General features: G+C 65.8%; 200 protein-coding genes, 5 tRNA genes, 1 other RNA gene and 1 pseudogene (2 of these 207 only partly in view). 144 read left to right on the top strand and 63 right to left on the bottom strand.

Going from position 1 to position 230,686, the window contains the following annotated elements; genetic code table 11:
- The 3 genes in view from AC1C2M_RS07595 to AC1C2M_RS07605 are tightly spaced (at most 17 nt apart) and all read left to right on the top strand, a layout consistent with a single transcriptional unit that may run on beyond the window.
- Positions 1 to 231, top strand: partial view of an SRPBCC domain-containing protein gene (locus tag AC1C2M_RS07595; protein ID WP_495432475.1) — the 3' portion only. 183 nt of this gene lie to the left of the window's left edge; 231 of the gene's 414 nt are visible here — the last part of the coding sequence; its start codon lies beyond the left edge, outside the window; it ends in the stop codon at positions 229 to 231.
- Positions 232 to 248: 17 nt separating this feature from the next.
- Entirely contained in the window at positions 249 to 518 is a 270-nt protein-coding gene (locus tag AC1C2M_RS07600; protein ID WP_495435826.1) for a glutaredoxin family protein, read from the top strand.
- Positions 515 to 814 (top strand): Dabb family protein, encoded by a 300-nt coding sequence (locus AC1C2M_RS07605; RefSeq protein WP_483405128.1) that lies wholly within the window; start codon positions 515 to 517, stop codon positions 812 to 814. Before AC1C2M_RS07600 ends, AC1C2M_RS07605 begins: the two co-directional genes overlap by 4 nt.
- A 21-nt stretch (positions 815 to 835) precedes the next feature.
- Here the strand turns inward: AC1C2M_RS07605 and AC1C2M_RS07610 are convergent, their stop codons facing one another.
- Positions 836 to 1,231: an SHOCT domain-containing protein gene (locus AC1C2M_RS07610; RefSeq protein WP_483405129.1), complete on the bottom strand. Its 396-nt coding sequence runs from the start codon at positions 1,229 to 1,231 to the stop codon at positions 836 to 838.
- Between the two features lie 137 nt (positions 1,232 to 1,368).
- Positions 1,369 to 2,694 (bottom strand): aspartate--tRNA(Asn) ligase, encoded by a 1,326-nt coding sequence (aspS, locus tag AC1C2M_RS07615; RefSeq protein WP_495436486.1) that lies wholly within the window; start codon positions 2,692 to 2,694, stop codon positions 1,369 to 1,371.
- A gap of 153 nt (positions 2,695 to 2,847) precedes the next feature.
- Between aspS and AC1C2M_RS07620 the strand changes: the two genes are divergently transcribed.
- The 6 genes from AC1C2M_RS07620 (at position 2,848) to ccsB (ending at position 7,976) form a co-directional block, all read left to right on the top strand.
- On the top strand, positions 2,848 to 3,483 hold the full coding sequence (locus AC1C2M_RS07620; RefSeq protein WP_495432477.1) for a histidine phosphatase family protein: 636 nt from the start codon (positions 2,848 to 2,850) through the stop codon (positions 3,481 to 3,483).
- Positions 3,484 to 3,491: 8 nt separating this feature from the next.
- On the top strand, positions 3,492 to 4,067 hold the full coding sequence (locus AC1C2M_RS07625; protein WP_495432478.1) for a TlpA family protein disulfide reductase: 576 nt from the start codon (positions 3,492 to 3,494) through the stop codon (positions 4,065 to 4,067).
- Between the two features lie 4 nt (positions 4,068 to 4,071).
- Positions 4,072 to 4,818 (top strand): cytochrome c biogenesis CcdA family protein, encoded by a 747-nt coding sequence (locus tag AC1C2M_RS07630; protein ID WP_495432479.1) that lies wholly within the window; start codon positions 4,072 to 4,074, stop codon positions 4,816 to 4,818.
- On the top strand, positions 4,802 to 6,520 hold the full coding sequence (gene resB, locus AC1C2M_RS07635) for a cytochrome c biogenesis protein ResB (protein ID WP_495432480.1): 1,719 nt from the start codon (positions 4,802 to 4,804) through the stop codon (positions 6,518 to 6,520). The genes AC1C2M_RS07630 and resB overlap by 17 nt, the downstream gene beginning before the upstream one ends.
- Positions 6,517 to 6,909, top strand: a complete 393-nt coding sequence (locus tag AC1C2M_RS07640; protein ID WP_495435827.1) for a DUF3054 domain-containing protein — start codon at positions 6,517 to 6,519, stop codon at positions 6,907 to 6,909. The genes resB and AC1C2M_RS07640 overlap by 4 nt, the downstream gene beginning before the upstream one ends.
- Before the next feature lie 65 nt (positions 6,910 to 6,974).
- Positions 6,975 to 7,976 carry a c-type cytochrome biogenesis protein CcsB gene (gene ccsB / locus AC1C2M_RS07645; protein ID WP_495436487.1) on the top strand — a complete coding sequence of 334 codons (1,002 nt, stop codon included), beginning with the start codon at positions 6,975 to 6,977 and terminating at the stop codon, positions 7,974 to 7,976.
- A gap of 479 nt (positions 7,977 to 8,455) precedes the next feature.
- On the opposite strand, the gene AC1C2M_RS07650 is transcribed toward ccsB, so the two are convergent.
- Positions 8,456 to 9,460: an o-succinylbenzoate synthase gene (locus AC1C2M_RS07650; RefSeq protein ID WP_483405134.1), complete on the bottom strand. Its 1,005-nt coding sequence runs from the start codon at positions 9,458 to 9,460 to the stop codon at positions 8,456 to 8,458.
- 44 nt (positions 9,461 to 9,504) lie between these two features.
- Here AC1C2M_RS07650 and AC1C2M_RS07655 point away from each other — a divergent pair, with 44 nt between their 5' ends.
- The 3 genes from AC1C2M_RS07655 (at position 9,505) to AC1C2M_RS07665 (ending at position 12,400) form a co-directional block, all read left to right on the top strand.
- Complete coding sequence (locus AC1C2M_RS07655; RefSeq protein ID WP_483405135.1) at positions 9,505 to 10,410, top strand: 1,4-dihydroxy-2-naphthoyl-CoA synthase; 906 nt, start codon at positions 9,505 to 9,507, stop codon at positions 10,408 to 10,410.
- Positions 10,411 to 10,517: 107 nt separating this feature from the next.
- The gene (locus AC1C2M_RS07660; RefSeq protein ID WP_495435828.1) at positions 10,518 to 11,093 is read left to right on the top strand and encodes a DoxX family protein; all 576 of its coding nucleotides are present in this window, start codon (positions 10,518 to 10,520) and stop codon (positions 11,091 to 11,093) included.
- 140 nt (positions 11,094 to 11,233) lie between these two features.
- Positions 11,234 to 12,400 (top strand): AMP-binding protein, encoded by a 1,167-nt coding sequence (locus tag AC1C2M_RS07665; protein ID WP_495435829.1) that lies wholly within the window; start codon positions 11,234 to 11,236, stop codon positions 12,398 to 12,400.
- Between the two features lie 157 nt (positions 12,401 to 12,557).
- Here AC1C2M_RS07665 and AC1C2M_RS07670 read toward each other — a convergent pair whose 3' ends face one another.
- Positions 12,558 to 12,998: an Hsp20/alpha crystallin family protein gene (locus tag AC1C2M_RS07670; protein WP_495435830.1), complete on the bottom strand. Its 441-nt coding sequence runs from the start codon at positions 12,996 to 12,998 to the stop codon at positions 12,558 to 12,560.
- Positions 12,999 to 13,193: 195 nt separating this feature from the next.
- On the opposite strand from AC1C2M_RS07670, the gene AC1C2M_RS07675 reads away from it, so the two are divergent.
- Entirely contained in the window at positions 13,194 to 14,177 is a 984-nt protein-coding gene (locus AC1C2M_RS07675) for a 1,4-dihydroxy-2-naphthoate polyprenyltransferase (protein WP_495435831.1), read from the top strand.
- A gap of 1 nt (position 14,178) precedes the next feature.
- Here AC1C2M_RS07675 and AC1C2M_RS07680 read toward each other — a convergent pair whose 3' ends face one another.
- Positions 14,179 to 14,535, bottom strand: a complete 357-nt coding sequence (locus tag AC1C2M_RS07680) for a DUF4229 domain-containing protein (protein ID WP_495435832.1) — start codon at positions 14,533 to 14,535, stop codon at positions 14,179 to 14,181.
- A 102-nt stretch (positions 14,536 to 14,637) separates the two neighbouring features.
- Between AC1C2M_RS07680 and AC1C2M_RS07685 the strand changes: the two genes are divergently transcribed.
- The 3 genes from AC1C2M_RS07685 to AC1C2M_RS07695 all read left to right on the top strand — a co-directional run bounded on the left by AC1C2M_RS07685 (position 14,638) and on the right by AC1C2M_RS07695 (position 17,916).
- Positions 14,638 to 15,048, top strand: coding sequence for a PLDc N-terminal domain-containing protein (locus tag AC1C2M_RS07685; RefSeq protein ID WP_483405144.1), 411 nt, complete (start codon positions 14,638 to 14,640; stop codon positions 15,046 to 15,048).
- Positions 15,041 to 16,750 (top strand): 2-succinyl-5-enolpyruvyl-6-hydroxy-3-cyclohexene-1-carboxylic-acid synthase, encoded by a 1,710-nt coding sequence (gene menD / locus AC1C2M_RS07690; RefSeq protein ID WP_495435833.1) that lies wholly within the window; start codon positions 15,041 to 15,043, stop codon positions 16,748 to 16,750. Before AC1C2M_RS07685 ends, menD begins: the two co-directional genes overlap by 8 nt.
- Positions 16,751 to 16,824: 74 nt before the next feature.
- Positions 16,825 to 17,916: a PPK2 family polyphosphate kinase gene (locus tag AC1C2M_RS07695; RefSeq protein ID WP_495435834.1), complete on the top strand. Its 1,092-nt coding sequence runs from the start codon at positions 16,825 to 16,827 to the stop codon at positions 17,914 to 17,916.
- On the opposite strand, the gene AC1C2M_RS07700 is transcribed toward AC1C2M_RS07695, so the two are convergent.
- Positions 17,913 to 19,193: an isochorismate synthase gene (locus AC1C2M_RS07700; RefSeq protein ID WP_495435835.1), complete on the bottom strand. Its 1,281-nt coding sequence runs from the start codon at positions 19,191 to 19,193 to the stop codon at positions 17,913 to 17,915. The genes AC1C2M_RS07695 and AC1C2M_RS07700 overlap by 4 nt on opposite strands.
- Positions 19,194 to 19,321: 128 nt before the next feature.
- On the opposite strand from AC1C2M_RS07700, the gene AC1C2M_RS07705 reads away from it, so the two are divergent.
- Entirely contained in the window at positions 19,322 to 20,029 is a 708-nt protein-coding gene (locus AC1C2M_RS07705) for a demethylmenaquinone methyltransferase (RefSeq protein WP_495435836.1), read from the top strand.
- A gap of 330 nt (positions 20,030 to 20,359) precedes the next feature.
- Here AC1C2M_RS07705 and AC1C2M_RS07710 read toward each other — a convergent pair whose 3' ends face one another.
- The 3 genes from AC1C2M_RS07710 to AC1C2M_RS07720 are packed head-to-tail and all read right to left on the bottom strand — an operon-like array spanning position 20,360 to position 22,156.
- Positions 20,360 to 21,142, bottom strand: coding sequence for a putative protein N(5)-glutamine methyltransferase (locus AC1C2M_RS07710; protein ID WP_495435837.1), 783 nt, complete (start codon positions 21,140 to 21,142; stop codon positions 20,360 to 20,362).
- 10 nt (positions 21,143 to 21,152) lie between these two features.
- The gene (locus tag AC1C2M_RS07715) at positions 21,153 to 21,725 is read right to left on the bottom strand and encodes a YdeI/OmpD-associated family protein (RefSeq protein ID WP_483405150.1); all 573 of its coding nucleotides are present in this window, start codon (positions 21,723 to 21,725) and stop codon (positions 21,153 to 21,155) included.
- Positions 21,725 to 22,156 (bottom strand): VOC family protein, encoded by a 432-nt coding sequence (locus AC1C2M_RS07720; protein ID WP_495435838.1) that lies wholly within the window; start codon positions 22,154 to 22,156, stop codon positions 21,725 to 21,727. Before AC1C2M_RS07720 ends, AC1C2M_RS07715 begins: the two co-directional genes overlap by 1 nt.
- Before the next feature lie 193 nt (positions 22,157 to 22,349).
- Between AC1C2M_RS07720 and AC1C2M_RS07725 the strand changes: the two genes are divergently transcribed.
- From AC1C2M_RS07725 to AC1C2M_RS07750, 6 genes are all read left to right on the top strand, one after another.
- Entirely contained in the window at positions 22,350 to 23,909 is a 1,560-nt protein-coding gene (locus AC1C2M_RS07725) for an APC family permease (protein WP_495435839.1), read from the top strand.
- A 79-nt stretch (positions 23,910 to 23,988) separates the two neighbouring features.
- Positions 23,989 to 25,209: a saccharopine dehydrogenase family protein gene (locus AC1C2M_RS07730; protein WP_495435840.1), complete on the top strand. Its 1,221-nt coding sequence runs from the start codon at positions 23,989 to 23,991 to the stop codon at positions 25,207 to 25,209.
- A gap of 33 nt (positions 25,210 to 25,242) precedes the next feature.
- Complete coding sequence (locus AC1C2M_RS07735) at positions 25,243 to 26,310, top strand: polyprenyl synthetase family protein (RefSeq protein ID WP_483405154.1); 1,068 nt, start codon at positions 25,243 to 25,245, stop codon at positions 26,308 to 26,310.
- A 15-nt stretch (positions 26,311 to 26,325) separates the two neighbouring features.
- A complete protein-coding gene (locus AC1C2M_RS07740) occupies positions 26,326 to 27,696 on the top strand; it encodes an FAD-dependent oxidoreductase (RefSeq protein WP_483405155.1) in 1,371 nt (456 codons plus the stop codon).
- Positions 27,697 to 27,761: 65 nt separating this feature from the next.
- Entirely contained in the window at positions 27,762 to 28,565 is an 804-nt protein-coding gene (locus AC1C2M_RS07745; protein WP_495435841.1) for a hypothetical protein, read from the top strand.
- A 5-nt stretch (positions 28,566 to 28,570) separates the two neighbouring features.
- The gene (locus AC1C2M_RS07750; RefSeq protein WP_495435842.1) at positions 28,571 to 29,596 is read left to right on the top strand and encodes an alpha/beta hydrolase; all 1,026 of its coding nucleotides are present in this window, start codon (positions 28,571 to 28,573) and stop codon (positions 29,594 to 29,596) included.
- A 51-nt stretch (positions 29,597 to 29,647) separates the two neighbouring features.
- Here the strand turns inward: AC1C2M_RS07750 and AC1C2M_RS07755 are convergent, their stop codons facing one another.
- On the bottom strand, positions 29,648 to 31,162 hold the full coding sequence (locus AC1C2M_RS07755; RefSeq protein ID WP_495435843.1) for a PucR family transcriptional regulator: 1,515 nt from the start codon (positions 31,160 to 31,162) through the stop codon (positions 29,648 to 29,650).
- Between the two features lie 114 nt (positions 31,163 to 31,276).
- On the opposite strand from AC1C2M_RS07755, the gene gabT reads away from it, so the two are divergent.
- The 7 genes from gabT to AC1C2M_RS07790 are packed head-to-tail and all read left to right on the top strand — an operon-like array spanning position 31,277 to position 40,720.
- Positions 31,277 to 32,623, top strand: coding sequence for a 4-aminobutyrate--2-oxoglutarate transaminase (gene gabT, locus AC1C2M_RS07760; protein WP_495435844.1), 1,347 nt, complete (start codon positions 31,277 to 31,279; stop codon positions 32,621 to 32,623).
- Positions 32,620 to 34,074, top strand: a complete 1,455-nt coding sequence (locus tag AC1C2M_RS07765; RefSeq protein WP_495435845.1) for an NAD-dependent succinate-semialdehyde dehydrogenase — start codon at positions 32,620 to 32,622, stop codon at positions 34,072 to 34,074. The genes gabT and AC1C2M_RS07765 overlap by 4 nt, the downstream gene beginning before the upstream one ends.
- A gap of 28 nt (positions 34,075 to 34,102) precedes the next feature.
- The gene (locus AC1C2M_RS07770; protein ID WP_495435846.1) at positions 34,103 to 35,530 is read left to right on the top strand and encodes a gamma-aminobutyraldehyde dehydrogenase; all 1,428 of its coding nucleotides are present in this window, start codon (positions 34,103 to 34,105) and stop codon (positions 35,528 to 35,530) included.
- Positions 35,531 to 35,556: 26 nt separating this feature from the next.
- Positions 35,557 to 36,912 carry a flavin monoamine oxidase family protein gene (locus AC1C2M_RS07775; protein ID WP_495435847.1) on the top strand — a complete coding sequence of 452 codons (1,356 nt, stop codon included), beginning with the start codon at positions 35,557 to 35,559 and terminating at the stop codon, positions 36,910 to 36,912.
- A gap of 47 nt (positions 36,913 to 36,959) precedes the next feature.
- Entirely contained in the window at positions 36,960 to 37,838 is an 879-nt protein-coding gene (locus AC1C2M_RS07780) for a universal stress protein (protein ID WP_495435848.1), read from the top strand.
- A gap of 4 nt (positions 37,839 to 37,842) precedes the next feature.
- Entirely contained in the window at positions 37,843 to 39,384 is a 1,542-nt protein-coding gene (locus AC1C2M_RS07785; protein ID WP_495435849.1) for an APC family permease, read from the top strand.
- A 40-nt stretch (positions 39,385 to 39,424) separates the two neighbouring features.
- Positions 39,425 to 40,720, top strand: a complete 1,296-nt coding sequence (locus tag AC1C2M_RS07790; protein ID WP_495435850.1) for an APC family permease — start codon at positions 39,425 to 39,427, stop codon at positions 40,718 to 40,720.
- 137 nt (positions 40,721 to 40,857) lie between these two features.
- Here AC1C2M_RS07790 and AC1C2M_RS07795 read toward each other — a convergent pair whose 3' ends face one another.
- The gene (locus AC1C2M_RS07795) at positions 40,858 to 41,772 is read right to left on the bottom strand and encodes an NAD-dependent epimerase/dehydratase family protein (protein WP_495435851.1); all 915 of its coding nucleotides are present in this window, start codon (positions 41,770 to 41,772) and stop codon (positions 40,858 to 40,860) included.
- Between the two features lie 128 nt (positions 41,773 to 41,900).
- Between AC1C2M_RS07795 and AC1C2M_RS07800 the strand changes: the two genes are divergently transcribed.
- A complete protein-coding gene (locus AC1C2M_RS07800; RefSeq protein ID WP_495435852.1) occupies positions 41,901 to 42,647 on the top strand; it encodes a GntR family transcriptional regulator in 747 nt (248 codons plus the stop codon).
- Here AC1C2M_RS07800 and AC1C2M_RS07805 read toward each other — a convergent pair.
- The 3 genes from AC1C2M_RS07805 to AC1C2M_RS07815 form a co-directional block, all read right to left on the bottom strand.
- On the bottom strand, positions 42,598 to 43,350 hold the full coding sequence (locus AC1C2M_RS07805; protein WP_495435853.1) for a sugar isomerase domain-containing protein: 753 nt from the start codon (positions 43,348 to 43,350) through the stop codon (positions 42,598 to 42,600). The genes AC1C2M_RS07800 and AC1C2M_RS07805 overlap by 50 nt on opposite strands.
- Positions 43,347 to 45,221 carry a PTS ascorbate transporter subunit IIC gene (gene ulaA / locus AC1C2M_RS07810; protein ID WP_495435854.1) on the bottom strand — a complete coding sequence of 625 codons (1,875 nt, stop codon included), beginning with the start codon at positions 45,219 to 45,221 and terminating at the stop codon, positions 43,347 to 43,349. Before ulaA ends, AC1C2M_RS07805 begins: the two co-directional genes overlap by 4 nt.
- A 249-nt stretch (positions 45,222 to 45,470) precedes the next feature.
- Positions 45,471 to 45,959 carry a YajQ family cyclic di-GMP-binding protein gene (locus AC1C2M_RS07815; protein ID WP_108390083.1) on the bottom strand — a complete coding sequence of 163 codons (489 nt, stop codon included), beginning with the start codon at positions 45,957 to 45,959 and terminating at the stop codon, positions 45,471 to 45,473.
- 83 nt (positions 45,960 to 46,042) lie between these two features.
- Here AC1C2M_RS07815 and AC1C2M_RS07820 point away from each other — a divergent pair, with 83 nt between their 5' ends.
- A complete protein-coding gene (locus tag AC1C2M_RS07820) occupies positions 46,043 to 46,792 on the top strand; it encodes a lytic murein transglycosylase (protein WP_495435855.1) in 750 nt (249 codons plus the stop codon).
- 156 nt (positions 46,793 to 46,948) lie between these two features.
- On the opposite strand, the gene AC1C2M_RS07825 is transcribed toward AC1C2M_RS07820, so the two are convergent.
- On the bottom strand, positions 46,949 to 47,965 hold the full coding sequence (locus AC1C2M_RS07825) for a LacI family DNA-binding transcriptional regulator (protein ID WP_495435856.1): 1,017 nt from the start codon (positions 47,963 to 47,965) through the stop codon (positions 46,949 to 46,951).
- A 137-nt stretch (positions 47,966 to 48,102) separates the two neighbouring features.
- Between AC1C2M_RS07825 and AC1C2M_RS07830 the strand changes: the two genes are divergently transcribed.
- Together AC1C2M_RS07830 and AC1C2M_RS07835 are read left to right on the top strand one after the other, a co-directional pair.
- Positions 48,103 to 49,023 (top strand): carbohydrate kinase family protein, encoded by a 921-nt coding sequence (locus tag AC1C2M_RS07830; RefSeq protein ID WP_495435857.1) that lies wholly within the window; start codon positions 48,103 to 48,105, stop codon positions 49,021 to 49,023.
- Between the two features lie 99 nt (positions 49,024 to 49,122).
- A tRNA-Tyr gene (locus AC1C2M_RS07835) sits at positions 49,123 to 49,204 on the top strand.
- A 114-nt stretch (positions 49,205 to 49,318) separates the two neighbouring features.
- Here AC1C2M_RS07835 and AC1C2M_RS07840 read toward each other — a convergent pair.
- Entirely contained in the window at positions 49,319 to 50,338 is a 1,020-nt protein-coding gene (locus tag AC1C2M_RS07840) for a LacI family DNA-binding transcriptional regulator (protein ID WP_495435858.1), read from the bottom strand.
- Positions 50,339 to 50,511: 173 nt separating this feature from the next.
- Between AC1C2M_RS07840 and AC1C2M_RS07845 the strand changes: the two genes are divergently transcribed.
- The 3 genes from AC1C2M_RS07845 (at position 50,512) to AC1C2M_RS07855 (ending at position 53,748) form a co-directional block, all read left to right on the top strand.
- The gene (locus AC1C2M_RS07845; protein ID WP_495435859.1) at positions 50,512 to 51,447 is read left to right on the top strand and encodes a dihydrodipicolinate synthase family protein; all 936 of its coding nucleotides are present in this window, start codon (positions 50,512 to 50,514) and stop codon (positions 51,445 to 51,447) included.
- Positions 51,448 to 51,581: 134 nt separating this feature from the next.
- The gene (locus tag AC1C2M_RS07850) at positions 51,582 to 52,895 is read left to right on the top strand and encodes an Nramp family divalent metal transporter (protein WP_495435860.1); all 1,314 of its coding nucleotides are present in this window, start codon (positions 51,582 to 51,584) and stop codon (positions 52,893 to 52,895) included.
- A gap of 103 nt (positions 52,896 to 52,998) precedes the next feature.
- Positions 52,999 to 53,748, top strand: a complete 750-nt coding sequence (locus tag AC1C2M_RS07855) for a CPBP family intramembrane glutamic endopeptidase (protein WP_495435861.1) — start codon at positions 52,999 to 53,001, stop codon at positions 53,746 to 53,748.
- A 15-nt stretch (positions 53,749 to 53,763) separates the two neighbouring features.
- Here AC1C2M_RS07855 and AC1C2M_RS07860 read toward each other — a convergent pair whose 3' ends face one another.
- The gene (locus tag AC1C2M_RS07860; RefSeq protein WP_495435862.1) at positions 53,764 to 55,182 is read right to left on the bottom strand and encodes a TrkH family potassium uptake protein; all 1,419 of its coding nucleotides are present in this window, start codon (positions 55,180 to 55,182) and stop codon (positions 53,764 to 53,766) included.
- Between the two features lie 176 nt (positions 55,183 to 55,358).
- Here AC1C2M_RS07860 and AC1C2M_RS07865 point away from each other — a divergent pair, with 176 nt between their 5' ends.
- Positions 55,359 to 55,784, top strand: a complete 426-nt coding sequence (locus tag AC1C2M_RS07865; RefSeq protein WP_495435863.1) for a VOC family protein — start codon at positions 55,359 to 55,361, stop codon at positions 55,782 to 55,784.
- A gap of 206 nt (positions 55,785 to 55,990) precedes the next feature.
- A complete protein-coding gene (locus AC1C2M_RS07870) occupies positions 55,991 to 57,376 on the top strand; it encodes an AAA family ATPase (protein ID WP_495435864.1) in 1,386 nt (461 codons plus the stop codon).
- Positions 57,377 to 57,474: 98 nt separating this feature from the next.
- Here the strand turns inward: AC1C2M_RS07870 and AC1C2M_RS07875 are convergent, their stop codons facing one another.
- Positions 57,475 to 58,050, bottom strand: a complete 576-nt coding sequence (locus tag AC1C2M_RS07875) for an NADPH-dependent FMN reductase (protein WP_483405201.1) — start codon at positions 58,048 to 58,050, stop codon at positions 57,475 to 57,477.
- A gap of 97 nt (positions 58,051 to 58,147) precedes the next feature.
- Here AC1C2M_RS07875 and AC1C2M_RS07880 point away from each other — a divergent pair, with 97 nt between their 5' ends.
- The gene (locus tag AC1C2M_RS07880; protein ID WP_495435865.1) at positions 58,148 to 58,762 is read left to right on the top strand and encodes a MarR family winged helix-turn-helix transcriptional regulator; all 615 of its coding nucleotides are present in this window, start codon (positions 58,148 to 58,150) and stop codon (positions 58,760 to 58,762) included.
- A 30-nt stretch (positions 58,763 to 58,792) separates the two neighbouring features.
- Here the strand turns inward: AC1C2M_RS07880 and AC1C2M_RS07885 are convergent, their stop codons facing one another.
- On the bottom strand, positions 58,793 to 59,104 hold the full coding sequence (locus AC1C2M_RS07885; RefSeq protein WP_495432536.1) for a hypothetical protein: 312 nt from the start codon (positions 59,102 to 59,104) through the stop codon (positions 58,793 to 58,795).
- A gap of 112 nt (positions 59,105 to 59,216) precedes the next feature.
- Between AC1C2M_RS07885 and AC1C2M_RS07890 the strand changes: the two genes are divergently transcribed.
- Complete coding sequence (locus AC1C2M_RS07890; protein WP_495435866.1) at positions 59,217 to 60,032, top strand: inositol monophosphatase family protein; 816 nt, start codon at positions 59,217 to 59,219, stop codon at positions 60,030 to 60,032.
- Between the two features lie 57 nt (positions 60,033 to 60,089).
- On the opposite strand, the gene rfbB is transcribed toward AC1C2M_RS07890, so the two are convergent.
- Positions 60,090 to 61,088 (bottom strand): dTDP-glucose 4,6-dehydratase, encoded by a 999-nt coding sequence (rfbB, locus tag AC1C2M_RS07895; RefSeq protein WP_495435867.1) that lies wholly within the window; start codon positions 61,086 to 61,088, stop codon positions 60,090 to 60,092.
- Between the two features lie 188 nt (positions 61,089 to 61,276).
- Between rfbB and AC1C2M_RS07900 the strand changes: the two genes are divergently transcribed.
- Positions 61,277 to 62,614: an APC family permease gene (locus tag AC1C2M_RS07900; RefSeq protein WP_483405206.1), complete on the top strand. Its 1,338-nt coding sequence runs from the start codon at positions 61,277 to 61,279 to the stop codon at positions 62,612 to 62,614.
- Positions 62,615 to 62,757: 143 nt separating this feature from the next.
- Here the strand turns inward: AC1C2M_RS07900 and AC1C2M_RS07905 are convergent, their stop codons facing one another.
- From AC1C2M_RS07905 to AC1C2M_RS07915, 3 genes are all read right to left on the bottom strand, one after another.
- Positions 62,758 to 63,618, bottom strand: a complete 861-nt coding sequence (locus AC1C2M_RS07905) for an SDR family oxidoreductase (RefSeq protein ID WP_495435868.1) — start codon at positions 63,616 to 63,618, stop codon at positions 62,758 to 62,760.
- 118 nt (positions 63,619 to 63,736) lie between these two features.
- Positions 63,737 to 64,474 (bottom strand): VIT1/CCC1 transporter family protein, encoded by a 738-nt coding sequence (locus tag AC1C2M_RS07910; protein ID WP_495435869.1) that lies wholly within the window; start codon positions 64,472 to 64,474, stop codon positions 63,737 to 63,739.
- A 98-nt stretch (positions 64,475 to 64,572) separates the two neighbouring features.
- The gene (locus tag AC1C2M_RS07915) at positions 64,573 to 66,276 is read right to left on the bottom strand and encodes a glycoside hydrolase family 13 protein (RefSeq protein ID WP_495435870.1); all 1,704 of its coding nucleotides are present in this window, start codon (positions 66,274 to 66,276) and stop codon (positions 64,573 to 64,575) included.
- 273 nt (positions 66,277 to 66,549) lie between these two features.
- On the opposite strand from AC1C2M_RS07915, the gene AC1C2M_RS07920 reads away from it, so the two are divergent.
- The 4 genes from AC1C2M_RS07920 (at position 66,550) to AC1C2M_RS07935 (ending at position 72,236) form a co-directional block, all read left to right on the top strand.
- Positions 66,550 to 67,773, top strand: a complete 1,224-nt coding sequence (locus AC1C2M_RS07920) for a sugar ABC transporter substrate-binding protein (protein ID WP_495435871.1) — start codon at positions 66,550 to 66,552, stop codon at positions 67,771 to 67,773.
- 82 nt (positions 67,774 to 67,855) lie between these two features.
- On the top strand, positions 67,856 to 69,478 hold the full coding sequence (locus AC1C2M_RS07925; RefSeq protein ID WP_495435872.1) for an ABC transporter permease subunit: 1,623 nt from the start codon (positions 67,856 to 67,858) through the stop codon (positions 69,476 to 69,478).
- Positions 69,478 to 70,407: a sugar ABC transporter permease gene (locus AC1C2M_RS07930; RefSeq protein ID WP_495435873.1), complete on the top strand. Its 930-nt coding sequence runs from the start codon at positions 69,478 to 69,480 to the stop codon at positions 70,405 to 70,407. The genes AC1C2M_RS07925 and AC1C2M_RS07930 overlap by 1 nt, the downstream gene beginning before the upstream one ends.
- Positions 70,407 to 72,236 (top strand): glycoside hydrolase family 13 protein, encoded by a 1,830-nt coding sequence (locus AC1C2M_RS07935; protein ID WP_495435874.1) that lies wholly within the window; start codon positions 70,407 to 70,409, stop codon positions 72,234 to 72,236. Before AC1C2M_RS07930 ends, AC1C2M_RS07935 begins: the two co-directional genes overlap by 1 nt.
- 197 nt (positions 72,237 to 72,433) lie before the next feature.
- Here the strand turns inward: AC1C2M_RS07935 and AC1C2M_RS07940 are convergent, their stop codons facing one another.
- Together AC1C2M_RS07940 and AC1C2M_RS07945 are read right to left on the bottom strand one after the other, a co-directional pair.
- A complete protein-coding gene (locus tag AC1C2M_RS07940) occupies positions 72,434 to 73,042 on the bottom strand; it encodes a hypothetical protein (protein WP_495435875.1) in 609 nt (202 codons plus the stop codon).
- Positions 73,039 to 74,337, bottom strand: coding sequence for a serine/threonine-protein kinase (locus AC1C2M_RS07945; RefSeq protein ID WP_495435876.1), 1,299 nt, complete (start codon positions 74,335 to 74,337; stop codon positions 73,039 to 73,041). The genes AC1C2M_RS07940 and AC1C2M_RS07945 overlap by 4 nt, the downstream gene beginning before the upstream one ends.
- Positions 74,338 to 74,444: 107 nt before the next feature.
- On the opposite strand from AC1C2M_RS07945, the gene AC1C2M_RS07950 reads away from it, so the two are divergent.
- The 5 genes from AC1C2M_RS07950 (at position 74,445) to AC1C2M_RS07970 (ending at position 79,494) form a co-directional block, all read left to right on the top strand.
- Positions 74,445 to 74,516 (top strand) — tRNA-Thr (locus AC1C2M_RS07950).
- Between the two features lie 35 nt (positions 74,517 to 74,551).
- Positions 74,552 to 74,625: transfer RNA gene (locus tag AC1C2M_RS07955), tRNA-Met, on the top strand.
- 209 nt (positions 74,626 to 74,834) lie between these two features.
- Positions 74,835 to 75,857: a 3-oxoacyl-ACP synthase III gene (locus AC1C2M_RS07960; protein WP_483405216.1), complete on the top strand. Its 1,023-nt coding sequence runs from the start codon at positions 74,835 to 74,837 to the stop codon at positions 75,855 to 75,857.
- Positions 75,854 to 78,526 carry an alpha/beta fold hydrolase gene (locus AC1C2M_RS07965; protein WP_495435877.1) on the top strand — a complete coding sequence of 891 codons (2,673 nt, stop codon included), beginning with the start codon at positions 75,854 to 75,856 and terminating at the stop codon, positions 78,524 to 78,526. Before AC1C2M_RS07960 ends, AC1C2M_RS07965 begins: the two co-directional genes overlap by 4 nt.
- A complete protein-coding gene (locus tag AC1C2M_RS07970) occupies positions 78,523 to 79,494 on the top strand; it encodes an NAD-dependent epimerase/dehydratase family protein (protein ID WP_495435878.1) in 972 nt (323 codons plus the stop codon). Before AC1C2M_RS07965 ends, AC1C2M_RS07970 begins: the two co-directional genes overlap by 4 nt.
- Positions 79,495 to 79,705: 211 nt before the next feature.
- Here AC1C2M_RS07970 and AC1C2M_RS07975 read toward each other — a convergent pair whose 3' ends face one another.
- Both AC1C2M_RS07975 and AC1C2M_RS07980 read right to left on the bottom strand, forming a co-directional pair.
- The gene (locus AC1C2M_RS07975) at positions 79,706 to 80,911 is read right to left on the bottom strand and encodes an NAD(P)/FAD-dependent oxidoreductase (RefSeq protein WP_495435879.1); all 1,206 of its coding nucleotides are present in this window, start codon (positions 80,909 to 80,911) and stop codon (positions 79,706 to 79,708) included.
- Entirely contained in the window at positions 80,908 to 81,108 is a 201-nt protein-coding gene (locus AC1C2M_RS07980) for a ferredoxin (protein ID WP_483405220.1), read from the bottom strand. Before AC1C2M_RS07980 ends, AC1C2M_RS07975 begins: the two co-directional genes overlap by 4 nt.
- Before the next feature lie 126 nt (positions 81,109 to 81,234).
- On the opposite strand from AC1C2M_RS07980, the gene AC1C2M_RS07985 reads away from it, so the two are divergent.
- The gene (locus tag AC1C2M_RS07985; protein WP_495435880.1) at positions 81,235 to 82,071 is read left to right on the top strand and encodes a sulfite exporter TauE/SafE family protein; all 837 of its coding nucleotides are present in this window, start codon (positions 81,235 to 81,237) and stop codon (positions 82,069 to 82,071) included.
- Between the two features lie 35 nt (positions 82,072 to 82,106).
- On the opposite strand, the gene AC1C2M_RS07990 is transcribed toward AC1C2M_RS07985, so the two are convergent.
- Positions 82,107 to 83,546, bottom strand: a complete 1,440-nt coding sequence (locus AC1C2M_RS07990) for an LCP family protein (protein WP_495435881.1) — start codon at positions 83,544 to 83,546, stop codon at positions 82,107 to 82,109.
- Between the two features lie 246 nt (positions 83,547 to 83,792).
- Between AC1C2M_RS07990 and AC1C2M_RS07995 the strand changes: the two genes are divergently transcribed.
- The 4 genes from AC1C2M_RS07995 to AC1C2M_RS08010 all read left to right on the top strand — a co-directional run bounded on the left by AC1C2M_RS07995 (position 83,793) and on the right by AC1C2M_RS08010 (position 86,630).
- Positions 83,793 to 84,443 carry a DUF937 domain-containing protein gene (locus AC1C2M_RS07995; protein WP_495435882.1) on the top strand — a complete coding sequence of 217 codons (651 nt, stop codon included), beginning with the start codon at positions 83,793 to 83,795 and terminating at the stop codon, positions 84,441 to 84,443.
- 193 nt (positions 84,444 to 84,636) lie between these two features.
- Positions 84,637 to 85,083, top strand: coding sequence for an FAS1-like dehydratase domain-containing protein (locus tag AC1C2M_RS08000; protein WP_483405224.1), 447 nt, complete (start codon positions 84,637 to 84,639; stop codon positions 85,081 to 85,083).
- Positions 85,080 to 85,499, top strand: coding sequence for a MaoC family dehydratase (locus AC1C2M_RS08005; protein WP_483405225.1), 420 nt, complete (start codon positions 85,080 to 85,082; stop codon positions 85,497 to 85,499). The genes AC1C2M_RS08000 and AC1C2M_RS08005 overlap by 4 nt, the downstream gene beginning before the upstream one ends.
- A gap of 6 nt (positions 85,500 to 85,505) precedes the next feature.
- Positions 85,506 to 86,630 carry a UDP-N-acetylmuramate dehydrogenase gene (locus AC1C2M_RS08010; protein ID WP_495435883.1) on the top strand — a complete coding sequence of 375 codons (1,125 nt, stop codon included), beginning with the start codon at positions 85,506 to 85,508 and terminating at the stop codon, positions 86,628 to 86,630.
- Positions 86,631 to 86,738: 108 nt separating this feature from the next.
- Here AC1C2M_RS08010 and AC1C2M_RS08015 read toward each other — a convergent pair whose 3' ends face one another.
- From AC1C2M_RS08015 to aceA, 7 genes are all read right to left on the bottom strand, one after another.
- The gene (locus AC1C2M_RS08015) at positions 86,739 to 87,938 is read right to left on the bottom strand and encodes a pyridoxal phosphate-dependent aminotransferase (RefSeq protein ID WP_495432554.1); all 1,200 of its coding nucleotides are present in this window, start codon (positions 87,936 to 87,938) and stop codon (positions 86,739 to 86,741) included.
- A 1-nt stretch (position 87,939) separates the two neighbouring features.
- Positions 87,940 to 88,608, bottom strand: a complete 669-nt coding sequence (locus AC1C2M_RS08020) for a winged helix-turn-helix transcriptional regulator (protein ID WP_495435884.1) — start codon at positions 88,606 to 88,608, stop codon at positions 87,940 to 87,942.
- Between the two features lie 13 nt (positions 88,609 to 88,621).
- Positions 88,622 to 89,062, bottom strand: coding sequence for a VOC family protein (locus AC1C2M_RS08025; protein ID WP_483405229.1), 441 nt, complete (start codon positions 89,060 to 89,062; stop codon positions 88,622 to 88,624).
- 209 nt (positions 89,063 to 89,271) lie between these two features.
- A complete protein-coding gene (locus AC1C2M_RS08030; RefSeq protein ID WP_495435885.1) occupies positions 89,272 to 90,210 on the bottom strand; it encodes a hypothetical protein in 939 nt (312 codons plus the stop codon).
- Positions 90,207 to 90,833, bottom strand: coding sequence for an RNA polymerase sigma factor (locus tag AC1C2M_RS08035; protein ID WP_495432559.1), 627 nt, complete (start codon positions 90,831 to 90,833; stop codon positions 90,207 to 90,209). The genes AC1C2M_RS08030 and AC1C2M_RS08035 overlap by 4 nt, the downstream gene beginning before the upstream one ends.
- Positions 90,834 to 90,953: 120 nt before the next feature.
- On the bottom strand, positions 90,954 to 92,621 hold the full coding sequence (gene aceB / locus AC1C2M_RS08040) for a malate synthase A (protein ID WP_495435886.1): 1,668 nt from the start codon (positions 92,619 to 92,621) through the stop codon (positions 90,954 to 90,956).
- A 63-nt stretch (positions 92,622 to 92,684) separates the two neighbouring features.
- Positions 92,685 to 93,986 carry an isocitrate lyase gene (gene aceA / locus AC1C2M_RS08045; protein ID WP_495435887.1) on the bottom strand — a complete coding sequence of 434 codons (1,302 nt, stop codon included), beginning with the start codon at positions 93,984 to 93,986 and terminating at the stop codon, positions 92,685 to 92,687.
- A gap of 164 nt (positions 93,987 to 94,150) precedes the next feature.
- Here aceA and AC1C2M_RS08050 point away from each other — a divergent pair, with 164 nt between their 5' ends.
- Positions 94,151 to 95,635, top strand: coding sequence for a helix-turn-helix domain-containing protein (locus tag AC1C2M_RS08050; RefSeq protein ID WP_495435888.1), 1,485 nt, complete (start codon positions 94,151 to 94,153; stop codon positions 95,633 to 95,635).
- A gap of 21 nt (positions 95,636 to 95,656) precedes the next feature.
- On the opposite strand, the gene AC1C2M_RS08055 is transcribed toward AC1C2M_RS08050, so the two are convergent.
- The gene (locus AC1C2M_RS08055) at positions 95,657 to 97,129 is read right to left on the bottom strand and encodes a four-carbon acid sugar kinase family protein (protein WP_495435889.1); all 1,473 of its coding nucleotides are present in this window, start codon (positions 97,127 to 97,129) and stop codon (positions 95,657 to 95,659) included.
- Positions 97,130 to 97,288: 159 nt separating this feature from the next.
- On the opposite strand from AC1C2M_RS08055, the gene AC1C2M_RS08060 reads away from it, so the two are divergent.
- The 5 genes from AC1C2M_RS08060 (at position 97,289) to AC1C2M_RS08080 (ending at position 102,074) form a co-directional block, all read left to right on the top strand.
- Positions 97,289 to 98,203, top strand: coding sequence for an NAD(P)-dependent oxidoreductase (locus AC1C2M_RS08060; RefSeq protein WP_495435890.1), 915 nt, complete (start codon positions 97,289 to 97,291; stop codon positions 98,201 to 98,203).
- A 103-nt stretch (positions 98,204 to 98,306) separates the two neighbouring features.
- A complete protein-coding gene (locus AC1C2M_RS08065; protein WP_495435891.1) occupies positions 98,307 to 100,046 on the top strand; it encodes a dihydroxyacetone kinase family protein in 1,740 nt (579 codons plus the stop codon).
- Between the two features lie 24 nt (positions 100,047 to 100,070).
- Positions 100,071 to 100,529, top strand: a complete 459-nt coding sequence (locus AC1C2M_RS08070; protein ID WP_483405238.1) for a ribose-5-phosphate isomerase — start codon at positions 100,071 to 100,073, stop codon at positions 100,527 to 100,529.
- A 35-nt stretch (positions 100,530 to 100,564) separates the two neighbouring features.
- The gene (locus tag AC1C2M_RS08075) at positions 100,565 to 101,362 is read left to right on the top strand and encodes a triose-phosphate isomerase family protein (protein WP_495435892.1); all 798 of its coding nucleotides are present in this window, start codon (positions 100,565 to 100,567) and stop codon (positions 101,360 to 101,362) included.
- Positions 101,355 to 102,074 (top strand): GntR family transcriptional regulator, encoded by a 720-nt coding sequence (locus AC1C2M_RS08080; RefSeq protein WP_495435893.1) that lies wholly within the window; start codon positions 101,355 to 101,357, stop codon positions 102,072 to 102,074. Before AC1C2M_RS08075 ends, AC1C2M_RS08080 begins: the two co-directional genes overlap by 8 nt.
- 186 nt (positions 102,075 to 102,260) lie before the next feature.
- On the opposite strand, the gene AC1C2M_RS08085 is transcribed toward AC1C2M_RS08080, so the two are convergent.
- The 4 genes from AC1C2M_RS08085 to AC1C2M_RS08100 form a co-directional block, all read right to left on the bottom strand.
- The gene (locus AC1C2M_RS08085) at positions 102,261 to 103,631 is read right to left on the bottom strand and encodes an MFS transporter (RefSeq protein WP_495435894.1); all 1,371 of its coding nucleotides are present in this window, start codon (positions 103,629 to 103,631) and stop codon (positions 102,261 to 102,263) included.
- A gap of 184 nt (positions 103,632 to 103,815) precedes the next feature.
- The gene (locus tag AC1C2M_RS08090; protein ID WP_495435895.1) at positions 103,816 to 104,586 is read right to left on the bottom strand and encodes an SDR family NAD(P)-dependent oxidoreductase; all 771 of its coding nucleotides are present in this window, start codon (positions 104,584 to 104,586) and stop codon (positions 103,816 to 103,818) included.
- Positions 104,587 to 104,602: 16 nt separating this feature from the next.
- Positions 104,603 to 105,565 (bottom strand): 3-hydroxyacyl-CoA dehydrogenase family protein, encoded by a 963-nt coding sequence (locus tag AC1C2M_RS08095; protein ID WP_495432567.1) that lies wholly within the window; start codon positions 105,563 to 105,565, stop codon positions 104,603 to 104,605.
- A gap of 9 nt (positions 105,566 to 105,574) precedes the next feature.
- Positions 105,575 to 106,513: a sugar phosphate isomerase/epimerase family protein gene (locus tag AC1C2M_RS08100; RefSeq protein WP_495432568.1), complete on the bottom strand. Its 939-nt coding sequence runs from the start codon at positions 106,511 to 106,513 to the stop codon at positions 105,575 to 105,577.
- 276 nt (positions 106,514 to 106,789) lie between these two features.
- On the opposite strand from AC1C2M_RS08100, the gene AC1C2M_RS08105 reads away from it, so the two are divergent.
- The 6 genes from AC1C2M_RS08105 (at position 106,790) to AC1C2M_RS08130 (ending at position 110,303) form a co-directional block, all read left to right on the top strand.
- Positions 106,790 to 106,862, top strand: a tRNA-Trp gene (locus tag AC1C2M_RS08105).
- A 42-nt stretch (positions 106,863 to 106,904) separates the two neighbouring features.
- Positions 106,905 to 107,180: a preprotein translocase subunit SecE gene (gene secE, locus AC1C2M_RS08110; RefSeq protein ID WP_108390138.1), complete on the top strand. Its 276-nt coding sequence runs from the start codon at positions 106,905 to 106,907 to the stop codon at positions 107,178 to 107,180.
- A gap of 84 nt (positions 107,181 to 107,264) precedes the next feature.
- Positions 107,265 to 108,299 (top strand): transcription termination/antitermination protein NusG, encoded by a 1,035-nt coding sequence (nusG, locus tag AC1C2M_RS08115; protein WP_495435896.1) that lies wholly within the window; start codon positions 107,265 to 107,267, stop codon positions 108,297 to 108,299.
- A 90-nt stretch (positions 108,300 to 108,389) separates the two neighbouring features.
- The gene (gene rplK, locus AC1C2M_RS08120; RefSeq protein WP_108390140.1) at positions 108,390 to 108,821 is read left to right on the top strand and encodes a 50S ribosomal protein L11; all 432 of its coding nucleotides are present in this window, start codon (positions 108,390 to 108,392) and stop codon (positions 108,819 to 108,821) included.
- Between the two features lie 144 nt (positions 108,822 to 108,965).
- On the top strand, positions 108,966 to 109,655 hold the full coding sequence (gene rplA / locus AC1C2M_RS08125) for a 50S ribosomal protein L1 (protein WP_108390141.1): 690 nt from the start codon (positions 108,966 to 108,968) through the stop codon (positions 109,653 to 109,655).
- A gap of 105 nt (positions 109,656 to 109,760) precedes the next feature.
- Positions 109,761 to 110,303: a GNAT family N-acetyltransferase gene (locus AC1C2M_RS08130; protein WP_495435897.1), complete on the top strand. Its 543-nt coding sequence runs from the start codon at positions 109,761 to 109,763 to the stop codon at positions 110,301 to 110,303.
- On the opposite strand, the gene AC1C2M_RS08135 is transcribed toward AC1C2M_RS08130, so the two are convergent.
- Complete coding sequence (locus tag AC1C2M_RS08135) at positions 110,272 to 111,591, bottom strand: MFS transporter (RefSeq protein WP_495435898.1); 1,320 nt, start codon at positions 111,589 to 111,591, stop codon at positions 110,272 to 110,274. The genes AC1C2M_RS08130 and AC1C2M_RS08135 overlap by 32 nt on opposite strands.
- 55 nt (positions 111,592 to 111,646) lie before the next feature.
- Between AC1C2M_RS08135 and AC1C2M_RS08140 the strand changes: the two genes are divergently transcribed.
- Positions 111,647 to 112,606, top strand: coding sequence for an ArsR/SmtB family transcription factor (locus AC1C2M_RS08140; protein ID WP_495435899.1), 960 nt, complete (start codon positions 111,647 to 111,649; stop codon positions 112,604 to 112,606).
- Positions 112,607 to 112,638: 32 nt separating this feature from the next.
- Here the strand turns inward: AC1C2M_RS08140 and AC1C2M_RS08145 are convergent, their stop codons facing one another.
- The 3 genes from AC1C2M_RS08145 to AC1C2M_RS08155 all read right to left on the bottom strand — a co-directional run bounded on the left by AC1C2M_RS08145 (position 112,639) and on the right by AC1C2M_RS08155 (position 114,913).
- Positions 112,639 to 113,658 (bottom strand): NADP-dependent oxidoreductase, encoded by a 1,020-nt coding sequence (locus AC1C2M_RS08145; RefSeq protein ID WP_495435900.1) that lies wholly within the window; start codon positions 113,656 to 113,658, stop codon positions 112,639 to 112,641.
- Positions 113,659 to 113,891: 233 nt separating this feature from the next.
- Complete coding sequence (locus tag AC1C2M_RS08150; RefSeq protein ID WP_108390146.1) at positions 113,892 to 114,521, bottom strand: YqaJ viral recombinase family protein; 630 nt, start codon at positions 114,519 to 114,521, stop codon at positions 113,892 to 113,894.
- A 131-nt stretch (positions 114,522 to 114,652) separates the two neighbouring features.
- Positions 114,653 to 114,913: a thioredoxin family protein gene (locus AC1C2M_RS08155; protein WP_483405250.1), complete on the bottom strand. Its 261-nt coding sequence runs from the start codon at positions 114,911 to 114,913 to the stop codon at positions 114,653 to 114,655.
- Positions 114,914 to 114,980: 67 nt separating this feature from the next.
- On the opposite strand from AC1C2M_RS08155, the gene AC1C2M_RS08160 reads away from it, so the two are divergent.
- On the top strand, positions 114,981 to 115,820 hold the full coding sequence (locus AC1C2M_RS08160) for an NAD-dependent epimerase/dehydratase family protein (RefSeq protein WP_495435901.1): 840 nt from the start codon (positions 114,981 to 114,983) through the stop codon (positions 115,818 to 115,820).
- A gap of 45 nt (positions 115,821 to 115,865) precedes the next feature.
- Here AC1C2M_RS08160 and AC1C2M_RS08165 read toward each other — a convergent pair whose 3' ends face one another.
- Positions 115,866 to 117,191 (bottom strand): acyltransferase family protein, encoded by a 1,326-nt coding sequence (locus tag AC1C2M_RS08165; protein ID WP_495435902.1) that lies wholly within the window; start codon positions 117,189 to 117,191, stop codon positions 115,866 to 115,868.
- A 112-nt stretch (positions 117,192 to 117,303) separates the two neighbouring features.
- Between AC1C2M_RS08165 and AC1C2M_RS08170 the strand changes: the two genes are divergently transcribed.
- From AC1C2M_RS08170 to rplL, 5 genes are all read left to right on the top strand, one after another.
- Positions 117,304 to 118,062 carry a response regulator transcription factor gene (locus AC1C2M_RS08170; RefSeq protein ID WP_483405255.1) on the top strand — a complete coding sequence of 253 codons (759 nt, stop codon included), beginning with the start codon at positions 117,304 to 117,306 and terminating at the stop codon, positions 118,060 to 118,062.
- On the top strand, positions 118,059 to 119,573 hold the full coding sequence (locus tag AC1C2M_RS08175; RefSeq protein WP_495435903.1) for a sensor histidine kinase: 1,515 nt from the start codon (positions 118,059 to 118,061) through the stop codon (positions 119,571 to 119,573). Before AC1C2M_RS08170 ends, AC1C2M_RS08175 begins: the two co-directional genes overlap by 4 nt.
- A gap of 50 nt (positions 119,574 to 119,623) precedes the next feature.
- The gene (locus tag AC1C2M_RS08180; RefSeq protein ID WP_495432577.1) at positions 119,624 to 120,301 is read left to right on the top strand and encodes an HAD family hydrolase; all 678 of its coding nucleotides are present in this window, start codon (positions 119,624 to 119,626) and stop codon (positions 120,299 to 120,301) included.
- Between the two features lie 267 nt (positions 120,302 to 120,568).
- Positions 120,569 to 121,084: a 50S ribosomal protein L10 gene (gene rplJ / locus AC1C2M_RS08185; protein ID WP_108390152.1), complete on the top strand. Its 516-nt coding sequence runs from the start codon at positions 120,569 to 120,571 to the stop codon at positions 121,082 to 121,084.
- Between the two features lie 53 nt (positions 121,085 to 121,137).
- Positions 121,138 to 121,521 carry a 50S ribosomal protein L7/L12 gene (rplL, locus tag AC1C2M_RS08190; RefSeq protein WP_483405258.1) on the top strand — a complete coding sequence of 128 codons (384 nt, stop codon included), beginning with the start codon at positions 121,138 to 121,140 and terminating at the stop codon, positions 121,519 to 121,521.
- A gap of 152 nt (positions 121,522 to 121,673) precedes the next feature.
- Here rplL and AC1C2M_RS08195 read toward each other — a convergent pair whose 3' ends face one another.
- A complete protein-coding gene (locus AC1C2M_RS08195) occupies positions 121,674 to 122,741 on the bottom strand; it encodes a LacI family DNA-binding transcriptional regulator (protein WP_495435904.1) in 1,068 nt (355 codons plus the stop codon).
- Between the two features lie 333 nt (positions 122,742 to 123,074).
- Here AC1C2M_RS08195 and AC1C2M_RS08200 point away from each other — a divergent pair, with 333 nt between their 5' ends.
- The 4 genes from AC1C2M_RS08200 to AC1C2M_RS08215 all read left to right on the top strand — a co-directional run bounded on the left by AC1C2M_RS08200 (position 123,075) and on the right by AC1C2M_RS08215 (position 128,431).
- A complete protein-coding gene (locus AC1C2M_RS08200) occupies positions 123,075 to 124,421 on the top strand; it encodes an ABC transporter substrate-binding protein (RefSeq protein ID WP_495435905.1) in 1,347 nt (448 codons plus the stop codon).
- Between the two features lie 79 nt (positions 124,422 to 124,500).
- Positions 124,501 to 125,472, top strand: coding sequence for a carbohydrate ABC transporter permease (locus AC1C2M_RS08205; RefSeq protein WP_495432579.1), 972 nt, complete (start codon positions 124,501 to 124,503; stop codon positions 125,470 to 125,472).
- On the top strand, positions 125,469 to 126,461 hold the full coding sequence (locus AC1C2M_RS08210) for a carbohydrate ABC transporter permease (protein ID WP_495432580.1): 993 nt from the start codon (positions 125,469 to 125,471) through the stop codon (positions 126,459 to 126,461). Before AC1C2M_RS08205 ends, AC1C2M_RS08210 begins: the two co-directional genes overlap by 4 nt.
- 80 nt (positions 126,462 to 126,541) lie before the next feature.
- Positions 126,542 to 128,431 carry an ABC transporter ATP-binding protein gene (locus AC1C2M_RS08215; protein WP_495432581.1) on the top strand — a complete coding sequence of 630 codons (1,890 nt, stop codon included), beginning with the start codon at positions 126,542 to 126,544 and terminating at the stop codon, positions 128,429 to 128,431.
- A gap of 332 nt (positions 128,432 to 128,763) precedes the next feature.
- Here AC1C2M_RS08215 and AC1C2M_RS08220 read toward each other — a convergent pair whose 3' ends face one another.
- The 4 genes from AC1C2M_RS08220 to AC1C2M_RS08235 all read right to left on the bottom strand — a co-directional run bounded on the left by AC1C2M_RS08220 (position 128,764) and on the right by AC1C2M_RS08235 (position 132,499).
- Positions 128,764 to 129,741 carry an endonuclease domain-containing protein gene (locus tag AC1C2M_RS08220; protein WP_495435906.1) on the bottom strand — a complete coding sequence of 326 codons (978 nt, stop codon included), beginning with the start codon at positions 129,739 to 129,741 and terminating at the stop codon, positions 128,764 to 128,766.
- A 97-nt stretch (positions 129,742 to 129,838) separates the two neighbouring features.
- Positions 129,839 to 130,537 carry a LysM peptidoglycan-binding domain-containing protein gene (locus AC1C2M_RS08225; protein WP_495435907.1) on the bottom strand — a complete coding sequence of 233 codons (699 nt, stop codon included), beginning with the start codon at positions 130,535 to 130,537 and terminating at the stop codon, positions 129,839 to 129,841.
- A gap of 532 nt (positions 130,538 to 131,069) precedes the next feature.
- Positions 131,070 to 131,792 (bottom strand): DUF305 domain-containing protein, encoded by a 723-nt coding sequence (locus AC1C2M_RS08230; protein WP_495435908.1) that lies wholly within the window; start codon positions 131,790 to 131,792, stop codon positions 131,070 to 131,072.
- Between the two features lie 2 nt (positions 131,793 to 131,794).
- The gene (locus AC1C2M_RS08235) at positions 131,795 to 132,499 is read right to left on the bottom strand and encodes a thioredoxin-like domain-containing protein (protein WP_495435909.1); all 705 of its coding nucleotides are present in this window, start codon (positions 132,497 to 132,499) and stop codon (positions 131,795 to 131,797) included.
- A 245-nt stretch (positions 132,500 to 132,744) separates the two neighbouring features.
- On the opposite strand from AC1C2M_RS08235, the gene AC1C2M_RS08240 reads away from it, so the two are divergent.
- From AC1C2M_RS08240 to AC1C2M_RS08320, 17 genes are all read left to right on the top strand, one after another.
- Positions 132,745 to 134,112, top strand: a complete 1,368-nt coding sequence (locus AC1C2M_RS08240; RefSeq protein ID WP_495435910.1) for a cystathionine beta-synthase — start codon at positions 132,745 to 132,747, stop codon at positions 134,110 to 134,112.
- Between the two features lie 10 nt (positions 134,113 to 134,122).
- Positions 134,123 to 135,298, top strand: a complete 1,176-nt coding sequence (locus AC1C2M_RS08245) for a cystathionine gamma-synthase (protein ID WP_483405269.1) — start codon at positions 134,123 to 134,125, stop codon at positions 135,296 to 135,298.
- Between the two features lie 21 nt (positions 135,299 to 135,319).
- Positions 135,320 to 136,759: an MFS transporter gene (locus AC1C2M_RS08250; protein ID WP_495435911.1), complete on the top strand. Its 1,440-nt coding sequence runs from the start codon at positions 135,320 to 135,322 to the stop codon at positions 136,757 to 136,759.
- A gap of 240 nt (positions 136,760 to 136,999) precedes the next feature.
- On the top strand, positions 137,000 to 138,016 hold the full coding sequence (locus AC1C2M_RS08255; protein ID WP_483405271.1) for a LacI family DNA-binding transcriptional regulator: 1,017 nt from the start codon (positions 137,000 to 137,002) through the stop codon (positions 138,014 to 138,016).
- Between the two features lie 282 nt (positions 138,017 to 138,298).
- Positions 138,299 to 139,444: a multiple monosaccharide ABC transporter substrate-binding protein gene (chvE, locus tag AC1C2M_RS08260; RefSeq protein ID WP_483405272.1), complete on the top strand. Its 1,146-nt coding sequence runs from the start codon at positions 138,299 to 138,301 to the stop codon at positions 139,442 to 139,444.
- Between the two features lie 94 nt (positions 139,445 to 139,538).
- Positions 139,539 to 141,068 (top strand): multiple monosaccharide ABC transporter ATP-binding protein, encoded by a 1,530-nt coding sequence (gene mmsA / locus AC1C2M_RS08265; RefSeq protein WP_483405273.1) that lies wholly within the window; start codon positions 139,539 to 139,541, stop codon positions 141,066 to 141,068.
- A 31-nt stretch (positions 141,069 to 141,099) separates the two neighbouring features.
- On the top strand, positions 141,100 to 142,341 hold the full coding sequence (mmsB, locus tag AC1C2M_RS08270; RefSeq protein ID WP_495435912.1) for a multiple monosaccharide ABC transporter permease: 1,242 nt from the start codon (positions 141,100 to 141,102) through the stop codon (positions 142,339 to 142,341).
- Positions 142,342 to 142,397: 56 nt separating this feature from the next.
- The gene (locus AC1C2M_RS08275) at positions 142,398 to 143,723 is read left to right on the top strand and encodes a hypothetical protein (protein WP_495435913.1); all 1,326 of its coding nucleotides are present in this window, start codon (positions 142,398 to 142,400) and stop codon (positions 143,721 to 143,723) included.
- Positions 143,724 to 143,793: 70 nt separating this feature from the next.
- On the top strand, positions 143,794 to 145,473 hold the full coding sequence (gene araB / locus AC1C2M_RS08280; RefSeq protein ID WP_495435914.1) for a ribulokinase: 1,680 nt from the start codon (positions 143,794 to 143,796) through the stop codon (positions 145,471 to 145,473).
- Entirely contained in the window at positions 145,470 to 146,204 is a 735-nt protein-coding gene (locus AC1C2M_RS08285; protein ID WP_483405277.1) for an L-ribulose-5-phosphate 4-epimerase, read from the top strand. The genes araB and AC1C2M_RS08285 overlap by 4 nt, the downstream gene beginning before the upstream one ends.
- Entirely contained in the window at positions 146,197 to 147,714 is a 1,518-nt protein-coding gene (araA, locus tag AC1C2M_RS08290; protein WP_495432596.1) for an L-arabinose isomerase, read from the top strand. Before AC1C2M_RS08285 ends, araA begins: the two co-directional genes overlap by 8 nt.
- A 509-nt stretch (positions 147,715 to 148,223) precedes the next feature.
- Positions 148,224 to 149,207, top strand: a complete 984-nt coding sequence (locus tag AC1C2M_RS08295) for an ABC transporter substrate-binding protein (RefSeq protein ID WP_495435915.1) — start codon at positions 148,224 to 148,226, stop codon at positions 149,205 to 149,207.
- 85 nt (positions 149,208 to 149,292) lie between these two features.
- A complete protein-coding gene (locus AC1C2M_RS08300; RefSeq protein ID WP_495435916.1) occupies positions 149,293 to 150,828 on the top strand; it encodes a sugar ABC transporter ATP-binding protein in 1,536 nt (511 codons plus the stop codon).
- Positions 150,825 to 151,862 (top strand): ABC transporter permease, encoded by a 1,038-nt coding sequence (locus AC1C2M_RS08305; protein WP_495435917.1) that lies wholly within the window; start codon positions 150,825 to 150,827, stop codon positions 151,860 to 151,862. The genes AC1C2M_RS08300 and AC1C2M_RS08305 overlap by 4 nt, the downstream gene beginning before the upstream one ends.
- Positions 151,859 to 152,875, top strand: a complete 1,017-nt coding sequence (yjfF, locus tag AC1C2M_RS08310; RefSeq protein ID WP_483405282.1) for a galactofuranose ABC transporter, permease protein YjfF — start codon at positions 151,859 to 151,861, stop codon at positions 152,873 to 152,875. The genes AC1C2M_RS08305 and yjfF overlap by 4 nt, the downstream gene beginning before the upstream one ends.
- Positions 152,876 to 153,014: 139 nt before the next feature.
- The gene (locus tag AC1C2M_RS08315; protein WP_483405283.1) at positions 153,015 to 154,088 is read left to right on the top strand and encodes a LacI family DNA-binding transcriptional regulator; all 1,074 of its coding nucleotides are present in this window, start codon (positions 153,015 to 153,017) and stop codon (positions 154,086 to 154,088) included.
- Positions 154,089 to 154,887: 799 nt separating this feature from the next.
- Positions 154,888 to 155,979 carry a glycerate kinase gene (locus AC1C2M_RS08320; RefSeq protein WP_495435918.1) on the top strand — a complete coding sequence of 364 codons (1,092 nt, stop codon included), beginning with the start codon at positions 154,888 to 154,890 and terminating at the stop codon, positions 155,977 to 155,979.
- 128 nt (positions 155,980 to 156,107) lie between these two features.
- On the opposite strand, the gene AC1C2M_RS08325 is transcribed toward AC1C2M_RS08320, so the two are convergent.
- A complete protein-coding gene (locus AC1C2M_RS08325; RefSeq protein ID WP_483405285.1) occupies positions 156,108 to 156,875 on the bottom strand; it encodes a sugar phosphate isomerase/epimerase family protein in 768 nt (255 codons plus the stop codon).
- An 80-nt stretch (positions 156,876 to 156,955) separates the two neighbouring features.
- A complete protein-coding gene (locus AC1C2M_RS08330) occupies positions 156,956 to 157,942 on the bottom strand; it encodes an N-acetylglucosamine kinase (RefSeq protein WP_495435919.1) in 987 nt (328 codons plus the stop codon).
- Between the two features lie 127 nt (positions 157,943 to 158,069).
- On the opposite strand from AC1C2M_RS08330, the gene AC1C2M_RS08335 reads away from it, so the two are divergent.
- From AC1C2M_RS08335 to AC1C2M_RS08355, 5 genes are all read left to right on the top strand, one after another.
- Positions 158,070 to 158,969: a MurR/RpiR family transcriptional regulator gene (locus AC1C2M_RS08335; RefSeq protein WP_495435920.1), complete on the top strand. Its 900-nt coding sequence runs from the start codon at positions 158,070 to 158,072 to the stop codon at positions 158,967 to 158,969.
- A complete protein-coding gene (locus AC1C2M_RS08340) occupies positions 158,966 to 159,721 on the top strand; it encodes a sugar isomerase domain-containing protein (RefSeq protein WP_495435921.1) in 756 nt (251 codons plus the stop codon). Before AC1C2M_RS08335 ends, AC1C2M_RS08340 begins: the two co-directional genes overlap by 4 nt.
- Positions 159,722 to 159,799: 78 nt before the next feature.
- Positions 159,800 to 161,209 (top strand): N-acetylglucosamine/diacetylchitobiose ABC transporter substrate-binding protein, encoded by a 1,410-nt coding sequence (gene ngcE / locus AC1C2M_RS08345; RefSeq protein ID WP_483405886.1) that lies wholly within the window; start codon positions 159,800 to 159,802, stop codon positions 161,207 to 161,209.
- 89 nt (positions 161,210 to 161,298) lie between these two features.
- Complete coding sequence (locus AC1C2M_RS08350) at positions 161,299 to 162,198, top strand: carbohydrate ABC transporter permease (protein WP_483405887.1); 900 nt, start codon at positions 161,299 to 161,301, stop codon at positions 162,196 to 162,198.
- Complete coding sequence (locus AC1C2M_RS08355; RefSeq protein WP_495435922.1) at positions 162,195 to 163,103, top strand: carbohydrate ABC transporter permease; 909 nt, start codon at positions 162,195 to 162,197, stop codon at positions 163,101 to 163,103. The genes AC1C2M_RS08350 and AC1C2M_RS08355 overlap by 4 nt, the downstream gene beginning before the upstream one ends.
- A gap of 229 nt (positions 163,104 to 163,332) precedes the next feature.
- On the opposite strand, the gene xylB is transcribed toward AC1C2M_RS08355, so the two are convergent.
- Positions 163,333 to 164,724 (bottom strand): xylulokinase, encoded by a 1,392-nt coding sequence (gene xylB, locus AC1C2M_RS08360; RefSeq protein WP_495435923.1) that lies wholly within the window; start codon positions 164,722 to 164,724, stop codon positions 163,333 to 163,335.
- A gap of 161 nt (positions 164,725 to 164,885) precedes the next feature.
- Positions 164,886 to 166,076 (bottom strand): xylose isomerase, encoded by a 1,191-nt coding sequence (xylA, locus tag AC1C2M_RS08365; protein ID WP_495435924.1) that lies wholly within the window; start codon positions 166,074 to 166,076, stop codon positions 164,886 to 164,888.
- A gap of 367 nt (positions 166,077 to 166,443) precedes the next feature.
- Between xylA and chvE (AC1C2M_RS08370) the strand changes: the two genes are divergently transcribed.
- From chvE (AC1C2M_RS08370) to AC1C2M_RS08385, 4 genes are all read left to right on the top strand, one after another.
- Positions 166,444 to 167,568 (top strand): multiple monosaccharide ABC transporter substrate-binding protein, encoded by a 1,125-nt coding sequence (gene chvE, locus AC1C2M_RS08370; protein ID WP_495432605.1) that lies wholly within the window; start codon positions 166,444 to 166,446, stop codon positions 167,566 to 167,568.
- Positions 167,569 to 167,721: 153 nt separating this feature from the next.
- The gene (gene mmsA, locus AC1C2M_RS08375; RefSeq protein WP_495435925.1) at positions 167,722 to 169,254 is read left to right on the top strand and encodes a multiple monosaccharide ABC transporter ATP-binding protein; all 1,533 of its coding nucleotides are present in this window, start codon (positions 167,722 to 167,724) and stop codon (positions 169,252 to 169,254) included.
- Between the two features lie 6 nt (positions 169,255 to 169,260).
- On the top strand, positions 169,261 to 170,478 hold the full coding sequence (mmsB, locus tag AC1C2M_RS08380; protein WP_495435926.1) for a multiple monosaccharide ABC transporter permease: 1,218 nt from the start codon (positions 169,261 to 169,263) through the stop codon (positions 170,476 to 170,478).
- 48 nt (positions 170,479 to 170,526) lie between these two features.
- The gene (locus AC1C2M_RS08385; protein ID WP_495435927.1) at positions 170,527 to 171,750 is read left to right on the top strand and encodes an ROK family protein; all 1,224 of its coding nucleotides are present in this window, start codon (positions 170,527 to 170,529) and stop codon (positions 171,748 to 171,750) included.
- Between the two features lie 114 nt (positions 171,751 to 171,864).
- Here the strand turns inward: AC1C2M_RS08385 and AC1C2M_RS08390 are convergent, their stop codons facing one another.
- Positions 171,865 to 172,821 (bottom strand): acetylxylan esterase, encoded by a 957-nt coding sequence (locus tag AC1C2M_RS08390; protein WP_495435928.1) that lies wholly within the window; start codon positions 172,819 to 172,821, stop codon positions 171,865 to 171,867.
- Between the two features lie 279 nt (positions 172,822 to 173,100).
- Between AC1C2M_RS08390 and AC1C2M_RS08395 the strand changes: the two genes are divergently transcribed.
- The 6 genes from AC1C2M_RS08395 to arfA all read left to right on the top strand — a co-directional run bounded on the left by AC1C2M_RS08395 (position 173,101) and on the right by arfA (position 181,189).
- A complete protein-coding gene (locus tag AC1C2M_RS08395; protein WP_495435929.1) occupies positions 173,101 to 174,282 on the top strand; it encodes an ROK family transcriptional regulator in 1,182 nt (393 codons plus the stop codon).
- A 210-nt stretch (positions 174,283 to 174,492) separates the two neighbouring features.
- Positions 174,493 to 175,725 (top strand): multidrug effflux MFS transporter, encoded by a 1,233-nt coding sequence (locus AC1C2M_RS08400; RefSeq protein ID WP_495435930.1) that lies wholly within the window; start codon positions 174,493 to 174,495, stop codon positions 175,723 to 175,725.
- 222 nt (positions 175,726 to 175,947) lie between these two features.
- A complete protein-coding gene (locus AC1C2M_RS08405; RefSeq protein ID WP_495436489.1) occupies positions 175,948 to 178,185 on the top strand; it encodes a carbon starvation CstA family protein in 2,238 nt (745 codons plus the stop codon).
- Positions 178,185 to 178,412 carry a YbdD/YjiX family protein gene (locus tag AC1C2M_RS08410; RefSeq protein WP_495435931.1) on the top strand — a complete coding sequence of 76 codons (228 nt, stop codon included), beginning with the start codon at positions 178,185 to 178,187 and terminating at the stop codon, positions 178,410 to 178,412. Before AC1C2M_RS08405 ends, AC1C2M_RS08410 begins: the two co-directional genes overlap by 1 nt.
- Before the next feature lie 139 nt (positions 178,413 to 178,551).
- The gene (locus AC1C2M_RS08415; RefSeq protein WP_483405305.1) at positions 178,552 to 179,565 is read left to right on the top strand and encodes a LacI family DNA-binding transcriptional regulator; all 1,014 of its coding nucleotides are present in this window, start codon (positions 178,552 to 178,554) and stop codon (positions 179,563 to 179,565) included.
- 118 nt (positions 179,566 to 179,683) lie between these two features.
- On the top strand, positions 179,684 to 181,189 hold the full coding sequence (gene arfA, locus AC1C2M_RS08420; RefSeq protein WP_495435932.1) for an arabinosylfuranosidase ArfA: 1,506 nt from the start codon (positions 179,684 to 179,686) through the stop codon (positions 181,187 to 181,189).
- Between the two features lie 83 nt (positions 181,190 to 181,272).
- Here arfA and AC1C2M_RS08425 read toward each other — a convergent pair whose 3' ends face one another.
- On the bottom strand, positions 181,273 to 182,046 hold the full coding sequence (locus tag AC1C2M_RS08425; RefSeq protein WP_495435933.1) for a DUF2382 domain-containing protein: 774 nt from the start codon (positions 182,044 to 182,046) through the stop codon (positions 181,273 to 181,275).
- Positions 182,047 to 182,303: 257 nt separating this feature from the next.
- Positions 182,304 to 183,305 (bottom strand): LacI family DNA-binding transcriptional regulator, encoded by a 1,002-nt coding sequence (locus tag AC1C2M_RS08430; RefSeq protein WP_495435934.1) that lies wholly within the window; start codon positions 183,303 to 183,305, stop codon positions 182,304 to 182,306.
- Between the two features lie 277 nt (positions 183,306 to 183,582).
- Here AC1C2M_RS08430 and AC1C2M_RS08435 point away from each other — a divergent pair, with 277 nt between their 5' ends.
- The 11 genes and pseudogenes from AC1C2M_RS08435 to AC1C2M_RS08485 all read left to right on the top strand — a co-directional run bounded on the left by AC1C2M_RS08435 (position 183,583) and on the right by AC1C2M_RS08485 (position 196,844).
- Positions 183,583 to 184,869: an ABC transporter substrate-binding protein gene (locus AC1C2M_RS08435; protein WP_483405309.1), complete on the top strand. Its 1,287-nt coding sequence runs from the start codon at positions 183,583 to 183,585 to the stop codon at positions 184,867 to 184,869.
- Between the two features lie 12 nt (positions 184,870 to 184,881).
- Positions 184,882 to 185,886, top strand: coding sequence for a carbohydrate ABC transporter permease (locus AC1C2M_RS08440; protein ID WP_108390187.1), 1,005 nt, complete (start codon positions 184,882 to 184,884; stop codon positions 185,884 to 185,886).
- Positions 185,883 to 186,755 carry a carbohydrate ABC transporter permease gene (locus AC1C2M_RS08445; protein WP_108390188.1) on the top strand — a complete coding sequence of 291 codons (873 nt, stop codon included), beginning with the start codon at positions 185,883 to 185,885 and terminating at the stop codon, positions 186,753 to 186,755. The genes AC1C2M_RS08440 and AC1C2M_RS08445 overlap by 4 nt, the downstream gene beginning before the upstream one ends.
- Before the next feature lie 64 nt (positions 186,756 to 186,819).
- The gene (locus AC1C2M_RS08450; protein ID WP_495435935.1) at positions 186,820 to 189,141 is read left to right on the top strand and encodes a beta-xylosidase/alpha-l-arabinosidase; all 2,322 of its coding nucleotides are present in this window, start codon (positions 186,820 to 186,822) and stop codon (positions 189,139 to 189,141) included.
- 105 nt (positions 189,142 to 189,246) lie between these two features.
- Positions 189,247 to 189,939 carry a phosphatase PAP2 family protein gene (locus tag AC1C2M_RS08455; protein ID WP_495435936.1) on the top strand — a complete coding sequence of 231 codons (693 nt, stop codon included), beginning with the start codon at positions 189,247 to 189,249 and terminating at the stop codon, positions 189,937 to 189,939.
- Positions 189,936 to 190,730 (top strand): GNAT family N-acetyltransferase, encoded by a 795-nt coding sequence (locus AC1C2M_RS08460; RefSeq protein ID WP_495435937.1) that lies wholly within the window; start codon positions 189,936 to 189,938, stop codon positions 190,728 to 190,730. The genes AC1C2M_RS08455 and AC1C2M_RS08460 overlap by 4 nt, the downstream gene beginning before the upstream one ends.
- Before the next feature lie 96 nt (positions 190,731 to 190,826).
- The gene (locus AC1C2M_RS08465; RefSeq protein ID WP_495435938.1) at positions 190,827 to 191,858 is read left to right on the top strand and encodes an aldo/keto reductase; all 1,032 of its coding nucleotides are present in this window, start codon (positions 190,827 to 190,829) and stop codon (positions 191,856 to 191,858) included.
- A 73-nt stretch (positions 191,859 to 191,931) separates the two neighbouring features.
- Positions 191,932 to 193,004 (top strand): annotated as a pseudogene (menC, locus tag AC1C2M_RS08470) (o-succinylbenzoate synthase).
- A 78-nt stretch (positions 193,005 to 193,082) separates the two neighbouring features.
- Positions 193,083 to 194,762 (top strand): MDR family MFS transporter, encoded by a 1,680-nt coding sequence (locus tag AC1C2M_RS08475; protein ID WP_495435939.1) that lies wholly within the window; start codon positions 193,083 to 193,085, stop codon positions 194,760 to 194,762.
- A gap of 143 nt (positions 194,763 to 194,905) precedes the next feature.
- Complete coding sequence (locus AC1C2M_RS08480; protein WP_495435940.1) at positions 194,906 to 196,171, top strand: D-arabinono-1,4-lactone oxidase; 1,266 nt, start codon at positions 194,906 to 194,908, stop codon at positions 196,169 to 196,171.
- 229 nt (positions 196,172 to 196,400) lie between these two features.
- Positions 196,401 to 196,844 carry a hypothetical protein gene (locus AC1C2M_RS08485; RefSeq protein WP_495435941.1) on the top strand — a complete coding sequence of 148 codons (444 nt, stop codon included), beginning with the start codon at positions 196,401 to 196,403 and terminating at the stop codon, positions 196,842 to 196,844.
- A gap of 4 nt (positions 196,845 to 196,848) precedes the next feature.
- On the opposite strand, the gene AC1C2M_RS08490 is transcribed toward AC1C2M_RS08485, so the two are convergent.
- Positions 196,849 to 197,676, bottom strand: coding sequence for an aminoglycoside phosphotransferase family protein (locus AC1C2M_RS08490; RefSeq protein WP_495435942.1), 828 nt, complete (start codon positions 197,674 to 197,676; stop codon positions 196,849 to 196,851).
- Positions 197,677 to 197,760: 84 nt separating this feature from the next.
- On the opposite strand from AC1C2M_RS08490, the gene AC1C2M_RS08495 reads away from it, so the two are divergent.
- The gene (locus AC1C2M_RS08495; RefSeq protein WP_495436491.1) at positions 197,761 to 198,402 is read left to right on the top strand and encodes a GNAT family N-acetyltransferase; all 642 of its coding nucleotides are present in this window, start codon (positions 197,761 to 197,763) and stop codon (positions 198,400 to 198,402) included.
- Here the strand turns inward: AC1C2M_RS08495 and AC1C2M_RS08500 are convergent.
- Positions 198,366 to 198,917, bottom strand: coding sequence for a hypothetical protein (locus AC1C2M_RS08500; RefSeq protein ID WP_483405319.1), 552 nt, complete (start codon positions 198,915 to 198,917; stop codon positions 198,366 to 198,368). The two genes, AC1C2M_RS08495 and AC1C2M_RS08500, sit on opposite strands and share 37 nt — an antisense overlap.
- A gap of 197 nt (positions 198,918 to 199,114) precedes the next feature.
- Positions 199,115 to 199,202: transfer RNA gene (locus AC1C2M_RS08505), tRNA-Ser, on the bottom strand.
- Between the two features lie 119 nt (positions 199,203 to 199,321).
- Here AC1C2M_RS08505 and ffs point away from each other — a divergent pair.
- The 8 genes from ffs to AC1C2M_RS08545 all read left to right on the top strand — a co-directional run bounded on the left by ffs (position 199,322) and on the right by AC1C2M_RS08545 (position 211,112).
- An RNA gene (gene ffs / locus AC1C2M_RS08510) (signal recognition particle sRNA small type) lies at positions 199,322 to 199,418 on the top strand.
- 321 nt (positions 199,419 to 199,739) lie between these two features.
- Complete coding sequence (locus AC1C2M_RS08515; RefSeq protein WP_495435943.1) at positions 199,740 to 203,363, top strand: endo-1,4-beta-xylanase; 3,624 nt, start codon at positions 199,740 to 199,742, stop codon at positions 203,361 to 203,363.
- Between the two features lie 130 nt (positions 203,364 to 203,493).
- Positions 203,494 to 206,007, top strand: coding sequence for a phosphoketolase family protein (locus tag AC1C2M_RS08520; protein ID WP_495435944.1), 2,514 nt, complete (start codon positions 203,494 to 203,496; stop codon positions 206,005 to 206,007).
- 53 nt (positions 206,008 to 206,060) lie between these two features.
- On the top strand, positions 206,061 to 208,175 hold the full coding sequence (gene pta / locus AC1C2M_RS08525; RefSeq protein ID WP_483405322.1) for a phosphate acetyltransferase: 2,115 nt from the start codon (positions 206,061 to 206,063) through the stop codon (positions 208,173 to 208,175).
- A complete protein-coding gene (locus tag AC1C2M_RS08530; protein ID WP_495435945.1) occupies positions 208,172 to 209,392 on the top strand; it encodes an acetate/propionate family kinase in 1,221 nt (406 codons plus the stop codon). Before pta ends, AC1C2M_RS08530 begins: the two co-directional genes overlap by 4 nt.
- A gap of 157 nt (positions 209,393 to 209,549) precedes the next feature.
- Positions 209,550 to 210,056 carry a hypothetical protein gene (locus AC1C2M_RS08535; protein ID WP_495435946.1) on the top strand — a complete coding sequence of 169 codons (507 nt, stop codon included), beginning with the start codon at positions 209,550 to 209,552 and terminating at the stop codon, positions 210,054 to 210,056.
- Positions 210,057 to 210,070: 14 nt separating this feature from the next.
- Complete coding sequence (locus tag AC1C2M_RS08540; protein ID WP_495435947.1) at positions 210,071 to 210,583, top strand: hypothetical protein; 513 nt, start codon at positions 210,071 to 210,073, stop codon at positions 210,581 to 210,583.
- Between the two features lie 34 nt (positions 210,584 to 210,617).
- The gene (locus AC1C2M_RS08545; RefSeq protein WP_495435948.1) at positions 210,618 to 211,112 is read left to right on the top strand and encodes a hypothetical protein; all 495 of its coding nucleotides are present in this window, start codon (positions 210,618 to 210,620) and stop codon (positions 211,110 to 211,112) included.
- Positions 211,113 to 211,675: 563 nt separating this feature from the next.
- Here AC1C2M_RS08545 and AC1C2M_RS08550 read toward each other — a convergent pair.
- A complete protein-coding gene (locus tag AC1C2M_RS08550) occupies positions 211,676 to 212,548 on the bottom strand; it encodes an endonuclease domain-containing protein (protein WP_495435949.1) in 873 nt (290 codons plus the stop codon).
- Positions 212,549 to 213,108: 560 nt separating this feature from the next.
- Here AC1C2M_RS08550 and AC1C2M_RS08555 point away from each other — a divergent pair.
- From AC1C2M_RS08555 to AC1C2M_RS08585, 7 genes are all read left to right on the top strand, one after another.
- Positions 213,109 to 215,961, top strand: a complete 2,853-nt coding sequence (locus AC1C2M_RS08555; RefSeq protein ID WP_495435950.1) for a DNA polymerase III subunit gamma and tau — start codon at positions 213,109 to 213,111, stop codon at positions 215,959 to 215,961.
- 6 nt (positions 215,962 to 215,967) lie between these two features.
- Entirely contained in the window at positions 215,968 to 216,567 is a 600-nt protein-coding gene (gene recR / locus AC1C2M_RS08560) for a recombination mediator RecR (RefSeq protein WP_108390211.1), read from the top strand.
- A 193-nt stretch (positions 216,568 to 216,760) separates the two neighbouring features.
- On the top strand, positions 216,761 to 218,029 hold the full coding sequence (locus AC1C2M_RS08565; protein ID WP_483405329.1) for an aspartate kinase: 1,269 nt from the start codon (positions 216,761 to 216,763) through the stop codon (positions 218,027 to 218,029).
- A gap of 105 nt (positions 218,030 to 218,134) precedes the next feature.
- Positions 218,135 to 219,199: an aspartate-semialdehyde dehydrogenase gene (locus AC1C2M_RS08570; protein ID WP_483405330.1), complete on the top strand. Its 1,065-nt coding sequence runs from the start codon at positions 218,135 to 218,137 to the stop codon at positions 219,197 to 219,199.
- Positions 219,200 to 219,298: 99 nt separating this feature from the next.
- On the top strand, positions 219,299 to 220,945 hold the full coding sequence (locus AC1C2M_RS08575) for a sensor histidine kinase (RefSeq protein ID WP_483405331.1): 1,647 nt from the start codon (positions 219,299 to 219,301) through the stop codon (positions 220,943 to 220,945).
- Complete coding sequence (locus AC1C2M_RS08580) at positions 220,942 to 222,126, top strand: GGDEF domain-containing protein (protein ID WP_495435951.1); 1,185 nt, start codon at positions 220,942 to 220,944, stop codon at positions 222,124 to 222,126. The genes AC1C2M_RS08575 and AC1C2M_RS08580 overlap by 4 nt, the downstream gene beginning before the upstream one ends.
- Positions 222,119 to 223,276, top strand: coding sequence for a GGDEF domain-containing protein (locus AC1C2M_RS08585; RefSeq protein ID WP_495435952.1), 1,158 nt, complete (start codon positions 222,119 to 222,121; stop codon positions 223,274 to 223,276). Before AC1C2M_RS08580 ends, AC1C2M_RS08585 begins: the two co-directional genes overlap by 8 nt.
- Positions 223,277 to 223,320: 44 nt before the next feature.
- Here AC1C2M_RS08585 and AC1C2M_RS08590 read toward each other — a convergent pair whose 3' ends face one another.
- On the bottom strand, positions 223,321 to 223,737 hold the full coding sequence (locus tag AC1C2M_RS08590) for a hypothetical protein (protein ID WP_495435953.1): 417 nt from the start codon (positions 223,735 to 223,737) through the stop codon (positions 223,321 to 223,323).
- 70 nt (positions 223,738 to 223,807) lie between these two features.
- Here AC1C2M_RS08590 and AC1C2M_RS08595 point away from each other — a divergent pair, with 70 nt between their 5' ends.
- Complete coding sequence (locus AC1C2M_RS08595; protein ID WP_495435954.1) at positions 223,808 to 224,431, top strand: MerR family transcriptional regulator; 624 nt, start codon at positions 223,808 to 223,810, stop codon at positions 224,429 to 224,431.
- 73 nt (positions 224,432 to 224,504) lie between these two features.
- Entirely contained in the window at positions 224,505 to 225,983 is a 1,479-nt protein-coding gene (locus AC1C2M_RS08600) for a malate:quinone oxidoreductase (protein WP_495435955.1), read from the top strand.
- Here AC1C2M_RS08600 and AC1C2M_RS08605 read toward each other — a convergent pair.
- On the bottom strand, positions 225,980 to 226,438 hold the full coding sequence (locus tag AC1C2M_RS08605) for a hypothetical protein (protein WP_495435956.1): 459 nt from the start codon (positions 226,436 to 226,438) through the stop codon (positions 225,980 to 225,982). The two genes, AC1C2M_RS08600 and AC1C2M_RS08605, sit on opposite strands and share 4 nt — an antisense overlap.
- Positions 226,439 to 226,609: 171 nt before the next feature.
- On the opposite strand from AC1C2M_RS08605, the gene AC1C2M_RS08610 reads away from it, so the two are divergent.
- From AC1C2M_RS08610 to AC1C2M_RS08625, 4 genes are all read left to right on the top strand, one after another.
- Complete coding sequence (locus tag AC1C2M_RS08610) at positions 226,610 to 227,197, top strand: acyltransferase (RefSeq protein ID WP_495435957.1); 588 nt, start codon at positions 226,610 to 226,612, stop codon at positions 227,195 to 227,197.
- On the top strand, positions 227,194 to 228,417 hold the full coding sequence (locus AC1C2M_RS08615) for a glycosyltransferase family protein (protein ID WP_495435958.1): 1,224 nt from the start codon (positions 227,194 to 227,196) through the stop codon (positions 228,415 to 228,417). The genes AC1C2M_RS08610 and AC1C2M_RS08615 overlap by 4 nt, the downstream gene beginning before the upstream one ends.
- Complete coding sequence (locus AC1C2M_RS08620) at positions 228,414 to 229,214, top strand: polysaccharide pyruvyl transferase family protein (protein ID WP_495435959.1); 801 nt, start codon at positions 228,414 to 228,416, stop codon at positions 229,212 to 229,214. Before AC1C2M_RS08615 ends, AC1C2M_RS08620 begins: the two co-directional genes overlap by 4 nt.
- Positions 229,215 to 229,384: 170 nt before the next feature.
- Positions 229,385 to 230,686 carry the 5' portion of a sugar transferase gene (locus tag AC1C2M_RS08625; protein WP_495435960.1) on the top strand. Its footprint extends 267 nt past the window's final position, so 1,302 of the gene's 1,569 nt are visible here — the first part of the coding sequence; the start codon lies at positions 229,385 to 229,387; its stop codon lies off the right edge, out of view.

Genomic DNA, 230,686 nt, shown 5'->3' on the forward strand with positions numbered 1-230,686 from the left:
GACGGCGTACGGGGCACGATTCGTGCCTTCACCGCCGGCAAACAGGTCCGCCTCACCTGGCAGCCCCAGGACTGGCCGCACGACACCACGCTGCAGCTCACTGTGTCCAAGTCCGGCCCGGGCGCCATCGTCGAGTTCCACCACGAAGACCTCGCCGACCGTGACGAACGACGGATGATGCTCGGTCACTGGCACAACGTCACCGACTCCCTCGTCGACCACTTCGCCTAGCCGATTAGGCTGGAACCGTGGCAACGGCATCCCTCACCCTGATCTCGAAACCGGGCTGTCATCTCTGCGATGACGCCCGCACCGTCGTCACCAGCGTGATGACAGAACTCAAGTCTCGCCAGGACGCACCCCGGCTGACGCTCGATGAGGTATCGATCCTCGACGATGCCGAGCTGCACGAACGCTACGTCGAAGAGATTCCCGTTCTCCTCATCAACGGACGGGTCCACAACTACTGGCGCATCGACCCCAAACGCCTCACAACAGCACTTTTGGAGCTCACATGATCCGCCACATCGTCTGCTGGAAACTCGCCGCAACGGATGCCGCCACCAAGGCGGAACACGCCGCCCGCATCGCCGCGGAGATGGGCGAATTGCCCGCCCTCATTCCCGAGATCCTCTCGCTTCAGGTGGGCGAGAACGTCCTGTACCCCGAGGTCAACTGGGATGTTGTGCTGATTGCCGACTTCGCGGATGCCGCTGCGCTCGAACGTTATTCGGCGCACCCCGAACACCAGAGGGTGGGTAAGTTCATCGGCGAGGTCCGGTCGGACCGCATCGCCGTCGACTTCGAGGTCTAGACCCGGCCAGACCCGACACCGCTACGCGCGAGCGAGCGCCTTCGCTTTGAGGGTCTCGAACTCGGTTTGCGAGATCGCCCCCGAATCGAGCAGCGCCTTTGCGGTGGCTATCTCGTCGCTCGGCGTCGCCTTTCCGGCAGTTTCGCGGATGTAAGCATCCGTCGCTGCCTTCGCGGTGTTTGCCCGCTCCGCCGACCGCTCTGCCATGCCTTTGCCGCGCGCGATCAGGTAGACGAGCGCGGTGAGGAACGGCAGGAAGACCAGGAAGATGAGCCATGCGGCCTTAAGCCAGCCGTTGAGGCTCCGGTCCTGGAAGATGTCCGCGATGATCGAGAACAGGGCAAACAGGTAGGCGATAAACGCGAACGCCCAGAAGAAGACCCACAAGAGGTCCCAGATGTTTCGAACGAATTCCACAGCGGATCCTTCCTGCGGGCGAGCTCATGTGGCTCGCGTGGCCGGATCATATCGCCGTGGAACGGCGAAAAGACAGGGCCCCCGGGATGCTGCCTGCGCGTGACGCGGCGTTCCCGGGGGCCCTCGGCTTCAGTGTCCTACGGCAGCAGGCGCGTCGGTCCGCGGAACAGGTACGTGACCTCGCGGATGGACGTCTCGTGCAGCATGAGCATCAGTACACGGGCGAGGCCCATGCCGAATCCACCGTGCGGCGGAACGCCGTAACGGAAGAAGTCGAGGTAGAACTCCAGCTCCTCCGGGTCGAGGCCCTTCTCCTTGGCCTGCTCGATGAGCACGTCGACGCGGTGTTCACGCTGGGCGCCCGTGGAGATCTCGACGCCGTTGAAGATGAGGTCGTAGCTCTTCGTGATCGACCCATCGCCCTCGTGACGCATGTGGTAGAACGGCCGGATGCTTGACGCATAGTCGGTGAGGAATACGAACTCGTGGCCGAACTTCTCCGCGACGTAGGCCGCGATCTGACGCTCACCCTCGGGGTCCATGTCGTCATCGGCGCGGGGCACTTCGTATCCACGGTCGGCGACGATCTGCTTGGCCTCGGCCAGCGGGATGCGGGGGAACGGGGTGGCAGGAACGGTGACCTCGAGGTCGAACAGCGCCTTGATCTCTTCGCCGTGCTTCTCCTTGACCGCGCTGAAACCGGCGACGATGAGGTCCTCGTGCAGCTTCATGACGTCTTCGTGCGACTCGATCCAGCTCACCTCGGAGTCGATCGACGTGAACTCAGTGGCGTGACGTGAGGTGAACGACGGGTCGGCGCGGAACGCGGGTCCAACCTCGAAGACCTTGCCGAACCCGGCGGGCTGAGCCATCTGCTTGAAGAACTGCGGGCTCTGCGCGAGGTAGGCCTTCGTGTCGAAGTAGTCGACCTCGAAGAGCTCGGCGCGTGATTCGCTGGCGGATGCCATCAGCTTCGGTGTGTGGATTTCGATGAAGTCGTTCTCGATCCAGTACGTCCGCAGCGCGTGCTCGAACGTCGTCTGGATACGGAAAATGAGGTTCTGCTTCGGGTTGCGGAGGTCGAGGAAGCGCCAGTCCATGCGCTTGTCGAGGCTCGAGTCGGCGGCAATGGGTGTCTCGGGCAGGGCCTCGGAAACAACGGTCAGTGTCTCGAGCTTGATCTCGAGTCCGCCGAGCTTGACGCGCTCGTCGTGCTTGAGCGTTCCGGTCACGGTGATGAACGAGCCGTGGGCCAGGGCCGAGATCGATTCGGTGATGGCCAGCTTCGATGCCGACGCCTCATCCTCGGGGTTCAGCTCGCGCACGGCGGGGTTCACCAGCTGTGCGGCACCGGACTCATCGCGCAAGACGATGAACTGCACCTTCTTCTGGTCACGGACGGTCTCGACCCATCCGGAGACGGAGACGGGACCTTCGGGAAGGTCGGCCAGGTTCTTGATCAATACGCGTGTGGTCACGAGGGTCAAGCTTACCCGCGCGCCGCTGCGCTTCTCCTGACGGTGTCGACCCCGCTGTCCTCCGCGTTTCAGGTCGCGCCGGCGGGGGCGAGTCGCTCTCGGTGTTTTCCGAGTTCTACCGAACGTAGACTGGGACGTGTGGTAGCCAGCCAGATCCACCTCGTCCGTCACGGCGAGGTGCACAATCCGACACGAGTCCTCTATGGTCGACTCCCTGGTTTCCGACTCTCCGAACGCGGAGAACTCATGGCTGCTGCCGCAGCGGAAGACCTCGCCGCGCGCGATCGCACGATCACCCGGCTGGTGGCATCCCCGCTCCAGCGCGCTCAGGAATCCGCGGCTCCCATCGCCTCCCGGTTCGGTCTCGACATCGTCACGGACGAGCGCATTATTGAGCCGACCAACCACTTCGAGGGCAGGATCATGCGGGCCGCCCTTCGCAACCCCGCGAACTGGCCGGCGCTTCGCAACCCGCGCAAGCCCAGCTGGGGCGAACCGTACGTGTCGATCGTCGCGCGCATGCTCGACGCCGTCCGTGACGCGTGGGAATCCACCGAGACCGGCGACGCCGTTCTCGTGAGTCACCAGTTGCCGATCTGGATGGTGCACTCGTCGCTCACCGGCACACCGTTGCCGCACGACCCCCGCCAGCGTCGGTGTGCACTCTCGAGCATCACCACTTTCGAACACCGCGATGGGGCGTTCGTCGAGGTCGGCTATTCAGACCCGGCGGCCCCGCTCAGCGCCGGCGCGACGGACGTGGGGGCGGTATGAAACACCGGATGCCGCTGGTCGCCACGCTCCTCGCCTCGACACTCCTCCTTGCGGGCTGTTCAAGCGACCCACTCGCTGAGCAGTACGCGGAGGGCAGCAACAAGGGCTACATCGCGGGCGACGGGAGCGTCACCGAGATCGCCGAGGCCGACCGCGGAGAGTCGATCACGTTCTCCGGCGTCGCCGATACGGGTGAGCAGATCGCGTCGGCCGACTTCGCCGGCGACGTCCTGGTGGTCAACTTCTGGTACGCCGCGTGCGCACCGTGCCGTGCCGAAGCGCCGCTGCTTCAGGAACTCAGCGCGGAGTACGACGGTAAGGACGCGCAGTTCATTGGCGTCAACGTGTACGACCAGGCAGACACCGCGCTGTCGTTCAACGACAAGTACGGCATCACGTATCCGTCGATCATGGACGTGCAGGACGGTGCGGTGAAGCTCGCCTTCACCGGCAGTGTGCCGCCCAAGGCCGTTCCCACCACCCTTGTCCTCGACAAGGAGGGCCGGGTCGCCGCACGAATTCTCGGCCAGGTGAAGGAAGCGTCGATCCTCGACACCCTCATCCGCGACGCGATCGCCGAGTAACCACGTGAACCCCGGCGAGATCATTTTCAATGGCCAGCTTTTGGCCGCCATCCCGATAGCACTGCTCGCGGGGCTCGTCTCGTTCGCGTCTCCCTGTGTGCTCCCGCTCGTTCCCGGTTACCTGGGCTACGTCGGCGGCATGTCGAACGGCGCCCGCGGAAAGGCCACCCCGGCACGGTCTCGGGTGCTTCTCGGTGCCACGCTCTTCGTGCTCGGTTTCTCGCTCGTGTTCGTGCTCATCGGTGCATTCGCTGGAACCGTTGGCGCATTCGTCGTCCGCTGGGAAGACATCATCACCCGGGTTCTTGGCGTCGTCGTCATCGTCATGGGACTCGTCTTCATCGGCCAGTTCTCGTTCCTGCAGCGCACGGTGAAGTCCAACTTCCGCCCGGCAACCGGACTCGCCGGAGCGCCGCTTCTCGGCATCGTCTTCGCGGTCGGCTGGACCCCGTGCCTCGGCCCAACACTCATCGCCATCAACGCGCTGAGCTTCGAGTCCGGGTCGACCGGTCGGGGAGCAATCCTGGCGCTGTTCTACTGCGTCGGTCTCGGCATCCCGTTCCTTCTCGTCGCGGCCGGCCTCAACTGGGTGACCGGATCCGTTGCATTCTTGAAGCGGCATATTCGCGCAATAAATATCGGAGGCGGCATCCTGCTCGTAATCATCGGCGTGCTCATGGTGACTGGTGTGTGGGGCATCTTCATGTCGAAGCTTGGGGTGGTGATCAGCGGATTTGTCCCGGCCATCTGATTACGTTGATGCCGGAGCGCCGCTGAGCGAACGCGAGCGCCCGGATTCCGACGCAGCTGACGTCCAGCAGCCGAAACTCGGGTTCGTCGGCACCCTTCGCTTCATCTGGCGCCAGCTCACGAGCATGAAGACGGCGCTGCTTCTGCTCCTCCTTCTCGCTGTCGCGGCGGTACCGGGTTCGCTCGTGCCCCAGCGCAGCTCCGACCCGAACGGCGTCATCCAGTATTTCGCCGACAACCCGGACCTCGCTCCGGCTCTCGACAACATTCAGATGTTCGATGTCTACGGGTCCGTCTGGTTCTCGAGCATCTACCTTCTCCTCTTTGTGTCGCTGATCGGTTGTGTGATCCCACGCACCAAGCACCACCTTCAGGCCATGCGCGCACGTCCGCCGCGCACCCCCGCCCGCCTTGAGCGTTTGCCCGCACACACCGAGCAGACCCTCTCGGGTGGCGATGCTGGAGCCGCAATCGACGCGGCACGGGGTCTGCTGAAAAAGTCCGGCTATCGCGTCGAGCTCTACCAGGGCAGGGACGGCGCTGTGTCAGTCTCCGCGGAGCGCGGCTACCTGCGTGAGACGGGCAACCTCGTCTTCCACTCCGCGCTCGTCGGCATGCTCGTCACCGTCGCGATCGGCGGCGGACTTGGTTACGCCGGACAGCGGGTCGTCGTCGAGGGGCAGACTTTCGTCAACACTCTGCTCGATTACAATTCCTTCAATCCGGGCCGGTTCTACAACCCGGATGACCTCGCGCCGTACTCGCTCTCGCTCGATCGGTTCGATGTGGCCTACGAGCAGGAGAACCTCGACGCTTACGGCCAGCCCATCGACTTCACGGCATTCGTCACGACTCGCTCACCCGGCGGCGATCCGGTGGAACGCACCGTGAAGGTCAACGAACCCCTCCGCTACGAGGGCACAGACGTCTACCTCCTGGGCAACGGCTACGCACCGACCATCACTGTCCGGGACCCGGATGGCACGGTCGTGTTCACCGATTCGGTGCCGTTCCTCCCGCAGGACGCCAACCTGACGTCCCTCGGTGTCGTGAAGGTCCCCGATGGACTCGAAGAGCAGATCGGGATGATCGGTTTCTTCTATCCGACCGCACAGCTGCTCGAGACCGGCGCGTACACCTCTACCTATCCCGATCTGGTGTTCCCGGTTCTGACGCTCAACGTGTACACGGGCGACCTCGGCATCGACGACGGTGCACCCAAGTCGGTGTATGAACTCGAGACCGACGACATGACTCAGCTCACCGGCGGCAAGACCGGCGTCGACTCCATCGAGCTGATGCCGGGCGAGAGCCAGGAGCTCCCGGGCGGCGTCGGCACGATCACCTTCGAAAACGCCAACCCTGACGCGGTTCCCGTCGATCCGGATGCCGCTGCGAGCGACGATCATGCAGCGGTCACCGCCGCGCACTACGACAACGCGGTCCCGCGGTTCGCGTCGTTCGATGTGCACCGTGACCCGACACAGGGGTGGGTGCTGCTGTTCGCCATCCTCATCCTCGGCGGCCTGCTCACCTCGCTCTTCGTTCCGCGGCGCCGGGTCTGGGTCAAGGCAACGGACAAACCTGACGGCACTGTACACATCCAGTACGCCGGCCTTGCACGCGGTGAAGATCCCGGTCTCGTCGAAGCCGTCGATGCGATCGCCTACCGTCACGGCACCGCGCTCGGCCTCGAACGATGAGTGCACGCGCCCGCGACGTGGCGATCGCTGTCGGTCTCGACGTCGTCGTGACGCTGATTTTCGTGCTCATCGGGCGCGGCACACACAACGCTGACCCCACGGTCGTGGGCCTCGCGACGGCGTGGTGGCCGTTCCTCGCCGCGCTCGCACTCGGCTGGCTCGTCACCCTCGCGTGGCGCCGCCCGTTCGGACTTGTCTGGCCCGGGCTGGGACTCTGGCTGATCACCGTCGCTGGTGGGATGCTCTTCCGCACGCTGTCGGGGCAGGGAACAGCTCTCGCTTTCGTCATCGTTGCCACCCTGTCACTCGGCATCCTGCTTATCGGATGGCGCGGCATCGCCGTGTTGATCCGCCGTCGATCGTCACTTACTCGCGCTCCCTCAGCGTGAAACCCGAGAGGTACTGTTAAACCGTGGATCTCAACGAACTGTCCGTCCTCGCCCTCTGGTCCGCCATGGCGATCTACGCGCTGGCGTTCATCGCCTTCGCGGTCGACCTCGCCAAGCGTTCAGCCGACGTCACGGCGGCCGCAGAACTGACCGAGGGCGACAGCGTGAGCGTGCCCATGGCCGCAACAGTCGGCTCCGCCGGGAACGCCAGGGTCGCAGCATCCGCGGATTCGACGGTGAACTCAGGGCGTCGCCCCGTCGGGACGCTCACGCGCACTGACCCGGACGCTCCACAGGTCCAGGCCAAGAAGTCAGCGGTGCTTCGGGTTGCCGTCGCGCTGACCGTGCTCGGGCTCCTGCTTCACCTGACCGCAGCGGTCACCCGTGGCGTCGCCGCGGAGCGTGTTCCGTGGGCCAACATGTACGAGTTCGCCATGACGGGCACACTCCTCATCATTGCGACCTACCTCGTCGTGCTCACCCGCGTTGACCTGCGCTTCCTTGGCACCTTTATCGTCGGCCTCGTGCTCATCATGCTCGGCGTCGCTGCCGTGAACTTCTACGTTGAGGTCGTTCCGCTTCCGCCGGCGCTGCAGTCCGCGTGGCTCGTGATCCACGTTTTCGTCGCGTCGACCGGAACCGCACTGTTCGCGCTCGGGTTCGCGTTGTCCGTTCTGCAGCTCGTGCAGCACCGCCGGGAAGCGAGCGGTTCCGACCTGAAGTCGTTCAAGCTCAAGTTCGTCGCAACGCTCCCGTCGGCAGCGCGCCTCGAGAACCTCGCCTACCGTTCCAACATTGTCGCGTTCATCCTCTGGACGTTCACCCTCATCGCCGGTGCGATCTGGGCAGAGCGCGCGTGGGGCCGCTACTGGGGCTGGGACACCAAAGAGGTCTGGACCTTCATCATCTGGGTGATCTACGCCGGATACATCCACGCTCGCGCGACGCGCGGCTGGCGGGGATCGCGCTCGGCGTGGCTGTCGATCATCGGCTTCGTCGCGGTGATCTTCAACTTCTCGATCGTGAACCTGTTCTTCAAGGGACTGCACGCGTACTCGGGCCTGTAAGTCTGCACGCCTACTCGGGTCTGTAAGCCTGCACGCGTACTCGGGTCTGTAAGCCTGCACGCGCACTCGGGTCTGTAAGCCCGCGCTCGTCTACTAGCACCTGTAAGCGGCAACGCGAACCAGCGCCGAACGCTCGTGCGGCGGCCCGGATGCGTCCTGCCGCTCGTCGAGAGCTACAGTCCCATGCTCGAGCTGCAGATACTTCTGCAGCGCGGGCATGGATGTGCAGCGCGTGCAGACCCGGGCCGCGCTCGTGGTGGGGTGGGGTGCCGCTGGGACGGCGGGCCCGGCTCAGGCCAGCGCGCGGCGGGCAGGGCCGGTGCGGCAGGGCCGGCGCCGGGGCTCAGGCCGGCGCCATGCCCGTGCGGCGGCCCGGATGCGTCCTGCCGCTCGTCGAGCGCTACAGTCCCATGCTCGCGCTGCGGATACTTCTGCAGCGCGAGCATGGATGTGCAGCGCTCGGTGGGTAGCTCCGGGGCTCAGGCCAGCGCCGCAGCCGCGTCGCCCTCCGCGAGCAGCTCGTAGCAGCGCGACACCCGCTCCAGCCACCATTCGCGGCGGGCCGGTGACGCCGCATAACCGTCGATCAGCCGCGGCGTCGGGGTAACCCTGCGCACATCGATCGATCCGCCGGATGCCTGCATCGGGGCATCCGTCACGTCCGCCGACAGCAGCGACGCCGTACCGAGCCCGCAGTCGTAGTCGAGCTCGGGAATCACCGACGCGAGCCACGCCCCCATCGACAGGCCAACCGACGTGTCGAGGGCGCTCGACACGACCACGGGAAGCCCGGCCTGGGCAATGATGTCGAGTGAGCGACGGATGCCGCCGAGCGGCTGCGCCTTCAGCACGAGAATGTCCGCGGCGCCGGCCCGCGCAACGTTGAGCGGGTCGGCGGCCTTACGCACACTCTCGTCTGCTGCGACCGGTACCCCCATGTACTTCGTCCTGCGTCGGATTTCGACGAGCTCCGCAACCGTGGCGCAGGGCTGCTCGACATACTCGAGGTCGTACTCGGCGAGGGCATGGATGGCGTGCTCCGCCTCGTCGATGTTCCAGCCGCCGTTTGCATCGATACGGATCCGGGCTTCCGGGCCGAGGATGTCGCGGACGGCACGCACCCGCGCGACGTCTTCGGCGAGCCCCTGGCCACGTTCGGCGACCTTGACCTTTGCCGTGCGGCATCCGTCGAACCGCTTGAGGATTCCGGCGACGCGGTCGACGTGCACCGAAGGGACCGTGGCGTTGACCTGGATGCTGGAGCGCAGCGGGGTGGGCAGGTCGCCGAACGCGAACTCGATGGCAGCCCGAAGCCAGGTGGCGCTCTCAGCGTCGTCATATTCGACGAACGGGGAGAACTCGCTCCACCCGTTCGGACCCTCGAACAGCAATGCTTCGCGTTCCTCGATGCCGCGGAACCGGGTGGCGAGGGGCAGCGCGACGACCCGCGCTGTGTCGAGGAGATCGTGGAGCTGTGGACGCATGCCTCCAGTCTGGCATCCGTTCCCGCCGTCGTTAGGCTGGAGCAATGACCGTGTCAGAAATATTCGACGAGACCCAGTGGGCGGATGTGACGGGGTTCGATTCCCTCACTGACGTGACCTATCACCACGACACGACGGGCCGCATCGCTCGTATCGCGTTCAACCGGCCAGAGGTGCGCAATGCGTTCCGGCCACACACGGTCGACGAGCTTTACCGGGTGCTCGAGGATGCGCGCACCAACTCACGAATCGGTGTCGTGCTGCTCACCGGAAACGGTCCGAGCCCGAAGGACGGCGGCTGGGCGTTCTGCTCGGGCGGCGACCAGCGCATTCGTGGCCGCGACGGCTACAAGTACTCGGACACCGACTCGGCCGGGGGAGTCGACCCCGCGCGCGGCGGGCGCCTGCACATTCTCGAGGTCCAGCGTCTGATCCGGTTCATGCCGAAGGTCGTCATCGCTGTCGTTCCCGGTTGGGCTGCTGGCGGCGGCCACTCGCTTCACGTGGTCTGCGACCTCACGATTGCCAGTCGTGAGCACGGCAAGTTCAAGCAGACGGATGCCGATGTCGGCTCCTTCGACGCCGGTTACGGAAGCGCGTACTTCGCCCGCCAGATCGGCCAGAAGTTCGCACGCGAGATCTTCTTCCTCGCCGAGGAATATTCGGCAGAGCGCGCGTACCAGATGGGCGCGGTCAACGCCGTCGTTCCACACGAGGAGCTCGAATCAACTGCGCTCGACTGGGCGCGCACGATCCTCGGGAAATCGCCGACAGCCATCCGGATGCTCAAGTTCGCGTTCAACGCGGTCGATGACGGCATGGTCGGTCAGCAGGTGTTCGCCGGTGAGGCAACGAGGCTTGCGTACGGAACCGACGAAGCCGTTGAGGGCCGCGACTCGTTCCTCGAGAAGAGGGAGCCGGACTGGGGGCCTTACCCCTGGCAATACTGACGGCTCGGCCCGGGGTCTTTAGTCTCCTGACGGGGCGGTCGCTGACGCGCATACTGTGCGGAAGGGCCGCTCGGTCCGCGTCCACACGACGAGCACAGGAGGACGAAATGACCGCTAGACCCGCCCAGTCACACAGTGACGACGTCAGAGAAATTCCGGTTAACGGCCGCGGCGATATCCTCACTCGAACCGCTCGCCGCTGGCTCGCCGTTCTCAGGCTCGCCCTCGGTTTCCTCTTTCTCTGGGCTTTCCTCGACAAGACCTTCGGGCTCGCGTTCTCGACCCCGTCTGAGCGCGCCTGGATCAACGGCGGAGCGCCAAGCCAGGGCTTCCTCAAGAGCGATGCGGTCCGCGGGCCGCTGAAGGACTTCTTCGGCAGCATCGCCAGCCCGCTGACCGACTGGCTGTTCATGCTCGCGATGCTCGGACTCGGTGTTGCCCTGATGCTCGGCATCGGCTTGCGCGTGAGCGCCGTCGTCTGCACCTTTGTGATGATCCTCATGTACCTGGCTGAGTGGCCGTTCACGCCCAACTCCGGGTCCACAAACCCCCTCGTGGATTACCACATCATCTACGCACTGGCCAGCATCGTGATCGCCGCAACCTATGCCGGCGACACCTGGGGCGCCGGCCGCCCGTGGAGGCGCCTGGGGATCGTGCGCAAGAACCCCTGGCTCATCTAGCACTGCCGGTTACCACGAAGGGCGAACGGATGCCGATCCGTTCGCTCTTCGTTGTGGGAGCGTGGAACACATCCGGAGCTCTCCGCCTCCAGGCACCCAAATCTCTCACGCCGTCGTTGCCACCCGCATACACTGAAACCATGACGAGGCCACTCACCCGGGTGTCTGCCACCGACCCACTCGAGCTGATGGTCGAACTCCGGCGCGCACTCGACAGGTCGGGCCCGGCCATCACTCCCGTTCCGGGTGCCGACGATGGCACAGACCCGACAGTGCCGACGGACGAAGAGGTGTCACAACCTGTCGGAGTCGTCATCGAGACGTCTGGCTCGACCGGGGTGCCCAAGCGGGTTGCCCTCGGCTGTGATGCCCTGCTCGCGAGTGCCGCAGCGTCGGCAACGGTCCTCGATGGCCAGGGCCAGTGGCTCCTCGCTCTGCCGGCTCACTACATCGCGGGGATCCAGGTTCTCGTCCGCTCGATCGCCGCGGGAACCACCCCCATCGCTTTGCCCCAGGGGCGCTTCGACCCGGCCGCGTTCGCCGACGCATCGAAGCGTCTCACCGCTGAACGCCGGTTCACCTCCCTCGTGCCGCTTCAGCTCTCGCGCCTGCTGGAATCCAGGGCCGGGCTTCTCGCTCTTCGGCGATTCGACGGCATCCTCGTCGGTGGCCAGGCGATGCCGCTCCCGCTTCTCGCGCGCGTTGAACAACTGGGCCTCCCGATCTATCGCACCTACGGATCGAGTGAGACCTCGGGTGGCTGCGTCTACAACGGGGTCCCGCTTCCCGGTGTGCGCGTCCGGGTGGTCAACGGTGAGGTCGAGCTGGCGGGCCCGATGCTCGCGGAAGGGTATCTCGGCGACGACGCGCTCACCGAACGAACTTTTGTTGTCGATGACGGTCTGCGCTGGTATCGCACCGGTGACCTCGGGGAATTCGAGGACGGCGTCCTCCGGGTGACCGGGCGTGCCGACAACGTCATCATTTCCGGCGGCGTGAACGTCTCCCTCGACCGGGTCGAACGCGTGGTCAGGGGAATTCCCGACCTGGCGGAATCTGTGGTCGTTCCCGTGGCGGACGACCGGTGGGGAGAGGTTCCCGTCGTCGTCACGGTCGGACGGCATCCTGAACTGTCTGACATTGCGGATGCCGTGGCGGTCGCGCTGGGCAAACCGGCCAGGCCAGCCCACGTCGTCCGTCTCGACTCGATGCCAACCCTGCCGTCCGGTAAACCCGACCGGCTCGCGATCGTCGCGATCGTTGCGGTCACGCTCGGTTCTGAGGACGCGCAGACCGCCGAGCCGTAGTCCGCCCGCCGGCCACGCCAGCCCGCACAATCGGTCGCCTCCGGCGGACCGCCTGGGCTGACCGGGTAAGCGAAAAGGCCGGGGCATGACGCCCCGGCCTTTCGCTTTTGCTCACTCGGCAGCCGACGGTTCAGCAGATCGCGCCGGAGTCAGCCGCTCAGGAGCCGCTGCCCGACTCGGAAACCTGGAGCGTGTCCTGCGGCTCGTTGGCGAGCGAGACCTCGATCTTGCGTGGCTGGGCCCGCTCCGAAACAGGGATCAACACCCGCAACACTCCGTTGGTGTAGTTCGCCTCAATGCGCTCGGTGTCGATGCCCTGACCGAGGTTGAGTTGCCGCAGGAAGGTACCGGTCATCCGCTCTCGTGCCAGCCACTTCACGCCCTCGCCCGTGCTCAGGGTGCGCTCCGCGCGGATCGTCAGCAACTGGCCGTCAACATCGATGTCGACGGACCCCGGGTCGATGCCTGGGAGATCGGCCTCGAGTACGTATCTCTCGCCCTCGCGATACAAATCGACGGGCATCAGGCGCGGTCCGTGCCTGAGCAGGGAATCAGTCACACGGTCGAGTTCACGGAAGGGGTCGAAGTTCAGTGCCATAAGAAAGTTTCTCCTTTGCTTCACTGGGTTAAACAGGTACTGATCGTGAAGTTGAGTCGGTCAGACTCAAGTTCTGGCAGACATGCTAGCACCGGTGGTGAAAAATCAAAATGACGGCACTCGCGTACTGTGGCGCGCAACAAAACCCGTCACGTCGTAGCTGTAAACTCCTTGCGGACAGAGGGAGGTTGCCAGGTGGCAGCTAAGCAGCAGAGACTCACGCCGCCCACGGCACCGGCAGCATCGAAGCGAAAGGGCAAGAGCGGGAACCCCGCGGCACGTGTGTACGCCGATGTTCGCCCGGCCCGGTTCAGCGACTGGGTCGCCGGAGCGCGCATCCCGACCCTGCCGATGTCGGTCTCCCCGGTGCTCGTCGGCACCGGCGCGGCGATCGCGGCGAGCGACCCGGGTGAGTACCACTGGGTGCGTGCCCTGCTCTGCCTCGTCATCGCGGTGAGCCTCCAGATCGCGGTCAACTACGCGAATGACTACTCAGACGGCATCAGGGGTACCGACCGCGACCGTGTCGGTCCGTTCCGTCTCGTTGGCAGCGGCAAGGCGACGCCCAAGGCCGTGCTCACCGCTGCACTGATCTTCTTCGGCATCGCGGCTGTTGCTGGCCTGGTTCTCACCGTTCTCACCCAGCTGTGGTGGCTGATCGCCGTCGGCGCCGTCGCAATAGTCGCTGCCTGGTTCTACACCGGCGGCAAGCGCCCGTACGGATATCTGGCGCTCGGTGAGCTCTTCGTTTTCATCTTCTTCGGTCTCGTGGCCACACTCGGCACCACCTACGCGCAGGTCATGGACCTCACCCAGGAGGCATGGCTCGGAGCGGTCGGCGTCGGTCTCATTTCCGTTGCGACGCTCATCGTCAACAACATCCGTGACATCGAGCAGGACCGCGTCGCAGGCAAGCGCACCCTGACGACGTTCCTCGGAACGATCCCCAGCCGCATCCTGTACATCGTGTGCCTGCTGGTTCCGTTCGGCATCGCCGCCTGGATCGCGCTGCTTTACCCGATCGCCTGGTTCGCGCTCTTCGCGCTCCTCGCTGCGCTTCCCGCGGCGATCATCGTCGCAACGGCGCGGACGGCCAGGGAGTACATCCTCGCGCTGAAGCTGACCGGACTCACCCAGCTGCTCTACGGCATCGCGCTGTTCTGGGCGTTCTGGAAGTAGCTCAGCGCTCGGTTGGTGAGCGGGACTCGTCTGTGTTCCGCTCATCCACCGTGTCCTCGGCATCCACCGTGTGCTCGGTGTCGACCGTGCCATCGGCGTGCGCTACGTGCGCGGTGTCTTCCGCGTCTTCGTCGGCGGTGACCGGCGTGCGGTTACCGTGGCGGCGGTCGTACAGTTCTGCCGCGACCTGCTCGCGCGGCTGCCTGAGGAAGATGTACGACAGGCTCAGCCCGATGATCGCGGCGAGCACCGTCGCAACCCACGGCTCGAAGCCCAGGAAGAGAAGCAGGGCAAGGGGAACCGCGAAAGCGAGCAGGCGGAGCACCGTGTAGGTCACAACGGGGGGAATGCGTTTCACGGGATCAAGTGTATGCGCGCCAGTCTGGGAGGACGCTCGCCGGTGCAGCGTCCGTGATCCCCTCCCCGGGGTAATTCACAGAATGACGACTACGATGAAGGTATGCGTTGGCTCGTGATTCTCCTCGTTGTGGTGGTAGTCGCAACGATCTTCGCCGTGATCGATTGCGCCATGATGGCGAGGGAGAGAGTGCGGGGCCTGTCCAAGCCCGTCTGGCTCGTCGTGATCGTGTTGTTGCCGGTTCTCGGCCTCATCCTGTGGTTCACGATCGGTCGCGCGAGGGTCACCCAGGTCGCCCGTCCGCGGCTCGCTCCAGACGACGACCCCGCCTTCATCGGCACCCTCGGCCGCGATAAGGAGCAGGACGAACGCATCCGTCGGCTTGAAGAAGAACTCGCCGCCCTCGACTCGGACGCCGCAGAGCCCGACGAACCGGGCAAGGCCAAGCCCACGCCGGACAAGCACCCGGACCCCAAGCAGGAGCCTGACGACACGGGCAGGGCGGATGCCTGACGCCAGTCCGGCAACCGATTACTCGCTCGCACTTCTCGAGGAATGCATTCGGCAGGGTGTCACCGACATCGTCGTTTGCCCCGGATCACGCTCGCAAGCCCTCGCCCTCGCGGCCGCGGCGCTTGAGCGGTCGGGCGAGATCCGGCTCCATGTCCGGATCGATGAGCGGGTGGCCGGCTTCTTCGCCCTTGGCCTGTCGATCGAAACCGGTAACCCCGCCATCGTCATCGTCACGAGCGGCACCGCGGTAGCCAACCTGCATCCGGCCGTCCTTGAGGCACATTCCTCCGACGTGCCCCTCATCCTCATCACCGCGGATCGACCGCTCGAACTCCGTGGCATCCGGTCGAACCAGACCACACACCAGGTCGGCATCTTCGGTGAGGCCGCCCGTTTCGCCCGTGACATAGCCGCGCCGACAGGTGCGAGCGGCGAGCGGGAGGCGGCGCGGGCGATCGCGAGACTCGCGGTCGACGCTGCGCTCGGCAGCGGGCGTTCGAGCGCGGGTCCCGTGCATCTCAACCTCCCACTGCGCGAGCCGTTGTCGCGTCCCATCCCGGATCGCGTGGCCATTTCGCCGGTCGAGAGCGCCGCGGATGCTGTGGCTCACGATTCACCGGACGTCTCGCGCATCACCAGGCCGGGCATTCTGCTTGACCGCTCGAAGCGAACCGTCGTGATCGCCGGCCACGGTGCCGGCCCACAGGCCGAAGCGCTCGCTCACGCCGGCGGCTGGCCGCTGATTGCTGAGGTTTCGAGTGGAGCCCGGTTCGGGCGCAATGTGATTGTCGCGTATCGCGAACTCCTCGCCGACGCGGAGCTCGGCGGCCGGGTCGAACGGGCCATCGTGTTCGGCCATCCGACGCTCAGCAGACAGGTGCCAGCGTTGCTCGCGACCGACGGCGTTGAGGTCATCGTCGTCGCGCCAACGGGCGATGAGGTCTACAACCCGGGTCGCCGCGCCGCGCACGTCGTCGGCGCCGCGAGCGTGGTCGACGGAAGCGTCGATCGCGCCTGGCTCGGCTCCTGGATCATGGCATCCCGCGCGCTCGTCGACGCGGCATCCACCGACGTCGCTCCTGACCTCGAGGCCGCTCACTCGCACGACCCCGCCACCAGGCTCGCGTACGTGAAGACAGAGTTCGGTGCGATCCGGGCACCTATCGACCGGCGCTCCCTCGCCCTTGCCGTATGGGGCGCGACGTGGCCGCACGACAGGCTCGTGCTGGGGGCGTCCCGGCTCATCCGCGACGTCGATGCCGCGGTCCCTGGCAAGAAGATCACCGTGCACTCGAACCGTGGGCTCGCCGGCATCGACGGAACCGTGTCGACCTCGCTGGGCATCGCCAGCGCCAGTCAGCACGCGGGTTCCGGCGTTACCCGGGTGCTCCTCGGCGACCTGACGTTCCTGCACGACGCCGGCGCGCTGCTGACGGCTGCCGGCGAACGGATGCCACGAATCCAGGTGATCGTCGGTAACGACGGGGGCGGCACCATCTTCGACGGGCTCGAGGTCGCGCAGGCGGCCGACCGTGACGCGGTCGATCGGGTGCTGTACACGCCCCAGTCGGTGAACCTCGAAGCCCTCGCAACGGCGTACGGCTGGAAATACGTCAGGGCGACCACGCGCTCCGCGCTCGACCAGGCGCTGACCGCGCCGACGGCATCCGGCACGCTGATCGAGGTGCCGCTCGAGCGCTGACGGTCAGGCGCAACATTGACCGAGCATTGGGCCAGCACTTGAGCCGGACGGCCGTGAGGGACCACACTGTCGGGATGGCCAAGAAGAAGAAGTCAGCGGAGAAGAAGTCCGCGGAGAAGAAGTCCGAGAAGAAATCGGCGAAGAAGTCCGCCGAAAAACTGGCGGAGAAGCTGGCCGCGAAGAAGTCAGCGGCGACGGTGGCGGCGAAGGCAGCGGAGAAGTCGGCGGAGAAGTCGGCGGCGAAGCCGGGCAAGAACAGCCCGGAATCCGCGTGGCGGTCAAGCCCTGCCTCGCTTCTGCGGGTCAGTGACAGCTTCGTGCTCGCTGACGTCGACCCGGGATCGACCCCCGGCTTCTCTGGCGGCAAACGGGAGGGACGCCAGGCGCTCGCCACCGATGCGGTAGAGCTGAGCGCCATCCAGGAGCGGCTGTTCGCTTCCTCGAAGGGCGGCGCGCCGGATGCCGTTCTCCTCGTTCTGCAGGCAATGGACACGGCGGGCAAGGGCGGGATCGTTCGCCACGTCGTTGGTTCCGTCGACCCGCAGGGCGTGACACTTACCGCTTTCAAGGCGCCGACGCGGGCAGAGCGCAGGCACGATTTCCTCTGGCGAATCGAGAGGCGGGTTCCCGAGCCCGGCTTCATCGGAGTGTTCGACAGGTCGCACTACGAAGACGTCCTCATCGGCTCGGTTCGGAAGCTCGCGAGCGAGGAGGAGATCGAACGTCGTTACGACGCCATCCTCGACTTCGAATCGCGGCTCATCGACCGAAACGTGCGCATCGTGAAGGTGATGCTCCAGATCAGCCCGGATGAGCAGAAGCGCCGCCTGGCTGAGCGGCTGGATCGCCCGGACAAGCACTGGAAGTTCAACCCGGCAGACATCGACGAGAGAGAAGTCTGGCCCGACTACCAGGCGGCGTATCAGCGCGTGCTCGAGCGGACGTCGACCGAGCAAGCCCCGTGGTTCGTCGTGCCGGCCAACCACAAGTGGTACGCGCGTGCCGCCGTACAGCGACTGTTGCTTGACGCTCTCACGGACATCGACCCACAGTGGCCCGCCGCCGACTTCGACGTGGACGAGCAGAAGGCACGGCTCGCGGCGTCCACGCTGGAACCGGCATCCGCTCTGCCAACGCGCTCGAAGTCGAAGGTGACGCCGCTCTAGGCGAACGCGTCGAGGATGGGCCGGAACTTCATTGTGGTCTCGGTGAGTTCCTTCTCGGGGTCAGAGTCTGCGACGATGCCGCAGCCGGCATATGCCGTGACATCGCCGTTCGGCTCGACCTGTGCCGACCGCAGGGCGATCGCCCACTCGCCGTCTCCGTCGGCGCCGACCCAGCCGACCGGCCCGGCATACCGGCCGCGGTCGAACGGTTCGAGTTCGTCGATGAGTGCCGTCGCCGTCGCGGTCGGTGCTCCGGCCACGGCGGCGGTGGGGTGCATGGCGTCGATCAGGTCGAGGGAGGTGGCGTCGTCGGTCAGTGTGCCTTCGACGTCCGTGGCGAGGTGCCACAGGTTCGGCAGCTTGAGGGCGAAGGGCGTCTCACTGGTGATCACGTGGGCGGTGTGCGTCCGGAGCGACTCGAGCACGCTCTGAACGGCGAACCGGTGTTCGTCCTGGTCCTTCGTGCTCGACACGAGCTCGGTGGCCGCGCGGGTGTCGCTCGCAGCGTCAATTCCGCGGGAGGCCGTGCCGGCGAGCACACGCGCGGTGACCGATCCGTGCGACACGGTGACTAGGGTCTCCGGACTCGAGCCGATGAGCCCATCGACCGAGTATGTCCAGCAATTGGGATAGCCGAGCGCGAGGTCTGCGAGCACACGGCGGAGGTCGGCGCCCGCGGGCAGGTGGCCCCTGAGGTCCCGCGACAGCACCACCTTGTCGACGTCGCCGGAAACGATATGTCCGACAGCCTCGGCGACGTGGGCTTTGAACCCGTCGGCGCTCTCCGCTCCCGGCGTCAGGCTGAGCCGGTACTCAGTGCCGAACGGGGTTGGGCGAGGGGCGGATGCCGTCGGCGCGGCGTCAGAGACTGCGTCCGGGTCCGAGACGGTGATCTGCGTCAGCCAGCTCCGGCCGTCGCGGCGGCCGATGATCGTACGGGGCACGATGAGCACGCTGGACTTCTCGGAAGAGGAGGAAAACGCGAACGTGCCGAACGCGACCAGGCCGCTGCCCGGCATCCGTACCTCGTCGATAACGTCAGCAGCGGCGGCGACCTCTCGCCAGAGCAGCGCGGCGTCACTCATGCGGGTTGGCCCCGCGAATTCGAGCCGGAGTGCCTCGCCGATGCCGACGATGCCGTTGCCCTGCCGTACCCACAGCAAGGGGGCATGGGGGTCAGCGAGGGGGAGGAGTGAGCGGACGTCGTCGACCTTGTGGGTCCTGACGGTGAGGTGCCGCACACGCGGATGCGGAGCGATTGTGCCGGGTTGAGTCACGTCTCAAGCCTACGCCTCGACAGTGCCCTCCCAGCCGGTTGTCGCCGTCTGCTCAGCGGGCTTTGAGGCGGCAGTGACCCGGTACCGCCTGTCCGGATCTTCCATCCCTCGCGACGTATGCTTGGGGGATGAACAAGGCAGATCTCTCCAAGCAGCCATCGCAGGTATCGGCCATGTTCGACCAGGTTTCCACGCACTATGACCGGACGAACGCGGTGATGAGCGTCGGCAACGACATGCTCTGGCGAGTGGCCACGACCCGTGCCGTCGACCCGCACCCCGGCGACCGCATTCTCGACCTGGCCGCCGGAACCGGCACCTCCAGCGCCTCGCTGGCGAAGTCGGGCGCAACAGTGGTTGCCGCCGACTTCTCACCCGGCATGATCGAGGTTGGCCGCAAGAAGTACGGTCGCGTGCGCAACATGCAGTTCGTCGAAGCGGATGCCACTGACCTCCCGTTCGGCGACAACGAGTTCGACGCAACGACGATCTCGTTCGGTCTCCGCAACGTCGTCGAGCCGAAGAAGGCAATTGCCGAGATGTTCCGAGTGACGAAGCCGGGTGGCCGCATCGTCATCTGTGAGTTCTCGACCCCGCCGAACGCGGTGATGAAGGGCCTGTACGACTTCTACCTCGAGCGGGTGACGCCGGTGATGGTGAAGTTCTCGAGCTCCAACCCCGACGCGTACGACTACCTCAACGACTCGATCAAGGCGTGGCCGAAGCAGGCCGAACTCGCGTCGTGGATGCGGGGCGCCGGCTGGACCGAGGTTCAGTACCGCAACCTCACCGGCGGGATCGTCGCCCTCCACCGCGGGACAAAGCCCCGCGCGTAGTCGCCACTCGAACTGCCCGACGTGGCTCCGCGCCTCGGGTGTGTTTCGGGAGGTAAATGCCCGGGTCGGAGAACGGATGTGCCATGGACCCGGCGATTCTCCGCCCGGGGCGACAGTGGCGCGCGCGGCCCGGTCGGGTTCGCGGCCGTGGCGGTGGGCGACAGCCGAGCGTGCGGCCCGGCGTGTTGGCGTCAGGTTGCGACTCCTCGGGTGTGTTTCGGGAGGTAAATGCCCGGGTCGGGTTCGTATGCGCCGTGGACCCGGCGTTTCTCCGCCCGGGGCGACAGTGCCGCGCGCGGCCGAGCACGCAGCCGAGGGTGCCGCGCGCGATCACCTCGTGCCCGTGACGACCGTCGCGCCGAACTCGCTCGAGCGCTCGATCCTGGCGTCCAAGCCGGCATCCGCGACAATCCGGGCGGTCCGGTCGGCCTGACGTTCGCTCGTCTCGATCAGGAGGTGCCCACCCGCGCGCAACCAGGCGGGCGCCTCAGCACTGATCCGCCGGTGAAGGTCAAGCCCGTCGGGGCCGCCATCGAGGGTCGCGAGTGTCTCGTGCAGTCGTGCCTCCCGCGGCATCAGAGTGATCTCCGCGGTCGGCACATAGGGTGCATTCGCGACCACAAGATCAACCCGCCCGCGCAGGTCGGCAGGCAGCGACGAGAAGAGATCGCCCTCCACGACGGTGCCGGCGACATTCGCGCGGGCACAGGCAACAGCATCCGCATCGATGTCGGTCGACCACAACTCGATCGCGGGGAACCGGGCCATCAACGCCGCTCCGATGGCGCCCGACCCGCAGCAGACATCGATGACGAGCGGATGCCCGCGCTGCGTGGCGAGGAACGCCGCGCGGTCGACGAGAAACTCGGTGCGCCGGCGAGGCACGAAGACCCCGGGTCGAACCCGAACGCGTAGTCCGCAGAACTCGGCCCAGCCGACGATGTATTCGAGCGGTTCGCCCGCGGACCGACGGCGGACAAGCAGGCCGAGCTCCGATGCATCCGCCGCGGCCTCGATCAGGAGCCGGGCCTCGTCCTCGGCGAACACCGAGCCGGTACTCCTGAGCCGTCCGGCTACCCCGAATACCAGGGTGGAATCCTGCGCCCCCCTCACGCCGGCCCACTCACGAGAGCGTCTCGCCGCGCGCGAGCTGCTCGACGAACGCCTCGATCCGCCGCGCACGGGTCTCCGGCCGTTTTGCCTCCTGGATCCGGTAGTAGACCATGAAACGGTTCTGGCTGTTGAGCGAGGCGAAGAACTCAGCGGCGGCCGGGTTCTTTTCGAGGGCGGCGAGGAAGTCGGGGTGCGGCTCCGCCGTCTTCGGTCCCTCGTACGCCCGATCCCATCTCCCGTCGGCGCGGGCACGTTCGACCTCCGCGATGCCACGGGGTGTCATCCGCCCCTCGGCGATCATGGCCTCGGCGAAGCGTACGTTGCGCATCGACCAGGGACTTCGGGATCGTCTCGGGGTGAAGCGCTGGACATAGGTTGCGTCGTCAACGCGGCGGGCCTGCCCATCGATCCAGCCGTAGGCGAGCGCGATATCGAGCGCCTCGGCGTACGTGATCGTGGTTTGCCCCGATCCTTTCTTCGCCATCACGAGCCAGACGCCCGGTGACGTGTCCTGTTCGACTTCGATCCAGGCGCGAAACTCATCGGGTCCGTCGAAACGCCGCGTCTCCTGCTCCGCGGCCATTACTCGCCCAGCATCCCGCCCGTGCGGAACTCGAGGATCTGGAGATAGTGCGGGTTGTACATCACGCCGAGGATGTTGCCGAACGGATCGACGACGGATGCCGTCACAAAACCCGCTTCCCGCTTCGTGATCGCTTCATGCTCGGTCGCGCCGAGGGCGAGCAGGCGGTCAAGCGCCTGCTCAACATCGTCGACGTGCCAGAAAACGACGGCGCCACCCGGATCGGTCGCCGTCGGGTGCGGTGAGTATCGGCGATCGATGATCCCGAGTTCGTGTTCGTAGTCACCGATCCGGTATTCGATGTACGCGGCAGGTCCGCTTTCGGGACGCACAAAGTAGGGCGCGATCCCCAGCAGTTCGGTGTACCACTTCCTGGCGGCATCGATGTCGTCGGCGAAAAAGCTGACAGTGGCTAGGCCCCTCAAGAACATGATTGCTCCGTTTCCGGCGCACATACGAATAACGCCTGAACGGTCCTATAGTGACGCGAGCGCGTGGCATCCGTCCAGCCCTCAGCTCCCGGATCACGAACGCGATGACACCGGCTCAGGTGAAGCCACACTCGCCTGGCCACCCGTCACACCGGCATTGACATCCGAATCTGTCCAGCAGTAGCTTTCGCTCATGACAACGCGGTCGACGGATGATTCGCGCCCGTCAGCTTCCAGCGGCGGAGGGAAGGGCCTCGCAACCGGGGCTCTCGGCCTCTGGGGGTCCGTGGTCATCGGGCTGGCGTCGACGGCGCCCGTCTACTCGCTCGTCGCGACCCTCGGGTTCGTGGTGCTTGCCGTCGGCGCACAGGCACCGATCGCCTTCATCGTCGCGTTCATCCCCATGCTGTTCATCGCGTTTGCCTACCGCGAACTCAACCGCGCCGTTCCCGACTGCGGCACGACCTTCACCTGGGGAACGAAGGCATTCGGCCCGTTCATTGGCTGGATGGGCGGCTGGGGAGTTGCCGTCGCTGGGATGGTTGTCCTCGCCAACCTCGCGCAGGTCGGTGGGCAATACCTCTGGCTGCTCGTCGGTGACGGGTCGCTCGCGTCGAACGCCGCAGTGGTCACCGCGACCGGGGTCGTGTTCATCGCACTCATGACCTGGGTGAGCTATCGCGGTATCCAGGTGGGCGAACGGGTGCAGAACGTCCTCCTGGCCGTGCAGTACCTGGCACTCGCCCTGTTCGTCATCGTCGCGTTCGTTCGGGTCGCATCGGGAGATGCACCCAACCCAACGCCCGTCTCATTCGACTGGTTCAACCCGTTCGCGTTCACCGACTACTCGGGGTTCATCGAGGCTGTGCTGCTTGCCCTGTTCATCTACTGGGGCTGGGACACCTGCCTCGCCCTCAACGAGGAGACAAAAGACCCGAAGCGCATTCCCGGCCGGGCTGCCGTCGTCACGACGGCGATCCTCCTCGTGACCTACGTCTCGGTGACCGTCGCCGCGATGTCATACGCCGGCCTGGGAACGGATGGAACGGGACTCGCCAACGAAGACAACGCCAACGACGTCTTCCTGGCGCTCAAAGACCTGATCCTGGGGCCATGGGCCTGGATCCTCGTCGTCGCGGTGCTGGTCTCGGCGGTGTCGTCGACGCAGACCACGATTCTGCCGACCGCGCGCGGCACCCTCACGATGGCCGCGTACCGGGCGCTGCCCAGGCGGTTCGCGACAGTGCACCCAAAGCACCAGACACCGTCATTCTCGACCCTTGTCATGGGGATCGTCGCGATCGTCTACTACGTGGGCATGACCTTTATCTCGGAGAACATCCTCGCCGATTCGATCCTCTCGCTCGGCCTCGCCATCGCGTTCTACTACGGAATAACGGGCCTCGCGTGCGTCTGGTACTTCCGCCGGGAACTCTTCAGCTCGCCGCGCAACTTCTTCTTCAAGGGCCTGTTTCCATTTCTCGGCGGGCTGATGCTCGGTTATGCGTTCATCCAGAGTTGTATCGACATGTACGACGTGGATTACGGGTACACGATCATCTTCGGCATCGGCGGCACCTTCGTCGTTGGAGTCGGTGCGCTCGCGCTCGGTGTCGTCCTCATGCTCCTGTGGTGGGTGTTCCCCCGGTCGAAGCCGTTCTTCCGTGGCGAGACTCTCAACCGCGACACCGAGGTGCTCGTCCCGGACAGCCCCGACGAGTACGGCCGTTCGGTCGACGGCGGCCTGACGTGACCGGCCGGGCCGAACCAGCCCGGCAACGCCAGCCCGGCACGACCAACCCGAATCAGCACCGTCACGCGAGAGGAGAGCCATGCGCATCCTGATCGTCGGAACCGGAGGGGTCGGGTCCGCGGCCGCTCGCATCCTCGCCCGGCGCGCCTTCTTCGAGCGCCTCGTCATCGCCGATTACGATCCGATCCGACCCGGGACACTGGTCGCCGACCTCGGGGACGCCCGATTTGCGGCAGCGCAGGTCGATGCATCGAGCGCCGACGCTGTTGCCGCGCTCATCCGTGAGCACGACATTACCCACGTGCTCAACGCCGTCGACCCTCGGTTCGTGATGCCGATCTTCGACGGCTGTTTCGCCGCCGATGCGGTTTACCTCGACATGGCCATGAGTCTCTCCCGTCCGCATCCCGACAAGCCCTTCGAGCTTCCCGGTGTGAAGCTCGGTGATGAGCAATTCGCGCAGGCCGAAAGGTGGGCGGATGCCGGTCGGCTCGCGTTGGTCGGTATCGGCGTCGAGCCCGGTCTCTCCGATGTGTTCGCGCGGTACGCCGAAGACGAACTCTTCAGCGAGATCGACGAACTCGGGGTGCGCGACGGCGCGAACCTCGTCGTTGACGGGTACGACTTCGCACCGTCGTTCTCGATCTGGACCACGATTGAGGAGTGCCTCAACCCGCCGGTGATCTTCGAGCGCGAGCGCGGCTGGTTCACAACGCCGCCATTCAGTGAACCCGAGATCTTCGACTTTCCCGACGGAATCGGTCCGGTTGAGTGCGTTAACGTCGAGCACGAGGAAGTGCTCCTCATGCCGCGCTGGACGAAAGCGAAGCGGGTGACCTTCAAGTACGGACTCGGTGACGAGTTCATCCAGGTGCTTCAGGTTCTCCATAAGACCGGTCTCGACAGAACGGAGCCGGTGACGGTCAAGGGCGCCCAGGTCTCACCGCGCGACGTTGTCGCTGCCTGCCTCCCCGACCCGGCGACCCTCGGTGATCGGATGCGCGGCAAGACCTGTGCCGGGGTCTGGGTGCGCGGAACGGGCAAGGACGGGGCTCCGCGCTCGACCTATCTCTATCACGTGGCCGATAACGAGCAGACGATGGCGGAGTACGGCTCCCAGGCCGTCGTCTGGCAGACCGCGATCAACCCGGCCGTTGCGCTCGAACTCCTGGCGGCGGGGGTGTGGGGCGGGACCGGAGTTCTCGGCCCGGAGGCGTTCGATTCCCGCCCGTTCCTCGACCTTCTCGCCGCCGATTCGCCCGCCGGATACGGTTCGCCCTGGGGGATCGAGGAGAAATAAACCAGAACCCCGGGCACGGGTAGGCTAGTCCTCGTGAATCCGAGTGCTATCCGGCGTGCGACGAGCCTTTCCAGTCATCTGGGCCAGACCGAACGTATCTTCGCGTCAGCGAAAAGCAAGCAGTTGCTCGCGTCGGTCGACGACGGGCTCCAGCGCATCGAGAACGCCCTCGAGGTGGAACTGAGTTTCACCGACTCCGTCGCCGATTCAACGTCGCGATACCTGCTCGAGGCCGGTGGCAAGCGCGTTCGCCCCATGCTGCTTCTGCTCACCGCACAGCTCGGAAACGGCAACACGGACGAGGTGATCCAGGCGGCTGAGGCCATCGAGATCACCCACCTCGCGTCGCTGTACCACGATGACGTCATGGACGACGCCGACCGCAGGCGGGGCGTCCCGAGTGCCCATGCCGTGTTCGGCAACTCGGTTGCCATCCTCACCGGTGACCTCCTCTTCGCGCGGGCAAGCCAGCTGATGGCGAAGCTGGGCGAGCGTGCGACGCAGCTTCAGGCCGATACCTTCGAGCGACTCGTCCTCGGACAGCTGCACGAGACCGTCGGGCCGCAGGGCGACGAAGACCCGGAAGAGCACTACATCCGGGTTCTCGCCGACAAGACCGGCTCGCTCATCGCACTCGCCGCTCAGGCCGGACTGATCTTCTCCGGAGCCCCCCGCGAATTCGAGCCAGCTGTTGTCGAGTACGGCGAAAAGATCGGCGTCGCCTTCCAGCTCATCGATGACGTCATCGATCTCTCGCCGCAGCCGGAGGAGACCGGCAAAGTCCCCGGCACCGACCTGCGCGCCGGCGTTGCAACACTTCCGCTCATCCGCCTTCGCGCGCTCGCCGCCACTGACGAGTCTGCGGCTGCGCTTGTATCCCGTATCGAGACGGATGCCGCCGGCACCGACGGCGACGCGGCATCCGCCGACTTCGACGCGGCGATCGCGGAACTCCGCGTTCACGACGTCACCACCCGCACTCTCGCCGAGGCCCACGAGTGGGCGCGTGAAGCCGTTGAGGCGCTCGCGCCGCTGCCGGACGGCCCGGTGAAACAGGCTCTCACCCGCTTTGCGGACACCATCGTCGACCGCAGCAAGTAAGGAACGTACCCCCGAATGACCAAGTTGAGACTCGCCATCGTCGGAGCCGGCCCCGCAGGGATCTACGCAGCAGACATCCTGCTCAAGGCAGAACGCAACTTCGACGTGTCGATCGACCTGTTCGACCGGCTTCCTGCACCATACGGCCTGGTCCGATACGGCGTCGCGCCCGATCACCCCCGCATCAAGGGAATCATCACCGCGCTCCGCGAGGTGCTCGACCGCGGTGATATTCGGGTCTTCGGTAACGTCAACTACGGCACCGACATCACGCTCGACGACCTCAAGAAGCACTACCACGCTGTGATCTTCGCCACTGGCGCCATCCAGGACGCCGACCTCGACATTCCCGGCATCCGCCTCGAAGGCTCCTACGGGGCAGCTGAGTTCGTCAGCTGGTTCGACGGACACCCGGACGTTCCCCGCACCTGGCCCCTCGAGGCTCAGTCGGTCGCCGTCATCGGCAACGGAAACGTCGCGCTCGACGTGTCACGAATTCTTGCCAAGCACCCCGAAGATCTGCTGTCGACGGAGATTCCCCAGAACGTCTACGAGGGCCTCAAAGCCTCGCCGGTCACTGATGTGCACGTGTTCGGCCGTCGCGGCCCCGCGCAGGTCAAGTTCACGCCGCTGGAACTGCGGGAGCTCGGTGAACTCCGTGACGTCGACCTGATCGTCTATGACGAGGACTTCGACTACGACGAGGCGTCGAAGGCGGCAATCGCGACCAACAAACAGGTCATGGTCATCGACAAGGTGCTGCAGAAATGGCGGCAGCGCGAGGTCGGCTCGGCTTCACGGCGCCTCCACCTGCACTTCTACGCCAAGCCGATCGAGATCGTCTCAGACGGTTCGGGTCACGTCGCTGCACTCCGGTACGAGCGCACGACACCGGATGCCGAGGGCGGCGTCGTCGGGACCGGCGAAATTCGCGAGATACCGGTCCAGGCCGTCTACCGGGCTGTCGGATACTTCGGGTCGCCGCTCGAGGGCATCCCGTTCGACAAGCGCCACGGAGTGATCCCCAACCGCGAGGGCATGGTGCTCCAGAAGGGCAGCAACGACGTGGTGCCGGGTGTCTACGCCACCGGCTGGATCAAGCGCGGACCGGTGGGTCTCATCGGGCACACCAAGTCCGACGCCATGGAAACGATCAAGCACGTCATCAACGGCGAGAGCAACTGGTGGACACCGGCGGATCCCACCGAGCAGGGCGTTATCGACATGCTCGACGAGCGTGGGGTCAAATACACGGATCTCGAGGGCTGGCACAACCTCGACCAGCACGAGATGAAGCTCGGTGAACCGCAGGGCCGCGCGCGCATCAAGGTCGTGCCTCGCGAGGACATGGTCGCGATCTCGCGCGGCGAAGCGGTCAACGAGTAGCGAGCGGGCAGCGCCGGGGACTTCTGTCCATTCGCGGGCTGCGGCGCGGCCGATAGGGTGGGTGCATGTCGATCGAGCAGCCTCCCCAGAACCCGAACTCTCAGCCCGTCCCGCCGGTAAGCGCGCGACCCCAGCCAGGCTCAGCGCCGCAGGGGGGTTACGCACCGCAGGGTGGTTACGCGCCGCAGGGTGGCTATGCCCCGCAGGGTGGTTATGCGCCGCAGGCGCCGCAGAAGCAGTCGCGCCCGGTTGACAAGGGCATCCTGCGCCAGGTGATCTTCGGCGGCGCTGTCGTGGTCGGGCTTGAGGCGGTCACCGGCATTCTCGGGCTGATCGGCAACGCGGTCTACGGACTCTTCGGTGACCGGTTCATCTACTTCGTCATCTCCCTCGTCGCCGCCGCCGTCTTCGCCGGACTCGTCGCGGTCAGCGCGCTGTACGTCGCACCTCTCGAAAAGGCGCGCACCACTGTCGAACTGCTCAAGAAGATCGCGATCGGTGGCGCGGTCGGCCTCGCCGGACTCGTCGTCATCAACCTCGTCTGGGCTGTCATCACCGGTGGTTCGTACCTCGGAGAGACCATCTTCAGCTCGGCAATCGTCGGGTCGTTGTCCACTGCCCTCATCTACACGGCACTCTTCGCGCTCGGAGTGCTCATCGCGCGCGCAGTTCCTGCTCGCCAGCAGGCCCCTGCTGCACCGGCAGGACAGTTCGGTGCTCCTCAGGGCTACGCCCCGCAGCAGCAGGCTCCTCAGGGGTACGCCGCCCAGCAGGGTCAGGCCCCTCAGGGCTATGCTCCCCAGCAGCAGGCACCCCAGTACCCCGCCGCTCCTCAGGGCCAGCAGCCGCCGCTCCCGCCACGGCCGTAATTTCGGTGGTTTCGAGCGCGCACACCGAGAGCGTCGGGCACAGCTGGAAGCCCGACATTCTCGGTGAGCCGTTCGAACATCTGACGCTCGACCTGGACTCCGATTTTGAGGGGCCCATGGTCGCGACGCTGGTGCGCCACCGGGAGGTGCCGCTCCGTCGTATTGCGTCGATGCTCAACGACGAAGCCGCGGCTCGCGGCTGGGACGTGCTCTATGTGCACGGCTGGTCCGATTACTTCTTCCAGACCGAACTCGCCGAATTCTGGAGCGCCCAGGGGGCGAGGTTTTTTGCCATCGACCTGCGCAAGTACGGACGGTCGCTCCGCGAGTACCAAACGCCCGGCTACATCACCAACCTCGCTGATTACGACGAGGACATCGAGGCGGCCCTGACGGTCATGGGCCACGGGATCGGCGAGCAGCCAACCCGCCGCCTGCTCCTGATGGGCCACTCGACGGGCGGCCTCACAGTGTCGTTGTGGGCTGACCGGCATCCGCAGCGGGCGCAGGCCCTCGTGCTCAACAGCCCGTGGCTCGAGTTTCAGGCTGGCGCGGTCGGGCGCAGGGCGCTTGCACCGCTCGCGACGATCGGTGCACGGCTCGACCCGCGGGCGCCTCTGCCGAACGTTGACCTCGGGTTCTATACCCGCGCCGTATCGAGCGCGATGGATGGCGAGTGGGACTACAACACCGAGTGGCGGCCGGCGCGCGGGTTTCCGACCCACCCCGCGTGGCTGGCAGCGATCTTCGCCGGGCATCAGCGCGTCGCCGCAGGCCTGTCGATCGGTGCGCCGGTGCTCAGCATGATGTCGTCCAGGTCGACCCTGTCGGTGACCTGGACGGAACGGATGCTCGAGAGCGACAGTGTGCTTGTCATCGATGAGATCGCCGAACATTCGCTCCGGCTCGCCCCGACGGTCACCGTGGCGAAAATCGACCGCGCCATTCACGACGTGCTGCTCTCAGCCGAACCCGTGCGCGCCGTCGCGTATGGGCAGATGGTGCAGTGGGCGCGCGCGTACCTGCGCTGACCGCATCCGCCCCACTCCTGGCTGACGGCATCCGCCTCACCGGCGTGGACGTTACTCGAGCTGCAGTGCCAGCCACAGGTTGGTGCGGGCCTCGAAGCTCCGAAGCTCCCGCCCGGTGAGTTTCTCCACGAGGGCGACCCTGCTCTTCAGGGTGTGCCTGTGGATCCCGAGCTGTTTGGCCGCAGGGTCCCACGATCCGTTGTGTTCGAGCCATACGCGTGCACTCTCGACGAGGGTCGTGCCCGTGGCCGCATCGTGCTCCCTGACCGGACGCAGCAGTGCCCTGGCGAGCTCCGCCGCCGACGTTTCACGAAGGAGGCCGGCGAGGCTTCCGGAAACGAGGGCACCGAACTCCAGAACGGATGCCTCACCCGCTTTGTCGAGGGCGCGCACGGCCTGCTCCACACCTGTCGCGGTCACCGCCAACGGGAGCGGATCGGAAATCCCCACGGCGAGGGAGTGCGCGAGGCTCAACTCGTCCGCGAGTGCGACGGCATCCTCTGCTGCCACGCAGACGTACACTCGCCCGTTCTCCGCCGCGAGGAACGGCTCACCACCTCGGCGGACGTCGAGCTCGGACACCAGCGCATCGCGGGAGCCCTGCGGCGCCAGCGCGAGCACGCGAACGGGTTCAGCCGGGAGCACTCCACCCAGCTGCGAAACGATCCGCTGCGCGAACGCCACATTGCCCTCGAGCAGGGCCTGAAAGAGCCCGCCACGCAACCGTCCGTGCGCGCGGCCGAGCTCCCGGGCTTGCTCGATGGCCAGCCCGACCAGGGCAACGACGCTCGTCACGACACTCTGATCTGCCGCGTCCAGCGGTTCGGCACCCGCAGTGACGAGCACACCGCGAAGCTCCCCGCGGCGGCCGAGGGTCTGCAGCGAAGCCTGGCCCGCGATGTCGCTGATCGTCGAACTGGACCGTTGCCCGCGTGCAATCAGCCGTCCGGCTTCAGCATCCACGCGCGTCATCAGTTCGGGAACATCGAGGTGCGCCAGAATGGATGCCTCGTCGACAGTCACGGTTTTCTGCCCGCGGTAGTCGTAGAGGGCGACCCAGCGACCCAGCTGGCGGGAGAGTTCCGCGAGAACCGCGGCAACCGCATCCGGTTTCAATGCGGCGAAGGAAATGGCGCGCTGCGCATTGAGTGCCCAGGTGTCGCGGGCATGCGAGGCCTCGGCGATGAGGTCGGCAACCGAGCGGACGACCGCGATGAACGGTACCCGGTACGGCACCTCGAACAGGGGCATGTCGGCCCCGTCGCACGCCGCGATGAGACCGTCGGGCGTCGCGGCGCGGACCACCTCACTTCCGAACCCGATACCGAGTATGCCGTGGTCGGCGAGCCGTTCGACGTAGCCGGAGAAGGTGGCAGCTGTCGCTGCCTCGAACTGGGTGCCAGTGGTGAGCACGAGGTGCCCGGCGCCGAGGAATGGCGTCGGGTCGGCGAGGTCGGAACTGTGGATCCAGGAGACGGGTTCGGAGAGCCTCGACGAGTCGTTTCCGGCGAGGAGCCGGAGCCCGAGGCCCGCGTTGTGAAGCAGGCCGTGCACGGTGGGTTGCATGGCCTCAGCGTACGCGGAATTGCCAGACTGGCAACTGGTGCACAAGTCATGGCCACTTTGTCAGTTCCGGGGAGGCCCGCTCGCTCGTACGCTTGCTACACCGACAGGAGCCCCATGCCACTCACCACACAGGTCACCGGAGGGCCGTCGCTCGCGCAGGAGCGGCGGATCGTCACAGCGATCCCCGGCCCGCGCTCGCAGGAACTCATGGCCCGCAAGCAGAGCGCCATCGCCGGAGCGGTCGGAACCACCATGCCGGTCTTCGCCGCAGCCGCGGGAGGCGGGGTCGTCGTCGACGTCGACGGTAACTCGTTCATCGACCTCGGTTCGGGCATCGCGGTCACCGGCGTCGGCAACAGCGCGCCGCGCGTGGTCGAGGCCGTACAGGCGCAGGTGGCTCAATTCACCCACACCTGCTTCATGATCACGCCGTACGACTCCTACGTCGAGGTCGCCGAGAAGCTCAACGAGCTCACCCCCGGCGACCATGAGAAGCGCAGCGCCCTGTTCAACTCCGGCGCCGAAGCCGTCGAGAACGCCATCAAGGTGGCGCGCAGCTACACCGGCAAGCGGGCCGTCGTCGCATTCGACCACGCCTATCACGGGCGAACGAACCTCACCATGGCGCTCACCGCCAAGTCGATGCCGTACAAAAGCGGCTTCGGCCCGTTCGCCTCCGAGATCTATCGCGCCCCGATGTCGTATCCGTTCCGCGACGGCCTGAGCGGCCAGGAAGCCGTGAAGCGGGCGATCTCGATGATCGAGAAGCAGGTCGGAGCGGCCAACCTCGCCGCGATCATCATCGAGCCCATCCAGGGTGAGGGCGGCTTCATCGTCCCTGCTCCCGGATTCCTCCCCGCGCTCGCCGAGTGGGCCCGAGCCAACGACGTGGTGTTCATCGCCGATGAGGTGCAGACGGGCTTCTGCCGCACCGGTGACCTGTTCGCCTCGGAGCACGAGAGTCTCGTCCCCGACATCGTTGTCACCGCGAAGGGTATCGCCGGCGGCCTCCCGCTCTCCGGGGTCACCGGGCGCGCCGAGATCATGGACGCCACACACGCCGGTGGCCTCGGCGGCACCTACGGCGGCAACCCGCTCGCCTGTGTGGCCGCGCTTGCCACCATCGAGACGTATCTCGCCGACGACCTCGCCACCGTCGCCCGCTCGATCGGCGAGACCGTCACCTCGCGTTTCGCCGCAGTGCAGAAGACCGATCCTCGCATCGGCGACATCCGTGGTCGCGGCGCCATGATCGCCGTGGAGTTCGTTGAGCCCGAGACGCATGAACCGGATGCCGCGCTGACGAGCGCCATCGCCAGGGCTGCAGCGGCGAACGGCGTCATCGTCCTCACCTGCGGAACGTACGGTAACGTCATCCGTTTCCTGCCCCCACTGTCCATCCCCGACGCGCTGCTCTCCGAAGGCATCGACGTCGTTCTTTCCGCACTGGAGAACGCATGATTTCCGAATCCGACCTGCTCGCCAAGATCCCGACCGGGCTGTTCATCGGCGGTGGGTGGCGGTCGACCCAGAAGACGATCGATGTGAAAGACCCGTCGACCGGAGCCGTTCTCGCGTCGATCGCCGACGCATCCGCCGAGGACGCGACGGCAGCGCTCGACGCCGCCGTCGCCGTGCAGGACGAGTGGGCGGCAACGGCCCCACGCACCCGGTCGAACATCCTCCGGAAGGCGTTCGACCTCATGCAGGAGCGCCGCGACGAGTTTGCTCTGCTCATGACGCTCGAAATGGGCAAGCCGCTCGCGGAGTCCAACGGCGAGGTGACCTACGGTGGTGAATTCCTCCGCTGGTTCAGCGAGGAGGCCGTGCGCATCACCGGCCGCTACGGCGTGAACCCCGAGGGCACCGGCCGTACCATCGTCTCGCAGCACCCGGTCGGGCCGTGCTACCTCATCACCCCGTGGAACTTCCCGCTCGCGATGGCGACCCGCAAGATCGCCCCGGCGCTCGCCGCCGGCTGCACGGTCGTGATCAAGCCAGCGTCGCTCACACCGCTGACCACGCTCTACTTCGCAAAGCTGCTGGAGGAGGCGGGACTCCCCGCCGGCGTCGTCAACGTGCTCACCACGAGTTCGTCGAGCGCCGTCACCGAGCCGCTGCTGAACGACCCCCGTCTGCGCAAGCTCAGCTTCACCGGATCGACTCCCGTCGGCCAGAAACTGATCGAGCAGTCGGCAAAGAACGTGCTCCGCACCTCGATGGAACTCGGCGGCAACGCCCCGTTCATCGTGTTCGACGACGCCGACCTCGATGCCGCTGTCGACGGCGCCATCGCCGCGAAGTTCCGCAACGTCGGCCAGGCCTGCACGGCGGCCAACCGGTTCATCGTGCACGAGTCGGTCGCCGGGGAATTCGCGCGCCGCGTCACCGAACGGGTCACGGGCTTCGGCATCGGCCGCGGTACCGAGGAGGGCGTCACCATCGGCCCACTCATCGACGACCGTGCGGTGACCAAGGCCAGCGAACTCGTCGACGACGCCGTTGTGAAGGGTGCCACGCTGCTCACCGGTGGTTCCGCTCTCGACGGGCAGGGCACATTCTTCGAGCCGACGGTTCTCACCGACGTGCAGGCGGGTTCGAACATCCTGCGCGAGGAGATCTTCGGCCCAGTACTCGCCATCGTTCCGTTCAGCGAAGAAACGGATGCCATCCGGCTGGCCAACGACACCGAGTACGGACTCGTCAGCTACGTCTTCACGAAAGACCTCGCCCGCGGACAGCGGATGATCGACAAGCTTCAGACCGGCATGATGGGGCTCAACGTCGGCGTCATCTCCAACGCGTCTGCCCCGTTCGGCGGAGTCAAGCAGTCGGGGATCGGCCGAGAGGGCGGGTTCGAGGGAATCCACGAATACCTCTCGACCAAGTACACAATGACACCGATGTCGTAGGACGCCGGGCCACGAGAGAGGAAGAACAGTGACGTTGCTCCAGAACTACATCAACGGGACCTTTGTCGACGCTCAGGGAACCGAGACTCTCGAGGTGGTGAACCCGGCAACGGGGGAGGTCGTCGCGGTGTCGCCCATCTCGAACGTCGCCGATATCGACACCGCGTTCGCCGAGGCAAAGACGGCGTTCGCGACCTGGAAGCGCACGACGCCGAGCCAGCGGCAGGCCATGCTTCTGAAAATTGCGGATGCCATGGAGGCGAACGCGGACGAGCTCGTCGAGGCCCAGCACCGGAACACCGGTCAGCCACGGGAGACGGTCCGCGTTGAGGAGGTGCTCACGGGCGCCGACCACCTGCGGTTCTTCGCCGGCGCCGCGCGCGTGCTCGAGGGCAAGAGCGCGGGGGAGTACCTCGAGGGGCACACCTCGTTCGTGCGCCGCGAGCCGATCGGCGTCGTCGCGCAGGTGACCCCGTGGAACTACCCGATCATGATGGCCATCTGGAAGATCGCTCCGGCGCTCGCTGCGGGCAACACGGTCGTGCTCAAGCCGAGCGACACCACGCCAGAGTCCACCCTGGTTCTCGCCCGGCTGACGCAGGGCATCCTCCCCGACGGCGTGCTCAACGTCGTGCTCGGAAACGGGAGCACAGGACAGCTGATGACCGAGCACCCCGTTCCGGGGCTCGTGTCGATCACCGGCTCCGTGCGCGCCGGAATGGCGGTTGCGGCATCCGCTGCCAAGAGTCTCCACCGCGCGCATCTGGAACTCGGCGGGAAGGCTCCGGCCGTCGTATTCGCCGACGCGGACATCGCCGGTGCCGCTGAGGGGATCGCCGGCGCCGGCTACTTCAACGCCGGCCAGGACTGCACAGCGGTCACCCGCGTGCTCGTGCACGAGTCGGTCGCCGACGAATTCACCGCTGCGCTCGTGACGGCAGCGGAAGCGACGACAACGGGAGACGCCGAAGACCCCGACGCGTACTACGGCCCGCTCAACAACGCATCACACTTCGAGAAGGTGTCTGCGGTGATCGACGACCTGCCCTCACACGCGAAGGTGCTGACCGGGGGCCACCGCGTCGGTGACAAGGGCTTCTACTACGCGCCGACCGTCATCACCGGGGTCTCACAGATCGACGCCTGTGTGCAGGAGGAAACCTTCGGCCCCGTGCTCACCGTGCAGACTTTCGCCTCAGAGGAGCAGGCCGTCGAGATGGCCAACGATGTGGACTTCGGGCTCGCGTCGAGTGTCTGGACGACGGACCACGGCACCGCGATGCGGATGGCGCGCGACCTCGACTTCGGCGCTGTGTGGATCAACACCCACATTCTGCTCGCTGCCGAGATGCCGCACGGCGGGTTCAAGATGTCGGGCTACGGCAAGGACCTGTCGTCGTACGGACTCGAGGACTACACGCGAATCAAGCACGTCATGAGCGCGATCGGCGAATGACGATGCCGGATTCCAGGGAGCACAGCATGGCCGAACTGCAGCGAGACGTCGTCATCATCGGGGCGGGAGCGTCGGGACTGTCCGCCGCTCACAAGCTGCGCGAGGCGGGACTCAGCGTCGCCGTGCTCGAGGCCCGCGACCGGGTCGGCGGCCGGCTCTGGACGAACGACATCGAGGGGGCGACCCTCGAGATCGGCGGCCAGTGGGTCTCTCCCGACCAGGATGCGCTCATCGAGACGCTCGCCGAGCTCGGGCTGGAGACGTACTCCCGGTACCGCGACGGCGACAGCGTCTACATCAACGCCGAAGGAACGCTCACCCGGTTCACCGGCGAAATCTTCCCCGTCGAGGCATCGACCCAGCGCGAGATGGAACGGCTCATCGGTGTGCTCGACGAACTCGTCGCTGAGATTGGCCCGCGCGAACCGTGGGCGTACCCGCGTGCAGAAGAACTTGATTCGGTGACCTGGATCGAGTGGCTCGAGGGCCAGACCGACGACATCGAGGCCCGTGACAACATCGCGCTCTTCATCGCGGACGCGATGCTCACCAAGCCGGCCCACAGCTTCAGTGCGTTGCAGGCGATCCTGATGGCGGCATCCGCCGGGAGCTTCTCGAATCTCGTCGACGCCGACTTCATCCTCGACAAACGGGTGATCGGCGGCCTGCAGCAGGTGCCGCTGCTTCTCGCCGAGAAGCTCGGCGACGACGTGTTCCTGTCGCAGCCGGTACGCCGGCTTGAATACGGCCCGGACGGGGTGCGTGCGGTCGCCGACGGGATGACCGTGTCCGCCCGCCACGCCATCGTCGCTGTGCCGCCCAACCTCTACACGCGGATCGACTTCCAGCCGCCGCTGCCCCGGCGCCAGCAGCAGATGCACCAGCACCTCTCGCTCGGGCTCGTGATCAAGGTGCACGCGGTTTACGCGTCACCGTTCTGGCGGGATGCCGGTCTGTCCGGAACCTCGTTCAGCCCGTACGAGATCGTGCACGAGGCCTACGACAACACCAACCACGACGACCCGCGTGGCACCCTCGTTGGATTCGTCTCCGACCAGAAGGCCGACCGGCTGTTCGCCCTCCCCGCCGAGGAGCGCAAGCGGATCATCCTCACGTCGCTGTCGCACTACTTCGGTCAAGACGCACTGTCACCCGTCGTGTACTACGAGAGCGACTGGGGCAGCGAGGAATGGACCCGCGGCGCCTATGCCGCGAGCTTCGACATGGGCGGGCTGCACCGGTACGGCGCCGACCTGCGCACGCCGGTCGGACCTGTCCACTGGTCGTGCAGCGACCTGGCCGCTGAGGGGTACCAGCACGTCGACGGTGCCATCCGGCGCGGGTGGGAAACCGCCCAGGAAATTCTCGACGACCGAACGTAACCAACCCGCACCTCCGGCTGTACCCGATCGCAAAGGAGCGACTCGACATGCGATACATCGTGGGCTACACCGATACACCCTCCGGTGAGGATGCACTCAACCTCGCCGTGAGGCTCGCGCGCTCCATGAACCGGGGCCTCGACATCGTCATCGTGCTGCGAAGCGCGGCGCGGGCGGCGCTCGTGCCGGTCGATGCCGGCTACGAGAAGTTCCTGCACCGGGCCGCTGAGGACTGGCTGCACCACGCACTGGCCTTCGTGCCGAGGGACATGGATGTGCGGGGTCACATCGTGTACGCGGAGTCGTTCGCGCAGGGGCTGCTCGACGCGAGCCGGGACCTCGGGGCGCGGATGATCATCGTCGGTGCCGCACGCGGCGGACTGCTCGGCCGGTTCACGGTCGGCAGCGTCGCCAATGCGCTCCTGCACTCGGCTGTCGTGCCGGTCGCGCTGGCACCGGAGGGATCCGTCTCCGAGATCGGAGTCGACGGGATCACCCGGGTCACCTGCGCGGTCGGCACACGTACCGGCGCGAGGGAACTGCTCGATGCGGGGATTCTCGCGGCGAGGGCCGCGAAGGTGCCGCTTCGCCTGGTGTCGCTGGTCGCGCTCGATTCCGACGGCGTGGACACACCGCCGGCCGTTCGCGCCCGGGCCGAGGAGCACGCCGCGAAAACCGTCGCGTACGCGGCCGAGCACCTGCCCGACGATGTCGACGTGACCGCGCTGACGGCATCCGGAAACCGGATCGAAGATGCGGTTGCCGCGCTCGACTGGGATCCCGGGGAGGTCGTTTTCGTCGGATCGAGTCGGCTCGGGCAGCCGAGGCAACTGTTCCTCGGAACGACGGCGGCGAAGATGCTTCGCGAGCTGCCGGTTCCGATGATCGTGGTTCCGCGCGACAGCGTTCTGACGGTTGAGGACTAAGGCCATGACGAGCCAGAAAACCGAACACGGTCTCTCCAGGAAGGGCCTCAGCGCCGGTTCGGTCGGCCTGATCGGTGCGGTTGTCATCGGTATCTCGTGCATCGCCCCTGCGTACACGATGACGGCGGCGCTCGGCCCGACGGTGTCCGAGGTCGGGCTGCAGGTGCCGGCCATCATCCTCGTCGGCTTCATCCCGATGCTGCTCGTCGCCTTCGGTTACCGCGAACTCAACCGGGCGATGCCGGACAGCGGTACCTCGTTCACCTGGGCAACCCGGGCGTTCGGGCCGTGGATCGGCTGGATGACGGGATGGGGCCTCATCGCGGCCACGATTCTCGTGCTGTCGAATCTCGCCGGCATCGCCGTCGACTTCTTCTACCTCATGCTCGCGCAGATTTTCGGCAATCCCGACCTGGCCGACCTCGCGCTCAACCCGGTGATCAACGTCGTCACCTGCCTCACGTTCATGTTCGTGGCCACGGCGATCTCCTACCGCGACATGCAGACAACCCAGAAGGTGCAGTACGTTCTCGTCAGCTTCCAGCTGATCGTGCTTGTGATCTTCGGTATCGCCGCCTTCATCCACGTCGCCAACGGGTCGGCGTTCGATGCCGTCCCGGTGAGCCTCGAGTGGTTCAACCCCTTTGCCGTCGAGTCGTTCAGTGCGTTCGCGGCGGGACTCTCGCTGTCGATCTTCATCTTCTGGGGCTGGGATGTCACGCTGACGATGAACGAGGAAACCCGCGGGTCGAGGTCAACGCCCGGGCGAGCGGCGACCCTCACCGTGCTCATCATCGTCGTGCTGTACCTGCTCATCGCCACCGCCTCGATCAGCTTCGCCGGCATCGGCACCGGGGAGTTCGGGCTTGGCAACGAGGAGATCCAGGGCAACGTGTTCTTCGCGCTCGCCGGCCCCGTACTCGGGCCACTCGCCATCCTCGTCTCGATCGCGGTGCTCTCCAGTTCGGCGGCATCCCTGCAGTCGACGTTCGTGTCGCCGGCGCGGACCCTGTTGGCGATGGGCCACTACGGCGCGCTGCCCGAGCGGTTCTCCCGGGTGAGCCCGCGGTTCCTCACGCCGGGCTTCGCGACGATCATGTCGAGCATCGTGGCGAGCGCGTTCTACGCGATCATGCGATTCGTCTCAGAAGACGTGCTGTGGGACACGATCACCGCTCTCGGCATGATGATCTGCTTCTACTACGGGCTCACGGCGTTCGCGGCGGTCTGGTACTTCCGCAGGCAGGTCTTCGCGTCGACGCGGAACTTCTTCTTCATGCTGCTGTTCCCGCTCGTCGGCGGAGTCATCCTCGCGGCGCTGTTCTTCACGACAATCATCGAGAGCATGGACCCGGAGTACGGTTCGGGGTCGAACATCGGCGGGGTGGGTCTCGTCTTCATCCTCGGGATGGCGGTCATCGTCTCGGGCATCGTCATCATGATCATCCAGGCGATCCGCCGGCCGGCGTTCTTCCGGGGCGAGACGCTCGGCAGGGGAGTCTCTGACGGGAAGGAAGATGAGGAGCTCGACGAGCTGCCGGTGTAGCGCCACCGCGAACGGGCCGGTCCGTGGTTGAGTTATCCGCGTGAGTTCGAACTCCCCGCTCGCCCGACGACTGGGGCTCGGCGACGCCGTGTTCCTCGGGCTCGGCGCGATGATCGGCGCCGGCGTCTTCGCGGTTTTCGCACCGGCCGCTGCCGTCGCCGGGTGGGGTCTGCTCGTCGGCCTCGCGATCGCGGCGGTCATCGCGTACTGCAACGCGACGGCATCCGCCCAGCTCGCTGCCCGGTATCCGGCATCCGGAGGCACCTATCTCTACGGGCGAGAACGACTCGGCGACACCTGGGGGTTCGCCGCCGGCTGGAGTTTCGTGATCGGCAAGACGGCCAGTTGCGCCGCCATGGCGCTCACCTTCGCGGCCTACGCCGCCCCGGCCGGCTGGGACAAGCCCGTCGCGGCGCTCGCGGTGGCGTGCCTCGTTGTCGTCAACTACTTCGGCGTGACACGGACGGCTTTTCTGACGCGGATGCTCGTGGTCGCGTCGCTGATCGTCCTCGCGATTGTCGCGGCAGCGGGCCTGTCGGCCCCGGCTGCGTCGATCGAGGTCGTCTCCGCAGGCGCCATGCCGGGCGGATGGATGCCGGGCACCCCTGACCTCGGGCTGTACGGCATCCTCCAATCCGCTGGCCTGATCTTCTTTGCGTTCGCCGGGTACGCCAGGATCGCGACGATGGGGGAGGAAGTGACGAACCCGGCGCGCACGATACCGAGGGCGATTCTCCTCGCGCTCGCCGTCACCGTCCTCATCTACGCCACGGTCGCTGTGGTCGCGTTGCGCACCCTCGGGCCCGGCGCGCTCGGGGCGTCAGCGGCGCCGCTCGTCGACGTGGCGGCAGCGGGTGGGTGGGGCTGGACCGCGCCCGTCGTCCGCCTCGGTGCCGCGCTGGCGTCGCTGGGTGCACTGCTCGCCCTCATCGCCGGCATCGGCCGCACGAGTCTCGCGATGGCACGCGAAGGTGACCTTCCGCGGTTTCTTGCGGCGGTGCATCCGCGTTACCGGGTTCCGCACCGGGCGGAACTCACGCTTGGGCTCGTCGTCATCGCTCTCGTGCTTCTCGTCGATGTGCGTGGGGCTATCGCGTTTTCGTCGTTCGGCGTGCTGCTCTACTATTTCGTGGCCAACCTCGCCACATACACGCAGGAGCGTGCCGACCGGCGGTTTCCGCGCTGGCTCCAGGTCCTGGGAATGTGCGGATGCCTCGTGCTCGTTGCCACGCTGCCGCCGGTCGGCATCCTGATCGGCGTCGCCGTGCTCGTGGTCGGCATCGGCGGGCGGTTCCTGGCCCAGCGGTGGAAACCCACGCGGTCAGCGGGGGCCTGACCCTTCGCGTGCGCCCAACCCGACCCGCAACCCGACCCGCAACCCGACCCGCAACCCCGAGCGCTACACATCCATGCTCCCGCTACAAATACTTCTGCAGCGCGAGCATGGAACTGCAGCGCTCGCCGCGGCCTGCGTCAGGAGCGGTAGAACGCGACGGTGTCATCGAGCGCGCTATCCCAATTGGATGCCCGCACGCCGAGTTCGCGTTCGGTCTCCGTGGCATCCGAGAGGAACGGAGCCAGGAACTGGTAGCTCGACGCCGCCACCTCCCGCATGACGGGATTGACCGCTCCGATCGTCGAGAGGAGCCGGCGCGGGATTGCCGAGATCGAGCCCCGGACGCCGTACCGCTCGTTCACCTGGTGGCAGATTGCCGTTCGACTGAGGTCGGTCGCGGCGGGAACGTGCCAGATGCGCCCCCAGTCGCCGTTGAACCTGGTCGCGGCGACAACGGTGCTGGCCAGGTCAGGAAGGTATGCCCAGCTGTGCGCGAGCGCCGGGTTGCCGATTGCCCACGATCGTTTGCTGTGGAGGATCGGTTCGAAAAACCGGGTGCCGAGGTGGGCATCCGCTCCCGCTCGAGGGCCGAAGTAGTCACTGGCCCGCACCTCGACGGCACGCACATCACCGCGCTGGGTTGCCGCGCGCAGGGCGGCCCACACGTCACGGCGGACCTCACCCTTCGACTCGGCGGGCTGCTCGGGGGTGGTCTCTTTCATCGGCATGCTGGCGTGACCGTACGAGTACAGATTGCCGACCATCACGATGTCGGACCCGGTCTGCCTGGCCGCGCGGATGACGGCGTCGACGATCGGTGGCCAGTCGCTGCGCCACCGATTGTAGGGAGGGTTGGTGCAGACCACGATTGTTGAGCAGCCGTCCGCAGCGCGGGTCAGGGCACCGGCGTCCGAGGCGTCGAGTGGGGCGGCGGCAGCACCCGGGAGCTGGGTCGCAGAGCGCGTGCCAACGGTGACGGTTTCACCGCTGCCGAGGAAGGCGCTGGTGACCGTCGACCCGACCGCGCCAGCACCGAGGACGAGAACGCTCACGACGACTCCATCTGCAGGGACTAGTGGCGCGAGTTTAGTCTGAGCTGCGGCACACAGCGAGCGCGCTGAACTTCTCCGGTGGCACGGCAGCGCTCGATGACGCACGTCGAGGATGACAAAATCGAAGGATGACCGTGCCGAAGTACCGCGAACTCGCCGAAGCGATCAGGGTGAAGATCGCGGGCGCGCCTGTCGGGTCCCCAACGGCGAGTGAACGTCAGCTCGCCGAGGAGACCGGGGTGTCGCGCATGACGGCGCGGCGGGCGATTGACGAACTCGTTCGAGAGGGACTGCTCACTCGGAAAGTTGGGCGCGGCACATTCGTCGCCCGGCCGGCGGTGAGCGTTCCGCTGCAGCTCACGAGCTTCACCGAAGATATGCGTTCGCGTGGCTACGCACCCTCCAGCGAGGTCTTGCACCTCGGGACGGTGCCCGCCGACGAGCACGTTGCTTCGATTTTTGATCTGCCGCTCGGTGAGCCCGTTGTCCTGCTGACACGGGTGCGCCTCGCTGACGGAGTTCCCATTGCCATCGAACGCAGCCACCTCAGGGCGAGTCTTTTCCCTGGGATTGAGCGGTTCGACTTCGCGCACGACTCTCTGTACCGCGTGCTCATCGATGACTACGGAATCCGGTTCGACGCCGGCGAGCAGGTGATCCGCGCCGCCAGCGCGCGAGCGGATGACGCCCAGACGCTGCAGATTGCTGCAGATTCGCCGGTTCTTGAGCTTGTCCGGACGTCGGTGTCGCACGGTGAGGTGATCGAGTGGACGACGTCAACCTACCCCGGCTCTCGATTCGAGTTGTCGGCTCAGATCGCGCCGGTCACAGTTCAGGGATCTGCTCCGCAAAGCGCTCTACGAGTTCGCGATTGAATCCGTCGTTGCCCGGCATGTTGGCGCTTCGCCACCGCGGCGCGTGTGGGGCGACCTCGTAGACGTCGCGGAGGATCATCGTCCACACGGTGGTCGTCGCGAGGCTCGACACCGGGGCGGTGACCGGAGCATCCGGTGGCCAGGTTGCATCACCGGGGGGAACGGCCGTGTCGATGACGATGTCGGCCACGTCGACGAGGCGGCGCGACGCGCGCTTCGGGGCGGCGAGCCCTGCCGCTCGTGACGTGATGGCGATCACCGTAGCTCCGCGTGCTGATGCGACCTCGGCGATTTCGACGGGGAACGGGTTCGTGCCCGAGTTCGAGAAGATCACGACGGTGTCCGCTGATGTGATGCCAGCCGCCTGAGCCTCACGCTCGCCGAGCCCGACCTCGCGTTCGGCCGCGGTTGCCGAGCGCGCACCGGTGAATGGCAGGACGCTCGAGTGCCAGATCGGTCGCACAAACGCGAGTCCGCCGGCGCGGAAGAAGGTCTCGAGCACGGCAGCCATCGAGTGACCGGCGCCAGCGGGCCGCACAAGGCCACCCGCTTCTGCGGTGCGGGCGATGGCCTCCGCGGCCAGACGGATCTCGGCGCGGTTGCGGTTTGCGACGTCGGCGACGTACGCGGCGAGGTCTGTTGTCTCTGCTCCTCGCGCTCCGGCATCCTGCGTTACTGAGGCCTGGTTTGTGGTGTCGCTCACAGCCATCCCTTCTCGGTCAGTGCGTCTTCAAGCCGGGCGCGCACGTGCTTCACGTCGACGAAGCTCGTGATCGGGACGGTGACCGGCGCGATGTCGCCGATGTCGGAGAGGTAGCTCGGCTGGCCGATGACGACGTCCGCGCGCTGTCCGCGTGCGGAGCCAACATCCGTGTGGTCGATGGTCGCATCCACACCCATCTGCTCGAGCGCTCGCTCGGCAGTTGTCCGCAGGATCAGGCTCGACCCCATCCCCGCGCCGCACACGGCGAGCACCGAGAGTGTCTTCGGGCGCGCGGCAGCTGCTTCCGCGCTGCGGGCAGCGGAGTCAGCCGCGCCGGTGCTCTCATCCAGAGTCGCGGTGTTCACCGCGGTCTGCGCTGTCGTGCCCGGTGCCGATGTGGTTCGCGTGGGAGTCCCGGTTGCCGAACCGGATACCGCGGATACCTCGGTCACAGCATCCGAGTCGTCCCGCTCGGTCTCCGGCTCATCGCGGTGACGACGGCCAAGGGCGACCAGAATCGCGACGGTCGCGGCTACGACGATGGCTGCGATGACCCAGAGGGTCCACTCGCCGAGCGGTGCGAGCAGCGATCCGAGTCCGACGAGTGCCCATCCAACGACGAACCAATCGGAGTCGGCGAGGGTTGCGAGTTCTGGAGCGGTGTTGCCCCAGATGCCCCATCCGATCCACTGTCCGAAGGCGAGGACGACACCGTTGAGTACGCCGCCGAAGACGGCGCCGCGCCACCCTGCGACCGCGTTACCGAAGACACCACCGGCGCCACCGCCGAAGAAGAGCATGATCATCGGCGGCACGAGCACGAACCAGCCGGTGCTGGCGAAGAGTCCCATGAGGAGGAGGAACACGACGGTCGACGAGAGGAAGCCGAGCATAACCGCCGTCGGGGCCTGGGTGAAGGTGACCGGCAGGTCGAGCGCGGGCTTGGAGCCGGGCAGGGCGCGCTCCGAGAGTCCCTTGAACGCCGGCACGATCTCCGACAGGAACATCCGCACGCCGAAGAGCAGGATCGCGATTCCCGCTGCGAAGCGCAGCGCCTGGAGGAGCGCCCATACGCCGGGGAGAACCGTGGCCCCGTTCATCTGCTCGGCGACGACGCCCGAGTCGGCAAAAGCGATGGCGGCCAGCATGATGACGCCGATGACGAAGGCCGTCGAGACGTTGATGTCCTTGAAGAACGACAGGGCGCGGGGGAGCTTGAGGTTCTCCGAGTCGTGCAGCTTCGGGTCACCGAGGCGCAGCGCCTTTGCGCCGTAGCCGGCGGCGATCGCGATGGTCGAGTCGGTGTGGGCGAGGCCAACCTGCTCGTCGCCCATCACCTTGCGCATGAGGGGCGCCGTCCAGAGCGGCTGAAGCACCCAGTAGCAGCCGATGAGCAGGGAGCCAACCGCGGCGAGGACCCACCGGTTCACGTCGCCGAATGCCTCGACGAGGCTCGCTGCGATGACAACGCTCATCCAGTACATGAGGTGACCGGTGAGATAGACGAACCGGGCGGCGCGGAAAATCCGAACCAGCGCGAGGTGGACGAGGAAACCACCAGCGATGATGAGGGGGACAACCGAGCCCTGGCCCGCCGTGAAGTCGGAAAGCGTCGATTCCGCTGCCGGCGGCTTGAGCCCCATCGCGCTCGCGACGATGATCTGGAAGCTCGACAGCCCACCGGTGAAGATCTCGACGCCGAGGTTGAGCACGACCACACCGATCGTCGCTCGAAGGCCGCCAGCGACGACCTGTTCGAATGGCTTGCGCTGCAGCGCGAGGCCAACAATGGCGATAATGCCGATGAGCACCGCGACCTGACTGAACAGGTTGTTCGTGATGACCTCGACAATGTCCTCGAATGACGACATGGTGCTCTCCTGTCTGCTGACCTGGCGGGCGAAAAAGGACGACGGTCGAGACCGTCGCTAAATGGTATAGCCCACTCGCCCGATCACGCTACTCCGTCGTCCGATCAATCCACGAAGGGCGGATTGCAGCACCGCATCATGGCGTCGGGAGACGACAAAACGCCCCACATCCAACTCCTCAAGCCGGGCTTGAGGGTGGTGAACGGGGGCGTCGTCGATTGGCGCGCGGGGTGCGGCCGACCTCTCGGCCTAGCGGAAGTTGATGAACTGCAGGTCGATGTCGAGGTCTTTGCCCTTGAGCAGCGCGATCACTGACTGCAGGTCGTCGCGGCTCTTGGACTGAACGCGCAGTTCGTCGCCCTGGATCTGGCTCTTGACGCCCTTGGGGCCCTCGTCGCGGATGATCTTGTTGATCTTCTTCGCGTTCTCCTGGGTGATGCCGTCTTTGAGTTCCGCTTCGATGCGGTATTCCTTGCCGCTCGCGTACGGGTCGCCGGAATCGAGGCTCTTGAGCGAGATGCCACGCTTGATGAGCTTCGTCTGGAAGACGTCGAGGATCGCCTTGACGCGCTCTTCGCTATTGGCCTTCATGAGGATCTTGTCGCCGGACTGGGCGATGGACGCCCCGGTGCCCTTGAAGTCGTAGCGCTGCTCGATCTCCTTGTGCGCCTGGTGGAGTGCGTTGTCCGCCTCCATTTTGTCGACCTTGCTAACCACGTCAAACGATGAATCTGCCATGGCCCCATGGTACGTGTTTCCGCGGTCAGGCGGGGTGAGCCTGCGTCGGGCAAGCTCCCGGGCAGGAATGCGAAGATAAGCGGATGCTGTCTGCCCGCCTTGCCCTTGCCGCCGGTGTCGTGGCATCCGCTCTGCTGCTCAGCTCGTGTGCCACACCGGCCCCCGATTCGCGCACCGAGTCGTCGGAGGGGCAGGCCCCGACTTTCGCCGCCCCGGCCGAGCCGCCGGTCGCTGCGGCCGTGCCGAGCATGCCGGGCAATCCGGGACGCGTCGATGACGCGTGGGTCGCGGTCACGGCCGAGGCGACGCGGATCCCGGAGCGTGCGCTGCGCGCCTACGCCGGTGCGGCACTGGCGAAGGCCGAGCAGATGCCCGCGTGCGGGCTCGGGTGGAACACGATCGCCGGGGTGGGATTCGCGGAGAGTGACCACGGTCGCCACGGTGGATCTGCCGTCGGGGACGACGGAACGGTAGCTCCGCCCATCTACGGCGTCGCGCTCGATGGCGACGGTAACGTGGCGATTCCGGATTCGGATGCCGGTGCCATCGACGGCGATGCCGAACACGATCGCGCGATCGGGCCGATGCAGCTCATCCCGCAGGCGTGGAACAACTGGCACGTCGACGGCAACGGTGACGGCGTCGAGGACCCGCAGAACCTCGACGATGCGGCGATGGCCACCGCCAACTACCTCTGCCGGGTGTCGGGAGACCTCGTCACTGAAACCGGCTGGCAGACCGCGATCCGCGGCTACAACCCCAACGACGAGTACGTCGCGACGGTCGCGCGGGCGGGCACCCTGTACGCGGAGCGGGCAGCCGCCGCGAGCTAGGGCGTTCACTCGGGCACCCGCGTCGCCCTGAGATAAGGACATCGGCGCGAGGCAAGGACGAAAACGGCCGTTGCGTCCTTATCTGGTGCCTTTTTCCTTGTGCCCGGCCGACGGCATCCGTTCACGCGGATGCCGTGGGCTGGGACCCCGGGGCGCCTACTCGCCCGGCCGCGCGGTCGATGACCGCACGATGAGTTCGTAGTAGAGAGGCACTCCCGCGCTCGCCGGGGCATCCTTGTCTGGTTCGAGGTACTCCATGAGCGCCTCGACGGCCTGCTCGCCCTGCCGCAGCGGAAACTGTGCCACCGTCGTCAGCCCGAAGAACGTCGACAGCTCGTGGTCGTCGATGCCGACGATGGAGACATCCTGCGGCACGTGCAAACCGAGGTCGCGGGCGGCGAGGATGCTGCCAATCGCCATCTCGTCCGAGGACGCAACGATCGCGGTCGGTCGGTTGTGCGGGCTGCCGAGCAGTTGTTTCGCCGCCTCGTAACCGCCGGGCAGTGTGAAATCCGCGGGACGGAACAGGGCAGGATCCGGGGTGACGCCGGCATCCGTCAGTGCACCTTCATATCCGATGCGTCGCTTGGACGGCAGGTGGAAGTCGCGGTCGAACTCCTTGCCGCCACCGATGTGGGCGATGCGGGTGTGGCCGAGGCTGAGGAGGTGCTCGGTGGCGAGCCGCGAGACGGCGACGTCATCCATGGTGAGGCTGAAGACATCGGCGATGGCGCCGCCGACCCCGATGAGTGGTTTTCCCATCGCGTGCAGGCTCGAGACCTCTGCCTCGGTGAGTTCGAGGCCGATCGCGATGACCGCGTCAACGCGCTGCCGCAGCAGGAAGTGCTCGAACACGCTCTTGCGTTCGTCTCCGCCGCCGGTGAGGTTGTAGAGGGTGAGGTCGTAGCCGTGACGAAGGAGAGCGCTCTCAGCGCCCTCGACGACCGACGCGAAGAACCAGTGATTGAGCGATGGAACCACGACCCCGACGTTGCGGGTGCGACCCGACGCGAGGCTCGACGCGTTCGACGACACGACGTAGTCCAGCTCCTGGGCAGCTTGCTCGACCTTCTCGCGCGTGGCATCGGAGACGTATCCGCGACCGCTCAGCGCTCGCGAAACGGTGGCCGTCGAGACCCCCGCGTGACGTGCAACGTCATCGATACCCGCCATGGGACTCCTTCGTGCCGGAAATGTGCCAGTCGCCAGCATAGCGACGGCCAGTTGCGATGGTTGAAGGGCCCGGTCGCAGCGACGGATCTGGCGTGCCGCGGCGGAGGTGTGCGACCCTCGAAGGAGAACGGAGTCCCATGGAAAGAAACGACGCCCGCACAGTCGTCATCGGCGATGCGCTCATTGACGAGATGCGTGACGGTGAGACCAGCCGTGACTTCGTTGGAGGTGCGGCGCTCAACGTCGCCGTTGGCCTCGCCCGGTTGGGCGTGCCGACCACACTTATCGCCATGGTCGGGAATGACGCCGATGGCGCGAGCATCCGTTCGTTCCTCGACCTCCACGGCGTCGACCTCATTGCGACGCCCGGCCCGCTTGGCTCGTCGCGCGCCACGAGCGACCGCACCGACGGTGAGCCGCGCTACAGCTTCAACGAGGCGGCGCAGAAGCGGCGGATCGTGTTCGGTGACGAGGAGCGGCTGGCGATAGCGGATGCTCCGCTCGTCGTGGTCAGCTGCTTCCCGTTCGATGATGATGAGCAGAGTGCTGCGCTTGAAGAGTCGGTGCTGAATCCGGGTCGCAGGCTCGTGATCGACCCCAACCCGCGCGCGGGCATGTTGCACGACACAGCCGCCTTCGTCCTCAACTTCGAACGGCTCGCGGCGGCAAGCCTGCTGACTAAGGTCGGCGACGAAGACGCCGAACTGCTGTACGGCATTGCGCTTGCTGACCTTGTGCACCGGCTGCGCTTTGCCGGCACCGCTCATGTGCTCGCTACCGCGGGTCGCAACGGCGCCGAAATCGTCTCCGCGTTCGGCCGCGTGGTGGCGCCGATCGCTGACCTGCCCGGGCCCGTCATCGACACCATGGGTGCTGGCGATGCGACGCTCGCGGCGACGGTCCATGCGCTCGCGACCGGCGGCATCCCGCGGGGACTCGACGCCTGGAAGAGGGTTCTCGCCGAGGCGATGCTCATCGCCGGGTGGACCTGCCGCACCGAGGGGGCGCTGCTGCAGTTGCCTCCGGTTCCGGATACGACGGGCCGGATTCGACTGTAGGCGCGCGTCGCCGAGGCGCCGATTTCTCGAAGCGGGCAGGCACAGAGTATTCTTTTACAGCGCCTTCGGTTGTCTGTACAAGTCGGTCGGATGCGTTCTGGCGAGTTACCCAAGCGGCCAAAGGGATCTGACTGTAAATCAGACTGCTCAGCATTCGGGGGTTCGAATCCCTCACTCGCCACACTACGTTCTCTCGAGCTTTCGGATAAGTCGTCCGAAACCTCGAGTAACACAGATTGCCCCCGGTTTCCGGGGGCTTTTTTGTTGATTCGGAGCAGACCGAATTGCGAGTCCGCTAACGCCGCCGCGAGGTGGACGATCGCGGGATCAGCGTTGGCAGAGCGCGCCGGATCGGAAGCGCCGTGGACCGGTGGTCGGTGGTCAGTAGAAGTTCCATTGCTGTGCTCGCGACCTGGTCGAAAGCGGTGTGCACAGTCGTCAACGGGACAGGGAGCCTCGCAGCCAGCGGGATGTCGTTGTAGCCGACAATCGAGACGTCGTCACCGACGGCGAGACCGAGGCCCTGCGTTGCGGAGATCACCCCTACGGCGATGTTGTCGTTCGCCGCGAAGATGGCTGTCGGCGGATGGGCTCCTCGGAGGAGCTCGTGGCCAGCCTCAATTCCGTCGTCGATGCCGTAGCCCCGGGAAATGACCCGGTCGTCACCGATCGTCAGGCCGGCCTCGCTGAGAGCGCGATTGGCTCCGGCCAGGCGATCACGCGCGCTCGAGGTGAACCATGGGCCGGTGACGACGGCGATGTCTGTGTGGCCGAGGTCGAGCAGGTGGCGGACAGCCAGGTACCCTCCCGCCTCATCGTCACCGAGGGACGATGGGCTGATGTGATCGGTCCGCAGTGCGAGAACGTGGGGTACGCCGCGTTTGCGAAGGGATGCCGGTAGCGCGTCGTCCAGGCGTGCCGTCGCGAGGATCAGACCGTCAACTCCTCGATCGAGGAGGGTCTCGGTCGCGCGCCGTTCATCGTCGGGGTCATTGCCACATGTCGCTACCACCGCGAAGTAGTCCCGAACACGAGCGGCCTGTTCGATGGCTTCGAACATCAACGCCATCACTGTGTCGGTCAGGTGGGGGACGAGGACGCCTACGGTACCGGTCGCGCCACGGCGCAGACTCGAGGCGAAGACGTTCCGGCGGTAGCCGAGTTCGTCGGCGATCGCGCGGACCTTGGCGGCTGTCTCCGAGCGTGACGCCGGTGTTCGCTCGTCAAGGACTCGACTCACGGTGGAGATGCTCACACCGGAGGCTTCAGCAACGTCGCGCAAGGTGACCACGTGGCGTTCAGTGCCGGTATCCATGTTGAGCTCCTCGTCTGTGCACGCGAGTCTATCGCTGGTGGAAAGACCCGCAGGCTGCGAAATTATCGCTGCCTCTTGACAGTGTGCCATCATCCGTTTCATGCTTGCAAACGTTCCTGCAAACGATCCTGCAAACGTTCCTGCGGATCTCAACGAAGAGAAAAGGACCTGAGATGACTCTCGATCTTCGCGGACTGAACCCCGCACCGGTTACCCCATTCACCACGAGCGGAGAGGTGGACTTCGATGCCATCCAGCGGCTCGGTTCCTGGCTCGGATCGATCGACGGCGTGAAAAGCCTCACCGTCCTCGGCCACGCCGGGGAGGGCACGTTCCTCACCGTCGATGAACAACTCGCGGTCATCACGGCGTTCCGGGACGCCGTCGATGGCGCCATTCCGATCATCGCCGGCATCACCGGCGAAGGAAACAAGGTCGCCGCCCTCGAGGCGAAGCGCGCGGCCGAGGCTGGCGCTTCGGCGGGTCTCGTCTATCCGTCCCACGGATGGCTGCGGTTCGGCTACCAGGACGGCGCACCGCAGACCCGCTACCGGGAGATCTACGACACCAGTGGGCTCCCGCTGATCCTCTTCCAGTACCCCGACAACACCAAGGCGACGTACAACCTCGACACGCAACTGGAAATCGCCGGGCAAGATGGAGTCTTCGCAACGAAGAACGGCGTTCGCAACATGAAGCGCTGGTACACCGAAATCCCAGCGCTCCGTGCCGCCTACCCCGAGCTGCAGATCCTTTCCTGCCACGATGAATACCTCCTGCCGACCATGTTCGACGTCGACGGTCTTCTGGTTGGATACGGCAACATCGCACCTGAGCTCCTCATCGAGCTCATTGCAGCGGGCAGGGCCCAGGATTACCAGACGGCGCACGCGGTACACGAGCGTCTCCTCCCCGTGACCAATGCTGTCTACCACCGTGGATCGCACATGGAGGGCACCGTCGCGCTCAAGTGGGGACTCGTGCACCGTGGCATCCTCGACCACGCGACCGTACGCCCGCCGCTTCTGCCGCTCGCAGATGGCGCAGATGCCGAGATCGCCGACGCGTTCAGCGCGGCCGGTCTCGACAAGGTCACAGTCGCAGTGTGACCCGACCGAGTGGGGATCGCGCGATCGATCCCCACTCAGTCCGCCGCAAGGCACCGCCGCTCGCCCCGCGCGATGCGGCATACCGTCAATGCAGACGTCGTGGCAGAATTGCCGCACTCCAATGAAGGAGGCCCATGATGGGCGAACGCAACACCATCCGCACGGCATCGACGCCGGGCACGGGGCACGGTCGAGTTTCGACGGAGACCCTCCGTACTATCGTCGAGGCGCGCAAAACTCGCCGGACTTTCTGGCAGACACTCGGACTGATCGGGCCAGCCTTCGTCGCCGGTGCCTGGCAGTTCGGCCCGGGAAACCTCACCACCGCCGTTCAGGCCGGAAGCAGCCACGGCTATGCGCTCATTTGGGTCATCGTCGTATCCACGATTCTGATGATCTTCCTGACGGACATGAGTGTTCGTCTCGGAATCAAAAACCCCGTTTCACTGATCGCGTCGATCAAGGATCGCCTGGGCAAACCGGTCGGCGTCATTGCCGGCGTCGGGGTGTTCCTCATCACCCTGTGTTTCTCCGTGGGCAACGCCGTCGGGTCCGGCCTCGGCCTTTCGATGCTCATTCCCGGCACATCGCCCGTCATGTGGACGATCGTCTGCACTACCGGTGTGGCCGCCGTCCTCTTCATCCGCAGCGTCTACAGGGTCATCGAGAAGGTGCTGATCACGATCGTCGCGCTGATGGCGCTGTGCTTCATCATCAGTGCCTTCATCTCCAACGCTGATTGGGCGGCCGCGGCATCCGGTCTCATTCCAACCGTTCCCGACAACGCCTGGCTACTCATCGTCGCGCTCGTCGGCACCAACTTCTCGATCAACGCGGCGTTCTACACCTCGTACGGCACCAAGGAGAGAAAGCGCACCGAGGAGGAATACCGCGACGTCACGATCGTCGACACCATCCCGGGAATCATCGCACCGGGCATCATGACCGCACTCGTCATCATCGTGGCCGCCGCTGTTCTCGGCGCGACGGGTCAGGCTGCGACCTCGATCGTCGGACTCGCTGCCATCTTCGAGCCACTCGCCGGCCCCGTCGGCGGGGCGATCTTCGCGCTCGGGTTCTTCGGGTCAGCTTTCTCGTCGATGATTCCCAACGCGATTGCCGGCGGCACGATTCTCTCGGATGCCCTGGGCCGGGGCGCATCCGCGAACACGATAACGGCCAGAGCCGTGAGTGGTTTCATCCTGATCTTCGGAGTGGGCGTCACGCTGATTTTCCAAGCCTCACCGGTGGAGCTCATTGTGCTTGCCCAGGCCCTCACTGTGCTGGTCGCTCCGATCCTGGCGGCCCTGATCATCATCATGGCGAATCGTCGGGATCTCATGGGGAACCTTCGCAATAAGTGGTGGCAGAACGTGTTCGGCGCCATTGGGCTGATCGCGGTACTGGCCCTGTCGGTGCGTCTGCTGATGAGTTTCATGGGCGGTTGACGGGGGACGTTCATGAGCGAAAGAGCCCGCGGGAAACCGTGGGCTCTTTCGCGTCCCAGCCGTCATCAGGGGTAGTCTGGCCGCACTTCGCTCCGCGTCACCCATGGGAGGAGCGCAATGCGGAAACTGCAGGAAGCCCATTCTTCACGCGCTCATCTGGATCGGGATCTACATCGTCGCGGTCAACGTGGGCGACATGGTCGGTGGCGTGGCGGGGTTTCCCGAGCTGACGAGCCTTGTGCTCGTCGTGCTGTCGGTCGTGCTCGTCATCTACCTGCGTGCCGCTGGGCGACTCGCTTTCTACGGCCTTCGGTGGGTGCAGCCGGGTACTCTCTCGCTCACGCTGTTCTACATTCCACTCTTCGCGACAGTGCTCGTACCGTTCGCACAGGGACTCGCACCCGGGCTGACTCTGCGAACCGTCATCTTCGCCGTTGTGCTCATGGTCGGGGTTGGTTTCGTTGAGGAGGTGCTATTTCGCGGATTCCTGCTTCAGGCGTTGCGGGTCAGCGAGCCTCTGATCCGCGCGATTCTCATCTCGGGTGTCACCTTTGGCATCGGGCACATTATCAATCTCTTTCGGGGATACTCGATCGTTGACCAGATTCTCCAGATCGTTGCCGCCGTCATCGTCGGGATCGCCCTCTCCTACTGCGCCGTGCTGACAGGAAGCATCGTTCCCGGCATTGTCTTCCACGCGCTCTTCAATGTCAGCAGCACGCTCACCAACGGTTCGGCGATGACGGATGCCGTGGGTGTCGGCGTGACGTCGCTCGTGCTGGTCGTTTACATTTGTGTCCTCCAGAAACGGCTGGCGGACGTCGGCCCAGCGGGCATCGATCTACGCGCTTGAACGCCGTGGTCCTGGTCAGCCCAGGATGGGGCTCTCGTTGGGGTACCGGTAGAGCTGGCGACGTTGCCGGACCGCGAGTGCCGCCGCGAGACTGATGGGGCCGACCCGTCCGGCGAACATCAAGAGCGCCAGAATGTACTTTCCGCTTGGCGGCAACTCTTCACTCAACCCGACACTGAGGCCACAGGTTGCGAATGCAGAAATAACCTCGAACAGGATGCGGTCCAGTGGCTCCCTGGTCACCGCCATGATGAGACCGGTCGCAACCAGAATCAGCGTCGCGGCGAGGAACAGCACACTGATGGCGACGCGGAGGGCGCCTTGCGGGATGGTTCGGCCAAACACCCGTACGTCGGTATCGCCTCGGGCTTCGGCGATGATCGCAAGGAACAGCACGGCAACAGTGGTGACCTTGATGCCACCGGCGGTCGAAGCGGACCCGCCACCGGCGAACATCAGGGCGTCGGTTGCGAGCAGGGTGATCGGTTCAGACGAACTGGGATCCACAAGGCTGAAGCCGCCGGACCGCATCATCGTCGAGGCGAACAGGGCGTTGAACAGCTTCTCGCCGAGAGGCATGTCCCCGATTGTTGAGGTGTTCGACCATTCCAATGCCGCCCAGAGAATGCCGCCAACGACCAGAAGCACTGTCGTCACCAGAAGGGTGAGTTTCGCGTGGACGCTCCACTTCCGAACCTCGAACTTCGAAGACATCAGCACCATGAAGACCGGGAAGCCGAGGCTCCCGATGAACACGCCAACCATGATCGGCACGAGGATCCAGCCGTTTCCGACGAAACCGGCGAGGCCATCCGGGTGTGACACGAATCCAGCGTTGTTGAACGAAGACACGGCATAGAAGATGCCGTGCCACAGCCCCTGCAGCCATGATCGGTCAGCGATGATGAAGCTGGGAACGAGGAATGCAGCCAGCGCGAGTTCGATGGAGAGCGTGGTGAGAACCACGATTCGGAGCAGGCTCCCTACTTCGCCGAGCTTGCCGGTACTGATGCCCTGCTGCGCGAGAAGTTTGTTTCGCACGCCGAGCTGGCGGGTCACCGCGCGGGCGAGGAGAGATGCGATAGTGACGATGCCCAGGCCACCGATCTGGATCCCGAGAAGAATCACGACCTGGCCGAAGAATGACCAGTGCTCTGCCGTGTTCACGGTGACCAGCCCCGTCACTGTTACCGCCGAAACGGCAGTAAAGAATGAATCGTCGAGTGCCGTCGCTCGGCCGTCTCTCGCCGCAATCGGAAGGCTGAGCAACAGTGTGAAGACGAGCGTTACCAGCGCGAACACGATCAGAGCTACGCGCGCGGGTGAACTCCTCGCGATCTGGTCGATGAGTACCCGTGGGTGGCGCCACATGCCGCGAGGGAACGAGCGAGAGGGAGCGCGAGCGAGATCTGTCACGCGAGCAAGATCTGTCATTGGGTCGCCCTCCGTGGTCCACGGATTACCGCTGTCAGAACGATCGGCCATCACAGGCCGACCGGACTGCTGCCAGGCAGCGCATCAGTCTATACACGAAGGCCCGGCGAGCCGAAGGGCCTCCGACAGTCCCACCTGTCCGGTGGGGCCGTGGGCCTCGCGGAGCGGTTCTCCGGATGGCACAATCGACCGCACAAGCAGAACCCGAAGGGAGCGATATGGAGCGCGTCACGGGTATCGGAGGGCTGTTTTTTCGCGCGGCCCAGCCGGAAAGTCTGAGTCGTTGGTACGCGACGCATCTGGGCGTTGACCCGGCGCCCGAGTCGTACGACGAGCCGTCGTGGTGGCAGCAGGCTGGGCCGACAGTGTTCACGGCAATGTCCTCCGACTCGACCCATTTCGGCAGCGCGGCGCACACGTGGGCGGTCAATTTCAGGGTCGCGAATCTCGATGCGATGGTGGACCAACTCAGGAGCTCGGGAATCGACGTCGACGTGGACCCGGAGGACTACCCGAACGGCCGGTTCGCCAGTCTTATCGACCCGGAAGGCAATTCCATTCAGTTATGGCAACCGACCGGTGAGCTCAGCGGCCCGGGCTGACAACCGCAACATCCCCGTCCGCCGCGTGCGAAGAGCGGATGCCACGTGGTCCACCTCACGCGAAGAAGTGCTGGACCCGTCCGAACCAGGATGTCCTGTCCTACGTCTGGCCCAGACGATAGCCTGACGTCTGACCGGCACCATCGACGTTGCGAGGACATGTGGACGAACAGCAGCAAGCTTTCATCGAGACCTTCCGTCGGTTCATGGACGACGTCCTTCTTGCCCCCCGCCCCGCGGTCGATGCCATCACTCCTCTTGGTGAGGTCGTGCAGGAGTTCCTGCAATCCGAGGTCGCGCTACTTCCGATGGTGACCGAAGAGCTGCCGATGCACCGACTCGTTGATGCCGACATCGCACTCGATGAACTCACCGCGCCTGGTTCGGTGATCGGGGTTACCGGCGGCCAGCAGCGCGAGTCCAACTCGTTTCAGGAGTTGCTCAGCAGCCCGTTCGTTCGTTTCGCGCCGGGGCCGGTCGACTATGTGTCCTCACCCATCGGGCCTACGGGCGAACGGCGAGTGGTTGCGTTCGGACTGCGTCTGCTGACCGTGCACGGGCGCCGGGTGGCCGTTTTGCAGCGGGGTGCCCGCCCCGAATACGGCCGGTCCAGCGCGCGGCTCGAGATCCTCGCGGCCGACGAGGCAGGCTCCACGGCGCTTCTGGTGGAGTTGCGTCGCTTGATGCTCGAGCGCAGTGTGCTTCGCGGGCAGGTGCTCTCGTTCAGCGGCAATGAGTACGGTCCGAGTGCGGCGGGCATCGACTTCCTGGAGCGGCCGACGGTGACCCGCGATCAGGTGATTCTCCCGGACGGCGTTCTCGATGACCTCACCCGACAGGTGATCACCATTGGCACGCACCGGGATGTTCTGAGAGCTTCGGGCCGCCACCTCAAACGAGGCGTTTTGCTGTACGGTCCTCCTGGATCAGGCAAGACCCTGACGATACGGCACTTGCTGAGCGAGACCCCCGACATCACCGCTGTCGTCCTTGACGGTGCCAGCATCCAGTTCGTCACGCAGGCCGCTGAACTGGCCCGCTCCATGCAACCCGCCATTGTCGTGCTTGAGGACGTCGACCTGGTGGCGACCGATCGGAGCTTCTCGATGGGACCCCAACCGCTGTTGTTCGCCATGCTTGACGCCCTCGACGGTCTTGATGGCGACGCGGACGTCGCATTCGTGCTCACCACCAACCGCGTTGAAGTGCTCGAGAACGCGCTCGTCGACCGTCCCGGCAGAATCGACCTCGCTGTCGAGATTCCACGACCTGATGCCGATGCACGAACCCGGCTGTTCACTCTTTACGCCGACCAAATGCCACTTTCGGCCGAGGCGATCGAGCGGGCAGCCGGTCGCGCTGAGGGCGCAACAGGTGCCTTTGCGAAAGAGGTCATGCGCCGCACCATGTTGCTGGCTGCCGAGGAGGATCGTCAGCCGACCGATGACGATCTGGCGGCTGCGATGGACCGCCTGCTCTCGGCCCGCGATGAGCTCACTCGCCGGTTACTCGGTGCTTCAGACGATTCGGAAGAATTCGACGATCGCGGTGATCAAGCGACGCCAGAGTCAGCGTGGGTTCCCCTGGCCTGACATCGGAACCGGGCGTGCTGACGGGGCATGGGATGGCCGTGAACGAGAACAGGGTGCCCCGCCAACGGCGAGGCACCCTGAACGAAGGTGGAGAAGACTTACGCGGCGACGAGTGCTGCGTCGCGAACGGTCTCCATGGCCTTGGCCCACACGACGAGCTGGTCGAGCATCGGCGCAACGGTCGCGGCCGAGAGCTCGGTCGGTGCGAAGGTGCTGAAGTTCTCGAAGTCGGTGAAGAGGCTGAACATGCCGGTCTTCTGAACGTGGGCGAGCTGGAGCTCCGAAAGGATTCCGCGGAGGTGCTCGACCGCACGAACGCCCGAAGCTGATCCGTATCCGACCATGCCGGCTGCCTTGTTGTTGAACTCGGCGTTCAGGTAGGAGAGCGCGTTGGCGAGGGCCGGGGTAACCGAGTGGTTGTACTCGCCGGTGATGAAGATGTATCCATCGAACTCGGCGATCTTCTGGGACCATGCCTTGGTGTGGTCGTTCGCGTAGTTCTGGTACGCGGCGGGGTATCCCTCATCGAGGACCGGCAGGTTGTAAGCCGCAATGTCAACGAGCTCGAACTCAGCGTCCGTGCGCTGCTGCGCCTGCGCGAGAACCCATTCGGCAACGCCGAGGTTGATGCGTCCCGGGCGGGTGCTTCCGGTGACAATAGCGATCTTAGTCATTGGCGACCTTCCAAATAGTTGATGTGTCAATTAGTCTGACGGTAACAGTCTGGGTGTCATTGATTGTCATGTCAACTAAATGGAGGTGAATCTTTCGATGAGTGCAGAAGAGTCTCAGCCACGCTGGTTGGACGACAGGGAAAAGGCCGTCTGGCTGACCCTCCGCGAGTTCATTTGGGAGTTTCCCACCGCGATTGATCGCCAGCTCCAGCGGGATTCAGCGCTGTCCGTTGTGGAGTACTCGGTGCTTGCGGCTCTCTCCGAATGCCCCGGCGCGCGAAAGCGGTCCGGCGACCTTGCCGCCGACCTGGGCTGGGACCGAAGTCGGCTTTCCCACCTGGTCAAGCGCATGGAGGTCAAGGGAACCGTCGCCCGTGCTCATTCGGATGCTGACGGTCGAGGCCAGGACATCGCACTCACCGATGCGGGATGGGACGAAATTCGCGCCGCGGCACCGGGTCATGTGACTTTCGTGCGCGAATCGGTTTTCGATCCGCTGACCCCCGAAGAGCAGGACCAGCTCGAATCGATGCTGACGCGCATCCGGGCGCAGATCACTACCGAAGGCCTGTGGGGGCGAAAGAAGGCGGGGGTCGACTGCCCACCCGACGCCACATCCGGGCCGGGGTCGACCGCGTCATCCGCAGCGTGCGATGCCGCGGGCACTGTCGAGCCTGAGGTCGACGCCCCTGAGACGTGCCCCGCGACCTGATCTTCGTCCCGCGGTCTCGAACCGCCGGGTTCAGCCCGTTGGCGGCGCCTTGGGCCTGGTCAGCGGAAGGGGTTCTCTCCACGTGCTTCCGCTCGACGCGAGGAGCTGGGATGGCAGCTTGCGTTCGTACAGCCCGTAGACGTTCTGTGTGGCCTCGGCGAGCGACCCCCAGTACCCGATCAGTTCACGCCGACCCGGGTCGGCATGCCATGTCACCGCCCGGAAGTACAGTACGTGTCCAGGGCCGAGCTTCAGTTTCCGGATCACTGCGATCGGAGTCTGCGATGCACCGTGGGTCACCTCCCACTCGATCGCTTTCGTAAAGTTCGACAGATCCGGCATAAGTCGAATATACGTTCGAAACTCCTGACAATCAAACTCAGGACGCCGATTCCGGGACATTGCCCGGCTGGCTTCTGGGTTAGCGTTGAGAGGGAACCGAGAGGACTCCCCGATGAGCGTTGAGCTGCAGAACCTTGCCACCGAAATCGCACTCCAGGCTGGTGAACTCATCCACCGTCGCCGTCGCGAGGGCGTCACCGTCGCCGCCTCCAAATCGTCGGCCGAAGATGTCGTTACCCTCGCCGACCGGGAGTCGGAGGACCTCATCCGTTCGCTGATCGCCGATGCGCGCCCCGGCGATGGGTTCTACGGTGAAGAGTCGACGGCAACGGGCAGTTCGACCGGACTCACCTGGGTCGTCGACCCGATCGACGGCACCGTCAACTACCTCTACGACATCCCGAACTACGCCGTCAGCATCGCCGTCGTCGAGGGCGACCCTGACCCGCACTCGTGGATCGGGCTCGCCGGAACCGTGGTGAACCCGGCGGCGGGGGAGACGTTCAGCGCGTCGCGCGGCGGTGGCGCGACCCTCAACGGCGCAATGATTCGGGCGAACACGGATGTCACTCCGTCGCTTGCGATGGTCGGAACGGGTTTCAGCTATACCGCCGAGCGCCGCATCTGGCAGGCGGGAATCGTGCAGCAGCTGGTCGGCCAGGTCCGCGACATCCGCCGCATGGGCTCGGCGGCGCTCGACCTGTGCTCCGTCGCGTGCGGCCGACTGGACGCGTACTACGAGCGCGGACTCAACCCGTGGGACCACGCTGCCGGTGCGCTCATCGCCGAGGAAGCCGGCGCCCGCGTCGGCGGCCTGCACGGCGCAGCGGCGAGCCGCGACTTCACCCTCGCCGCCGATCCCGTTCTCTTCGACGCGCTCCACGAGATGCTGATCGAAGCGGGCGCGGAGGCATCCGTTCTCGGCTGACCGGTCTGCTTAACAACAGAAGCCGGGCCCGCGGGCCCGGCTTCTCGCGTGTGAGGGTTACTGGCCCTGCTCCTTGTAGCGGGCCTCGGTGGCGTCCTTCTGCGGCGCCCACCATGCCTCGTTGTCCCGGTACCACTCGATGGTGTCGCGGAGTCCGGCCTCGAAATCGGAGAACTGCGGAGCCCAGCCGAGCTCGGTGCGCAGACGCGTCGAGTCGATTGCGTAGCGAAGGTCGTGGCCGGCACGGTCGACGACGTGGTCGTACGCGTCAGCGGGCTGGCCGAGCTGGGTGAGGATGAGTTCGACGACCTCTTTGTTATTCTTCTCGCCGTCAGCGCCGATGAGGTAGGTCTCGCCGATCTCACCCTTGTCGAGGATCGTGAGCACCGCGGACGAGTGGTCGTTGGCGTGGATCCAGTCGCGCACGTTTTCGCCGGAGCCGTAGAGCTTGGGGCGCTCGCCGCGGAGCACGTTGGTGATCTGGCGCGGGATGAACTTCTCGACGTGCTGGTACGGCCCGTAGTTATTGGAGCAGTTCGAGATCGTCGCCTTCACGCCGAACGAGCGGACCCAGGCGCGAACGAGCAGGTCGCTGCCCGCCTTCGTCGACGAGTACGGGCTGGACGGGTTGTACGGGGTGCTCTCGGTGAACCGGTTAGGGTCATCGAGTTCGAGGTCGCCGTAGACCTCGTCCGTCGAGATGTGGTGAAAACGCTTGTCGTGCTTCCGCGCCGCCTCGAGCAGCGTGTATGTCCCGATGATGTTGGTGTCGAGGAACGGCCGCGGGTCGTTCAGCGAGTTGTCGTTGTGGCTCTCTGCCGCGTAGTGCACGACGGCATCCGTCTCAGCGACGAGGGAATCGACGAGGGCAGCATCCTGGATGTCACCCTTCACGAAGGTGAAGCGATCCTCGGGCAGCCCGGCGAGAGAGGCGAGGTTGCCGGCGTAGGTGAGCTTGTCGAGCACTGTCACCGAGTGGTCGGTGTTCGCGAGAACGTAGTGGACGAAGTTCGAGCCGATGAATCCGGCGCCGCCGGTTACGAGAAGTCTGGACACGCGGCCAGTTTATCCAGACGGATGCTGTGAGGCGCTTTTTGAAGACTCTCAGACTGCGATGGCACGATATTTATCAGCGCGCAAGCCCCACCGCAAATTTCGGCAGACGGCATCCGCTCTCTTACCCTTGCAGACGCAAGCGACCCACGAGCCGACAGTGGCTATCGCATTCATCGAGAAAGACGCTCATGACCTCTATTACACCGGCGGGTCAGGCGGACACCGCCCCCGCGTCAAAACTCAAGCGGAGCATCACAGGTCCTCTTCTCTTCCTGTTCGTCCTTGGCGATGTGCTCGGCGCAGGGATTTACGCTCTCATGGGTGTGCTGTCGGCCGAGGTCGGCGGGGCGCTGTGGGCACCGCTCATTCTCGCTCTGCTGCTCGCTCTGCTCACCGCCGGCTCGTACGCGGAACTGGTCACCAAGTACCCGAAGGCCGGCGGCGCCGCGGTGTTCGCCGAGCGGGCGTTCAAGAAGCCGATCATCTCGTTCCTCGTCGGTTTCAGCATGCTGGCAGCCGGCGTGGTCAGCGCCGCAGGACTGTCACTCGCCTTCGCCGGGGAATACCTCGGCACCTTCCTCGACGTGCCGCCGATTCCCGCAGCCATTGTTTTCCTCGCGCTCGTCGGATGCCTCAACGCGCGCGGCATCCGTGAGTCGATGGGAAGCAACTTCGTCATGACGATCATCGAGTTGAGCGGTCTCGTCATCGTCGTCGTTGTGGTCGCCATCATGCTCGCGAACGGCGGTGGCGACGTGTCGCGCATCGGTGAGTTCCCCGCCGGCTCGGTGCCAGCGGTCGCGACCCTGAGCGCCGCGATCATCGCCTACTACTCGTTCGTCGGCTTCGAAACGAGCGCCAACGTCGCCGAGGAGATCAAGAACCCGAGCAAGGTCTACCCGCTCGCGCTGTTCGGGTCGCTCGCCACAGCCGGCGTCGTGTACATCCTCGTCGGGCTCGCCAGCTCGATCGCGCTGCCCGCGAGCGAACTCGCTGACTCGTCCGGCCCGCTGCTCGCGGTTGTCGCTGCAAGCGGTGTCGGAATCCCCGAGTGGATCTTCAGCCTCATCGCCCTCGTCGCCGTCGCCAACGGTGCGCTGCTCACGATGATCATGTCGAGCCGCCTCACCTACGGCATGGCGGAACACGGACTTCTGCCGAGCGTCCTCGGCAAGGTGCTGCCGAAGCGAAAGACACCGTGGGCCGCGATCGTGGCGACGACCCTGGTTGCGATGGCGCTCACCCTCGTCGGTGACGTGTCGACCCTCGCCGAGACGGTCGTTCTTCTGCTGCTCTTCGTGTTCATCTCCACGAACGTCGCGGTTCTCGTGCTCCGCCGCGACAAGGTCGAGCACAAGCACTTCAAGGTCTGGACCTTCGTGCCCGTCCTCGGTGTTCTCTCCTGCGTCCTCCTGCTCACCCAGCAGAGCGGTCAGGTGTGGCTTTTTGGGCTGCTGCTTCTCGCAGCCGGCGTCGTGCTGCACTTCGTCGCGGGTGCTGTGCGAAAGAAGCGCGCGAACCAGTAGCCGACGGAATCCTCCGCCGGGGCATCCGCTGGGCGTTGGATCACTCGAAGGTGACACTTTTTGTGGGTGATGCTCGCGCTCACCCACAAAAAGTGTCACTTTCATGCCGGGTGCCGGGTGCCGGGTGCCGGATGCCGGCGGGTCTAGCTGAGCGCCAGCCGTAACCCTTCGAGCAGCGGCGTCGTCGGTCGTCCGATCAGGCGAGACAGGTCGCCTGACGTGTCCGCGAGGTCGCCGTTTCGGATGTCTCCGTCGAGGCGGACGATGAAACCGATGGTTCCCTCATCGAGACCCGCAGCCCGGAGAGCGGCGGCGTGCTCCTCCGGCGTTACCGAGGTGAAGGTGATTGCTCGTCCGGACAGTTCGCTGAAGGCCGCGGCGAGCTGGTTGCCGTCCCAGGCGACATCACCCGAGAGTTCGTAGACGGCACCGTCGTGCCCGTTCCCGAGGAGCACGACCGCTGCCGCCTCCGCGAAATCGGTTCGCGACGCGCTCGCCACGCGGCCTTCGCCTGTGCTCGCGAGGTAGGTGCCTGACGTCGTCGCCTGCGTGAAGGCGCCGACATAGTTCTCGGTGTACCAGTTGTTGCGGAGGAAGGTGAAGGGGATGCCGCTGGCACGGATCATCTCCTCGGTTGCCTTGTGCTCGGGGGCGAGCACGAGAGTGGAGGTGTCGGCGTGCGGCGCGCTCGTGTAGACGATGCGCGATATCCCGGCGCGAACCGCGGCATCGACGACGTTCCTGTGCTGTTCGACCCGTCGCCCGGCTTCGCTGCCGGAAACGAACATCAGAGTGTCGGCTCCGGCGAAAGCGGCATCGAGAGTCGCGGGCTTGGAGTAGTCGACGACGGCGGTTCTGACGCCGAGAGCTGACCCCAGCTCGGCGAGTTTCTCCTCGGAACGACCGGTGCCGGTGATCTCGCCTGGCTGGGCGCCGCGCTCGAGCAGGTGTTCAATGATGAGCTGGCCGAGCTGGCCCGTTGCTCCTGTGACGACGATCGACATGTCTCCCTTTCACGGCACGGCTGGTTCGTGCTCTCTCCCAGGGGGAACCGTCGGTGAGGCGATCTGCTTCCCGATTGACGGCATCCGTTTGTCGAATCGATCCGGTCTGGATTCCCGCCTAGATTCCCGCTGTACCGAGCAGGCTACCGACAGCGAACGTCGCGCCGAGGGCGAGTGCACCACCAACGACCACTCGGATCGTCGGGCGAAGCGGTGGGCTGCCGCCCAGCTTCGCCCCCAGCGCCCCGGTGAGCGCGAGGGCGATCAGCACCGAGACGAATGTCACGGGGATACGCCATTCGACGGGCGGCAGGAGAATCGCGAGCATCGGCAGGATCGCCCCGACGGTGAAGGCGACGGCCGACGCGAACGCGGCGTGCCAGGGGTTGGCGATATCGGCCTCGCGGATTCCGAGTTCGACCGAGAGATGCGCGGCGAGAGCGTCATGCTCCGTGAGTTCGGTGGCGACCTGGCGCGCCGTGCTTTCCTGCAGGCCGCGCTGCTGGAGCATCCCCGTCAGTTCCTCGAGCTCCTCGTCCGGCATGTCACGCAACTCGGTGCGCTCCTTCGCGACGAGAGCGCGCTCGCTGTCACGCTGGCTCGACACCGAGACGTACTCGCCGAGAGCCATCGAGATGGCGCCTCCGATGAGCCCGGCGGCGCCCGCCGACAGGATCGGCAGGTACGCGGTCGTCGCACCGGCGACGCCGACGACAAGCGCCGCGGTGGAGACGATACCGTCGTTGGCGCCGAGAACGCCGGCGCGCAGCCAATTGAGTCGACTCGCGAGGCCGCTGTTCGAGTGGGGCTCGTTCGCGTGCGAACCGGGCCCGGCGGGGTTGTCCAGCGCGCTCATGGACGCAGTTGAGCACGGTCAGGGTCTCGGTGCGAGGGTCCAAAGGCAGGGATGCAGAAGGGGCGGATCGCGATCGCGATCCGCCCCTTCACGAGCAACTACGGTGTGCGGAGCCAGACCGTCGTGTCGCCCGGGAGCGTTTTGCCGTCGAACGCACCGCTGGAGAGGATCAGCTCAGCTCCCGCGAGCGATGCCGGCAGCGCGACATCGGTTGTGCTGGTGTTTGCAACCACGGTGACCGCGCCGTTGGTGAACGCGATCACGTCGTCGCCGAGGCCATCGATCCACTCGAGGGTGCCGAGGCCGAGTGACTGCTCCCGACGGACGCGCAGCGCCTCGCGGTACAGTTCGAGCGTCGAACCCTCAACACCAGCCTGGGCGTCGCGGGCGTACGGTGCCCAGTCGGCCGGCTGCGGCAGCCAGGCGTCGCCGGTGGAGTTGAAGCCATACGCCGGAGCGTCCGCTTCCCACGGAATCGGCACGCGGCATCCGTCACGGCCGTACCGCTCGCCGTTCGTACGGAACCAGGTGGGGTCCTGGCGGGCGTCATCCGGCAGGTCGATGACCTCGGGAAGCCCGAGTTCCTCACCCTGGTAGATGTACGCGCCACCGGGCAGCGCGAGCATGAGCGCGGTTGCCGCTCGGGCGCGCTGGAGGCCGATCTCGCGAACGGGCTGGCCGGGGCTCTTCGGGCCGATGCCGTGACCCTGCGGGTTCTCGGCGGTCAGCGCGAGCCGTGATGCGTGGCGAACCACGTCGTGGTTGGAGAGCACCCAGGTGCTCGGTGCGCCGACGGTGCTGAACGCCTCGAGCGATTCGTCGATGACAGCGCGCAGGGCGGATGCCTCCCACGGGGTCTCGAGGTACGGGAAGTTGAATGCCTGCTGCATTTCGTCGGGGCGCACCCACTTGGCCATCTTTGCCAGCGGTTCGACCCACGCCTCGGCGCACAGCACCCGGTCGCCCTCGTACTCTTCGAGGACCTGGTGCCAGTCGCGGTAGATGTCGTGGACACCTTCCTGGCCCCAGTACGGAGCGCCGCCGTCGATGTCGTCGAAGTCGTCGATACCCGGCTCGAGTCCGAGCGGGGTGGTGCCGCCCATGCTGCCGCCCTCGGCCGGCGGGGTGTAGTCGGGCAGGCCGTCGGCCTTGATCATGCCGTGGGCAACGTCGACGCGGAATCCATCGACGCCGCGGTCCAGCCAGAAGCGCAGGACATCGCGGAACATGGTGCGGACGTCTTCGTTGTTCCAGTCGAAGTCAGGCTGGCTCGAGTCGAAGAGGTGCAGGTACCACTGCCCGGCAGTGCCGTCGGGGTTCGTGGTTCGGGTCCACGCCGGTCCGCCGAACACGCTCTGCCAGTTGTTCGGGGGAAGCTCGCCGTTCTCGCCCTTGCCGTCGCGGAACATGTAGTGCGCGCGTTCCGGCGAACCGGGGCCTGCGGCGAGTGCCGCCTGGAACCACTCGTGTGCGTCGGAGGAGTGGTTGGGGACCAGGTCGACAATGACGCGGATGCCGTTCTCGTGCGCCTTCGCGGTCATCGCGTCGAAGTCGTCGAGGGTTCCAAAGAGCGGGTCGACATCGCAGTAGTTCGCGACGTCGTAGCCGGCGTCCTTCTGTGGGCTCGTCATGAAGGGTGAGAGCCAGATGGCGTCGATGCCGAGGTCAGACAGCGAACCGAGTCGAGAGGTGATTCCAGGCAGGTCGCCGATGCCGTCGCCGTTCGCGTCGGCGAAGGAACGAGGGTAGATCTGGTAGATGACGGCGGAGCGCCACCACTCGGGGCTGGTGGGGGTATTCATGCGGCTACTCTATGGCATCCCTCTCACGCTCTGTAAGCGCTTACGGGACGGCTCAGGTGACAAATGGGTAACTGTCCCCGAAAGGGGCGCGCCGTTGCTTGTGTTTTACACATCGACCGGGTATATCTGGAAACGCTTACAGCACTTGTCGGCACCGAGAGAATGGCCTTTCGCGCTCATGGCGTCCCGAACCGGAACACTGGATCGGCTTCGTCGGCGGCCATGACGGGCAACGAGGCCTCGTTCACACACGTAATCATGAAAGGCACACCAATGAGGGTGAAAAACTCTTCGTTCCTGAAGGCGGGCGCGTTGGCGGCAGTTGCCGCACTGTCGCTCGCGGGCTGCTCTGCCGGCGGAAGCGACAAGGCAGAGGGCGATTCAGAATCGACACTGACCGTTTGGGTCGACGCAGACCGCGCGCCGGTGCTCAAGGAAGCGGCCGAAGACTTCACCGAGGAATCGGGCGTCAAGGTCAAGCTGGTCCAGAAGGACTTCACCAAGATCCAGGACGAGTTCATCGCCCAGGTCCCGTCGGGTAAGGGCCCTGACATCACCATCGGCGCCCACGACTGGCTCGGCAACTTCGTCACCAACGGTGTCGTTCAGCCGATCGAGCTGGGCGACAAGGCCGCCGAGTTCGAAGACGTCGCGATCCAGGCGACGAGCTACGAGGGCAAGACCTACGGCCTGCCGTATGCGATCGAGAACCTCGCGCTCCTGCGCAACACGGCACTCGCACCCAACGCACCGACGTCATACGACGACATGGTCGCAACGGGCAAGGCAGCCGGAACCGAGTTCCCCTTCATCGTGCAGGTCGGACCGGAGAGCGACCCGTACCACCTGTACCCGTTCCAGACGTCGTTCGGTGCCCCTGTCTTCGGCACCAACCCCGACGGCAGCTACAACCCTGAGGACCTGCAGATCGGTACCGGCACCGCCTTCGCGACCTGGCTCGCGGAGCAGGGCGCGGCTGGCAACCTGAGCACCTCGCTCACGAGCGACATCGCGCAGGAGAAGTTCAACGCCGGTGCGAGCCCGTACTTCCTCACCGGTCCGTGGAACGTCGGCGGCGCTCAGGAAGCCGGCATCGACGTTGCCGTTGACCCGATCCCGTCCGCAGGCGGACAGCCCGCACAGCCCTTCGTCGGCGTGCAGGCCTTCTTCGTCTCTGCGAAGAGCAAGAACACCCTCGCGGCCAACGAGTTCCTCACGAACTTCATCGCCACCGAAGACGTTCAGACCGCTCTCTTCGAAAAGGGCCAGCGTCCGCCGGCCCTCACCGCCTCGTTCGAGGCTGCGGCAAGCGACCCCATCGTCGCCGCATTCGGTGCGGTGGGCGTCAACGGCGTCCCCCAGCCGACCATCCCGCAGATGGGTAAGGTCTGGCAGTTCTGGGGTGTCACCCAGGCAGCCATCATCAACGGCGAAGGTGACCCCACCGAGCTGTGGACCAAAATGACCGCAGACATCCAGGCTGCGATCGCAGAATAGCGAAGTCAGGATGCCGGGAGGCGGGCAATAGCTCGCCACCCGGCATCCTTTCTCCGTCACGCACACATCAACTGAGGCGACCATGCAGACGAGTACCGAGAAATCCCCCGAGACCACACCGCAGGTCGCCGAGTCGAAGCGGCAGAAGCGCGCCGCCCGCATCGCTGACCACGCGTCTGGGTCGATAACGGCTCTCCTCATCAAGATCGGCATGCTCGCCGTCGTTGACGCCATTGCCGTCTATGGCCTCTTCGTGCTCTTCCTCCGCCAGGACTGGGTGATCTTCGCGATCGTCCTGCTGGTCACCGTGGCGATCAACGTCATCTACTTCAAGCGTGGACTGCTGCCGCTGAAGTACCTGGCCCCTGGCCTCGTCTTCCTCCTGATCTTCCAGATCTTCGTCGTCGGCTACACCGCGTACATCTCCTTCACCAACTACGGCACCGGGCACAACAGCACCAAAGCGGATGCCGTCAGCTCGCTGATCCAGTCGGCCCAGTACCGCGTGCCGGACTCTCCGACCTACGGCTTGACGGTCGTCGAGCAGCTGGGTGCGTTCAGCTTCCTGGTGACTGACCCCGACGGTGACGTGCTGATCGGAAACACCGAGACCCCGCTGACCGAGGTGTCCGACGCCGAGATGTCCGGCGACAAGGCCGTGAGCCTGCCGGGCTACACCAGCCTCAACTTCACCGACATCGTTACCAACCAGGACGCGATCGCGGCCATGACCGTGCAGATCTCGGATGACCCCAACGACGGGGCTCTCCGAACCCCGGATGGATCGAGCGCGTACCTCTACCTCTCCACGCTTGCCTACGACGAGGCCGCTGACACCATGACGAACACCGAGACCGGTGTCGTCTACTCCGACACCGGCAACGGCGCGTTCACCTCGGAGGACGGCGAAGAACTGCTGCCAGGCTGGAGCGTCGTGATCGGGGCGGAGAACTACCTCACGGCCTTCACCGACCAGAGCATCCGCGGACCGCTCATCGCCGTCACGACGTGGACCTTCCTCTTTGCAATACTCAGCGTCGCGACGACGTTCATGCTCGGCCTGTTCCTCGCTGTCGTCTTCAACGACATGAGGATGCGGGGCAGGAAGTTCTACCGCGTGCTGATGATCCTGCCGTACGCGTTCCCCGGCTTCCTCGGGGCCCTCGTCTGGGCTGGGATGCTCAACAAGGACTTCGGGTTCGTCAACCTCGCACTCCTCGGCGGGGCAGAGATCCCCTGGCTGACCAACGAGTGGCTGGCGAAGTTCAGCATCCTGTTCGTCAACCTCTGGCTCGGCTTCCCGTACATGTTCCTCGTCTGCACCGGGGCGCTCCAGTCAATCCCCGACGAACTGCAGGAAGCGGCGAAGATGGACGGCGCGAACCCGTGGCAGGTGTTCCGCCGCATCAAGTTCCCCCTGCTGCTCGTCTCGGTTGCCCCGTTGCTGATCTCATCGTTCGCGTTCAACTTCAACAACTTCAACCTGATCTACATGCTCACCAACGGCGGTCCGCGAGACGCGTCGGCGAGCATCAACGTCGGCGGGTCCGACATCCTCATCTCGATGGTTTACAAGGTCGCGTTCGTCGGGGCCAACCGTGACTACGGGCTCGCGAGCGCATTCTCGATCATCATCTTCGTGATCGTGGCGATCATCGCCATCGTGAGCTTCCGGCAGACAAAGGCACTGGAGGACTTGAACTAATGTCTCTCACCACTCCGACGGTCGCCGCTACCGGCACCCCGACCGAGCCGCGCTCGATCCCCACGAAACGGCCGTTCAAGTTCAGCCGCTGGTTCGCAGCAACCGGATGGCGGCACCTCGTCGGCATCGTGATGGTCGTCTTCTCGGTCTTCCCGCTGCTGTACGTCCTGAGCGCGTCATTCAACCCGAACGGCACACTGTTGCAGTCGAACGGTCTTTTCTCCGCGTTCGGCCCCGACAACTACGTCGACTTGTTCAACACTCCGGAGCAGCCGTACGCCGCGTGGTTCGTGAACACCCTGGTCATCGGCCTGACCACGGCGGTCGGAACCGTCTTCCTCGGTGCGCTCGCCGCATACTGCTTCAGCCGGATGCGATTCGTCGGCCGCCGGTTCGGACTGATGTCGCTGCTGATCGTGCAGATCTTCCCGCAGCTGCTCGCGGTGGTCGCGATCTTCCTCCTGCTCACGACGCTCGGCGATATCTTCCCGATCCTCGGCCTGGACAACCAGATCGCCCTGATCCTCGTGTACCTCGGCGGAGCGCTCGGCGTGAACACGTACCTGATGTACGGGTTCTTCAACACGGTGCCGTCGTCGCTCGACGAAGCGGCCAAGCTTGACGGCGCCGGTCACGCACGGATCTTCTTCACCATCATCCTGCGCCTCGTCGCACCGATCCTCGCGGTGGTCGGGCTGCTGAGCTTCATCGCAACCACGAGCGACTTCGTCATCGCGAGCGTTGTGCTGGTGAGCCCCGAGCGGCAGACACTCGCCGTCGGCCTCTACCAATTCGTGTCGCAGGAGTTCTCGAGCAACTGGGGCGTCTTCGCCGCCGGTGCCGTGCTCGCGGCGATCCCGGTGATGGCGCTGTTCCTGTACCTGCAGAAGTACATTGTCTCCGGCCTCACCGCCGGCGCCGTCAAGTAATGGAACCGCACCACGACGGGTCCCCGCTCTACGTCTCCAACCAGTCGCCGGCGCTCGGCGAGTGGGTGCAGGTCCGGCTCCGCGTGCCGCACGCCCTCGGCGAGCCGCTCGCGGTCCGGGTGCGTTCGAATCCGGATCGCGAGCCGCGCTTCTCTGAAGCCACCCTGCTGAGCACAGTGGCCGGCTGGGACTGGTGGCAGGCGGAGATCCTCATCGAGAACCCGGTGCACGGGTACCGGTGGGTTGTGCGGACAAGCGACGGGCGAGACCAGTGGATCAACGCCCGCGGTGTCTTCGACACCGAGACGCTCGACAGCGAGGATTTCAAGCTCACGAGCTACCCCGCTCCTCCCCGGTGGGCATCGGGCACCGTGCTCTACCAGATCCTCCCCGACCGGTTCGCACGGAGTGCGGCAGCCAGCCAGCGGGAAGCTCCGGACTGGGCGATCCCCGCCGAGTGGGACGACGAGGTTCTGCTTGAGCAGCCCGCTCGCTCGCAGCAGTTTTTCGGGGGCGACCTCGACGGCATCACCCTGCACCTTGACCACCTCGAGAAGCTCGGCGTCAGCGCCCTGTACCTCACCCCGATCTTCGCCGGCCGATCCAATCACCGCTACGACGCGTCCAACTTCGACGCCGTCGATCCGCTGCTCGGCGGCGATGAAGCACTCGTGCGGCTCGTCGAGGCCGCGCACGCTCGCGGACTCCGCGTCCTCGGTGACCTCACCAGCAACCATTCCGGCGACGCCCACGACTGGTTCGTCGCTGCCCACCGGCATCCGGAAGCCATCGAGAGCGACTTCTACCACTGGCTCGACGACGAGCAGGAGACGTACGCGTCATGGCTGGGCGTGCCGAGCCTGCCGAAGCTCAACTGGAACTCGCCCGAACTGCGCCGCCGGTTCATCGAGGGCGATGACTCGATCGTCGCGAAGTGGCTGAAGCCCCCGTTCGCGCTCGACGGCTGGCGCATCGACGTGGCCAACATGACCGGCCGTTTGGCGGACCAGGACCTCAACGCCGATGTGCGCCGCACCATCCGCCGCACGATGATCGACGTGAATCCAGACACCCTGCTCGTCGCTGAGTCGACCAATGACGCGTCGGTCGATTTCCAGGGCGACGGCTGGCACGGTGCGATGACCTACGCCAACTTCACCCGGCCGCTCTGGGGCTGGCTCAGCGAACCGGGCACCCCGGCGGGCGGCGGCCTCGGGATGAACATGTCGACCATGCCGGCCTACACCGGGCAGCAGTTCTATCGCGCGCACCGGCAGTTCTCCGCCGGATTCCCGTGGCAGACCAGGCTCGCCACCATGAACGCGCTCGACACCCACGACACCCCGCGGTTCGCGACGCACGCACTGCCCGGGGTGATCCCCGTCGCGCTCGGCATGTCGATGACGCTGCCGGGCATCCCGGTCGTCTTCGCCGGCGACGAGTTCGGGCTCACCGGTATCGACGGCGAACACTCGCGGACACCGATGCCGTGGGAGCGCGCCGACGAAGCCGGCGAGCGGATCGACCTGTACGCGACGCTCATCGGCCTGCGCCGTGCGCACTCGTCGCTCAACGGCGGCGGTATGCGGTGGTTGCACGTCGGTGACGATGCGCTCGTCTACGCCCGCGAAGACGAGTTCGAGACGATCCTCGTGGTTGCGGCACGCGCGGACTTCGATCTGCACGTGCACGCGGATGCCGTCGGCGGCGTGCCATCAGCCACCCGCCTGTTCGGGTCGGCGGCGTTGTCCACCGATGAGGATGGCATCCGCCTGTCGGGCGACGGGCCGGCTTTCGCCGTGTGGCAGTTGGCGGGCGTCGCGCTGTAGCGCCAGCGCGCCGTCGAGCCGCGCTGCCTGGCGCCCACCGCTGCACATCCATGCCCACGCTGCAGATACTTCTGCAGCGCGAGCATGGATGTGCAGCGCTCGGAGCGGGACGTGCTCGCTGTGCAACCCGGCGAGGGGACGTGCTCGCGGGGAAGCGCTCGGAGGGGACGTGCTCGCCGCGCAACTCGCGGACGGGCCTACTCGCCCGGCTTGGCCTTCGGGGCTTTCGGCTCCTTGGGGGCTTTGGGCGCCTTGGGCCCCTTCTCGTTGTTGCCGTTCCCGTTCCCGTTCCCGTTCCCGTTCCCGTTGCCATTGCCGTTGCCGGGCCCGTTTGGTTCCGACTCGTCCGGCTCGGACTCATCGGGTTCGGACTCATCGGGTTCGTCTTCGTTTTCCTCGTCGGTGACCGGCGTCGTGGGACTCACGGGCGTGACGGTCGTTGTCGGCTGCGGCTCCGGTTCGACGGGCGCCGGGGCCTGTGCTGCCAGTGCGGCGTCGACATCGGCGAGCACTGCGGCGAGTGCCGCGTCGATGCGCTTGTGCCGAGCGAATGAGACGGAGCCGTCGGCGGCTGCCTCCTCGAGTTCGGTGTCGAACGTCGTGAGCGTGTCACGCGCGAGCTGCAGTTCACCGTCGGCCACCGCCTGCGTGACCGTGAGCACTGTCGCCTGGAACCGCGTCGCCGCGTCGGTGTCCAGGTCCGGCGCGCTCGACTGGCACCCTGTCAGCGTGGCGACGCCCAGAACGGACGCGAGCATGAGCGGCGCCACACGGGAGGGGGGACCGGCAATGAAACGGGCGCTCATGGTGTCACGCTCTTCTGCAGCTCGTCGAGGTGCTCGCCGATCTCGCCCGGCACCGCCGGGTAGTCGACGGGCGCAGGTTCTGTGGTGCCGCTCAGGGAGACCCCCAGGGCGACGGCGATCGCGATGACGACGGCTGCTGCCGCTGCCGCGAGGGTCGCCGTCAACCTGATGCGCCGGCGTGGCCGTGCGGGCACCGACGCCGCCGTCACGGCATCCGTCACCGACTCTCGCGACGTGCCGGTTGTGCCGGGTGTGAGGAGTGCGGTCGACGCCCTGCTGGCCTCCGACGTGGCACCCAACAGCGCGGTGGGGGAGCCGGTGTCGACCACGGTCGCCGCGGTGGGGGAGCCGGTGTCGACCACGGTCAGCGCGGTAGGGGAGCCGGTGTCGACCACGGCCATCGCGGCGGTCGCCTCGTCGGGGTCTGAGGCCGACCGGTAAGCGCCGAGCCGCCGGATGCCGCGAAGCGCCAGCGCGACCTCGTGCGCGGTCGGCCGGTTCGCGGGCAACCGCGCAGTCATGGCGGTGAGCGTCTCGGCGAGCAGCGGGTCAAGGTCACCCGGCAGCTCGGGGTCTCGCGTCAGCGGAGCGAGTGCCGCGTGCTGCCCTGATCCAGAGAATGCGCGCCGGCCGGTCGCGCACTCGAGGAGGACCAGGCCGAGGGAGTACACGTCGCTCTCCGGTCCGACGTCTTCTCCGCGGGCCTGTTCGGGACTGAGATACCCCGCGGAGCCGACCGTGAAGTGCGTCGCCGTGATGCGGGTGCCATCCACCAGGCGAGCGATGCCGAAGTCACTGAGCTTCGGGTGCGGGCGCGTGTCGTTGCCCGCCGTGTGGGCGAGCAGGATGTTCGCGGGTTTCACGTCGCGGTGCACAACGCCCCTGTCGTGGATGTAATTCAGGGCATCGGCGAGGTCGGCACCGATGTGCCGGGTATCGTCGGCGCTGAGCGCCCCGTGCGCGAGGCCCTCACGGAGGTCTGACCCGCGGATGAGTTCCATCACGAGGTAGGAGCGGGGGTGCAGCGGGTCGCTCTCGTCGGTTCCGGCGTCGAGCAGCGTCACGAGTCCGGGGTGGGTCAGGCTCGCGAGCAGTGACATCTCGCCCTGCTGTCGGCGGAAGTCGCCCGGCGACGCGGATGCCGGCGAGAAAAGTTTTACGGCGACGTCGCGCTGCAGCGACTCGTCGCGGGCGCGGTACACCGAGGCCATGCCGCCGGCGCCGATGAGCGCGAGCAGGCGGTATCGCCCCGACAGAGTCAGGTCGATGGGCGGTGCGTGTGAGATCTCGGTCATGGGTCCTTCCCTCCTGCCATGCTACGGTTCCAGCACAAGCGCCCGGTATGGTTCGAAGCACCCCGCGATGGATGCTAGTCTCTACTGGTGCCATTTCGTATGGCCACGCTCCGGTAGCTCAGTGGTAGAGCACTTCCTTGGTAAGGAAGAGGTCGTCGGTTCAAACCCGACTCGGGGCTCGTTACTTTCTCGGTAAGCCCGGGCGAAGTTTCGCGGCAGGGTAGCTCAGTTGGTGAGAGCGCACGACTCATAATCGTGAGGTCGCGGGTTCGAATCCCGCTCCTGCTACGGGGAAAGGCCCCTCAAGGCCTCTTCCCACTGAACCCCAAGGTCTCGCCACCTTGGGGTTTCTCCGTTTCCGGGGCCCTGTTTCCGTCATCCCGGCCGTCGCACCATGCATGCAAAGGCGACGGAGTGCAACCCCGGTAAACGTTCAGCCCGCGGCAACGTAAAATCGATGGGTACTCGGCGTCGCCGAGGTCGAGAGGGAGTCTTTTTTGGCCGGCAATGCAACGACCACACATCGCAACGTCTCGTTGCTGTCTGTTTCGTCCACACTCGCCTCTCGCGTCACAACGTCGGAGGAGATCGACGCCCGCCTGAAACCCGTGCTCAAGCGGCTGCGCTTGCCGCAGCGTCTGCTGCAGCGCGTCGCCGGCGTTCACGAGCGCCGCAACTGGGAAGAAGGCGTCACCTTCGATACCGCAGCGGTCGATGCAGGCAATCGCGCCATGGCATCCGCCGGTATCACTCCCGACAAGGTCGGCCTTCTCATCAACACGTCGGTGACCCGCAAGCACCTCGAACCGTCTGTCGCGGTCAAGATGCACCACGGGCTCGGCCTGCCGTCGTCGGCGATCAACTTCGACATCGCCAACGCGTGCCTCGGTTTCGTGAACGGCATGACCCTGGCGTCGCAGCTCATCGACGCCGGTCAGATCGAATACGCGGTGATCATCGACGGCGAGGATGCCGACGAGATCCAGCACAACACCATCGAGCGGCTTCACCGCCCGGACATCAGCCGCACAGACTTCATGAGCGAGTTCGCGAGCCTCACCCTCGGGTCCGGCGCTGCAGCCGCTGTTCTCGGTCGCGCTGATGACAACCCGAACGGGCACCGCATCCTCGGCGGCGTCACTCGTGCGGCCACCCAGTTCAACGAACTCTGCGTCGGCAGCGTCGACGGCATGTTCACCGACGCGAAGGCGCTGCTCAAGGGCGGCATGCAGCTCGTCACTTCGGCGTGGAAAGAAGCCCGCACCGACTGGAGCTGGGCCTCGATGGACCGCTACATCATGCACCAGGTGTCCGACGTGCACACCAACGCCATCATCAAGGCGATCGGCATCGATCGCACTCGGGTGCCACTGACCTACCCGACCCTCGGCAACGTCGGCCCCGCGTCCATCCCCATCACGCTCGCCTCGCAGGCGGACAGCCTCAAGAGCGGCGACCGCGTGCTGCTCATGGGCGTTGGTTCCGGCCTTAATACGGCCATGATGGAACTCGCCTGGTGAGTCCCCGGCTGCCGCGTGCGGCTGAGCTGCGCTCGCCCGCGACCCTTCCCCCGCTCGGCCTCGACGGCCTCGATCCCGCCTTCTCCCGGATTGTGACGACGACGGATGCCGCGGCATCCGTTGGTCACGACTGGCACGTTCTCGACAACGCCGGCCGCCTCGCCGAACTTGGCGTGACGCCGGTCGGCACCATTCTCTGCGTTCACGGCAACCCGACCTGGTCGTACCTGTGGCGCCGTCTCGTGTCACAGGCGACGGATGCCGCCGCGAACGGCGGCGAGGCGTGGCGCGTTATCGCCGTCGACCAGCTGGACATGGGCTTCTCCGAACGCACGGGTGAGCGTCGACCGCTCGCGCAGCGTGTTCGGGACCTCGGTGCGCTCACCGACGCGCTCGAACTCGACGGACCGGTGTTCACCCTCGGACACGACTGGGGCGGTGTCGTGTCGCTCGGCTGGGCCGTCGATCACCCCGACCTGCTCGCCGGTGTGATGCTGCTCAACACGGCCGTGCACCAGCCGGAGGCCGATGCGATTCCCGCGCCGCTGCGACTCGCGCTGCAGCCCGCGCTGCTCGGCAACGCCACGGTTGCGACGCCCGCCTTCCTCGAGACGACGCTTGCTCTCGCGCACCCGCCGCTGCCGAAAGCAGTCAAGGACGGCTACCGCGCGCCATACAGCGACGCGACCCGGCGCGGAGGAATCGGCGGTTTCGTCGCCGACATCCCCGTCGACGCCGACCACGAGAGCTTCACCGAACTCACCCGGATCTCCTCTGGGGTCGCCCAGCTCACCGTTCCTGCGCTCATGCTGTGGGGCCCGCGCGACCCGATCTTCAGCGACAAGTACCTCGACGACCTCATCGACCGGCTGCCGCACGCCGACGTGCACCGGTTCGAAGGTGCCGGTCACCTCGTCGCGGAAGACGTGGACTACGCCGGTGCCGTCCTGACCTGGCTGGCCGACGGCATCCGCTCTGCCGGTGCCGATTCTGTGGCCGCAACGGAAGCCGCTGCCGACGACGAGCGCCAGCCGCTCTGGCACTACCTCGACGAATTGCGTGACAGCGACGACACGGTCGTGGTGGACATGGTGCCGCCAGCGGGCGATGAGCCGCGCGTCGTCAGCTGGAAGTTGCTGTCGCGCCGGGTGCGCCAGATTGCCTCTGGACTCAGCGCGATCGGTGTGACCAAGGGCGACCGGGTGTCGCTGCTGATCCCGCCGAGCGCCGACCTCGTCGCCGTTCTCTACGCGTGCCTGCGGATTGGCGCGATCGTCGTCGTCGCTGACGCCGGGCTCGGTCTCAAGGGGCTGACCCGAGCCGTTCGCGGCGCGTGCCCCGACCACATCATCGGTGCGGCGACCGGTCTTGCTGCGGCGCGCGCGCTCGGCTGGCCCGGCCAGAAGATCTCGACGGCGACCTACCCGGCGCCGGTTCGCCGCGCGCTCGACGTGTCGTACTCGCTCTCCGACCTGATCTCGCTCGGTTCCGACGAGATCATGCCAGAGCCTCCCGCACCGACCGACACCGCTGCCGTGCTGTTCACCTCAGGCTCGACCGGGCCTGCGAAGGGCGTCGTCTACACCCACGCCCAGCTGTCCGCGGTCCGTGACGCGCTCGCCGCTCAGTACGGCGTCGGGGTTGGAACAGGGCTCGTCGCCGGCTTCGCGCCGTTCGCGCTGCTCGGCCCGGCGCTCGGCGCCCGGTCGGTCACGCCCGATATGGACGTGACCTCGCCGAAGACCCTCACCGCGACCGCCGTCGCCGCAGCGGTCGCCGCCGTCGACGCCACAGTCGTATTCCTGTCACCGGCCGCGGTCGCGAATGTTGTCGCCACCGCAAGCGAACTGACGGACGCCGACCGCGACGCGCTCGCCGGGGTCGAACGGTTCCTCTCCGCCGGTGCCCCCGTTTCCGAACCCCTGCTCGCCGCGATCTCGGCGCTCATGCCGAACGCGACAGCGCATACCCCGTACGGCATGACCGAGGGGCTGCTGATGACCGACATCACGCTCGACGGCATCCGTGAGGCTGCAGCCGAAGCCGGTGCTGGTGGCGTGTGCGTCGGCAGGCCAACGGGCGTCACGCGCGTGCGCATCGCGCCGCTCGACGAGACCGGTCGCTCCACCGAAGACCTCACCGACGAGCCGAACGTCACCGGCGAGATCATCGTCTCTGCGCCGCACGTTGAAGACCACTACGACCGGCTCTGGCTGACCCACCGGGCCAGCCGTCGAGGGGGAGTGCCGGGCGAACGCTGGCACCGTACCGGCGACGTCGGCCACCTCGACACCGCTGGCCGGCTCTGGGTCGAGGGCCGGATGCCCCACGTCATCGCAACGGCGGACGGCGTGCTGACCCCCGTCGGACCCGAGCAGGCAATCGAGCGGCTGCACGAGGTCGCGCGCGCCGGTGTCGTCGGGGTCGGCCCTGACGGCAATCGCCAGGTCGTCGCCGTCGTTGAAACCGTGCCGCCGGCTCGGAGTGTGTCCCTCGCGACGCCTGCGCTTGCCGATGCCATCCGCGGCATGGTCGACGTTCCGATTGCCGCTGCCCTCGTGGTGCCGCGGCTGCCGACCGACATCCGTCACAATTCCAAGATCAACCGTTCGGCCCTGTCCGACTGGGCCGGCGGCATCCTCGCCGGCGGACGGATGACGAACCCGTGAGAGTCCTCGTCACCGGAGCGAGCGGGTTGCTCGGGCGTGCAGTTGCCGCCGAGATCCGCTCGGCCGGTCACGAGGTGACGACCTTCCAGCGGCGTCCATCCAGCGTCGACGGCGTCACCGATGTGCTCGGTTCGGTCACCGAAACGGATGCTGTCGCTCGCGCGGTTGCGGACCAGGACGCGATCGTGCACCTGGCCGCGAAGGTGTCACTCGCCGGTGACCCGGCCGATTTTGACCGCATCAACGTCGGCGGGACGCGCAACCTGCTGGCCGCGGCATCCGCTTCGGGTATCGGGAAGTTCGTGTTCGTGTCGTCGCCGTCCGTGGCCCATGCCGGGACGTCGATCGTCGGGGATGACGCGCTGCCCGCCGACCCGGCGCATGCTCGGGGCGACTATGCGCGGACCAAGGCGGAGGCTGAGTTGCTCGCTCTTGCCGCTGACTCGCCGGAGCTTCGAGTCGTTGCCGTTCGGCCGCACCTCGTCTGGGGTCCGGGTGACACGCAACTCGTCGCGCGGGTGGTGGAGCGTGCGCGTGCCGGACGGCTGCCGCTGCTCGATGCTGGTGCGGCGCTGATCGACACGATCTATATCGACAACGCGGCGTCGGGTATCGCTGCCGCGCTGGAGCGGGTGGATGCCGTTCACGGCAATTCGTACGTGCTCACCAATGGGGAGCCGCGGCCGGTGGCTGAGCTGCTCGCCGGAATCTGTGGCGCGGCCGGAGTCGCGGCACCTCGCTGGAGTGTGCCCGCCGGCCTGGCCCGTGGTGCCGGGTCGCTTATCGAGCGGGCCTGGCGCGTGAAGCCCGGCGTTGACGAGCCGCCGATGACGCGGTTCCTGGCCGAGCAGCTGTCGACGGCGCACTGGTTCGACCAGCGCCGCACGCGCGCCGACCTCGAGTGGACGCCCGCGGTGTCGCTCGACGAGGGTTTCCGTCGCCTGGCGGAGTCGTACCGCAACTCCTGACGCGACCTCCTGCGCGGCCACAAAGGGCTGCACGGACCCGCGCTCGGTCGCAAATGGCTGCACGGACCCGCGCTCGGTCGCAAATGGCTGGGTTTGGGCGCGAAACGTGACCGTTTCCGTCCGAGCAGCGGTGTCCGCGGGGCGGACGGCCGTTTCTGGCCGTGCAAAGGTGCGCACCAGCACGGCGCACGCACGACCCGCCCGCGGAGCCTCAGCCCCCGACGACGTCCGCCCAGGCTGTGCGGTCGACGATGAGCTGCCGCCACTGGCGCAGCGCCTTCGCGGCGCCGACGCCGAGTGCGCCGACCACCCGGTCACCCCGGCGGAACACGGCAATCATCCGGCGTTCGACGAGCGAACCCTCGAGGATCCGCACCTCGTCATACCCCTTGATCCACCCGTGCACCTGCAGCTTGAGGTCGTACTGGTCGGTCCAGAAGTACGGCACCGAGGCGAAGGCATCCGGGGCTCCATCGAGCAATCGACCCGCGACGTGCACGGCCTGCTCGGTCGCGTTCGTGCGGTGTTCGACACGCATCGACTGGTCGAACGCCGGGTTGTCCCAGCGCGCCACATCGCCGGCGGCATAAACGCCGGGCGCCGCAGACAGGTCAGGCGCACACTCGACCCCGTCGCCGAGCCGCAGCCCGCTGCCGGCCAACCAGCCGATCGCCGGGGTCGCCCCGATCGCGACGAAAACGATATCCGCCCCCAGCCGGGAACCGTCGGCAAACTCGACGCCGGTCACCCGGCCGCCCGCTGACACCAGCGAGCGCACCGCGGACGCAGCTCCGGTCCGCAGCTCGACACCGTGAAGCCGATGCAGGGCGGCCACCTCGGCACCGATCGCCGGGCCAAGCCCGCGTTCGAGCGGTGTCGGCAGCGCGTTCACCAGGGTGACGTCGAGTCCGAGCCCGACGGCAGCCGCCGCGACCTCCGTGCCGAGAAAACCACCGCCGACAATCACGAGATGCCGCCCGGCGACGAGTTCTTCCTTCAGCCCGAGCGCATCGTCGAGGGTTCGAAGGGTATGAACTCCCGCGAGGTGCGTCGAATCCGGCAGCACCCGTGGTGTCACGCCGGTCGCAACGACGAGGCGATCGAACGCAAGGTCCGTGGCATCCGACAACGACACAAGCGAACGCCCAACCTCGAGCGCCGTCGCCGTGACACCCGAACGGATGCTCACCCCCAGGTTCTCGAGGTCGGCGTCGGTTTTCAGCGCGATGCGTTCGGGCGCCCACTCGCCGGTGAGCAGCTGTTTGGCGAGGGGCGGCCTGTCGTACGGCGTGTGGCGTTCACTGTCGACGAGGGTCAGTTCGCGGTCGTACCCGTTGCGGCGGAGTGCTGCGGCGGTGGTCAGCCCAGCGGCCGACGCCCCGACGATGACGACATGAGAGGGAGGGGCGTCGCTCACGACTCTTCGACGAGCCTCAGTGCTGCCGACGGGCAGCTGAGGACGGCGTCACGGACGGCATCGTGCTCATCGGCGCCCGGGTTGGCGTTCAGCAGAATGACCTTGCCCACCTCGTCGTCCTGGTCGAAAACGTCGGGCGCGATGGCTGCGCACACTCCGGCGGCAACACACACTTCGATATCGGCAATGACCTTCATCGGTTCCTCAATCCCCTCGAGGCCCGCACCAAGCGCGCCTCCTCCAATTCTGGCACTAGCCGGGACCCCGGGCGTGCGCTGCGGCCCGAGCTCGCAGCGCTTTCACACGGCCTGCCAGCCAGGTCGATGGCGGTGTGGCGGCTGGTAGGTTCTTTCTCGGCCGTTTGGGCCGCGAAGGGGAGACGGATGCCACAGCCACGAACGCGAGGACACTGGGCCTGGCTTGTCCTCATCGGCCTCGCCGCAGGGTTCCTGTCCGGCCTCTTCGGCGTTGGTGGCGGCATCCTGATTGTTCCCGCTCTTCTGCTCCTGCTCGCGCTTGACCAGCGCATCGCCGCGGGCACATCGCTCGCCGCGATCGTGCCGATGGCATCCGTTGGTGTGCTCAGCTACGCACTCAGCGGATCCGTCGACTGGATCGTCGCGCTTCTCCTGATCGTCGGCAGCGTCGTCGGAGCCCAGATCGGCATCCGGCTGCTCAACCGAATTCCGCGGCGGGTCGTGACCTGGCTCTTCATCGGGTTTCTTCTCGTCGTGATCGCGACACTGTTCCTCGTCACACCGTCGCGTGATGCGTTTGTTGAGATCACCGTGCTCAGCGGAGCGGGGCTCGTCGTGCTCGGCCTTGGCACTGGCGTCCTTTCCGGTCTCCTCGGCATCGGTGGTGGCGTCGTGATTGTGCCGCTGCTCATCCTTCTCTTCGGCGCGAGTGACCTCGTCGCAAAGGGCACATCGCTCGCCGTGATCATCCCAACGGCGCTCTTCGGTACCATCGGGAACTTCAGGCGGGGCAACGTCGACCTGCCGGCCGCCGCCGCGATCGGCGTTGCCGCCTGCACGACCACGGCCGCCGGGGCCGCTGTTGCCGCTGTTATCTCGCCCGCGCTCTCATCCGTGCTGTTCGCGATCTTCCTCGTTGCCATCGCCGTGCAGATGACGGTGAAAGTGCTTCGCTCGCGCTAGTCGTTCGCGGTGCTCGCGCCAGCCGGCGCGAACCGCTAGTTGATGCAGGCGGTTTCGCCGAAACTCTGGGGAGAGTTGGTCGGGGTGGGGGTCGGCGTCGGGTCCACGGGCGCCTCGCTTGGCGGAGCTACTGGCACGTTCGGGTCGGTCAACGTCGGGTTGTCGGCACCGACGGTGAGCGTGACGACCGTTGCGGATTCGGACTGAACGACCGACGCTCCCGGGTAGTAGCTCGAGAGCGCCTTGGCTTGCGCTTCCTGGCCCGCGGGATACGTGATCGTCGTCTTCGGAATCATCGTGCCAGAACCAGGCTCGGTGACGATGAACCCGATGGCCGCGAGGGCATCGGTGTTCCGTTGTGCGACCCCGGAGATGCCAGCACCGTTGAGGACCTTGATCGTCGTCTCCGACGGTGCTGCGGCGACCGCAGCACCGTACGGGGTCGGCACTCCGGTCACTCCGGCGATGAATTCGGGCATCGCGGCATGGTCGATCTCCACGACGGACAGCTTCTGTCGGCCAACCTTGATCGTCGGGATGCCAAGGACGGGAATCGTGGCGGACTCGATGTTGTCCGGTTTCAGGTTGCGAAGCTGGGCGGCCAGATCGATCAGGTTGAGGCCGGGATCCATTTCGATCGACGAGGACACCGCGTCGAGTACCTTCTGAAGTTTGGCCGGGTTGAGGAGGGTGCCCGCCGACAGCATCTTGCGCGCCTCCACCGACAGGAAGTACTGCTGCCGAACTTGACGATCGAGGTCGCCGTTGGGCAAACCATGGCGCTGACGCACGAAGGCCAGGGCCTGTTGAGCATTGAGTGTCGAAACGCCCGCGGGCAAATCGACGGTCGAGTACGGGTCCTTGACCGCGTTGATCAGGCATACCTCGACCGGGCCGAGAGCCTCGACCACCTCGTAAAACCCCAGCAATGAGACTCTGACGAAGTGGTCGATGGTGAGGCCCGAGAGGTTCTGGATGGTCTGGATGAGCAACTGAGCACCAGCCGCCTCGTTCCCACCCAGGCCGAAGGCGGCGTTGAGCTTGTTCTTACCGTGGCCGGGGATGTCGACCCAGGAGTCCCGGGGGAACGAGAGCAGGGTGACCTTGGACCCGTCCGCAGGGATGTGCATCACGATCATCGTGTCGGTGTTTACGCCACCGCCGTCATCTTCGGTCCCCAGCTTGGCCAGGTCTTCATCCGACGCCCCGGCTGGCCGGTGATCGTCGCCAACGAGAAGGATGTTCTGGCTCTTTCCATCGACGTCGTCTGCGTCATCACCCGTCGACTGCGGGATGGCATCGATGTGCGTGATTCCCGTGACGAAGCGCTGGTAGTTGTAGAGCACGTAACCGCCGGAGACAACGAGGATGAGCACCAGGCTGAACCCGAGCCACCGCAGCGCGACGACGCCCGCTCGTGGCTTTCTTCGGTGTGCGACGGGTCCGGAGGCGGGCAGGTGCAGCTCGTCGGTCATCGGACGACCCTCGGTCCCGCGCCGCGGTTGTCCGGAACGCACGGCGGAGGAGTCGGGGAGGGAGGAATCGTCACGAGCACACCCCAGAGTAGAGGCGCTTCCCTGAGAATTCGGGGAACGGGGGGGGGTGAACGGAGAACTGTGAAAGTTCTCCGTTCACACTGAAGTCCCTATCGTGGTCGGGGGGCCCTCTGTACGCTTTTGCCAGTCGTACGATGGGGGCGGCGCGCAACAGGGGGAGAAACCATGCCATCACTGGATGACCTGCTCGGCAGAATCCCGATAGCCGAGGTTGCCAACCGGCTCGGTGTCGACGAATCCACGGCATCCGCAGCCGTCGAAGAGGCTCTGCCCGCCCTGGTGAGCGCCCTCGAGACGAACGCTGAGGATCCGGCGGGCGCGGCATCCCTCGAGAAAGCGATCTCCGATCATTCGCCCGCTCTCGTCGACGGACCGGTCAACCTCGAGGAGGTCGACCCCGCGGACGGGGAAAAGATCGTCAGGCACATCTTCGGCGAGCACAGGGACCAGGTCGTCGCGACGCTCTCCGCGGGGACGGGGCAGTCTCGTGCGCCCGACGGTTCGGTCTTCAGTCAGCTGCTGCCGCTACTTGCACCGATCGTATTGAGCTACGTCGCGAAGCAGTTCTCGGACCGCAAACAGACGACCCGGACCGTGCAGCCTGTCGAGCCGATGCAGCCGCGCCAGCTGAAGCCGAAGGAGGAACCGACCGGCTTCGGTGGGGTACTCGGCGGCCTGCTTGGCGGCAACAAGCCGTCCGAGGAAAGCGGCGCCGGGATCCACGAGGTGCTCGGAGGGCTCCTCGGAGGAGGCGGAAAGACGTCGGGTGGAATCGGGGACGTGCTCGGCTGCTTCCTTGGCAGCAGCCGGACCTAGCGAGATCGGGCGGAACGGTTCCACCTCCGACTCGGCGGTCTCTATTTCTGCGCCCTGTCTCCTCGGCTGTTGATTTGCCGGCCCGCCGGGCCGAATTCCGCCTCACGGCCGGTACCCCTCGCGGAACCCCGGCGGGGCCGCAGGTTATGCCCGTGAGCGGCCGGACGAAGCCGCGCCCGGGTAGGCTGGGCGGGTGCCAGTAAACCCCGAACTTCAGGGTCGCGTGTTCCCGCCGGCCCCGCCATATCTCGTCGGGCTCGAGAAGATTCGCGAATTCGCGAAAGCCGTGTTCGCCACGAACCCGATCCACTTCGACACGGATGCCGCGCGCGCAGCCGGTCACGCAGACGTCGTTGCTCCGCCGACCTTCCCCGTCGTTGTGCAGGAGCAGACACTCGCTCAACTGCTCAGCGAACCGGATGCCGGCATCGACTTCTCGCGGGTCGTCCACGGCGACCAGCGGTTCAGCTTCTCCCGGCCCGTTGTAGCCGGCGACGAACTCACGGCGACGCTCGCGGTGACGAGCGTCAAAACCCTGGGCCCGCACGCCATGGTGACCGCTGAGTCCACCATGGTCGATGCCTCGGGAGCCCACGTCGTCACGGCGACATCCACCCTTGTTGTGCGAGGTGACGAATGAGTACCCCGACCCTTGACCAGCTCACCGTCGGTGACGTGATCGCCGAACGCGAGTTCCCGCTGACGCGCGATTCGCTCGTTCGGTACGCCGGAGCATCCGGAGACTTCAACCCGATTCACTACCGCGACGATGTTGCGGCATCCGTTGGGCTGCCCGGTGTTCTCGCCCACGGCATGCTGACCATGGGATTCGCCGTTCAGCCGGTTGTCGACTGGGTTGGCGACCCCGCTCGCGTCGTTGATTACGCGGTGAAATTCACCCGGCCGGTCATCGTCGACGCGCAGGATGGCGCCCTCGTCACTGTGGTCGCGAAGATCGGTGCGATCGAGCCGGGTATTGCGCGCGTCGACCTCACGGTGAGCTTCGACGGCAAGACTGTCCTCGGCAAGGCCCAGGCGCGCGTTGCGCTCGGATAACCGCCGATGACGACACTCGCTGAACTGACGACCCTCCGGGTCGGTGGACCCGCCGCGCACACGGTCACCGCCACCACCCGCGACGAGCTTCTTCGCGCCGTCACCGCAGTCTGGGACGAGGGCGACGATCCGTTCGTGCTCGGCGGCGGCTCCAATGTGCTCGTCGGCGACGATGGCTACGACGGCACCCTCATTCGCGTCGCGACGCGGGGTATCGAACAGGTCGGTGCCGCGAACGGGCGCGTGCTGCTCCGGGTGGAGGCCGGCGAGAGCTGGGACGACCTCGTCGCCTATGCCGTCGATCGCGGCCTCGCCGGAATCGAAGCGCTGAGCGGCATCCCCGGATCGTGCGGTGCCGGCCCGATCCAGAACATCGGCGCGTACGGGCAGGAACTGTCGGCGAGCCTCATCGCCGTCGAACTGCTCGACCGTGAGCACGGCGACCTCGTCCGCGTGCCGGCATCCGAACTGGGCCTTGGCTATCGCACGTCAGTGCTCAAGCGGCACGGCGGGGAGGCGCCGGTCCGTGACGGTGTTGTTGTGTCGATCGACGTTGAACTGACGGATGCCGGCGGGCTGAGCGCTCCTGTCGCGTACCCGCAGCTGGCCTCATCGCTCGGCGTTGAGCTTGGCACCCGGCTCCCGATCGCCGACGTGCGGCGCACCGTGCTCGAGCTTCGCCGGTCGAAGGGCATGGTTCTCGACCCGGCAGACCCTGACACCTCAAGCGCCGGATCCTTCTTCACCAACCCCATCGTCTCCGAGTCGTTTGCCCGGTCGTTGCCGTCGGACGCCCCGCGCTGGCCGATCGCGGATGACGACGCAGACGACGCGGTCGTCATCCCCCTCGGTGAGTGGACGGGCGAGGTCCCGCGCCCGTCGCTCGAGCATGACGCACGGGTCAAGCTCTCCGCCGCCTGGCTGATCGAACGCTCGGGCATCCGTCGCGGGTTCCGGTTGCCGGGCTCGCGCGCCGCAATCTCGAGCAAGCACACGCTCGCCCTGACCAACACGGGTGGGGCGACGGCCGATGAGATCGCCGCGCTCGCGCGCTACGTGCAGATGCGCGTCGGTGCGGAGTTCGGCGTTGTGCTGCAGCCCGAGCCGGTGTTTGTGAACGTCGAGTTCTAGGCGGGGGCTGCGCCGAACGCATCACTTGCGGTCGAGCGCATCAGTTGCGCGGGATGTTCTCGACCGGAAGTGATGTTCTCGGCGGATGTTCACCCGTCGGCGGTGCGCCTACCCGAACAGCTTCTGCAGCCGCTGGGCGCCCTCGAGCAGTGCGTCGTCACCGAGCGCGTAGCTGAAGCGCAGGTACCCCGACGGGCCGAACGCCTCACCGGGCACGGCGGCGACCTCGGCCTGATCGAGCATGAGATCAGCGAGCTCGAGCGAGGTCGTCGGCGTGACTCCGCCGAACTCCCTGCCGAGCAGCCCCGTCACATCCGCGTAGACGTAGAACGCGCCCTGCGGGGTCGGCACGGCAAAGCCGTCGATCTTATTGAGCTCGGAGACGATGAGCTTGCGGCGTCGATCGAATGCCAGTCGCATGGTCTCGACGTCGTCCTGCGGCCCGGTGAGCGCGGCAATCGCGGCACGCTGGGCGATGTTGTTGACGTTGCCGGAGAGGTGCGACTGCAGGTTCGACAGCGCCTTGATGGCATCCGCGGGTCCCACGGTCCAGCCGACCCGCCAGCCGGTCATCGCGTAGGTCTTCGCGACACCGTTGACGAGCAGGGTTTGCTCGGCGAGAGCGGGAACCGCCTCGACGATCGACAGGGCCTTCACGCCGTCGTAGGTGAGGTTCTGGTAGATCTCGTCGGTGATGACCCAGAGCCCGTGCTCGAGCGCCCACTCGCCGATGGCCTTCGTCTGCTCGGGCGAGTACACGGCACCGGTCGGGTTCGATGGCGACACGAACAGCAGCACCTTGGTGCGCTCGGTGCGCGCGGCCTCGAGCTGCTCGACGGTGACCTGGTAGCCCTGCGATGCGTCCGCGAACACCTCGACGGCGACACCGTCGGCGAGGGCGATGACCTCGGGGTATGTGGTCCAGAACGGCGTCGGCACGATGACCTCGTCGCCCGGGTTGAGCAGCACCTGGAACGCCTCGTAGACGGACTGCTTGCCGCCGTTGGTGACGAGCACCTGGCTCGCGCTCGCGGCGAGACCGGAGTCGCGGAGGGTCTTCGCGGCGATGGCCTCGCGCAGGTCGGGCAGGCCAGCTGCCGGCGTGTACCTGTGGTTCTTCTTGTCGCTCGCGGCGGCAATCGCGGCGTCGACGATGTGCTGTGGCGTCCCGAAGTCGGGCTCGCCAGCGGCGTAGCTGATCACGGGGCGGCCCTGGGCCTGCAGCGCTTTGGCCTTCGAGTCGACCTTCAGCGTGGCTGACTCGGCGATGGCGGAAATCTTGGTGGAGAGTCTCGGTGTTGTGCTCACCCTAGAAGGGTACCGCCTGCCGTGCGGCCGTGAAGGTTGCAGCGAAGCGGTCCATCAGCGCCGCGTTGCCGGAGAGGATCCGCACGATTCCCCGCTCGATCGCCGCGTCCGCCGTCACCTCGCCCGTGATCACCGAACGGATGCCGTGACCCGCTGCGAAATCGAGGTCGGCGTCGATCGCACCCGAGGCGCCCGGTGAAATGTCGAGCGTCGGACCGTCCACCCTGGCGGTGACGTGGACGCCACCCACCCGCACACCGTACGCCGTCGGTTCGTAGCCGCTGGCGGCATCCGTTCGGAACACCGATCGAAGATCGAGGGTCAGCGATTCCGTGGTGATGATGTCGTCGTCGTCGGCCGGTTCGCCCGCCGCGCTGAGCCCCCACCGGCTCAGTGCGAGGACGACCTGCTCGAGTTCACGGCCGGCATCGGTGAGGTCGTACACCACCGAGTGGTGGAGCGGGGCGCGGCGGATGACGCCGCCCTCCTGCAGCTCTTTCAACCGGGTGCTGAGGATGTTGGTGGGAATGCGCGGCAGCCCGGCCTTGAGATCGGTGTAGCGGCGTGGGCCGACGAGCAGGTCGCGAACGATGAGCAGCGCCCACCGTTCGCCGACCAGCTCGAGCGCACTCACCAGGCCGCTGTTCTGACCGTAATTGCGAGCTGTCATGGCGCGGCGCGCTTCAGGCCTCGACGCCCTGTTCTGCCATATACGCTTCTGGCCCCTTCTCGACGGCAGCGGGTTCCATGTAGAGGAATCCGAGGATGTTGCCGTCCGGGTCCTCGAGGTCACGTGAGTACATGAACCCGTAGTCCTGGGCGGCGCGCGGTTCCGTTCCCCCCGCCGCGAGCCCCTTCTCCATCATGGCGTCCACTGCTTCACGGCTCTCCCGGCTGAATGCGGTTGAGGCCTGCGCCGAAGTGGTGGTGTCGATGATCTGCTTGTCGGTGAATGTGGAAAAGAATTCATGCGTGAGGAACATGAAGTAGATGTTCGTGTCGACAACGACGCACGCGGCGTTCTGGTCGGTGAACTGCGGATTGATTGTCCAGCCGAGGGCCGAATAGAACGCTTTGCAGCGCTCAAGGTCCGTTGTGGGGAGGTTGACGAAGATGTCGGTCATGATGTCTCCTTTGACGTTCCGGCGGTGACGGTCACCGTCAGGAGCCATGCTTGCAAAAAGCAAGTAACTCGTCAAGGCCCCCGTTTCCTGGATTGCCTCCGCCTTCCAGTCGCGCAATTACGTCGAATGAAGGCTCCATAAGACGTAATCGCGCCACTGGAAGCGAACGGATGCCGTCAGGCGAGGTCGACGCCGGCGGCGCGGATCGCCTACGGCGCCTCGTCGACCACCGTTGTCGTCACGGCGGTGTAATACTCCACGGTTCCGGCAGGTACGGCATCCTGCGCAGCAGGAGTGAGTGAGCGTTCGCCGATGAACTGGCCGGTGTCCGGGTCGACGATGATCTCCGGGACCGTGGTGTCGGAGTCGATGCTGAATGCGATGCCGATGCGCCCGTTCAGGGCAGCGTTGCCGTCGGTGATGCGGATGCCGGGCAGCAGCGCCAGGGCGCGGTACAGCGTGGAGCGCTGTTCCGCCGCCATCGTGCCGTCGCGGAGCAGCTGTGCGGCGTACGAGAGAGCACCCGCGTCGGTGCCGTCGCCGTACGGCATCTCGTGAAGGAACGCCAGGGCATCCTCCGGGTCGCTCGGCACAACGGGCTCGTCGACCTCGCCGCCGAGTTCCCGGGCGTGGACGAAGTCTCCATCGGAATCCCGGGTGATTCGGACGACCCCGTTCTCAACCGTGTTTGCCCAGTCACGCGCGGCTGCCGCGCGCGACGCCTCACCGTAGAACTCCGTGGCCGGCTGCGCGGTTACCCGCTGTACCCAACTGTCTCCGGGACTCGCAGGAACGAAGACCTCGGACACCGAGGTCGACCGGTACGCCGAGTACTCGCCGTCCGCGGCGATCTCGTAGGCCAGGAACGCCTCCTCGGTGGTGATCTTCAGGTACTGGCCCTCGCCAACCACCGGGTCCGACGCGCTGATCGTCCGGTCCGCAGCGTTCCGCAGCGCCTCCGACGCCTGGGCGGCGTCCGGGCTGGGGCCGAACACGACGGTGCCGACGACGAGCGCGGCCGCGAGCGGCACCGCGATGAGGCCGGCGATCAGAGGTCGTCTGGGTGGCTGAGGGGACACAGGGTGCTCGACGGTGTCGACGAGGATGCGTCGGAGGGCGCTGGATTGTTCGGTGCCGAGGGAGGTCATCGGGAATCACTCATTTCGATCGAAGCGGAGGCGGTGTTATGGGTGGCGGATGCGGCGGCCCGGTTTGTCGCCGGAGCCAGCAGTTCAGGGGTGACGTCCCGGCGAAGGCGACTGGCCAGTGTCTTCTTGGCCCGGTGCAGCCGGGACTTCACGGTTCCGACCGGAACACCGAGGGCCTCGGCGGCCTCGGCTTCGCTGAAGCCCTCGATGACGCAGAGGGCGACAACGTCGCGGTGGTGAGTCCCGAGGTCACGGAGCGCCGTCATCGCGGCGCCGTCGTCGAGCATCAGCTCGGGTCCAGCCTGCGGGTCGGGGCGGGGAACGTGTTCGAGCAGGTTCCGGTAGCGCCGGGCCGCCCGCGAGATGTTCTTCGACGAGTGGGATGCGGTCACGAGAAGCCAGGGCAGAAGTGACCCGTTCACAAAACGCACGTCACCGCGCTTGCGCCACGCTTCAAGAAAAGTGACCCCGACGACATCCTGGGCGTCGTCAATCGCCGGTACCATCGCGAGGCTGTGGCGGTAGACGCGCTGGCTGTGCCTGTCGAAGATGCGGGCGAAGGCCTCGCCGTCTCCGGCCACGACAGCGCGCCACTCGTCAGCGTCGCTCAGGGGAATACTCATACCTGTAGTGTCCGGCACGCCACGAAAGGTTCCATCGCTCCCAAAGTTTTCTTCGGCGATCGCACAACGGTCCCCGCACGAGCGTGCGGGGACCGTTTGTCAGGGGCGACGCGGATGCCGTCAGGCCAGGTCGACGAGGTACCTCGAGTACGCACCCACCGTGAGGAACGTCGGGAACTCGTCCTTCAGCGCGACATCGCGGAACACCTCCGCAGCATCGTCGAACCGGTCGCCGTCGAACCTGTCGACCGAGTCGAGCAGCTCGGTGAGGATCTCCTCGACCCGGTCACGGGTGATCGGGGCGCCGTCGTCGGTGCGAACGTCCTGATGAATCCACTGCCAGATCTGTGAGCGGCTGATCTCGGCCGTCGCCGCGTCCTCCATCAGGTTGTCGATCGCCGCAGCGCCGACGCCGCGGAGCCACGATTCGAGATACCGAACGCCGATCGACACGTTGTCGCGAAGCCCGGCATCCGTCACCGCACGACCGATGTGCACATCGAGCAGCTGCGCCGCGGTCACCTCGACATCGTCGCGCTGCCGGTCGAGCTGGTTCGGGCGCTCGCCGAGGACGGCATCGAACTCACCGCGAGCCGTCTCGATCAGGTCGGGGTGAGCGACCCAGGTGCCGTCGAAACCGTCGCCGGCCTCGCGCCTCTTGTCTGCCGAGACCTTCTCGATCGCGCGGGCGGTCACGTCGGGGTCGCGACGGTTCGGAATGAAGGCGCTCATTCCGCCGATGGCGTGCGCGCCCCGCTTGTGGCAGGTCTTCACGAGCAGTTCGGTGTATGCCCGCATGAACGGCACGGTCATCGTCACCTCGCTGCGGTCGGGCAGAACGAACCGGGCACCGCGGCCGCGGTAGTTCTTGATGATCGAGAAGATGTAATCCCAGCGGCCGGCGTTGAGCCCGGCGCAGTGGTCACGCAGCTCGTAGAGGATCTCGTCCATCTCGAACGCAGCGGGCAGGGTCTCGATGAGCACCGTCGCTCGGATGGTTCCGTGCGGGATGCCTGCACGCTGCTCCGAGAACGTGAACACATCGTCCCAGAGGCGGGCTTCCTCACTCGACTCGAGCTTGGCGAGGTAAAAGTACGGCCCGCGGCCCGAGTCAATGAGCGCCTGCGCGTTGTGAAAGAAATACAGGCCGAAGTCGACGAGGCTTCCGGATGCCGCCATGGAGTGACCGGCGGAGTCAACGAACCGAAGGTGCTTCTCGACGAGGTGCCAGCCGCGCGGTCGCATCACGATCGTCGGGGTCTCGCCCGTGGTGAGCGTGTATTCCTTACCCTCTGGGCTGGTGAAGTCGATCTGCCGACGGATCGCGTCGAACAGCGAGATCTGTCCGCCGATGACGTTCGCCCAGGTCGGGCTTGTGGCGTCCTCCTGATCGGCGAGCCACACGTTAGCACCCGAGTTGAGCGCGTTGATGGTCATCTTGCGGTCGGTGGGACCGGTGATCTCGACGCGACGGTTCTCGAGGCCCGGCCCCGCGCCGGCGACGCGCCACGTGGCATCCGCCCGGATCGATGCGGTGTCATCGCGAAACTTCGGGTCACGGCCGTTGCCGATCTCGAACCGCCGGCGCATGCGGTCGGCGAGCCGGTCGTGCCTCGGGCCGGCGAAGCGCTGGTGAAGCTCGGCGAGGAACCGCAGTGCCTCGGGGGTGAGGATCTCGTCGAATCGTTCGTGCAGCCTGCCGATGACCTCGATGCGAGGGCCGGTGGGCGTGGAGGAGGTGGTCGGTGTGGTCGTTGTCGTGCCGTGCTCGGCGAGCAGTGTGTTCATGGTGGAATCCCTTCGGGAGTCGCCCGGCCGCGCACTGTCGCGAGCGGCCGGGCGGAAAAGTGGTTAGTGGAACTGGTCTTCTTCGGTCGAACCGACGAGCGCGAGGGTGGCGCTCGTGGGGTTCAGGGCCGTCGCGATCCGGTCGAAGTAGCCTGTGCCCACTTCGCGCTGGTGCTTCGTCGCGGTGTAGCCGTCTGCTTCCGAGGCGAATTCGGCCTCCTGCAGTTCGACGTATGCGCTCATGGCGCGGTTCTTGTAGTCCTGAGCGAGCGTGAACATCGAGTGGTTCAGTGCGTGGAAGCCAGCCAGCGTGATGAACTGGAAGGCGTAGCCCATGCCTGCGAGTTCCTTCTGGAACGTCGCGATCTGAGCGTCGTCGAGGTGGGATTTCCAGTTGAACGACGGCGAGCAGTTGTAGGCAAGTTTCTTGCCGGGGAAGTCCTGGTGAATGCGCTCGGCGAACTTACGAGCAAGTTCGAGATCAGGTTCGGCCGACTCGACCCAGAGCAGGTCGGCGTACTCGGCGTAGGCGAGACCACGGGAGATGACGGTGTCGATGCCGTTGTTCACCTCGTAGAAGCCCTCGGCGGTGCGGGTTCCGGTGAGGAACGGACGGTCGCGCTCATCGACGTCGCTCGTCAGCAGCGTCGCCGCGAGGGCGTCGGTTCGGGCGATGATCACGCTCGGCACGCCGGCAACGTCGGCGGCGAGCCGAGCAGCGTTGAGGGTGCGGATGTGCTGCCCAGTCGGGATGAGCACCTTGCCGCCCATGTGGCCACACTTCTTCTCGCTCGCGAGCTGGTCTTCCCAGTGCACGCCGGCCGCGCCGGCCGAGATCATGGATGCCATCAGCTCGTAAGCGTTGAGCGGCCCGCCGAATCCGGCCTCGGCGTCGGCGACGATCGGGGCGAGCCAGTCCACGGTGGTGGTCCCGGTTTCGGCGAACTCGATCTGGTCGGCGCGGAGCAGGGCGTTGTTGATGCGGCGGACGACGCTCGGCACCGAGTTGGCCGGGTAGAGCGACTGGTCGGGGTAGGTCTGTCCGGAGAGGTTCGCGTCTGCGGCGACCTGCCAGCCGGAGAGGTAGATGGCCTTGAGGCCGGCGCGCACCTGCTGCACAGCCTGGTTGCCGGTGAGCGCGCCGAGGGCCGGCACCCACTCTTCTGAGTGGATCAGGTTCCACAGGTTCTCGGCACCGCGGCGGGCGAGGGTGGCGTCTTCACGGACACTGCCGCGGAGCGCGACGACCTCGTCGGCCGTGTAATCGCGGCGGACACCTTCCCAGCGGGGGTTCGCGTCCCACTCGAGCTGCAGCTCTGCCGCGGTCTGGGTCTGGTCACCTGAGCGGGTGTTGTCGGTGCTCATCGTTGTGCTCCTTCGTCGTGGGCCGAACCGGCTTCGAAGAGCCGTGGTTCGGAGGTCGTACAGAGAGTCTGCGTGCGCCGCCAGGCGCCCGACCCGGAAAAGTCCGCAGAAAAAGCGCGATTCTTCTGGTTGTCGAAAGGACCGCCGAATGCGACGATGACACCATGACCAGCACCGCAGCTGACCCACGAATTCTCGCCACTCCCGAGTCCGACGAGGGAACCGTCGACGCCCTCCTGCTGGGGCGTCGCATCCGTTCGCTGCGCGTTGCCCGCGGAATGACGCTCGAGCAGCTGGGGGCGGCGATCGACCGCGCTCCGTCCCAGGTGTCAACGATCGAGAACGGCAAGCGGGAGCCGAGGCTCTCGATGCTGCGCCAGATCGCGACGGCCCTCGGCACAACTACCGACGATCTTCTGTGCGATGAGGCCCCGAGCGAACGGGCGGCGCTCGAGATCGCTCTCGAGCGGGCCCAGCGCGGCCCGGTCTTCTCCGCGCTCGGCATCGACCCGATCCGGGTGTCGAAGGGCCACAGCGATGACACGCTGCGCACGATCCTGGCGCTCGCCACCGAGGTTGAGCGGCTGCATCGGGAACGGGCGGCGACCCCGGAGGAGGCCCGGCGAGCGAACGCCTCACTGCGGGCGACGATGCGGGCGAAAGACAACTACTTCCCCGAGCTCGAGGCGCAGGCGAAGCAGCTGCTCGCCGCCGTCGGGCACACCGGCGGCCCGGTGTCACAGCAGCTCGTCGGGGACATGGCCAACCACCTCGGGTTCACGCTGCACTACGTCGGTGACCTGCCGCACTCGACCCGGTCGGTGACCGATTCACGCAACGGCCGGATCTACCTGCCCACGTCGCAGTCGGCATCCCGCGACTCGCGCTCGCCCGTTGTGCAGGCCTTCGCCAGCCACGTGCTCGGTCACCTGGAGCCGACGAGTTACGCCGACTTCCTCCGACAGCGGGTCGAGACCAACTACCTCACGGCGGCGATCCTCCTGCCGGAGTCGGATGCCGTCCGGTTCCTCACCGAGGCGAAGAACTTCCGCCGGATTTCAATGGAGGATCTCCGCGACGCGTTCGCCGTCTCCTACGAGACCGCGGCGCACCGCTTCACCAACCTCGCCACCGCACGCCTCGGCATCCCCGTGCACTTCACCAAGGTCCACGAATCGGGCACGATCGTGAAGGCGTATTCCAACGACGGTGTGAAGCACCCGACGGATGCCCTCGGCGCGGTCGAGGGGACGACCGTCTGTCGCAAGTGGACTGCGTTCACCGTCTTCGCTGCTGAAGACCGGTTCAGCCCCTGGTACCAGTACACCGACAACCCGAACGGCACGTACTGGTGCACGTCGCGGATCGAGAAGGCCAAGGAGGGCGATTACTCGGTGACCGTCGGGGTGCCGTTTGAGCACGTGAAGTGGTTCCGTGGGCGAGAGACGGCCAACCGGTCGCGGTCCAGCTGCCCGGACGAGAGCTGCTGCAAGAGCGCACCGAGCGAGCTCGCCGAGAAGTGGGAACACCAGTCCTGGCCCGCGGCGCGGACGCCGACGAGTCTGCTCGCGGCGCTGCCGACGGGAACGTTTCCGGGCGTCGACCAGGTGGAGGTCTACCGTTTCCTCGAGGCACACGCACCGGCGTAACCGATCGGCCGCGCCCGTGCGTCAGGCGCGAGCGTCGCCGCGGAGGATCTTGACGGCCTCGGCCAGGGTCTCGTCCGCGCCAACATTGCCGGCGAAGACGACGTAAGGAAGCCCACTCAGGGCCGGGTTGTCCTCCCCGACGTGAAGCCAGACCGAGACGATGCCGGGGAACAGCTGGCCGGCCACCATTGCCCGTCGGATCTTCAGACCGCCCGTGGCAACATCGCTCGACGTGATGCCGCCCTTGGCGATCACCCACGCTGGCGTCGCATCACTGACGGCGACTTCCGTGAGTGCGACGAGCACCGCGGAGACCGTCTGCGCGATCACGAGGCTGGAATGACCGGAGTCGCCGGTGATCTGTTCGCGACTCGAGGCGAGGACGACGTCTGTGCGGCCGAGCGCCGAGATCAGCGCCTCAGCGACCCGCGCGAGTTCGGGGCCGGTGCCTTCCGGGTCGAGCAGTCGCGGCACGTCGAGGACAACTGTCTCGATGTCGGTGACCTCGGACTGCAGGTGCGCGACCTGGCGGGTGGTGAGCTCGACGTGCGACCCGACAACGACGAGTCCGTGGCCAGGACGCTCGCCCCCGGCGAAGATCTCGTCGTGGGTGAGCGGCTCGCGGGCGGCGATGCCGAGCCTCGCTCCCGGGAACGACGGCCCGCAGCGGGTCAGGACCCTGGCTCCCTGTTCTTCTGCCAGCAACAGCCCGAGCACGACGACGTCGAGGTCGGCCTCATCGAGCAGGTTGACCGCGACCGGCTGGGCGTCGGTGCAGCCCAGGAGAATGTCGCGCACCCGCTCGGGGCCACCCTCACGGATGTCCTCGAGACCGATGCTGATCACATCCGTCGCCGCGATCGCACCACCCGTCTTTTCCTCGATGTACTCGGGAAGGGTCGATGCCGAAAAGCCGAACGTGGCATCCTTCGCGTAGTTCGAGAGTCCGACCGGAACGAACGTGTTCCCGGTGCCGACGTAATGCACGTCTCCCACGGTTACCCGTCCCGCCGGGAAATAGGCAGGAGCGAGGAGGAGAGCGTTGAACGGCGTCCCCGTGGCTGCCGCCTGCTCGATGAGCACGTCTGTTTCGAGCGGGTAGTGCCCACGGAGGGTGGAATCGCCGCGCGCGATCAGCGCGATCTCAGCGCCTCGCCTCCTGGCTTCCCGCTCGACCGCTCTGGCGACCTCTGATACCCGTTCGCGGGCTTCGTCGTCGTTGAACCCGCGGGAGTTGGTGAGGATGAAGAACCCGTGGCCTGGCTGGTCGAACGCCCACTCGAGGTCATCGGCGTCCCAGCTGGTCAGCACCGGGGTGTCGTGAACGGTCTGGCTTCCGGTCGGGTCGTCGTCGAGCACGATCACCCAGCGGTTGCCTGACTCGTTGGCCTCGCGAATCCTCCGACGTGCGTCAGGGATGGTCAGCGGCGCGGGGAGTCCCGTCGAGAGTTCCTGCATCGTGCGGCCCGCCGGCGCGTTCGGTGTGTCGCTCATCTGCTGCTCCCCGCTGATACTGCCGGTCACCCCGGCGCTGTGGCTCCACTGCCGCTCCGGAACCGCCTCGGTCCGTTCCGGGTGACAGCGCCAAATATATAAGATGTCGGACACATCCACCGCGGGTGTGACCCGCAACGGCGCTGACAGGAGATCCGCATGACGACGACACCCCAGGCATCCGCCCCTGACACCGTGGCCATTCTCGGTCTCGGGGCCATGGGGCTGCCGATGGCGACGCGACTCGCCAGCGGCCTGTCAGTGCGGGCCTTCGACTTCGATCCGGCACGGATGGCGCTCGCCGCGGAGCGGGGCGTGACCTGTTTCGACTCGGCACCTGACGCTGCGCGCGGCGCGGATATCGTGCTGATCGCGGTGAGAAACGGCGAGCAGCTCGACAGTGCCCTCTTCGGGCCCGATGGCGTCGCCGAGGTGCTTCGGCCCGGAAGCATCGTGATCCTCACCAGCACGATCGGGGCGGATGCCATTCCGGCGACCGTCGATCGGCTCGCCGAGCGTGGGGTCGAGCTTGTCGATGCGCCGCTGTCGGGCGGTCCGGTTCGGGCCGGGCAGGGCGATTTGCTCATTGTCGTCGGGGCGTCGCCCCAGGCGCTCGAGCGCGCTCGTCCGGTCCTCGACCTGCTCGCGTCGACGCTCACGGTGGTGGGCGACAAGCCGGGGGACGGGCAGGCGATGAAGACCGTCAACCAGTTGTTGTGCGGTGTCCACATTGCGGCTGCGGCTGAGGCGCTTGCCCTCGCTGACGCGCTTGGTCTCGATCCGGGCAAGGCCCTGGCGGCCCTCGAGGCGGGCGCGGCCGGATCCTTCATGCTCTCGAATCGCGGACCGCGGATGCTGGAAGCGTACGACGAGGACGGCGCGGAGGTGTTGAGCAGGCTCGATATTTTCGTCAAGGACCTGGGCATTGTCGGCGCGGCAACGCGTGCCGCCGGGCTGCCGGCACCGGTCGCTGCGGCAGCCGAACAGCTGTTCCTGCTTGGCCAGGCGCAGGGTCTCGGTGCCGCCGATGATTCCGCGGTGATCCGGGTCATCGCACCCGATCGGACCGAATGACGGTCGGTTTTCGTCGGCAAGTCGCGTAGCTGAGACCCATCGACACGACCGGAAATATCCTATAGGATTAGTCGAACCACACACTCAACGTCGAGGAAGACACATGACCAGGCTCTGGAACGAACCCGAGAACTTTGCAGACGAAATGACCGATGGATTCGCTCGCGCCAACGCGCGATGGGTCCGCCGGGTGTCAGGAGGGGTCACCCGCTCGACCCGCTCGGAAGAACCGACGGTGTCCCTCGTGATCGGCGGCGGGTCAGGCCATTACCCGGCGTTCGGCGGCCTGGTCGGTCACGGTCTGGCACACGGGGCCGCCATGGGAAACCTGTTCGCATCGCCGTCCGCGCGGCAGGTCGAATCGGTCGCTCGCGCGAGCGAACAGGGCAGGGGCGTCCTGCTGAGCTACGGCAACTACGCCGGCGACGTTCTCCACTTCACCGAGGCGCAGGACAAGCTCCGTGCCGACGGCATCGACTGCAGGACCGTGACGGTGACGGACGACATCTTCAGCGCACCAGCGGGCGAGCAGGAGAAGCGCCGGGGGATCGCAGGGGACCTCACGGTGTTCAAGGCCGCCGGCGCCGCTGCCGCGGCCGGGTACGACATGGATGGCGTCGAGCGAGCCGCCATCCTCGCGAACGATCGCACACGCACGATGGGTGTCGCCTTCACCGGATGCACGCTGCCGGGAGCCGCCGAACCGCTGTTCACCGTGCCGGAGGGACGGATGGCCATCGGTCTCGGCATCCACGGTGAGCCTGGCATCGACGAGGTTGACATCCCCAGCGCAGACGGCCTCGCGGAACTCTTCGTCGATCGCCTCCTCGACCCCGCTGAGATTCCCGACGGCGTCAGCGTGTCGGGTGCGCGGGTGGTTCCCATCCTCAACGGCCTCGGCTCGGTGAAGAACGAGGAGCTCTACGTCGTTTTCGACCGCATCGCCACGTTGCTGGAGGATGCCGGTGCCGTGATCGTCGATCCGCACGTCGGCGAGTTCTGCACCAGTTTCGACATGGCCGGTGTCTCGCTCACCCTGCTCTGGCTCGACGACGAGCTCGAGACCCTGTGGCGCGCCTCTGCCGACACCCCCGCGTTCCGCACGGGTTCTGTCGACAGCACTGCGCAGGTTGAACGGGACGAGATCGACGACTCGGTTGCCGAGGAGGTCATCCCCGACGCGAGCGACGAGTCCAGGCGTGCTGCTGCAGTGGTTGTCACTGCGCTCGAGGCGATCGTCTCGGTCATCGACGCGAACGCAGAAGAACTCGGCCGCATCGACGCGATCGCCGGGGACGGCGACCACGGTATCGGGATGAAGCGCGGCTCACACGCCGCGCTCGCCGCTGCCCGCTCCGCGCACTCGAACGGGGCCGGCGCCCAGAGTGTGCTCGCTTCGGCGGCGGATGAGTGGTCGAACCGGGCCGGTGGTACCTCCGGCGCGATTTGGGCGGTCATCCTCCGCACCGTCGGCGAGCGGCTCGGTAACACGGCACCGGTCACGGCGAACGCCGTTGCCGATGGACTCGTCGGCGCCAGTAATGCCGTCATGGATTTCGGTAAGGCGAAGGTTGGCGACAAGACCATGGTCGACGCGCTCGTGCCTTTCGCCGAGACGCTCAGCCAACGTATTGGTTCCGGCGATAGTCTTGCCGCCGCATGGTCGGCCGCGGCAACTGCCGCACAGGACGCAGCGGACGGCACCACCGACATGATGCCAGGGATGGGCCGCGCCCGATCGCACGGTGACAAGGCGCTCGGGGTCGCGGATCCCGGTGCGGTTTCACTCGCGATGATCGCGGCGGCGGTGCAGGGTGTCCTGCCCACGGCATCCGTTCTCTGATTTACCCACGAACAGGAGCACAACATGAGCGCACTTCGTATCGTCGTCGGCTCTGACGACGCAGGATTCGAGTACAAGGAACGGCTGAAAGCGGACCTCGAGGGCAGCGACCTCGTGGCATCCGTCACCGACGTTGGCGTGAACGCCGATGGTCACACCAACTATCCGACGATCGCGATAGCGGCAGCCGAAATGGTAGCTCGAGGTGAGGCCGACCGCGCCCTCCTGGTGTGCGGGACCGGACTCGGCGTCGCCATTGCGGCGAACAAGGTCCCCGGAGTGCGCGCCGTCACGGCCCACGACCCATACTCCGTTGAGCGCGCCGTGCTCTCGAACAACGCGCAGGTGCTGTGCATGGGCCAGCGCGTCGTCGGGCTCGAACTCGCTCGACGCCTCGTGCGCGAGTGGCTGACCTATACCTTCGACGAGTCGAGTGCCTCCAACGACAAGGTGCAGGAGATCCGCAGCTACGAAGGCGTCTGATGCCGCCGGCCGGCTCACCTCGATTCCTGATCGGGGTGAGCCACAAAATGTACTTCAGCCACGCTCGCACCGTGGCCTGGTGCCGCGACGTCGCCGCGATCGCCGGGAACCACCCGGCGATCGCCGACGGAACCGTCGAGCTCTTCGTCATCCCGACCTTCCTGTCGGTTCCTGCTGCCATCGATGCGTTCGGCGCGGTCGCGCTGGTTGGCGCGCAAGACCTCAGCACCGAGGACAGCGGCGCGTATACCGGAGAGGTGAGCGGGGCTGAGATCGCCGAAATGGGTTGCCGCGTGGTGGAGGTGGGGCACGCCGAGAGGCGGCGTCTGTTTGGCGAAACAGCCGAGGTTGTCGCGGCGAAAACCGATGCGGCGTTGCGCAACGGGCTCGATGCCGTGCTCTGTATCGGCGAAGCCGTGCGCTCGACCGCGGAGGACGCCATCGCTGACTGCACGGCCCAGATCGCCTCGGCCCTTGAACCCAGCCGCACCGCCGGCCACCACGGCCGGGTCATCGTTGCGTACGAGCCGCACTGGGCGATCGGTGCGCCGGAACCGGCGTCGGCCGACTACATCCGCATGGTCTGCTCCGCGCTGCGCGAGTACGTCAGTTCGCTCGCCGACTTCCCGGGGTCGGTAGTGATCTACGGCGGAAGCGCAGGCCCCGGCCTCCTCGGTCACATCGCCCAGAGCGTCGATGGCCTGTTCCTCGGACGGTTCGCTCACGATCCCGACGCCGTGCGCGTCATCCTCGACGAAGCAGCGGATGCCGCGAAGGCACCCCACGGCGCTGGTACTCTCGAGAACGGAACGTCGAGGAGAGCCAATGCCTGAATCCACCTACCCGCTCGGACAGGCGGGGGTGATTGAGCGCAAAGGGCTCAGGGACCGTGTCTATGACCTCGTGCTTGACATGCTCGTCAGCCAGTCCGTCGCCCCCGGCACCCGACTCTCGATCGACGCGATCGCCCGCGACCTCAATGTGTCGCCCACTCCGGTGCGCGAGGCACTCGTCCAGCTGGAGCGCACGGGCCTCGTGACGAGGGAGCCGCTCAAGGGCTACCGGGTCGCTCCGCAGATCACTGACGGACAGCTCGAGTCGCTCTTCGATACCCGGATCGTGCTCGAGGGCGGAGCCGCGGCGCTCGCGGCACGTCATTCCGACGAACTGGTTCCTCTGCTCGAGGCAGCGCTCGAGGAGCACCGGAAGGTGACCAAGCGCGTGCGTGCGGCGGCCCAAGGTGGCGCCCTCTCGGTGGCTTTGCTGCGCGAGTATTTCGCGGTCGACTGGAACTTCCACCACCTCATTTTCGAGGGCACGAACAACCAGTTCCTCATCGACATGTCCGAAGTCATCTCGACGAGGGTGCACCGCATGCGCCAAACGGTGCTGAGCGGCGTCACCGACGCCGAGGATGCCGTCAACGAGCACACGCACATCATCGAGGCGTTCCGCACCGGCGACCCGGATGCTGTCGCCGGGGCCATGCGGGAACACATCGAGAAGGTGCGGTCGCGGTCGCGATCGGACGCGCACACGCGCTGAATCTCCTTCGCCCTGAGGGATTGTTGTTTCGGGCGGCGGATCAGGGGGTCGGCGCCGCTACTGTCGGTGGACCCCCGGTATTTCCTCCCGGCGCCGCGGCACCGGCTCGAGCGGCGGCTTGAGCGAGTATCCGCCCAACGAAAACCGGGCCGGGTCCCTGAGGACCCGACCCGGCTTGCCGTGCAGCTAGTGTCCCGGAGGAGCCTCTTCGAGGAGCGCATCAGCACGCGCCTTGAAGAACCGGGTGCAGTACATCATCGCGGCCGCGAGGAACGCGAACACACCGAGCGAGACGATGCCCCAGATTCCACTCTCGGTGGGTGCGGTCTCGTTGAAGCTCGTACGCATAATGGGTGCGACGAATCCACCGAGGTTACCCAGCGAGTTGATCAGGCCGATTCCGGCGGCCGCCGCCGTTCCGGTGAGGAACGCCGTCGGGTACGACCAGGTGATCGGACCAACCGAGAGGAAGCTGGCGACCGCAAGTGTGATGAACAGGATGCCAACGACCGGCAGGTTGTTCGCGCCAGCCCAGGCCGAGCCGAAGATCGAGAGACCGGTGAAGATGTAGAACAGCGTGCCCCAATTGCGACGGAACTTAATGGTCGACGCGTTCTTGCCCACGAGGTAGCAGGCGAACAGACCGACCAGCCACGGGATAGCCGACACAAGACCAACCTGCCAACCGACATCCTGACCGATCAGTCCGGAGACCTGCTGCGGGAGGTAGAACGTGGTGCCGTAAACCGCGATCTGGAGGCAGAAGTAAATAAGGGTGAAGTACCAGACCTTCCAGTTCGACATCGCGCGCCAGATGCCGGAGGGGCCGTCTTCGGTGCGTACAGCGTCTTCCTTCGCCATGACCTCGGTTAAGGCATCCTTCTCCTCCTGGTTGAGGAACTTCGCCTTTTGCGGACTATTCACAAGGAAGAAGAGCGCGGCAATACCGGCGACCACCGCCAACATGCCCTCGACGAAGAACATCACCTGCCAGCCGTGCCACGGCGTCAGGGTGTCACCGAAGCTGATCAGGCCGCCGCTGAGCGGTGCCCCGAGCATCTGGGAGAACGGCTGTGCCAGGTAGAAGATAGCGAACATCTGCACGCGGACCTTGTTCGGGAACCACTCCGCGAGGAACATGATGACACCGGGGAACAGCCCGGCCTCGGTGACACCGAGGAGGAACCGCAGGATGATGAACATCGTGTCGTTCGTGGTGAAGGCGAACGCCGCGGCGACGATGCCCCACGTGATCGCGATCCGGGCAAGCCAGAAGCGCGCTCCGAACTTCTTCAGCAGCAAGTTGCTCGGGATCTCGAAGATCGCGTAGCCGATGAAGAAGATTCCCGCACCGAGCGCGAACGCTCCCTGGGAAATCCCACGGTCCATCGACAGGGCATCTTCCGCGAAGCCGATGTTCGTGCGGTCGAGGAACGCAACGAAGTAGAGGATGACGAGCATCGGCATGAGGTGCCGAGCCGCCTTTGAAATCGCCGACTTGAGCGCCGGGCTGTGGGCATTGGGATCAATGCCGGCAGTGGGGTTTAGCGCGGACAAACTGCTCTCCTTTGAGGTCTATTCGATGTAGCCCGCGCGCGGCACGCGGGGGCGGTGGAGTGCTCAGCCGAAGATGCTCGGTGCGAGCAACCAGATTCCCACTCCAACGAGAATGATCCCGAGGGCGAGGAAAAGGATGCGGCCTTTGGACCAGGGTCCTGTTGCTCCCGTCATGATCCCGGCCTCAGTGCATGTAGAGGCCGCCGTCAACGTTCAGGGTCTGACCCGTCACGTATCCGGCGTCCTCGCTGATGAGGTAGGAGATGGCGGCGGCAATGTCGCGCGGTGTGCCGATGCGCGGGAGAACGCCGTCGGATGCCATGGCTTCCTTGCGTTCGTCCGTGAGGGTTCCGCCCATGATGTCGGTGTCGATGGGGCCGGGGGAGATGACGTTGACCGTGATCCCGTCCTTTCCGAGCTCGCGAGCGACACTGCGAGAGAACCCGATAACGCCGGCCTTCGCCGCGGAGTACGCCGTCTTGCTGAAGGTGCCTCCGCCGCGCTGGGCCGAGACCGACGAGAGGTTGACGACCCGGCCGACGCCGTTCTTCACCATGGATTCGACGGCGCGCCGTGTGGCGAAGTGGACGCCGTTCAGGTTGATGCCCAGGACCCGGTTCCACTCCTCGTTCGTCACCTCGAGATACGGCACCGGTGAGGATACGCCGGCGAGGTTCACGAGCGCGATGACCTGGGGCAGCGCAGCCTCGAGCGAGTCGAAAGCGGCACGGACCTGCGCGTCGTCGGCAACATTCGCACCGGCGCCAGCGGCGACGACACCATGCTGTTCCGCAATCTCCGCTGCAACGGATGCCGCGGCATCCGCGTCGAGGTCAATGATGCCGATGTTCCAGCCCTGCTCGGCCAGATAGTGGGCTGATGCGCGGCCGATGCCACGCGGTGACGCGGCACCGGTGAGGATGACCGCGCGCGATTCGGGAAACTGTGTTGCCATGTCCGGTCCGATCGTGTTAGTTCGAGGGGTGAATGGGGGCAGGGCCGAGCTCATCCATCAGCTTCTTGATGGCGACGTATGCCTTGTTGCGGTAGGCGATCAGCTCCGCAGTGCGTTCCGCGGGTACGTCGAGGTAGCCCGCACCGGTCTTGGTGCCGAACTTGCCTGCATCGACGAGCTCCTTGAGCGAGTCCGGAGTCGCAAAGCGCTCGGGCCAGCGGGTCTGCAGGGAGGCGTAGCAGAACGAGTAGACGTCGAGGCCGGCCATGTCGGCGATCGCGAACGGTCCGAAGACCGGAAGGCGGAAGCCGAAGGTGGTCCGCACGATCGTGTCGATGTCTTCGGGGGTTGCAACGCCCTCTTCGACGAGCTGGGTCGCCTCGTGGAACAGTGCGTACTGCAAGCGGTTGAGCACGAAGCCCGTCGCGTCCTTGACCCGCGCCGTCTCCTTGCCGGTCGCCTTCACGATTTCTTCGACGACCTCGATCGCCGCAGGGTCGGTTCCCTCGTGGGGGATGAGTTCAACGCCAGGGATGAACGGGGCCGGGTTCGAGAAGTGAACGCCGAGGAACCGGGCCGGGTTGGTCACGGCCTCAGCGAGCGACCCGATCAGGATCGTTGAGGTGTTCGAGCCGATGATCGCGTCAGGACGCGCTGCATCACTGATGCGCTTGAGTGTCGCGTGCTTGATCTCGATCTTCTCCGGCACCGCTTCCTCGATGAAGTCGGCGTCAGCGACGGCCTCCTCGATCGACGCGGCTGGCGAGACGTTGGCGCGGATGCGTTCCACAGCGTCGGCGGGGAACAGCCCGTCAGCGACGAACTGCGCGGCCTCCTCGATGAGGCGCTCGTAGTTCTTGACGGCGATCTCCTCGGAGATATCCGCGATGCGGACCTGGGCACCAGAAAGGGCGAGAACCTGAGCGATTCCCCCACCCATGTATCCGGAGCCGACGACGGCGATGATGCGATTGGTCATGATTCTCTCCTAGGCCTTCGGAAGAAGTGAGCGGATGTACTTCTGGTTGGTGGCACACATGCCGAGGCTGTCTCCGCCGTAGTGCTCGGCGAGGATGATCCCGTTGTAGCCGAGCGCCATGGCATCCCGGAATACCTGGCGGTAATTGATGAGACCCGCTTCCATGGTCGACGGAACCGAGGTGAACCAGCTTCCGTCTGCCGCTTCGTCACGCGTGTAGTTCTTGACGTGCCAATAGTTGGCATAGGGGAGCGTCTTCGCGAAGAGTTCGCGCCAGTCCTCGACGGGCCGGTGCAGGCGGATGAGGTTTGCAACGTCGGGGTTGATGCCGACGTTGTCGAGGCCCACATCTTCGACGAACCGAACGGCGCTGTCCGCGGTGCCGACGTAGGTGTCCTCGTACATCTCGAGGGAGAGCGGAAGACCAACGGATGCCGCGTGCTCACCGAGCTCACGGATGCGCTTGACGGCGGTGTCCCAGACGTCGCGGTCGTCAGGGTCCTTCGGGCCCTCCGCTGTCCAGAACCACAGCGCCTTCTTCTGCGCGTCGCTGAACGGCTGGTGCAGGCCGGTCGAGAAGACCTCCATGCCCCATTCGGCTGCCGCGTCGATGGTGCGGTGGGCGTACGCGAGGTTCTTCTCTTCAGAGCCCGGCATGATGACGCTCTGACGCTGGAGGTGCACCGAGGGGATGCCGACTCCGTGCGATTTCGCGATGGAAAGGAACTCGTCGCGCCTCGAGGGTTCAAGGTCTGCGGGGCGCACGTGGCTGTCAGCCAGTTCGGCCAGGGTGAATCCGACGTCGGCCACCTGTGCGAACATGTCGTCCCACACCTCGGCCGGGGCGTCGTGCATGGCGAGGCCTTGCTTATCGACCGGCGGGAAAGCGTGGAGACAGGTGGCGATGGGCCAGGTCTCAGCCGTGTACTTGGGTTTCTCAGTCGACATTCTGCTCCATTGCATTCAGGGTCGCCATCACGGCTTCCAATATCCTATAGGAACCATACGCGCCGAGGTCGTGATTGTAAACACCCGTCAGGTTGCCGTGCTCTGCGTGCTCGTGTTTGCGGAGAGCATTTCGCCCTGTACACTTGGGGAGGTAGTTGAAATCTGCCAAGCTTTTTTGCGCCTATTTTCATCTTTTTTCGGCAACCGCCGTAAGAAGGGGATTGCGGGTCAGAATCGTGAATCAGGTTTTTGCTTCCCGACCGGGTATCCGGTCATAGGGCGGTGGCTCAATTGGTAGAGCAGCGGTCTCCAAAACCGCAGGTTGCAGGTTCAAGTCCTGTCCGCCCTGCGCGTCGGTGTTAACACCCCGGCACATGAAAGGTGTAACCAGGTGGCCCGAAAAGTTATCGACGAACCGAGCGAGGAAATCGTCGCAGCAGCGAAGAAGGACCGTGCCGCAAAGCGTGGACCCTTCGCCGGGATCATCCTGTTTCTGAAGCAGGTTGTCGCTGAGCTCAAGAAGGTCGTCACACCGACCCGCAAGGAACTGCTCAGCTACACCGGTGTTGTGCTCGTGTTCGTCGTGATCATGATGGCGCTTGTCTGGGGCCTGGATCAGGTGTTCAGCTGGGTCGTGATCTTCACGTTCGGTACTCCGGCGGCCTAGCCGCTGACATCCGTTCATCCGAACCTCATACAGCGCAACGTGGCCGTGCACCGGCCAAACGAGAGCCAAAGGAAAGAGATTTAAGTGTCGGAGAGAAATCTAGACGACGTCGACTGGTCGACTGCCGCTGAGCAGTCCAGTGAGGACGACGAAGCCCAGGAGGGCAACGTGCTCGCGGCCGAAGAGAAGGCTGTCAACCCCGCCGAGCACGAAGCGCTGCACATCGAAGACACCGCGGATGTCATCGTTGACGTCGAGGAGGAGGTCGAGGCTCTCGCCGAAGCCGTAGATCCCGAAGCCGATGCGATCGTCGATGACGCTCTCGAGATCGACGAGGCTGCAGAGGCTGAAGCCGCTGCTCTCGCTCTCGCAGATTCCATCGAGGTCGAGCGCGAAGAAGAAGCAGAATTCGAGCCAGAGGTCGCGCCGTACAACGGCGAGGAGCCGGATGCCGATGTCGTCGAGGCTGCCGCCGCTGGCGACGAGGCCGACGCAGAAGACGCCGACCCCTACGACGCATTCCGCAAGGAACTGCGGAGCCTGCCGGGCAAATGGTTCGTCATTCACTCCTACGCCGGGTTCGAGCGCAAGGTAAAGGCGAACATCGAGCAGCGCAAGGGATCGCTCGACGTTGCCGACTACATCTACCAGGTCGAAGTTCCGATGGAAGATGTCGTCGAGATCAAGAACGGCCAGCGCAAGATGGTCACCCGCGTTCGTATCCCCGGATACGTGCTCGTGCGCATGGACCTGAACGAAGACTCCTGGTCAGTCGTTCGCCACACGCCAGGTGTCACCGGCTTCGTGGGCAACGCCCACAACCCGACGCCGCTGCGTTTCGAAGAGGCCTTCAACATGTTGAAGAGCCTCGTCGAGGTCAAGGAAGCCGCACAGTCGAAGTCCACCGGTGCGAAGGGCGGCCAGACGGCTCGCTCGATCCCGGCAGAGGTCGACTTCGAAATCGGCGAGACCATCACGATCAAGGAAGGCTCGTTCGCTGGCCTTCCCGGTTCGATCAGCGAGATCAAGCCGGAGAGCGGCAAGCTCATCGTGCTCGTATCGCTGTTCGAGCGCGAGACCCCGGTCGAGCTCAGCTTCGATCAGGTCACCAAGCTCTAAACTTTTCTCACACCACCGCGGCCCAACCGGGCCTGCGGGAGAGCGCCTGTCACACGGACGGTGCTCGAAACCCAATAAGAAGGAAGAAACATGGCTCCGAAGAAGAAGGTCACTGGTCTGATTAAGCTTCAGATCAAGGCTGGCGCCGCCAACCCCGCCCCGCCAATCGGCCCGGCACTGGGTCAGCACGGCGTAAACATCATGGAATTCTGCAAGGCATACAACGCCCAGACCGAATCCCAGCGTGGAAACGTCATCCCGGTCGAGATCACCGTTTACGAGGACCGCTCGTTCACGTTCATCCTGAAGACCCCGCCCGCTGCAGAGCTCATCAAGAAGGCTGCCGGCGTCGCAAAGGGCTCGGGAACCCCGCACACCGTCAAGGTTGCGAAGCTCACCAAGGAGCAGGTCCGCTCGATCGCTGAGCAGAAGATGGCCGACCTCAACGCAAACGACATTGACGCTGCGTCGAAGATCATCGCCGGAACCGCTCGCTCCATGGGAATCACCGTCGAAGCGTAGTAACACCTCGGGTTCCGCACTGCTCTCTGCAACGGGACCCACCCGAGCTGGCCAGACACCGTCTGACGCCGTCTCAAAGACACAACATTCGTGGCAGCGCCGGCCAGGCGCAAATGACCACATTCTCGAATTGGAGAAATTCACATGGCACAGAAGTCAAAGGCCTACCGGGCCGCCGCCGAGAAAATCGGCACTGACAAGGTCTACACCGCAGCTGAGGCAGTTAACCTTGCCAAGGAAACCGGTTCGGCCAAGTTCGATTCAACGGTTGAGGTTGCCCTCAAGCTCGGTGTCGACCCCCGCAAGGCAGACCAGATGGTCCGCGGTACCGTGATTCTTCCTCACGGAACCGGTAAGACCGCCCGCGTCATCGTGTTCGCAACGGGCCCTGCAGCAGAAGCAGCAATCGCTGCAGGTGCTGACGAGGTCGGTGGCGACGAGCTCATCGAAAAGGTGGCCGCTGGTTACACCAACTTCGACTCCGCGGTTTCGACCCCGGAGCTCATGGGCAAGGTCGGTCGTCTCGGAAAGGTCCTCGGACCCCGCGGCCTCATGCCGAACCCGAAGACCGGAACCGTCACCCCCGATGTGGCCAAGGCCGTCAACGACATCAAGGGCGGAAAGATCGAATTCCGCGTTGACAAGCACTCCAACGTCCACTTCGTCGTCGGCAAGGCATCGTTCTCGCCCGAGCAGCTGTTCGAGAACATCTCGACCGCTCTCGAAGAGGTCAACCGCCTCAAGCCGTCCTCCTCGAAGGGCCGTTACATCCTCAAGGGAACCGTCTCGACCACCTTCGGTCCTGGCATCCCGATGGACATCAACTCCATCTAGTTCCCGCGCGCTGCAGTTTCTGGCGCACTGACAAAAAGGACCTCGCTTCGGCGGGGTCCTTTTTGCGTGCAATGCGGCATCCGCCGTGCTCCATAAAATAGCGGGATGACCCTGACTGTTCGACGTGCCCGACCGGCGGATGCCGCGGGGCTGGGGGAGCTCGCTGCCGTCACGTTTCCGCTCGCCTGCCCTCCCGGCAGCGCGCCGGAGGCGATCGCCGAGTACATCGTCGGCAATCTGACGGAGCGGAGCTTCGATCGGTACCTCGACGACGGCAACCGTGGCATCCTGCTGGCCGAGGACGACAGTGGCCCGGTGGGATACATGATGCTCATCGGCGGGGAGCCGGCCGACCCCGACGTCGCCGCTGCGGTGACGATCAGGCCGACCATCGAACTCAGCAAGGCGTACGCATTGCCGGGGGTTCACGGCAGGGGTGTGGCGGCGGCGCTGATGACGGCGACGCTCGACGCGGCGAGAGAACGGGGAGCAGCGGGCATCTGGCTCGGGGTCAATCAGCTCAACGCGAGGGCGCTCCGGTTCTACGAGAAGAGCGGATTCGCCATCGTTGGTGAGAAGAAGTTCTCGCTCGGCCCCGAGGTGCACAGCGACTTCGTCATGGAGCGGGCGCTGGCAGGGCCGTCGTGAGGTGGTGTCGGGCGAGCAGGTTGATCCCCAGTGCTGACAGCAGGAAGACGGCACCGAGAACCAGCCAGCCCATCGTGCCGTGGGTGAGCACGGTCGCGCTGATGACGAGCGGCGCGGCCATGGCGCCGAGCGAATAGCCCATGGCGAAGACCCCCTGGTACGCGCCTGCGCGCGACTGGTCCGCGAGCTCGAAGCTCAGCCCCCAGTTGCTGGCACTCGAGAGGATCTCGGCGAAGGAGTGCACGACCATGGCGAGCACGAGGAGGGCGATGGCGACCCCGATGGCGACGTCAGCGGACCCGGCGTAGAGGCCGCAGGCGACAACCATGAGGATGCCGGCGAGCACCGAGATCTTTCCGGCGTGCGCGACATCGTGGGTGCCACGGGAGAGCCGCACCTGGAATGCGATCACGAGGACCGTGTTGAGGATGAGCAGGAGCGAGTACACGGCACTTGGTGCCCGGGTGTCGTGGACGATCCACAGCGGCAGGCCAACCTCGGCAACACCGAACTGCATGCCAAACACGCCGGAGAGCACAGTGAGCGCGAGGTAGGTCGGATTCCGGAACGGTGAGCGCCCCCGCACCGGGCGGGGCACGTCGCTCGTCGGGTCGTGCTGCGGGGCGTCGACGGATTTCGGCAGGCGAGCGAGCACGAACGCGCTCGCTCCCGTCAGGACCGCGGCGATCACCATCACGCTTCGGTAGGCCGTCGGGGTGGCGAGCAACAGTGCGATTCCGCCAGCGGCGCTGCCGAGCGAGATGCCGATGTTCGTGACGGTGCGGAGCACGGCGCGGGCGCCCACCCTGCCCTGCCCGGTGAAGGCGCGGGCGATGATCGCGCCGCGAGTGGAGTGCGCGGCACTCGCGGTTGCCGTGACGACACACGCGACGGCGAGTGCCACGGGGAACGAGGTCGCCAGTGGATAGCACGCGAGCGCAACGGCTTCGATGAGCACCAGCCAGACGGCGAGGCGCCTGGCGCTGAACCGGTCGGCGAGGTGGCCGCCGAGGTACGACGTTCCCACTCCGATGGCGCTCGAGATCGTAAGAAGCAGGGCGACCTCGATCGCGGGCAGCTCCACGATGAGGGTGAAGTACAGCACGGTGAGCGTGAGAAACACGCCTCGGCCGAGAGTCGAAACGAGGGTGGCGAGCACAAGCCGACGCAGAACGGGGTCCTGCGTGATCGAAGCGAACCATCTGCCATCACGACGACGGATGCCGCCTGCCGGGATCGGTGTGGTGTCGGGGAGGGAGGGGGCGTTGCTGGGTGGTGGTGCGCTCACGTTCCTTTCTCCCATGCGCGGAACGGCATCCGTTAGTGATGTAGCGTATGGCTACATGTTGCGGTATGAACTCAGCGAGTCCGATCTCGGTGGCGTGCGGTTCGGAATCTCGCCGCTGTGCGAGCTCGGTCTCTCGCTGCGGTCGATCCGGGATCCCGGGCGCTACCCGCTGCAGCTGCCGTGGGTTATTCGAACAGAAGACGCGAGGCGCTCCCTCGACACCGAGGTGCTCGCGGCGCTGGTCAACGACCGGTTGTGGACACCTGACTTCCTCAACCCGCGGCCGGACTCGCCCCTCACACGAATCGAGAACGAACTCGCCCGGCTCGAGGCGCTCCCGGCCGCCGATTTCTTGCGCGGGGTGCTCTCGGTGCACCCTGAGTTGCCTCCGGTGTTTGCCGGGCCGCCTGACCGGGCTATCCGGCGGATGGTGAGCGCCCTCCGGGAGTACTGGGACGCGTGCTTCCGCCCGCACTGGCCCCGGATGCGGGCGATCCTGGAGTCCGACATCGTGCACAGGGGCCGTGTCGTGGCGCTCGACGGGCTCGCCGTCATGCTCAACGGTGTCTCATCGGCGGTGACCTATGAGAACGGAGTGGTGTCGATCGCCCTTGCCGCACCGGAGAGCCGGACCGAGTACACGGGTGGCCTCGGTCTCACCCTCGTCCCGACGATGTTCACCCGGCGGGCGTCGGCGCCGGTCGAGGCCGGGCAGGCCCCGCTTGTCATGTACCCCGCGCGCGGTCAGGGCGCGATGTGGGAGCCAGAGACTCTGGCACCGGAGGGCGCTCTCGTCAGCCTCATCGGCTCCCGGCGCACGGCGCTGCTCAGGGCGCTGGGCTCGCCGGCGTCATCGACCGAGCTCGGGATCAGGTTTGGCATCTCCACCTCGGCGGTCAACCAGCACCTGCGTGTACTCGCGGACACCGGGCTCGTGACGTCGACGAGGCACGGACACAGCGTTCTCTACTTCCGGAGCGAACTCGGGCAGGCGCTCTCGGAACGCGCGAGCTGACGCCCGGACGCGGCGCTTGTGTGGCGCAGCCGTCAGTGTGCGGGAATCGTGAGCACGATCTTGCCGCGGGTATGCCCGGACTCGAGTGCCTCGTGCGCCTCGGCGGCGTTGCCGAGATCGAATACCTGGTCGACGAACACGCGAACATCCCCCGACTCGAGCAAGCGGGAGATGGTCGAAAGGCTGTCGCCGTCCGGCGCGACCTTGAACGTCGTCGCGCGCATTCCCGCGGCAGCGGCCTCGGCGAGAAAGGTCGGCCAGCTGCCCGTCGGCGCATTGACGATGAGACCGCCTTCGCGCAGCACACCGAGAGAGCGCGAGCCCGTGTTGTCGCTGACATTTCCGATCAGGTCGATGACGACGTCGACCTTGCTGACGGCATCCTCGAATCGGGTCGTCCCGTGGTCGATGACCTCATCGGCGCCAAGCTCTCTCAGCCATTCCTGGTTGCGGCTCGAACCTGTCGCTATGACGTGCGCACCGAAGTACTTGGCGAACTGCAGGGCGAAGTGCCCGACGCCGCCGCTGGCTGCGTGAATGAGGATGCGCTGGCCCTGGTGGGCCTTGGCGACCTCGACGACCATTCCCCAGGCGGTCAGCGCGGCCAGCGGCACACCGGCGGCTTCCACGTGCGAGAGCGCCGCTGGTTTCTTCGCGACGGACAGGCTCGACACGGCGACGAATTGCGCGTAGCTGCCCGACGTGCGCGGAACCATGGTCATGCCGTACACCTCGGCGCCAGGAGCGAACGGGTGCGCCTCATACGGTGACTTCACGACGACCCCGCTGAAATCGAAGCCGAGCACGGCGGGAAAGCTCGGGATGCCGGCAGAGACGCCGCGTCCGGCCCGTGTCTTCGCGTCGATGGGGTTGATGCCGGCGGCCACGACCTGCACGATGAACTCGGAGTTGTACGCGGACGGGACGGGGACAGTGGCCTCGTGCAGTGCACTCGCGTCGCCGGTGGCATCGATGACCGCCGCGCGCATGGTTTCGGGAATCGTGGGCGGGGCTGATGCTCCCGCCGGGGACGCATCAGATGATCCAGTCATGCCCCGAGTCTGCCACGCAATCCCCACACCCTCACGCATCTCTGTCCCCTGTCGTTGTTGCTCTGTTTACAGCTAACGCCCACAATGAGTCAGTGGTGTTACGGCCGAGTTCCCACCCAGCAAACAATCGTCCAGCGAGCGCTACAGATCCATGCCTGCGCTACATAAACATCTGCAGCGCGGGCATGGACGTGCAGCGGTCGCGAACAGGGAGGGCCGCGACGGACCAGGGATCAGGGGATGTCGTACGGGTCGTCGTGCACGAGGTACCGCGACACGCGTGTGGTTCTGCGGTGCAACTCGTCGATGAGGTTGTTGGCGAGTCCGACCAGCTGGTTGATCTGCTTCTCGTCGCGGTCGATCCAGCGGCACATCGGTTCCTCGCCGACCGGCACGAAGTTCGCGTGCTGTTCCCAGACCACGAGGGTTCGCTCTGCCCCGAGCACGTACTGCTGCCACCAGATCTGACGCAGGTAGTTGCGGGGAACGCTCGACCACGGCTTGGTCGTCGTCTTGATCTCGGCGAGCACAAGCGCACCCGACGTTGACACGGCGAGGCCGTCAGGGGTCGCGAGGTGACGCTTCTCGATCTCCGCGTGGAAGAGCGCCGATGACGGCGAAATGCCGTGGGTCGCGGCCACCCAGCGAGCAATCTCAGGTTCGCGCGCCCGACCGTGGTCGGTGTAGGCGTTCCCGGAGAAGCCGGGACCGCCGCCGAGCTTCTCGGTGGCGACGGCGTCGATCGACTTCGCGCTCGAGAGCCGGGCCACATCCGTCGCGGTGATGCCGCGAGAGCGAGCCCGGAGCCAGGCCACCCGGTCCGATGAATCGGCAACGAGGCGGTCAAGATGGCTGGAAGTCACACTCTATTGTGCCTCGGCCGGGCGGATGCTCCCGCCACCGGCACCCTGTCGGCGCGCCTTATCGGGTCGGTCGGTTTCTGGGCCGCGCGGGTCCGGCCGGCTGACTCAGGCCGAACACCCGGCCCGGGGCGTCAGAGCGCCTTGGCTGCTGCCCGGAGCACCTGGTTGAGCGTGGGAACCCCCGTCGCGCGGAAGACTTCCTTGCCCGTGTCGTCGAGGACGAGAACCGTCGGGGTGAGGCGGATGCCGTCATCCGCCGCCTTCGCATTCTCGATGGCGACGTCGCGCTCGACCACCCTGGCTTTGGGCACGACGCGTTCGGCTTCGGCGAGCACCTCTCGGGCGCGGGCGCACGGGGTGCAGAACGACGAGGTGTAAAGGACGAGTTGCATGCTTACACTCAACCACGCCCGAGCGCCACCCATACCCCCGATGCCCCAACTGCAACAGAATGGGCCCATGAGAATTGCTGTTACCGGTGGATCCGGAAAACTGGGACGCACCGTCGTCCGCGAACTGCGCGCCGCGGGGCACGTCGTCATCAACCTCGACATGACGGGGGAGCGTGGGCCCGGATTCGTGCGCGTCGACCTCACCGACTACGGTCAGACCCTCGACGCACTGCTCGGTGTCGACGACAGGCACTCGGGATTCGATGCTGTCGTTCACCTCGCCGCGATCCCGGCCGCCGGGCTGGCGAGCAACGTTGCGACGTTCTCCAACAACATCCTCGCGAGTTACAACGTGATGAGTGGTGCTATTCGCGCCGGCATCCGCAACATCGTCTACGCGTCGAGCGAGACGGTTCTCGGCCTGCCGTTTGAAACGCCCCCGCCGTACATTCCCATCGATGAGGAGTACGCGGCACGGCCGGAGAGCACCTACTCGCTGGTCAAGCACCTCGAAGAGCAGATGGCGATCGAGCTCGTGCGGTGGAACCCCGACCTCAAGATCATTGCGCTGCGGTTCTCGAACGTGATGAACCCTGAGGATTACGCGGAGTTCCCTGACTTTGACTCTGACGCGTCGCTGCGGAAGTGGAACCTGTGGGGCTACATCGACGGGCGGGACGGCGCCCAGGCGGTCGAGCGCGCCGTCGAGCTCGACACCACAGGCTTCGACCGGTTCATCATCGCGGCGGCGGACACCGTCATGTCACGCCCGAACGACGAACTCGTCGCCGAGGTCTTCCCCGACGTTCCCGTGACGCGCGAGCTGGGGACGAACGACACACTGCTGTCGATCGACAAGGCACGTCGGGTGCTCGGGTACGACCCGCAGCACTCCTGGCGCGACTGACCGAAGCCGCACTGGTGGGTGCGCGGCTGTTGGCGTGCCGCGCACTCACCCGCGGGGGATGGCGGTGCGCTGTGGTCCCGTCAGCCACAGCGCCGCGGCGCAGGCGACGAGAGCTGCCGCGGCGAGCGGGAAGTCCAGTCCGTACGCCGTGATCGCCAGAATGGGCAGTACGAAAAGTACAACGGCGACCGGGGTGGCCCACGGCGCCGCGATACGCGGGGCACCCAAAGGTGGCGCCTTCTCGAACCTGATCAGCCAGAGCGACAGCACCCACACGGCCGCGAGAACCAGGACGAAGAACGGGAGCCGCGTCCACCACCATGCGGCGCTCCCCGGCTGAGGCAACGGGAGTGGCAGGAGCAGCTGGATGCCGATGAGCACCATGATCATCGGCAGGTGCCAGAGGTAGACGGTCATCAGCCGCGATCCGACGAGGAACACCGCACCCTGCGCCGCTCGCGTGCGCATCATCGCGGTCAGTGGTGTGTGCAGCAGGGTCAAAGCTGCCGCCTGAATGACGGCGAACACTGCCATGGGCGCGGTCGGCGGCCACTGGTTGCCGAGCATGCTCACCGAATAGCCGCCGAGGGCAACCAGCTGCCACACGGCGATGTAGCCGGCGCCAACCAGCAGGAGGAGCTGCCACCACCGGCGCTTCGCGAACCAGCCGTCGTAGAGGAAAAAGCCGACCTGGCTGGCGAAGAGCCAGACGAAAGCGACGTTGGGGATGCCGAAGAGCTCCTGCCCGATCTCATATCCGGTCGGCGGAAGCCGGTCGATGCCGAGAAGGCCGCCAGCCACAACGAAGCGGATGCCGTCAATCGCCAGCGCCGCAGCGAACAACGCCAGCAGCACCCACCCGCCGTACCGGTCGTGCCACCGCATCATCACCGGCGCGAGCGCCTGGACGATCATGTACGCGGCGAGGAACCACAGCGGCGAACCGACCCCGATCGCTATGGCGTCGACCAGTTCAGGGTCGATGCCGAGGGCTCCGGCAGCACCGAGAACGACGGTGAAGAAGACGAAAACGACGAGCGCCGGGCGGGCGAGGCGCGCCAGGCGAACGCGCACGAATTGATCGGCGGTCGTGCCTTTCGCAACGGCGGATCGCCAGCCTGCTCTCGCCGCGTAGCCGCCGACCACGAAGAACAGCGGCATGATGTTCGCCATCCACGTCGCGGCGTTGAACCACGGCTGGAACTCTACGGTCCTTTCGATCAGGAGCGATCCGTTTGCGTCGCGCCCGACCCCCGTGAACAGGATGTGGACGAAAACGACGAGCACAACGCAGAACACACGGGCAAGGTCAAGTGTGAGGTCGCGACCCGCTGGAACTGTGCGGCTGGCCACGTCGACGGAGCGGGTCATGCCCCGAGAATAGTGGGCGGCTCAGCCACGGGTGTAGCGACACGAACAGGGGCCACGGGAGCCCCCAAGATTGCTCATAGGTGGCTCATAGCAACGGGCGGATACTGGAAATATGAGCGCTTTCGAGTCTTCTTCGCTGCCAGCGGCATCCGTACCCCTGAAGCGAGCAGATGGCAGTGCCATCCGCGTGCTCGTCGTCGATGACGAGAGCAGCCTGACCGACCTGCTGAAGATGGCGCTTCGCTACGAGGGCTGGGAGACCCGCACGGCAGCCACCGGGCGGAAAGCACTCGACGTTGCGCGCGAGTTCCGGCCAGACGCCATCGTGCTCGACATCATGCTTCCCGACATCGACGGGCTGAGCGTACTGCACCGCCTGCGCGAACAGGGCGACGACGTCCCGGTGCTGTTCCTCACGGCGAAGGACGCGCTCGACGACCGGATCGCCGGACTCACCGCCGGTGGAGACGACTACGTGACGAAACCGTTCAGCCTCGAGGAGCTCGTTGCCCGCCTGCGCGCGCTGATCCGGCGTTCAACGCTCACCGGTGCGACCGGTGGCCCCGTCATCACCGTCGGTGACCTCACGCTCGACGAAGACAGCCATGAAGTCTCGCGCGGCGGCACCCCGATCGAACTGACCGCGACCGAATTCGAACTCCTCCGCTTCCTCATGCGCAACCCGCGGCGCGTCCTCTCCAAGGCACAGATCCTCGATCGGGTGTGGAGCTATGACTTCGAGGGCAGGGCGAGCGTCGTCGAGATCTACATTTCCTACCTGCGCAAGAAGATCGACGCCGGACGTCCGCCGATGATCCACACGGTTCGCGGGGCCGGATACATGCTCAAGGCGGCCGAGACGACGCCATGAAACGGATGTCGCGGTGGACGTTGCGGGGACGACTCGTCGTCGCTGTCGTCGCGTTGCTGGCGCTCGCCGCGGTGATCATCGGCTTCGCGAGCGTGGTGAGCGTGCGGACGGTGCTGCTCGACCGTGTCGACGCGCAGCTGACGGCCGCGACCTCGCGGTCGTACGGCGCCGAGGAAGCGCGCCGCGGTAACGATGGCCCGATGTCCCCGAGGGGGCAACCGCCGGTGCCCGAGTTCATCGGGGTGCCCGGCCAGTCCGCGGGCACGCTCGGCGCGATCATCTCCGGGGGAGCGGTGCGCTACGCCGGCTACCTCGATGACGCAGGCGACTTGCAGCCGCTGACTGCGGGACAGGTGGAGACGCTGCTGACCGTGAGCATGGGCGGTCAGCCGGAGTCGATTGACCTCGGCGGTGAGCTCGGTTCCTACCGGGTGGTGGCCGTCGAGGCGGGGGACGGCGTGATGATCGTTGGACTTCCGCTCGCAGACCTCGAGTTCACTCTCGGGCAGCTCATTGCCGTGATCGGTGCGATCACGCTCGGCGTTCTCGTCGTCGCCGGCGCGGCCTCGTACGTCATCGTGCGGCTCGCGCTTCGCCCGCTCGACCGGGTGGCGAATACGGCGACCGCCGTGTCAGAACTGCCGCTTGACCGCGGCGAGGTCGCGCTCGCCGTCCGAGTGCCACCTGAGGACGCCGACCCCGACACCGAAGTCGGGCGGGTTGGTGCGTCGATTAACCGGATGCTCGGTCACGTCGCCGCCGCGCTCTCCGCTCGCCAGGCATCCGAGAACAAGGTCAGAACCTTCGTGTCGGATGCCAGCCACGAACTGCGCACCCCGCTCGCGTCGATCCGCGGATATGCCGAGCTGACCCGACGGTCAGGCGAGGAGCTCCCGGAGGACGCCGCATATGCCCTGGGCCGGATCGAGTCAGAGGCTGTGCGGATGACCGCAATCGTCGAAGACCTGCTGCTGCTCGCGCGGCTCGACGAGGGGCGGGAACTGGCAAAGGAACCCGTCGAGCTCAGCACGCTCGTATCCTCGGTCGTCAACGACGCCAGAGCGGCCGCGTCAGGCCACGACTGGCAACTCGAACTGCCCGGCCGGGATGTAGTCGTTCTTGGTGATGCGCAGCGCCTGTTCCAGGTCGTCGCAAACCTCCTCGGGAACGCGCGAGTGCACACCCCGGAAGGCACCCGAGTGGTCACTGCCCTCTCCGTCGACGGGGACACCGCCGAGATCACCGTCACAGACAACGGCCCCGGCATCGACCCGACCCTGCTCGGGTCGGTGTTCGAGCGGTTTGTGCGCGGGGACTCGTCCAGACAGCGCGCGTCAGGCGGAACCGGGCTCGGGCTCGCCATTGCCCGCGGCGTGATCGAGGCACACGGCGGTACCGTCGCCGTCGAGTCGGCGCCGGGTCGCACCCGATTCAGCATCCGCCTGCCCCTCGCCGATCAGGGCACCGCGCCCGTCACTGACGGAAGGGACGCGGCTGGCGCAATCCCCTGACGAGGAGGATCGCGTCGCGCTACAGTTGCGGCGAACCGGAGGAGAATCCATTGACCGAAGCCGCACCAGCCACGTCCCCGAGCGCCGTTCTGTTTGACATCGACGGCACCCTCGTCGATTCCAACTACCTGCACGTCGAGGCCTGGGCGCACGCCTTCGCCGACGTCGGTGCCGAAGTCTCGTCGTGGCGCATCCACCGCGCGATCGGCCTGGACTCCGCGAAGCTGCTCGAGGCGCTGCTGGGTGACAAAGTCGACGAACTCGGTGATCGTGCCAAAGACCTGCACTCGCAGTACTACAAGGAACTCGCCGATCGCTTGCGTCCGCTCGACGGGGCGCGGGACCTCCTCCGTGAACTTCACGGCCGTGGCCTCAGGATCGTGCTTGCGACCTCAGCGCCCGAGGACGAGCTGGAGATCCTGACCGGCAAGCTCGACGTCGATGACGCCATCGACGCCACCACCAACGCCGACGATGTCGAGACCGCCAAGCCCGACCCGTCGATCGTCGAGATCGCACTCAAGAAAGCCGGAGTGGACGCAGGTGAGGCGGTGTTCGTCGGCGACTCCGTCTGGGACTGCATTGCGGCATCGCGCGCCGGCGTCCGTACGGTCGGCCTGCTGTCCGGCGGTTTTAGTTCGGCTGAACTGCTCTCGGCCGGCGCCATTGCCGTCTACGACGACCCCGCCGCCCTGCTGCGTGAGTTGTCGCTCAGCCCGCTCGCCTGACGACCGCACGCGATTTGGCGAAGTGAAGCGGATGCCATAAGCTGGGACAAAACCAAAGACCGCAGGTTTTCGGCGTGCTCGCGCAAGTGTGCATCCGATCGAAGGTTCTCAGCTGAGACAACCCGCGCAGGTGAACGAAACATTCTTAGAGATTCTCTCAAAATGCTCCGTGCGCTTGCGCCGGAGCTCTTTTTTTGCCGAAAACCGACTGCCCCTTTTGGCTCGCATCGCCTCCGCGGTGCGAGGAAGACTAATCAAGGAGTGGCTATGGCGAACAAGGAAGCCTCGGTTGCCGAACTCACGGAGAAATTCCAGAGCTCGACCGCCGTTCTGCTGACCGAGTACCGCGGCCTCACTGTTGCCCAGCTTAAGACGCTGCGCAAGAACATCAGTGCGGACGCAACCTACGCCGTGGTGAAGAACACGCTGACCAAGATTGCCGCGAACAACGCGGGCATTTCGTCGTTTGACGAAGAGCTCGTTGGTCCGTCGGCCATCGCTTTCGTTCACGGAGACCCTGTCACCGTTGCGAAGAGCATGCGCGACTTCTCCAAGGCAAACCCTCTCCTGGTGATCAAGGGCGGTTACTTTGACGGTAACCCTCTGACCGCCGAAGAGGTAGGCAAGCTCGCCGACCTCGAGTCCCGCGAAGTTCTGCTCGGCAAGCTTGCCGGCGCCTTCAAGGCCTCGCTGTTCGGAGCCGCATATCTGTTCAACGCACCGCTGTCGAAGGCCGTTCGCACGGTCGACGCGCTGCGTGAGAAGCAGGAGTCCGCTTCCTAGGTTCAGACCTGGGACAGCGGTGAGTAGACCAAAGAAATCTAAGGGAGAAAATCATGGCAAAGCTGTCAACTGAAGAGCTGCTTGAGCAGTTCAAGGGACTCACGCTCATCGAGCTCAGCGAGTTCGTCAAGGCATTCGAGGAGACCTTCGAGGTCACCGCGGCTGCACCCGTCGCTGTTGCTGGACCGGCTGCTGCCGGTGCTGCTGCAGAAGAGGTTGAAGAGAAGGACTCCTTCGACGTCATCCTCGAGGCTGTCGGCGACAAGAAGATCCAGGTCATCAAGGCTGTCCGCGAGCTCACCTCGCTCGGCCTCGGCGAGGCCAAGGCCGTCGTCGATGGTGCACCGGGACCCGTTCTCGAAGGTGCAAACAAGGAGACCGCCGAGAAGGCAAAGGCTGCTCTCGAAGAAGCCGGCGCAACCGTCAACCTCAAGTAATTTGCGCCCCTCGGGGCTCTTACTTGTGGCGTGACCCGCGCGGATAATTCTGCGCGGTCGAAATGCTCCACCGTCCCTGACACGTGTGCTTCGGCATCCGTCAGGGTCGAACCGAATGACGTCGCTCCTCACGGAGCGGCGTCATTCGTGCGTTAAGCCGACTGTGGTCCTGCAGGCGCCCGCTCGACGACAGGGGGCAGCCCGGTCCGCGCCGGGGCAAACGGTGCAGTGCTGGTTCGGACGATCAGGCGGGCGGGAACGTCGATAACGGCGGCGTGTACCGCGTTTCCGGCGATCGCGTCGAGAAGCGCTGTGACGGCGTCGCCGCCCTGCTGGCACGGGCGTTGCTCGATCGTGGTCAGCGAGAACATCTCGGCGTACTCGTGGCCGTCGATGCCGATGACCGAGAGATCGTCCGGCACGCGGAGCCCGAGTCGCCTCGCAGCGATCATTGTCCCAATGGCGATCTCGTCGCAGGCGGCAAACACTGCCGTTGGCCGCCGCTGGGCACTGCTCAAAATGTTCGCGCCTGCGTCGTAACCGCCGGGCAGGCTCATGATCGTCGTTTCGATCCTTGACTCGGACTTCAGACCAACGGCGGCCATCGCCTCGCGGTAGCCGGCGGACCGTTGCGCGGCCACGGAGCATTCTGACTCATCGGCATCCTCGCCCCCGATATGGACAATGCGGCGGTGCCCGAGGCTGATCAGGTGCTCGGTGGCTCTTCTGGCTGCGCCCCTGTCATCCATCGCAAGCGTCGGGATGCCGTCGGTCGGGAATCCGATCCCGACGAGTGGGACCGCGAGTCTGGTGAGTGCCTGGTGTTCTGCCTCGGTCGGTTCAACGCCGATCAGGATGATGCCGTCGAAGCGCTTGCGAGCGAGAAAGAAGTCGAAGACCCGCTGACGGTCCGGGGAACCGGCGTGCAGGTTGTACAGGGTCATGTCATACCCGCGGTCAAGGAGCGCCTGTTCGATCCCGTCGAGCACCTCGCCGAAGAACCACCGGTTGATGAACGGCATGACGACGCCAATGTTTTTGGTCTGCCCGGTCACGAGGCTCGCGGCGTTCGAGGACGCGACGTAACCGATCTCCTCGGCGGCAGCGATCACGCGCAGCCTGGTTGCCTCCGCGACATAACCGTTGCCGGAGAGCGCACGCGACGCCGTGGCCTTCGACACCCCGGCCCTGGCGGCAACATCAGCGATGGCACTCGACACTGGGCCTCCGATCGCCGGTGAAAGAGGGACCCACCCTCGCTGGGGGATGCGGTCGGTCACAGGCTAGCCCATAGACGGGCCTTATGGAACCGGTTACACAAAGCGGGGTGTCCCGGCCATCCCCGCGGCACAGCGAGTGTCGCCTCAGCGCGACAGTGACAGCCGTGAGAGCGCGAACACGTGCCGATAAGCGTCGGACAAGCCCGGCTTGTGCATCTCGCCGGTGTGCCGTAGTTTGTGCATGGAACCGGTTCCCTATGTGGCGCCGGACCCGCACCTGCAGTGCTGAGGCGACGAACTCGCCTCACGATCACACTCAACGAGGAGACACAGATGAGCTTGAAGAAAACCCATCGCCGGGTGCTCGCGCCGCTTGCAGCGGCGAGCATTCTCGGCCTGGCACTGACCGGTTGCACCGGCGACGTCGCCGCAGGCGACAAGGAGAACACGGACTGCTCCGACTACGAGACGTACGGAACCTTCGACGGCAGCGAGGTCAGCATCAGCGGAACGATCGTTGACGCCGAGGCCGACCGTCTCCTCGAGTCATGGAGTGACTTCGAGACCTGCACGGGGATCGACATCTCGTACCAGGGCACCAAGGAATTCGAAGCGCAGATCGCGGTGCTTGCCGAGGCTGGCAACGCACCCGACATCGGAATCGTGCCGCAGCCAGGCTTGCTGCAGCGACTCGCTACCGGCGGCTGGCTCCAGCCGGCACCTGAGGCCGTTGAAGCCAACGTCGACGAGTTCTGGGGCGAAGACTGGAAGACCTACGGCAGCTACGACGGCACATTCTACGCAGCGCCGTTGATGGCCAGCGTCAAGGGCTTCGTCTGGTACTCACCGACCGAGTTCGAGGAGAAGGGCTACGAAGTCCCCGAGACCCTCGACGAGCTCACGGCTCTGAGCGAGCAGATCGTCGCAGACGGCCAGAAGCCGTGGTGCGTTGGATTCGGCTCGGGCGACGCCACCGGCTGGCCGGGAACCGACTGGGTTGAAGACTACGTGCTCCGCCAGGCTGGCGCTGACGTGTACGACCAGTGGATCAACCACGAGATCCCGTTCAACGACCCGCAGATCGTTGCCGCATTCGATGCTGTCGGCGAGATCATCAAGAACCCCGACATGGTGAACGGTGGCCTCGGTGACGTGTCGAGCGTCATCTCCACCGAGATGGCTGACGGTGGTCTTCCGATCCTCGACGGCGAGTGCTCACTGCACCACCAGGCATCGTTCTACGAGGGCTTCTGGCCCGAGGGAACCGAGGTCAGCCCCGACGGAGACGTCTTCGCATTCCTCCTGCCTTCGGTTGAGGCTGGCGGAGAAACCGCTGTCACCGGTGGTGGCGAGTTCCCCGTTGCTTTCAACGAGGGCGAAGAGGTTGACGCCGTCCGTACCTACCTCTCGAGCGACACCTGGGCAAACATCCGGGTCTCACTCGGCGGTGTGATCAGCGCGAACAAGGGACTTGACCCGGAGAACGCGTCAAGCGACGTGCTCAAGGAGAGCATCGAAATCCTCCAGGGCGAAGACACGGTCTTCCGCTTCGACGGATCCGACCTGATGCCGGCTGCCGTTGGCGCCGACTCGTTCTTCAAGGGCATCGTCGCCTGGGTCTCTGGGGACAGCACCCAGGAGACCGTGGACACGATCGAATCCAGCTGGCCGCAGGACTAGCTGATACCGCCTCTCAAGGGCGAGGTCGCCTCACGGTGGCCTCGCCCTTGATTTCCCTCGTTCCGAAAGGCGTTGTTTCATGACGACCGCTGACCTCATCGGCAAAATCATCCAGGTTGTGGGTGGCCTCGCGATTTTCGCCGCCATCGTTGGCCTGCTGTTCTTCTTCCTCGACAAGGCTCCGAAGCGTGGCAAAGACTGGGTTCAGCTCGTCGTCTTCCTCGCCCCGGCGTTTATCCTCGTCCTGCTCGGCCTGATCTATCCGGCCATCCGCACGAGCCTCCTCGCGTTCACCAACAACCAGGGCGACTTCAACGGGATCGACAACTTCGTGTGGATGTTCACTCAGCCAGCGATCCTGAGCACGCTCCTCAATACGGTGATCTGGGTGCTCCTGGTCCCGACGGTGTCCACCATCGTCGGCCTCGCCTACGCCGTGTTCATCGACAAGTCGCGGGGTGAGAAGTTCTTCAAGGCCCTCGTGTTCATGCCCATGGCGATCTCCATGGTCGGCGCCGGAATCATCTGGAAGTTCGTTTACGATTATCGCCAGTCGGGCGACGAACAGATCGGCCTTCTCAACCAGATCGTGATCTGGTTCGGAGGTGAGCCGGTTCAGTGGCTGCAGACCTCGCCGATCAATACGTTCCTTCTTCTCATCGTCATGATCTGGATCCAGACCGGGTTCGCCATGGTCGTGCTGTCCGCCGCGATCAAGGCGGTTCCGGTGGAGCAACTCGAGGCCGCCGAGATTGATGGCACGAACGCATGGCAGAGGTTCACCAACGTGACCCTGCCCGGCATCCGTGGCTCGCTCGTTGTGGTCATCACGACAATCTCGATTGCGACGCTCAAGGTGTTCGACATCGTTCGAACCATGACGGCGGGAAACTTCAACACCAGCGTCATCGCCAATGAGATGTACACCCAGGCGTTCCGGGCCGCAGAGCCGGGTCGAGGCTCAGCCCTCGCGCTCGTTCTGTTCGTCCTGGTCCTCCCGATCGTCATCTACAACATCAGGCTCATGAAGCAGCAGAGGGAAATCCGATGAGCAGCACACCGATCATTCCCACGACGGGCAACGCTGAAGCCCTCGAACAAATCGAGCGCGGTGAAGCGATCGATCTCGGCACCAAATCGAAACGCGTCAAGCGTCGGCTCACCTCGCGCGGTGCAACGTTTGCCGCCCTGATCATCGCCGTCATCTGGACGATCCCGACCTTTGGGCTCTTCGTCTCGTCGTTCCGGCCGGCGGAGCTCATCCAGTCGACGGGCTGGTGGACGATCTTCCAGAACCCGGGCTTCACCCTCGAGAACTACCAGGAAGTGCTCCTGTCGTCATCGGCGTCGTCGCCGCAGCTTGGTTCCTATTTTGTGAACTCGCTGGCGATCGCGATCCCTGGCACGATCTTCCCGCTGATCCTCGGCGCGATGGCGGCATATGCCTTTGCGTGGATGAAGTTCAAGGGCTCGAACTGGCTGTTCATCCTGATCTTCGCGCTGCAGATCGTCCCGCTTCAGATGGCGCTCCTGCCGCTGCTGCAGATGTTCACCACCTTCCTGCGGCCGCTGCAGGAAGGCCTGCACGAGGTCATTCCGATGATTCCCGAGCAGAACTACCTGCCCGTCTGGATCGCGCACACGATGTTCGGCCTGCCGCTCATCATCTTCCTGCTGCACAACTTCATCTCGGAGATCCCGGGCGAGGTCATCGAGGCAGCGCGCGTCGATGGTGCGAGCCCCGGCCAGATCTTCTTCCGGATCGTCCTGCCGCTCGCGCTGCCGGCGATCGCATCGGTGGCGATCTTCCAGTTCCTCTGGGTGTGGAACGACCTGCTTGTCGCGCTGATCTTCTCCGGCGGCACACCGGATGTCGCGCCGCTGACACAGAGGCTGGCCGAGCTGACCGGTACTCGAGGGCAGGACTGGCAGCGACTGACCGCCGCGGCGTTCGTGTCGCTCATCATTCCGCTGATCGTCTTCTTCAGCCTCCAGCGGTACTTCGTTCGCGGGCTTCTGGCCGGCGCGACGAAGGGATAATTCCGCAGCACGGTCATCCGTTTGATTGATCACCCTAAGCCCGGCATCCGCACGTCGTATGCCGGGCTTAGGGTGAATTTATGAGTATGCATGGCCGCGGTGGCGGAAGTGGAGCTGGCGGCGGACGGATGCGCGGTGGCGGTGACGAAGAGGCGCAGCGTGCGGTAAACGCGAGCGCCCCGCGAGTGCCCCACCTCTTCAAACGGGTGATGGCTCTGTTCGCGCCGCACCGGGCGAAGATCACGCTCACGGTGATTCTGGTTTTGATCGGGGCGGCGCTCAGCGTCATCCCGCCGCTGCTGGTCGAGCAGGCCTTCGATGTCGGCTTGTTCCCGCCGGAGGGCGGCCCCGACCTGCCAGCGCTCACCCGCATCGTCGCGATCATGATCGGGATCTTTGTGGTCGCGACCGGGCTCGGTGTGTGGCAGACCTGGTTGACGGCGACCGTCGGCAACACGGTGATGGGCGAACTGCGGGTCTCCCTGTTCCGCAAGCTTCAGGCGATGGAGCTGAGCTTCTTCACGCGCACCAAAACCGGCGTGATCCAGTCGCGGCTGCAAAACGACGTCGGTGGGGTGGCCGGTGCGCTGAGCAACACCATCTCGAGCGTGCTCGGCAACACGGTCACCGTGATCGCCGCATTCGTCGCCATGGTGCTGATCAACTGGCAGTTGACGATTGTCGCGCTCATCCTCATGCCGATCCTCGTGATCGCGCAGCGTCGCGTCGGGCAGGTGCGTGCGCGTATCGCGACCAAGACGCAGGAGTCGCTCTCCGACATGACGGCCATCACGCAGGAGACTCTGAGCGTGTCCGGTGTGCTGCTGTCGAAGAGCTTCAACCAGCAGCCGGCCGAGATTCAGCGGTACAGCGGAGCGAATGAGGAGCAGGTCGACCTGCAGGTGAAGCAGACCATGAGCGGCCAGTGGTTCTTCGCGATGGTCAACATCTTCCTGTCGTCGATCCCGGCCATCGTCTACCTGGTCGCCGGGCTGCTGGTCTCCGGCGGCGCTGCGGATATCACCGCGGGGGCGATCGTCGCGTTCACGACCGTGCAGTCGCGACTGCTGTTTCCACTCATGGCCCTGATGCGGGTCGGACTTGACCTGCAGACATCCGGAGCTCTCTTTGCCCGGATCTTCGAGTACCTCGATCTCACGCCGTCGATCGCCGACCGGCCGGATGCCGTGCCGGTATCGCGCGCGAACCCGCGGCTGGGCAGCGTCGAGTTTGAGGGCGTGACCTTCCGGTACCCCGACGCAGCCGACGACTCGCGGCCCACTCTCGACAACGTGTCGTTCTCGATCGAGCCGGGCCAGTTCGCGGCTTTCGTTGGTCCGAGTGGGGCGGGCAAGACCACCGTGTCGTACCTCGTTCCGCGTTTCTACGACGCGACAGGGGGGCGGGTGCTGTTTGCCGGCACCGACGTGCGTGACCTGCAGGCCGAGTCGCTCGTCTCGAACATCGGGATCGTCAGCCAGGAGACCTATCTCTTCCACGCGACGATCGCCGAGAATCTCCGATACGCGAAACCGGATGCCACGGACGCAGAACTCGAAGCGGCGGCACGTGCTGCGAACATCCACGAGACGATCGCGTCGTTCGAAGACGGCTACGCCACGGTGGTGGGGGAGCGTGGGTATCGCCTCTCCGGTGGTGAGAAGCAGCGGATCGCGATCGCCCGGGTGATGCTGAAGGACCCCGCCGTGTTGGTGCTCGATGAGGCGACAAGCGCCCTGGACACGATCTCGGAGCGGGTCGTCCAGCGCGCGCTGGAGGCGGCATCCGCTGGCCGGACCACGATCGCGATCGCGCACCGGCTGTCCACGATCGTGAAGGCCGACGTGATCTTCGTGATCGAGGCGGGGCGGGTCGCCGAGAAGGGGACGCACGCGGAACTGCTCGCGCGGGGCGGCACGTACGCGCGGATGTTCGAGGAGCAGCTCGGAGGGCGCGCGCTCGTGGAGTGAGCGACTCTGTTGTGCCCTGCCGCGCGAGCATTTGCGGCGGATGGGCTGGCGTTGCGGGTTCGACGCTTCGTTCGTCCGTCGCGTATGTGGGGATGTGCGGGTCGTTGCGGGCATTTGCGGCGGATGGGCTGGCGTTGCGGGTGCGACGCTTCGTTCGTCCGTCGCAGATGTCGGGAACTTTGGGTCGTTTCGGGCATTCGCGTCGGATGGGCCGGCGTTGCGGGTGCGGACGTCCGTTCGTCCGTCGCAGATGTCGGGAACTTTGGGTCGTTTCGGGCATTCGCGGCGGATGGGCCGGCGTTGCGGGTGCGGACCTTCGTTCGCGCGTCGTTTCACGCGGTGGCGCCCCGCTGCGCACGGGCCACAGACACCTGCCGCACGACCTCGGACGGGGTAGAGAAGACGTGGCGACTCGTCAGTCGCACGATCCGCCACCCGGCTTCGATGAGACGATTCAGCCGGTCGATGTCACGGTGGAACTGCTCGGCCGTTTGCCAGTGGTGCGCGCCCTCGTATTCGATGGCGATCTTGAGTTCCGGGTAGGCGAGGTCGATGCATCCCAGGAAATTGCCCGCGTCGTCGTATGCGTCGTAATTGAGTGCGGGTTCCGGAAGCCCTGCATCGACGAGGATGAGCCGCACCCAGGTCTCGAGCCGCGACCAGGAGCGGGTGCGGATGCGACCGAACGCGTCGCGGAGAGCGCCGACCCCGGGGCGTCGACCGGCATCGATTGCGGCGCGAAGCTGGTCCAGCGTTGCGAGCGGTGCCTGCCCAAAACCGCTTCCGCCTGCGGAGGTGCGTTGGCACACGATTGCGTCGCCCGCCGCGACCAGGTCGTAGGGATGAAGGATTCGACCGAGGCTCGCCCACGTCGAGGCCGGCGTTGTGAGGCGGAGGCCATCGCGGACGGTGAGGTGGACGAGTCGTGGGTCCAGCTCATGCCCGCGTACTCCTTTACTGCGAGGTGCCCGGCGTGGTCGATGGACGGACACATCGACGAGCTGATCACCGCCGCTGACGGGAAGTGGCACACCCCAGAGAATCGCGGCCGTACGGTGACTAAAGAATTCGACCGGAGGCATCCGTGTCGCGTACGCGCGAGCCAGACGCTCGATGTCAGTTCGCGCCCGCTCTGCCGGGTCGGTGTCGATCAGGTCGGTTGTGGTGGTCTCCACTCGCGCCAGTACTCCATGGAACGGCCGCTCGAGATCGTGGGCCTCGAGCCGTGATCTACCGACGCCCAGCATGCGGGCGTGGGCATACGTGAACGCGGAAGGCAGTTCAGCGGGAAGCGGTCGTGGGGTACGCATGCGCTCATGGTTCCAGCTGATGAACGAGTGAGTTCGTCATGTGCGGGAACTGTGGAGAGGGGAAGTGCTTGTGGAAAAGTGGGAGGCAGCTCTCGGCCTACCGGTGGGCCTTGCTGATGTTGAGAACTTCTCCAATTTGAAACAGGGGGTATTCGATGATCGTCGTGCGGGTCGGGTTGAGGTAAAAGAGGTCGTCCACCGTGATGCCTAATCGCGCCGCGACCTCTGCCGCGACATCATCGGGCGCGACGGTATATGTCACGGGAATGCCGTCGACGAGTGTCACCTCGCCGTTCGCGCCGCCGGTTTTGCCGGAGTCTGCCACAACCAGGCCGGGGCGCATGTCGGGCAGGGTCCACGTGAGGACCGCACTCGACAGCACCGAGACATAGCATCCGTCTGCGAACGCAACCGGGTCGAACAGTTTGATGAGAACAGTGCGGAGGAAGGTCGGATCGCCGTGTGTGAAGTCTTCCAGGAGAGGGAAAACCGGTTCCGCGTACTGGGCTGGGTCACCGTAGTCCATCGTCATGATGGAGCTGGTGCACTTGGCGCCCGGTTCCACCGTCCGTGGTGACACGCCGAGAGAGATTTCGCCGGGATGTTCGGACCTGAAGTTCAGCAGGTGGAGTGCGAACGCCCCTTTGCGCCCGACTCGGACGTCGACGTCACCAGAAATGAGCGGGTCGCCGACGAGATGCCCGGTTGCGACCACCGCTCCGAGTTCGAGCTCCGGCGGGGCAGTCGATGCCGTCGGTGTGGGGACACCGGATGTCTTCGGCGAGGTCAGCGCCACCGGTGACGATTGTGGGTCGCTCGCAAAACTGCACGCGCAAAGGAGGAGGGCGGACGAAACGATCACCGCGCACGCGGCGGCGACGCCCTGACGTTTTGATCCCACGGAGTCCTCTCGGGCCGAGGGCTGTCGCCCGTCGCCGTGAGCAGAGACTAGTGCAGCGCTCCGGCACTTCGCGAGCACGCGATCGGGGGTGGTGGCGGAGTCGGGTGCGGGGTTCGTCTGTCGTGAGTGTCGGGTTTTGCAGACGGAGGCGGGCGTTTGTGACGGATGACTGGCGCCGCGGGGTCGGGTGCGGGGTTCGTCTGTCGTGAGTGTCGGGTTTTACAGAGGGAGGCGGGCGTTTGTGACGGATGAGGGCGGCGCTGCGGCGACGAGAACCCGAACGGATGCCGGGGCGCGGGGGCACGACGGTGGGGCGGTGCGGCGGTTCGGTGGTCGCAAATGCACGTGTTGCAGCGTTATGGCGTGCTTTTGTGACAGTCGAGCGGATGCCGGGCGGTGCGGTGCGGGGGGCGCGTCGCGCAGGCCGCTACGGCGCCGGCCGCTCCTCGAGCATGGACGTCATGAGGTCGATCTCCGCGTCCTGGCTCTTCACCACTCCGGTGGCGAAGGTCCGCACCGTCGAGTTCGTACTCCGGTCGAGCACAGCCTCGGCCATCTCGATGGCGCCCTTGTGGTGCTCGATCATGAGCTCGAGAAACAGGCGCTCGGCCGCGACACCGCTGAGGCCCTTGAGCTCGGCAATCTGCTCAGGCGTGGCCAGCCCCGGCATCGGTTCACCTGGCTTGTGCGCGCTGTCGCCGGAACCGTGGTTGTGCCCGTCCCCGTCCAGCGTCGGCGTCGTCATCCACGTCATCGGGGGCTCCGACGAGAACCCGGACAGCCCCCACACGTTGAGCCAGCCCTTCATCATGCCCGACTGCGCAGACTGGGTCGTCGCGATGTCGTAGGCGAGCAATCGAACCTCGGCATCATCCGTGAGGTCACGGATGATCATCGCCAGTTCAACGCCCTGGTTGTGGTGCGTCTGCATATCGCGCGCGAAACCGGCTTCGGCGCTCTCCGTCGTCGGGGTCGGGTCGCCGAGCGTCGAGAGCCGTCCCACCGAGAACGCGACGATTCCCACGATGACAACCGCGACGAGACCGACGACCAGCAGGGCGAGCGGTGACCGGCGCTGCGGAGTCGGATCCGATTTCGAGACGGATGCCGCAGCATCCGCCTCGAGATCAGTCAGTTCAGCAGCCGCCAAAATTACGCCTTGCCCGGTCCGTCGACGGCACCGGTGCACAGTGCGCCCGGCTCGGGGACGTTCTCGCTCTGCCAGTACTCCTCGAAGAACTCGCCGATGCGCTCGTCAGAGGCTTCGTCGACCTGGAGCTGCGCGTTCCACGCGGAGAGGACGATCGGCGTCGGGAGGCCCTCGAACGGAGAGAGGATCGCATAGGTGGACGGGACCTTTTCCTTGAGCGCGTCGAGCTCCGCGTCGGAGATCGACGGGTCGTAGGTGACCCAGACAGCCCCGTGCTCGAGCGAGTGCACGGCGTTCTCGTTCTGCTGAGGCTCGGTGTACACGCCACAGTTCAGCCAGGCCGGGTTGTGGTCGCCGCCGGCCGGGGGAGTCTGCGGGTACTCCACGGTGGTCTCCACGTGGTTGTTCGTGTTCTCGAAGGTCTCGACGCCCTCGATTTCGGCACCGGAGCCGCCAGCTTCATAGGTGGCGTTCTTCGGCATCGTCAGCACGATGCTGGTAACGAGCAGGGCAATGACGGCAATGCCGCCGATGATGGCGGCTCCGATTCCGATGCGCTTGTTGCGGCGCTTTCTGGCCTGTTCCCGCTTGAACGCCTCCACCTTCGCGGCGCGCTGCTCTGCGCGCTGCTCTTTGATGGTCAACTGCTTCGCCGGGTTACCGCTCTTGTTCGCGGTGCCTGTGGGGGAATCGTCTCGGGGGGTCAACGTGGGCCTCTCGTCGGTGATCGTCGGGGTCAGCGGTCGACCACGAGTGTGCGCCGGGCTGCCTTTCATAGTGTATGGCCCGCATCCTCACAGCTTTATGTGAAGAGGATGCCGCCGCGAGCGTCACACGCGCCCTGTAACACTCCCGGAGCAGCGGCTAGGCTCGATAAGACGGCCATAACCCGTCACGAGACCGACCCGACCCGGACCCCGGCCACGCACGCACTCCCCGAATGGACAAACCCGTGAAGTACGCAGAGACCATCGTCGATCTGGTCGGGAACACCCCGCTGATCAAGCTCAACAGCGTCACCGACGGCATCGCCGCCACCGTGCTCGCGAAGGTCGAGTACTTCAATCCGGGTGGCTCGATCAAGGACCGCATCGCGACGCGCATCATCGACGCCGCCGAGGCATCCGGAGACCTGTTGCCCGGCGGGACGATCGTCGAACCGACGAGCGGCAACACCGGTGTCGGCCTCGCGCTCGTCGCCCAGCAGCGCGGCTACAAGTGCATCTTCGTCGTGCCGGACAAGGTCGGCGAGGAGAAGCGCAACGTCCTGGCCGCGTACGGCGCCCAGGTCGTCGTCACGCCGACGAGCGTCGCGCCCGATTCACCCGAGTCCTATTACAGCGTCTCCGACCGGCTCGCCGCCGAAATCCCCGGCGCATTCAAGCCCAACCAGTACTTCAACCAGAACGGTCCGCTCAGCCACTACGAGACCACCGGCCCCGAGATCTGGAACGACACAGACGGCACCGTGACCCACGTCGTCATGGGCGTTGGCACCGGCGGCACCATCACGGGCACTGGGCGATTCCTCCGCGAGGTCTCCAACGGCGGCGTCCGCATCATCGGCGCAGACCCTGAGGGCTCCGTCTACTCCGGCGGCACCGGCCGGCCCTACCTCGTCGAGGGCGTCGGCGAAGACATGTGGCCGGGGGCATATGACCCGGGCGTGGTCAACGAGGTCATCGCGGTATCGGATGCCGAATCCTTCGCCATGACCCGTCGCCTCGCGCTCGAGGAGGGCCTGCTGGTCGGCGGCTCGAGCGGCATGGCCGTCGTTGCCGCGCTCAAGGCAGCCCGCTCCCTCCCCGCAGATGCCGTCGTCGTGGTGATCCTGCCCGACGGCGGACGCGGCTACCTCGCGAAGGTCTTCAACGACACGTGGATGCGCAGGCACGGTTTCATCGGTTCAGCGACCGACGAGCGAACGGTCGGCGACCTGGTCCTGGCGAAGGGTGACACCGCAGAGTCCCTGCCGCACGTCCGCCCCGACGACACGGTCCAGAGCGCGGCGGCCCTGCTGTCGAAGAGCGGTGTTTCCGCACTGCCCGTGCTCTCCGCCGAACCGCCCGTCGTTCTCGGTGAGGTTATCGGCTCGGTGTCGGAGAGCTCGCTCCTCGAGAGCATCCTCTCCGGTTCGGCAACGGTGACGGATGTCGTTTCCACACTCACGCGGGCACCGCTTCCGCTGATCGGCTCTGGAGAATCGCTCGAATCCGCGCGTACAGCACTCGAGGCATCCGATGCCCTCCTGGTCATGCACGACGGCAAGCCGAACGCCGTCATCACCCGTCAGGACCTCCTGACCTTTTTGAGCGAGTAGAGGACCGAGAATGAGCGACAAGACCACGAAGAAGCGCGGGTTCGCGACGCGGGCCATCCACGCCGGCCAGGAATTCGACCCGACGACCGGTGCCGTCATCCCGCCGATCTACCAGTCATCGACGTTCGTCCAGACGCACATCGGCGGGCTGCGCAACGGCTACGAGTACGGCCGCGCGGGAAACCCGACCCGGAACGCACTTGAGGAGCAGCTCGCAGCGCTCGAGGGCGGAAAGCACGCCATCTCATTCGCGTCAGGCCTCGCCGCCGAAGACGCCCTGCTTCGCGGCATCCTCAAGCCCGGCGACCACATCGTCCTCGGCAACGACGCATACGGCGGAACCTACCGGTTGATCAACAAGATCTTCGGCGCGTGGGGGGTCACCCACACCGTCGTCGACATGTCGAACCTCCGCACTGTGCAGTCAGCGATCACCGCTGACACGAAGATCCTCTGGGTTGAGACTCCGTCGAACCCGCTCATGAAAATTACCGACATCGCGGAACTCGCAGAAATCGGCCACGCCGCCGGTCTCACCGTTGTCGTCGACAACACATTCGCGTCACCGGCCCTCCAGCAGCCGCTGGTCCTCGGTGCCGACGTCGTCGTGCACTCGACCACGAAGTATCTCGGTGGTCACTCTGACGTGATCGGTGGCGCGCTCGTCCTCAACGACGACGACATGCACGAGAAGGTGCGCTTCATGCAGTTCGCCGCCGGTGCCGTGTCATCGCCGATGGATGCTTTCCTCACCTCGCGGGGAATCAAGACCCTCGACGTGCGCGTGCAGCGACACAGCGAGAGCGCGCAGGCGATTGCCGAGTACTTCGCCGAGCACTCCGCCGTCGAGACCGTGTACTACCCCGGACTCGAATCTCACCCGGGTCACGCGCTTGCGGCGACCCAGATGTCGGGGTTCGGTGGGATGCTGTCCGTCGCCTTCGCGGGCGGCGAGCGGGTGGCGAGGCGATTCGCCGAGAGCACCAGGGTGTTCCAGCTCGCCGAATCGCTTGGCGGTGTCGAGTCGCTGGTCAACTACCCCGCTGAGATGACCCACGCCTCGGTCGCCGGAACCGAACTCGCGGTTCCCGCCAATGTGATCCGGCTCTCGGTCGGACTCGAAACCATTGACGATCTGCTCGCCGATGTGGACCGGGCGATCGGGAAGGCGCTCAAGAAGCGTTGACCGCCGGGCTAGGCTCTTCGCGTGACTTCTGACGCCGGGCCCCGAACCGGATCGCACGACCCCCGGCGTCCGGCTGCACCCGGGATTTTCTCGGCCGGGTACCTCTGGGCGACGATCGGATCGTGTGCGCTCGTCTTTCTGAGCGCATTCGAGTCGCTCGCGGTGACGACGATCATGCCGCTCGTGAGCGCTGACCTCGACGGTGCTGCGCTCTACGCGCTCGCGTTCGCCGGTCCGCTCGCCACCGGCGTCATCGGCATGGTTGTCGCCGGAAACTGGTCAGACCGCATTGGTCCCATCGCGCCGCTGCTGACCTCTGTTGCGCTGTTCATCGTCGGACTGATCATCGCCGGGCTCGCGCCCGACATGACAGTGTTCCTTCTCGGGCGCCTCGTGCAGGGACTCGGCTCCGGCGCCATGAGCGTCGCGCTCTACGTCGTGGTGGCGCGGATTTACCCGGCTGCGCTCCACGCCAGGATCTTCGCCGGGTTTGCCGCGGCGTGGGTCGTGCCTTCGCTCGTCGGTCCGTTCGCCGCCGGTGTCGTCGCGGAACTCACGAGCTGGCACTGGGTGTTCCTTGGCGTCGTTGTCCTCGTCCTCATCGCCATGCTCATGGTGGTTCCCGCCCTGCGGATGCTGCAGGGCGGCGAGCAAACCGAACTCGCCAGGCGACCGGCCTGGGCGATCGGCAAGATCGGGTGGGCTGTGCTCGCCGCGGCCGCTGTGCTCGGTCTCAATCTTTCGGCGAGGCTCGACGGTGTCCTCATTGGTGTCGTCGCGGTTGCCGCTGTCGTGCTCGCGCTCGTGGCCGTTCGCCCCCTCCTGCCGACCGGTACGCTCCGCGCGGAGCGCGGGCTGCCGAGTGTGATCCTGCTGCGCGGACTTATCTCGGCGGCCTTCTTCGGTACTGAGGTGTACATTCCCTACCTGCTGACCGATCGGTACGACTATTCGGCCGCTCTCTCAGGACTGGCGCTCACCGGAGCGGCACTCACCTGGGCTGGTGCCTCGTGGATTCAGGGCAGGCTCGACTCCACGCTGAGTTCCGTGAACGCCATGCGCATCGGGACGGTCCTCGTCTTGCTGGCGATCCTCTCAGCCGTGGCGACCGCCGCGTTCGAGTTGTCACCGCTCGTCGTTATCGGCGGCTGGCTGCTCGGTGGAGGTGGCATGGGACTCATGTACCCGAGGCTCAGCGTCATGACGCTGTCATACTCGAGCGATCGCGACCAGGGTTTCAACAGCTCGGCGCTGTCGATCTCGGACTCTCTCGGTGGTGCCCTCGCGCTGGCCTCGACCGGAATCGTGTTCGCGGCCCTGGTCGGGCTGGGCGGCGCCTGGCCGTTCGCCGGCTGTTTTCTTCTCGCGGCCGCGATCTCGGTGGTCACCCTCGGGCTCGGGTCCCGCGTCGGCACCGGTGTTCGACCTGTTGCCGCCAACGACGGCCCACGCGCATCCTGACCGCGCCCGGTTTGCCAGCGCGGCGCTGGCGATGTGACAGAGTGTGACAGCGCTTCGATGGCATCCGCTCCCTGTCACATTGCTGTCACATCGTCATCAGCGTGCCTGTCCACCAAAGCTGCGTCGGTGCCTCGGCCCCACAGCCCGCTGCCCTCGCTGGCGTGCCATTCGTCGGCAGGGGTGTGCATAATTGACGTACCAGCGCGGATGTGACCGTGCACATTAGTCAGGGGCATCCCGGTGACACCCAGCGTTGACAAAGGCCGAGCGCCGAACATCCGCGACGTCGCGCGCCTTGCCGGAGTGAGCCACCAGACCGTCTCCCGCGTTCTGAACGACCACCCCAGCATCAGGGAAGCCACGAAGCAGCGCGTGCTCGACGTGATGAACGAGCTGCAGTATCGCCCCAACCGGGCAGCGCGTGCCCTCGTGACCAGCCGGTCCCGCACGCTCGGCGTCCTGGCCTCGCAGCGCTCGCAGTACGGGCCGTCGAGCATCATCCAGAGCATCGAAACTGCCGCGCAGGATGCCGGCTACCTGGTGTCGACCGCGAACATCACGGCGACAGACGAGGAGTCGATCGTCACGGCGCTCGATCATCTCAACGCGCAGGCGATCGAGGGCCTCGTGATCATCGCGCCGCAGGTGCGGGTGTTGCGGGCGATCTCGAGCCTGGACCTCAGGGTTCCGTTCGTCACCATGAATACGAGCGAGGGCGACGACCACGCCATCGCCGTCGACCAGGTGGCCGGCGCCCGCCTCGCCACCAGGCACCTCATCGAACAGGGGCACAGGCACATCTACCACCTGGCCGGCCCGCAGGACTGGATCGAGGCGGAGGCGCGGATGCGTGGTTTCCTCGAGGAGATGAACGCGCAGGATGTCGCGACCACCGCGCCCATCCTCGGCGACTGGTCGGCGGATTTCGGCTATTACGCCGGCCGCGAGCTCATGCGCGTCCGCGACTTCACCGCGATTTTCTCCTCGAACGACCAGATGGCGCTCGGCCTCATGCACGCGATCCGCGACGTCGGCCATGATGTCCCGAGGGACGTGTCGATTGTGGGATTCGACGACATTCCCGAGGCCGCACATTTCTGGCCGCCCCTGACGACGGTCAGGCAGGACTTCCTGGAGCTTGGGCGCCGCTGCGTCGCGCAACTTCTGGGGACAATGGGTGATTCGCCGGATGCTTACGCGGCGCGGATTCAGCCGGAACTCGTGGTGCGTGCGTCGACCGGGAGACCGGCGTTCTGAGCCTTCCCGGCTCGCGCGATCGGTGTGGTTACCAAACTGAGACCTTCGAGCTTGACAACTTCGCTGGTGTTCTGCGTAACATGTGACAACAATGTGAACGGTCACATTGCCTGCCGGGATCGGAAATCGAAACCGGCTGACGAAGAAGTCCCTCACGAGTTTTTCGCGGTTACCCGTACGCGGTTCGCTTCGGCAGCCGCAGCGAACAGGGCGTTCATGGACGCAGCCCTGCCCGAGCGGAACACCACCCCCTGTCTGGAATCTCAGGCGACAATGACGTCCATGGCACGATTACAGAGAGGTAACACAGTGAAGAAAGTACTCATCGCGACACTCGCGGCCGGCGCAATGGTCGTGTCACTCGCGGCATGTTCGTCGGGCGGTTCGGGCGGCGGAGAAGGCGGAGAAGGCGGAGGCGCGCTTGTCGGCGTCGCAATGCCCACCAAGTCGAGCGAGCGCTGGATCCAGGACGGCGACGCCGTCAAGGAGCAGCTCGAAGCCGAGGGCTACAAAGTCGACCTGCAGTACGCAGAAGACGACATCCCCACCCAGGTCAACCAGATCGAGAACATGATCACCAAGGGCGCCGAGGCGCTGATCATCGCGTCGATCGATGGCACCACGCTCACGCAGGTCCTCCAGGACGCCGCTGACGCGGACATTCCGGTCATCGCATACGACCGCCTCATCCGCGACACCGAGAACGTCAGCTACTACGCCTCGTTCGACAACTACAAGGTCGGCGTCCAGCAGGCCAACTCGGTACTCAACGGACTCGGACTCGTCGACCTCGAGGGCGCGCCCGTCGAGGGTGCACCCGCCGGCCCGTTCAACGTCGAGCTGTTCGCAGGCTCGCCCGACGACAACAACGCCACCTTCTTCTGGGAAGGCGCCCAGGACACCCTCGCGCCGTTCATCGAAGCGGGCACCCTCGTTGTGAAGAGCGGGCAGACCGACTTCGAGCAGGCGGCGACGCTTCGCTGGGACGGCGAAACCGCGCAGAAGCGCATGGAGAACATCCTGACGTCCAGCTACTCGGACGGCACGCAGGTCAACGGCATCCTCTCGCCGTACGACGGAATCTCCCGTGGCATCATCTCGGCACTCACCGACGCCGGCTACACGACCGGCGAGGAATGGCCGACCATCTCGGGCCAGGACGCTGAGCTCGACTCGGTCAAGGCGATCAACTCGGGTGAGCAATTCGCGACCATCTTCAAGGACACCCGCAAGCTGGCGACAGCCGCGGTCGAAATGACGGTGGCCGTGCTCAACGAGGACGAGCCCGAGGTGAACAACACCGAGGACTACGACAACGGCACGTTCGTTGTGCCGTCGTACCTCCTCGACTCGCAGATCGTTGTCAAGGACAACGTCAACGAGGTGCTCGTCGAGTCCGGTTACTGGACAGAAGAACAGATCGGCTAACACCCCTTCCTAATCGAGGCCGGTGGGAGAGTAGGTTCTCTCCCACCGGCACTCGAATGCAATGAAGCAGGTTCGGTATGGAGAAGGTGCGAAAGTGACCACAAACATCCTCGAGATGCGCAATATCACCAAGACATTTCCCGGTGTCAAAGCGCTATCGGACGTAACCCTCGACGTGGAGCGCGGCACAGTCCACGCCATCTGCGGTGAGAACGGTGCGGGCAAATCAACGTTGATGAAGGTGCTGTCCGGGGTTTACCCGCACGGCACGTACACCGGTGACATCGTCTTCGAGGGCGACGTCGTCGAGTTCAAGGACATCCGGGACTCCGAGGCCAAGGGCATCGTGATCATCCACCAGGAACTGGCGCTCAGCCCGTACCTGTCGATCGCCGAGAACATCTTCCTCAACAACGAGCAGACCGGCCCGTTCGGTCTCATCGACTGGAACAAGACGAACCAGGAGGCGGCGGCCCTGCTCGCCCGTGTCGGGCTGAAGGAAAACCCCACAACGAAGATCCTCGATATCGGCGTCGGCAAGCAGCAACTCGTCGAAATCGCCAAGGCGCTCTCGAAGCGCGTGAAGCTCCTCATCCTCGACGAGCCGACCGCCGCGCTGAACGACGAGGATTCCGACCACCTGCTCGACCTGATCCTGAACCTCAAGCAGCAGGGGATCACGTCGATCATCATCAGTCACAAGCTCAACGAGATCAAAAAGGTCGCGGACACCGTCACAGTGATCCGCGATGGCAAGGCGATCGAGACGATCCAGAAAACGGATGTCACCGAAGAGCGCATCATCAAGGACATGGTCGGTCGCGACCTCGAGCACCGGTACCCGGACCACACGCCCAACATCGGCGATGAGATCCTGAGGGTCGAGGACTGGGTGGCGCACCACCCGCAGGACCCGACGCGGGTCGTTGTCGACAACGTCAGCATCAACGTGCGCGCTGGCGAGATCGTCGGCATCGCGGGGCTGATGGGTGCCGGGCGGACCGAGTTCGCGATGAGCCTGTTCGGCCACAGCTACGGAAGCAAGATTTCCGGCAAGGTCTTCATGCGAGGCGAGGAGATCAAGACCCGCACGGTTTCGGAAGCCATCGGCAACGGCCTCGCGTACGCGACCGAGGACCGCAAGCATTACGGCCTCAACCTGCTCGAGGACATCAAGCGCAACATCGCCCTGGCATCCCTCGACAAGCTCTCGAGCAACGGCCTCGTCAACGACAACGAGGAATACAAGATCGCCAACGGCTACCGGTCGAGCATGAACATCAAGGCTCCATCGGTGCTCGCAAAGACGAGCAAGCTGTCCGGCGGTAACCAGCAGAAGGTCGTGCTGTCGAAGTGGATCTACTCCGACCCCGACGTCCTGATCCTCGATGAGCCAACACGTGGCATCGACGTCGGCGCCAAGTACGAGATCTACGCAATCATCAACGCGCTTGCGGCCCAGGGCAAAGGCGTCATCGTCATCTCGAGCGAACTGCCAGAACTGCTCGGGATCTGCGACCGCATCTACGCCCTCAGCGAGGGCCGTATCACCGGCCAGCTTCCCATCGAGGACGCCAACCCGGAATCCCTTCTCAAGCTCATGACCATGGAAAAGCCGCGCTAGGGCGCCCGGCACCACCAAGGAGAACCCTGACATGTCAAACACACAGACACCGGTGACCGAGGAAACCGCCGCAGGCGGCGCGATCCACCCGGTCGACAACAAGTTCACCAGCTGGCTCAGCCACCTGCTCTCCGATCTCGGCAAGAACGGAATCTTCATCGCGCTGCTCGCGGTGGTGCTGTTCTTCACGGTCGTGACCGACGGCATCCTGCTTCGTCCGCAGAACATCTCGAACCTGATCGTCCAGAACGGGTACATCCTCGTGCTCGCGATCGGAATGGTGATGATCATCATCGCCGGTCACATCGACCTCTCGGTCGGATCGGTGGCCGCCTTCGTCGGTGCCTGTTCCGGCGTCTTCGCCGTGACGTGGGGCCTGCCCTGGTGGCTCGCCATCATCATGTCGCTCGGAATCGGCGCGCTCGTCGGTGTGTGGCAGGGATTCTGGATCGCCTACGTCGGCATACCGGCGTTCATCGTGACGCTCGCCGGCATGCTCATCTTCCGCGGGCTCGCGCTCGTCGTGCTGGGCAACGCCAACATCGGGTCATTCCCCACCGAGTACCGCGCTCTCGGTAACGGCTTCCTGAGCGACCTGTTCGGTGACTTCGATCTTGACCCGCTGACACTGATCGTCGCTGCCGCGGCCGTCGTCGCCCTCATCGTCGGCCAGTTCCGCACCCGGGCGGGCCGCCAGAAGTACGGCCAGGATGTCGAGCCCATCGTCTGGTTCATCGCCAAGCTCGTGCTCATCACCGCGGCCATCGGGTTCTTCGCCTACGCACTCGCGTCGTACAAGGGCATCCCCGTGACGCTCATCGTGCTCGCTGTGCTTGTGCTGATCTACGGCATCATCATGAACCGGAGTGTCTTCGGCCGCCACGTTTACGCGATCGGTGGAAACCGCCACGCCGCCGAGCTCTCGGGAATCAAGACCCGGAAGACCGACTTCCTGCTTTTCGTCAACATGGGTGTGCTCGCCGCACTTGCCGGACTCATCTTCACCGCGCGACTCAACCTCGCAGGCCCGAAGGCGGGAGACGGCTTCGAGCTCGAGGCCATTTCGGCGGCGTTCATCGGTGGAGCTGCAGTCCAGGGCGGTGTCGGCACCATCGGCGGAGCGATCATCGGTGGTCTCATCATCGGTGTCCTCAACAACGGAATGTCGATCCTCGGCCTCGGAATCGAGTGGCAGCAGGCCGTCAAGGGTCTCGTGCTGCTCCTGGCCGTCGCCTTCGACGTCTACAACAAGCGTCGCTCCGGCGGCAAGTAGCACCTCGCAGGGGTCGTCACAGTGTGACGACCCCTGCCGCATTTCAGGAGAACCAGATGCACCTGGTCGGTTTGTTGCCGGACGGAGCACGGCTCGTCGCCGTGCTCGGTGGTGTGCCCGAGGCTCAGGCTCACGGGATCCCGCTGATCGGCGCTGAATCGCTCACCATCCCGTTCTCCACCGTCGGCGACAATGTCCTGCTCGGATCGGAGTCGGCGAGCGGTTTCTTTACTCGGCGGCGGGTACTCGAGCGCCGCGCGCGCGAACTCCTCGAGGTTGTCGGCCTTGACGTCGCGCCCGCCACTTCGATACTCGATCTCGACGCCGTCGACCAGCGGGTCGTTGAACTCGCCAGGGCACTGGCGAGGCGTACCGGCGTCATTCTGGTCGACGATCGGTGGACGCTGTTCGATGCCGATGAGGCCGTTCGCTGGTATGCCGCCGTCGCCAGGGCCTCTGCGGCGACACCGATCCTGGTCGCCGTTCAGTCGCTCGCTGACCTGCGGCTCGTTCCCGCGCCCATCGATGCCGTTCTGGTGATGAGGGATGGGGCGGTCGCCGGTGTCGCGAGGCCCCAGGAGAGCACCACGCTGCTCGACCTTCTGGCCGGGGACGTCGATGAGCCGGCACCGGTGGAGCGGGTCTTCGGGCCGGTTGTACTCGAGCTCGAGTCGGTCAGCGTCACCCATCCGATCCAGCGCCGGCGCGCGGTCGTCGAAGGCGCGAATCTCACCGTCCGCGCCGGTGAAATTGTTGGCCTCGCCGGGGCGGAGTCGCTGGTGCTCGGGGTGTTCGGTGCGTCGTCGGGCGGGGAGGTGACCGGCACGATCCGGCTCGACGGTCAGCCGGTCGACCTGACGACCGTGGCGAAAGCCATAGCGGCGCGGGTGCTGTTCATTTCGGAACACCCGCCGGCCTATGACATCGGCCTCATCGGCGGGATGCCGACGAGCGTGTCAGGGGAATCGCTCGCCCGACTGGCCCGGACCGGGTTGATCGACCCGCGGCGCACCTATGTCCCGCGACGGGCACCGTCGATGCTGCTCGAGGCGCTTCCCGGCGCCAGGTCCCGGCCGTCGACGAGCGACATGAACGAGGTCCTGGCGGGGTGGGCGGCAGCGCCACCGCGGGTGGCACTGATCACCGAGCCGTTCTCCGGACTCGGCCCGACCGAGCGCGACGAGCGGCGTTCGCTCATCGAAGCGATCGCCGCGGCGGGCACCGCGGTGCTCGTCGAGGCGGCAGACCCCACCCAGCTTCTCGGGCTGAGCAACCGCATCCTCGCGCAGCACGGCACCCACCTCACGACGGAACTTTCCGGCAGGGACGTGACGCTTCGCGGCCTCGCGGCCCTCAGCATCCGTACCGATATACAACGTTAGAATCGAGAAGAACGTGGCAGTGCAGCAAGAGCCCGAAACCGGGCGGAATCCAGACGAAGGAGTCGAGACGGTGACCGATCGAGCAGAGAACCAGGCCGCCGAGCGCTACGTGATCGGGGTGGACTACGGCACCCTGTCCGGCCGCGCGGTCGTCGTGCGCGTTTCCGATGGCGCCGAACTGGGCAGTGCGGTGCTCGACTATCCGCACGCCGTGATGGACACGACGCTCGCCGCGACCGGCAGGCGACTGCCGCCGGACTGGGCGCTGCAGGTGCCGCAGGACTATGTTGACGTGCTCAAATCAGCGGTTCCCGAGGCGGTGAAGATCGCCGGGATCGACCCGGCGGACGTCATCGGCATCGGCACTGACTTCACCGCGTGCACGATGGTTCCTACACTCGCAGACGGCACACCGCTCAACGAGCTGCCGGAGTTTGCCGACCGCCCGCACGCCTACGTGAAGCTGTGGAAGCACCACGCCGCACAGGCGCAGGCCGACCGCATCACCGAGCTCGCGGCATCCCGCGGGGAAAGCTGGCTGCCCCGTTACGGCGGCCTCATCTCGAGCGAGTGGGAGTTCGCAAAGGGCCTGCAGCTGCTCGAGGAAGACCCCGAACTGTATGACCGCATGGACCACTGGGTCGAGGCAGCCGACTGGATCATCTGGCAGCTGACCGGTGAGTACGTGCGCAACGCATGCACGGCTGGCTATAAAGGCATCTACCAGGACGGCGAATACCCGAGCCGCGACTACCTCGCCGCTCTCAACCCCGATTTCGCCGACTTCGTCGAGTCGAAGCTCGAGCACCGGATCGGTCAGCTGGGGGATGCCGCCGGCCGGCTTTCCGCGGAAGCAGCCGCCTGGACGGGGTTGCCTGAGGGCATCGCCGTCGCCGTCGGCAATGTCGACGCACACGTCGCAGCCCCCGCAGCGCGCGGAGTGCTCCCCGGCCAGATGGTCGCCATTATGGGGACGTCGACCTGCCACGTGATGAACAGCGACAAGCTCGTCGAGGTGCCTGGCATGTGCGGCGTCGTCGACGGCGGTATCGTCGCCGGTCTCTACGGGTACGAAGCCGGGCAGTCCGGCGTTGGCGACATCTTCGCCTGGTACGTCAAGAACCAGGTTCCCAGCGCCTACTACGAAGCGGCGGAGGAAGCCGACGTCAGCATCCACCAGTACCTGACGAGCCTCATCGAGGACCAGCCGGTCGGCGCCCACGGTCTCGTCGCGCTCGACTGGCAGTCGGGCAACCGGTCGGTGCTCGTCGACCACGAACTCTCCGGGGTCGTGCTCGGCACCACGCTGACCACCCGCACCGAGGAGATCTACCGGGCACTGTTCGAGGCCACGGCATTCGGCACCCGGGTGATCGTCGAGACCTTCAATGCGTCCGGCGTGCCTGTCACCGAGTTCATCGTCGCCGGCGGCCTGCAGAAGAACCCGTTCCTCATGCAGACATACTCCAACATCCTGCGGATGCCGATCTCCACCATCGCGAGCGACCAGGGCCCCGCGCTCGGCTCTGCCATTCACGCCGCTGTCGCCGCTGGCGCCTACCCGGACGTGCAGGCGGCTGGCCAGGTGATGGGCAAGGTTCACAAGAACGTGTTCACGCCGGACGAGAAAGCGGCTGAGGCGTACGACAGGCTCTTCGCCGAATACCGCGAACTGCATGACTACTTCGGGCGCGGCGGCAACGACGTCATGCACCGGTTGCGCAAACTCAAGAGAGAGGCTCTCGCGTGAGCGGATATTCCCCCGAGGTTGAGGTCGCCATCGCGCGGGTCCGTGCCGATGTCGCGAAACTCCACGGAGAACTCGTGCGCTATGGCCTCGTGGTCTGGACGGGCGGAAACGTCTCGGGCCGCGTCCCAGGCGCCGATCTCTTCGTGATCAAGCCGTCCGGTGTCAGCTATGACGACCTCGCGCCCGAGAACATGATCCTCTGCGACCTCGACGGGAACGTGCTTCCGGGCACGCCGGGTTCCGATCGGTCGCCCTCGAGCGACACAGCGGCACACGCATACGTGTACCGGAATATGCCGGAGGTCGGGGGCGTCGTGCACACCCACTCCACCTACGCGGTGGCCTGGGCCGCGCGCAACGAACCGATCCCGTGCGTCATCACCGCGATGGCCGACGAGTTCGGCGCCGAGATCCCGGTGGGGCCGTTCGCCATCATCGGCGACGACTCGATCGGTCGCGGCATCGTCGAGACGCTGACCGGCCACCGCAGCCGTGCCGTGCTGATGGCCAACCACGGTCCGTTCACCATCGGCAAGGACGCGAAGGATGCCGTCAAGGCCGCCGTCATGGTCGAGGACGTCGCCCGCACCGTGCACATCTCCCGCCAGCTCGGTGAGCCGGTTCCGATCCCGCAGCCCGCCATCGATTCCCTGTTCGACCGCTACCAGAACGTCTACGGCCAGGCGCCGCAGGGCGCTCTCGCCGACTCCCAAGGAGACACACATGCCTAAGCTGACCACCTCGCTCGACGCCTACGAGGTCTGGTTCCTCACCGGAAGCCAGAACCTGTACGGCGAAGAAACGCTTCAGCAGGTCGCTGAGCAGTCGCAGGAGATCGCGCGAACGCTTGGCGCGGCATCCGATGTTCCCGTCAAGGTCGTCTGGAAGCCGGTGCTCAAGGACTCCGCGTCGATCCGGCGGGCGATGCTCGACGCCAACTCCGACGATCGCGTCATCGGCCTCATCGCGTGGATGCACACGTTCTCGCCGGCCAAGATGTGGATCGCGGGCCTCGACGCCCTGCAGAAGCCGCTGCTGCACCTGCACACGCAGGCCAATGTTGCGCTGCCGTGGGACAGCATCGACATGGACTTCATGAACCTCAACCAGGCAGCCCACGGCGACCGGGAGTTCGGCTACATCCAGACCCGACTCGGCGTCTCGCGCAAGACGGTCGTCGGCCACGTCTCGAACCCCGCCGTCACCGCACAGGTCGGCACCTGGATGCGCGCAGCCGCCGGCTGGGCAGCCACCCACGAGCTCAAGCTCGCCCGCTTCGGCGACAACATGCGTTACGTCGCCGTCACCGAGGGCGACAAGACCGAGGCCGAACTGAAGTTCGGCGTCCAGGTCAACACCTGGGGCGTCAACGAGCTGGCGGATGCCGTCGCCGCGGCGTCGGAGAGCGACATCGACGCGCTCGTTGCCGAATATGAAGAGCTCTACGACGTCGTCCCCGAACTGCGGAAGGGTGGCGACCGTCACTCGTCGCTGCGCGACGGTGCGGCGATCGAGATCGGACTGCGGTCGTTCCTCGAGGAGGGTGGCTTCGGCGCGTTCACCACGTCGTTCGAAGACCTCGGTGCGCTCAAGCAGCTGCCGGGCCTCGCCGTGCAGCGGCTCATGGCCGAGGGCTACGGCTTCGGTGCAGAGGGCGACTGGAAGACCGCCGTTCTCGTGCGCGCGGCATCCGTTATGGGAGCTGGGCTGCCCGGCGGTGCCTCGCTGATGGAGGACTACACCTACCACCTGGTGCCGGGGGAGGAGCAGATCCTCGGTGCCCACATGCTCGAGGTCAGCCCTGGCCTCACGACGGCGAAGCCGACGCTCGAGATCCACGAGCTGGGAATCGGCGACAGGGAAGACCCGGTCAGGCTTGTCTTCACGGCTGATCCGGGTCCGGCCGTCGTCGTCGCGATGAGCGACATGCGCGACCGGTTCAGGCTTGTGGCCAACGTCGTCGACGTGATCGAGCCGGCTGAAGCGCTGCCGAAGCTGCCGGTCGGTCGTGCCGTGTGGAAGCCGGAGCCGTCGTTCGCTGTGTCGGCGACAGCGTGGCTCACCGCTGGTGCGGCCCACCACACGGTGATGTCGACCGCTGTCGGCGTCGACGTATTCCGTGACTTCGCGGAGATCGCCGGCACCGAGCTGCTCGTCATCGATAACGACACAACACTCGACGGGTTCTCGCGCGAGGTGCGCTGGAACAACGCGTACTACAGGCTCGCGCAGGGGTTCTAGGGCGCCCACCCCGCCGAGACCATCACCTCCGGTCGAGAACATCCCGCGCAACTGATGTTCTTGACCGGAAGTGGTGTTCTCGGTGCCGAGTCAACTCGCGACCCACGAAGCGGATGCTGCCAGCCGGCGGCATCCGCTTCGCGCGTTAACGCGCGGTGCCGGTGCACGTCGTGCTCGCCGGTGCTCGACACCCGGGCTGCGGTGTTGCTTCGGGAGGAAATTCGCAGGGTCGGCGGGGTCTACGAGCATGGCCCCCGCGATTTACCGGCCGACGCCGCGGCACCGGTCGTGCCCGACGCTCCGCAGCGGATGCCGCCAGCCGGACGGCATCCGTCGCTGAGATGTGTCCCACTGTGATCGCTCACAATTTGGTAACGGACTTTGATTGAAGCGTTGTGCTCGCGTAATTGTGAGCGCTAACATCGCAGCCATGACCAGAACGGACTGGTCAACCGGCAGCTGACACAGCATCGGACCACGTCGCGCCGGCCGAACAAGGAGGTTTGGTTGTGAAGAAGATACTTGCGCCGATTGCAGCTGCTGGAGCCCTGCTCCTCGCGCTCACCGGGTGTGCACAGTCGGGGGGAGGCTCGGCAGACGGGCCCAAGGACCCGAGCGAGATCATCGTCGGATTTGCCCAGGTCGGCGCCGAGAGCGGATGGCGTACCGCGAATACCAAAGACATCCAGGCGGCGTTCAAGGACGCCGGCATCGAGCTCAAGTTCTCCGACGCCCAGCAAAAGCAGGAGAACCAGATTCAGGCGATCCGCTCGTACATCCAGCAGGGCGTCGATGTCATAGCGTTCTCGCCGGTCATCGAATCGGGGTGGGATGCCGTGCTCAAGGAAGCAAAGGACGCCGAGATTCCCGTTGTCCTCACCGACCGCGCCGTCGATAGCGAGGATGACTCGCTCTACGTGAGCTTCCTCGGCTCCGACTTCATCGAGGAAGGCAAGAAGGCCGGGGAGTGGCTCGTCGAGGAGTATTCCGCGTCGACGGAGCCGGTGAACATCATCCAGCTCGAGGGAACGACGGGAGCAGCCCCCGCCCTGGACCGGGCCGAGGGCTTCGCCGATGTCATCGCCGCTGACGATAAGTTCCAGGTGGTCGCGTCCCAGACCGGCGACTTCACTCGCGCCGGCGGCAAGCAGGTCACCGAGGCGCTGCTCAAGTCGAATCCCGACGTCGACGTGATCTACGCACACAACGACGACATGGGTCTCGGCGCGATTGAAGCGATCGAAGCGGCCGGCCTCGTGCCGGGCACCGACATCAAGATCATCACGGTGGATGCCGTGAAGGACGGCATGCAGGCGCTCGCCGACGGCAAGATCAACTTCATCGTCGAGTGCTCGCCGCTCCTGGGCAGCCAGCTCGTGGAGATTGTGGAAAAGGTCGTCGCGGGAGAAGACGTTGAGAAGCGGATCATCACCGAGGAAACGACCTTCACCCAGGAGCAGGCGATCGAAGCGCTGCCCGACAGGAAGTACTAGGCACACCCACCTCGGGCGTTCCAGGTCCGATGAATCCGGACCCGGAACGCCCGACACATCTTTCCTCAGCGCAGAGAGCAGGGTCATGACCGAACAGCAACCAGCCGTCAGCATGGAGAACATCTCCATCGAATTCCCCGGGGTGAAGGCCCTCGACGGCGTCAGTTTCCGGATGTTTCCCGGCGAGGTGCACTCACTCCTCGGCGAGAACGGGGCGGGAAAGTCAACTCTGATCAAGGCGCTGACCGGCGTCTATCGCATCGACAGCGGCGTGATTACGCTCGCAGGCACCGAGGTGTCCTTCTCCACCACCGCGGAGGCCCAGGCCGCGGGAATCTCAACCGTCTATCAGGAGGTCAACCTCCTGACCAACCTCACCGTCGCCGAGAACATCATGCTCGGCCGGGAACCCCGGCGATTCGGGTTCATCGACTGGCGAGCGACCAGGGCGCGCGCCGCCGAGCTTCTGGCGAAGCTCCACCTCAGCATCGATCCCAACTCACGGCTCGGCTCCCACTCACTCGCCGTGCAGCAACTCGTCGCCATCGCGCGCGCGACCGACATCAACGCGCGGGTCCTCATCCTCGACGAGCCGACCTCGAGCCTCGACGCCGACGAAGTGCAGGAACTCTTCCGTATCATCCGGGATCTCAAAGACGACGGCGTCGCCATCCTCTTCGTCTCGCACTTCCTCGACCAGGTGTATGAAATCTCCGACCGGTTGACCGTTCTGCGCAACGGCAAGCTCGTCGGCGAGTACCTGACCGAGGAGATCCTGCGCATCGAGCTCGTGCAGAAGATGATCGGCAAGGAACTCACCGTGCTCGAGGATCTCGAACGCAAGACCAGGCAACAGAGCATCGACGACGTCGAAGTCACCCCGTACGTGCGCGCCGTCGGACTCGGCCGCAAGGGCTCGGTCCTGCCGACCGACCTCGACGTCTACGAGGGCGAGGTCGTTGGCCTCGCCGGTTTGCTCGGTTCCGGCCGCACCGAGCTGGCGCGGATTCTCTCCGGAGTTGATCGGGCGGATGCCGGTGCGCTCGAGATCGAGGGCAAGCTGCGTCGCATCCGCACCCCGCGCCAGTCCATTCACGAACGGATCATCTACTCGAGTGAGAACCGTCGCGAAGAGGGAATCGTCGACGAACTCACGGTTCGCGACAACATAGCCCTCGCGTTGCAGGCCGACCGCGGCTGGTTCCGGCCGATCCCGAAGAAGAGGCAGGACGAACTCGCCGAGAGCTACATCTCGGCGCTCAACATCCGACCGGCGAACCCGGATGCGCTCCTCAAAAATCTCTCGGGCGGCAACCAGCAGAAGGTGCTCCTCGCCCGCTGGCTGGCGATAGCGCCCAGGCTTCTCATCCTCGATGAGCCGACCCGCGGTATCGACGTCGGCGCCAAGGCTGAGATCCAGAAGCTGGTGTCCAACCTCGCCGAGAACGGCATGAGCGTGATTTACATCTCGGCAGAACTCGACGAGGTGCTTCGGCTGAGTCATCGCATCGCCGTCATGCGCGACCGCAGGCTCGTGGCCGACATCGAGAACGACGGCCTCACCACAGACACCCTGCTCGCCATCATTGCCGACGGGCTCGCAACGGAGGTCGTCGCATGAACCTCAACACGCTCATGGCGAACCGGCTGTTCTGGCCCGTGGTCATGCTCATCGTGCTCCTCGGCATCAACCTCATCGCGTTCCCCGGGTTCTTCTCGGTGCAGGTCCGCGACGGTCACCTCTTCGGCAGCCTCATCGACATCCTGCGCAACGGCTCGCCGACGCTGATGATCGCCGTCGGCATGACCCTCGTCATCGCCACCCGCGGTATCGACCTTTCCGTCGGCGCCGTCTGCGCGATCTCGGGCGCCGTCGCCTGCTCGATCATCCTGGGCTCGTCCGATCCCGGCAACCCGGGCACCGTCGCGGTCGCGGTGGTCGTCTCCCTCCTCATCTCCCTCGTCCTCGGGCTGTGGAACGGATTCCTCGTCGCGGTTGTCGGCATCCAGCCGATCATCGCAACACTGATTCTCATGACGGCCGGCCGCGGGGTCGCCATGCTCATCACGGAGGGGCAGATCCTCACGGTCAACAGCCCTCCGTTCAAGGCGATCGGCTCAGGGTTCTTCCTCGGCCTGCCGATCGCGGTGCTCATCGCGGCTGTCATCTTCGTGTTCGCGCTCGTGATCACCCGCCGAACGGCGCTCGGTCTCATGATCGAGGCCGTCGGCATCAACCCGGAGGCATCCCGCCTTGCCGGCGTTCGCGCCAGGGGCCTGCTCATCACCGTCTATGTCTTCACCGCGATGTGCGCCGCGATCGCCGGCCTCGTCCTCACGAGCAATCAAACGGCGGCGGATGCCAACAACACAGGACTCTTCATCGAACTGGATGCCATCCTCGCGGTGGTCATCGGTGGCACGTCGCTCGCGGGTGGGCGGTATTCGCTCTTCGGCACGCTGATCGGTGCGCTCGTCATCCAGACCCTCGTCACCACCGTGTACACGGTGGGCATCCCGCCGATTGTGACCATGGTGTTCAAAGCCGCCGTGGTCACCGTGGTCTGCCTGCTCCAGTCGCCACGGACGACCCAGCTGATTGAGTCGGCGCGCCGCCGAAACGCGCGGCGCCGCGAAAGGGCGGTGACGGCATGACCGCAACAGTCGTAACCGATGGCTCTCCGATCAGCTCGGCAGTCGGCCGTGTTCGTGGCTGGCTGACCAACCCGAAGTACGGGCCGGTCATCGTCACCGCCGTGCTCCTCGTCGGCATGTTCATCGCCGGTGCGTCCCGGTATCGCGGGTTCACGAACCCGCAGGTGATCGCCAACCTCTTCATCGACAACGCGTACCTCATCGTGCTCGCCGTCGGGATGACGTTCGTGATCCTCACCGGTGGCATCGACCTCTCGGTCGGGGCGGTCCTCGCCATGTCGACCATGATCGCGGCGAGCCTGCTCCAGGCCGGCTGGCCGCCCGGGGTGATCATCCCGCTGATCCTCGTGGCCACCTCCCTGCTCGGCCTCGCCGTCGGCCTGATGATCCACTACTTCCAGATCCAGCCGTTCATTGCGACCCTCGCTGCGATGTTCCTCGCGAGGGGTCTCTGCTACGTGATCAGCAAGACGACGATCTCGATCACCGACCCCGTGTTCATCGCCCTGGCGCAGACCCGGATTCCCCTCGCCCCACGGCTCAGCATCACCCCGAGCGTGATCCTCGCGATCGGGCTCGTCATCGTTGCCGTGGTGGTACTGCACTATTCGCGGCTGGGACGAACCGTGTATGCAATCGGCGGCAGCGAGGCATCCGGTGTTCTGATGGGTCTTCCGGTTGCACGGACCAAGGTGCTCGTCTACGTCATCAGCGGGTTCTGCTCCGGTCTCGCCGGTGTGCTCTACAGCTTCTACACACTGTCGGGGTACGCGCTGACGGCGATCGGAACTGAACTCGACGCCATCGCCGCTGTGGTGATCGGCGGCACCCTGCTCGCGGGCGGGTACGGGTTCGTTCTCGGCTCGGTGCTCGGCGTGCTGGTGCTCGGCACCATCCAGACCCTGATCACCTTCGACGGCAACCTCACGTCCTGGTGGACCAGCATCTTCATCGGGGCACTCCTGCTCGTGTTCATCTTCCTTCAGAAGGTGCTGACCGCGAGACGGACATGACCCGGCATCCGTTGCACACGGGCGAACGGATGCCGCCGGGGGGCACAGTGAGACCGGTGTGGCTTATGTTCACAGTGCGGTCAGAGTGACGAGATAATCGAATGGACGGGCGAGAGTCGCCGGGCGGGAGCGGACCCACGTGGTGACGAACGAGGATGAGAAGGCGCGCGTCGCCAATATCTTCGACGTTGCTCGCCTCGCCGGGGTATCGCACCAGACCGTGTCCCGGGTGCTCAATGACCTGCCCAATGTGCGGCCTGCGACCCGGGAGCGCGTCGAGAAGGCGATCAAGCAGTTGCGGTACACGCCGTCCCAGGCGGCGCGCGCGCTGGTGACCCGGCGGTCGCGCACGATCGGCCTGATCACGACGGGCGGGCCGGACTTCGGGCCGTCGTCGACGGCGCTGCACTTCAACGACGCGGCTCGGGATGCCAGGTACGCGGTGAGCATGGCGAGCATGCTCGACTCAGACCCGGATTCGCTGCGCGCCGCCGTCGAACTGCTGCTGCGACAGAATGTCGAGGCGATCGTGCTCATTGCGGCGCACGCCGGCGCGCTCGAGGCCATCCTGAGCATCGAGCTGGGGGTTCCGTTCATCGCCGTCGACGCGGGCGGAAGGCCGGGCGTTCACTCTGTCGCGCTCGACCAGTACGCGGGCGCGCGTGCGGCCGTCGATCATCTGGTCGGCCTCGGGCACCGCGAGATTCGGCACATTTCCGGACCACTCGATTCAACCGATGCCACCGAGCGCCTCCGCGGCTGGCGCGACTCCCTCGCCGCCGCCGGCCTGCCGGCGCGCGAGCACCTCGTCGGCGACTGGACCCCAGCGAGCGGGTACCGGCACGGCCTCGCGCTCGCTGCCGACCGCGACATGACAGCGGTGTTCGTCGGCAACGACCAAATGTCGCTCGGGCTGATCCACGCCCTCAGTTCGGCCGGCCTCAGCGTGCCCGCCGACGTGAGCGTCATCGGCTTCGACGATATTCCTGAGGCTGAGCACTTTGCTCCGCCGTTGACCACGATCCGGCAGGACTTCGACGGGCTCGGCCGTGACATCATGACCGAACTCCTGGCCGTGCTCCGCGATGAGGACGCTGCCGACCTTCCGCGCATCCTGCCGTCCCTCGTCGTGCGCGAGTCGGCTGGCCCGCCGCCGCCCGTGCGCGTGGTCGCCTCACCCGGTGCTGCCGCGACGCACCAGCGGCTCGGCTAGCCGCTTCGGTGGGCTGGGTGCGTGTGCCTGTCGTTTCGGGAGGAAAACCGGCGGGTCCACGCGCAGTGCGGGCCCGACCCCCACGATTTGCCGCCTGAAGTGCACCCGAACCGTTGCGGGGTGGCCGGTCCGGGCGTTGACGGGGCGTGTCGGGCGGATGCGGCCGCGCCGACGGCATCCGTTTCTTGCGTTGAACGTGCCGCGAGCGCTGAACCTGGTGAGCGGTCGTTTCGGGAGGAGAATCGGCAGGTCGAGGGGCTATACCGGCCCGGCCCCCACGATTTGCCGCCCGGAGTGCAGTTGAGTGTCACGCGGGGTGGCGGACCCGGGCGTTGACGGGGCGTGTCGGGCGGATGCGGCCGAGCCGACGGCATCCGTTTCTTGCGTTGAACGTGCCGCGAGTGCTGAACCTGGTGAGCCGTCATTTCGGGAGGAAAATCGGCGGGTCTGCGCGCTATGCGGGCACGGACCCCACGATTTGCCGCCCGAAGTGTAGCTGAGCGTCGCGGGGAGGCCGACCCCGCCGTTGGTGGAGCGTGACCGGCGGACGCCGCCGACTGGCGACAGCCGTTCTCGCGTTGAGTCCGCCGCGGAGTGCTGAACGGGGTGTGTCGTCGTTTCGGGAGGAGAACCTGCGGTCGGCGGGCCTATAGCGGCATGTGCCCCACGATCTACCTCCCGAAACTCAACCGCGGCCCTGCTAAGGCAGGCGTGACGCGGGAGCTGGCCCCACGATCCGTCACGAGCGGCCCCGCCGCCACGCCCACGCCGTCCGCCGCCGCTCTGGCAGAGTGGACCCATGACACCCCACACCGTTGTGATCGCGCCCGATTCGTTCAAGGGCACGGCAACGGCGATCGAGGTGACCGACGCGCTCGCCGAGGGGTGGGCATCCGTTCGCCCCGATGATGTCCTGGTGCGGATGCCGCTCGCCGACGGTGGCGAGGGAACTCTCGATGCGTTCGAGGTCGCCGTCCCCGGAGCCGTGCGCGTGCCCGTGACGGTGCAGGGCCCAGACGACCGCAGCGTCGACGCGAGCTGGATCCGGCTGCCCGACAATTCGGCGGTGGTCGAGCTCGCCGAGACGAGCGGCATCACCCTGCTCGATCCGCTGCTGCCATTCGACGCGCACACGTTTGGCTTCGGCCAGGCCATCGCCGCCGCGCTCGACGCCGGCGTCGAGCGGGTCTACCTCGCGATCGGCGGCAGCTCGTCGACCGACGGCGGCGTCGGCGCGCTCACCGCCCTCGGTGGCCGCTTCCTCGACGGCGACGGCACCCCGATCGCGAACGGGGGGCGTGGGCTCGCACGCCTCGAGGCGGTCGACCTCACCGGGCTTCGCACCCTGCCGACCGGCGGGGCGATCATTCTCAGCGACGTGACCCACCCGCTGCTCGGTGCGGGCGGCGCCGCGGCGGTCTTCGGCCCGCAGAAGGGCGCGACCGCCGCCGATGTCGCCGTGCTCGATGCCGGGCTCGCCCGGCTGGCGGCGCTCCTGCCCGCTGACGCGTCCACCCCGGGCGCGGGTGCCGCGGGCGGCACCGGGTTCGGGCTGCTCGCCTGGGGCGCAACGCTTGCCGCCGGCGCCGACGCGGTCGGTGAGGTCGTGCACGCGGCCGACGCCGTGGCATCCGCCTCGATTGTCGTGACCGGTGAAGGACGTTTTGACGGACAGTCGGATGCCGGAAAGGTCCCGTCGTACGTCCGCTCTCTTGCCGGGGTCGGATCGGCGCGGGCGATGCTCGTCGCCGGCGCGGTCACCGCCGACCCGATCGGTTTCGACGCTGTCGTTTCGCTCACCGAGCTCGCCGGGAGTGCGGAGTCAGCGATGGCGGACACGCGGCTCTGGCTCCGTGAGGCGGGCGCGCGGCTCGCCGCCGTCGCGGGCTGAGCCCGGTTCCCCGGGGCCGAACAGACCGAGAACATCAGTTGCGGTCGAGAACATCCCGCGGAACTGATGCGCTCGACCGGAAGTGATGCTCTCGGCGAGCCAGGCGACTCAGCGGGCGGCGACAGAGTTCAGGCGAGCCAGGACGCGAGGGTCGCGGCCTCACCGGCCAGGAGCGCCGGATCGTCGTTGGGCAGGAACTCGATGAGCGCATCGGTGACGCCTGGCAGGGTGCCAGCAAAGGCGAGGGCGCGCGTCCACAGCGCTTCCCGGCTGTCCAATGGCATCCGTTCGCGTTCGGGCGACCACGAGAAGACGTGAACCGTCGACACCCACTGGGCCAGTTGCGACAGCTCGGCGAGAGCCGCCTCGTCATCAGCGCCGACCGGTGGCTGCCAGTAGCACGACACGTTTGTCGCTGTGATGCCGGAGAGCAGGTCGAGCGTGGATTCGGCGGTGTCCGTCAGAGTGCCGTCGTGGAACTCCAGAGCGACTTCGATGCCGTACTCCGATGCGTGCAGCGCTGCGGAATCGAGCTGGGCGGTGACCAGCGCGCGGTCTTCGGCGGAGGCATCCGCGGACGCCTTCTCGCCGGCCCAGACACGAATGCGCGGGGCCCCGAGCGCCGCGGCCGAGGAGAGCACTGAGGGAAAGTCGCCAACCTCATCACAGCGATAGTAGGAGCCGAGGGATGCCACGTCGAGGCCGGCAGCGCGGGTGCGCTCGCCGACCTCCCGTGCGATCTCGACGTCGCCCGGCGGCACGTGCACGTCGCCGCCCCACTCGATCGACTCGAGCCCGGCGGCGGCCGCAAGGGCGATGACCTCGTCGACACTCGACTCGCGCAGTGTGATCGAGCACAGGCCGGGCCGGATGGACGGGGTCGAGCGGATCTGCATCTGGGTGCCTTTCGTCGTCGGTTGGGTCGAGCGTACCCGCTCGGGGTCTGCCGCAGAGGTCGGCGGGAGCGGGATACCGGTCAGCGCAGGTGGCTGAGCGTTGACCGGATCCGGTCGAACACGTCGGCGGTCACGTCGACACCCGCGGAGCGCAGGCCGAGTACCGCGGCGCCGACGACGCCGTCAGGGACAGTCCTGATCTCCGGACGAAACCCCGACCTGCGGATGATGTCGGCTACGCCGTCGCTCACCAGCGGCTGAGAGGTCAGGATACTTCCGCCGAGAACGAGCGGACCAAGGAGGTCCGGAACCGAAATCGCGTCGAACAATCGAGCGAGCGCGACGATCGCGTCGTCCAGTATTGCGCGCGCTGTGGCATCCGATCCCGCCGCGAAGGCAAGCGGGGCGAACCGCGACAGTTCGACGGGACGCAGGCCGTACAGCGCTTCGGCCAGCGCGCGGAGCGACGAGGGGCGACCGTCCGGTCCGCGCTGGCCCGACTCCTCGATACCGGCAGCCTCGAGGACGAGCGGGACGAGCGCCGTCGGTTCGGCGCGCCCGTCGAGGCTCGCGACGGCGGCACCGACAACCCGGTGGCCGATCCAATAGCCGGAGCCCGCATCGCCGAGCAACCAGCCCAGTCCATCGGCGGTCGCCTCGGTGATGCCGTCGCGCACACGGATTCCCGCCGACCCGGTGCCGGCAACCATCGCATAGCCGTCCGGTTCCCAGGTTCCGGAGAAGTAGATGGCGAGGAGATCGGATGCCACGCCAGCGGTGGCAGGGAACCCCCGAGCGGCGAGCGGCGTGGTCACCCAGTCGATCGGCCCGGAAACGCTCATACCCGCCATCGCGATGAGGACGTGCCCGATATCGCTCGACGGCCGTCCGGCAGCGTCACTCGCCACCTCGGCCGCCGCGGTGATCGACGCGGCGGCGCGCTCGGGACCGGACGACACGGGGTTGCCGCCTCCGGCAAATCCATAGCCGTGGCAATGACCCGTTTCATCCAGCAGGACGGCACGCGTGGATGTGCCACCGGCGTCTATTGCGAGAACGTTAATCATTCGTTACGACTTCGTGATGGTTGCAACATTGCTCTTCCTCGCTGGTAAGAATACTTTTCAACAAAGCTCCAATCCACTGAAACGGATTTTCATGTCAGCGCTGACATCTGGGAGAGAGGCATTGCGTATGTCGACTCGCATTCAGGCCAACCTGCCACAAATGTCGAGCGTTATGGTGAAAATCGCCGAGCTTCTTCTTGAGCAGCCCACTCTGCCGCTCGAGCTGTCCATCACTGAACTCGCAGATCGGGCGGGAACGTCAGCCGCGACGGTGACCAGATTCTGCCGACAGATCGGTTTCAGCGGCTACGTCCAGTTCCGGGTCGGCGTCGCGAGCGACAGCGGCAGGGGCGACGCCCATGAGTCCTGGCGCGCCGATATCGGCCGGGCCTTTGCTCCGGAAGACACCCCGGGCGAGGTGCTGAGCACCCTCCTCAACGCGCACGTCCGATCGCTCGAAACCACGGCGCAGCAGATGGACCTCACCGCCGTCACCGCGATCGCCGGTGCGATCGCGACGACGCCGCACCTCGACATCTACGGCATCGGCGGGAGCGCCGGCATGGCGCTCGAAATGCAGGGACGCCTGTATCGCATCGGCATCAACGCCCACTGCTGGTCCGAGGTTCACGCCGGACTCACGAGCGCGGCGATTCTCGGCGAGGGGGCTGTGGCAATCGGAATCTCGAACACCGGTCGCACCGAGGAAACCATCCAGATGTTGTCCCAGGCGAAGTCGTCCGGCGCATTCACGATCTCCCTGAGCAACAACTCCAGGTCGCCGCTCGCCACCGTTGCCGACGTGAATGTCGTCACCGCAGCGCCCGAACAGTTCCTGCAGCCAGACGATCTCTCCGCGAAACACTCGCAACTCTTTGTGCTCGACCTGCTCTATCTGCTCGTCGCCCAGCACAATTCGGCCGAAACCGCGGCAAAGCTCGCGGCCAGCGCCATGGCGGTCTCCGAACACCGCCGTCCCGCGGGGCGCGATGCCCGAACCACGACAACGAAAGGCGGGGGCCGATGACGGACCTTGTTCACCAGCTGCTCATCCAGGCGACAACCCGGCTGGAGCGGCTTGCGGAACTCGCGGGATCCGGCGGACTCGATGCTGCCGTCGACCTCTGCGTCGATGCGCTCGACGCAGGCGGGGTGCTCCAGGCGTTCGGCACCGGCCACTCGCAGGCATTCGCCATGGAGATCGCCGGCCGTGCCGGCGGCCTCATCCCGACCAATCGCATCTCGCTCCAGGACCTCGTTCTGTACGGAGGGAGGGATGTCGGAGACCTCGGTGGATCGACCCTCGAGCGTGACTCCGCTGTGGTCGACGAGCTCATCGAGGTGTCGGTCATCAACCCGCAGGACGTGTTCCTGATCGCGTCGAACTCGGGAGTCAACGGATCCATCGTCGGCTTTGCGCTCGCCGTGAAGGAACGCGGTCACAAGCTCATCGCGGTGACGAGCCTCGAGCACACGAACGCGGTCGAGCCCAAGCATCCGAGCGGCAAGCGGCTCAGCGACGTCGCGGACGTCGTCATCGACAACCTGGCGCCCTTCGGTGACACCACCCTCGAGCTTCCCGGCGGTGCCGGCGTTGGTGCCATCTCTTCGATCACATCGGCGTTCATCGCGCAGATGCTGACCGTCGAGGTTTCCCGCCGGTTTACCGAGAGGGATGAAGTTCCGCCCCTGTACATCTCGGCGAATATCCCGGCAGGGGATGCTCACAACAGCGCACTCGAAGACAAGTACCGCGGAAAAATCCGCAGACTCGCATAACCCCAACCCCCCACCCGCTGATCAGGGGACCCAACCCGGTTCGGCAATCCCAGCAAAATTGGAAGGCACATCACAATGATGAATATAGATAACGTGGTCATCGACCGACGCAATGTGCTCAGGGGCGCTATTGCCGCTGCAGTACTGATCCCGCTCGGCGGATCGCTGATGTCCTGCGCAACGGGAGGACCCGGTGGCACGGGCGGCGCGGCAGGAACCGTCTCGGCCAATAACCCGTTCGGCATGGCAGACAACTCCACCATCGACTCGGTCATCTTCGACGGCGGCTACGGCGTTGACTACGTCGAGTACGCGGCCAAGATCCTCGAGAAGAACCACGAGGGCTCGACAGCCAAGGTCGCGTCGAGCACGCAGATCGCCCAGGAACTCCAGCCTCGCTTCGTCGCGGGCAACCCGCCTGACCTCGTCGACAATTCAGGTTCAGGCCTGATCGGAATGAACACGATCCTCGACCAGCTCGAGGACCTCACCGATGTCATCGACGCCGAGAACCTCGAGGGCGACAAGATCCGCGACACGCTCTACGGGGGAGTGCTCACTCCCGGCACTTACGACGGCAAGCTCGCCGCCCTCAACTACGTCCTCACCGTCTACGGCACGTGGTATTCGTCGAGCCTGTTCGAGGAGAACGGCTGGGCTGTTCCAACCACCTGGGCGGAGATGATGGACCTCGGTGCCAAGGCAAAGGAGCAGGGCAAGTACCTCTTCGTCTGGGGCAAGGAAGCGGCAACCTACTACCAGACGATGGCCATCGAGTCGGCGATCAAGGAAGGTGGAGACGAGGTCCGTCTCGCCCTCGAGAACCTCGAGGAAGGCTGCTGGTCACTTCCGGCGGTACAGAGCGTCTTCACGGCGATGCACGACATCGTCGCCGCCGGCTACATGAAGCCCGGTGGAGCCGGTACCCAGTTCACCGCCGCTCAGGCACAGTGGAGCAACGACATGGATGCGATCCTGTACCCGTCAGGGTCCTGGATCGAGAACGAAATGAAGGACAACACCGCGGAGGGCTTCGCCATGAAGGGCTTCCCTGCACCGGTGGTCTCGGCGAGTTCCGCAATGCCGGTCGAGGCGCTGCACTCAACGGCGGGCGAGCCGTTCATCGTTCCGTCGCAGGGCAAGAACGTGGCCGGCGGCAAGGAACTCCTTCGGACAATGCTGTCGAAGGATGCCGCGACGAACTTTGCGAAGACGAAGCTCGCTCCGACCATCGTCAAGGGACTCGTGCCCGCCGACGGTTTCGGATCGACCGCGCTCGTGTCGCAGACCGAGATGCTGGATGCCGCTGGCGACAACATCTTCACCTGGGGCTTTGTCGACCTGTACGGCACCAACGCCGACCAGCTCGTCGTCTGGAACTCCTTCCTCGACGGCAAGTCCGATGTCGCCACCCTCACCTCGAGTCTTCAGGAAATCACCGACAGGGTGAGGAACGACGACTCGATCGACAAAATCGAGATCAAGTGATCGATACGGCACTCGCCAACACGACGCCGGGCAGCCAAAAGGCTGCCCGGCCGCGGAAGAGGAAGGCCACCTTCGACTACGTGTCGTTCATGGTGGTCTTCCTCGGGTTGCCCCTCGCAATCTTCGTGATCTTCGTGATCTGGCCATTTGTCCAGGCGGTGTATTACTCCCTCACCGACTGGTCGGGGTTCAGTCCCGAGATGAACATCGTCGGGATCAACAACTACCTCCGGCTGCTGAGCGACGACATCTTCCTCACGGCGCTCGGCAACAACGTTCTGCTCGCCATCGTCGTTCCGCTCGTCACCATCGTGCTCGCGCTCGCGCTCGCCACCATGGTCACCGTCGGTGGACCAAGCCACGGTCCCATCCGCGGCCTGCGGAACTCGAGCTTCTACCGGGTCGTCTCCTTCTTCCCGTACGTGATCCCCGCCATCGTCACCGGCATCCTCTGGGGTCAGATCTACAACCCGGCTGGCCTGCTCAACGGGCTCCTCGGACTCGTCGGTCTCGACATGTTCGAGTCGTTCGCGTGGCTCGGCGATGAGCGAACCGCGATGGGCGCAACGATCTTCGTGATCGTGTGGGGCTTCGTTGGTTTCTACATGGTGCTCTTCGTCGCGGCGATCAAGGGCGTGCCGGCGGAAACGTATGAGGCGGCCAGGATCGATGGGGCGGGGCGCATGCGCACGGCCTTCTCGATCACGATCCCGCTCATTCGTGACAACATCCAGACCGCGTACATCTATCTCGGAATCATGGCGCTCGACGCCTTCGTCTACATGCAGGCGCTCAACCCGGGCGGCGGTCCCAACAACTCGACGCTCGTGATGAGCCAGCAGCTGTTTCGGACGGCGTTCGTCAAGGGCGAGTTCGGGCAGGCGAGTGCCATGGGTGTTGTGCTCGCGATCGTGACCCTGATTTTTGCGGCACTGGTCTTCACGGTCAACCGCATCACCGGCGGCAAGGAAGAGAGGGGCCGCGCATGACAACCGAAGCCATCACCACACGGGGCGTATCGCGCCCCGACCGTTCACCGGGTTTCTCTCGCAAACCGGTGAACACACCGGGAGACAAAGCCGTCGGGGTTCTCTCCCACACCGCGCTCGTCATCTGGTCGCTCATCGTCATTCTGCCGCTGCTGTGGACGCTCATGACGAGCTTCAAGACGACGAAGGAGATCTTCGCCTCGCCGTTCTCGCTCCCCGCCGACTGGAACTTCAACAACTACGTCTCCGCCTGGACGCGAGAGGGCATCGGTAATTACTTCCTCAACACGGTGATCGTCGTCGGGTTCGCGCTCGTCATCGTCATGGTCCTCGGCGCGATGTGCGCGTACGTGCTCGCCCGGTACAGGTTCTTCGGAAGCAGGGCCATCTACTACCTGATGCTTGCGGGACTCACCTTCCCGGTGTTCCTGGCGATCGTTCCGTTGTTCTTCGTACTCCGCAACATCGGGCTGCTCAACACGCTTCCCGGCCTCATCCTCACCTACGTGGCATTCGCGCTGCCGTTCACGGTGTTCTTCCTGTACTCCTTCTTCAAGGGGCTGCCGGATGAGATCGCAGAAGCCGCGGCAATAGACGGTGCGGGGGAGTGGCGGACCTTCTTCCAGGTGATGCTGCCGATGGCGAAACCGGGGATGGCATCCGTCGCGATCTTCAACTTCCTCGGCCTGTGGAACCAGTTCCTGCTGCCCGTGGCGTTGAATACCGACAAGAACAACTACGTTCTCTCGCAGGGCATGGCGTCGTTCGCGTCGTCAGCGGGTTACGCCGTCGACTTCGGCGCGCTGTTCGCCGCCGTTGTCATCACCATCGTGCCCGTGCTCATCGCCTACGTGATCTTCCAGCGCCAGCTGCAGGGATCCGTCAGCCAGGGGACCATGAAGTAGACACATCACCCGAACGGATGCCGCGGTCACGTCACCGTGACGGCATCCGTTCGGTGGACGCAAACGCACGGAGGGATCGCACCCTCCGTGCTTTTGCGTCAGATGAAGAGCGCCTGCCCGACGTGGCCGCCGTTCCAGTTGCGCGATTACAGGGAATAGCGCGCTCTTTCGACGTAATCGCGCAACTGGAAGGAAAGCGTGCGCGCGGAAGCGTGCCCGCCGACCGCGCTCAGTGCGCGCGGTACTGCTCGCGGATCACCGGGCGGAAGTCGACCGGCGGCTCGGCCGTGATCGACAGCGGCCAGTCCGGACGCTCGCCGGTCAGCGCCCATGCGGCCTGTGCCGCAGCGCCCGCCGCGACGTACTCACCCGGCCGGGGGATGACGACGGGAACGTCGAAGACCTGCGCGGCGATCTGCTGAACGGCCGGGTTCTGGGCGGCCCCACCGACGATGAGGATCCGCTCCGCGACGACGCCCTGCGCCCGCACAGCGTCGAGCCCGTCGGCGAGTCCGCAGAGCATGCCCTCGATCGCCGCACGCGCCAGGTTGGGCCGCGTGGTCGACCCGAGGGTCATTCCGAACAGGGTCGCGGTGGCGTCGGGACGGTTGGGCGTGCGCTCGCCCTCGAAGTACGGCTGAAGCACGAGGCCGTTCGCACCGGGCTCAGCCGACAGGGCGAGTTCGCCCAGCTCATCGTGGCTCACGCCGAGCAGGCCCGCGATCGCGTCGAGGATGCGCGCCGCATTGAGGGTCGCGATCAGCGGCAGGAACAGTCCGGAGGCGTCCGCGAATCCGGCGACGGTGCCCGTGGCATCCGTTGCCGGCGTTTCGGTGACGGCGAAGACGGTACCGCTCGTGCCGATCGAGACGACGACGTCGCCGGATGCCGCGCCAAGCCCGAGTGCGGCGCCTGCGTTGTCACCGGCGCCTGGTCCGACGAGGGTGCCGTTTGTCATCAGCCCGGCTTGTTCGCCAGGCCCGAGAACCCGCGGCAGGATCGCGGAGTGGCCGAGTGCGCGTTCGAAGAAGTCGAGTTCGTACTCGCCGGTGACCGCCGACCAGTACGCGGTTCCTGAGGCGTCGGATCGATCGGTCGTCAATTCCTCGAGCACCGGGCCGAGCTCGGACTCGTCGACAGGGCCGAACCCGCGGAGGCGCCAGGTCAGCCAGTCATGGGGGAGTGCGACGGCGGCGACGCGGGCGGCGTTCTCCGGTTCGGCGTCGCGCAGCCAGCGCAGCTTGGTCGCCGTGAACGAGGCGACGGGGACGACGCCGATTCGCGACGCATACACGTCGGCGCCCACCTCGGCGATGAGGTCCCGCGCGGCGGCCGCGCTGCGGGTGTCGTTCCAGAGCAGTGCGTCGCGGATGACCCGGCCGTCCTCATCGAGGACCACCATGCCGTGCTGCTGCCCGCCGACCGAAATCGCCGCGACATCGTCGAGTCCACCTGCCTCGGCGATCGCCGTGTTCAGCGCGTCCCACCACGCCGATGGCGCCACCTCTGTTCCTGACGGATGCGGTGCGCGGCCGGAGCGCACGATCTCGCCGGTATCGGCATCCGTGATCACAATCTTGCAGCTCTGGGTCGAGGAGTCGACGCCGGCGACGAGGGTCATGGGGGTGCCTTTCGGTGGGAGTTATGCCGTGTAAAGAGCGCGGACCCCGACGCCTGGTGCTCGCCAATGCGTCGGAGTCCGCCACTCGGTCGTGAGGGAGAGCGGATGCCGTGGCCCGGTACGAAACGTACAGTGCCGCGGCATCCGCGCCCCGCGGTTCTTTATCGTGCGTTCAGCAGGTGCTCGAGTGCGAGCTGCTGCAGGCGAACGAATCCGAAGCCCTTGCCGTTGAAGTACTCATCGGCGTTGAAGTCCTCGAATGCGCTGCGGTCAGCGAGCAGGTCGTCGTAGCTCTCGCCCGGGTTCAGCGTGGTGTCGCTGAGCTCGGTCACGCGAGAAGCGGCGAGTGCTTCCTGGACCTCGGGGTCGGCGCGGAATGCTGCGGCCCGCTCCTTGAGCAGGAGGTAGGTGCGCATGTTGGCCGCTGCTGAGTCCCAGACGCCGGTCTCGTCCTCGGTGCGGCTCGGCTTGTAGTCGAAGTGGCGGGGGCCGTCGTAGGCCGGTCCGCCGTTCGGGCCGCCGTTTTCGAGGAGGTCGACGAGCGAGAAGGCGTTCTGCAGGTCGCCGTGACCGAAGACGAGGTCCTGGTCGTACTTGATGCCCCGCTGGCCGTTGAGGTCGATGTGGTACAGCTTGCCGGCATCCAGCGCCTGCGCAATACCAGCGGTGAAGTTGAGCCCGGCCATCTGCTCGTGCCCAACCTCGGGGTTCACGCCGACGAGTTCGGGGCGCTCGAGGGTGTTGATGAACGCGATGGCGTGACCGAGGGTCGGCAGCAGGATGTCGCCGCGCGGCTCGTTCGGCTTCGGCTCGATAGCGAAACGGATGTCATAACCCTTGTCGGTGACGTAGTCGCCGAGCAGGTTGACGGCCTCGCGGTACCGCTCGAGAGCGCCGCGGATGTCCTTCGCTGCGTCGTACTCAGCGCCCTCGCGGCCGCCCCACATGACGAAGGTCTTTGCACCGAGCTCAGCGGCGAGGTCGATGTTGCGCAGCACCTTGCGGAGGGCGAACCTGCGCACGTTGCGGTCGTTCGAGGTGAAGCCGCCGTCCTTGAAGACGGGGGCCGAGAAGAGGTTGGTGGTGACCATCGGCACGATGAGGCCGGTGTCTTCGAGGGCCTTCTTGAGGCGGTCGATCTGCGTCTGGCGCTCAGCGTCGGTCGAACCGAACGCGAACAGGTCGTCGTCGTGGAACGTCAGGCCGTATGCGCCGAGTTCGGTGAGCTTCTCAACGGCGTGCACGACGTCGAGCGGCGCGCGGGTCGGTCCGCCGAAGGGGTCGGCGCCGTTGTAGCCGACGGTCCAGAGGCCGAAGGAGAATTTGTCGTCGCGGGTGGGGGTGAGGCTCATGTGGTGCTCCCATTCAGCATCGTTGATGATTTGTTGGATGTAGAAACATATTACACAACGGATGCCGTTTGGCCAGCCGGTCGACGGCATCCGGGTGAAAAGTTTCAGCCCAAAACATATTCCACAATCGGCACATGGTCGACCCCCTGCGTGCGGATCCGAACGCTCGCCGGGGCCGCCATGGCCGGTCGAGAATTTCTCAGAAAACGCTGGACGGGCTGCCGGGACTGGGTTATGTTCTCTCCGTCAACAAAGGTCGTGGGTCGTCGCAGCATCATGCAGCGGCGCAGGCACGACGAGGTAACTGCCGCCCGTTTTGCCCGGCGCGCTGGCAGAACCGGAAGCATTCAGAGAGGAAAGCAACCACATGTCCATGACCCGTAAAATTCTCGCGGTCGCGGCGACAGGCGCGGTAGTCCTGTCGCTCGCAGCATGTTCAAACGACACCGGCGGTGGCGGGGGCGGGGGCGCTGCCGACGGTGGCGGCGACTGCAACGTGGGTATCTCGATGCCCACCCGCAGCCTCGAACGCTGGATCAATGATGGTGAGCAGTTGCAGGAGGCGCTCGAAGAAGCCGACTGCACCGTCGACCTGCAATACGCAGACAACAAAACGGACCAGCAGATCAGCCAGATCCAGAACCAGATCGCCAGTGGCGCTAAAATCCTCGTGATCGCCGCCATCGACGGCGAGGTGCTCGCGCCGGTGCTCGAAGAGGCCAAGGGGCAGGATGCCACGATCATCGCGTACGACCGGCTGATCAACGGCACCGAGAACGTCGACTACTACGCGACCTTCGACAACTACCAGGTCGGCCAGCTCCAAGGCCAGTTCATCGAAGAGCAGCTCGACCTCGCCAGTGGCGCAGGTCCCTTCAACCTCGAACCGTTCGCCGGCAGCCCTGACGACAACAACGCGAAGTTCTTCTTCTCCGGCGCGTGGGACGTGCTGCTGCCATACGTGGAGAGCGGACAGCTCGTTGTTCCTTCGGGCAACGCTCCGGCCTCGAACGAGGAGTGGGCGTCGATCGGTATCCAGGGCTGGCTGTCTGACCGGGCGCAGTCCGAGATGGACAACCGCCTGTCGTCGTTCTACTCCGGTGACGAGAAGGTCGACGTTGTCTTGTCCCCGAACGACAGCCTCGCTGTCGGCATCATCGCCTCGCTGCGGTCGGCGGGATACGTGCCCGGTGAGGACTACCCGCTCATCACCGGTCAGGACGCCGATAAAGCCAACGTCAAGGCCATCCTCGACGGAGAACAGTCGATGACCGTGTGGAAGGACACCCGCACGCTCGGTGACCGCGTCTTCACCATGGTCGAACAGATCATCGCGGGCGACGAGGTCGAGGTCAACGATGAGGAGACCTACGACAACGGCGAGAAGGTCGTTCCCTCGTTCCTGCTTGAGCCAGAGGTCGTCGTCGAGGAGGACGTGCAGTCCAAGCTCGTCGACTCCGGCTTCGTGAAGGCGGAGGACGTCGGGCTCTGACCCGCACCGCGAGCGCGACCGGCTCCGCCATCCCGGTGGGGCCGGTCGCACCGGCGTGGTGGTACACGAAGACATGCCTCGATGGGGCATCCGCACTGTGCAGTGAATCCGGATGCCGGGGGCGCGGCAGTGAGAAAGGAACGGAGGGCGGCTATGGCGGGCACGACCATTCTCAAGATGAACGACATCGTCAAGGACTTCAACGGGGTCAAAGCGCTCGACGGGGTGTCCATCGACGTCCGCCGCGGCGAGGTCCACGGTATCTGTGGCGAGAACGGGGCGGGAAAGTCGACGCTCATGAAGGTGCTGTCCGGCGTCTATCCGGCCGGCAGTTTCGACGGCGACATCGAGTTCGAGGGCAGGAAAGTCGCCTACCGATCGATCAATGACAGCGAACACGACGGCATCGTCATCATTCACCAGGAACTGGCGCTCAGCCCATACCTGTCGATCGCGGAGAACATCTTCCTCGGCAACGAGAACCAGAAACGGGGCGTGATCGACTGGAACAAGACCAACCGGGAAGCCGCGCTGCTGCTCGCCCGCGTCGGACTGAGTGATAATCCGGCAACGAAGATCCTCGAGCTCGGAGTCGGGAAGCAGCAACTCGTCGAGATCGCCAAGGCGCTCTCGAAGCGGGTGAAGCTGCTCATCCTGGATGAGCCAACCGCCGCTCTCAACGACGAGGACAGCGCGCACCTGCTCGGCCTGATCGAGCAGCTCCGCAGCCAGGGCATCACGTGCATCATCATCTCCCACAAGCTCAAGGAGATTAAGCGCGTCGCCGACACGGTGACGGTCCTGCGCGACGGCAAGACGATCGAGACCATTGACATGGCAGGGCCGGATGCCACCGAGGCACGAATCATCCGCTCGATGGTGGGCCGAGATCTCAGCAGCCTGTTCCCGCCGCGCGACCCGCGGATCGGGGAGGAGGTGCTGAGGGTCGAAAACTGGACGGTGCACCACCCGGTGGACACCAGCAGGAAGGTCGTCGACGGTGCCTCGTTCACCGTCCGCGCCGGCGAGATCGTCGGTTTCGCCGGCCTGATGGGTGCTGGCCGCACCGAACTCGCGATGAGCCTGTTCGGCCGGTCATACGGCACCAACATCTCCGGGACCGTTTTCAAGAACGGGAAAGAGATCCAGCTGCGCACCGTCGACGAAGCGATCTCCCAGGGCTTCGCCTATGCGACCGAGGACCGCAAGCGGTACGGCCTCAACCTGATCGGAGACATCGCGGTGAACGTGTCCGCTGCCGCCCTGGGCAAGCTCGCCAGGCTCGGCGTGATCGACCGCAACCGCGAATACAAGGTCGCGGACTCGTACCGACAAAAGATGAACATCAAGGCGCCGAGTGTGTCGTCGATTACCGGCAAGTTGTCGGGAGGAAACCAGCAGAAGGTCGTGCTGTCGAAGTGGATCTTCACCGGCCCGGACGTCCTCATCCTCGACGAACCGACGCGCGGAATCGACGTCGGCGCCAAATACGAGATCTACGGCATCATCAACGAGCTCGCCGCCCAGGGTAAGGCCGTCGTCGTGATCTCGTCGGAGCTGCCGGAGCTGCTCGGCCTCGCCGACCGGATCTACGCCATCTCCGAAGGCAAGCTCACGGGAGAGGTGGCCCGCGAGGACGCGTCCCAGGAGCAACTCATGCACTACATGACCGCGGGAAAGGACTGAGTCCCGATGAGCACGACAACAACGACCACACCAACCGAGCCGGCCGCACCGCCCAGGCGTCGCGTCCCGAAGCTCTCGATCAACCTGCGCCAGTACGGCATTCTGGCCGCCCTCGCGATCATCGTCATCCTGTTCCAGATCCTGACCGACGGGCGACTTCTGCTGCCGGGAAACGTCAACAACCTGATCCAGCAGAACGCCTACGTTCTCATCCTGGCGATCGGCATGGTCATCGTGATCATCGCTGGACACATCGACCTCTCCGTCGGTTCGGTGGTCGCCATGGTCGGCGCCGTCGCCGCAATCAGTATGAATACATGGGGACTGCCGTGGTGGCTGTCCGTCATCCTCGCGATCGGAGTGGGTGCCGCCGTCGGGGCGTGGCAGGGGTTCTGGGTGGCCTTCGTCGGAATCCCGGCGTTCATCGTCACCCTTGCCGGGATGCTCATCTTCCGCGGCCTCACCCTCGTCCTCCTCACCGGTGGCACGATCTCGGGCCTTCCACGGGAGTACCTCGCGATCGGTGGTGGATGGTTGCCCGGATTCCTCGGCGAGATCGGCGGACGCGACGTGCTCACGCTCGCCCTCGGCATCCTGACCGCTGCTGCCCTGATCATCCAGCAACTTCGCAGTCGTGCCGTGCTCAAAAAACTCGACCTGCCGCGTGAGCCGATCGCGTCGATGTGGATCAAGACCGGAATCGCCGCCGTCGCCATTCTGTGGTTCGCCTGGCTGCTGTCCGGTTACAGCGGAACGCCGATCATCCTCATCATTCTGGCCGTGCTGATTCTGCTCTACACCTTCGTGCTCAACCGCACAGTGTTCGGCCGCCACGTGTACGCGATGGGTGGCAACCTGTTCGCCGCGGTCATGAGCGGGGTGAAGACCAAGTGGGTCAACTTCTTCATCTTCGTCAACATGGGTGTGCTCGCCGGACTCGCGGGCGTCGTGGCAACGGCGCGCGCGGGCGGCGCAGTGGCATCCGCCGGTGGAAACTACGAACTCGACGCGATCGCAGCGGTGTTCATCGGTGGCGCTGCGGTTCAGGGCGGCGTTGGTACTGTTGTCGGGGCCGTCATCGGCGGCCTTGTCATGGGTGTGCTCAACATGGGGTTGTCGATCCTCTCCGTTGACGCCGCATGGCAGCAGACCATCAAGGGGCTCGTGCTCCTGCTCGCCGTCGCGTTCGACATCTTCAACAAGCGACGCTCCGGCGGCAACTGACCCTGCGCGGCGCCGCACAGGGAGAATACCGAGGGGTGGTGACGAGTGGTGAGCATCGCGCCGTCCACCCTCGGTATCCGCGGTGGCACGAGCAACGACCAGCTCCGGCGGTACAACCTCTCGATGGTCATGACGATGCTGCACCACGCCGGCGGCTGCTCCCGCGCCGAGCTGACGAGGCGCACCGGGCTCAACCGGTCGACGATCGCTGCCCTCGTCGCGGAACTCAGCGACCTCGGCATGGTTTTCGAGGGTGAACCGGAGAGCGCCATCGGCCGGGTCGGCCGGCCGAGCCTGCAGGTGTTCCCCAACCCCGGAATTGCGGCCATCGCGGTCACTCCCGAGATCGACGCGGTCACCGTCGGGCTCGTCGGGCTTGGCGGCGAAGTGATCCGTCGCATCCGCTTCGATACGACGCGGATTGCGAGCGTGCACGAGACGGTCAACGCCGTGCGCGCCATCGTCGACGGAATGCGCGGCGAGATCGACAGAAACTACCGCATCGCCGGAGTCGGGGTCGCCGTGCCCGGCCTCGTGAACGTGACCGACGGCCGGGTCCTCGTCGCGCCGCACCTGGGCTGGCGCGACGCTGCAGTCGCCACGGCGCTGCAGAAGGCACTGGGCTATCCGGTTCACGCCGGCAACGATGCAAGCCTCGGCGCGATCGCCGAGAGTCTCTTCGGCGTCGCCCAGAACATCGACGATCTCGTGTACCTCAACGGAAGCGCGTCGGGCATCGGCGGCGGACTCATCATCGGCGGGGCACCGCTCCGCGGCACGAGCGGTTACGCCGGTGAGCTCGGGCACACACTCGTCAACAGCGTCGGGTCGCGTTGCCACTGCGGCCGTATCGGATGCCTCGAGACCGAGGTCAGCATGTCCCGCCTTCTTGCGGTGCTCGGCTTGCCGCGCGCCGACGTGGACGAGCTCGACATTGCCCTCGGGGTCTCCCGCGACCCCGCTGTCCTCGCCGAGGTGCAGCGGCAGCTCGACCTCCTGTCGGAGGCAATCTCGAACTTCGTGAACATGTTCGACCCCGAGATGGTGATCCTGGGCGGCTTTCTCGGTTCGCTGCTCTCCGTCGGTCGGGAACGACTCGTGGATGCCGTCAGCATCCGTTCGATGTCGAGCGTCGGGCACACTGTGCAGATCGAGCGCGCCAGCCTCGGCTCACGGCTGGTCCTGGTCGGTGCCGCAGAACTCGCGTTCGCTGGCCTGCTCGACGATCCGGCCGGTTTCGTGCGCGGCAGCGCTGGCGCTCACCGCGGCTGACACTCGCCCGGCGGGTGCTGCGGCGAAAACATCAGTTCCGGTCCAGGGCATCAGGTGCGCGGGATGCTTTCGACCGGAAGTGATGCTCTCGCGTCGACAGCCCGGAGCGCCGACTCAGGCGTTGCCGACGATTCCGCGGAAGAACTCGAGCGCGCGCTGCTCATCGATGATGCCGCCGCCCTCGTGCCCGTTGTACTGCCACAGCGACATCGACCGCTCGCCGCCGTACACGTTGTACGCGCCGTGGACCGTCGACGGCGGGCAGGTGGCGTCCATCAGGGCCGCCGAGAACAGGGCGGGTGCCGTCGCTCGCTTCGCGAAGTTGACGCCGTCGAAGTAGCGGAGCACCTCTGCGACAGCCTCGACCTTCGACCGGTGCACCGCCAGATAGTCGCGGATCTCCTTGTACGGGTAGGCATCGGTCATCACCGTCGCGCGGGGAAAGTCGCAGAGGAACGGCACGCACGGGGCAACGGCGGCGAGCCCAGGCACGAGCCCTGCGACCGCGAGTGCGATGCCACCGCCCTGGCTGCCGCCAAAGACGGAGACGCGCGACGGGTCGACCTCGGCCAGTTCGCGCACCGTCTCGACGGCGCGGACGGCATCCGTGAACAGCCGCCGGTAGTAATACGTTTCGCGGCTGTCGATTCCGCGCGTCATCACACCGGGGATCTGCGGGCCGGTGCCGTCGGGGTCGGGTGTGTCGCCGAGTGACCAGCCGCTGCCCTGTCCGCGGGTGTCCATCTGGAAGTGGACAAAGCCCGATGAGGCGAAGAGCAGGTTCTCGAGGTAGTGGCCGCGGCCGCCGCCGTAGCCGACGAACTGCACGATCGCGGGCAGCGGACCCGCCGCACCCTTCGGCATCCGCAGCCATGCCCTGACCGGCTGGCCGGTCCACCCGGAGAAGGTCACGTCGAAGACATCGATCGTGGTCAAGCCCGACTCCACCGGTTCAATGCGAACAGCGGATGCCGCGGCGCGCGAGGTCGTCAGCGTTGCGTCCCAGAACTCATCGAAGTCGTCAGGGTCGACCTGGCTGCTGCGGTAATCGGGGAGTTCGGACGCGGGCATGTCGACGTACATCGTTGGACCTCTCGAGTGGGGCTGGAAGCGGACTAAGACTAGCGAGTGGGCGTGCGGATCGCGTCGTCGACACGTGCGACGAGTGAGTGTCCTCGCGTGCCGCTGTCGACGGAAACGTGGTCATTTTCCCGACTATGGGGACCAGACGTCCGGCGATTCCACGACGTTGGTATCGTTCGATGAAGGAATGACACCTCGGACGCTCGCTCCCGACAGCGCGCTCTCGTACGCAGAACGTGGCAGGAGCCACAGAATCCTGAGCTGACAGTGAATAATCGCGGCACCAACCTCGATACCGTCCGTCGGTACAACCTGTCGCGAATCCTTGGACTCGTTCATCGTGAGGGCGCGCTCTCGCGGTCGACGCTCACCCGCGAGACGGGGCTCAACCGATCGACCGTTGCCGCACTCGTCACGGAGCTCACCGCACTGCGGCTGGTCGTCGAGGCTGAGCCGGACGTCAATCGTGGCGTCGGGCGCCCGTCGCCCGTCGTTCGCCCCCACCCCGATTGTGTGGCTTTCGCGGTCAACCCCGAGCAGGATGCCATCAGCATCGGTGTCGTGCGGATGAACGGTGCCGTCGTCGAGCGAATCCGCCACGAAATCGACGCGCCGCTCGGCGTTGACGAAACGGTGCGCGTGACCGCCGGCCTCATCGCCGAACTGCGGTCGCGTCTGTCGGCGGACGCCGTCGTCGCAGGGGTCGGTGTTGCCGTCCCGGGCCTCGTCAGATCCGGAGACGGCGTTGTTCGGCTTGCCCCTCACCTCGGCTGGGTCGACGAGCCGGTCGCGTCGTTGCTGTCGGATGCCACGGGGTACGTCTCGCGAGCAGCCAACGATGCGAGCCTTGGCGCGCTGGCGGAGCACACCTTCGGCGCTGGCCGCGGAGTGGACGACCTGATCTACCTCAACGGTGGCGCCTCGGGCATCGGTGGCGGTGTCATCGTGAACGGCGCGCCACTTCGCGGTGTCGGCGGATACGCGGGGGAGTTCGGGCACAACCTCGTCACGGCACCGGATGGTCCGGGCCAGCCGTCAACGGGCGGCGCACTCGAGGACGAGGTCAACCGCGCCCGTCTGCTCGAACTCCTCGAGTTGCGGTCGGCGGACCCGGCTCAATTCGAGGAAGCGCTCTTCTCATCGACGTCGCCCGAGCTGCGCACCGAAGCCGTGCGCCAGCTCGGCATCCTGAGCATCGCGCTCCGCAACGCGATCAATGTGCTCAACCCGGAGCTCGTCGTGCTCGGTGGATTCCTGGCGTCGCTGCACGCGTTCGACCCCGACCTGCTCGAGGCACTCGTCGCTGAACAGACCCTGGCCGCCTCCTACGAATCGGTCAGGATCGTGCGCGCGCAACTGGGCCCGGACCTGCTGCTGATTGGCGCAGCGCAGCTTGCCTTCGAGCCTCTCATCGAGGACCCCGCCCGGCTCGCAGCCCGGACCGCCTGACCGCAAGGGCCCGCTCACGCTGGCGCTTCCTGTGTCGGTTCGTGACGATAAATTCCGACCCGCCGTCGTCAAGGGTTTCCCCCGATCGAATCGATTCGATATTATTGCCGACGCTGGGAATAACCCGCCGTCCCGCCGCGGTTACGGTCAGGGTCCCGGCACTCTCGCCCGTGGGATGCTCGGCCCGCTGAAATCTAGGACCCCTCTCAAGTGACCTCTACTGTTGTGCATCCCGGTGACGCGCTGACCCGCCGTCAGCGACTCGTCTACATCGTCGTTCTCGGCGCTCTCACCGCGCTCGGGCCGTTCACCATCGACCTGTATCTCCCCGCGTTCCCCGTGCTCGAATCGGAACTCGACGTTCCGGCATCCCTCATTCAGCTGACCCTCACCGGAACCACCATCGGCTTCGCCCTCGGGCAGCTGTTCATGGGGCCGTGGAGCGACAAGGTTGGCCGACGGCTTCCGCTCATTCTCGCGACGAGCGTGCACATCGCTGCGAGCGTCGGCGCGGCCTTTGCGCCGGACATCCTCTGGCTCAGCATCTTCCGGGTGCTGCAGGGCGCCGGTGCCGCTGCCGGTGGCGTCGTCGCCATGGCGATGGTTCGCGACCTGTTCGGTGGAAAACCGCTGGTACGGATGCTGTCACGCCTGGCGCTCGTGAACGGTCTCGCTCCTGTCCTGGCACCGGTGATCGGTTCACAGCTGCTGCTCTTCCTCGACTGGCGTGGTCTTTTCGTCTTCCTGGCGCTGTACGGCGTCGTCGTGATCCTCGCAGTGACGGTGTTCATCGTCGAGACGCTGCCCCCGGAGAAGAGGCACGGTTCGGGCCACTCGACGGTGCGCGACCGGTACCGATCGGTCTTCACCGACAGGGTGTTTATCGGCGTCGCGTTGATCGGCGGAATGAGCTTCTCCGGCCTGTTCGCGTACCTGTCGAGTTCGTCGTTCCTGTTCCAGGACCTGTACGGGCTCGACCCGCAGCAGTACGGCTTCCTCTTCGGGATCAACTCGATCGGCATCGTCATCGGCGTTCAGGTCTCGTCGAGGCTCATGCGCTCGATCGGTCCGCAGTGGATTCTCGCGGTAACGACAGCTGTTCAAGCGCTGACTGCCCTCGCCATCATCGTGCTGGCACAGACCGGTGGGGGGTTCCTCGGCGTCCTGATTCCGCTGTTCTTCTTCATCATGGCCGCCGGCTTCGGGTTCCCCGCTGTGCAGGTTCTCGCGCTCGTCAACCACGGGCACGAAGCCGGCACTGCAGCCTCGCTCCTCGGTGCTCTCAACTTCGGCCTTGCCGGACTGATCTCACCGATCGTCGGTGTGCTCGGTATCGACTCAGCGGTCCCGATGGGCTCAGTCATGCTCGCGACGGCCCTCGTGTCCGTCGCTTCGGTGTGGCTCATTGTGCGCCCACGGACGGTCCCGGCGCTCGCCGGCTAGCGCGTCGGCCACCGGCTTGGCGAGACACGCCGGGAGCCACCCGTTCGGGGGCTGTCGAGTTGTACCATCGGAACATCCGCACGCCGTTGTGCGGGACGGGCGAGCACCGACACTGCGATCCGAGGGGTTCCGATGGGCAACGACGCCAACCAGAGCAAAAGCAGCAGAGTGAACCGGAAAACCGGCAACGGTTCACAGAACGCGGCCGCCGATGCCGCGGTTCTGTCACAGGACCCGACGCTCCCACCCGTGGCCGTTCCCGACGACGAACGGGAAGCCGACGAGCGCAGGTGGACGCCGCCGAAGATCATCCTCTGGGTAGCCATTGCGCTGCTCGGCGGACTGGCCTGGGTCATGCTCGCCATCGTCCGTGGGGAAACGGTCAACGCGATCTGGTTCGTCTTCGCCGCAGTCTGTACCTACCTGATTGCCTACCGGTTCTACTCCAAATTCATCGAGCGCGTCATCACGAGGCCCGATGACCGCCGCGCGACGCCCGCCGAATACAAGGCCAACGGCAAGGACTACGTTCCCACCGACCGCCGGGTGCTCTTCGGCCACCACTTCGCGGCGATCGCCGGAGCCGGGCCGCTCGTCGGTCCCGTCCTCGCCGCGCAGATGGGTTACCTGCCCGGCACGCTGTGGATCATCGTCGGCGTCATCCTCGCCGGGGCTGTGCAGGACTACCTCGTCCTGTTCTTCTCCACCCGCCGCGGCGGGCGATCGCTCGGCCAGATGGCGCGCGATCAGCTCGGCAGGGTCGGCGGGACCGCGGCGATCATCGCCACACTCGTCATCATGGTCATCATCGTGGCCATCCTGGCGCTCGTCGTCGTCAACGCTCTCGCCGAGAGCCCGTGGGGTGTCTTCAGCGTTTCGATGACCATCCCGATCGCGCTCTTCATGGGCGTGTACCTGCGGTTCCTTCGGCCGGGCAGGATCACCGAGGTCTCGATCATCGGTTTCGTCCTCCTGCTCGCCGCCATCATCGGCGGCGGCATGGTCGCGGACACCGCGTGGGGCGCAGCGGTCTTCACCCTCGACCGCACCACGATCGCCTGGGGAATCATCATCTACGGCTTCATCGCCGCTATCCTCCCGGTCTGGCTGCTGCTCGCGCCTCGCGATTACCTGTCGACGTTCATGAAGATCGGCACGATCCTCATGCTCGCCCTTGCCATCGTGATCGTCCGCCCCGAGATCACCGTCCCTGCGTTCAGCGAGTTCGCCAGCAACCCGGCCGGTGGTCCCGTCGTTCCAGGGTCGCTGTTCCCGTTCCTGTTCGTCACCATCGCGTGTGGCGCGCTCTCCGGATTCCACGCGCTGATCGCATCCGGAACCACACCGAAGCTCCTCGAGAAAGAGCGTCAAAGCCGGTTCATCGGTTACGGCGGGATGCTCATGGAGAGCTTCGTCGCCATCATGGCGCTCGTCGCGGCGATCTCGATCGACCGTGGACTCTACTTCGCCATGAACATCTCGGCGGCCAACACGCTCGGTACCGTCGAGGGGGCTGTCGCCTACGTCAACTCGCTCGGACTGACCGGAGTGAACCTCACGCCGGAGCTGCTCGAGGAGACCGCGAGGAATGTGGGTGAGGAGAGCATTGTCTCCCGCACCGGTGGAGCGCCGACCCTCGCCGTCGGGCTCGCGCACATCATGCAGCAGCTCATCGGCGGCGTCGGACTGATGAGCTTCTGGTACCACTTCGCGATCATGTTCGAGGCGCTGTTCATCCTGACAGCCGTCGACGCCGGCACCCGGGTCGCCCGGTTCATGCTGCAGGACTCGATCGGCAACATCTTCCCGAAGTTCAAGGACGCGAGCTGGACGCTCGGAGCGTGGATCTGCACCGCCATCATGGTCGCGGCGTGGGGAGCGATCCTGATCATGGGGGTCACCGACCCGCTTGGCGGGATCAATACCCTGTTCCCGCTGTTCGGCATCGCGAACCAGTTGCTCGCCGCGATCGCCCTCGCCGTCTGCCTCGCCATCGTTGCCGACCGCGGCTACTTCAAATACCTCTGGGTCGTGGCGCTTCCCCTCGCCTTCGCCACGGTGGTCACCGTGACGGCGTCGCTGTTCAAGATCTTCTCACCGGTCCCCGCCGTCGGTTACTGGGCACAGAACGCGGCGTTCAGGGAGGCGCTCGCCGCGGGGGAGGAGACCTTCGGAACGGCGACGAGTCGAGAGGCGATGGAGGCGGTCGTGCGCAACACGGTCGTCCAGGGCACCCTGTCCATTCTGTTCGTCGTCCTGACGGTCATCGTCATCGCGATCGCTGTGTTCCGGACGGTGCGCGCGTTCCAGAACGGCGGAGGAGTCAACACCGAGGATCCCGCCATTCCCTCGAGGATCTTCGGGCCGTCCGGCTTGATCACGACGAAACCGGAGAAGCGCATCCAGAAGCTCTGGGACGAGCTGCCGGCCGCCGAGCGCCGAGAGAAGGCGAAGCACTGATGGCCGGCTCGCTGGTGGACAGGGCGCCCGCGGTGCGTGCGATGGTGCACAACGGCCTGGCCTCGATCGTCCGCTACGTCCGCGCGGTCATGGGCGATAACGCATACGAGGTGTACGTCGCACACCACCGGAGCGCCCACCCCGGCGTCCCGCCGATGCCGGAGAAGCTGTTCTGGCGGGAGCGCGACGACGTCAGGGACCGTGAGCCGCAGGGGCGCTGTTGCTGAGCACGTGCGCTCACCGGGGCCATTGTGGCCTGCGGAGATGCCGCCGGGCACGGTACACGCACCGGGACGACGTGCGACGTTGTAGGTTCTTTAGCAGATGACGGTTCACGGGCAGCGTTCCGGGGGAGGGCGGGCTTCGATGGCCACAACACTGCACGACGTCGCCACCCTCGCCGGTGTCTCGATCAAGACCGTGTCGAACGTGGTCAACGACTATGAACACGTCAGGCCCGCCACACGCGAGCGGGTCCTCAAGGCCATCGCCGAGCTCGGGTACAAGCCGAACCTCTCCGCACGTAGTCTGCGGTCGGGGCGGACGGGGGTCATCGGTCTTGCCCTGCCTGAACTCAGCCTGAGCTACTTCGCGGAGCTCGCGGATGCCGTCATCAAGGCTGCGGAACGTCGCCACCTGGTCGTACTCATCGAACAGACCGCCGGCGGTGACCGCACCAGGGAGATCGAAATGCTCTCGAGCCCCCGGCTGCAGCTGACGGACGGCCTCATCTTCAGCCCGCTAGGCATGGGCCCGGACGACCTCGCCTTGCTCGATGTGCCGTACCCACTCGTGCTGCTCGGCGAGCGGATCTTCGACGGCCCCGCCGATCACGTCACCATGCGCAACGTCGAGGCGGCGAAGGCCGCGACCAGGCACCTGATCGATGCTGGCCGGTCAAGGATCGCCGTTCTCGGAGCGCACGAGGGGGAACTGGTCGGGTCAGCCTCGCTGAGATTGCGGGGATACCGGGAAGCGCTCGCCGACGCCGGCATCCCGTTCGACGAGGGACTCATCGGCTACGCGGGGCTCTGGCACCGGCGCAATGGAGCGGAGGCGATGCGCGCGATGCTCGCGTCCGGCGTTCGCTTCGACGCGGTCTTCGGGCTCAATGACACGCTCGCCCTCGGGGCGATGAGGGTGCTCCAGGAGGCGGGGCTCCGGGTTCCCGCCGACGTCGCCGTGATCGGATTCGACGACCTCGACGAGGCGAAATACTCGCTGCCGACGCTGTCGACCATCGACCCTGGTCGCAATGAGATCGCCGACACCGCCGTGCGCGTGCTGGCCGAGCGCATCGATAACCGGCTGGAGCCGCACACGCCCCGGCGGTACCTGACCGACTTCCGGGTGATCCCACGGGAGTCAACCGCCGTGTGAGCGTTCCGCGGCGCACCAGCCGGAATCAAGCGAGTACCGCAGCACACTTGACCATCCGCTCACGCGCCGCCACTATGGGTACTGCATTTACAACGTTGTATAGAAGGGCAGTCATCCAGTGACCACCGCACGAATTGCCATCGACCGAACAGCGGTCGTCGCGCCACTCAACCGCCGCATCTTCGGCTCGTTCGTCGAGCACCTGGGCCGGTGCGTGTACGACGGCATCTACGAACCAGGGCACCCGACAGCCAACGACGACGGCTTCCGCCTCGACGTGGTCGAGCTGGTCAAGGAGCTCGGCTCAAGCACCATCCGTTATCCCGGCGGCAACTTTGTCTCCGGCTACCGGTGGGAAGACGGCGTCGGTCCGAAGGACAGCCGCCCGGTGCGACGCGACCTCGCCTGGCACGCTCTCGAGTCCAACCAGGTCGGCACGGACGAGTTCGCCCGCTGGTGCAGACTCACCGGCTCGGAACTGATGATGGCCGTGAACCTCGGCACCCGCGGGATCGACGCTGCCCTCGACCTGCTCGAGTACGCCAACCACCCGTCGGGCACGGCGCTCAGCGACCAGCGCGTGGCCAACGGATCCGCCGAGCCCCACAACATCCGTATGTGGTGCCTGGGCAACGAGATGGATGGCCCCTGGCAGACCGGCTACATGACCGCGGATGATTACGGCAAGCTCGCCGCACGGACCGCGCAGGCCATGAAGGCTGCGGACAAGGACCTCGAACTCGTGGTTTGCGGTTCGAGCGGCTCGAGCATGCCGACCTTCGGCGACTGGGAGCGCACGGTTCTCGAGCACAGCTACGAGCACGTCGACTACATCTCCTGCCACGCGTATTACCAGGAACGCAAGGGCGACCTCGGTTCGTTCCTCGCGTCGTCGCTCGAGATGCAGTACTTCATTGAAACCGTCGTCGCCACCGCCGACCACGTCGGCAACAAGCTGCGCAGCAAGAAGAAGATCAAGCTCTCCTTCGACGAGTGGAACGTCTGGTACCTCGACGAACACCAGGCGTCGGATGAGGTCAACGATGAGTGGCGTTATGCGCCGCGGCAACTGGAAGACGTGTACTCGGTTGCGGATGCCGTTGTGCTGGGAAACCTGCTGATCACGCTCCTGAAGAACCACGACCGCGTGGCATCCGCATCTCTCGCGCAGCTGGTCAATGTGATCGCCCCGATCATGACCGAGCCGGGTGGGGGAGCCTGGCGCCAGACGACGTTCTTCCCGTTCTCCGTCACGTCCCGGCTCGCGAAGGGTGATGTCCTGCGCCCGCGGATCGACGTTGGAACGTACGACACCGAGGTGTATGGCGCGGCGCCACTGATCGACGCGGTTGCCACCGCCGATGGCGAATCGGGCACGAGTGCGCTGTTCCTCGTCAACCGGAGCCAGACCGAGGCGATCGAGGTGAGCGTCGACCTCGCGTCACTGAACGCCGCGACCATCACCGAGGCGGTCACGCTCCACGATGACGACGTCTACGCGAAGAACACGATCGATGACCGCGAGCGGGTCGGGCTGCGCGAGCTCGATGGTGCGGTACTCGCTGACGGCGTTCTCACGGTGACGCTGCCGCCCGTGTCGTGGTCGGCGGTAGCTCTCGCCTGATCGGTAGCCGCACACGTGGGCTCCAGACCCTGCCGGGTCTGGAGCCCACGTTGTGTACCGGCAGGTGCTCGACCTGCGGTGACTTACCTGGTCGTTGCGTCGCGACCGTCGGTGTCGAGCTCGATCTCTTCCTTGCGAACGTTCTCGCTGACGTTCTGCTGTTCGGTGACCCGCTCCTTGTCGAGCTTTACGCGCTCGACCGGCACCGTCTCTTTCTCGACGACCACGCGCTCCTCGGTGAGCACGACCTCGTGCTCTTCCTCGCTGATGTCAGGACCGGAGAGAGCGTCGGCCGCGTTGGCGTCCGTGATCGGCTCACGCTCGAGCCTGACCTCTTCGTGTGTGACCGGAACAGTGACATTCTGCTCCTCGGTAACGACGTACTTGCGAAGTCGCGCCCGCCCCGTCTGCACCTGCTCGGTCCCGACGTGGAGCTGCTCCTCTGACCTCGTCATCGCGGAGTCGGTGTTGGGTCCCGAGGTGTCGTGCCCGACCGTTGCATCCATGTTCCGAGACTCGGTGTCGTTCGACTGTGTCGCCGGGGTGTAGTCCCGGCTGTAATAGGTGTACAGCTGCTGCTCCTCCTCGGGGCTGAACGCTCCCTCTGGTTCGATGCGCGGAGCATCCTTCACGAAGTCCTTGTCGTACGACACGTGAACCTGTTCACCAGCGAACGTTGCGTCCTCCAGTGGAACGAAGGACTCAGATGTGCCGAACAACCCGGTGCTGACGCTCGCCCATTCCAGGTGACCATCCTGCGGGTCGACGTAGATTTGTCCGACTTTTCCGATCTTGTCCCCGTTGGGGTCGAGGACTGTTGCGCCAATCAGGCTGCCGGTTGCGTTCGAATCAATCATTTTCGTTCTCATTTCCTCGTTGTCCCTACCCGGTGCCGGGCAGGGTTCTTCGCCTGGGCGAAGGCACGACGAACGTTCCCCTGCACGCGGGTGGATTGCGTGCGGAAAGACGGCGACTCACGGATCGCCTCGGGTTGAACGGGTCGTGGTCAGCAAGTATGCGACTGAGAATTGCTCATGTCGCGGGCTTGACACGTGCGAGTCGGAGATCGACTATGTCGCTCGGGTTCGGGTCGACCAGTCGGTGTGGCTGTGGCCTACGCGCCGGGAGCAGCCGTTGTCGCTCGCCGGACCAGTGCGGTCGGGAGCCTGATGTGCATTTCGGCGGGTTGCTGACCCTCCATGAGCGCGAGCAGGAGGCCAACGGCATCCTCGCCGAGTTGTTGCATGGACTGGCGGATCGTCGTCAGTGGCGGTGAGAGCCTCGCCGCCTCGGGGATGTCGTCGAAGCCGACAACCGAGAGGTCGCCTGGCACCGTGAGACCGAGGCTTGCGGCCGTCTCAACAACCGCGATGGCGGACAGGTCGTTCGCCGCAAAGATCGCCGTCGGCCGCTCCGGACCGCCGAGGAGCGATGCGGTGCTTTCCTTCGCCGTGTCCTGCTGGTAGAACCCGACCCGGACGAGGTCCTGCCGGAACGGGATGCCGGCCTCTTTGAGGCCCTGGCGGTAACCGGCCTCGCGGAGTCGTGATGACCGGAGGTCGGGCCTGCCGGCGACGAACCCGACGCGCCGATGCCCCAGCTGGATCAGGTGCCGTGTCGCGAGCAGCGCGCCGCCGAAGTTGTCGGACTCGACGGTGGGAAGGTCAGCGGGACCGGCGTGCGGGTCGATCGCCACGATGGGAATGTCGGAGGATGCGCCGAGGACCGTTGGTGTGACCATGATGGCGCCGTCGATGAGCGTTCCGCTCAGCCTGGAGAGTGAACGGCGCTCCCAGCCTGCGCTATCGCGCTGGCGCGACCCGCTGTATGCGAGCAGATCGAGTTCGGAGTCCTTGAGCGCGATGCTGACGCCCTTGAGGATCTCGGCGCTGAACGGCTCGAAGTCGGCCACGAGCACTCCGATAACGCCGGTGCGCCGCGACCGCATGCTGCTCGCGACGAGACTCGACGCGTACCCCAGCTTCTCCACGGCATCCATGACCCGCCGCGACGTGTCCACCGCGATCCCGTACCGGCCGTTGACGGCTTTCGACACGGTTGCGACCGAGACGCCTGCCTCCCTGGCTACGTCGTGGATTGTCGCTCGTCGAGTCATAGGGCAGACACTAGCACTCGTGGAAAAGGTTTTCGAAAACGTTTGACACTGAGGTCGGGACTTGCAAAACTTCGAGGGTTCGTTCGCTTCAGCATGGGTACGACCGTCGTGATTTCCGTTGGGATTCCGTCGGCATCCCGACCACATGCCAGGCGGTCGGGCTCTCGTCGCATCCACAGCAAAGGACCGCGGCAGTGAGAAACTCCGGCAACCCCAGCCGGTGAAGCACCGACGGCGTCCATGGCGGACGTCGCTCAAAGAAGAGAACAGGTGAGAAATGAAGACACGTAAAGTCCTCGCCGGGTCCGCAGTCATGATGGCTGCCGCGCTCGCATTGAGTGCATGCGGAAACGCAGATGCCGGGTCAAGCGACGGATCCGTCGAGATGACTCTGTGGCAGAACTCGACAACGGGCCCGGGAAAAGAATTCTGGGACAAGACCGTTGCCGACTTCGAGAAGGAGAACGACGGCGTAAAGATCAAGATCCAGTCGATCCAGAACGAAGACCTCGACGGAAAGCTCCAGACGGCGCTCAACTCGGGCGACGCTCCGGATATCTTCCTGCAGCGCGGAGGCGGCAAGATGGCCGCCATGGTGGCTGCCGGACAGCTCATGGACCTGACCGACAAGCTGTCTGACACGGCAAAGGAAGAGATCCCCGAGGGATCATTCAAGGCCAACACGCTCGAAGACAAGATCTACGCAATGCCCGTCGCCGTACTCCCCGGCGGTCTGTTCTACAGCCAGGACCTCTTCACTGCAGCGGGCATCACCGAGACGCCTACGACCATCGAAGACCTCGAGGTCGCTGCAACCAAGCTCAAGGAAAGCGGCGTTCAGCCGATCGCCCTTGGCGCCAAGGACGCATGGCCTGCAGCGCACTGGTACTACCACTTCGCACTCCGCGCCTGCTCGCCCGAGACCCTGGCCAAGGCTGCAGACGAGAAGGACTTCACGGCATCCTGCTGGGAAGACGCAGCTCAGGAGCTGGCTGACTTCGCCGGAACCGAACCGTTCAACGACGGCTTCCTCACCACCTCCGCCCAGCAGGGCGCTGGCAGCTCAGCTGGACTCCTCGCCAACCACCAGGCCGGCATGGAGCTCATGGGCGCATGGAACCCCGGAGTGATCGCTTCGCTCACCCCCGACGAGAAGCCGCTTGCCGACCTCGCCTGGTTCCCGTTCCCCGAGGTTTCGGGTGGAGAGGGCGAGCCCGGCTCGGTCCTCGGTGGTGTTGACGGTTACTCGTGTGGTGCTGACGCGCCGGCCGAGTGTGTTGACTTCCTCAACTACCTCGCTACGGCTGACGTGCAGAAGGAGTACTACGCGGCATTCAACGCTCCTCCGGTCAACACTGTTGCCCAGGAAGCTGTTACCGAGCCGTACCTGAAGCAGATCCTCGAAACGTACAACGCAGCACCGTACGTCTCGCAGTGGCTCGACACCGTCTACGGACTCAACATCGGTAACGCGCTGAACGTGGCCGTTGTCGACCTGCTCGCCGGCAAGACCGACGCCAAGGGCCTCGTCTCTGCCGTCAACGACGCAGCCAAGAAGGGCTAGGTTCGCCGCATTATGACCACTCGCACCCAATCACCCTCAGAACTTCGGGTGACCGCGGGTGACGGTCGAACCGGGGGCGACGTCACGTCGCTCCCGGTTCGCCGGCGGAAGATGAGCTGGGCGACCCGCATTGAGATCGCCCTTCTCGTCGGACCGGCCCTGATCGTCTTCCTCGCTTTTGTTATCTTCCCCGTCGTCATGGCCGCGTACTACGGCTTCTTCCGCTGGCAGGGCTACGGACCCGCGACAGACTTCGTCGGGTTTCAGAACTACATCACGATCCTTCAGGACCCGACGTTCATCGACGCGGTCCGCCACAACGGCATCATCGTCGTCCTCTCGCTCGTCCTTCAGGGACCAGCTGCGATCTTCCTGGCTCTGCTGCTCAACCGGAAGATGCGCGGCCAGTCGATCATTCGCGTCCTGATCTTCGTTCCATACGTGATCTCCGAGGTTGTCGTCGGAACCGGCTGGAGCCTCATGCTCCAGACAAACGGAGCCGTCAACGGAATGCTCGAGAAGCTCGGCCTCGGATTCCTCCAGCAGGACTGGCTCTCGAATCCCGACATCGCCATGTGGACCCTGATGCTCATCATCACCTGGAAGTACATCGGCTTCGCCGTCATCCTCTTCCTCGCCGGTCTCCAGGGAATCCCCGACGAACTCACCGAGGCTGCGCAGATCGACGGAGCGTCCTTCTGGCAGATCCAGCGCCAGATCACCCTTCCGCTGCTCGGCCCGACACTTCGTATTTGGGCCTTCCTCTCGATCATCGGTTCGCTCCAGCTGTTCGACCTCGTCTACATCATCTGGGGCCAGTACATCGCGTCGACAGCGGGAACCTCGACCATGGCGACGTACATGGTCGCGAACGGCCGGACCTCCGGCAACTTCGGTTACGGAAACGCCGTCGCCGTCGTCCTGTTCCTGATCTCGCTCGCCGTTGCCCTCATTTACCAGCGTTTCGTGCTGCGGCGCGACACTGACGGTGCCCTCACCGAAAAGAGCAGCAAATGACCACGACAACAGCTGTCGCTCCCCGTCCTCTCCTCTCGAAGCTGAAGCCGAAGCTGCCGTGGGGAAACCCCGGTATTTACGTCCTCGCCGCCGTTGTCATCGTCCTCCTGCTGGCGCCGGTTGCGTACATCATCCTCGGTGGTTTCCGCACCAACGCGCAGATCTCGACGGATCCGTCCGGCTTCCCCGCGCCGTGGAACATCGGCAACTACATCGACGTGCTCGTCGGGTCGGTCTTCTGGCGCCAGGTGCTGAACTCCACGATCGCCGCTGGTGCCACCACCATCGGTGTCGTGGCTCTCGGCCTCATGGCGAGCTACGTCATCGCCCGGTACAAGTTCAACGCGCGGGGCATCCTGTACTCGCTGTTCGCTGCCGGACTGATGTTCCCGATGACGGTCGCGATCACCCCGCTGTACCTCGTGATCAAGAACCTCGGCCTGATGAACAACCTCGGTGGCATCATCCTGCCCCAGATCGCGTTCGCCCTGCCGACAACGATCATCATCCTCGTGCCGTTCCTCCGGGCCATCCCCGATGAGATCGAAGAAGCGGCATTCATCGACGGATGCTCGCGGATCGGTTTCTTCTGGCGCATGGTTGTGCCGCTCGCCGTTCCCGGCGTGATCACAACGGGCATCCTCGCCTTCATCGGCAGCTGGAACGGTTACATCCTGCCGCTGTTCATCCTCAACAACGAAGCGTCGTTCACCCTGCCGCTCGGAGTCCAGTCGTTCGCCTCGCAGTATTCGGTGGACACGGCGAAGGTTCTCGCGTTCACGTCGCTGTCGATGATCCCCGCGCTCATCTTCTTCAGCCTCTTCGAGCGTCGCATCGTCGGTGGGTTGACCGGCGCCGTCAAGGGATGATCGACTGTTCGATTCCCACGCCGCACGACCCGCTCGCACCAGGAAACACAGAAGAGAGACAGTAATGGAGTATTCGGGCGTGCCTGAAACATCGAAGCGCGTGCGCGAGCTGCACGCCCGGATGACACTGGAAGAGAAGCTTGCCCAGCTGGTCGGCTACTGGGTCGACCAGGGCGACGACATCGTTGCACCGATGCAGGGCGAGATGGCGAGTACCGGCAAGTACTCGGATGCGACGACGCACGGCCTCGGGCACCTGACCCGTGTGTACGGAACCCGTCCGGTCGAACCGACCGAGCGCGCGGGGTGGCTGTGGGCGGAGCAGAGGCGCTTGCGCGAGGAGACCAGACTCGGGATCCCCGCCCTCGTCCACGAGGAGTGCCTCACCGGCCTCGCCGCATGGCAGGCAGCAACCTTCCCAACGCCGCTGGCGTGGGGCGCCGCATTCGACCCGGACCTGGTCGAGGAGATGGGCGCGCTCATCGGACAGTCGATGCGTGAGCTCGGCATCCACCAGGGCCTCGCCCCCGTCCTCGACGTCATTCGCGACGCCCGGTGGGGGCGCGTGGACGAGTGCATCGCCGAAGACCCGTACGTTGTCGGCACCATCGCGACGGCGTACGTTCGCGGCCTGCAGTCCGAGGGCGTGCACGCCACGCTCAAGCACTTCGTCGGCTATTCCGCATCGCAGAGCGGGCGCAATCACGCACCGGTGCATGCCGGACGGCGCGAGATCGCAGACGTCCTGCTCCCTCCCTTCGAGATGGCCGTGCTCGACGGCGGCGTGCGTTCGGTCATGAACTCATACGCCGAAATCGACGGTATCCCCGTTGCTGCCGACGAGTCCTACCTCACTGACGTGCTTCGCGGGCAGTGGGGCTTCGACGGAGTCGTCGTCTCCGACTACTTCTCGGTCGCATTCCTCCAGGTGATGCACGCCGTCGCCGAAGACCTCGGCCACGCGGCGGAGATCGCCCTGAAGGCCGGTATCGACGTCGAACTTCCGACGGGGGATGCCTTCCTCGAGCCGCTTGCCGAGCGCATCAGGAGCGGCGTCACCGATGTCGCAATCGTGGACCGCGCTGTGTTGCGGCTGCTGTCGCAGAAGGAAGAGCTCGGGCTCCTCGATGAGACCTTCGATTCGCCTCCAGAGGCCGTCGACCTGGACTCGCCGGCTCACCGCGACGTTGCTCGGAGGCTTGCCGAGGAATCGCTAGTGCTCCTCACCAACGACGGAACGCTTCCCCTGGGCCGCGGAGCCGACGCGCCGAAGCGCATCGCCCTCATCGGGCCGAACGCAGCGTCCTCCGAAGCGCTCATGGGTTGCTACTCCTTCGCAAACCACGTCCTCGCGCACCATCCCGAGGTTCCCCTCGGGTTTGAGATCCCCACCCTCGCCGAGGCACTCGGTGTCGAGTTGGGCGGGAGCGACATCGTCCTGGCGCGCGGTTGTGACGTCGAAGGCAGAGACACATCGGCGATCGACGAGGCCGTTGAGGCCGCACGCAGAGCCGAGGTCGCTGTGGTCGTCGCCGGGGACCGCGCCGGTCTGTTCGGTCGAGGAACCGTCGGTGAAGGCAACGACGTGGAGAGCCTCGAGCTCCCCGGCGTGCAGCGCGAGCTGATCGAACGCGTGGTCGCGACAGGGACCCCCGTGGTTCTCGTGCTGCTCACCGGTCGCCCATACGCGATCGACTGGGCGGTGAGTGGAACGACGGCCCCACGTGCCGTGGTCCAGGCGTTCTTCCCCGGAGAAGAGGGCGCTGGCGCGATTGCCGGTGTGCTCAGCGGGCGCGTCGTGCCCTCCGGTCGGCTGCCCGTTTCTCTTCCCCGTTCCGCCGGCGCGCAGCCGTACTCCTACCTCCACCCGATTCTGGGTGGCCCGTCGGAGATCACGAGCGCATCGAGCGCACCGGTGCTGCCGTTCGGCCACGGGTTGTCGTACACCTCGTTCGAACACAGCCAGCTCACCGTTGGCGCGCCAACCGTCGCCGCTGGCGGTACTTTCACCGCTCGGGTCATCGTGCGGAACACGGGCGACGTCGAGGGGGCGGATGTCGTACAGCTCTATGCGCGGGATGTGCACGGGAGCGTCACCCGCCCGGTCGCACAGCTGCTCGGCTACTCCCGGGTCGTCCTCAAGCCGGGAGAAGCAGTCAGTGTCGAGTTCCAGGTGCCGACGGCACGGCTGGCGTTCTCGGACGCGAATATGCAGCGGATCGTCGAGCCGGGCGCCGTGGAACTCTGGGTCGGGCCGTCCTGCGACACGCGCGAAACCGAGGCTCGACTGGAGATCACGGGCGACAAGGCTCTCGTGACAACGGCATCCCCGCGCTACGTCCAGGTTGGAGTCACGGCCCTCGCCCTCGCGGATACCGTGGGCTGAATCTGCCTTCTTTCCCACCCGCGCCCGGCAATGCACAGCGTGGGTGGGAAAGTCAACGGTTGGGTGCGCCGCACGCAAATGGGCTGTGCAGGGCATGATTAACCAATGTCAGAGATACACGCAGACCCCGCCGCGAAACGCGTCACCAACCGCTGGCCATACATCTCGGGCGGAATCGCCCTGGCCCTCGGCGTCGTGCTTGCGTTCCTCATCGCTCAGCGCGGCAACACGCTGCCGTTCGAGCTCGACTCCGAGTGGAGCGAGGAAGTATTCGAGGAGCGCCTGCCGTTCCTCGACTGGCTGTCGTACGGCATGAACTGGATCGGCGGCGGGATCTTCGGAACTTACATCCTCCCGATACTCATCGTCATCGCGTTGCTGCTCATCAAGCGTCCGTGGTCATCGCTGTTCTTCGCCGTCGCGTCGCTCGTGAGCGTTGGCATCGCCCAACTGCTCAAGAGCATCGTCGGTCGCGCACGACCCGAGGAGATGCTCGTGACGAGCGACTTCGGTTCATTCCCCTCGGGGCACGTGGCCAACGCGGCGACAATGGCCGTCGCGCTCGGGATCATCTTCCCGCGGGTCTGGGTCTGGGCCGCCGGTGCCATCTGGGTGGCGCTCATGATGTTCTCCAGAACCTACCTCGGTGTGCACTGGCTCACCGACACCGTCGGCGGTGCGCTGCTCGGCGCCGGCGTTGTGCTGATCCTCTGGGCACCGTTCGCGTCGCGGATCTCCGGTGAACCGAGAGGCAAGAAGTCCGCGGCGGTGCCTGACAGCAAGGAACCGGTTCTGTGACCGAGGCCGCCCACCACGCAACAACGGCGGCGGATGCCGCTGGCGTTCTCGTTCGGTCGGCGTCGGGGCTCGATGACTATGCGGCAATCGCCAGCCTCTTCGACGAGACCTGGGGGCGCGGCACCGGTCCCGAACCCTCATTCATTCAGGCCGTTGCCCACGCGGGCAACACGGTACTGATCGCCTCTCGCGACGGCGAAGTGGTCGGGGCGCTTCTCGGTGTGCTGGGCTGGGACGACGGGCTCCACGTGCACTCGCACTCCACAGCGGTGCGGCCATCGGCACGAGGGGGAGTGGGCTTCGCGCTCAAGCTGGCGCAGCGGGCGCTCGCACTCGAGCACGGGGTCACCGAAGTGCGCTGGACGTTCGACCCGCTCATCCGCCGCAACGCGCACCTCAACCTCGAGAAGCTCGGGGCGACGGTGCGGGCGTACCTCCCCGACTTCTACGGCGTGCTCGATGATGCAATCTCCGGAACGGACTCGACCGACCGCTTCGAGGTGAGCTGGCAGCTCGACTCCCTCCAGGTCGCCCAGGCCATTGACCGGGCGCTCACCGGTGCCCCTGGGCCGCAACCCGACCTCGGCACTGCTGCGACCGGCATCCGCCTGGAACTGCATCCCGATTACGAGGGCCTTCGACAGAGCGACCCGGATGCCGCGGCAGAGCTGCGGGCCGCGTCGCGCGCGGTCTTCGAGCCGGCGTTCGCCGAGGGGCTCACCGTGACGTTCGAGGACGGCGGCTACATTTTCACGCCGCCGACCGAGGTTCAGCGCACCCCGGAGCCCTGAGCCTCGAAACCGGTGGCCGTGATGTGCCCTGACGCAACCCCTGTGGCGTTGACGGCTACGTGGGTAATGTCGGGGCTGAATCGAAGGAGATCACCTATGGAATTTCGTACTCTCGGCCGATCCGGGGCTGTCGTCTCGGCGCAGGCTCTCGGCACCATGACGTTCGGCGCAGAAGCAGACGAGGAGGCCTCTGGAGAGATCCTCACGGCGTTCACCGAGCGCGGGGGCACGTTCGTGGACACGGCCGACGTCTACTCGGCTGGCGTCTCAGAAGAGATCATCGGGCGATGGCTCAGCACGCACCCCACCGAGGCGGCACAGATCGTGCTGGCGACCAAGGGGCGTTTCCCGATGGGCGACGGGCCCAACGATGTCGGCCTCTCTCGCCGTCACCTGCGGGCGGCGCTCGACGCGTCACTCACACGACTCCAGGTCGACCACATCGATCTCTACCAAATGCACGCCTGGGACGCCCTGACGCCGATCGACGAGACGCTGCGCTTTCTCGACGATGCCGTCACTGCCGGCAAGATTTCCTACTACGGCTTCTCGAACTACCTGGGCTGGCAGCTGACCAAAGCGGTGCACACGGCATCCGCATCGGGATTCACGGCACCGGTCACGCTTCAGCCGCAATACAACCTGCTCGTGCGCGATATCGAACACGAAGTTGTGCCCGCTGCGCTCGATGCGGGGATCGGACTGCTGCCGTGGTCGCCGCTCGCCGGTGGCTGGCTGAGCGGCAAGTACGAGCGGGACGTCCCGCCAACCGGATCGACGAGGCTCGGCGAGAACCCGGAGCGCGGAATGGAGGCCTGGGAGGCGCGGAACGCGAGTGAGCGCACCTGGCGGGTCCTCGATGCGGTGGCCGCGATCGCCGAAGCCCATTCCGTGAGTGCGTCACAGGTGTCCCTCGCCTGGCTCGGGGCGCAGCCCGCCGTTACGTCGGTCATCCTCGGTGCGCGCACCGTCAAGCAGCTGAACGACAACATGGCTGCGGTCGACCTCGAGCTCAGCGCGGAGGAGCTTGACCGGTTGACGGATGCCAGCGCGCCAGTGATGGACGATTATCCGTATGGCACAGCCGGCGTGAAGCAGCGGAACCGGCCAGTCGCCGGTGGCCGGTAGCGCGTCGCGCGGGCGGCGCCAGCGGTAGTCTCGGCGGATGAAGGTCAGATCGATCACCCTCCACCGCGTCGGGATGCCGCTCGTGCGCCCGTTCGAAACCAGCTTCGGCCGCGAGAGTGCCCGTGACGTGTTGCTCGTTCACCTCGAAACCGACACCGGCGATGGCTGGGGCGAGTGCGTGGCCGGCTCGGCTCCCGGCTACAGCTCCGAGTACGTGGACGGGTGCGCGCACGTGATCGAACACCACCTCGCTCCGCGTCTTTTTGCCGCGGATGATGTGACGGCCAGCGACCTCGGGCGGCTGCTGTCCGGGGTCGTGGGCCACCGCATGGCCAAGGCGGCGCTCGAGGCGGCCGTCCTCGATGCCGAGCTGCGGGCATCCGGGGTCAGTTTCGCGAACTATCTGGGCGCGGTTCGGTCGGAGGTCGACTGCGGGGTCTCGGTCGGCATCAGCACCTCGATCGACGCGCTTCTCGACGAAGTGCAGGGCTACGTCGATGCCGGGTACCTGCGGATCAAACTCAAAATCAAGCCGGGCTGGGATCTTGAGCCTGTGCGTCGTGTTCGTGACCTGATCGGTGCGGATGCCGCGCTGCAGGTCGACGCCAACACGGCATACGTACGGGACGACATCCCCCGCCTGAAGGAACTCGATGCCTCGAACCTGCTCCTCATCGAGCAGCCGTTCGACGAGGAGGACATCGCCTCGCACGTCGCCCTGGCCGAGGCCATTGAGACACCGGTCTGCCTCGACGAATCAGTGGTGTCCGTCGGTGTTGCCATCGACGCGATCGAGCGCGGGGCAACGTCGGTGGTCAACATCAAACCGGGGCGGGTCGGTGGCTACCTCCCGGCCGTTGCCATCCACGATGCGTGCGTCGAACGCGACATCCCGTCTGGTGTGGCGGGATGCTCGAGACCGGCATCGGCCGCGCGATGAACGTCGCGCTCGCGGCCCTGCCGGGGTTCACGCTCCCGGGCGACACCAGTGCGTCTGACCGCTATTACCGCGAAGACCTCACCGAGCCCTTCGTGCTCTCGAACGGGCGGCTCGCGGTGCCGACCGGGCCAGGGTCGGGAGTGAGCGTGCGTACCGACCTCGTTCGCGAACTGGAACTCGTGCCCCCACGGGTGATCACCCGGTAGCGTCACCGCCGCCGGGTAGCATCGCGCAACGCAAGCTTGCCTTTTGTGCAAACTTGCACCGTCTGCAAGAGTATTCGGATGAGTACCGAGAATCCTGACCTGCGTGAAAACAAGCGCAACGTAATGCTTGTGTTCATCGGCCTCATGGTCACGATGCTCCTGGCGTCCCTCGACCAGACCATCTTCAGCACCGCGCTGCCGACCATCGTCGGCGAGCTCAACGGTGTCGATCACATGCTCTGGGTCACAACGGCCTACATCCTCGCCACGACGATCGTGATGCCCGTCTACGGGAAACTCGGAGACCTCGTCGGTCGCAAGGGGCTCTTCATCGCGGCAATCGGCCTCTTCATCGCCGGCTCCGTCATCGGCGGCCTCGCCGGCGACATGGGCTGGCTCATCGCCGGTCGCGCCGTGCAGGGCCTCGGTGGCGGTGGACTCATGATCCTGTCGCAGGCAATCATCGCCGACGTCGTTCCCGCTCGTGAGCGCGGCAAGTACATGGGGGTCATGGGCGGGGTCTTCGCCCTCTCCTCGATCGCCGGGCCGCTGCTCGGTGGCTGGTTCACCGAGGGCATCGGCTGGCGCTGGGCATTCTGGATGAACCTCCCGCTCGGCGGCCTCGCCATCCTCGCCGCCGTTCTGTTCCTCCGTCTGCCGAAGAACGAGAACGGCAAGCCGCGGCTCGACGTCGCCGGGATGATCCTCCTCGCGATCGCGTCGACCTGCCTCGTGCTTGTCACCACCTGGGGCGGAAACACCTACGAGTGGGACTCGCTCATCATCATCTCGCTCATCGTCGGTGGAGTTGTCACCGCCGTCGGGTTTGTGGTCGTCGAGCGCAGGGCCGTCGAGCCGATCATGCCGCTGCACCTGTTCGCCGAGCGCAACTTCAACCTCACGACGATCGCCGGCCTCATCATCGGTATCGCGATGTTCGGTGCGCTCGCCTACATCCCGACCTACCTGCAGATGGTCAGCGGCGTCAACGCGACGCAGGCCGGCTACCTGATGATCCCGATGCTTGCCGCGCTCCTCGTTGCGTCGATCGGATCGGGCTTCCTGATCACGAAGTACGGTCGTTACAAGTGGATGCCGATCCTCGGTACCCTCATCGTCGCGGTCTCGCTCGTGCTGCTCTCCACCATGACTCCTGACATGGAGATCTGGGTGCTCTGCAGCTACCTGGCCATCATGGGCTTCGGCCTTGGGCTCAGCATGCAGGTGCTCGTGCTCGTCGTGCAGAACACGTTCCCCGCGTCAGAGGTCGGCACCGCGACGGCCTCGAATAACTACTTCCGCGAGATCGGAGCCTCACTCGGCTCCGCGATCGTTGGCAGCCTGTTCGTCGCCCGCCTCACCGACCTTTTGGCCGAGCGGATGCCGGGGGCTGCTGGTTCTCCCGAGACGGACACCAATTCGTTCACCCCGACGATGGTCAAGGAGCTTCCCGGCCCGGTCAAGGACATCGTGGTCGGTGCATACAACGACTCGCTGACGCCCGTGTTCCTCTACATGACGCCGCTGATCCTGGTCGCGGCCGTGCTGCTCTGCTTCGTCAAGGAAGTGCCGCTCGCAACGACGATCGTGCAGGAGGGCATGGTGCCGGCACCGGAGCAGTCCGCCGATGCCGCAGCCGAGTCGACGACCGGAACCGGATCGGGGACCGGGAACCATGCCGGAACCGGAGCCGGTGTCGCCGGTGCCGGTTCGGTCCGCGCGGCAGGCGTGGGCGGGACGGACGCGCCCGGCCGCTGAATTCGGCCCGAGGGAATCGGTGTGGCGGGTAGGGCTGCCGCACCGGCAGAATGGAGCAGTCGGCGCTGCCGTACGTGCGCTGGGGCATCCGTTGCCTGAGCGGCGTGCGGATCCCTGCCACGACGAGCGAACGAAAGGGCTCTGTGTCTCTCGAAATCGGAACCAACTGGTCAGCCAACCACGCCTACCGGGCCAGGCGCATCGAAGCGCCGTCGAGCGTCGAAGACGTGCAGCGGCTGGTCGCGGACGCGACGGCGGTGCGTGCTCTCGGCACGCGGCACTCGTTTAACCCGATCGCGGACTCGGCAGACCTTCTGTTGTCGACGTCGAACCTCGTCTTCCCGCCGCATATTCAGGAGCATGAACGGCTCGTGACGGTCGGCGCCGGAATGCGGTACGGGGAGCTCGCCGGCGAACTGCAGCGACAGGGGTGGGCCCTGGCCAACCTCGCATCCCTTCCGCACATCTCCGTCGGCGGCGCGATCGCTACGGGAACCCACGGATCAGGCAACGGCGTGCGGTCGCTCGCTGGTTCCGTCGCTGCGGTGGAAATCGTCACGGCGAGCGGTGACGTCGTTCAACTGCGCCGCGGCGACGCTGACTTCGACGGTGCCGTGGTGAGCCTCGGCGCACTCGGCGTCATGACCAGGGTTGCACTCGACATCGAGCCGACCTACGACATCGAGCAGACCGTGTTCGAGCGACTGCCGTTCGATGCCGCCACCTCGAACTTCGACGCCATCACTGGCGCGGCCTACAGCGTCTCCCTGTTCACGACCTGGCGCGACCCGGACGTCATCGACCAGGTCTGGCTGAAGCGCCGCCCGGATGTCGACGCCGCTCCTCCTACCGACCTGTTCGGTGCGCTGCCCGCGCCGGCCGACCGGCATCCGCTGCCCGGAATCTCCGCCGTCAACTGCACGGCGCAGATGGGCGTGCCCGGTGCGTGGCTTGACCGCCTGCCGCACTTCCGGCTGGACTTCACACCGTCGAACGGTGAAGAACTGCAGTCCGAGTTCCTCGTGCCGCGTCGTCACGCTGTTGCGGCGCTCGCCGCTGTGCGCGGGCTGGCCGATAAGATCGCGCCGCTCCTCCAGGTGTGCGAGGTGCGGACGATCGCCGCGGACACACTGTGGCTGAGTTCCGCGTTCGAGACGGATGCCGTTGGGCTTCACTTCACCTGGTTCAAGAAGCAGGACGAGGTGGAGGCACTTCTGCCCGAGCTTGAGGCCGCGCTCGCGCCGTTCGACGCGCGACCGCACTGGGGCAAGGTCTTCACTGCCGGCCGTGAGTCGCTCGAGCGCCTCTACCCGCGGATCGACGACTTCAGGGCGCTCGCCGCGCGGCTCGACCCCGATCGTGTGTTCGTCAACGAGTTCCTCGAGCAGAAGCTGCTTCCCGCGGGTTAGGTGGCACACCCGAGCGTTTCGGGAGGAAAATCGTGGTGCCGAAGCCCTATTCGGGGACGGCCCCCACGTTTTTCCGCCCGAAGCAGAGGTGCCGGCCCGCGCGTCCCACCCGGGCACAGGCGCTGGCTGTGGCACACCCGTGCGTTTCGGGAGGAAAATCGTGGGGGCAAAGCCCTATTCCCGGACTGCCCCCGCGTTTTTCCGCCCGAAGCAGAGCTAGGCTCACTGCATGAGCGACGCCACCGACCAGCCAGCCCAGCCTGCCCCGCCAGCCCAGCCTGCCCCGCCAGCCGTGCCCGCCGAGCCGCTGGGCGCAGAACGAGCGGCCACAACGCTCGCCGAGACGAAGGCCAACGCCCAGGCGGAGGCGGATGCTGCGCTGCACCGGATCGAGGACGCCGCCACCGAAGCGAAGCGCGCGGCCGAGGCGCAGGCCGCTGAGGCGCTCGCTCGTGCTTCGGCGGACGGGGACCGCGCGGCGGTCGCAGCACGATCCGCTGCTTCGGCTGCCACAGCCGCCAAGGAACAGGCAACGGATGCCGCGTCGAACGCGGCACAGACGGCATCCGCCGACGCACAGGCCGCAGCCGACGAGACCACGGCGATCGCGAGGGACGCTGCCGAGGAATCGGCGGCGGCAGCGGCGCTCCCGCGCCCGCACCACGGCAGCTGACGGATCAGCGGGCGAGCGACGCTTCCGCGATGGCACCGATCCTGAGGGTGCGTCGTTCGGCTTCAACGTCACCGTCGTCAGCGGCCCAGGTCGCGCTCAACGCCGTCCACGCCACTGTCCACTCAAGGAGGCTCCTCTCCGGGATGCCAGCGAGCTCCGAAACGAGGCTCACCCGTCGATCGAACCGAGACTCCGCAATGTCCGGAGTCGGGTTGCACAGAATGTTCGTGTAGTCGAAGACCCGGTTGCCCACGAGGTACTTGGGGTCGATCGCGAGCCAGCCCGAATCACCGAAGTCGAGCACGTTGTCGTGGTGAAGATCGCCGTGAAGCACCACGAGCTCGGACAGGTCACTCCCGCCAGAGATGAGGCGCCTGGCGAGTTCTGCCGAGCGCCCGTAGAAGCCCCCGGTTCCGGCCTTCAGGAACAGCGAACGGAACCACGATTCGAGCGGAATCAATCCGTCCGGCCGGTCATCGAACTTCCGGCGGGACACGGAGTGGAGCCGCTCAGCGACCGAGCACAGCACGCGCGTCGCACCGTCGTCGTCACCACCGATCGCGACGTCGACGAGTGACGAACCACCCCACGCGAGCACCGCTGCCGTGTCGTCGTGCTCGAACACGCGGGCCGCTCCCGTGCCGTCCCACCAGGCGAGGAGCCGGCATCCGTTCGCTTCGTCCTCGATCCGGGCGACCTTGAGCATGGCGCGCTCTCCGCGCCTGAGCACGGGCTGGAGGTGTGACGATGGTGTGCTGAACGCGGGTCCCAGCGGTTCCAGCGCCCAGCGGGTGAGCACATCATCGACGGATGCCGCGCGCCAGCTGGTCATCCCGCCACCCTATCGAGGTGGTCACACTGGTGCAGCGTGACCGCTGTCGGGCCCGAGCATGGTGTGCGTAGAATCGGCACCGTGATGACGATCCGACCGTACCGCCCCGCCGACAGGGCCGATATCTACGATGTCTGCGTGCGCACCGGCAGGACCGGCCTCGACGCCACGGGACTGTACTCCAGCGATGACCTGCTGCCCGACATCTACGCACTGCCCTACGTCGACCGCGAACCAGAACTGGCCTTCGTCGTCGACAACGGAGAGCGCGTGGTCGGTTACGTCATCGCGGCCGCCGACACCCGCGATTTCGCGCTGTGGTTCGCGGAGACCTGGTGGCCGACCGTGGCACCGAAGTACGCCGGCGCTGCTCCTGCTGAGGCACAGGTGATCGAGGGCGCCGGGAATCCTGGGCGCATGCTCATCGACGAGGTGGATGAGTACCCGGCGCACCTGCACATCGACCTCCTCCCCGAAGCGCAAGGGCAGGGACTCGGCCGACAGCTGGTCGACACGCTTCGGTCCGCCCTCGCCGAACGCGGCATTCCCGGCCTGCATCTCACGATGGGCGCGGACAACGTGAACGCCGGGGCCTTCTACGAGCGGCTGGGTTTCACCAGGCTCGCCTCGAGTACCCCGTCAGCGACGACGTACGGCATGCCGATTTCTGTTCCAGCGGATGCCAGTGGTCAGGGAAACCTGATCGGTCGACGCTCGAACCAGTAGAGCATCTCCGGGCGCGTGGTCTGGAGTTCATCGAGCGTGACCGGGTGATCGATGTGCTCAACGGGCACGGCACTCAACTGAGCGGCGATGCGGTTGATGCTGTTGCGGGTCCAGTACTCCCCGCGCATGCGGAGAACGGGCTTTCCGGACGGGTTCAGGACGAACATCTGCAGTCGCGACTGTGACGCCATGGTGCGGTGCATCTCGAGCATGATCACGCGTTCGATATCTGAGATGTTCGTGCGGGTCACCCCGCCGAAGAAGCGGACCTCGAACAGCGAGGTGGGAGTTGCCGTGATGCTCACCCGGGTATATCGGTACCCGGCGATGAGAACGGCGACGAGCACGGCGAACTGGGCGGCACCGACCCAGCCCCAGGTTCCCGCTGGAATCGTCAGCCAGTACAGCACGATCATGATCGGGACACTGAGCGCCAACAGGGCGATAATGCCCTGCGCCAGAAGACTTCGGCGAACTCTGACCGTCACCCCGGTCATATCTGTTGTCGCCGTCATTGTCTCCGCGTCCCCCGGGAGTAAGTCTCTCCTGTCGGGTGCTGCAACACTATCCACTCTTTGGGGGACACCCGGGGGGCTTTGCGAAGAGACGCCGCGTTCTGCTAGCGAGCCTTCGCAGGTGCCGGATTCGCGAATCGACACCGTTGGGAAATGCAGAAATCGCCCGTCCTGGCGGGCGGGCGATTCTGTGTGTCTGGCGGAGAATGGGGGATTCGAACCCCCGAGGGCGTTAACCCAACACGCTTTCCAAGCGTGCGCCATAGGCCACTAGGCGAATTCTCCTGAGCCGGTGTCATCGCCGCAGCGAATCAACCTCAGCTATCCTATCGTGCCTTGAGGCGGCATCCGACCGCGTGTGGTTCAAGCGGCAAACAACACAGCCCAATGTCTGTAGAATGGGTGACGGCTCCTCGCGTGGCGCCATCCAGGCCAACTCCCCCAGGACGGAAACGTAGCAAGGGTAACCGGGCTCTGGCGGGTGCGCGAGGGGTCTTTTCTTTTTAACGGGTTAACGGGCCGTCGCCCGATTGGCCGCCGCCCCTTGCCAGCCACTCGCCGGGCCGCGAGATTCGCAGGACATCGTGCGAAGAGCAGGATGCCGAGGGCTGATCCCGTCCTGATAAACGTGCGATCTCCTGTTAAATCGCACCGCGATGGGGGTCCGGCCGCCAGTGCTGAACAGCATCCGAAATTCGTATTTGTAGGTCTTGACAACAAAAGGCCCCCCGAATAGGCTTCGAGCACTTGAGCGGTTTCGACAACGTTTTCGAAAAATTCGAACTCGTGCTCGCTCACCTCACTTTCGCGCAAAGGAGCGTCATGAAAGTAAGACCCGTGTCCCGCAAAATCCTGGTGGGCGCCATCGCCGCCGGACTGCTCGTTCCTCTTCTCACGTCGCCTGCCGCGGCAGCGGAGCCTGAGACGCTCATCTCCGCCGACTTCGAGGACAGCACGCTCGGTGGCTGGGAGTCGAGCGGCTCCCCGGTTCTCACCTACGAGCCAGCCGACGGAGGCGGTACTGCCCTGCGCGTCGGCGATCGGACGACCGACTTCGCCGGCATCCAGACACCGGCTGGCCTGTTCGCCGACCTCGAGGCCGGGGACACCGTGACCTTCTCCATGAAGGCGCGCCTCGCTGAGCCAACCCCCGCCCCGGTCAACATCCGATTCGTGATGAAACCGGGTTACAACTGGATCGGGAACACCCCGCTCACCGCCGACGCCTGGTCGACGGTCGAGGGAACCTTCGAAATTCCGCAGGGCGCGGATGCCACGGCGCTGCAGGCGTACATCGGTACGGACGACCTCCCCGACAAGTCGAGCTACAGCTACCTCGTCGACGACATCTCTGTCTCCGCCGTGCGTGTGGACGCGCCGACCGACCCCACCCCGCCCGGCAACTCAGACCTCTCGTCGCTCAACACGGGCTTCGAGGATGGTCTTGGCGGGTGGGTTCCCCGAGCGGACGCCAGCGGCCCCGCCTCGGTGACCGTCTCGACCAGTGACGCCCACAGTGGAGCGCAGGCCGCACTGGTGTCCGGCCGCACCTCGCAGGGCCAGGGCATCGGGCACGACGTCACGGGCATCCTGCTCCCGGGCCAGACCTATGAGCTCTCTGCCTGGGTGAAGTTCGCCGCGGGCGAGACACCCGGAGACGTCTGGCTGAGCCTCGCCAGGACAACGGGCGAATCCACGTCGTACGCCACGCTCGGTCAGTTCACCGGCATGTCGAACAGCACCTGGGTGCAGGTGAACCAGACCTTCCAGATGGGTGAAGCCGACTCGGCGCTGCTCTACTTCGAGACCGCGTACAACGGCGGCAACACCTCCTCCTTCCTGATCGACGACATCAGCGTCGCTGTTCCCGCGACCGGCGGCGAGGTCGAGGACCTCACCCCGATCAAGGACACCGTGAGCTTCCCCGTCGGCGCAGCGATCGACAGTCGCGAGACCACGGGTACCGCGGCTGACCTGCTCACGAGGCACTTCGACCAGGTCACCTCCGAGAACTACATGAAGCCAGAGGCCTGGTACAACGCCGACGGTGAGTTCACCCCACACGCCGAGGCCGACACCCTGATGCAGTTCGCCCAGGATGAGGACCTCGCGGTCTACGGTCACACTCTGGTCTGGCACTCACAGACTCCGGCGTGGTTCTTCCAGAACGAAGCGGGCGTCGCACTCACCACCAGCGCTGCCGACCAGCAGATCCTCCGGGACCGCATGCGCACGCACATCTTCAACGTCGCCGAACACCTCAGTGACACCTACGGCGAATTCGGCAGCGATTCCAACCCGCTCAACGCCTTCGACGTCGTCAACGAGGTCGTCTCGGACGGCAACGAAAACGCCGACGGTCTCCGCCGCAGCGAGTGGTTCCGCATCCTCGGTGAGGACTTCATCGACCTGGCATTCCAGTACGCGGATGAAGCCTTCAACGACGAATTCGCTGCCGCTGGCGCAAACCGGCCGGTGACGCTCTTCATCAACGACTACAACACCGAGCAGGACGGCAAACAGCAGCGGCTGCACGCACTCGTTGAACGGATGCTGGAGCGCGGAGTACCGGTCGACGGTGTCGGCCACCAGTTCCACGTGAGCCTCTCGACCCCGGTCGAGGCGCTCGAAACCGCCCTGTCGGCATTCACCGACCTCGGGCTCACCCAGGCGGTCACCGAACTCGATGTGACAACGGGCACCCCGGTGACCCAGGCGAAACTGGTCGACCAGGGGTACTACTACCGTGACGCGTTCCGGATCTTCCGCGCACACGCCGCTGACCTGTTCTCGGTCACGGTTTGGGGGTTGACCGACGGACGCAGCTGGCGCAACAGCTCGGGTGCGCCGCTCGTGTTCAACGACGCGTTTGCGGCCAAGCCCGCGTACTACGGCATCGTCGACGGCGAGCTGCCTGCACGGTTGCGCACAGCGAACGTGTTCCAGGGCGACGTTCCACTCGACGCTGAGGCGACGACCGCGCTCGCGTGGCAGCAACTCCCGCTGCACACCATCGAGCAGAGCGCCGGGTTCCAGTTGCGCTGGCAACCGGATCACTTGACCGTGTTCGTCCAGGTCGACGATGCGACAGCGGATGCCGCTGACGAGATCCAGTTCACGTGGGGCGAGGAGACCGCGACGTTCGGCCGCGACGGAACAGGTGACGTCGAGGGTGTCGTCACCGAGACCGATGGTGGCTACAGCATCGTGGCGCACCTTCCGCTGACAGCCGCAGAGCAGGGGGACACCGTTGCCTTCGATGTCCGGGTTCAGAACAACGGCACAGTGACCGGGTGGAACACCGCGGGAACGGTCGGGACCCTGACACTGCTCGAACCGCTGTCGTACCAGGAGGTCGTCGAGACCGACGCCGCTCCCACGATCGACGGCGTCGTCGACGACTCGTGGAGCTCCGCCGGAACCGTCGAGACCCTCAAGCAGGTAGAAGGCACCGCGGGAGCATCCGCAGTCTTCAGCACGCTGTGGCGCGACAACATGCTGTATCTCCTCGCCGAGGTCACAGACCCGACCGTCGACGTGTCCGGATCCGATCCCTGGATCCAGGATTCGGTTGAGATCTACGTGGATCCGGGCAACCTGAAGAACGGTTCATACCGTTACGACGACACACAGATCCGCATCAGCGCAGAGAACGTTGTGTCGTTCGGAACCGGTGACGAGGCGTTCCAGCGGAACCGGGTCACCTCCGCCACCGCACGGACCGAGACCGGCTACCGCGTTGAAGTCGCGGTCAGCCTGCTCGAATCCGGCGGGGCCGGGTCCTTCCAGGGACTCGACCTGCAGGTCAACGACGCCTCGAACGGCGCTCGCACCGGCATCCGCAACTGGGCAGACCCGTCAGGCGCCGGCTACCAGTCGACAGCGCGCTGGGGAGTGGCTCAGCTCGTGTCTGCGGTCGAGGGCTCACAGCCGATGATCTCGGTTTCGCCCGAGTCTGTCGTTGCCGGCAACACGGTCGACGTCGAACTCAGCGGGTTCGATCCGGGAGTCGAGGTTGCGCTCCAGCTGCGGGAGCCAGCCGCACCTGAAACGGCAGGATTCTCGATTCTCGCTCTCGAGGTCCCGGCGGTCCTCGCGACGGTGACGACGGATGCCGCTGGAGAGGCATCCGTCCGGGTTACCATCCCGGCGGACACCGCTGCCGGCGCTTATGAGATCGCCGCGCTGCAGGACGGGGTGGCCCGTGCGTCCGCTCCTCTCACCGTGACTGTTGCGGCCGTTGGGCCGCAGCAGCCGGGTGCCGGACCGCAGCAACCCGGTGCTGGATCTCAGCCCGGTGCGGGCGGGCAGGGTGCAGGCGCTGACCGTGCAGGCGCTGACCGTCTCTCCCAGTCGGGAGCCGACGTCGCCCCTCTGGCACTGATCGGGATGCTGCTGCTGCTCGGAGGAGCAGCACTGGTCCGGTCGCGCCGCGCAGCCAGGTAATTCGGTCGTACGAGCCGGCGGGAGCGACTGCTCCCGCCGGCTCTTACGTTTGGGCCCCGCGCTTGGCCCCCGCGTTTGGCCCGAGGGACAGCCCCTATCGGACGGGCGTGCCCTTTCCTAGGATGACCCCATGACCTCGTCAACGGCAGACACGACTACGGCACCCACGACAGCGGCAGGCACGACTACGGCAGAACCAACCTCGGTCAGCGAAGAGACGCTCACCCGGATCGATGCATGGTGGCGGGCGGCCAACTACCTCTCCATCGGGCAGATCTACCTCCTCGACAATCCGCTTCTCCGTGAGCCGCTGACCAAGGATCACATCAAGCCGCGGCTTCTCGGGCACTGGGGAACGACTCCGGGGCTCAACTTCGTGTACGCGCACCTCAACCGCGTCATCGCCGAGCGGGAACAGTCCACCCTGTACATCACGGGCCCCGGCCACGGCGGTCCAGGAATGGTGGCGAACGCCTGGCTCGACGGCACCTACTCCGAGATCTACTCCCGTATCTCTCAGACCGAAAAAGGAATGAAGCGGCTGTTCCGCCAGTTTTCGTTCCCCGGCGGCATCCCGAGCCACGTCGCGCCGGAGACGCCCGGATCGATCCACGAGGGCGGTGAACTCGGCTATGCGCTCAGCCACGCCTACGGTGCCGCGTTCGATAACCCCGACCTGCTCGTCGCCGCTGTTGTCGGTGACGGTGAAGCCGAAACCGGACCGCTCGCAACCAGCTGGCACTCGAACAAGTTCGTGGACCCGCTCGAGGACGGCGTCGTCCTCCCGATCCTGCACCTCAACGGGTACAAAATCGCCAACCCGACGGTGCTCGCGCGTATCCCCGAGGATGAACTGCTCGCCCTCATGCGCGGCTACGGTCACAACCCGTACATCGTCTCCGGCGGGTTCGACGGTGAAGACCCGATGCTCGTGCACGCCAGGATGGCGAAAACGCTCGACACGGTCCTCGATGAAATCGCCGAACTCAAGCGCACCGCCCAGCAGCAGCGCGACGCGGGGGAGGACGTGACCCGCCCGCGCTGGCCCATGATCATTTTGCGCACACCCAAGGGCTGGACCTGCCCCGCCGAGATCGACGGCCTCCTGGTGGAGGACACCTGGCGCGCGCACCAGGTCCCGCTCGCCAACGCGCGCGACACGAAAGAGCACACGAAAATCCTCGAGGAGTGGCTGCGGCGATACCGTCCTGACGAACTCTTCGACGAGACCGGTCGTCCTGTCGCTGAGGTCACCTCGCTCGCCCCGGCCGGCGACCTGAGGATGAGCGCGACCCCGCATGCCAACGGTGGGGTGCTGCGCCGGGAACTCGAGCTTCCCGACTTCCGCGACTACGCCGTCGACGTCCCCGTCCCCGGCGGAACCACCGCGGAGGCGACACGGGTGCTCGGGGTCTGGCTCGCCGACGTGATTCGCGACAATCCCGACAACTTCCGTATCTTCGGCCCGGACGAAACGGCATCCAACCGGCTCGCGCCCGCTGTCTACGAGCACACCGACAAACAGTGGGATGCCGAGATCCTCCCGGTCGACAAGAATCTCGCGCGGGCCGGGCGGGTGATGGAGATGCTCAGCGAGCATCAGTGCCAGGGCTGGCTCGAGGGGTACCTCCTCACCGGCAGGCACGGCCTGTTCAACTGTTACGAAGCGTTCATCCACATCATCGACTCGATGTTCAACCAGCACGCCAAGTGGCTGAAGACGACGTCGGAGATTCCGTGGCGCCGGTCCATCTCGAGCCTCAATTACCTGCTCTCCAGCCACGTCTGGCGGCAGGACCACAACGGGTTCAGTCACCAGGACCCTGGCTTCATCGACCACGTCGTCAATAAGAAGGCCGACGTGGTGAGGGTGTACCTGCCACCGGATGCCAACACCCTGCTGTCGACGTATGATCACGTCCTGAAATCGGTGGACTACGTCAACGTCGTTGTCGCCGGCAAGCAGCCGCAGGCAAACTGGCTCACCATGGACCAGGCCATCGCGCACTGCGCTCGCGGCATCGGGATCTGGGACTGGGCGGGATCCGAGCAGCCAGGCACCGAACCTGACGTCGTCCTGGCGTGCGCCGGCGACGTTCCGACGCTCGAAACGCTCGCCGCGGCATCCCTTCTTCGTGAACACCTGCCGGAACTGCGCGTGCGCGTGATCAATGTCGTCGACCTGATGCGGCTGCAGAACGAGTCCGAGCACCCGCACGGGCTGAGCGACCGGGAGTTCGACTCGTTCTTCACCGTCGACCGGCCCATCGTCTTCGCGTATCACGGCTACCCGTGGCTGATCCACCGTCTCGCGTATAAGAGGAACGGCCACGAGAACATCCACGTGCGCGGGTACAAGGAAGAGGGTACGACGACGACCCCGTTCGACATGGTCATGCTCAACGACCTCGATCGGTATCGGCTCGTCATGGACGTGATCGACCGGGTTCCCGGGATCGGTACACGCTCGGCCGGGCTGCGGCAGCTGATGGAGGATGCGCGGCTCGCCGCGCGCCAGTACACGAGGGACCACGGCGAGGACATTCCCGAGGTTGCGAAGTGGCAGTGGGCAGGCGAGGGTGCCGGTGTATCGCAGGAGGACGCGCAGGAACGGGTTGACGAGACCGGGGGCGACAACAGCTGAGCGGTGGGACCTTCGCGACTACGGCCCGGCCCGCTGGGTCGTAGTCTTGGACCGTGGCCACAAGCATCTACATCACGTCCGCTGAGGGACAGACCGGCAAGTCGACAATCGCGCTCGGCACGCTCGACACCCTCTCTCACTCGGTGGAGCGCGTTGGCGTCTTCCGCCCGATCGCCCGTTCAACGGGCGAGCGCGACTACGTGGTGCAGCTGCTGCTCGGCCACAGCAGCGTCCAGCTCGACTACGACGAGTGCATCGGCGTCACCTACGACGACGTCCACTCCGACGCGGACGCTGCCCTCGCGACCATCGTGCAGCGGTACAAGGCCGTCGAAGCGCAGTGCGACGCCGTCGTGATCCTCGGGTCCGACTTCACCGACGTCGGCAGCCCGACCGAGCTCAGCTACAACGCCCGGATCGCCGCAAACCTCGGCGCTCCGGTCCTCCTCGTGCTCGGCGGCCGCAGCAGCCAGGGTTCCGGCGAGCGCCTCGGCCAGGCGGACCCCCGCACACCCGCGCAAATGAACGACCTCGCTGAACTCGCGCTCTCCGAACTCCGGCACGCCCACGCGACGCTCCTGGCGATCATCGCCAACCGCGCCGACGAGGACAAACTCGCCGAGATTACGGCCGCGATCGAGCGCACTGAACCGGGCGTTCCGGTGTGGGCGATCCCCGAAAATCCCTACCTCATCGCCCCGAGCATGGAGTCGATCATGACGGCGACGGGCGGGACGCTTATCAAGGGCGACCCCGCGCTGCTGTCCCGCGAGGCGCTCGGTGTTGTCGTCGCCGGGATGAGCATGGTCAACGTGCTTCCCCGGCTCATCGAGGGCGCCGTTCTCGTCGTCGCCGGTGACCGCACCGAGGTGCTCCTCGCCGCGATGATGGCCCAGAGTTCGGGTACCTTCCCCTCGATCGCCGGCGTGGTGCTCAACGGCGGCTTCGAACTGCCCGAGCCCGTCGAGCGGCTGCTGGACGGTCTGCCGCAGACACTCCCGGTCATCCGCACCGGCCTTGGCACCTACGACACCATCGTCGCGATCACCCGCACCCGCGGCAGGCTCGCCGCCGATTCGCAGCGCAAGTACGATGCCGCGCTCGCTCTCTTCGAACAGCACGTCGATGCATCCGCTCTTCTGCAGCTCCTCGAGGTCAGCCGCACCGAGGTGGTCACCCCGCTGATGTTCGAGTACGGCCTGCTCGATCGAGCGCGCGCCCACCAGAAGCACATCGTGCTGCCCGAGGGCGGCGACGACCGCATCCTCCGCGCCGCGCACACCCTCCTCGCCCGGGAGGTTGCCCAGCTCACCATTCTCGGTGAGGCAGCCGAGGTGCGTGCCCGCGCCGTCGAACTCGGGCTCGATATCTCCCGCGCCGAGGTGCTCTCGCCGCATGACCCGGAACTCGGACAGAGGTTCGCCGAGGAGTACGCGCGGCTGCGAGCGCACAAGGGCGTCACCCTCGACCAGGCCCGCGACCAGGTCACCGACGTCTCGTACTTCGGCACGATGATGGTGCACCTGGGCCTCGCCGACGGCATGGTGTCCGGTGCGATGCACACGACAGCGCACACCATTCGCCCAGGGTTCGAGATCATCAAGACCAAGCCGGACGTCAACGTGGTGTCGTCGGTGTTCCTGATGGCGCTCCAGGACCGGGTGCTCGTCTACGGTGACTGCGCCGTGATTCCTGACCCGGATGCCTCGCAGCTCGCGGACATCGCCATCTCGTCCACCGAGACGGCGCTGCAGTTCGGTATCGATCCCCGCGTCGCCATGTTGTCGTATTCGACGGGCGAGTCCGGGAAGGGTGCCGACGTTGAGAAGGTGCGCGAGGCGACCGCTCTGGTCAGGTCCCGCCGGCCCGATCTCCTCGTCGAAGGTCCCATTCAGTACGATGCAGCAGCGGATGCCGCGGTCGGCGCGTCGAAGATGCCCGGCTCAGAGGTGGCTGGACGGGCAACGGTCTTCATCTTCCCCGACCTCAATACGGGCAACAACACGTACAAGGCGGTGCAGCGCTCGGCGGGCGCCGTGGCCATTGGGCCAGTGCTTCAGGGCCTCAACAAGCCGATCAACGACCTCTCGCGCGGTGCGCTGGTGCAGGACATCGTCAATACAGTGGCGATCACGGCAATCCAGGCCCAGGGCGACACGGCAGCATGAGCACCGTCCTCGTCGTCAATTCGGGTTCATCGTCGTTCAAGTACCAGCTGATCGACATGGACACCGAGCAGATGCTCGCAAGCGGCCTGGTGGAGCGGATCGGCGAAGCGTCAGGACGCTCGGTGCACACGATCCCATGGGATGCCGTTCCGTCGGTCGAGCGCTCGAACGCCCCGCAGACGACCGAGCGCATCCTTCCCATCGCCGATCACACGGCGGGGTTCCGGGTCATGCTCGAAGCCTTCGAAACGCACGGGCCGTCGCTCAGCCGCCACCCGCTCGGGGCAGTCGGACACCGCGTCGTGCACGGTGGCAAGCGCTTCTTCGAAGCCACTGTCGTGAACAACCTGGTGAAGATCAACATCGAGGAGCTGGCCGAACTGGCGCCGCTCCACAACCCGGCCAACCTGCAGGGGATTGAGGCCGCGCAGCGTGCCTTTCCCGACGTGCCGCACGTCGCGGTCTTCGACACCGCGTTCCACCAGACCCTTCCTCCCGCCGCGTACAGCTATGCCATCGACGCCACACTCGCAGCGAGGCACCGGGTGCGGAAGTACGGTTTTCACGGCACGAGCCACAAGTTCGTCTCGGAGGAAGCAGCGAAGTTTCTGTACCGCCCGCTCGGCGAGCTGAACCAGATCGTCCTCCACCTCGGCAACGGTGCATCGGCATCCGCCATCGCGGGTGGGCGGTCGGTGGAAACCTCGATGGGACTCACTCCGCTCGAGGGACTCGTGATGGGCACCAGGTCCGGCGATCTCGACCCCGCCGTGCTCATTCACCTGCACAGGCGCACCGGTATGAGCTTCGACGAACTCGACACCCTCCTCAACCGCAAGAGCGGCATCTTCGGCATGGCTGGCGTCGGCGACATGCGTGACCTTCAGAAGCGCGCCGACGCCGGCGACGAGGTTGCCAGCGCCGCCTTCGATGTCTACACCCACCGGATCAAGGGGTATATCGGCAATTACATGGCCCAGCTCGGGCGGGTGGACGTTATCTCGTTCACCGCGGGAGTTGGTGAGAACTCGCCAGAGGTGCGCGCGGCGGCGCTCTCGGGGCTTGAGGCTTTCGGCATCCGGCTGTCTGATGACCGCAACGAGGAGCGATCGCGGGATCCCCGCCGGATCTCGACCGACGATTCAGGGGTGGATGTGCTGGTCATCCCCACCAACGAAGAGCTTGAGATCGCACGCCAGACCCTCGCCGTTTTGTGATGAGGCCCGGCGCTCGCTGAGTTCGTGGTGCCGGGGTCGGGCGCCGAGGTAGCGACGTCGGGGGCACGATGGCGGAGACGCAGCTGTCCGGTGCCTTGACATGAGGAATCCTCAGGGGTTAACTTGTGCGCAAATTTCGACGAAGGAGTCGTGCTCCATGTCAAAACTCACGAAGGTTCTGCTGACTTTTTTCGCGGCGTTCGCCCTGCTTTTTGCGGGCGCAGCCCCGGCGCTCGCCGACCACAACGCGGGGGCGGACCTCGATGAGGGCGGTGACTGTTATTACGGCCAGTTGCTGCCGGGTCCGCCCAAGGACATCCGCACGACGACGTACAAGCTGATCCGGCACGGGGAGTCCTTGCTCGTCGTCTGCTATTTCCCGTTGCCCCGTGAGATTCCCGCTGAGGATGACTGCATGGGCTGTGATGAAGAGGACTGGGTTGCCCCGACCCGGCCGCTCTACTACAACGTCCCTGGTGCCTGTGTGCCACCGGGTGCGATGAGCCCGGGCGGCGATTGGCCGAGCGGCGAGCCCACCGCGCGGTGGACGGATGCCAAGATCGTGTTCTACAAGACCCACGCGGTGATGACCTGCTTCTGGGCGGACGACCCGACCAACGACCCCGGCGCGCCCGGTGGGCCGCCGGTGACGCCGGTGCCGTAGGGGAGTGGTGCTCCGTGTCACGGCTCACGAAGGTTCTGCTGACGTTTATCGCGGCGTTCGCCCTGCTTTTTGCGGGCGCAGCCCCGGCGCTCGCCGACCACAACGCGGGGGCGGACCTCGATGAGGGCGGCTCTTGTTACTACGGTCAGTTGCTGCCCGGCCCGCCCAAGGACATCCGCACGACGACGTACAAGCTGATCCGGAACGGGGACTCGCTGCTCGTCGCGTGCTATTTCCAGCTGCCCCGCGTCATACCGGCTGATGAGGACTGCCTGGGTTGCGGCAGCGATGTTGAAGACGACTGGGTTGCCCCGAGCCGGCCGGTCCAGTACATCGCACAAGGTGCATGCGTGCCGCCGGGGGCCATGAGCCCTGGCGGAGAGTGGCCGAGCGGCGAGTCGGCGCGGTCCACTGACGCTCGGATTATCTTCTATCGGACCCATGCCGTTCTCACCTGCTACTGGGCAGACGATCCGACCAACGACCCCGGTGCGCCCGGCGGCCCTCCCGTCACGCCGGTTCCGTAGCGGACTTCAGTAAAGAGGAAATGCTGTGTCCAGAATGACCAAAATCGTGGTGACGTTTTTCGCAGCTCTCGCGTTGCTCTTTGTGGGAGCTGCCCCGGCGCTCGCGGATCACAACGCGGGCGCTGACCTCGACGAGGGTGGTGACTGCTACTACGGGACCTACCTGCCCGCGGGCCCACCGGTCGACATTCACACGACGACCTACACGGTGGTGCGACACGGCGGGTCACTTCTCGTCGCCTGCTACTTCTCGCTGCCGGCGTTCATTCCTGTGCCCGACCCCTGCAGCGGGTGTCCCGGCGACCAGGAAGGGGACTGGACCGCCCCGAAGCGACCGGTGTTCGCGGTCGCTTCCAATGGGTGCCTTCCGCCCGGCACCCAGAGCGCGGGCGGAGATTGGCCGGGTGGAGACATGGCACGCACGACCGATGCGAAAATCGTGTTCTACCGCACCTCAGCAGTCCTGACCTGTTTCTGGGCGGACGATCCGACGGACGATCCGGGCGCGCCGGGCGGGCCGCCGCTCTAGCGCGTCGGCTTGGAGCGGATGCCGTCCCGCCTAGCGTGGGCGACAATCCGCTCGTTCGCGTCCGGGTGGCTGTGGCCGCACTTCGGTGGGTGCTGGTGTTTCGGGAGGTAAATCGTGGGTGCCAGCGCCCATACCGGCCAGAACCCGGGCATCCTCCGCCCGAAACTCCAGTGCCACGGCCCGATGTTTCGGGAGGTCTATCGCGGGTCCCAGCGCCCATACCGGCCAGGGCCCGCGCATCCTCCGCCCGAAACTCCAGTGCCACGGCCCGAGGTGCTGACGCGACGACGCACTTGCGCGCCCGAGTGGATGTTGTGTCCCGCCTGTTCCGCCGCGCGTCCTGCGGTGTCGTGTCGGAGTCGGAAGTGTCTCCCGCTCGGGTTCGGCGGCCGACACTCGGGCGGGTGCAGATGCTTCGGGAGGTAAATCGTGGGTGCCGGCGCCCATACCGGCCAGGGCCCGCGCATCCTCCGCCCGAAACACACGTGCTACGCACGCCGTTCCGATGGTTTAAGGGGTCGACGGGCTGACGTGTCGGCGGCCCGACCTGCCAGTCCGCCGTCTCAGCGCGCCAACCCCGCGCGGATGTGGCGCGCGGCCCACAGGTGCTCACGGCGGGAGACGTACTCGCCGATCACCGACTCGACCTCCGCCCATCGATACATCACCATGGCGTAGGTCACGCGAATGACGATGTAACCCAGTCGATGGAGCACAAGATCACGCTCGCGGTCTTTCGTCGCCGACTCGCCGGTGTGGAATTCCATGCCGTCGGTCTCGATGATGAGCCGATCTCCGACCAGGATGTCGACCCGGCCTACTCCGCGGATCCACACCTGCGTGCGGTAACGGATGCCGCGGCGCCGGAGTCTCAGCCGGACCTTCGTTTCGAGTCCGGACTCACACCTGCCATCGGCGCACTCGATCAGCGGCCAGTACCTCCGGGGTACCCGGGACCGCAGCTCGGGCAGGTCGGATCGTCCAATCAGGCGCCGATTGAGTGCTGAGTCGATCGCGACGATGGCGTTCTCGCTGCTCTGGCATCCGAACTGGTCGATGAGTGCGTCGAGGACCGAGACCGTCGGCAGCCCCGCAGTCTGGGTAGCCGGGAGCGAGTAGTGGGTGACCAGCCCGTCGGCTCGATGAGGCCCGTGACCCGCGTTGACTGGAACAGCAAGATGAAGGGCATGGTCGTTTTCACACCACACCCCGAGCCTTCTGAGTGCACTGACGCAGGTGATCATGCCGCCGAGTGTGCTGGCCCGGAGGAGTAGTGGGTCGATGTCGGGGACCGCGTACCACCCGCGCCGCGGGCGGAGCAGTATCCCGGCGGTGACCATGCGCTGCAGATGCACGCGGCGGGCGCCGTCAGACTCCAGGACTGAGAGGTGCGCGAGTCCGCCGCGCCGGGCAAGGATGCTGAATTCGTCGGTCATGACCCGAGGGTGGCCCCTGCTCGCGGCTGGCCGCCGTCTTGCGACCAAACCGGTGGGGAACTTTCTCAGCGTCGGAGGGCTGTGGATAACGGATGTCGTCGTTTCGGGAGGAGAACCCCTGGGGTGTGGGGCCGATACGTCGACGGGGGCTGTGTTTCTCCTCCCGGGGGCGGGAGCGCCGGGCCCGGGGCGTCAAGCACGGCCACGGCGGCGACGCTGCGGCGTGGGGTACGAGCGCCGGGCGTGAGGCCCGAGCCGCGGGGGCCGCGGACAACCGGGTGTCGTTGTTTCGGGAGGAGAACCCGGGGGTGTGGGGCCGATACGTCGACGGGGGCTGTGTTTCCCCTCCCGGGGCACGAGCGCAGGGCCCGGGGCGTGAAGGGTGAGGCACTAGGCCGGGCCCGGGGCGTGAGGCACGGGGCGTGGGCATGGGGCGTGAGGCCCGGGGCGTGAGGCGCGCGCGGGTGGTGAGGCGCGCGCAAGGGTGCGGCCCACCGGATCGGGACGGCCACTGTGGAGAAGCTCGGCTTGTTGTCGGCGGCGGCGACTACGATAAGGGGGTGGTTACCGCCCTGTATCGCCGTTACCGGCCAGAGTCCTTTGCCGAGCTGATCGGTCAGTCTCAGGTGACCGATCCGCTCATGACTGCACTTCGCACCAACCGGGTCAACCACGCCTATCTCTTCAGCGGCCCGCGCGGCTGCGGCAAGACGACCTCGGCCCGGATCCTCGCTCGCTGCCTCAACTGCGTTGAGGGCCCGACCGATACCCCGTGCGGTGTCTGCCCGAGCTGTGTCGAACTCAGCCGTGATGGCGGTGGCTCGCTCGACGTCGTAGAGATTGACGCGGCAAGCCACAACGGCGTCGACGATGCCCGCGACCTTCGCGAGCGTGCTGTCTTCGCTCCGGCCCGCGACCGGTACAAGATCTTCATCCTCGACGAGGCGCACATGGTTACGCCGCAGGGCTTCAACGCCCTGCTCAAGATCGTCGAAGAGCCGCCGGAGCACATCAAGTTCATCTTCGCGACGACCGAGCCCGACAAAGTCATCGGCACCATCCGTTCGCGCACCCACCACTACCCGTTCCGCCTCATTCCGCCCGCGCAAATGCTCGAGTACGTGCAGTCCCTGTGCGAGAGCGAGGGGGTCAAGGTCGAAGCTGGCGTGCTGCCGTTGGTGGTTCGCGCCGGTGGCGGTTCAGCCCGAGACACGCTCTCGCTGCTCGACCAGCTCATGGCCGGCTCCGAGGGCGACACCGTCGGTTACGAGCGGGCCGTCGCGCTGCTCGGCTACACCCACTCGGCCCTGCTCGACGAGGTCATCGACGCACTGGCCATCCGTGACTCTGGCGCGGCGTTCACCGCCGTCGACCGGGTCATCCAGACCGGCCAGGATCCCCGGCGCTTCGTCGACGACCTGCTCGAGCGACTCCGTGACCTCATCGTCGTCGGCGCGACCGGAGCCGACGCATCTGCCGTGCTCCGCGGCATCCCGCAAGACGAACTCGACCACATGTCTGTGCAGGCGACGGGCTTCGGCCAGGCGGAACTCAGCAGGACAGCCGACATCGTCAACACCGCGCTGAGCGAGATGACGGGCGCCACCTCGCCCCGGCTCCACCTTGAGCTCATGGTGGCGCGCGTGCTCGTGCCGTCGATGGACGACACGGCGCGGGGCGCCCTCGCCCGAGTCGAGAGGCTCGAGCGTCGCGTCGGCATGGGTGACAGCGTTCTCGCTCCGCCCGCGCAACCGGCAGCGGTGGCCGCGGCGCCCGCGCCTCCCACGGCAACGCCAGCGGCACAGCGCCCGGTCGAAACAGCCGCCGAGCCGGCCGGGTCCGCGCCATCACGTCAGGCCCCTGCGGCGGAGGCCGCGACGCCCGCTCCGGCCGAACCGGTGACCGTCCGCCCCATCGGACCTGTCTCACTGCAGCAGCTCAAAGACGCCTGGCCGGAGATCCTGGATCGCGTGGCCAAGACCAAGCGCTCCTCCTGGCTCGTTGCGACAACGGCATCCATCCGCGGTTTCGGCGACGACCTCGTCCTGCGGCTGGCCTTCCCGAGCCAGACCGACGTCGATGACTTCAAGAAGCTCAACGCCGGCGAGGGCGTTTCGTCGCACGTGCGGCAAGCGATTCTCGACGTGCTCGGCGTCAGTGTGAAATTCATTGCCCAGGTGGCGCCTCCGGGCGATGGTCACGGTGGATCGTCAACAACGGATGCTCCGCCCGCGTCGCCCGCCGCACCCGGCATGTCGCCGACCGAAGATCGCCCAACCGACGCAGCACAGGCAAACGCAGCACAGGCAGATGCCGACTCGGCCAACGTCACCCAGGGGGTAGCCGCCGATCGCGAGACCGAGGGTGCGCCGGCTGCAGGTACGGGCCAGCAGGTCGCAGGGATGGTGTCCGCCACTGAGGCTTCGCAAGGAGGTTCAGTGCCCGCCGGTACAGCAGTCGCCGGTACAGCAGGTACCGGCACCGCAGTCGCCGAAGCCCGCGATGGGGCGTCGACCGATGCGTCCGGTGGAACGGACACTGTTCCTGCCGTTGCGTCGACCACGGCCGAGAGCGACGTCGCGCCGAAGACTCCACCAGCACCTCCGGCCTGGCCGACCGTCGTCGTCGGTCAGGTGGTCGGTGCAGACGCCGAGTCCCGCGCCGCCCGCGATGCGATCCCCACGGAGTGGGTGGTTCCGGGAGTTCCGCAGCGCTCGGCCGAGTCCGCCGCGCCAACGGCCCCCGCTGTGCCTGCAACCCCACCGGCACCACCGGCTTCGACGTCAGCTCCGGCAGCTCCGGCAGCTCCGGCCGCTCCGCCAACTCCGGCAGCACCGGCAACTCCGCCAGCTACACGGGCCCCAGTCCAGACCGACGCACCGGAACCGCAGACAGCGCCGCTCAACGCTGATGGCGGCTGGGCCGTTGTCGCGATTCCTGGCTCAGGTGCTCCCGTCGAAGCACCCGCCGCGCCCGCACCCGCCGCTCAGCGCACCGCAGCGCCGTCCGTCCCAGCGCCGTCCACCGCAGCCCCGGCCACACGTCAGGCGCCAGCGCGCCCCGTCAGCACCGATCCGTCACTCCCCAGCGACGACGATGCACCTCCCGCAGACGACGAGCCGCCGTACCCCGACGGATATGGCGATCCATACGCGGAGCCGGTCGCGATCGGCGACGTCACGGCACGGATCGCCCCGACTGTCACGCGCCCGGCACCAGCTACGCCCGCGCCACAGCAAAAACCGCAGCAACGGGCAACGCAGCAGCAGACGGAGCCACAGTCGCGGGTCTTCACACCAGCGCACCCCAAAGCATCCACTCGCTACGGCGAATCGGTTGTGCGGGAAATCCTCGGGGCCAGTTTCATCGAGGAACAACCACACACCCCACCCACACGTTTCAACAGGGACTAAACACACATGTACGAAGGCATAGTCCAGGAACTCATCGATGAATTCGGCCGTCTCCCGGGAATCGGCCCGAAGTCCGCGCAGCGCATCGCGTTCCACATCCTGCAAACGGAGACATTCGACGTGTCGCGCCTGGCCGAACTCCTCGTCGAGGTGAGGGAGAAGGTCCACTTCTGCGAAATCTGCGGCAACGTCGCCGAACAGCCCACCTGTTCGATCTGCCGTGACCCCCGTCGCAACCCGGCGAGCATTTGCGTCGTCGAAGAGGCCAAAGATGTCGTCGCCATCGAGCGCACCCGCGAGTTCCGCGGCCTCTACCACGTGCTCGGCGGCGCCATCAGCCCCATCGACGGCATCGGTCCCGATGACCTCCGCATCCGCCAGCTCATGCAGCGCCTCGCAGACGGCGTCGTGCAGGAAGTAATCATCGCCACAGACCCCAACCTCGAGGGCGAAGCGACGGCGACCTACCTGAGCCGGCTGCTCACCGTCCTCGAGATTCGCGTCACGCGACTCGCGTCGGGCCTGCCCGTCGGCGGCGACCTCGAGTACGCGGACGAAGTCACCCTCGGCCGTGCGTTCGAGGGCCGCACTGTCGTCTCTCGCTGACCCTCGAGATGTCGCCCGCCCTGCCGCGCGCAGGCGGTCGGGCGCCGTGAGGCACCAGCGCACGTACGCCGAGTGGGTGCTGCACGGATTCCGTGAGGATTGCACCGGGGCATCCGTCACATAGCAAACCCGGCATGCGAGCGCCTTTAGGATGAGATATCGGTCTTGTCCGATCCACCCCCCAGGAGTACACGTGAGCCTTATCGTGCAAAAGTTCGGCGGATCATCCGTCGCGGATGCCGAGAGCATCAAGCGTGTCGCGAAGCGCGTCGTCGAGACGCACAAGGCCGGCAATGAAGTGGTCGTCGTCGTGAGCGCCATGGGCGACACGACGGATGAACTCCTCGACCTGGCCAGCGCCGTCTCTCCGCTCCCACCCGAGCCGCGCGAGATGGACATGCTGCTCTCGAGCGGCGAACGCATCTCGATGTCGCTGCTCGCCATGGCCATCAAAAACCTCGGCGTTGACTCGCGCTCGTTCACGGGCCTGCAGGCGGGCATGCGCACGGACAAGCACTACGGCTCTGCCCGCATCGTCGACGTCAACCCGGTCCGGGTCCGCCAGGCCCTCGACACGGGGGCGATCGTGATCGTCGCCGGCTTCCAGGGCTTCAACGACGAGACCGAAGACATCACCACCCTCGGCAGGGGCGGGTCAGACACCACAGCCGTCGCCCTCGCTGCCGCGCTTCACGCCGAGGTGTGCGAGATTTTCACGGATGTCGACGGCATCTTCACCTCGGACCCCCGCGTCGTTCCGCTGGCAAAGAAGATCGACACAATCACGAGTGAAGAAATGCTCGAGCTCGCCGCAAACGGCGCGAAAGTGCTCTACATTCGCGCCGTCGAATACGCGCGTCGGCACGGCGTGAAACTGCACGTGCGATCATCGTTCAACAACAACGAGGGAACCCTCGTCATCAACCCGAAAGAGGGCGAAGAGATGGAACAGCCCATCGTCACCGGCGTCGCGATCGACCTCACGGAAGCCAAGATCACCGTTGTCGGGGTGCCCGACGTACCGGGCAAGGCCGCGCAGATCTTCAAGATCATCGCCTCGACCGAAGCCAACGTCGACATCATCGTGCAGAACGTCTCTGCCGCAGCGACCGGCCTGACCGATATCTCCTTCACGCTGCCGCAGGACGAAGCGCCACAGGTGATCGCCGCGCTGCTCGAGCGTAAGGACGACGTCGGATTCGAGTCGCTCCAGCACGACGACCAGATCGGCAAGCTCGTGCTCGTCGGAGCCGGCATGAAGGCGAACACCGGCGTGTCAGCTCGACTGTTCGAAGCGCTGCACCTCGCCGGCATCAACATCGAAATGATCTCGACCAGTGAGATCCGCATCTCGGTGATCACGCGCGCCGACAATGTCAAGGAGGCCGCTCGCGTCGTCCACGCGGCGTTCGGGCTCGACAGCGCCACTGAGGCGGTCGTCCACGGCGGAACCGGTCGCTGACCGTTCCCTGCACCCACCAGGCATCGCTCTTTCCGGCGCGGTTTGGGAGAATTGTCCTTTCGTCACACCCGGCTGAAGAAGCCGGCACGCACAGGAGAGAGAACCATGGCCAACGGAGTGAACCTCGGGATCGTCGGAGCCACCGGGCAGGTTGGCGCTGTGATGCGCAGGCTGCTTGAGGAACGGGAGTTCCCGATTGCCAGCATCCGGTTCTTTGCGTCCGCGCGATCGGCCGGGAGCACGATAACGTTCCGCGGCGAAGACATCACGGTCGAGGATGCCGCAACCGCGGATCCGACCGGGCTCGATATCGCCCTCTTCTCGGCGGGAGCGACAGGCAGCCGCGCCCAGGCCCCGAGGTTCGCGGCCGCTGGCGCTACGGTGATCGATAACTCCAGTGCCTGGCGGATGGACCCGGATGTTCCGCTCGTGGTCTCCGAGGTGAACCCGCACGCCATCGATGAAGCGACCAAGGGAATCATCGCCAACCCGAACTGCACAACGATGGCAGCGATGCCCGTGCTCAAGGTGCTGCACGATGAGGCGGGACTCGAGCGTCTCATCGTGAGCACCTACCAGGCCGTCTCCGGTTCAGGCCTCGCCGGGGCACGCGAGCTCGCCACCCAGGTACGCACCGCGGTACAGGACGAAAACCTGCTCCAGCTCGTGCACGATGGCTCAGCGGTCACGATGCCCGCTCCGACGATCTATCAGCGCCCGATCGCATTCGACGTCGTTCCGCTCGCCGGCTCGATCGTCGATGACGGCAGCAACGAGACCGACGAGGAGAAGAAGCTCCGCAACGAGAGCCGCAAGATCCTCGAGCTGCCCGACCTGCTGGTCTCGGGCACCTGCGTTCGTGTGCCCGTCTTCACCGGCCACTCGCTGTCGATCAACGCCGAGTTCGCGCGCGAGATCACCCCGGAACGTGCGACCGAATTGTTGACGGATGCCGCGGGCGTCGAGCTCGCAGACATCCCGACGCCCCTCGAAGCAGCGGGCAAGGACCCCTCGTTCGTCGGCAGGATCCGCGCCGACCTCAGCGCACCGAAGAACAAGGGCATCGCCCTGTTCATCTCGAACGACAACCTCCGCAAGGGCGCCGCGCTCAACGCTGTGCAGATCGCCGAACTCGTCGCAGCAAAACTCGGGGATGCTGCCCGGGCCTGACCAACGCTGGTCGGCGGCCCAGACCAATGGCGGGGGCGCACCAGGGGTTCCGCATGTTCGTGTCGGGGAGCACCGCGGGAGCTTGCTAGTCTCAGAGCCATGTCACTGCCCCTGACGAAGGCTTCGCCGTCGAGCCGATGGCACCTCGAGCGTTCCGTTTTCCTGTGGCAACTCCTCCTCGCCGGCGCAGTCCTCCTGCTCGTCGGCATTGCTCTGACAATCCCCAGCACCGTTTCGAATCCCGAATTGTTCTTTCTCGGGGTCGCGTTTGTCTTCGTCACGACAGCGGGGGCGGGGGTGGTTCCGTGGGGCAGACTGGGCAAGAAGTGGACCGTCCTCGTGCCCCTGCTCGACATCGTTGCCATCGTCGTGCTGCGGGTGGCGGAACCCGCGCTCGGTGCAGGGCTTTTCCTGGTTTTCCCCGTGCTCTGGATGGCGACATACTTCGGCCTGGCCGGTGCGATCGCCGGCCCGGCGATGTCCACGGTCCTGCTCATCGCCGGTCTTTTCGTCGTGCAGGACCCGTCGTCCGGCACGAGAGTGATCGGCGCTCTGATCATCCCTGTCGTGCTGATCTTCGTCTCAACGGCGACCTATATCGGCACGCGAAAGACCCAGGCGCAGCGGGTTCTTCTCCGGCAGCAGGCCGAACTCCTCGAGAGCGCGTTCGATCGGGCGCGGCGCGACGAGCGGACCCTCGACCAGGTTATGAATACCGTGTCTTTCGGTGTTGTCGCAACCAACAGGTTCGGGCGTCACACCATAGTCAACCGGACCTACCGGCGCTGGCTCGATGATTTCGGGACGCCATCGTCGTCGTACTTTCCCGCCGTCGGCTATCGCGAGGACGGGGTCACACCACTCCCGGTCGGAGAGCGCCCCCTCGAACGGATGCTGCGTGGCGAGAGTTTTGAGAACCTGATCGTTTGGTACGGCGAGCCGGGGGAGAAGCGACTCGCGCTGGGGATGACCAGTCGCCCGTTCACCAACGCCGAGGGAAAACGCGAGGGCGCGGTGATGGTCTCCCGCGATCTCACCGCAGAGCTCGCCGCGATCCGCGCCCGAGACGACCTCGTTGCATCCGTCTCTCACGAATTGCGCACCCCGCTCACCTCGATCCTCGGCTATCTCGAGCTTGTGCTCGACGGTGATTCGCTGAAGGGGCAGGACAGGGAATACGTGGATGTCGCGCTCAACAACGCGGATCGGCTGCTGTCGATCGTGAGCGACCTTTTGCGCGCCTCACAGAACGAGAACGCCGGGTTCCTCCTGAACTTCGCGCCGACCGACCTGGCGGTTCTCGCCAAGCAGTCAATCCAATCGCTCAAGCCGATGGCGGACGAGCGGCGGATTTCGCTGCTGCTCACCTCCATCGGCTCACCGATCGTCTACGCCGACGAGTTCCGCGTCCGCCAGGTCATCGACAACCTGCTGTCGAACGCCGTCAAGTACAACCACCCGGGAGGCCGCGTGAGCGTGGCGGTCATCGGGGATGACGACGAGGTGGAGATCTTCGTGTCTGACACAGGCAGCGGGATGACGGCCGAGGAGCAGAAGAGTCTGTTCCAGCGGTTCTACCGCGCGGAGTCGGTGCGTAACTCGAGTATTCATGGAACCGGGCTCGGACTGGCCATCAGCCAGGAAATCGTCGAGGCGCACGACGGGAACATACGGATGTCTGCGTCGAGCCCTGCCGGAACCACGATGGTCATCACACTTCCCCGCGTACCGTCGGAGGCCGAGTGATGCGCGCGTTCATGGGCGGTCCGGTCTCCCTCGACCTGCCGACGCTCCTGTTGGCGACTGGCCTCGTCGTCACACTGTGTGGCACGATCTTCATCCTCAGCACGGTGATGCAGCACAACGATGTTGCCAGCCGGTTATGGTCCGCGGCGTTCATTCTGGGCGTCACGACGATGACGTCCTACGCCGTCTGGGCGGTGGTCCCCGATGCGATGATTTCGGTCGGTATCGGAAACGGCGCCCTGGCCATGTCCATGGGGTTCGTCTGGTCGGGGAGCAGAGCTTTCAACGGTCGAAGGCCCCTGTACGTTGTGAGCATCGCCGGCGGCCTCGTCGTTGTCATCGCTGCCTGGGTCGACGCGGCCGCGGGCGGCTGGGCCGGCGGTCTGGTGTTCCTTCTCGGCGTCACGGTATTTGCCCTGCTCGCGGCTGTCGAGTCGTTCTCGGGCCGGATGCGACGGAGCCTCAACGCGCGGATGCTCGCGGTGGTCATGTCGGTCGTTGGCGGTTTTTATGCCGTCCGTGCCGTCGTGTTTGCCTCGAGCGGGCCAGACAGTTTCGTGTTCCGCACGTATCTCGACTCTGATGTGACGACTTTCGTGACTATTCTCTTCGTCATCACGGCGTCGACCTCCATGGCTGTGCTCCGGACCGAAGGCACTCAAACGCGGCGAGCACACCCCGACGCCCCCCGCGAGTTGGGCAGCTTCGCGTCCCCTGACCAGTTTGCCAGCGTCGCTGATGACCGCCTCGAGCGTCTCGAGAGTCCGGGTGAAACCTGCGTGCTCGTGCGGATCGAGATCGACAACCTGGCGGAGATGAACACGGCGTTCGGGCACTCATTCACCGCAACAGCCGCACGTCTGGTCGGCTCGACGCTCCGGGCCGTCGCCCCGGCATCCGCTCTTCTCGGCCACACAACCCGTGGGGGCTTCGACGGTCTCCTGTTTGACGACCTCGACCGTTCCCTGGAGCGAGCACAGCAGATCCGTTCGTTGCTCGTCGATACTCCCATCGATGAATCCCAGGGCCTCAGAGCGAGCGTGACGATCGCGCTCGCTGTTCCGGAGCCAGGTGAGCGGTTCGCCAGTCTGGCCCGGCGAGTGTCGCTGCTCATCGACGAAGGGCGCGCGGCGGGCGGCAACGTGATCGTCGGTCACCCCGAGGAGTACTCCCGTGCATGATGCAGTAATCGTGGTCAGCGTTGCCGTTGTGCTGGCGATTGGTGCCGCGGCCATGCTCAACGTGGCTATGACCTCCAAGGTGAGGCTCATGCAGGCGTGGAGCATGATGTATGTCTTCGCCGCGTTGTGCGTTGTCGCCGCCGCGTTCGCCCCGTGGCTCAGCCCGGAGTCCGCGCTCAACATCGTGCCGAACGTGGCCGCGGTCGGTGCCGTCGGCGGACTCTGGAGCGGATGCATGGCCTTCAACGCGCGTCGCCCCCGACTTCTCGTCGTCGGCGTGTTCTTCCTGGCGACCGGGGTCGTCACCGCCATTGAGGTCTCCGAGCTCGGCGAATGGGCCGGCGCCTCTGTGACGATGGCGGCCATCATCCTGCTGGCCATCGCCAGCGGCATCGAGAGCCTCAGGGGAGACCTGGCGAAGCGGGTGAACGGCCGTGTCATCACCATCGTGTGCTCGATCGGGGCTGCCTGGACCGCGGCGAGGCTCGCAACATTTGCGATCGCCGGCCCTGATCACCCCGTGTTCGTTGAGTACTTCAACGCGACGACGACGGCGCTCGTCTGCCTCGTCACCTACACGATCATCGCGTTCACGACGGCCATGCTGGCGGCGGCGCGGATGGGGAATGCGGCTCTTCGAAGCGCAGTCACGACCTTCGCGATGGGGGTCCTGGACTGGCGAGCGTTCGTCCCCGGCGCTCGTGACCGCGTCGCCCGCGTGAAAAACTACGGCGAGAACTCAGCGGTGCTCGTGGTGGAGATCAACGGCCTCGAGGAGATCAACATCACCTATGGCGCCGCGTTCGGGGATGACGTCATCAGGGCACTCGCCGATTTCCTCCGAGAGCAGCTCTATCCAACGACGCTCATCGGGTACCGGGGGGCCGGACGCTTTGCGCTCGTCGGAATCTCTCCCAAGCCACAGGACGGCGAGCGACGTGCACTCGAACTGCTCGACGCTCTCGTCGGTGTGACCGTGGCGGGCAAGAAGGGATTTCGGCTTGGCGTCAGCATCGGCACGAGCGACTCCTTCTCCGAGGAGCACAATTTCGATGCGCTGCTCGAGGCTGCGACCGCTGCCTGCGCTCGAGCGCGTGCTGCCGCGGGCTCGCGGGTCGCGACCTCCGCCGCGAGCAGCGCCTCGTCGTAGCCAGCTGAGGGGGAGGGCTGCTCACAAGGAAACCCGAGTGAGGATCAACCGACGTTTGCGACCCCCTCCATGATCAGGCCGACCCCTCCGAGTATGAGGCCAGCGGCGAGAACAGCCGCCCCGATGAAGAGAAGCACGACAAACCGGTTCGGCTTCTTCGGATCATCGCCGATCGCGGAGAGGAAGAATCCGGCGGGCATCAGGATGGCCGCGGAAAGCACGAGGGTCGGGGCCCACACCACAGGTCCGCTTGCGCCGCTTCCGTCGACGAGGAGGAGCGTGACGAGCCCGAGGATCACGAGAACGCCAGCGTGAGCGTGGCCGGCCCGGTAAAAGCTCTTCTGCAGGTCGTTCGCGCGTTGTCGTCCTCGCACCACCCTGAGGAGGAACACGCCTCCGGATTCGATGGCAACCACGGTGAGGAGGACGATTCCGGCGTTAATGAGGTTTGCTGCGTGCACGGTAGACTCCAGGAGGGATAGTAGGGGTATCCATTTTTGGATACTGAAGCAATCCAACACAAGGGGGAACGTGAAAATTTCTGCTCTCGTTGAGCGAACCGGTGTGCCACGCGCGACAGTGAAGTTCTACCTCCGCGAGGGACTCCTGCCCGCCGGAATCTCCACCGGTGCTACGCAGGCTCAGTACACCGAGGACCATGTGCGGCGCCTGCGGGTGATCAAGGCACTGACCTCGGTTGCGGGTCTTCCCCTGTCCAAAGTGAAAATAGTTCTGGACCTCATCGACAACCCGGGCGACGACCTCTTTTCGTCCCTCGGTCGCGCGGTTGGCAGCCTGCCTCCTTACCGGGACCAGACGGGTCCCGATTATCCCCGGGCACGGGCCGTGCTTGAGCGCCTCGGCCAGGTCTACGACCCGAAGTACGCCGCGACGGCGCAGCTTGAGTACGCGCTCGAGGCTGCGGAAGAGGCCGGGGTGGGACTGAGCGATGAGCGGCTCGACCTGTACGCCCGGCAGGTCAGGGGTATTGCCGAGTTCGACATGGCGGGTATGGGCGGGAGCGACCTGAGTCCCATCGAGTACGCGGTGCTCGGCACGGCGCTCCACGAACCGGTGATCATTGCCATGCGGCGGCTCGCCCACCAGGACATCGCCGCGAAGCGGTTCGGTCAGGCGCCGGAAGAATCGGGGTAAAGCGCATCCGTCGCATCCGTTCGCGTGTGCCGCGCGTGGCCAGTGGGCCCGCGCTGCCGCCTAAACTAGAAGCATGACTTCCTCCGCCTCGGTCGATGTCGCCCTCATCGGTGGCGGCATCATGAGCGCTACTCTCGCTTCCCTCATTCAGCAGATCCAGCCGGACTGGAAGGTCGTGATTTTCGAGCGACTCGGCGAGGTCGCCCAGGAGAGCTCGAACCCGTGGAACAACGCCGGTACCGGCCACGCCGCGCTGTGCGAGCTCAACTACATGCCGGAGTCGAAAGACGGCTCGATCGACCCGTCCAAGGCGATCAGCATCAACGAGCAGTTCCAGCTGAGCCGGCAGTTCTGGTCTTCGCTCGTCAGGAAGGGCGTGCTCCGGGAGCCGAAGACCTTCATCAACTCCACCCCGCACATGACCTTCGTGCGCGGTGAGAAGGACGTGAACTTCCTCCGCCGCCGCTACGAGGTGCTCAAGAAGCAGCCGCTTTTCGAGGACATCGAGTACTCCGAAGACTCGCGGGTCATCCACCAGTGGGCACCCCTGCTCATGAAGAAGCGGCTCAAGGGTGAGCCGTTCGCGGCAACGCGCACAGTGTCAGGGACCGACGTCGACTTCGGAGCGCTCACGTCCCAGCTCTTCGAGTCGGTGACGGATGCCGGGGCGAGACTTCGGCTCAATACCGAGGTGCGCTCTCTGAAGAAGCAGAAGGACGGAACGTGGCTGATCCGTCATCGCGAACTCGTCGGCCGAACCCCCGGACAAACGAGCGCCCGCTTCGTCTTCGTCGGCGCCGGTGGCTGGGCGCTCAAGCTTCTGCAGAAGTCGGGGATCCCGGAAATCAAGGGCTACGGCGTCTTCCCGATCTCGGGCCAGTTCCTGCGCACGGACAACCCTGCGATCGTCGCTGAGCACAAGGCAAAGGTCTACAGCCAGGCCGCCGTCGGCGCGCCGCCGATGTCCGTGCCCCACCTCGACACGCGGGTTGTCGACGGAGACGCCAGCCTCCTCTTCGGCCCATACGCGGGATTCAGCCCGAAGTTCCTCAAGAACGGGTCCATGCTCGACATCGTCACGCAGGTTCGCCCGTCGAACCTCATCCCGATGCTCGCCGTCGCCAAAGACAACCCCAGCCTCATCAGCTACCTCGTCGGCGAGCTCGTCGCGAGCAAGTCGAAGAAGTTCCAGGCGCTGCGTACCTTCATGCCGACCGCGAACCCGAAGGACTGGTACCTCATCACGGCGGGCCAGCGGGCCCAGGTGATGAAGAAGGACCCGAAAAAGGGTGGGGTCCTCCAGTTCGGCACCGAGGTCATCGCCTCGAAAGACGGCACCATCGCCGGACTCCTCGGTGCGTCCCCCGGTGCGTCGACAGCGGTCCCGATCATGCTCGACGTGCTCAAGACCTGCTTCCCCAATGACTTCGAACGGTGGGAGCCGCAGCTCAGGTCGATGATCCCGAGCTACGGTGTCACTCTCAACGACAAGCCTGAGCGCGCGGAAGAAGTCCTCGCCGCAACGGCAGCGGTTCTCGAGCTGACCCGCTAGCCGCAGCCGGGGATCGCTTCGATGCCCTCGAGCGCGCCGGCATAGCGCGCGTTCGCGGCGACGATGGCCTGCCTGGTCACGTCGATCGACGCACCCGCGTCATATGCGCCGAGCGCGCTGTCCATATCGTCGCGGGCGGCCGCAATCTCGGTGACGGCATCCGTTATCGCCTGCCGTGAATCCTGGCAGTCCTCGAGAGTCTGCGCCGCGGCCGCCAACTGCACGGTGAGCGCCTCGATCTCTTGTTCGAGGGCGTCCTCCCTGCTGCTGGCAGTGAAGACGGATGCCGTCACGACGCTCGCGACGATGGCCGTCGCGAGGCCAGTGAGAAGCAGCGTGCCAAGGGAGAACCGCCGTGTGGTCCGGCTGCCCTCTGCGCCGCCGCGCTCCGTCGGCGCTGGCGTTGGCGTTGTCTGGCCGAGCGCATTGCGCGCGTGCGTATCTGGAGCCACCATTCGAGTTCCCCCTCTGACACCTGACAATACCGCGCAACACCGGCGACCTCACGTACCCCGGATGTTTCGGTCAGGTGAAGTTCCGACCGGAGAAGGTGACAAATCCTCACTGCGCGCTATGTTGGTAGCGGGCGTGAGTTCTCATCGCCATCAGGCATTCAGAGGAGGATTGTGAACGGGTTGACTGCGCTCACGGCACTGCAGCGAATACGCGACGCTCTGTTCAGCCTCACCGTCCGCTCCGGGTTCCACAGCTTTGGGCGCCGGAGCCGTATTCTCCTGCCGTTCCGGGTGGCACACGGTGAGAAAATCGCGATCGGTGATGGCTGCCTGATCGGCTCCAATTCGTGGTTCATGATCCCCGTCGAGGACTCGCCGTCCCCGACGATCGTCATCGGTGACAGGGTCCGCATGAACCAGACGCAGATCTCTGCCGTGTCGAGCGTCGTCATCGAGGATGGTGTGGCCATCGCGCGCGGGGTGTACATCTCGGACCACAGCCATGGCTTCGAGCTGCCCGACGTGTTCATCCGCGACCAGCCGCTCGACCGGGTTGCCCCCGTCCGCATCCAGCGGGGCGCCTGGATCGGTCAGAACGCGATAATCATGCCCGGGGTCACCATCGGCGAAGGGGCTGTCGTCGGTGCCCTCAGCGTCGTGCGCACCGACGTTCCTGCGCGAACCGTTGTCGCCGGCATCCCCGCCCGCATCATCCGCTCCCTGCCGGGGGCCGTCGCAGCGACGGAGTACAGCTCGTGAGCACAGCGCCGCACGATGTCGTCTTCACCTTCAGCTACGAGACCTGGACGGATGCCGTCAGCCGCGGCATGATGCGTCCCCCCGACCGGCTGCTGTCGCGGTTGCTCGAGAGCCCGGCGGTCGACAGGCTTCTCGTGGCCAACCCGTACCGGTGGTTGCCATCGCACGCGGTGAGGGCGCTGTCGCGATCCCAGTCTCCGTTTCCCGCGACGCCGAAGCGCATGCTGCAGTCTCCCGTGCGCCTGCGGCGCGCAGATGGGATCTCGATCCCCAGCCTCGAGCGCGACTACCGCGCCTACGACCGGGTGCTGCGGCGTGCTTCCGCCCAACTCGGCCAGTCGGCGCCCGTGACCATTTCAGCGAACCCCATCATCGCCGGTTTCGCGCCGCTCGAGTGGGCGTCCGGCGTCACCTTCTACGCCAGGGATGACTGGTTGAGCTCGCCGGCACGCCAGGAGTACTGGCCCGCGTACCGGGAGGCCTACCGCCGGATCGCCGAGCGCGGTCTGGGGGTGGCGGCCGTGTCTGAAGAGGTGCTCGAGCGGATCAACCCCCGAGGTCCTGGCGTCGTCGTCCCCAACGCGGTCGAGCCGGCTGAGTGGGAGGGGCCTGTCCCCCCGGAGCCGGAGTGGCTGTCCGGGATCCCCGGGCCGCGTGCACTGTACGTCGGAACGCTCGACACGCGCCTCGATGTCGAGGGTCTGGCCGCGCTGGCTCGCCGCCGCCCTGACCTGTCGATCATCCTCCTCGGGCCGTTGCCCGATCCGGGGTATCTGGCCGCGATCGATGGCATCCGTTCGATTACCGTGCGTCCGAAGGTGGGCAGAACCGAGCTCGTTGCCACCATGCGCAACGTTGACGTGTGCCTGCTCGCCCACCGCGTGACGAGGCTCACTGAAGCGATGAGCCCGCTCAAGGTATACGAGTATTTGGCGGCAGGCAGTCCGGTGCTGGCCGTTGACTTGCCGCCGGTGCGTCACATCGACGAGCGTGTGCTGCTCACCAGCTCGGTCGCCGACTTCGCCGATCGGCTCGATGAGGCGCTCGCGCTCGCGGTCGCGTCAGCGACAGAGCGACAGCGGTTCCTCAGCGAGAACTCGTGGCAGTCGAGGCACGAAACCATTCTTACGACGGCGTGGGCGGCGGCGGGGCTGACGTACCCGGCGATCCAGTTCGGCAGGTCGGGGTCTGCCTCCGCAGCGCCAAGGGGACAGCGGTGACGGTCGAGGTCGTTCACTGGAACCCGCGCCGTCCCGTCTTCCGCGGGCGTTTGGGCAGGCTTGTGCCCGTGAAGCGGGCCGTGGGCAACTTCGGTGACCTGCTCGGCCCGATGGTCGTGGAACGGATGCGGGAACGCCTCGGTCTCGATATCCATGCCGGGCTTCCCGACCGCCGGTTGCTGACGGTGGGTTCGATCCTGCACTACGCGAGGAATTCCGACGTCGTGTGGGGGAGTGGGATCAACGGCAAGGTCGACCCGTCGTGGGCGACCCTCCGCTCCCTCGACATCCGGGCGGTCCGTGGGCCGCGCACTCGCGCCCGGCTGCTCGAGCACGGGTTCGCAGTGCCGGAGGTGTACGGGGACCCCGCGCTGCTTCTGCCGACTCTCTTTCCCGAGTTGTCCGACTGGGCAAGCGAACCCAGGCGGTACGGGGTCACCGTCATTCCCAACCTTCATGACCTCCGCGATCTGGCGGGGCGGCCGAACGTCGTGTCGCCCCGGGCACCCGCCTGGCGCGTGCTGGAGCGGATAGCCCGCAGCGAACTTGTTGTCGGTTCGAGCCTGCACGGCATCATCGTCGCGGAATCGCTCGGTATTCCGGCGCGGCTCGTGGCCCCGGCGAAGGAGAACCTCTTCAAGTACCGGGATTACTTCGAGGCGACGGGCCGCACTGAGCTGCCCCTGGCTCCGACGGTGGACGTCGCGATCGAAGCCGGCGGCGCCCCGGGGGCGACCTGGGACCCGCTGCCGTTGATGAACTCGTTCCCCGCCGAATTGTGGCCTCGCGTGCTCTGACGCTGCCTGATGTGCGACCCCAGATGTCGGGTTCGTAAACACGAAAGAACGTTGGGTTACACCTCCCCGAAAAAACCTGACGAAACCTCACTTTTGCGCTAGCGTGAGAAACAGTTCTCGATGCGGCCCTGAACCGCGTCATCTTTGCCCACGATGATTGGTTCTCACTCATGCGCAGTACGTTTGCGACGACTCGGAAAAGTGCGCTGCTCGCGCCGGAACAGTCGATCGACGCTGTCGCAGAAGAGGTGCGCCCCGCGGACCGGGCACCGGGGGAAGTCCGGCCGGATGGGGGGCCGGCTGAGGACACGGCCCCGCGCGTTCTGCCACAGCCGCTCAAGCTTCGCTGGCCGACCCGGTATCTCCTCGCGACCACTCTCACCGACGCCGTTGCCGTCCTCACTGCACTCCTGCTCGCCCAGCTCGTGAGGTTCGGCCCCGACAGTCTCCGGATCTCCGAGGGTGGGATCGAGTACGGCGTGATCGCCGTCGTTGTGGCCCTGGTGTGGCTCATCGCCCTGTCGGCGACCCGCTCACGCGCCCCGCGCCTCATCGGTGTCGGGCTCGCTGAATACCAGCGCGTCGCCAACGCCACTCTCATCACGCTCGCCCTTCTTGCCACTGTCGCGTTCCTGTTCCAGATCGACCTGGCCCGCGGCTACCTGGCGGTCGCCCTGCCCGCTGGCCTCGTCCTCCTCCTCGCCGGGCGAAAGTTCTGGCGGGTGCGGCTGACGAAGCTGAGGCGCAGAGGCCGCTGCCTGACCGGCGCTCTCGTTGTGGGGTCGACGAGGGACGTACGCGAGGTGATCGACCAGCTCCGCGCTACCCTCACGGCTGGGTACCGACCAATCGGCGTTGTGATCACCGACAGGACGGCATCCGTTTTCGAGGGATTGCCCGTCATCCCGCTCGACGCTCTTGCGGAAACGTCCCGCTCGTCGCGCACCAAGGCGGTGATGGTCGCCGGGAACCTGCCGGGCGGCAGCGACCAGTTGCGACGGATCGGGTGGTCGCTCGAGAACTCGAGCACCGAACTGATCCTCGTCTCAAGCCTCACCGACGTCGCCGGCCCGCGCATCCACATGCGCCGCGTCGAGGGACTGCCGATGGTGCACGTGCAGCTGCCCAGGTACACCGGCTTCAACCACTGGATGAAGCGCCTGATCGACGTCGTCGTTGCGGGCATTGCCACGGTGCTTCTGCTGCCGGTGTTCGCCGCAATCGCGCTCGCCGTGTACCTCGAGGACGGCGCTCCTGTGCTCTTCCGCCAGCGTCGCGTCGGTGTGGGCGGGTCGTCGTTCACCATGCTGAAGTTCCGGTCGATGGTGCCGGATGCTGACGCCAGGCGTGCCGAGATCTCGCACCTCGACGAGGGCAACGGTGTGCTCTTCAAGGTGCGAAGCGACCCGCGCGTCACCCGGGTCGGGTCGTTCATCCGACGATTTTCACTCGACGAGCTGCCCCAACTGGTC

It is taken from the genome of Mycetocola sp. Y444 (assembly GCF_059445295.1).

Excerpts from the sequence above, each read along its gene's own strand:
- AC1C2M_RS07800 (WP_495435852.1), top strand. The coding sequence starts at position 41,901 with ATGACCGTGCCGAAGTACCGCGAACTCGCCGAAGCGATCAGGGTGAAG.
- AC1C2M_RS08050 (WP_495435888.1), top strand. The coding sequence starts at position 94,151 with ATGACCAGCACCGCAGCTGACCCACGAATTCTCGCCACTCCCGAGTCC.
- AC1C2M_RS08155 (WP_483405250.1), bottom strand. The coding sequence starts at position 114,913 with ATGCAACTCGTCCTTTACACCTCGTCGTTCTGCACCCCGTGCGCCCGC.
- AC1C2M_RS07855 (WP_495435861.1), top strand. The coding sequence starts at position 52,999 with ATGGGAGGAGCGCAATGCGGAAACTGCAGGAAGCCCATTCTTCACGCG.
- AC1C2M_RS08060 (WP_495435890.1), top strand. The coding sequence starts at position 97,289 with ATGACGACGACACCCCAGGCATCCGCCCCTGACACCGTGGCCATTCTC.
- AC1C2M_RS08160 (WP_495435901.1), top strand. The coding sequence starts at position 114,981 with ATGAGAATTGCTGTTACCGGTGGATCCGGAAAACTGGGACGCACCGTC.
- AC1C2M_RS08495 (WP_495436491.1), top strand. The coding sequence starts at position 197,761 with ATGACGATCCGACCGTACCGCCCCGCCGACAGGGCCGATATCTACGAT.
- gabT (WP_495435844.1), top strand. The coding sequence starts at position 31,277 with ATGCCACTCACCACACAGGTCACCGGAGGGCCGTCGCTCGCGCAGGAG.
- AC1C2M_RS07905 (WP_495435868.1), bottom strand. The coding sequence starts at position 63,618 with ATGTCGATCGTCGTCACAGGAGCAACGGGCCAGCTCGGCCAGCTCATC.
- AC1C2M_RS07830 (WP_495435857.1), top strand. The coding sequence starts at position 48,103 with ATGGAAAGAAACGACGCCCGCACAGTCGTCATCGGCGATGCGCTCATT.
- AC1C2M_RS08005 (WP_483405225.1), top strand. The coding sequence starts at position 85,080 with ATGAGTACCCCGACCCTTGACCAGCTCACCGTCGGTGACGTGATCGCC.
- AC1C2M_RS08410 (WP_495435931.1), top strand. The coding sequence starts at position 178,185 with ATGGCCGGCTCGCTGGTGGACAGGGCGCCCGCGGTGCGTGCGATGGTG.
- AC1C2M_RS08450 (WP_495435935.1), top strand. The coding sequence starts at position 186,820 with ATGGAGTATTCGGGCGTGCCTGAAACATCGAAGCGCGTGCGCGAGCTG.
- AC1C2M_RS08350 (WP_483405887.1), top strand. The coding sequence starts at position 161,299 with ATGGTGGTCTTCCTCGGGTTGCCCCTCGCAATCTTCGTGATCTTCGTG.
- AC1C2M_RS07940 (WP_495435875.1), bottom strand. The coding sequence starts at position 73,042 with ATGAGCGCCCGTTTCATTGCCGGTCCCCCCTCCCGTGTGGCGCCGCTC.
- AC1C2M_RS08215 (WP_495432581.1), top strand. The coding sequence starts at position 126,542 with ATGAGTATGCATGGCCGCGGTGGCGGAAGTGGAGCTGGCGGCGGACGG.
- AC1C2M_RS07730 (WP_495435840.1), top strand. The coding sequence starts at position 23,989 with ATGCGCATCCTGATCGTCGGAACCGGAGGGGTCGGGTCCGCGGCCGCT.
- AC1C2M_RS08440 (WP_108390187.1), top strand. The coding sequence starts at position 184,882 with ATGACCACTCGCACCCAATCACCCTCAGAACTTCGGGTGACCGCGGGT.
- AC1C2M_RS08090 (WP_495435895.1), bottom strand. The coding sequence starts at position 104,586 with ATGGCAACACAGTTTCCCGAATCGCGCGCGGTCATCCTCACCGGTGCC.
- AC1C2M_RS08175 (WP_495435903.1), top strand. The coding sequence starts at position 118,059 with ATGAAACGGATGTCGCGGTGGACGTTGCGGGGACGACTCGTCGTCGCT.
- AC1C2M_RS07850 (WP_495435860.1), top strand. The coding sequence starts at position 51,582 with ATGATGGGCGAACGCAACACCATCCGCACGGCATCGACGCCGGGCACG.
- AC1C2M_RS08080 (WP_495435893.1), top strand. The coding sequence starts at position 101,355 with ATGCCTGAATCCACCTACCCGCTCGGACAGGCGGGGGTGATTGAGCGC.
- AC1C2M_RS08545 (WP_495435948.1), top strand. The coding sequence starts at position 210,618 with ATGACCAAAATCGTGGTGACGTTTTTCGCAGCTCTCGCGTTGCTCTTT.
- AC1C2M_RS08355 (WP_495435922.1), top strand. The coding sequence starts at position 162,195 with ATGACAACCGAAGCCATCACCACACGGGGCGTATCGCGCCCCGACCGT.
- AC1C2M_RS07920 (WP_495435871.1), top strand. The coding sequence starts at position 66,550 with ATGAGGGTGAAAAACTCTTCGTTCCTGAAGGCGGGCGCGTTGGCGGCA.
- chvE (WP_495432605.1), top strand. The coding sequence starts at position 166,444 with ATGTCCATGACCCGTAAAATTCTCGCGGTCGCGGCGACAGGCGCGGTA.
- AC1C2M_RS07840 (WP_495435858.1), bottom strand. The coding sequence starts at position 50,338 with ATGGATACCGGCACTGAACGCCACGTGGTCACCTTGCGCGACGTTGCT.
- AC1C2M_RS07775 (WP_495435847.1), top strand. The coding sequence starts at position 35,557 with ATGGCCGAACTGCAGCGAGACGTCGTCATCATCGGGGCGGGAGCGTCG.
- mmsB (WP_495435912.1), top strand. The coding sequence starts at position 141,100 with ATGTCAAACACACAGACACCGGTGACCGAGGAAACCGCCGCAGGCGGC.
- AC1C2M_RS08430 (WP_495435934.1), bottom strand. The coding sequence starts at position 183,305 with ATGACTCGACGAGCGACAATCCACGACGTAGCCAGGGAGGCAGGCGTC.
- AC1C2M_RS07665 (WP_495435829.1), top strand. The coding sequence starts at position 11,234 with ATGACGAGGCCACTCACCCGGGTGTCTGCCACCGACCCACTCGAGCTG.
- AC1C2M_RS07640 (WP_495435827.1), top strand. The coding sequence starts at position 6,517 with ATGAGTGCACGCGCCCGCGACGTGGCGATCGCTGTCGGTCTCGACGTC.
- menD (WP_495435833.1), top strand. The coding sequence starts at position 15,041 with ATGCCTGACGCCAGTCCGGCAACCGATTACTCGCTCGCACTTCTCGAG.
- AC1C2M_RS07865 (WP_495435863.1), top strand. The coding sequence starts at position 55,359 with ATGGCACAATCGACCGCACAAGCAGAACCCGAAGGGAGCGATATGGAG.
- AC1C2M_RS08165 (WP_495435902.1), bottom strand. The coding sequence starts at position 117,191 with ATGACCCGCTCCGTCGACGTGGCCAGCCGCACAGTTCCAGCGGGTCGC.
- AC1C2M_RS08600 (WP_495435955.1), top strand. The coding sequence starts at position 224,505 with ATGACTTCCTCCGCCTCGGTCGATGTCGCCCTCATCGGTGGCGGCATC.
- ccsB (WP_495436487.1), top strand. The coding sequence starts at position 6,975 with ATGGCGATCTACGCGCTGGCGTTCATCGCCTTCGCGGTCGACCTCGCC.
- AC1C2M_RS08455 (WP_495435936.1), top strand. The coding sequence starts at position 189,247 with ATGTCAGAGATACACGCAGACCCCGCCGCGAAACGCGTCACCAACCGC.
- AC1C2M_RS07980 (WP_483405220.1), bottom strand. The coding sequence starts at position 81,108 with ATGAAGGTCATTGCCGATATCGAAGTGTGTGTTGCCGCCGGAGTGTGC.
- AC1C2M_RS07815 (WP_108390083.1), bottom strand. The coding sequence starts at position 45,959 with ATGGCAGATTCATCGTTTGACGTGGTTAGCAAGGTCGACAAAATGGAG.
- AC1C2M_RS07925 (WP_495435872.1), top strand. The coding sequence starts at position 67,856 with ATGCAGACGAGTACCGAGAAATCCCCCGAGACCACACCGCAGGTCGCC.
- AC1C2M_RS08200 (WP_495435905.1), top strand. The coding sequence starts at position 123,075 with ATGAGCTTGAAGAAAACCCATCGCCGGGTGCTCGCGCCGCTTGCAGCG.
- AC1C2M_RS08435 (WP_483405309.1), top strand. The coding sequence starts at position 183,583 with ATGAAGACACGTAAAGTCCTCGCCGGGTCCGCAGTCATGATGGCTGCC.
- AC1C2M_RS08205 (WP_495432579.1), top strand. The coding sequence starts at position 124,501 with ATGACGACCGCTGACCTCATCGGCAAAATCATCCAGGTTGTGGGTGGC.
- AC1C2M_RS08445 (WP_108390188.1), top strand. The coding sequence starts at position 185,883 with ATGACCACGACAACAGCTGTCGCTCCCCGTCCTCTCCTCTCGAAGCTG.
- AC1C2M_RS08025 (WP_483405229.1), bottom strand. The coding sequence starts at position 89,062 with ATGACCGACATCTTCGTCAACCTCCCCACAACGGACCTTGAGCGCTGC.
- AC1C2M_RS08475 (WP_495435939.1), top strand. The coding sequence starts at position 193,083 with ATGAGTACCGAGAATCCTGACCTGCGTGAAAACAAGCGCAACGTAATG.
- AC1C2M_RS07725 (WP_495435839.1), top strand. The coding sequence starts at position 22,350 with ATGACAACGCGGTCGACGGATGATTCGCGCCCGTCAGCTTCCAGCGGC.
- AC1C2M_RS08330 (WP_495435919.1), bottom strand. The coding sequence starts at position 157,942 with ATGATTAACGTTCTCGCAATAGACGCCGGTGGCACATCCACGCGTGCC.
- AC1C2M_RS07870 (WP_495435864.1), top strand. The coding sequence starts at position 55,991 with ATGGACGACGTCCTTCTTGCCCCCCGCCCCGCGGTCGATGCCATCACT.
- AC1C2M_RS08465 (WP_495435938.1), top strand. The coding sequence starts at position 190,827 with ATGGAATTTCGTACTCTCGGCCGATCCGGGGCTGTCGTCTCGGCGCAG.
- AC1C2M_RS07745 (WP_495435841.1), top strand. The coding sequence starts at position 27,762 with ATGTCGATCGAGCAGCCTCCCCAGAACCCGAACTCTCAGCCCGTCCCG.
- AC1C2M_RS07660 (WP_495435828.1), top strand. The coding sequence starts at position 10,518 with ATGACCGCTAGACCCGCCCAGTCACACAGTGACGACGTCAGAGAAATT.
- AC1C2M_RS08065 (WP_495435891.1), top strand. The coding sequence starts at position 98,307 with ATGACCAGGCTCTGGAACGAACCCGAGAACTTTGCAGACGAAATGACC.
- AC1C2M_RS08390 (WP_495435928.1), bottom strand. The coding sequence starts at position 172,821 with ATGCCCGCGTCCGAACTCCCCGATTACCGCAGCAGCCAGGTCGACCCT.
- AC1C2M_RS07935 (WP_495435874.1), top strand. The coding sequence starts at position 70,407 with ATGGAACCGCACCACGACGGGTCCCCGCTCTACGTCTCCAACCAGTCG.
- AC1C2M_RS08305 (WP_495435917.1), top strand. The coding sequence starts at position 150,825 with ATGAACCTCAACACGCTCATGGCGAACCGGCTGTTCTGGCCCGTGGTC.
- AC1C2M_RS08320 (WP_495435918.1), top strand. The coding sequence starts at position 154,888 with ATGACACCCCACACCGTTGTGATCGCGCCCGATTCGTTCAAGGGCACG.
- AC1C2M_RS07625 (WP_495432478.1), top strand. The coding sequence starts at position 3,492 with ATGCCGCTGGTCGCCACGCTCCTCGCCTCGACACTCCTCCTTGCGGGC.
- AC1C2M_RS07985 (WP_495435880.1), top strand. The coding sequence starts at position 81,235 with ATGGCGGTGTGGCGGCTGGTAGGTTCTTTCTCGGCCGTTTGGGCCGCG.
- AC1C2M_RS07845 (WP_495435859.1), top strand. The coding sequence starts at position 50,512 with ATGACTCTCGATCTTCGCGGACTGAACCCCGCACCGGTTACCCCATTC.
- AC1C2M_RS07755 (WP_495435843.1), bottom strand. The coding sequence starts at position 31,162 with ATGCAACCCACCGTGCACGGCCTGCTTCACAACGCGGGCCTCGGGCTC.
- AC1C2M_RS08130 (WP_495435897.1), top strand. The coding sequence starts at position 109,761 with ATGACCCTGACTGTTCGACGTGCCCGACCGGCGGATGCCGCGGGGCTG.
- AC1C2M_RS08335 (WP_495435920.1), top strand. The coding sequence starts at position 158,070 with ATGTCGACTCGCATTCAGGCCAACCTGCCACAAATGTCGAGCGTTATG.
- AC1C2M_RS08550 (WP_495435949.1), bottom strand. The coding sequence starts at position 212,548 with ATGACCGACGAATTCAGCATCCTTGCCCGGCGCGGCGGACTCGCGCAC.
- AC1C2M_RS08245 (WP_483405269.1), top strand. The coding sequence starts at position 134,123 with ATGAGCGACAAGACCACGAAGAAGCGCGGGTTCGCGACGCGGGCCATC.
- AC1C2M_RS08140 (WP_495435899.1), top strand. The coding sequence starts at position 111,647 with ATGTTGCGGTATGAACTCAGCGAGTCCGATCTCGGTGGCGTGCGGTTC.
- AC1C2M_RS08340 (WP_495435921.1), top strand. The coding sequence starts at position 158,966 with ATGACGGACCTTGTTCACCAGCTGCTCATCCAGGCGACAACCCGGCTG.
- AC1C2M_RS08570 (WP_483405330.1), top strand. The coding sequence starts at position 218,135 with ATGGCCAACGGAGTGAACCTCGGGATCGTCGGAGCCACCGGGCAGGTT.
- AC1C2M_RS08530 (WP_495435945.1), top strand. The coding sequence starts at position 208,172 with ATGAGCACCGTCCTCGTCGTCAATTCGGGTTCATCGTCGTTCAAGTAC.
- AC1C2M_RS07685 (WP_483405144.1), top strand. The coding sequence starts at position 14,638 with ATGCGTTGGCTCGTGATTCTCCTCGTTGTGGTGGTAGTCGCAACGATC.
- AC1C2M_RS08275 (WP_495435913.1), top strand. The coding sequence starts at position 142,398 with ATGCACCTGGTCGGTTTGTTGCCGGACGGAGCACGGCTCGTCGCCGTG.
- AC1C2M_RS08425 (WP_495435933.1), bottom strand. The coding sequence starts at position 182,046 with ATGATTGATTCGAACGCAACCGGCAGCCTGATTGGCGCAACAGTCCTC.
- aceA (WP_495435887.1), bottom strand. The coding sequence starts at position 93,986 with ATGAGCACCGACAACACCCGCTCAGGTGACCAGACCCAGACCGCGGCA.
- recR (WP_108390211.1), top strand. The coding sequence starts at position 215,968 with ATGTACGAAGGCATAGTCCAGGAACTCATCGATGAATTCGGCCGTCTC.
- AC1C2M_RS07930 (WP_495435873.1), top strand. The coding sequence starts at position 69,478 with ATGTCTCTCACCACTCCGACGGTCGCCGCTACCGGCACCCCGACCGAG.
- AC1C2M_RS07740 (WP_483405155.1), top strand. The coding sequence starts at position 26,326 with ATGACCAAGTTGAGACTCGCCATCGTCGGAGCCGGCCCCGCAGGGATC.
- AC1C2M_RS08490 (WP_495435942.1), bottom strand. The coding sequence starts at position 197,676 with ATGACCAGCTGGCGCGCGGCATCCGTCGATGATGTGCTCACCCGCTGG.
- AC1C2M_RS07720 (WP_495435838.1), bottom strand. The coding sequence starts at position 22,156 with ATGTTCTTGAGGGGCCTAGCCACTGTCAGCTTTTTCGCCGACGACATC.
- araA (WP_495432596.1), top strand. The coding sequence starts at position 146,197 with ATGCCTAAGCTGACCACCTCGCTCGACGCCTACGAGGTCTGGTTCCTC.
- AC1C2M_RS08605 (WP_495435956.1), bottom strand. The coding sequence starts at position 226,438 with ATGGTGGCTCCAGATACGCACGCGCGCAATGCGCTCGGCCAGACAACG.
- rplK (WP_108390140.1), top strand. The coding sequence starts at position 108,390 with ATGGCTCCGAAGAAGAAGGTCACTGGTCTGATTAAGCTTCAGATCAAG.
- AC1C2M_RS08485 (WP_495435941.1), top strand. The coding sequence starts at position 196,401 with ATGAGCGACGCCACCGACCAGCCAGCCCAGCCTGCCCCGCCAGCCCAG.
- AC1C2M_RS08220 (WP_495435906.1), bottom strand. The coding sequence starts at position 129,741 with ATGCGTACCCCACGACCGCTTCCCGCTGAACTGCCTTCCGCGTTCACG.
- AC1C2M_RS08170 (WP_483405255.1), top strand. The coding sequence starts at position 117,304 with ATGAGCGCTTTCGAGTCTTCTTCGCTGCCAGCGGCATCCGTACCCCTG.
- AC1C2M_RS07910 (WP_495435869.1), bottom strand. The coding sequence starts at position 64,474 with ATGAGCGCGCTGGACAACCCCGCCGGGCCCGGTTCGCACGCGAACGAG.
- AC1C2M_RS08070 (WP_483405238.1), top strand. The coding sequence starts at position 100,071 with ATGAGCGCACTTCGTATCGTCGTCGGCTCTGACGACGCAGGATTCGAG.
- AC1C2M_RS07785 (WP_495435849.1), top strand. The coding sequence starts at position 37,843 with ATGACGAGCCAGAAAACCGAACACGGTCTCTCCAGGAAGGGCCTCAGC.
- AC1C2M_RS07670 (WP_495435830.1), bottom strand. The coding sequence starts at position 12,998 with ATGGCACTGAACTTCGACCCCTTCCGTGAACTCGACCGTGTGACTGAT.
- ulaA (WP_495435854.1), bottom strand. The coding sequence starts at position 45,221 with ATGTCGTCATTCGAGGACATTGTCGAGGTCATCACGAACAACCTGTTC.
- AC1C2M_RS07885 (WP_495432536.1), bottom strand. The coding sequence starts at position 59,104 with ATGCCGGATCTGTCGAACTTTACGAAAGCGATCGAGTGGGAGGTGACC.
- AC1C2M_RS07695 (WP_495435834.1), top strand. The coding sequence starts at position 16,825 with ATGGCCAAGAAGAAGAAGTCAGCGGAGAAGAAGTCCGCGGAGAAGAAG.
- AC1C2M_RS07880 (WP_495435865.1), top strand. The coding sequence starts at position 58,148 with ATGAGTGCAGAAGAGTCTCAGCCACGCTGGTTGGACGACAGGGAAAAG.
- AC1C2M_RS07995 (WP_495435882.1), top strand. The coding sequence starts at position 83,793 with ATGCCATCACTGGATGACCTGCTCGGCAGAATCCCGATAGCCGAGGTT.
- AC1C2M_RS07945 (WP_495435876.1), bottom strand. The coding sequence starts at position 74,337 with ATGACCGAGATCTCACACGCACCGCCCATCGACCTGACTCTGTCGGGG.
- AC1C2M_RS07655 (WP_483405135.1), top strand. The coding sequence starts at position 9,505 with ATGACCGTGTCAGAAATATTCGACGAGACCCAGTGGGCGGATGTGACG.
- AC1C2M_RS07860 (WP_495435862.1), bottom strand. The coding sequence starts at position 55,182 with ATGACAGATCTTGCTCGCGTGACAGATCTCGCTCGCGCTCCCTCTCGC.
- AC1C2M_RS08145 (WP_495435900.1), bottom strand. The coding sequence starts at position 113,658 with ATGACTGGATCATCTGATGCGTCCCCGGCGGGAGCATCAGCCCCGCCC.
- AC1C2M_RS08095 (WP_495432567.1), bottom strand. The coding sequence starts at position 105,565 with ATGACCAATCGCATCATCGCCGTCGTCGGCTCCGGATACATGGGTGGG.
- AC1C2M_RS07780 (WP_495435848.1), top strand. The coding sequence starts at position 36,960 with ATGCGATACATCGTGGGCTACACCGATACACCCTCCGGTGAGGATGCA.
- AC1C2M_RS08500 (WP_483405319.1), bottom strand. The coding sequence starts at position 198,917 with ATGACGGCGACAACAGATATGACCGGGGTGACGGTCAGAGTTCGCCGA.
- AC1C2M_RS08100 (WP_495432568.1), bottom strand. The coding sequence starts at position 106,513 with ATGTCGACTGAGAAACCCAAGTACACGGCTGAGACCTGGCCCATCGCC.
- AC1C2M_RS08020 (WP_495435884.1), bottom strand. The coding sequence starts at position 88,608 with ATGACAGCTCGCAATTACGGTCAGAACAGCGGCCTGGTGAGTGCGCTC.
- AC1C2M_RS08030 (WP_495435885.1), bottom strand. The coding sequence starts at position 90,210 with ATGACCTCCCTCGGCACCGAACAATCCAGCGCCCTCCGACGCATCCTC.
- xylB (WP_495435923.1), bottom strand. The coding sequence starts at position 164,724 with ATGACCCTCGTCGCCGGCGTCGACTCCTCGACCCAGAGCTGCAAGATT.
- AC1C2M_RS08535 (WP_495435946.1), top strand. The coding sequence starts at position 209,550 with ATGTCAAAACTCACGAAGGTTCTGCTGACTTTTTTCGCGGCGTTCGCC.
- AC1C2M_RS08520 (WP_495435944.1), top strand. The coding sequence starts at position 203,494 with ATGACCTCGTCAACGGCAGACACGACTACGGCACCCACGACAGCGGCA.
- AC1C2M_RS08300 (WP_495435916.1), top strand. The coding sequence starts at position 149,293 with ATGACCGAACAGCAACCAGCCGTCAGCATGGAGAACATCTCCATCGAA.
- xylA (WP_495435924.1), bottom strand. The coding sequence starts at position 166,076 with ATGAGCCTCACCCCCACCCGCGACGACAAATTCTCCTTCGGCCTCTGG.
- rplJ (WP_108390152.1), top strand. The coding sequence starts at position 120,569 with ATGGCGAACAAGGAAGCCTCGGTTGCCGAACTCACGGAGAAATTCCAG.
- mmsA (WP_495435925.1), top strand. The coding sequence starts at position 167,722 with ATGGCGGGCACGACCATTCTCAAGATGAACGACATCGTCAAGGACTTC.
- AC1C2M_RS08055 (WP_495435889.1), bottom strand. The coding sequence starts at position 97,129 with ATGAGCGACACACCGAACGCGCCGGCGGGCCGCACGATGCAGGAACTC.
- AC1C2M_RS07705 (WP_495435836.1), top strand. The coding sequence starts at position 19,322 with ATGAACAAGGCAGATCTCTCCAAGCAGCCATCGCAGGTATCGGCCATG.
- yjfF (WP_483405282.1), top strand. The coding sequence starts at position 151,859 with ATGACCGCAACAGTCGTAACCGATGGCTCTCCGATCAGCTCGGCAGTC.
- AC1C2M_RS08010 (WP_495435883.1), top strand. The coding sequence starts at position 85,506 with ATGACGACACTCGCTGAACTGACGACCCTCCGGGTCGGTGGACCCGCC.
- rplA (WP_108390141.1), top strand. The coding sequence starts at position 108,966 with ATGGCACAGAAGTCAAAGGCCTACCGGGCCGCCGCCGAGAAAATCGGC.
- AC1C2M_RS07765 (WP_495435845.1), top strand. The coding sequence starts at position 32,620 with ATGATTTCCGAATCCGACCTGCTCGCCAAGATCCCGACCGGGCTGTTC.
- ngcE (WP_483405886.1), top strand. The coding sequence starts at position 159,800 with ATGAATATAGATAACGTGGTCATCGACCGACGCAATGTGCTCAGGGGC.
- AC1C2M_RS08325 (WP_483405285.1), bottom strand. The coding sequence starts at position 156,875 with ATGCAGATCCGCTCGACCCCGTCCATCCGGCCCGGCCTGTGCTCGATC.
- AC1C2M_RS08210 (WP_495432580.1), top strand. The coding sequence starts at position 125,469 with ATGAGCAGCACACCGATCATTCCCACGACGGGCAACGCTGAAGCCCTC.
- AC1C2M_RS07990 (WP_495435881.1), bottom strand. The coding sequence starts at position 83,546 with ATGACCGACGAGCTGCACCTGCCCGCCTCCGGACCCGTCGCACACCGA.
- AC1C2M_RS07715 (WP_483405150.1), bottom strand. The coding sequence starts at position 21,725 with ATGGCCGCGGAGCAGGAGACGCGGCGTTTCGACGGACCCGATGAGTTT.
- AC1C2M_RS08415 (WP_483405305.1), top strand. The coding sequence starts at position 178,552 with ATGGCCACAACACTGCACGACGTCGCCACCCTCGCCGGTGTCTCGATC.
- AC1C2M_RS08035 (WP_495432559.1), bottom strand. The coding sequence starts at position 90,833 with ATGAGTATTCCCCTGAGCGACGCTGACGAGTGGCGCGCTGTCGTGGCC.
- AC1C2M_RS07890 (WP_495435866.1), top strand. The coding sequence starts at position 59,217 with ATGAGCGTTGAGCTGCAGAACCTTGCCACCGAAATCGCACTCCAGGCT.
- AC1C2M_RS07820 (WP_495435855.1), top strand. The coding sequence starts at position 46,043 with ATGCTGTCTGCCCGCCTTGCCCTTGCCGCCGGTGTCGTGGCATCCGCT.
- chvE (WP_483405272.1), top strand. The coding sequence starts at position 138,299 with ATGGCACGATTACAGAGAGGTAACACAGTGAAGAAAGTACTCATCGCG.
- AC1C2M_RS07915 (WP_495435870.1), bottom strand. The coding sequence starts at position 66,276 with ATGAATACCCCCACCAGCCCCGAGTGGTGGCGCTCCGCCGTCATCTAC.
- AC1C2M_RS08575 (WP_483405331.1), top strand. The coding sequence starts at position 219,299 with ATGTCACTGCCCCTGACGAAGGCTTCGCCGTCGAGCCGATGGCACCTC.
- AC1C2M_RS07605 (WP_483405128.1), top strand. The coding sequence starts at position 515 with ATGATCCGCCACATCGTCTGCTGGAAACTCGCCGCAACGGATGCCGCC.
- rplL (WP_483405258.1), top strand. The coding sequence starts at position 121,138 with ATGGCAAAGCTGTCAACTGAAGAGCTGCTTGAGCAGTTCAAGGGACTC.
- AC1C2M_RS07650 (WP_483405134.1), bottom strand. The coding sequence starts at position 9,460 with ATGCGTCCACAGCTCCACGATCTCCTCGACACAGCGCGGGTCGTCGCG.
- AC1C2M_RS07825 (WP_495435856.1), bottom strand. The coding sequence starts at position 47,965 with ATGGCGGGTATCGATGACGTTGCACGTCACGCGGGGGTCTCGACGGCC.
- aceB (WP_495435886.1), bottom strand. The coding sequence starts at position 92,621 with ATGAACACACTGCTCGCCGAGCACGGCACGACAACGACCACACCGACC.
- AC1C2M_RS07900 (WP_483405206.1), top strand. The coding sequence starts at position 61,277 with ATGACCTCTATTACACCGGCGGGTCAGGCGGACACCGCCCCCGCGTCA.
- AC1C2M_RS07875 (WP_483405201.1), bottom strand. The coding sequence starts at position 58,050 with ATGACTAAGATCGCTATTGTCACCGGAAGCACCCGCCCGGGACGCATC.
- AC1C2M_RS08515 (WP_495435943.1), top strand. The coding sequence starts at position 199,740 with ATGAAAGTAAGACCCGTGTCCCGCAAAATCCTGGTGGGCGCCATCGCC.
- mmsB (WP_495435926.1), top strand. The coding sequence starts at position 169,261 with ATGAGCACGACAACAACGACCACACCAACCGAGCCGGCCGCACCGCCC.